Below are 211,718 nucleotides of genomic sequence, written 5' to 3' on the forward strand. Positions count from 1 at the left end.
GGATCAAACTCTCCAATAAAGTTAGTTTGTCTAGCATCTAAAAATAAAAATTGACGTTTCACGTTGTTTGTTTCGTTCAGTTTTCAAAGAACTACTTGGTCGCTCATTTGCGACTTCCTTATGTTAACATCTTCATTTTTCAATGTCAACTAAGTTTTTTAATTTCTTTTTTTCGTTTTCTGCGTTTCCGCATCAGCGACGGTTATTAATATATCATGCAGTATATACAGGGTCAATACTTTTTACAAAAAAATTTCACATCCCGTTAAAAACTTAAAAATCGCTGTAAAAATCATTATAGCACCCATTCATTCTTCATGGCTCCCCTCCTATCCATTTCATATCTTATCCCTTTATCAATTTACACGAGAGTGAAAATTCTAAATTTTATGTTATATTATTATTATAGGAGTGTGGTGAGAATGAGCATTAAGTATTCAAACAAAATCAATAAAATCAGGACCTTTGCATTAAGTTTAGTATTTATCGGCCTCTTCATTGCATACTTAGGTGTCTTTTTCCGCGAAAACATTATTGTTATGACAACGTTTATGATGGTTGGCTTTTTAGCTGTTATCGCTAGCACTGTCGTTTACTTTTGGATTGGTATGTTATCTACTAAGACTATCCAAATTATTTGTCCAAGCTGTGATAAGCCAACAAAAATGCTCGGCCGTGTCGATGCATGTATGCACTGCAATCAACCTTTAACACTAGATCGAGATCTAGAAGGAAAAGAATTTGATGAAAAGTATAATAAGAAGAGTTATAAATCATAAGTATCAAGGGAAATACGAGTTTGCAACACTACAAACGTTTCAACTCATTAAAAAGTTGATTTATTAAGAAATCAACTTTTTAATTGTTTTATTAAATTTATTACACCTATTTTTTCGAAATAACAGTAAACATCCCTGTCATGTTAGGCGAATAATCTTTAAAATCATATTTTTCGTAGAATGACGTTTTACCTTGCGACGCAAACAAACCAATGAATGCTTTATCTGGAGCATTCTGATTTAAGTATTCTACTAAAGTATTCATTATTTTCTTTCCAATACCATTCTTTTGATACTCTGGATGAACCACTATATCTTGAATATAGAAATAGATAGCCCCATCACCAACAATTCTCCCCATGCCGATGATTTGATTATTATCCTTGACTGTTATACAGTAAATCGAATTTTGAAGTGATATTTCCGCCACCTCAAAGTTCATATAATTAGTCCATCCCACAGAATCACATAAATATTTATATTCTTCCAATGTTGGAATGTCACTTTTAATCTCATATTTCTTCAAAATGTCCCCTCCAAGAATTCATTTCCACCAACTACAAAGTAAATTCGACAAACTTTTATCTATCCCTTCTTACTAACTTAGCACTGTAAATCCTGATTAACCTCACGCTAATCCTTATATAATAAAGAAAGAGGCTGACGTATAGCCGTCAGCCCCTTTCTTTATTATATATTACGCCTTATGACACTCTGGACAAACGCCATAAATTTCTAAGCGATGACTATTGATAACGAAGCCTGTCGTTTTCGCAGCTTCCTCTTCCAGCTTTTCCAAGCCTCCATAAGGAAAATCAACAATCTTACCACATTTTTCGCAAATTACATGATAATGTTGACTTGTAACATAATCAAATCTACTTGAAGCGTCTCCATAAGTTAATTCCTTTACAAGTCCAACCTCTTTAAACACACGTAAGTTATTATAGACAGTTGCAACACTCATATTTGGAAACTTACCTTCTAATGCTTTATAAATATCATCCGCTGTTGGGTGCGTCATTGATTCCACAAGGTACTCTAAAATAGCATGACGCTGTGGAGTAATGCGTACACCCGTATTTTTCAGCATTTCTAGCGCTTCTTTTAATTCTTCTTTGACCACCGTCATGCACCCCGATTCTATACGGATTATTATTTTATAATTCTTATAAAGAGTGTACTCCTTTTCTTATAAATCGTCAATATTTCTACTATAAGTATGTGGTTTATTTTTATATTCAGGACTTGTTTTTATGTATCTTTCCCTTTTTCTTCATATATTAAATAGAAAAAAGTGCGACATAATCGCACTTGGAATACTATCATCTGAGGAGGTATGCCCTACACTTCCACTTTATGTAAGGCAGTAAAATATGTATAGACACTTGCCTTGTTTCTGCATATTTTATCTCCAACGTAGATTTATTTTATATAAGAAAGAACATCCTCAATATGTCCTTTCACTTTCACTTTACGCCACTCTTTTACAAGTTCACCGTCTTTATTAATAAGGAATGTAGAACGCTCGATTCCCATATACTCTTTCCCAAAGTTCTTTTTTAACTTCCAAACATCGTATAACTCTGCTACTTTATGATCTTCATCTACTAAAAGGGTAAATGGCAATTCATGTTTCTCAATGAATTTCAAATGTCTATTCGCTGAATCAGGACTTACTCCAAGAATAACCGTATCCTTCTCTTGAAATACTCCATACGCATCACGAAAATCACATGCTTCAGTTGTACATCCTGGCGTCATATCTTTCGGGTAAAAATAGAGAACTACATTTTTACCGCGGAAATCAGCTAGGCTAACTTCTTCTCCGTTACTTCCCTCTAATGTGAATTCTGGTGCCATTTCTCCTACTGTAATCATTGTTATCACTCCTACTCTTTTCCTTTACTATAACAAATGCTTCCTTATTTTTCATTGTCTATTACAGACCTCATCACAAAAGCAAAAGGGAGTGTATATCCAATTAGCGCTTCTGCAATTGCAATCCACCGCCCAATTCCAATCGGAGATATGTCACCATATCCAACAGACAATAAAGTAACTGCGCTAAAATATAAACAAACTTCAACGAGTTGAAAAGAATGAGCGTTCAAACTTTCTCCGTCCTCTTTCAAAACTGCGAAACCCATTTCCTCTAATACAACGTAACTTAATCCAAACGCGATCAGTACTGTTGTATAGATCAAAAATAATGTGGCCAAATTATACAGCGAAAAAAAACGCGTTGAATCTGAATAGGAACTCCATAATAATTGGACACTTTTCAAAATAGCGATTGCTGCAATTAATAGAATAAATCCCCATAACATGTCCTCCACCTCATTTTATATGTATGAGGTGGAGGACTGATTTATCCCTTAGAAACGAACAAGCTTCTATAATTAATTACCCGCGCCACGGTATCTTTTTACTCCTTGGTTCCAGAGGTTGATTGCAATTGTAAAACAGATAACACCAACAAGTGGCGTCGCGAATGCATAACTATTCCATTCTGTTTTTCTTAAAAAGTACGCTGCTGGATATACTCCAACAAACGCGAACGGTAAAACAAACGTTAAAATGAAACGAATTACACGATTATAAATATTAACAGGATAGCGCCCGTAATTACCTATGTTATACATAAGGGGCATAATTGAACTTTTCGCATCCGACCAAAAACCAAGGCTCGCAAGCGTAACAAATATCCCTCCATATACAAGTGCTCCTCCTCCTACCATCAATATAAATAAGAAGAAATCATACCAGTAAAAAGATAATTGTAACTCCACAGCTGCATATCCCATTACAACAATCCCTGTAATGGCTCCAATTAAAGATTCAAGTTCCATTCTTTCTAATATAATTTGAAATAGGCTATGGATCGGTCGCGTTAATACACGATCCATCTCCCCTTTAATAATGTATCGATCATTAAAATCCCATATATTAAAGAAAGCTGAAAAGATGGCAAATGGTACTAAAAAGAAACCATAAATAAAGATTACCTCTTCTCGACTCCATCCCTTCAATGCTTGTGTATGCCCAAATACAACGAGAATAAATATTAAATTAACTGCTTGAAGCGATAAATCAGAAAGTAAACCAACGATAAAATCGCCTCGATACTCCAATTTCGTTTTTATATATTGACTTGCATATTGTAAAAATAAGTTTATATATAGCATCTCATCATCCCCCTTGTACAATTAGACGTTTTCTCGCCGTTCTCCACATGAGTACAATTGGAATAATAAGTACAATTGCCCAAATCACTTGAAATACTAAAGCCTCATACAACTTACTCCCCTGTATACCTTCAGAAAAAATCATACTTGGAATATAACTAATAGCCTGAAACGGTAAAAACATCATTGCTTTTTGGGCCCATAACGGATAAAAACTAATTGGTAATAATAGACCTGAAAATAAATCAATAACAACGCGTTTTGCATACATAATTCCACTATTATTAAATAGGAAAAACGTAAGCATTCCCGTCATTAAATTAATTTGTGTATTAATAATAAAACTAAATATTAAAGATAAGAAGAAATATAACCACGTTTGAAAATTCGTTGTAATTTGCAATGAAAATAATAGCGTAACGATAACCATGCCCGGGATGGAAAAGAATGCAAAACGGAATATCCCCTCGCCAAGACCTTGCATAACTTTCATACCTAAATAGTTGTAAGGACGAATTAATTCTACAGCCACACGGCCTTCTTGAATTTCCATCGCAATTTCTCTATCTATATTATTAAAATAAAACGCACGTGCCATCCACGCGATTGCGATATACGTAGTCATTTGCGAAATAGATAAACTTTCAATATTCTCTTTTCCGCTATAAATTGCTTGCCACAAAAAATAATATGCGCCGATATTAATTGTATAAATTAAAATCCCGCTATAATAGTTTGTGCGATACGCAAGCATCATTAAAAAGCGAATTCGAATCATTTCAATATACTTACCCATGCGTAATACCTTCTTCATAAATGTTACGAATAATTTCCTCTGTAGACACTTCGTTAATTTTTAAATCTTTAATTTGAAATGCTTGTACTACTTTAGAAATAAGCATCGAAATAATAACTTCTTCATTCGGAATTTTTGCAACCCATGCTTTTTCCTCTTTCGCTTTCGACCAAACAACATGATTATCTGGCATAACCATTGATAAAGCCTGATAGGAAACTGGTGCAACAAACTGAAAGTGTATTTCCTTCTCTGCTCCCCACTGCGTACGAAGATTATTTAAAGAACCGTCATACATAATATTTCCTTCATCCAGCATGATAACACGCTCACATAAAGCTTCAATATCCGTAATATCATGAGTAGTTAATAAAATTGTTGTTTTATAACGTTCATTCATTTCTTTTAAAAATTCACGTATTTTCAATTTCACAAGTACATCTAACCCAATTGTTGGCTCATCTAAAAATAATAACGGTGGATTATGAATTAAGGCTGCTGCTAATTCACAACGCATTCTTTGACCAAGAGATAATTTTCGAACTGGTTTATCTAATAAAGGCCCTATATCTAACGTTTCAATTACGTGCTCCATATGCTCCTTATACTGAGCGTCTGATACACCATACACTTTCTTTAATAAACGAAACGATTCTTGGACTGCAATATCCCACCAAAGTTGCGAGCGCTGTCCAAAGACAACACCAATTGTTCTTACAAATTCTTCTCTTTGTTTATGTGGATTCATTCCATTTACTGTGATTTGCCCTGATGTCGGAGTCAAAATCCCCGTAAGCATTTTAATTGTTGTTGATTTACCAGCACCGTTCTCACCGATATAACCAACCATTTCACCTTGCTTTACAGTAAAAGATACATCATTTACTGCTGGTACTATTTTATAATTACGATTTAATAAATCGCGAAATGCACCCTTTAAGCCCGGACGACTTGAATAGGCTGTAAACTCTTTACGTAACCCTTGTACCTCAATTACCGATTTCATAATCGGACCCCCCTCCTAAATGTCACAACGAATAGTTTACCCAACTGCCTTCGCTATCACAAACAATACGTCTTTTCGAAAAACATGTTAGAATAATACATAGATTTTTGTAAGGAGATGAATTGTAGTGAAATTCACAAAGTCAGAAGAATTACATAAAGAAGCTTTAGAGCATATCGTTGGCGGTGTTAACAGTCCTTCTCGTTCTTTTAAAGCAGTTGGCGGCGGCGCTCCTGTTGCTATGGAACGCGGGAAAGGCGCTTATTTCTGGGATGTAGACGGAAATAAATATATCGATTATTTAGCAGCATACGGTCCTATTATTACCGGACATGCTCATCCGCATATAACAAAAGCGATTACAACAGCTGCTGAAAATGGGGTACTTTATGGAACACCAACAGCGCTAGAGGTAAAATTCGCAAAAATGTTAAAAGAAGCAATGCCTGCATTAGATAAAGTCCGTTTTGTAAACTCTGGTACCGAAGCAGTGATGACAACGATTCGTGTTGCTCGTGCTTATACAGGTCGCACAAAAATCATGAAATTTGCTGGTTGTTACCACGGCCATTCTGATTTAGTACTTGTGGCAGCTGGATCTGGTCCTTCTACTTTAGGAACTCCTGACTCAGCTGGCGTACCACAAAGTATCGCACAAGAAGTTATTACCGTTCCATTTAATAATGTAGAAACTTTAAAAGAGGCGTTAGATAAATGGGGTCATGAAGTAGCAGCTATCCTTGTAGAACCGATTGTTGGAAACTTCGGTATTGTAGAGCCTAAACCAGGATTCCTTGAAAAAGTGAATGAACTTGTTCACGAAGCTGGCGCACTAGTAATTTACGATGAAGTTATTACTGCTTTCCGCTTTATGTACGGTGGTGCTCAAGACTTACTTGGTGTGACACCTGACTTAACAGCGCTTGGTAAAGTTATTGGCGGCGGTTTACCGATCGGTGCTTACGGTGGTAAGAAAGAAATTATGGAACAAGTTGCTCCGCTTGGACCTGCATACCAAGCTGGTACAATGGCAGGAAACCCTGCTTCTATGGCATCAGGTATCGCTTGTCTAGAAGTGCTTCAACAAGAAGGACTTTATGAGAAATTAGATGAACTTGGTGCAATGCTTGAAAAAGGAATTTTAGAGCAAGCAACGAAACATAATATCGACATTACATTAAACCGTCTAAAAGGAGCTTTAACTGTATACTTCACAACAAATACAATTGAAGATTACGATGCCGCACAAGATACAGACGGTGAAATGTTCGGTAAATTCTTCAAGCTTATGCTTCAAGAAGGAGTTAACTTAGCACCTTCTAAATACGAGGCATGGTTCTTAACGACAGAACATACAAAAGAAGATATTGAATATACAATCGAAGCTGTCGGCAGAGCATTTGCTGCCCTAGCAGACAATAAATAATCCCGTCATTAAAAGGAAAAAAGAAAGCTCACCTTTCTTTTTTCCTTTTTTCTATTTCATAAATCCCGTATTAATAGTATAATTATTCATAATTATCTGTTTTATATTCTTTTACAGCATTACTATCTCTGTGTACAAGGTGATTTGCACCTTAAATAGTAAGATTATTCTAACTTTTACAAGAGGGGGGATTGACGGATGCTCAATACAAAAAATACATGGACACCGTCTTTATTTCGAGATTATAGAAATGCAGAACACGATGCGTGTGGAATCGTTTCCGTTATGGAGAAAAGAAAAATTGCTACAAAAGAAAACATTGACCTTTGTATTCAATCACTCGTCAAAATGAATCATAGAGCTGGTTTCATTAATGGTGAGGGCGATGGCATCGGCATTCACATTGATGTACCAAAAGCGCTTTGGAATGAAAAACTAAAAAGTAGCGGATATAATCCAACGATTGTGGATCATCCCCACTTTATCGTTGGACATTTTTTTCTAAATAAAAAAGAAAACATTACTATCTTAAAAGATTATATTCGTACGCAATTAAACAACAAAAACTTTACAATCATTTTCGAAAGTGATGATGTAACAAACTCCGATGCACTCGGTCCACTTGGCAAACAAGAAGAACCTTTATTTTGGCAAGTTGCCCTTATCGCAGAAAACGAAATTACAAATATTGAGCAAACATTATTTTCTGTCACAATAAAAATAGAGGAAAACGAAGCAATTCATGTTACTTCATTAAGTCGTGATCATGTTGTATATAAAGTTCTAGGTGCTGGTGATACACTTGTTGCCTACTATAATGATTTACAACATCCACTTATCGCTTCAACTATGACATTAGGACATAACCGCTACTCTACTAATACATTATCTAATTTTTTTCGTGTACAACCATTTAGCATTCTCGGACATAATGGTGAAATTAACACAATCGCAAAATTACGCGATCAAGCTGAAATGATTGATGTACCACTTACTGCTGGAGGCAGTGACTCGCAAGATTTAAACCGCACCTTAGAAACCCTACTTGTTCAATACGACTACAGCTTATTTGAAGCAATGGAAATATTGTTCCCTCCAATTATTAATGAAATTAAACTTTATGAAACACCTTTACAAGATTTATATACGTATATACGTGAAGCATGGGGACATTTTGCACAAGGACCAGCTGGCATCATTTCCCGTTTTAAAGATGAAGCTGTTTTCAGTGTTGATTCCCTTGGATTACGCCCAGTATGGAAAGTAGAGACAGAGAGCTCTTATATTTTCTCTTCTGAACCTGGAGTTGTATCACCAACTAAATATGTAGCAGAACCAAAACCACTCGCCCCTGGAGAAAAGGTTGGATTAAAATGGAATGAACAAGATGAACTTGTTCTTTATGAATATGACAAATATCAAATCCAAGTATATAACCGTTTTAAAAAGCGAATTGATACTACCAATTACCATTTAAATTTATCTATCCCTGAAACGAAAAAAATCCAAGGGCTATGTGATTCTGTTCAAGTTGAAACGAAACAATACGTCGCTTTCGGATGGGACCGAGAACATATTCAGCTCCTTGAACAGATGGCAACAAAAGGCGTTGAGCCAATACGCTCACTTGGGCATGACTCACCACTTGCCGCACTCGATACTGATAGACGAAATATCGCTGACTTTATTAAAGAAAGTGTAGCTGTTGTTACAAACCCTGCAATTGACCGTGACCGTGAAATTGAACACTTCTCTACACGTACTGTACTTGGAGAGCGTCCAAGTTTATTAAGCGGCGCAAAACGGCCATTTGTAGTTGAAATGCTTTCACCAATTATTTTAGAAGGCAGCGTGGCACAACCTATTGCAGAGGAATTACACACAATTACGTATGAACAACTCATAGAGCTATTTATGACTCATAACTCTATCGCCACAATCTCTGCTACATTCAGCTCGTCAGAAACCCTGCAATGTGCATTAAGCCGCATTAGTTCTGAAGCGATAGCTGCTGTTAACAATGGTGCTTCTCTACTAGTATTAGATGACGCAAAAGCTCATCTAAATGAACGCTTGTGGATTGATCCACATTTAGTTACCGCTAAAGTACATCAAGCATTAAGTGAAAATAAATTACGCCGCAATTGTTCTCTCGTTATACGTTCTGGTGCCCTTCGCTCCTTACATGACATTGTAACGCTATATGGATTAGGAGCAGATAGTATTAATCCATATTTATTATTCGCGACTGTAAATGATGGAACAAAAATACCAATTACGAATCTGTATAATGCACTTAATAAAGGACTAGAAAAAGTCATTTCAACAATTGGAATTCATGAGTTACGTGGTTACGGACGTCTCTATTCATCTATTGGGTTACATGAGGAAATTGCAAATATATTACAAATTACAAATTTCTTCGGTTCAAATGATTTAGCTTTTTCACTTGAATCACTTACTGAAGATGCCAAAATACGAGCAGAGGATTATAACAATCCTAAAATTAGAATGCGAAAATCATTTCATATATTCCCGCGAATTTGGAAAGCAATTGGCGATGTTGCAAAAGGAAATTCTTATGATGATTACCGTGACAAGTTAAGTGAACTAGAAGAGAATAATCCAATCGCAATCAGACACCTTGTTCAAACGAAACAAACAAAACATGTCGTTCCAACTGAAGAAGTATCTATCGGCATTCAAAATCATAATTTACCATTTATTATTAGTTCTATGTCATTTGGTTCTCAAAACGAAATCGCCTTTCGCGCATATGCAGAAGCGGCCGATCAGCTAAATATGATTAGCTTGAACGGTGAAGGCGGCGAAATTAAAGATATGATTGGGAAATACCCACATACACGTGGACAACAAGTGGCATCTGGACGATTTGGAGTAAATGCCGAACTACTAAACTCATCAAACTTAATTGAAATCAAGATCGGTCAAGGCGCAAAGCCTGGGGAAGGTGGACATTTACCTGGTTCAAAAGTGACAGCCAAAATAGCTGAAGCACGTAATGCGACAATCGGCTCAGATTTAATTTCACCTTCTAATAACCATGATATTTATTCAATTGAAGATTTAGCTCAAATGATTACAGAAATTAAAACAGCTAATCAACTTGCCAAAGTAGCCGTGAAAGTCCCTGTCGTTCCTAATATCGGAACAATTGCTGTCGGTATAGCCAAAGCTGGTGCTGATTTTATTAACATTAGCGGATTCGATGGCGGAACAGGTGCTGCACGTATTCACGCATTGCAGCATGTAGGTCTCCCTGTAGAAATTGGTGTTAAAGCCGCTCACAACGCTTTATTAGAAGCAAGTATGAGACATAAAGTAGAGATTTGGGCAGATGGTGGTATTCGAAGTGTAAATGATGCCTTGAAAATCATGCTCCTCGGAGCAAACCGTATTGGATTTGGCACACTATCAATGATTGCAATCGGCTGTACTACTTGCCGTGGGTGCCATCTAGATACTTGCCATGTTGGAATTGCGACACAAATCGAGTCTGAAGCACAAGCAAAAGAACACGGATTACGCCGCTTCGTTCCGCGCGAATTAGAAAGCGCAGTTGCCGGCCTGTTAAATTTATTCACCTCTTTCGGTGTAGAACTACAACGATTAACAGGACAGCTTGGATATACAAATTTACAAGCAATTGTTGGGCGTTCTGATTTATTAGAGCAAGTTCGAGGCAAAAATTTATTAAACTTATGTAATTTACTACAAATACTAGAACATCCATCTGTTACAACAACAGAAGACGTGCCGGAAAAACAATTTAAAACCGTTCATTCCGCTGACTCAAAAGAATTAGTAGGCGTTGGTGTAGAGCAACGCGTTATGGGTGGTCTAGAATCATGTTATCGCGTTCGCAGTAAACTATATGAAGCTACTCAACTTGAACCACTTACATTAAAGTATACGAATGGTTCTATTCCCGGAAATGGGTTAGGTGCTTACAATAGTGAAAATTTATTTATACACGTAAATGGCGGCGCACAAGATGGCATTGGTAAAACTTCCTTTGGTGGTGGGATTTATATAACGAAATCAAAAGGAAAAGATGGAGTATATTATAACGGTTCTGTCGGAAAAGGATTTGGATATGGCGCACAAAAAGGGGCACTATACGTACAAGGGAACGCTGATGCTCGCGCTGGCATTCGCCTTTCTGGGGCAGACATGATAATTGGAGGTAGAATAACAAAACCACTCCGTGAAAAAGAGCAAGGAAATATAGGTGCATACTCCAATATTAAAGGTTTTGCTTTTGAATATATGACAAATGGGCGAGCGCTTGTTTTAGGTGACCCTGGTCCATGGATTTGCGCTGGCATGACTGGCGGTGTTGTTTATTTGCGTCGTGATTCAAACTTAGGCTTAACAGAACAAGCCTTAAAAAGAAGAATCGCAAAAGGCGCAAATGTTACATTACAACCAATTAGTAAAAATGGTTTGAAAGATGTAACTGAATTATTGCTAGACTATATTCGTGTACTAAACGAGCACGAGCAATATGAGGAAGTTGCTTTGTTAACACCATTATTAGATGATATACAGAACCAGTTTTTTGAGATTATCCCGAAAAAAGAACAGGCAGATCCATCTATCTCAACAGAGTAACATGAGTAATTTTCATTATTAAGAAAAAATTGACGAAGTACACTTCTCATAGTAATCTATAGTAACAATTTGAGACCTGCTGAAATTCAGCAGGTCTTTTTACTAAAAACTGATGTTTAAAAGAAATTAGGAAAAATTATAAAGTGAAACTTTAATTAGCCTACAGCAATTGAGCGTTTACCGGCATCCAGCTACTGAATTTAGAGGCGGGAATCTTACTGTTCACAATTAACGCGATAAAATGAATACTAATTTCTTTTAACGTCACTAAAATATCACTTGCTAACATATTGTAATGAATGTATAGTATCATGTTGTACATTCATTATGACAAGAGAAAGGATCTTATTAAGGGTATGAAACTTGGTGCTCGCATTTTAAAAACGGGTATTGCCATCACGTTAGCTTTATTTGCTTGTATTTTACTTCAATTACCGAGTCCGGTATTTGCGGGAATTTCAGCTATCTTTGCTGTTCAACCGTCTGTATACCGTTCTTATTTAACCGCACTTGAACAAATTCAAGCAAATGTAATCGGTGCGATATTTGCTATCGCATTTGCTACTGCTTTTGGACATAATCCTTTTATTATTGGATTAACATGTATATTAGTAATTGCTCTTACACTGCAATTACGATTAGAAAACACAATATCAATTGCTTTAGTAACAGTTATCGCCATTATGGAGTATCAAGGCGAAGATTTCTTTAGTTTTGCCTTACTTCGCTTTGCGACGATTATGATTGGTATTATTGCGGCTTCACTTGTAAATTTAGTATTTATGCCGCCGAAATATGAAACAAAACTTTATCATCGTATCGTTGATAATACTGAAGAAATTGTAAAATGGATTCGAATGAATAGCAGGCAAGCTTCTGATTTTACAACGCTAAAAACTGATATTGATCGTATGAAAGAAAAAATGATCAAATTAAACCATTACTATTTGCTGTATAAAGAAGAAAGAAGCTACACGAAAAAAGTAAAGTTCGCAAAAATTCGTAAGCTCGTTTTATTCAGACAAATGTTAGCGACAACAAGCCGTGCTTTAAGTACGTTAAAATCATTACACCGTACTGAAAACGAACTGCGTTACATGCCAGAAGAGTTTCAGGAATCTATCCAAAACGAACTTGACTCATTAACGCATTATCATGAACAAGTTTTATTAAAATTTATTGGTAAAGCAAAAAAACAACAATCAGTTGAAATGCTTGATGAAGTTGAAACGGGTAAACAAGAATTAATTGATATCTTTATGGAATATCAAAATAAGGACGATGAAGAAGCATATAAAACATGGCTACATCTCTTCCCTCTTATTTCTTCCATTATTAACTATAGTGAAGAAGTAGAGCATTTAGATTTACTTGTAGATAGCTTCTACACATACCATAAACCAGAAAAAGAACTCCAAATCGATGATAAAAAAGAAGACGAATAAAAAAACAGCTCCTTTTATGCTAAAGGAGCTGTTTCTGTTATATGTTGAAGTTGATATAAATTGTAATAAAATCCTCTTTTTCGCATTAACTCTTCATGAGAACCAGTCTCTTTAATCTCACCGTCTTCAATGTAAATAATCGTATCAACATGCGTAATCGTCGCTAATCGATGTGCGATTATAATCGTCGTCCTGTCAGCAGCTAACGTCTGAAGCGCCTCTTGAATATACCTTTCATTTTCTAAATCCAATGCCGAAGTTGCTTCATCCAATATAAGTACCGACGGATTCTTTAGAAACACTCGTGCAATTGCCACACGTTGTCTTTGCCCGCCCGATAGCTTTACACCACGTTCTCCAACGACAGTATTATAACCCTCTGGTAAGTCTATAATAAAATCATGAATTTGCGCAGCTTTGGCAGCTGCAATCACTTCTTGCTCTGTAGCTTTCGGATTTCCATATAATATATTTGCTCCAATTGTATCGCTAAACAATAAATTATCTTGCAGTACAATTCCAATATTACTACGTAAATTTCTCATATTATACTTTCTTACATCTATCCCATCTACATAAACCGCTCCCTCAGAAACATCATAGAAACGCGGGATCAAACTAGCAAGAGATGACTTTCCTCCCCCACTCGCTCCTACAAGCGCTACTTTCTCTCCAGGCTGCATAGTTAATGACAAGTTGTGTAATATCTCTTTTTCATCTGCATTATAACGAAAAGAAACATTATCAAATACAATTTCTCCATTTAATTTTTTCGTTTGTACCGCATTTGGCACATTAACAATATCGTATTTTTCATCTAACAGTTCAAACACACGGTCCATCGATGCAAAAGATTGTGTTAATGTTGTAGATGAATTAACAAGGCGGCGAAGCGGACTATATAAACTATCCATATATCCAACAAAAGCTACCATCGTCCCTAGCGTTAACTGCCCTTGAATTACTTCATATGCTGCAAAACCAATCACAAGTAATGGACCTAAATCTGTTAACGTATTTACTGCCGAGAATGTTCTCGCCGTCCAACTTGTATGGGTTAATGCTTTCGTTAAAAACTCATTATTTCTTTTTTCAAACTGCTTCCCCTCATACTCTTCTAACGCAAAGCTACGTGTCACTTGCATTCCTTGAATACGTTCATGCAAATACCCTTGCATCGTCGCTAACGCTTGTGAACGCTCTTTCGTCAATTTCCGAAGACGTCCGAAAAAATATTTCACTGCAATTACATAAATAGGTAAAATCAATAATGCAACAAATGTTAATTTTATATTCATAGAAAACATAACAATGATGGCAATAGCAATTGTTGCAGTATCTAACCAGACGTTCATCAAACCAGTAATTACAAAATCCTTCGTTTGTTCTACATCATGGATGACACGCGAAATAATCTCTCCTGTTTTTGTATTGGAGTAATAACGTAAACTTAACTTTTGTAAGTGACCGAAAATATACTTCCGCAAATCATACAGTATTGTATTTGCGATACGCTGCGCGAAATATTGACGATAATATTCAATCGGTGGTCTTAATACCGCAAAAATAAAAAAAGCAATTCCAATCGCTGTTATTAATTGAGATGTTTTATCTTGAAGTGAACCTCCGCCTTGAATTACATCATCGATAATATACTTTAATAACCACGGCATAATAAGTGGGATACCAAACTTAACTAGTCCAATAATAATTGTAATAGCGATAAGCCATCGATATGGTTTAACAAATTGTAAATATCTTTTTATGCCCTGCACATAATCCCCCCTCTAATAGGACAAACCTGCCGGGAAGCCCCCTGCAGGTTTGTTTTAATTTCTGTACATTAAATATCGTTCATACCACATATCTACGAAGTCTGGTGCGAACGGACCTTTTCTTTGATGAATCCACTGTGTTAAATGTGCTACATTTCGTTTTAAAATTGTATCGATAACAGGTGGATACTGCATAATTTGACTATGTTTTTCATACTCATCTTCATCTAGAAGCGTATATGTCATATCTGGATACACTTTAATATCTAAATCATAATCAATATACTTTAATGCTTCAGAATCATACGCAAAAGGGGAGCTTAAATTACAATAATAATATACGCCCTCTTCCCTAAGCATCCCAATCACATTAAACCAATAGTTGGCATGAAAATAACAAATTGCTGGTTCACGCGTAATCCATGTTCGGCCATCCGATTCTGTAACTACTGTACGATCATTCGCTCCGATCACAAGACTCTGTGTCCCTTTTAAAATTGTTGTTTCTTCCCACATTCTATGAATGGAGCCATTATGTTTATAACTATGTATTTGTACTTTTTCTCCTTCTTTGGGAAATCCCATATATGCTCCCTTCTTTCAACTGCAAATGCCCTTTGAACGGCATTCACTTTTCTTCTATTATAACTTTTTTGTCAAAATTTTAAAACTAAAGGGATAAGACTCTATTTTCCACACTGAATATGCAGGAGGTTTATCGTTGAATACAATAATACCCAATCTTCTCAGAAAACAAGGATTGTACTGTATTATTTATAAACGAGGACATGTAATAGAAAAAGCCCCTCTCTATTTGAAGGACTTTTCACCTGAAGGCAATAATATATCTTATCCTAAATTTGAAATCATTTTTTCAGTTGCAAAAGATTGGATTACACTATTCGTTTGTTCTTCAAATTTCTCATGTAACATCTTCAACGCTACTTCTGTTCTATATATTTCCTGACGGATAAAATGCAGTTCTTTTTTATCGCACGTTTCTTTTTCATTCATTTCAATTTGTTGATACTTCTCTAAGTGTGATTGCAATTTTAACAGCTCATCCATCGTTTCCAATTGTTCTCCCACCAACTTATCAAAATCGTTCATTACTTACCCCCTTTTGGATTTCTTCATCAGTTATTATTCCTAATTACATATTTCTAATCTTTAACTTCCTTCTCCTTTGACAACATTTGTTGACTTATTAGAAGTTATGTCGTTCACTTTCTTTTCATTACAATGACCCGCACACAAAGAAAACACTTCTCTCGAATTGGAGAAGTGTTTTTCTTTCATTACTCGTTTGAACTAGAAGATTGTGATTGTTTTGCAGCTGACTTAGCATTTTGTTTTTTCACAGCATGCACGTCTGTTTCAGTTGCAAATTCTGTACCATAACTAGCGTTTGCACTTTGTGCACCAGAAGCTTGTGCTTTCTTTGCTTCTGATTGTGCGTTTGCTTGTTTTACTGCTTGTACATTTGTTTCAGTTGCAAACTCTGTACCATAACTAGCATTTGTACTTTGAATGCTAGCACCAGAAGTTGCCTTGTTATAACCTTGTTGTTTTTTACTCATCTTTCTCACCTCCACAATCAATAATGTAACCAATTCAACTAGAAGCTATCCGTAATTTTCTTTTGAAAAAATTCCGCATATATCTCTTGTTACTCATTCAAACTATAGAAAATGGAGGTGGAAATATGTATATAGGACGCGATATGACTGAACTAACGATGCTTTCAAAAAACGAATGGAAAGAAGATGAATTAGCTTATTTTCATCATTCATTACAACAGATTTTGCCCTATTTAAATGCGGAAGGGCAAAGTATTTATAAAGAAATTGTAATAGAGATCGAATCAAGGGGCGGCTTACAAGAAGGTGATGCCAGTTGGACTCATGGGACAAAAATTTCTTACGATTAAAAAAGTGTTCCCAATTTAGGGAACACTTTTTTGTTTATTGCATTGTAATTTTCTCAACACAACTCTCATAAATCGTACGATGCGATTTAGAGAAAGGTAACTGCTCAAATGCTTTTTTCGATACAAGTTTCAATGTATCTGTTTCAACAATATCACCGGTTACTTTTCCGTAAAATACAAATATATCCCAAGTACGATGAGTAAATGTATGTTGTACATTCATTGCGTACTCATCAATAGAAATCGAAAGCTCAAACTTTTCTTTCATATAATCTATAAGCTGTTCTTTCTGACTTCGAATCCCTTCGCCAAGTTCAATATTCGGAAACTCCCACATATTAGCTAATAATCCGCTACTTGGACGTTTATTAATAACGTAACGACCATCTTCAGTTTGAAGTACTCCTGCAACAAGCGGTACCATTGTAGGAGCTTTCGCTTTACTTTTTACTGGTAGTTCTTTTTGAACACCTTCAGCATATCCTCTGCAATGCTCACGTACAGGACAAAGTAAGCAAGATGGATTTTTTGGAATGCAAATCAATGCACCTAACTCCATCAAACCTTGATTAAAATAAGATGGATTTTCTTTCGAAATAATTTCACGCACAATCTCTTCAAAAACTTTTCGAGTCTTTGGTTTTGCAATATCATCCCATACTGATAAAATGCGAGATAATACACGCATAACATTTCCATCAACTGCCGGCTCTGGTATACCATATGCGATACTTAAAATAGCGCCTTTTGTATATGGTCCGACACCTTTTAACTTTTCAATTTTCTTTACATCACTCGGTACAACCCCGCCGTATACTTCTTTTACCTCTTTTACTGCCGCATGTAAATTACGTGCTCTAGAATAATATCCTAAACCTTCCCATGCTTTTAATACTTCTTCATCATCTGCGTTCGCTAACGCTTCAAGTGTAGGAAACTTCCCCATAAAATTTGCGTAATATGGTTTTACAGCTTCTACTCTTGTTTGCTGTAACATAATTTCCGAAACCCAAACGCGGTATGGATCTTTATTTTTTCTCCATGGTAAGTCGCGCTGTTCTTCTTCAAACCAACCAATTAAATCATTTTGAAACTGCTCTATATTAAAATTTTTTAGTATTTCAAGTGTCAAACTTGATCCCCCTCATTTTTTTGCATATAAGTACTATTATAAAGATTTTAGGAAAAAATTTAAGTAAGATGACATAGGAAATTGAAGGCAAAGGACTTGAGGTATCGAATAAAAAGAGTTACATTAATAAAAAACGGAGGTGGATTTCTATGGACACAGCCACTCACCTTGTTATGGGTATCACTTTAGGTAGCTTAGCAACATTAGATCCAGCCATAGCACAAAGTGATATTGGCCCACAAGCTGTTATGCTTGCTACAATTGCTGGTTCCAACATTCCTGACATTGACACAGTTTTAAAATTGCGTAATAACGCTAAATATATAAGAAATCATCGCGGAGTTACTCATTCCATTCCCGCGGTAATTCTTTGGTCATTCCTTATAAGTGGCATCTCTTTCGCCTTCTTTTCAGACGCTCCATATCTTCATCTACTACTTTGGTCATTTATTGCAGTCTTCCTTCACGTCTTTGTAGATATTTTCAACGCCTATGGTACACAAGCATTACGGCCTTTCACAAAAAAATGGGTCGCACTCGGCGTGATTAATACATTCGATACCGTAATTTTCTTTATCCATATACTTGCAATTGCTTGCATGCTCGTCGGTTCTCATAAAGGATACACTGCCTTAGCAGCATATATATTAATGATTGTTTACTATATCGGACGAATTATGATGCACAGAAATATAAGAAGCGTTGTACACAAACGTTTCAAAAATGTCGAAAAGATTATCATTTCTCCTTCTTACCGATTTTATCATTATCATTTAGCAGTCGTTACAGCTGATTATTACTACGTTGCGAGATGGCACCGTGGTAACATCATGATATATGACAAGTTCGATCGGGTACCGTTCCCAGACAATGATATTATGCGAGCAGCTAAACAAGATGAAAACATCTCGGCCTTCCTATCTTTCTCTCCTGTATATCGCTGGGATATTTTTGATCATGATCATTATTACGAAGTACGATTCATTGATTTACGGTATCGAAGTAAAGATTATTATCCATTTGTCGCGATTGTTCAGCTCGACCATAATTTAAATATTATTAGTTCCTATACAGGATGGATTTTTAGTGAAGAAAAACTTCGAAAAAAACTGGAATTACTTCCACATTAAAAAAAGCGACTCAAGTCGCTTTTTTTAATGTTTCAAATGATCTTCTTGATTAATTAAATGACTATACTTCGGATTGTTTGTACGCATTTCATGAAGGCGTACACCATGATTATTAATCCATGATCGTACCACTTGCTCAGTCATTTCCTCACCTTGATAACGCCCTGATTTTGCATAAGTTGTTTGAAAATCTTCCCAAAGTAATTCAACCCATGCACGAGCTTGTCCGTAAGAAAGCTTGTCATTCTTGTCTAATAATTCTTTCGTTAATGCTTCATAAATATCATTCATGTTCTAATCTCCTTTTACCTATTTATCCCTTCATTTCTAAAGGATAGTTTCTTCTGTTTTGCACATTCTATAAGTGATACTTCTTAAAGAGGTATCAACTGATGAGGAGGAGGGCGTTCGCAATGGGTAAACAAGCCGAATTTTGGTCTGAGTCAAAAAACAACAGCAAAATCGACGGTCAGCCGAAAGCGAAATCACGCTTCGCTTCGAAGCGACCTAACGGCACAATTAACACGCACCCACAAGAACGTATGCGTGCTGCAAATCAGCAGGAAGAGTAGTACAAATTAAATTAACTTCCTACACGAGGTGATAAAGATGAGCTACCGTGATCGCTTAGATAGTCGTTCTGAATTATTTAACCATACGTGGACTCGTCCAAAACATGCGAAAGCGCAAGTTAACGGACAGACGCAACAAACCCAGTCTCTCATTATATTGGCAAATGAATGTAAAAAACGCCAATTTTAGAATCTCCTATCTCCTTTAACGCCTACCAAAGATGAAAACCAGAGAGATATGTGCTCTCTGGTTTTTATTTTTCTTGCAATAAGGAAATTGGTATGCCAATCTCTTCATTATCATTTTGCTTATATCCCCAAGCAAATACCCCATTGAAATACGTAATTTTAAATAATACACCAGGTTCTTCTACTAATTCATATATTTCACCAATACGGAACTTGTTTATATCCGTCATATAAGCACGAGCCATTGCCATTTTTCTCATTAATACATCAAATTCATTGACAATCCCAAGCTGCTCAGCTTTTACTGCTTGCTCCTTCAAAGCGCCAATTTCTTCCCTTAGCTCATGCGGTGTCATTTCACTGTAGCGTTTTGGCATATTCATCTTATTCTCCTCATTCCTCTTCGCGTTTCATTTGCAAAAATATCTCAATTTCATCAATCGAGAATCCTTTTCTATATAACGCTTGTTTCATCTTGTTTTCAAATGTCCATCCATCATACTTCTTATATTTCTCATAATATTTATTCCCATGATAGTGTAACGCTTCTTGTTGCTTTTCGTCATCTCTTTCGTCTTTCAATTCTTCCAAACAAATTTGAATTACTTCTCTAGAATATCCTTTTCGAACAAGCATCTCATCTAACTTTAGCTTCATTTGTAAAAAAGAATGCTTTTGATAAGATTTTTTCTTCTTTTCTATGAGAAACAAGGCATTCTCAATTTGCTTTTCCTTCGGATATTCTTGTAAACTGTGCATAATAAGTAAATCTTGAACACCTTTATTTAACAACTCTCTTTTAATAACAGTTGGACCTTTTCGATTCACATTACTTTGCGTTCGTGTATATAAAACAGCGTACTCTTTATCATTAATATATCGGTCATGTAATAATTTCGAAACGACTTCAGAGATGATGGCCTGTCCCACTTCTTTTTTTCGTAAAAAATCTTCTATTTCTTGTTTTGTTCTCATTTGATAGGATAAATAGGAGATTGCTTGTAAATATGCTTTTTGTACCTCTTCATTGTACAAAATATTTCCTAACTCTATTTCATCAATTTCTAAGCCTTTTTGTAATCCATGTTTCATTAAGATTACTTGATCCACACTAAACCCGTACTCTTCACCTTGGCCTTTATCAATATAAATATTAAATCGTTCTTTCGATCGTTTTTGTACTTCTATTTTTGTAATGACAGCCATACTCTCACCTCTCTATTATTTTAACATAGTCGAGGAACATTTTTTCTTTTCAAGAATATATATAATGAGGAGGAAATACTTGTGAAAATCGCAATTTCTGGTGGTACAGGCTTTATCGGTAAATATCTTTCTACTTTTTTTGTTCAAAAAGGATATACTGTTTACATCCTCACACGAAAAAAAACTACTGAAACTTCCGACCCTAACCTTCAGTATGTTCAATGGACACCAGATTTACAAACCTTCCCCCTCTCTTCTATTGATGTAGTTATTAATCTAGCCGGAGAGTCTATTAATAGTAGATGGACAAAGAAACAAAAGAAAGCCATTTTAAACAGTAGAATTCAAACAACAAAAGGACTCATTAAACAATTGCAGGCACTCCATAAAAAACCACATACATTTATTAATGCAAGTGCTATTGGATACTACGGAACATCTGAAGTAGAGTCTTTTACTGAGCAACAAGAAACTCCCGGAAATGACTTTTTAGCAGAAACAGTATTTTTATGGGAACAAGAAGCAGCTAAAGCATGTTCTCTCGGAATAAGAACAATTTACACAAGATTTGGCGTTGTATTAGGTGCAGATGGCGGAGCCTTGCCAAAAATGTTACTTCCCTATCAATTCTATATCGGCGGCACCATTGGTTCTGGGAAACAATGGTTATCATGGATTCATATAGACGATGTCGTTCGTATGATGGATTTCATCATACACAAAAAAGAAATTGATGGTCCTCTTAATATGACAGCACCAACACCTATAAGAATGAAGGAATTTGGAAAGACCATCGCTGCTGCAACGAGAAAACCACATTGGCTGCCTGTCCCTTCATTTATGCTTCACGCCTTATTAGGTGAGATGAGCATACTTGTACTAGAAGGGCAACATGTATTACCTAGTAAAGCAATTAAACATGGATATCAATACACATTTCCGGCAATAGACCATGCATTACAAAATATACTTTCGCATACAATGTAGTACTTCTAAAACACAATTTTACATGGGCCCTTTTAAAACTTTCATTTTCTAGGATCCGAAGCATTACCATACAAATAACCTTTCAGTTACTTTCCCTCAACTTCCATTAGCATTATAAAGTAACAGAAATGAGGTACCTATGAAAATATTGCTCAAACAAGCCATTGTATACCCTATTACATCTCCAAAGTTTCAAGGCGATGTACTCGTTACAGGAGAGCGAATTACCGAGGTCAAACCTTTTATTCAACCTACTCAAGATATGACCGTTATAGATGCACGAGCACTCCATCTCTTACCTGGCTTTATTGATGTCCATACTCACCTTGGTCTCTATGATGAAGGTACTGGTTGGGCTGGAAATGATGCCAATGAAACATCTGAAGTTTCAACACCACATATTCGTTCTTTAGATGGAATCCATCCTCTCGATATCGCCTTTCAAGACGCTGTACAAAATGGAATTACAACCGTTCACGTTATGCCTGGCAGTCAAAATATTATCGGGGGTACTACTTGTGTAATAAAAACAGCTGGAACTTGTATTGATCATATGATTATTCAAGAACCTGCTGGTTTAAAGATTGCCTTTGGAGAAAACCCTAAAAAAGTCCATAGTAATGGAACAAAAGAATCCATAACACGTATGGGGATTATGGGGTTACTTCGGGAATCATTCTATGAAGCACAACACTACGGGCACGAAGCTGATTTTCGAATGCTTCCTATTTTAAAAGCATTACGTCGTGAAATACCCGTACGTATCCACGCTCACAGAGCAGATGATATTAGTTCTGCGCTACGCTTTGCAACGGAATTCAACCTCGATCTACGTATTGAACATTGTACAGAAGGACACTTTCTTGTTGAAGAGCTTTCGAAACACAATTTGAAGGTTTCAGTTGGTCCCACTCTGACACGCCGTTCTAAAATCGAACTAAAAAACAAGACATGGGATACTTACCATATATTATCCAAAAATGGTGTGGAAGTTTCTATAACAACCGATCATCCTTATACACCCATTCAATATTTAAATATTTGTGCCGCTGTCGCAGTAAGAGAAGGATTAGACGAGAAAACAGCACTAGAAGGAATCACCATATTCCCAGCGCGAAATTTGCGTTTAGAGGATAGAATTGGAAGCATCGAGGTTGGAAAAGACGCCGATCTCGTGTTATGGACTCATCATCCTTTCCATTATTTAGCCAAGCCTGTACTAACTATGATTGATGGAAAAATAATTTACAAAAAAAATAAAAAAAACTAGTTTATTTTTTTGACTAGATAAAGTATTATACGATTATAAACTGAATGAAACCATAATCAATTTGTGTCGTGATTATCATTTTCAAATTGATGAATGGGGAAGGCAAATGGTGCGCCACCAGCGTTAGAAACTGGTTCTAGTGGGTTCGATTCCCACCCCGAAATTTTTTAAAGATTGATATAAAAATTTCGAGGGTGGGGTGTTTTTTCGTCATGCTACCCTCGTGTGAGGAGGAGTTAGTATGTTGAAAAAACGCGACTTACACGACAGCCACGTTCTATACGAGTTAATGGTGGATCCAGCTGTCTTCCCTTTTGTGCGTCAAAAGGCTTATTCTTATGAAGAATATTTATTCTTAACGAAACAAACGATTGAAGCTGAAGAGCGTGGTGAATTAATTTCACGCACAATTTTAGATGAATGGGGTAACCCTATCGGAACAATTACTTTATTTGATGTGCAAGAAAAAGCTGGATTTCTCGGGACATGGCTTGGCAAACCATATCATGGAAAAGGCTATAATAAATTGGCAAAAGATTCATTTTTTAGTGAACTTTTCTATGAATTAGATATTGAAACAATTTTCATGCGTATTCGTAAAATAAATATTCGTTCTATTAAAGCTGCAGAAAAACTGCAATATGTGAATCTAGCAAATGAAACAAGAAAAGCCGTATATGATGAAATTAACGCAAACGAAGAAGTATATAACTTATATGAAATTCCAAAAGATCAATACACACTTGCTACAATGCGAGATACAACCTTCCAAGATGCTCATCAATTAAAAGAAGCATAATCTAAATTTTCTGAAATGATAATCAATCATTAACATTTTCCATATGCGTATATCCCCTCATGTCTTTGGAAACGATAAATAGTAACTTTAAGACACGAGGTGATTTGTAATGGATAAAAAGAAACGTGATAAAGCAAAAAACACATTATCTAGTACACAAGAAGTTCTCTATCAACGCGAATTTCAAAAAGCAGATCGTGCAGCAGGATATCGCTCGAAAAGCATTTAAAGTGAAAATGAATAATTAGAAGTTTCCCCCCTAATTATTCATTTTCATTACATAATTTTCTCGACTGATAGAAGTAAGCAAAAAGGCCCCTTATGCTTATGCATAAGGGGCCTTTTTGCTGTGGACAACTTTATCCACAAAACTGATGCAATTGTTAGTAATTTTCAAAAACATTTAATATCTTTCTATATTCAAGCATATATCGACTGTTTTAATTGTGGATATTTTTCTAAAAATTGTGGACAATGTGGATATAGTTGTTAATATTCCGACTTTACTGTTTAATGAAAGCGCAATCCTTTTGTGGATAAGTAGCTAAATTTTCTTTGAAAATAACAAAGAACCCTCTTTACATATACAAAGAGGGTTTCATATTAAGTAAAAGATTGTGCAAGAGCAGGTGATTTAATAGGTATATGACGCGGTTCTGCATGATTTTCTGCCAAAATTGCATCTACAATATGACCAGCTGGCTCTGGAAGATAGATGCTTTTCATTGCTTCTTTCATTTGAAGAAGCTTCACATCATCTTGTAATAATGCCTCTGTTTTTGCGAAAACCTCACTATCATCGCGAATGACAACTGCTGCTCCTTTTTTTTCAAAGTACATCGCATTTTCATTTTCTTGTCCTGGAACAGGCTTATATAAAATGACAGGTACTTGCAACGCTGCTGCTTCACTTAATGTTATTCCGCCTGGCTTCGTAATCATACAAGAAGTAACTCGGAATAATTCATCAATATTTTCAACATACCCAAACACTTTTAATGCATCGGAATTTTGCTTCTGTAAACTTAATAAATCATGTTTTAAAGCTTCATTTTTTCCACAAACGACAACTACTTGTAAATTAGGCACTGACATAAATGATTGGCATAGTTCTTTTACATTTCCTAATACCCCATGAGCACCTGCTACAATTAGTAAAATCTTTTTATTCTTACATAACTGATATTTATTATATATGATGTCTGAATTTACCTTTAACTCAAAACTACTCCGAATTGGAATTCCTGTTTCAACAATTTGTTCCGCAGGTACACCGATATCAACCATCAATTCTTTCACGTAATCCGTTGCAACAAAATAACGATCTACTTCTCGATGAATCCATATTTTGTGCACGCAAAAATCCGTTAATACGTTATAGACAGGAATTGAAATCCCCGTTTGTTTTTTCAATTCTGGTACAGCAATAATTGGAAATGTATTAATTACAATATCTGGTTTCTCCACCTGTAACAGTGTTTTCAAACGTTTTCTTCCAAAGTTCGCATACCAAGATGCTATTTTCTTATCATAAATTTTTTCTACCCCGTAATAAAACAAACGATATAATTCTTTTCCTATTGTATAACTTTTTAAATATAGATATTTTGTAATGTCAGTTATAAATGGATGTGATTCTCCAAACAAGTCGCATACAATAACATCTTCAATTCCTTTTTGGCGAAATGTTTGTTCTAATGTTTTTGCTACTTGCACATGACCATTACCGTAATGTGCAGTTAATATTAAAACCTTGGGGTTTTTTATCAAACAAATCCACTCCTAGCTTTTTGTTTCTCCATATTGCATATACGACAATAGGAAAAACATTTTCCTTAAAAATTACATAAACAGATTCTAATAATTCCCTTTTCAGCTATGTACCTGTCGTGGATATGCAAAGCATATAAGATTGACCCCTTAATCCTATCTGTGCTCATATCTTTACATTATACTTTCCTATAAGAGCTTTCGCAATAACTTACAAATCTTCTCTATTCCATGATACTCACTCTTTTACTTCTTAATTCTTTTTACTATTTTGATTTCCCTTTACAATTATGTAAATTTATCCACTTAATCCGTACAAAATTATGGATATTCTACTTTCAGTATACTCTTTTATCAATATATACTCTAGATTTTATTGTAAAGAAAGCAAAAAGCCTAATCCAATATTTGGATTAGACCGCTTGTAAAATATGTTTAGCATGTTCTACATTTTTCTCAGTAGGTGGTTCTACATTTGCGAGTGGGTACTTGTGTCCAAGCGCCTCCCATTTATATACACCAAGCTTATGATATGGTAACACTTCAACTTTTTGAACATTAGACAGACTTTGAATAAAGCTAGATAGTTTTTGTAGATCCTCTTCATTATCCGTAACACCAGGAACTAATACGTGTCGTACCCAAATCGCTTTATTCTTATCCGATAAATAACGAGCAAATTGTAAAATATGTTCATTTGGTTTCCCTGTTAATTTACGATGCTTTTTGGAATCGATATGTTTCAAATCCAATAAAACTAAATCTGTATAATCCATTAAAATATCTAGCTTATTTTGGAATTCTGGTTCCTCAGAATAACACCCACCAGAAGAGTCGATTGTTGTATGGATACCAGCCTCTTTACACTTTTTAAACAACTCAATTAAAAAGTCTAGCTGTAATAATGGCTCTCCACCGCTAACTGTTATACCGCCTCCGGAGGCTTCAATAAATGGAAGGTAACATGTCACATCCTGCATCACTTCTTCAACTGTTATTTCTTTACCTTTACCGATTTCCCACGTATCAGCATTATGACAATATTGACAACGTAATAAACACCCTTGTGTAAATATGACATAACGAATCCCTGGGCCATCAACAGTACCACAAGACTCTACAGAATGTATTCTTCCTTTTACCATGTTACTTCCTCCTTTATTGAAACAGCCTCCCTTCGCTATGTATTAAAAGCGAAGGGACACTTTTTTCATTTACATGCTTTCATGCATTGTACGGTTAATTACATCAATTTGTTGTTCACGAGTTAATTTAATAAAGTTTACAGCGTAACCAGATACGCGAATTGTTAATTGTGGATATTTCTCAGGATGTTCCATTGCATCCATTAATGTTTCACGATTAAATACATTAATATTTAAGTGATGGCCTTCTTTTACTGCATAGCCATCAAGCATAGATACTAAGTTACGTACTTGTACATCATCTTCTTTACCAAGTGCTTTTGGAATAATAGAGAATGTATTAGAAATACCATCTTGTGCATCTTCATATGGTAATTTAGCTACAGATAATAATGAAGCTAATGCACCTTTTGTATCACGTCCATGCATTGGATTTGCACCTGGTGCAAATGGTTCTCCAGTACGGCGTCCATCTGGAGTGTTACCAGTTTTCTTACCGTATACAACGTTAGATGTAATAGTTAAAATTGACATTGTATGAACGGAATTACGATATGTTTTATGTTTACGCAGTTTATTCATAAATGTTTTCACGAGATTTACAGCGATCTCATCTACACGATCATCATTGTTACCGTATTTTGGGAAGTCTCCTTCAATCTCGAAGTCAACTGCAATACCATTTTCATCACGGATTGGTTTTACTTGTGCGTATTTAATTGCACTTAATGAGTCTGCTACTACAGATAGACCCGCGATACCTGTTGCCATTGTACGAAGAACATTTGTATCATGAAGTGCCATTTCAATACGTTCATAGCTATATTTATCATGCATGTAATGGATAACATTTAATGTGTTTAAATATAGACCCGCTAACCATTCCATTGTCATATCAAACTTATGCATAACTTCTTCGTAATTTAGTACTTCAGAAGTAATTGGTGCGTACTCAGGACCAACTTGTGCTTTTGATTTTTCATCTTTACCACCGTTAATCGCATATAATAATGCTTTCGCTAAGTTTGCACGAGCTCCGAAGAACTGCATTTGCTTACCGATTCTCATTGCAGATACACAACAAGCAATTCCGTAATCATCGCCGTAATCAGCACGCATAATGTCATCATTTTCATATTGAATTGCTGATGTTTTGATGGACATTTTCGCACAGTAGTTTTTAAAGTTCTCTGGTAATTGTTTAGACCAAAGAACTGTTAAATTCGGTTCTGGAGCTGGTCCTAAATTATCTAATGTATGCAAGAAACGGAATGAGTTCTTTGTTACTAATGGACGACCATCTAATGCCATACCACCGATAGATTCAGTTACCCAAGTTGGGTCACCAGAGAATAATTCATTATAATCAGGTGTTCTTGCGAATTTCACAAGACGTAATTTCATAATGAAGTGATCTACAATTTCTTGTACTTCTTCTTCTGTTAAAGTACCATTTGCTAAATCTCTTTCAATGTAAATATCTAAGAATGTAGAAGTACGTCCAAGACTCATTGCAGCTCCGTTTTGCTCTTTAATCGCTGCAAGATATGCGAAGTATAACCACTGGAATGCTTCTTGTGCATTTGTTGCTGGTTTAGAAATATCGAAACCATGAGAAGCAGCCATTTGTTTTAGTTCTTGAAGTGCACGCATTTGCTCAGATAACTCTTCGCGTAAACGCATTGTATCTTCGCTCATTACACCACCAGTTAAATTCAAATCAGCTTTTTTCGCTTCAATTAAATGATCAATACCATATAATGCTACGCGTCGATAGTCACCGATAATGCGTCCACGACCGTATGCATCTGGAAGACCAGTAATAACACCTGATTTACGTGCATTTCTCATTTCTGGTGTATAAGCATCAAATACACCTTGGTTATGAGTCTTTCTCCAATCTCTAAAAATACGACTAAGTTCTTTGTCCATTTCGTATCCATAAGATTCACAAGCTTGTTCTGCCATACGAATACCACCATATGGTTGTAAAGAACGTTTAAATGGTTTATCAGTTTGGAAACCAACTACTTTTTCAATATCTTTATTTAAGTATCCTGGGTCATGTGATGTAATAGAAGAAACAATTTTTGTATCCATATCAAGAACGCCACCGTTTTCACGTTCTTTTGTTGTTAAATCCATTACTTGATCCCAAAGTTGTTTCGTTGCTTCAGTTGCTTCTGCTAAGAAAGATTCGTCTCCTTCGAAAACGTTTACATTATTTAAAATGAAATCGCGAACATCAATCTCTGCTTTCCATTTTTCACCTTTAAAGTTTTCCCATGCGTTTTTAACATTTTCTAATACTTGAGTCATCCTAATCTCCTCCATTTTTGATTAGTACAGGACTAAGATTTTTTATATAACAGCTTACACACTTAGAATACTACTTTTTTACGAAAGTGAACGAAATAGTTGTGACATGTTTGTGAAATATTGAGCAAACTACTATATATATAGTGTTAACTTCATTTAAAAGTCTTTAAAATTAACCCTTTCCTTAATTGTATTTTTTTGGTATCCTTATATACGAGTCCTATTTTGTAATATAAGAACAATACCCATTGTAGAGCTGTAATACTCTTATCTCCTAATCTGTTATAGTTTTTATAACAGAACAAAAAAGTGTACACATGTTGTACACTTTTTTTGTTACTTCTATAAAACATCTCTTTTTCTATTGCCATCATAGAATCCGCCACGATTGTCTGTTGATGCAATTATTTGCTCTAGTCCTTCTATATGATCACCTATAATTCGAAGTACAGCTGGAGGATGACCTATTTTTGCAAAATGTTCACTGGGACGAATACGGTTCATCTTATCAACCTCAACACGACATACACATGCAATTTCAAATCCAGAAAGAAGAGCCTTCACCTGTGCTACACAAGGTGACAATAAAGATTTATATCCAATTGCTTTCAAACACTTGTGGCTAAATGCATTAGGTACCGCAATAAGTGAGCCTACCCCTAAATCCTTTCTATCACAAGCTAAATTTAGTGCATACTTAAATGCAGTTACAAGATGAAGTGGTACTCTTAAATCTAAATAATGATTTAAATCATTTAATGCGACGTCCTTTCCATCTGCAATAGCTTTTGCAAAAGGATATAGTTCACTAGCTGGAATAACAAAATCACCATCTATAAATAACACAATTTCTCCTTTTGCAAAATAAGTTCCAAGTGAACGCCCTACATCGTTTCCAAGGGCTTCTTTATATACAATGGTTGTTGCGCCTTTGTCTTTTGCAATCGTTGCTGTTTTATCTGACGAACCATTTACGACAACGATGATTTCAAAAGGTTCAATTTTACGAAGCTCTTCTATAACCTTTCCAATTGTTTTCTCTTCATTTTGTACAGGAATAACAACCGATAGTTGCTTTTCTCTATACAAATTGGATGTAACGCCCCATCCTTGATAAAAATCTTCGAAATTTAAAGTATGATAGACGCTATCCCTTTTCCTATTTCCATCATAATATCCCCCGCGTATATCACTGCTTACTATTCGTTCTGCAACTGCTTCTATATGATCACCTATCATTCGTCTTTCAGATTGAGAAAGGTTCGTGCCATATGCAGCATGTTCAATCGGTCGAAATTTATTCGGCGTAATAACATCAATAGCACAATGACGGTTAATTCTCCATTTACTTTGTGCTATACGTAAATGAGCTACAATAGGATTAACTAAACATTCATATCCAATACTTTGGACGACTTCTTTCGTCAACGCATGAGGTACAGATAATAAAGAATCTATCTTTAATTCTTCACGCTCTAACATTGCATTTAATATTTGACGCCACACTGTAACGGAATGGGGTTTTTGTTTCTTTAAAAACAATGCGTCCAAATTATTTAAAACGATGTCAGTCTGATCATGTAAAATTGGATTAAGAAACAATTGTAATTTGGAAGTTGGAATAGCAAAGTCCCCATCTATAAATAGTAATACATCACCTATCGCATGTTTTGCGCCAACTGCACGCCCAACATCGTTTCCTAATAGTTCTGTATACCTGATTACTTTACAACCTAGCTGATCAGCAACCTCTTCTGTACCATCATTACAACCATTTGCTATGACAATAATCTCTACTGGATTTAACGGTTTTACCGATTGAATAACTCCTGAAATCGTATCTACTTCATTACTTGCAGGAATAATAACTGATAGCGACTTAGCCATTGTTTTCTTCACGAAACCATTTAATAGTTTCTTTCAATCCTTGTTCCCACGTTACTGTCGCTTGAAATTGAACAAGTTCTCTTAACTTTGTTACGTTCGGCCTTCTATTCGGAATTTCTTCAAAGCCATGTGGATATACTTCCTCAAAAGGAACTTGTACAATTTTCGAAGAAGATTTCGTTAGTTTTTTTATTGTTTCTGCTACTTCTTTTATACTCTGTTCGTTCTCAGAACCTATATTAATAATCTCACCATTTACCTTCTCATCCATTGCCCGAATTGTTGCTTCTACCGCATCACTCACATACGTAAAGCAACGTGTCTGCTTTCCATCTCCATATACGAGAATGTCTTCTCCTTGCAAAGCTGCACGGATAAATCGCGGGATTACTCCTGCATATGGACCATCTTTCGCTCTTGGACCATAAATATTAAAATAACGAACAATCGTTACAGGTAAGCCTTCTAATGCGTATCCTAAACATAATGTTTCTTCTAACGTTTTACAAACTGCATAACTCCAACGAATTTTAGAAGTTGCCCCGTACAATCGATCTCCTTCTTCAGAGAAAGGCGGTTTGCCTTTACCATATACTTCTGAAGTAGATGCAAAAACTACTTTCTTCTTTCCTTTTAATGCTGCTTGTAAAATGTTTCTCGTTCCGTCAAAATTCGTTTCAATGAGCTCTATACTTTTTTCCATTGTCGTTTTAACACCTAAAATTGCTGCTAAATGAAACACTACATCATGTTGATTTACTAATTCATAAATAGAGTTTTTATCTAAAACACTTATTGGAATAACCCGAATCTCTCTCATTAGCTCATTATGATACTTATTTTTCCCTTTATAGAAGTTATCCACAATCGTGACTTCATAACCCCTTCTCACCAACTCTTCAGCTAAATGAGATCCAATAAATCCGGCCCCACCTGTAATTAAACATTTCTTACTCATACACTCACCTTCTTTACGATTCCCCGTGTATCTATTACTCGGTTCATTCCTTTAAAAAGCTTCCAATCGATATTAGAGTGGTCAGTTAAAATTAAAATACAACCTGCCTCTTTAACTGTTTGTTCATCCAAAGCAACAGATTGATACACCTTATCTCCAATTTCCGCGGAAGAAATATATGAATCATGGTATTTTATCTCGTATCCTTCTTTTATTAGTAATTGAATAATTGGCAAAGCCGGTGATTCTCTCAAATCATTTACATCTTTCTTATATGCGATTCCTACAATTAAAACTAGTCCGGGTGATTGCACCATGCCCTTTACTTTCCGGACTATTTTCTCTGGCATTTCTTCATTAATTACATGTGCCGCCTCAATTAATTGACTAATTGCCCCATTCTTTTTTATTCTCCATTGAAAATATAAGGGGTCTACGGGAATACAGTGCCCCCCTATCCCTGGTCCTGGCCAATACGGAGTAAATCCAAAAGGTTTTGTAGATGCCGCTTCAATGGCCTCATAAAAATCAATCCCTAAACTTTCACATAATGTGTTTAACTCATTTACTAAAGAGATGTTAACTAAGCGCTGAATATTTTCAAATAACTTACACATCTCTGCTACTTTCGGCGAACTAACAGGTACAACTACGTCAAAAATGGTACTATATAAATCCTGTACTTTTTGTTTACACTTTTCTGTTTGTCCACTAATAACTTTTGGAATAGATTGAACTGAATATTGACTATTTGCTGGATCAATTCTCTCAGGGGAATATCCGATATAGAAATCTTCTCCTACCTTTTGGCCAGCTTGAGAAATAATAGGAATAATAACTTCCTCAAGTGTGCCTGGATATGTGGAACTTTCAAAAATGAAGGTTTGTCCTTTTTGGAGATTTTGTTGTATATAATGCGAAGCTGAAATGAGGGCACTTAAATCTGGTTCTCTTCGTTCATTAATTGGAGTTGGAACAGTAACAATAACATAATCACTACTTTGGAAATCAGTAATACCTTTATCTGGTGTATTTACTATTAATTTATTTTTAGTCAATAAACTTTGCAACACTTTAGAAGAAACATCTGGAATATAACTTTCTCCTTTTATAATCGATTCTATTTTTCTAGTATCTTTATCTAATCCAAGTACGGTATGTCCTCTTTCTGCAAAATGGACTGCTAAAGGAAGACCAACATACCCTAATCCAATAATAGCTACTTTACTACTAGCATTCATCTGTATTCTTTTCTTCCTTTCTCAATTGTTGAATAGTGTCTCTATCGCGATCTCCATCTGTAAAACTCCCACGTTCGTCTGTATATTGCAATAGATAAGCAATCGCCTCAAGTTGATCACCGAAAATACGGTCAAATGCCGGAATACGCCCATTTACAAATCCATGTTGCTCCGGGCGTACCCGATTGGTTTTTATAACATCTACAAATTCTACTGCTGTAATAGAAAAAACCTCCAAAATAGCTTTCATTTGAGCTAATGGCGGAATAACAAGCGAGTCATATCCTATTTTCTCTATTACCCTTTTATGCATAGCATGTGGTACTGCCGTTAATGAGTTATTCCATAAATCCGGTCTTTTCGCTACTAAATTCATAAAATATTTCCCCATACTAATTGGATCTGCAGGATGAAACATATCTAATAAGCATTGTAAATCATTTAAAACCACGTCACTTCCATCTTCAACAGCTTGCAAAAATGGAGTGAGTTTTTTTGCTGGAATAACAAAATCACCATCAACGAATAAACAAATATCGGCTGTGGCATGCATAGCTCCTATTGCTCGAGCTACATTATGTCCGAGTGCTTCCTCGAATTCAATAACGATAACATTCTCTAACTTTGCCTGTTTAACAGTCTCAAAATCTGCTCCATTCGCGACAACAATAATTTCATCTACCCCTGCTTTTTTCACTTCTTGTATAACAGATCTTATCGTCATTTTTTCTTCTGACACTGGTATAATCGCACTATATTTCGCTTTTTCCTTCTTTAATACAACTGGTTTATAGTTCCCTATAAACTCCCTATCCCTGTTTCCCTCCGAAAAACCGCCGCGTTTACCATATGTTTCGATTACATATTGCAAAGCACGTAAATGATCACCCATAATACGGCTAGTCGCTTTCGGATAAGGAGAACCAGGTGATGTTCCTGTATGCACAGGACGAACCTTATTTGTGTGAATTACATCGACCGAAGCCGTATCAACAATATCTACTCCTCTAGACATCGCTATCGCTTGAAATAGTGCTGGATCTGCTAAATTCCACCACCCAAGTTTCTCGATAACTTCCCTGCTCATCGCATGTGGAATTGCGATTAAAGATCCAACAACAAGCTCTTTTTTATTCAAATAGCGATTCAACATGAACTTTCCAACTGTCGTATAATGTGGTCTCATCTTTAAATAAACCGACCATGTTAAATTATTCACAACAATTTGATGCCCTTGTCGAATTCCTTTCACGAAACGTTGTAACTCTTTACTATCAATAACAATATCACCATCTAAAAACAAAACAATTTCACCTTTTGCTTCTCTAGCCCCAATAGCCCGTCCAACATCATTGCCAAGAGAATGTTTATAATAAATCACGTGACAATGATGTTGTAACGCTATGTCTTTCGTTCCATCTGTCGAGCCATTATCTACTACAATAATTTCGTAAGGCTTGAGCTTCTCCACTTCTACTAAAACTTGTGATAAAGTACTCGCTTCATTGTGCGCTGGAATAACAACTGATACTCTCATACTTGTATCACACTTACCCTTCCAAGCGAACATAAGCAATAATAGGAGTACGCACGATTACATCTTCCGGTGGTCCATAAGAAGGAGAAGTACGAACACTTACTGCCCCATCCGTCACAGATAACAGAATGCCTGCAACAATTTCTACAGCTGTAACAACTTGCACTAACTCACCAACATGGTTACGCAATTCATCAGTAAATAACATATATAAGTCTCCTTTCTTACGCTTCTTTTATTGATATAATACTTGTAAATGGTAATAAAACTTCAGTTCCTATACCTTCTTGCAATGTTAAGAAATCATCACCAACTGCTACAATCACACCTGTTAATTGTCCAACTGTCACCGTAATTTCAACGTTTTTACCTAAATACTGCTTTGCAATTTCTTTAAAAGGTGATGTATTGCATTCTTTTAAAATGTTACAAATAATAGATTGAAATTGGCTTGATTTTATAAATTCTTCCGTAGCTTGCTTAGAGTTTCTTTGAATAAACCTTGCAAAGTTTTGCGAAAATAAAAGTCGTTCCACAGCAGGCAATAATTTATCATCTAAAAAATAGCTTAATTGTCTATTAAACAATCTTGATAATTTATGCCAATATTTTCTGAACAGACACATACACTTCTCCTCCTATTATTTTTAGATTATAAAATTTTACATCCATACATCTTAATGTATACAAAATAGATATTTTTGTGATAGGTAAGGCATACATTTTCTAAAAGAAATATTTGTTTCAGGGCAAAAAAAAACTATCCAAAAGGATAGTTTCTTACACTTCAATATTTCGCAACATCGTATAAATGTCATTATTCACTTTACCAAATGATTTAATGTTGTTTTGAATGTTAGATAATAAAACAACATACACACTACCGTTTTTACTAAATCCATTTAAACAATTCCAACCTGGCATTACACCGTGATTCGAATAGCTTCCTGGGTCTACGTACCAGCCAAATCCGTAATCTTTTTTCACGGCTGTAAACATTTGATCGTAACTCGCTTTTGAAATTAACTTTCCAGAGTATAACGCTTCGTTAAATAAATATAAATCATGTGCACTCGTATATATATCACCACAACCATATAGTTGTGACATGCTCGGAATATTAGGTGTTGTCATATTATTATTTACTATTTTATAACCCGTTGATGGGAATCTTGTTTGTTCTAACGCTGTGCCAAAACCAGAATGTTTCATACCGGCAGTAGCAAAAATATGTTGTTTAATATATTCTTCAAGCGACTGTCCACTTACCTTCTCGGCAATGTATGCAAGTATAGAGTAGTTCGAATCGGAATACTTCCACTTCTCTCCTGGACCACTAATACGCTTTTGATTTCCTATTCGCTTTATCAGTTCTTCATGAGAAATATCTTCTTTTCCTTGCTCATATTCGGGAATCCCTGATGTATGTGTTAATAGATGTTTTAGCTGAATACTATTACCTTGTGGAAAATCTGGAATATACTTCGCAACAGTATCTTCTACTTGTAATTTATTTTGATCTTTCAATTGCATAATAGCAGTTGCTACAAACGCCTTTGAAATAGAGCCAATATAAAAAGTCGTCTCTGAATTATTCGGTACTTGCTGCTCTTTATTTGCCATACCGTACCCTTTATTCAGAAGAACTTTTCCGTTCTTCACAATAACAGCTGTCCCGCTAAATCCTGTGTTTTGTAAATACTGGTCCAATTGAGCGTTTTCATTAATTTCTTGAGGTGGTCCTTCAGCAGGCTGTTCCGCAGCTTGCGCTTGCTTCACTTGTTCTTCTTGCTCTTTTTGTTTTTGCTTCTGTACGTCTTGTTTCTTTTTTTCTTCTTTCTTTTTTAGCTCTTCTTGTTTCTTCATTTCTGCTGCCGCTTTTAAAGTTTCTTCTTTCTTATTATGCGCAACAATTTTTGTATACATGAAATATACAAGTGATAATAGTAAGACGAGAATGATTGTCCTTTTTATGTATACAATCGGCCGATTTGCTTTCCCATTCGCATTATTTTTTTCCTGATCCATAATTACTTTTTTCCCCTTACTCACCAATAATTTAATTCCTCTACTAAAGATTTATTTTAGTAGATTATGGATAATCCATTCTATATCATCCCTACTTTATCACGCACTACACATATTACCAACCCATATGTACAAAAAAGAAAAAGAAAATTTACAAAAGTAAGATTCCCGTTAAATTGTTAACAAAAAAAGAGGATATCCTGTAAAAAATTGATGTTATCAATCTTTTTAGACATCCTCTTATCTCATTATTTATACGTGTTTTTTCATATCATCGGCAACAGATTCAACATTTGTACCTACGATAACTTGTACACTTGTATTACTTAATTTCATAACACCTTTTGCACCAGCACGTTTTAATGCTGCTTCATTTACTTGACCAGCATCTTTTACTTGTAAGCGTAGACGTGTTGCACAGTTATCAATAACTGTTAAGTTTTCTTTTCCGCCTAAAGCTGCTACGTAAGTTTCACCAATTGAACCTGCAACTGGAGCTTCTTCACCTTCAGCTACTTCCTCTTCGTCTTCACGACCAGGAGTTTTTAGGTCGAACTTCTTAATTAAGAAGTAGAATACAACGAAATAAATTACTGCGTAAATTAAGCCGACTCCCGCTAGTAATAATGGTTTTGTTGCAATACCGAAGTTTAAGAAATAATCGATTGCACCGGCACTAAATGTGAAACCATCGTGAATACCAAGAGTTGTTGTAATGAATAAAGAAAGACCTGTTAATACAGCATGAATACCATATAATACTGGTGATAAGAACATGAATGAGAATTCAATTGGTTCTGTAATACCAGTTAAGAATGAAGTTAATGCTAGACCACCTAACATACCTGTAACCATTTTACGTTTTTCTGGTTTAGCAGCCGCAATCATTGCGAAACATGCTGCTGGTAAACCGAACATCATAACTGGGAAGAAACCAGTCATAAACATACCCGCTGTTTTATCTCCGGCAAGGAAGCGAGCAATATCACCATTTACAACATTACCTGCTGCATTTGTAAAGTCACCAAGTACGAACCAGAAATATGTGTTCATTACATGATGTAAACCGATTGGAATTAATAGACGGTTTAATAAACCAAATAGCCCTGAACCAACTGCCCCTAAATTAACAATTCCATGAGCTAATGCATCGATAGCATTTTGAATTGCTGGCCAAATTTGTGCGAATAGAATTCCTAATATTAACATCACAACCGATGTAACAATTGGGACGAAACGTTTTCCAGCAAAGAACCCTAACCATTCTGGAAGTTTAATCTTATGGAATTTATTATAAAGAAGTCCCGCTATAACACCAACAATAATACCACCTAAAACTTTCATATCCACTTTAGTCGATAATTCGGCTGCCTTAGATACTTGTGTCATTGTATCTGCAAGCTTAGATGGATCAACATTAGCGCTATTACCTATTAAATCTTGGACTTTGCCTAATTTATCTTGTAATTCTACAGTAGAATATCCCTTACTAAGTGCATCAATACTGTTTTTCATAACTAGATAACCAATTGCACCTGCAAGACCTGCTGCACCACTACCATCAACTGAAAGACCGATTGCAATACCAATTGCAAAAATGAGTGCTAAATTATCAAAAACTGCTGCACCGGCCTGTGCCATAACAGGAATATCAAATACATCTGGTTGCCCTAAACGAAGCAATAATCCTGCTGCTGGTAGTACGGCGATTGGAAGCATTAACGCTTTACCAATACGTTGTAAAAACTGCAACATTTTAATTCCCCCTATCAAATTTATGAAATCGTTATCATTATAAGTACGCCTTAGAAAACGCTTTCTATTTACATAACCATAATAACATATAGTTGTATAGATGTGTAGTTTTTATTTTCGAATTTTTTATGGATAAATCTCCTATTTCCAAACTGTTATATAAAAGGGAAATTCTCCTTTTTTAATACAAAGGACTTGAAAGAACGACCTACTATAGAACATATAACTTTCGTTTTATCATTCCACTTTTTCATGTTATTATTTATTTCCGAGCATATCGGGAAAAGTAAACTTAGTTAATTCGAAATAGGAGCGTTGGTACTATGCAGTGCATTGAAACAAACAACTTACAACAGTTGTTAGAACAAGTAAAACCATATACGAAAAAAGGAAAACTTGCTACTTATATCCCCGAATTAGGAAATGCAAATCCAGACGATTTAGGGATTGCCATTTTCCATAAAGAAACAGAATATATCCATGCAGGCAACTCACAAACACTATTTACTCTTCAAAGTATTTCCAAAGTAATTACACTTGCCCTTGCCCTTTTAGACCGTGGTGAAGAATATGTATTTTCTAAAGTTGGAATGGAACCAACGGGTGACCCATTTAATTCTATTATTAAGTTAGAAACGACAAGTCCATCCAAACCCCTTAATCCAATGATAAATGCAGGAGCATTAGCTATTACAAGCATGTTAGCAGGAAAAGATAACGAGGAAAAAATGGAACGTATTCTTCATTTTGTACGTGAAATAACAGATAACCCTACTATTAATTATTCCTCTAAAGTTGCCGATTCAGAATTAGAGACAGCTTATCTAAATCGTTCGCTTTGCTATTATATGAAACAAAACGGTATTATCGATTGTGATATTGAAGAACTTATGGATTTATATACTCGTCAATGCGCAGTTGAAGTAAACTGCATCGATTTAGCACGTATCGGCTTAATTTTTGCAATGGATGGATATGATCCATATAAAAAGAAACAAATCATCCCTAAACATATTACAAAAATTTGCAAAACATTTATGGTCACATGTGGTATGTATAACGAATCTGGTGAATTTGCAATACGCGTTGGTATCCCTGCAAAAAGTGGTGTAGCGGGTGGTATTTTCGGCTGCGTAAAAGGCGATATGGGAATCGGCATTTTCGGACCAGCTTTAGATGCAAACGGAAATAGTATTGCTGGTTTTAAAATTCTTGAACTTCTTTCTGCTCAAGAAGGCTGGAGTATTTTTTAATCGCGAGTTATCCTGCTATACTAGCAGGATTTTTTATTTCACCAAAACCTCACTTTTGTCAGTTATCAATCCTCTTACAAAAACAGTGCTGAAAGTTTCTCTATATCATGCATATTTGTTCCCCCCTCCTGAATAATATAGTACAACCTAGCGCTATATGTGGAGGTGTGAAAGATGAAACTAATATTTCAAATGGGAAAACAACCTGTTCTTGAAAAAACAATCCTTCTTTTTATATTGAGTATTGTAGAAAGCTTGAAGTTAAAAGTTGTTTCACTCGACGAAGCTCACCGATACATATTCAATTTAGAAGTACTTGAATTATTAATGGATCGGAACATCGATGATCAAGTACTTGAACTTATTCATTTCGGGATGGGACTTGAAGACATTCATCATGTGCTTCCTGAAGAACTTGAGCATACTATCGAGGAATTAAAATGGCTTTGCATCCAAGTGTTAAGTGAATACAGTATGCATGAAGAATCAGAGCAATTAATTGAAGACATACGCTAAAAAGCACCTATGTAGTATGTAGGTGCTTTTTATTTATTAAGAAGTAAATATCCGATGTCGATATATGCAATTTATTCAAGTATTTCCGAGGAAATGCTCGAACATTGCTTTTCTATTTTCACAACAACTGATCAATCCCAATAAGTATTAATAACACTCCTGCAATAACCGTCGCCCATTTCCCTAAGTATGCTGCTAAATATCGTTTCCCTACATATACAAAACCACTTATGCAAATAAAACTAAACACCCCAGAAATAGTCGCTGTAAGCCAAAGGTTTAAATTTGTTACTCCAGCATCGAACCCACCTGCGATATTATTAATAGACAATGCAACCCCTAAAACAAGTGCTTCAGAAAAACTAATTGTTTTAGATCCATCAAAATCTGCTTTTTCTGGATCACGTAAAATTCCCATAAGTACATTATCATCTTTAGAACCTGCTATATTTTTTTGACTCAAGAAAGGCTGGCATAAAATAAACACCCCGATTATCCCTAAAACGATTGCTCCAATCAAGTTTGCTGTAAACTCTGAAATAAATAACGCAATCCAGTTCCCAAAAAATCCAGCTAGTAAAGTAAATAAAAACCCGAAGAATGCGATGATAAAATTGTTAAACCACGAAATACGAATTTTACGAATGCCATACGCAATTCCAACACCTGCATTATCTAAATTAGAAGCGATCCCGATTAAAAAAATTGAAAATAAGCCTGCCGTACTCATAAATAGTCACCCCTTTTTCTCACTTTTCAATGCATATTATGAAAATGTTGAGCAACTGTGCCTGTCTGTTTCATATACTTGTAATAAATGCTCAACATTTTTTCAACACTAAAAAAGGAGTGCCTACACTATGGCTAATGAAAATCCGAATGATCGGCTTGGTAAATTAATAAAAAAACTTTTAAAAGAACGCGCCCTATCTATGCGCCAACTAGGAATACTTACAAATATTGATCCTGCAACAGTCTCAAGAATTATTAATGGCAAACAACCGCCAAAACAAAAACATCTACAAAAATTTGCAGAATGTCTTCAAGTTCCACCCCAATTGTTATTTGATGAAATGTACCCTGATTCTCCTCACATAAATAAAGAAAAAACGGATATGTACACATCTCTTGATACCATTCAGCAAACTTTACAATCCTCTAACTTATTCGATTTCGATTACACTACAACTCGCGTAAAACAAGAACTCGAAAATTACGAACGCTATGCCCAGACAACAGAAGGCGAAAATCGTATTCGTGACAGTTTCGCAAGCAAATTAGAGCAAATTGATAGTGCTGGTCCTTTTATTGAACAATTAACAGATATGTATCAACAATTTTGCAATGAAACCATTTCAAAAGAAGAACGTGCAGTTCTTGGGAGCGCATTACTTTATTTCATTTTATCGACAGATATTATTCCCGACTATCTCTTTCCAATTGGCTATTTAGATGATGCGATTGCCGTTGAATTAGTAAAAGAGAAATTACTTGAAATGAAACGAAAGACATAGCAAAATAAAGAACTATTTCAGTTGTTTATATTCAACTCTGAAATAGTTCACTAAAAAATCGTACAAGTATACATACTCGTACGATTTTACTATACAAATCTATTTTTTCGTGTGGCACCATTCATATATAAATGTTGTTATCACTTTTGTAAATTCAATTAACTGTTCAATTTCAACTTTCTCATTTACAGAATGTGCTTCTTCTAATGTACCTGGTCCATATATAATCGCTGGAATGTGAAACTCACTAAACCAACCGCCATCAGTTACCGTTGCAGACATATCTAAAATTGCATTTTTTGATAGAATAGACTCGTGTACTGAGCTAAGTTTTTTTACAGCTTTATGTTCACTATCTATTTCTAATGAAGGGAAAATTTCCCCACGATCTACAATCATTGATTCTCCGCCCCACTTAAATTGTGGCGGATTTTCACTTAACCATGGATCGGCAGCTGCCACCTTTCCAATATACTCTTCAATTTCGTTTATTATTTGTTCATGTGTTTCATTCGGATAGAAGTGCACTGTTATCCACAATCGGCACTCATCCGCAATAAACGCCGCATGCCTTCCTCCCTCAATAACAGCTGGATTAATTGTTGTTGTTCCAGATGGATAGCCTTCATATGTTTTCATAACTGCCCAGTGGCGCTCTAATTCTTGTAAGCTTTGTACAATTTTCATCATTTTTTCAATCGCACTCGCTCCAAATAAACGTCCTCCAGCATGGATCATTTGTCTGCGCGTTGCATCATGAAACGTTTGTGGACTTTTCACTGTAATCCATCCAGTAATGACACCACCTTGTCCTTGCATATGTAAATCGCTCGTATCCACTACTACTGCAAAATCAGCATCGTAACCCCTTTTGCAGCATTGAAGTGTACCTGCTTCTCCAACTTCTTCTCCAATTACCGATTGAAAAGTTAAATCTCCAGGTAATTCAATACCAGCTTCTTGTAAAAGTTGAATGGCAAATAGCGCTCCAGCCAGCCCACCTTTCATATCTGCTGCGCCACGTCCAACTAACCAGCCATCTTTTATAAATGGATCAAATGGATTTGTTTCCCATGCCTCATCTGCTGACACTTCGGCTACATCCATATGTCCATTAATAATAAGACTTTTATATGAGTCACTTTTTATCCCTTTTTTTACCCCAACAACATTCGGATCATTCGGATATACATCCCATTTATCAATACTAAAATTTCGTTTTCTTAAAAACTCTGCAACAAATTCTTGTGCTTCATTTGTATTTCTCGCTGGCGGTGCTGGTGTTTCAAAACGAATTAATGTTTTTGTAAGTTCTAGTAATTCCTCTTTCCTTGAATCTATTTGTTTTAACAACTGCGAAACTTCTGGATTCATCGCTAATTCCCCTTTGCATACATAGTATGTTTTCAGCTTTATTTTCACAAAAAAAGAGACTGTTTACAATTTTACAGTCTCCTAATTAATCACTATTATAAACTCTCTACTTCCGTTGTATTTGTCTTTTCAATATGCTCTACATTACTTCCCTTATTTCTTGTAGCACGATAAAACAGTAAGCAAACAATCATAAATGGAATACCACAATACAATGCCATTCTTTGTTCTGGAATAAAGGCCATGCCAACGATTACTGTTAAATTTAATACTAACGCAAGAAGTGGTACAAATGGATACAATGGTGTTTTAAATTTCAAGTCCTTAACATCCCCGCCCCGCTTCATGTATGACCTTCTAGCTAATAAATTTGATAAAGCAATAGATGCCCAAACTAGTATCGCTCCGAATCCAGCGATAGAAAGCAGCCATAAATAAACTGTATCTTCCGCATAAATACCTGATAGTAGTGAGAGACACCCTACAATTGTGCTTACAATTAATGCATAAATAGGAACACCGTTTTTAGATAACTTTCCAAAAATCGGACTAATCATTCCTTGATTAGACATAGACCATAACATACGCGAAGTTGCATATAATCCTGAATTCGCAACGGATAGTACTGCTGTAATAATAACGAAATTTATAATATCTGCTGCATAAGGAATACCAATTTTATCAAATACAACTACGAATGGACTTTCTATTACTCCTGCTTGCTGCCAAGGGAATAGTCCAGCAAGAATAAAAATAGATAGTACAAAGAAAACAAGTATACGCCAAACTGTATTGTTAATTGCCTTCGGGATCGTTTTCTCTGGATTTTCACTCTCACCTGCTGCAATACCAACTAATTCTGTTCCTTGGAAAGAAAAATTAACTGCAATCATTGTAATTAAAATGGCTGATAATCCATTTGGAAACAATCCACCATAATCAGTAAAGCTAGAGAACATTGGCGCTGGTTCATTTCCTTTCATATCTAGAAAACCAAACATTGCTGCCCCGCCCAAAATAATAAATGCAATAATTGTAATTACTTTAATACTTGCAAACCAAAATTCCACTTCCGCAAAACTTCTTGAAGATAACGCATTAATAGCAAAGAGCAGTACCGCGAACACTACACACCAAATCCATGACGGTACATCAGGAAACCAACGTTTCATCAAAATACTAACTGCAATTAATTCAATGCCTATCGTAGCAGACCAGTTTAACCACGACATCCATCCCACTACATAACCCGCTGCAGGGGAAATATGCTTTGTCGCATACGTTTGATAAGACCCTGCGTCAGGCATCGCAACCGCTAATTCTCCAAGACAGAGCATCGTTAAATACATTACAAATCCACCGACAAGATAGGCTACAATTGCTCCTCCAGGCCCAGCTTCATGAATCGTATAACCTGATCCTAAAAAAAGTCCTGTACCAATAACTCCACCGAGTGCAATCATAAATATGTGCCTGCTTTTCAATTCTCTTTTTAATCCTTGGTTTTGATCCATCATATAAATCCCCCCTTTTCACTTTGCCAATCCATTTAATGTAAGCGTTTTTAAAATTATTCACCGTAAAAATAATGATTTAAAAGAGCAAAAATACACATCACTTACATTAATCACTGCCTGTTACTAAAAGGTCATCCCTTACTGTTATTAATAACTTTTGATCAGCAATAGCTTGTCCTTCTACTACTTCTAATGATTCAATATAACCACTGATTCCTATCTTAATTTCTACTTTCTGTTTATCTATCGTTTCAATTAACGCTAATTTCTCCCACTCGTATACGTAAGAACTTTCCGTAACAAATAACTTCTCTACTTTTCCATAACAAGGACTATACACACCTTCTATAACTGTCTTCACTTTATAAATCCCTCCCTCTTATTAATTGACACCGAAACGTTGTATATCCTGTAAAAATTCATATTCTCCCCTCTAGAGATTTCAAATATTATTTATGCAAAATGCGTACCAAGTCTCTAATTCATATATTAAATGAGAGTTTTACACAAAAAAGCGTGCACAACCGCAAAATTTTTCTATCATTTGAAAAGTTTTAAAAGGAAAATAGCAAAAAAATTTTGCGATTTTATAAGAATTTTAATAAAATTATAAAAAGTCAGTCTTCATAGGGTGAAATGAGGAGAAGATAATCTATGCGTACAGAAGACATTAATTTTAAACAGATCATTGAAATGAACATGCTATATGAAACTTTACTCAATGAACTCGATATCGGGATTCATATTATTAATGAGGAAAGTAAAACGATTATCTATAACCGCAAAATGATGGAAATTGAATCAATGGAACGCTCAGATGTATTATATAAAAGTCCTTTAGAAATATTTGCATTTGAAGAAAATAAAAATAGTACTCTTATAGAGGCATTAAAATTAGGAAAAACAAACAAAAATATAAAACAAACGTATTTTAACAATAAAGGACAAGAAATTACAACGATTAACGATACTTTCCCTATAATAGAAAATGGAAAAATTAAAGGCGCTATTGAAATATCAAAAGAAATTAGTAACTTAAAGCAAACAATAAGAATGGGCCCTTCTCGAAAACAGAGTACTAAATTTACCTTTGATCACATAATTGGTGATTCTGAAGCTATTCAATCAATCATTACTGAAGGAAAAAGAGTAATTCGTACATCTTCCTCCATACTTCTAATAGGAGAAACAGGCACTGGGAAAGAACTATTTGCACAAAGCATCCATAATGAAAGTCAGCGTTCAACAAAACCCTTTATTTCACAGAACTGTGCCGCTATACCTGATACACTCATGGAAAGCTTATTATTCGGTACAAACCGAGGTGCATTTACAGGAGCTATCGATAAAGCTGGTTTATTTGAAGAAGCGAACGGAGGAACTTTGTTATTAGATGAAATCAACTCATTAAGTCCAGCACTTCAAGCGAAGTTACTACGAGCTATACAAGAAAAAACAATACGAAGAATCGGAGGCACACACGAAAAAGAAATTGATGTTCGTATTATAGCAACTATCAATGAAGATCCTTTCGAAGCCATCGCACATAATCGATTAAGAGAAGACTTATATTACCGATTAAGCGTCGTTACTTTATGTCTTCCGCCTTTACGTGAAAGAAAAGAAGATATTCTAGCTCTTGTTCAGCACTTTATTGAAAAATATAATACTCAATTCGGGCTAAACGTAACCGATGTAGATGTAAATGTAAGAGAATTTTTCTATGCATACGATTGGCCTGGGAACGTACGGGAGTTGGAACATATAATTGAAGGTTCCATGAACTTAATAGAAGATGAAACCATCATTACAGCGTTTCATATGCCTACTCGCTTCCGTGAACGAATAAAAACAGAATTCAATATGCAACATGCACTAACTAATCACAATACTGATGCACCAAAAACTTTAAAACACACAATAGAAAAAATGGAAAAGAACTACATTAACCAAATTCTTAAAGAGAATCATGGCAACATCTCACAAGCTGCAAAATTTTTAGGATTAAGTAGGCAAAACTTACAATATCGAATTAAAAAACTGCATTTACACATATGAAATGAACATGTCTCCAAGTGTAAAAACAACTTGGTAAAATATGTTATAATAAACATATAACATGCTAGAAAGGGGCTATATATATGAGTAATGATAAAAAATTAAAGTTATTACAATACTTATACTTTTTCCCTGCCATGCTCTGCATGATGTTATTCATTAATGCCGATGTAAGCAGCTCTCCTTATGCAAAGCTATTTGGAACAATTAGCGGCTCCTTTGCAGCTATTATGCTTGCTGCTTTTTGGAATTTGAAGCTACGTATAAAAAACGAGAAATCTTCGTAATACTAAAAAAATCGAGCTACTTAGCCCGATTTTTTTATTTGCCATTAAAACTCAACATTCTCTAAATACAACCCACTTGCCTCAGCAAGACAATTAATTTGATTGCGCTGCTTTTCCTCTAAAATGTTTGGAATTGCTTCAGCATCTAATTGTCCTAATCCAACTTCAATTAATGCCCCAACAATTTTTCTTACCATGTTATGAAGGAAGCCGTTACCACTTACTCTAATTTGTACAAACCCTGCCTCTTCCATCACATCAAGTGTATATACTTCTCGAACCATAGATTTTTTCTTTGATTTCGCATTTGAAAAAGCAGTAAAATCATGTGAACCAACTAAATGTTTCGCAGCTGCTTTCATGCTTTCCACATTTAATTTTTTATTCACATGCATGCTGTATTTACGCATAAATGGATTTGTATGCTCTTCATTCCAAATTTTATACAGATATGTTTTTGCTTTAGAATTGTAACGAGCATGGAAACGATCATATACTTCTTCCACATTCGTAATGCTAATATCATTAGGTAAATATTGATTTAAATATTTTTTCACTTTATGTTCCACTAACTTCTCATCACTTTGAAAGTTAGCAACTTGATTCAAAGCATGTACACCAGCGTCTGTTCTACTACAACCGATAATTTCAATTTCTTTTCCGACCATTTCAGATATGACACTTTCAATTTTTCCTTGAATCGTATTATCATTATTACCGAGACGTTGCCATCCTTTAAAACGTGCACCATCGTACTGAATCGTTAATTTATAATTATGCATAATATTCTCCTTCATAGAAAATATTCCCTCATACCATGAGGGAATATTAATAAACTTTACTTTCTAACAAGCTTCACTACATTTTCTACGTGAGCTGTATGCGGGAACATATCAACTGGTTGCACATACTCCACTTCATAGCTCTTCATTAATGCTTGTACATCACGTGCTAATGAAGAAGGATTACAAGACACATACACAACTTGTTTCGGCTTCACTTTTAAAATTGTTTCCAGTAATTTATCATCGCAACCTGTACGTGGTGGATCGACAACAATTACATCTGGACGCCATCCTTCTTTTACCCATTTCGGTAACCATTGTTCAGCTTTACCTGCTTCATATTTCGTATTTGTAAATCCGTGACGCTTCGCATTTTTCCTTGCATCTGCAATCGCTTCTGGAATTACATCCATACCACGTACTTCCGCTGCATCGTTCGCAAGCCAAAGTCCGATTGTACCAACACCACAATACGCATCTACAATTTTCTCATCGCCTGTTAACGCAGCTGCTTTTTTCGCTTCATCATATAAAACAACTGTTTGTTCTGGATTCAACTGGAAGAATGCACGTGCTGATAATTCAAATGATAAATCACCAAGTGTTTCTTGAATTACTTCTTTTCCAGCTAATTTAAATGTTTTGTCTCCAAAAATAACAGATGTTTTACGCCAGTTTACATTTTGCATAATTGATTTAACCGCTGGCATCTGTTTTTGTACTTCTGCAACAAATTGTTCTTTATTTGGTAATTCTTCTTTCGTTGTAATAAGTGTAACTTGTACTTCCCCTGTTTGAACTGCAGTACGTGTTACAATTGTGCGTACTAAACCTTTTTGTTTTTTCTCATTGTAAATAGAAACATTTAATTTTTCTAAAATACGTCTTACAACTTTTGTCGCTTCATTCGTTGCTTTATGTTGAATCATACAGTGAGCAATATCAATTAACTGATGTGAGTTTTGTTTATATAGCCCTGTAATAACCTTTTCGTCTTTACGCCCCACTTGTAATTGACTCTTATTACGGTAATGCCATGGATTTTCCATGCCAAGCGTTGGACGAATTTTCTCTTCCATACTGTTTTTCATGTACTTCTCAAATGCTTGTACAACGATATCACGCTTTTGATTCAATTGTTCTTTATAATCTAAATGTTGCAGCTGACAACCGCCACACTCCTCATATACTGGACACGGTGCTTTCACACGATGCGGTGAAGCTTTACGAACTTTTTTCACTTTCGCTTCAGCGAAGCCACGCTGAATTTTCGTTGTTTCTGCAACAACTTCTTCTCCTGGTAATGCCCCTGGAATGAAAACAACTTGTCTCTTAAAATAACCAACGCCTTCTCCGTTAATCCCAAGACGTTTAATTGTCACAGGAAACGTTTGACCAACTTCCAACTTACTCTCATGTTGCTTTTGCATCATTATTACACCTCTACTCTATACTTTTCCATAAATATAACGCTGCATAACTGCAGTATGGTTCACACTCTTGTTTCACTTTTTCTAAAAATGCATCATCAGGTTTATCATCTAATTGAAATATACCTTGCACTGCACGCTGAATCCCAATGTCCGCTTTCGGGAACATATTTTTCCGTCCAAGCCCAAACATTAAAAAGTTTTGCACTGTCCATGCACCAATTCCCCTAATTGGCAACAATTGTGCTGAAACTTCTTCTTCCGTCCCATTTTCTATACTCGCTAAATTTAATGTACCACTGACAATACTTCGACCTAATCCTACTATATATTCAGCCTTTCGCTGACTAAACTTCTGCTCTCTCAATTCTTCTATTGAAATATTTGCTACTATTTCCGGAGTGGGGAAAAAGAATACACCGTTCTTCTCTATTCCATACCGTTTCACAAATTGTTCTGTTAACACAGTAGCAAATTTCAAATTTATTTGTTGGTGAATGATACAGCGAAGAAGACAAGCAAAATAATCAAATTCTAAAATAATTGGAGTATAAGCATATGTTTCAAATAGTGGACGTAATGATGTGTTTAAAAAATGATTTTGTATATCATGAAACGGTTCATTCCAATGAAAAATGGCCCTCATTCGTTTCATAACTTTCTCCGGATTTCCTGTCTGACTAGAAATCCAAAACTGTGGATTTTGAACAGTACCAATCCCTTGCAAGCGAACAATAACCTGTTCCTCGTCTATACAAAGCGGGATATAAATGACTTTCTCATCTAATTGAATGATGTTAAGAGGATCAAAAGATAAACGTTTTAATACTTCTTCAAAATGATACGGATACTCTAACGTAACATGTTCGCTCCACATACGTTTCCCCATCCTTTTTACACATCATTATAGCATGAGAAAACCGTAAGCATACATGCTTACGGTTAATTGCTTTTTACTAAGTCATCTAGACTTTTAAAATGATACCCTTTCTCGCGCAAATCATCAATGATTTTCGCAAGTGCTTCTGCATTATCTTTTGATATTGCATGAAGTAATAAAATAGATCCTGGGTGAATCATCGTCATAACATTATTATGCGCATATTGCCATCCTCTTTGCTGATCCACTTTCCAATCCAAAAATGCAAGTGACCAAAATACATTATAGTAGCCCATTTCTTTCGTAAGAGCTAACGTTCTTTCACTAAATACGCCGCGCGGAGGACGTACATATTTCACTTCTTTTTGCCCAGTTACTTTTTTAATTTCTTCCGTTACACTCGTTAATTCTTCACGAAGCTTCTCATCATTTACCGCTGTAAAATCAGGATGACTCCAAGAATGATTTCCAATAATGTGTCCTTCATCCTTCATTCTTAACAATAAATCTTTTTGTGTTTTAATGTAATGCCCCGTTACAAAGAAAGTTGCTGGTACTTTTTTCTCTTTTAATACATCTAAGATTTTCCCTGTGTATCCATTCTCATATCCATTATCAAATGTTAAATAAATATCTTTTTTCTTCGTATCTCCTAAATAAAACCCGCCATTTTTTTGCAGTAAATCCGTATATAACTTTCCTGCATCTGGTACTGTTTCATTTTTAGGACGCGGGATTCCCCAGTTATGTGGAGTATTTGTATAAGCCAATGCCGAAACTGGAACAAGTGCCATCATAATTGAAAAAATGAGACCGATATATAACCATTTATATTTCATAAATAGTCTCCTTTCCATATATAATCGTACCTGTAGTTTCTGTTTACTTACTTACTTTCATGCTGTGCATGTTTTTCTATATATACCAAAAAATGCATCTCGAAAGATTCGAGATGCATTTTTGTTTATTTAAATACCGGCTCTTTAAAGCTCGCTAATTTTTCAAGTGATGTTTTATCAACATCTGCATGTAAACTATTACCATGAGAGTCCATCGTTACAACTGCTTTAAAACCTTCAATGCGTAAATGCCACATTGCTTCTGGAATACCAAATTGTAAGAAATCAACATCTTTCACTTCTTTAATACATTCAGCATAATATTGCGCCGCACCGCCAATTGCGTTTAAGTACACGCCGCCGTGTTCTTCTAAAGCCGCTAATGTTTTCGCACCCATACCGCCTTTTCCAATAACAGCGCGAATACCAAATTTCTTCATAATATCGCCTTGGTACGGTTCTTCACGAATACTTGTCGTTGGACCTGCCGCTTTAATTTGCCAATTGTCATTGTCATCTTTCACAACAACTGGACCACAGTGGTAAATAATTTGTCCATTTAAATCTACTGGACAATCATTATCCATTAAATGCTTATGGATTGCGTCACGACCTGTATACATCATGCCATTAATTGTTACAACATCACCAACGCGAAGTCCACGAATTTGCTCTTCTGTAATTGGTGCTTGTAATACAATCTCACGTTGCTCTGTTTTTTCTTGTGCTTCATGCTGAAGTGTATCTTCACCTTCTTGATATAACCAATCCATAATTTCACCTGTTTCAGGATGGATTGTTACACCTAGGCGGCGATATGCCCAGCAATTATACGCCACAGATACGTAGAAGCTAGCCGGCAGGCGGTTATACACGCCAATTTTACAGCCCAGTAAAGTTGTTTCTCCACCAAATCCCATTGTACCAATGCCAAGCTTATTCGCATTTTCTAATACGTACTCTTCAAGTTGTTGTAACTCTGGTACTGGATTGACATCATCTAATGTACGGAATAATTGATTTTTTGCTAATTCATAACCTGATGTGCGGTCTCCCCCGATACCAACACCAATTACACCAGCACTACATCCTTGACCTTGTGCTTGGTATACTGCATGAAGAAGGCATTTACGAATTCCTTCTAAATCACGGCCAGCTCGTCCAAGTCCTTCTAGTTCACACGGTAAGCTATATTGAATATTTTTATTCTCACAGCCACCACCTTTTAGGATTAAACGTGCATCAATATAATCTTTTTCCCATTGTTCAAACTTAATAACCGGTGTACCTGGTCCTAAATTATTTCCACTATTGTCTCCAAAAAGAGAGTCAACAGAATTTGGACGAAGTTTACCATCTTTTGTCGCCCGCTCAAGCGCATTATAGATAGCTTCCTTCAACTTTAATTGATTCACACCAACTGGTGTATAAATTTTAAACGTTGGCATCCCTGTATCTTGGCAAATCGGTGAGATGTTATCATCAGCCATTTTAATATTATTTGTAATTGTGCCAAGTGCCATCGCAGAACGAGTCCCTGCATTTTCTCGCTCTTTCGCTTGTTGAATCGCACGACGAACATCTTTCGGTAAGTTCGTTGACGTTTCAACAATTAGTTGATACATGCTTTCTTGAAGCTTTTCCATTGTTACTTCCCCCTCAATTGTGAACGCTACCAAAACGTTATGAGCTGAAAATTCCATTGTTATGCTCTTTAGCTTTTTATTTGTTTCACGCTATTAAAGCATAAATGAAATTTTTCACAACTTGATTATACCTCTTTTTCTATCGTCCTTCTATTATCCGCACAGAAAAAGGCTACCAAATTGGAATTGGCAGCCTTTTTAATATATTATTCGTCTTTTTTAAATTGCTCACATTTTAATTCTAATTCATCTAACATTGCAAGAAGACGATCTACATCTTCTAATTCTACTTCTTCAGGTTCAATTGTATCAATTACTTCAATGAACATATTTAAACGCTCTTTTAAATATACTAATTGTGTATCTTTATCTTGAATTGCTTTTCCCATGAAGGCACTCTCCTTTTAATTCGAGTTGCTTTTATTATACCGCAAAAACGATTGCTATGGGCATGAAATTTCATCAATTTTGTCACAGTCATCCACTATAATGTAAGCCCTCTCTCTTTTCACGCTAAAAAGTTTCACTTTATAAAAAGCACATATTCTTCTATTATAGAGAATGGACAAATTGTTATTTCAATAGTCAAAGGAGTATTTCATATGACGATATCACAAAAAATGAAGCCGATTACTCCTTCTTACGATCCATGGGAAGCGTATATGGACCTTGAAGAGTACGGCAAACTACTATTAACAAATGTTGAATTTACAACGACGACGTTATGCAATATGCGCTGTGAGCATTGCGCTGTTGGTTACACGTTACAGCCGAAAGACCCAAATCCGCTTCCGATGGATCTTTTATTAAAACGATTAGATGAGATTCCTCATTTACGTTCTTTAAGTATTACTGGCGGAGAACCTATGCTTTCAAAAAAATCCGTCGACAACTATGTAACACCACTCTTAAAATACGCCCATGAACGAGGCGTTCGCACTCAAATCAACTCTAACTTAACTATAGATTTAGCACGTTACGAACAAATTATTCCTTATTTAGACGTGTTGCATATCTCTCATAACTGGGGAACAATTGATGACTTCGTTGAAGGCGGATTTGCAATGATGGAGCGTAAACCTACTTACGAACAACGTGCAAAATTATTCGAAAGAATGATTACAAATAGTAAGGCTCTATCAGATGCAGGTGTACTTGTATCGGCCGAAACAATGTTAAACAAAAGAACTCTACCACATATTGAACATATTCACCGTCAAATCGTCGAAGAGATGGGCTGTAAACGTCATGAAGTTCACCCAATGTATCCAAGTGACTTCGCGAGTAATCTAGAGATTTTAACAAAAGCTGAAATTCGTAATGCAATTGAGCATTTACTAGAAATTCGCGATGAAAATGTATGGATGTTATTTGGAACGTTACCTTTCTATGCTTGTAGCGATGACGAGCGAGACATTGCCACATTTAAAAAATTACAAGAGAGCAAAAATGTCACTGTTCGTAATGATCCAGATGGCCGTTCTCGTTTAAATGTAAATATTTTCGATGGAAATATTATTGTAACGGACTTTGGTGATGTTCCACTTCTAGGAAACATACAAACAAACACATTACAAGAAGCATATGACAAATGGAGTGCTTCAAAAACAGCAAAATCATTAAGCTGTCACTGTCCTGCAGTAAAATGTCTTGGACCAAATGTTCTTGTAAAAAACAGCTACTATCCGACAGAAGATTTCTTATCAAAAACAGCAAACATTACATTATAAAAAAACGTCAGCTTATAAGCTGACGTTTTTTATGTTATTGCGAGTGGGAAGAAGAAATGAATTTAAAAAATAAATGATCATGAATTGGAATCGCCGCTCCAATTCCTTGAGAAGTAATATTTTTCACAACAAGTCTTTTTTGATTTCCCTTTAATACAAGATACACTTCTCCAAATGTTACTTTTCCCTTTTCATTTACTGCTGGTGTATAAGCGTATAAATATCCGAGTTGACTCGGACTAATATTATACACACGCTCATGTCCAGTACCATAACCAATAGTTGTTTTAAACGAAAGGGGCAATTGTACTTTTTCAAGCGCTTTGAGAAGCATCATTTTTTTCACATCTGCAGCATCTTTCATATCTGCTGTTAAATCGCCTTCAACCGTCTTTTGTGTTTCTTGCTTATAGCGAAGTGGATATAAACGGTCTCCTCCGCGATTATCATACACATTTCGATTCACTTGTTTATATTCCCAATTAATCGATGTGTCTACTGATTCATAATGTAAAGCCCATTGACCTAAATAAATTTTTGCCCGGTACCCTACTGCAAGCGGCGCATTTGAAATTGTCGTTTCATTAAACATCCGAATTAAGTCTGGATTTTCAATTTTAATATTAGCTGTTTTCAATAGTTCTTGAGCAAACTTACTTGGCTGTAAACGTGGCAAATCTTGCGCATCATTTGGAAATGTATTGTCTTTTGAAATATTTAAAACAGATGAAGGCATTTTTGTTCCTACTGTTGTCTTTGCAAAACTCATGTTAGGAAATAATAAAATAAACGAGACCATAGTTGAAAGACATATGCTGTATACTCGTTTCACCTGTCTGGCTCCTTCCTATGTAAAGGTATATATACTACTTTGTTTATTGTTTTCTCTGAGCACAATTGTTATGCCTATTTTTCATAATAAATAAAAACCAATTCCCATAATGACATACGCGGCTAGTAAAGTGCCGCCTTCAAACCAGTTTGTATCTCCATCATTTGAAATCGCAATCGTTAAGAAAACGGCTGTAATCATAGATACAAGTTCTGGTATGGTAAATACTAAAGGCATCTTCTGCGCGAAGAACATAGATAGCAATACTAGTACAGGAGCAACAAACATGGCGATTTGTAATGTAGAACCTATTGCAATTTCGACTGCAATATTTACTTTATTTTTATAAGCCATAATAATTGCAGATGCATGTTCCGCTGCATTTCCAACAATTGCAACGATAATAACCCCTATAAATAATTCTGACCAACCAAATGATTTTGCAACAGTTTCAAAAGTATGCACGAGCGCCTCTGATACATAAGCTACCGCCAGTGTTGCTATCGCTAAAATAAGGAGTGCCTTCCCTTTCGACCACTCTGGCTCTTCTTCATGCGCTACTTCGTCACTTTTATGTTGATATACACCACGGTGCGTAACTAACTTAAATAGTAATGCAGCAATGTACATGATAATCATAATAATAGAAACACCTATACTTAATTGATACGTCTTGCCAGCGTCCATCTTCATTGAAAAGATCTCTGGGATAACAAAGGCCACGACAACAGCAAATATTAATAAAGCTGAATTATGCCTTGCATCGTAAACGTTAAAGCTTTGCCTTTTATATTTAAGTCCACCTACAAAGAAGGATAGTCCTCCTACTAATAATAAATTTCCAAGTACAGAACCCGTTAAAGAAGCTAACACCACTTCAATTAACCCCGCTTGAAGTGCAAAAATTGAAATGATAAGTTCAACAGCATTACCGAAAGTAGCATTTAATAATCCGCCTATTCTAGGACCAGATACAATTGCTAAACTCTCTGTTGCTCTCCCCATAAAACCAGCTAACGCGATAATCGTAATACAATACACAGCGAACATAATTGTTTCTGGCCAATGAAGTGTTTTTCCAAGTACAGATAGTGGTACACCTATAAGTGCTACTATAAGAAATATTTTATTAAACATGCTTTTCACCCTTCCATCGTATGTATTTCTCCTCAATATTATTATTATTCTTCTCCTAACTTGTCCGATTTCATCACAATTACGTTTAAAAAATCGGATTGAAGAAAACAGTATGAAAGATATTTAAATTATCTTGTTTAAACAGACAGAATTATAAATTGTGAAAAGGGGTTAAAATTATGCACTTAAAAGAAAAAATCGCAACTATTATTCAAGGTCAACGTACCGGTGTATTATCTACAGTACGAAATGAGAAACCTCATAGCGCCTTTATGATGTTTTTCCATGAAGATTTTGTACTGTACGTTGCAACAGATCGACAATCAAAAAAGATAACAGATATTGAAAACAATCCTAATGTCCATGTATTACTCGGACGAGAAGGGAAAAAGTTAGATGAAGATTATATTGAAGTTGAAGGGTTAGCTTCAATCGAGGAAGACTCGACATTAAAAAACAAGTTTTGGAATAATAGCTTAAAACGTTGGTTACTCGGCCCCGAAGACCCTAATTACGTATTGATAAAAATCAATCCCGACACAATTTATTACATTGATGGTGCCGGTACGACGGAGCCTGAGTTTTTACGACTATAAAATAAAACAAGCCCCCCTTAGGTGGGCTTGTTTTGTCGAAAAGTTCTTTTGAAAAAAACAATAAAATAGGTGGAACTTTCTAAAGATTCTGTTATATAATAGCAGTAACTTAAATAAACTGTATTAAAACAGATTGAGAGGAGAAATAAAATTGATGAAGAGAGAAGAACGCAAAAACATGATTGAGTTTATTGAAAAGAAAAAAGGGATTGAGCGTGACGAATTACTGTTTATGACAGACGATGAAGTAGAACATATTTATAATGTAACGTACTTTTTATATGAGGAAATTGCAGAGTAGTATAATAATCCCCACCTTATTAAAAATATAAGGTGGGGATTATTTCGTTATTTAGCCCACTATTTGCGGGCAGTCAAACTCCCACCTTAAAATTCAGGTGGAACAAGAAGTTAAGTTGAAGTCGTGCTTCCTATAAACCTCAATTGCTTCAACTTTATACATGAGAATCATTTTCATGTATAATACTGTAAGATTGGAGGGATTTTACTATGAGTTCGTGGCTCTTGTTTGCACTATTATCAGCAATTGCTGCTGCCCTTGTATCGATTTTTGGAAAGTTTGGTTTAGACGGAATCGATGCAAACGTTGCAACAACAATTCGATCTATTATTATGGCATTATTTATGATAGGCGTTATTATCATACAAGGTAAATTTCAAAATATCGGCGACGTACTGCTAAATAAAAAAGCACTGCTATTTATCACATTAAGTGGGATTGCAGGTGCTTCGTCATGGCTATTTTATTTTCTTGCCCTCAAAACAGGAAAGGTTTCACAAGTAGCTCCTGTCGATAAATTAAGCGTCGTATTTGCTATCATTCTCGCTATGATTATACTCGGTGAAAAGTTAAACTTTATGACCGGCGTTGGTGTAGTCTTTATTACAGCTGGTGTATTATTTATTGCTTTCAGCTAAAAAAACCGCTATTAGCGGTTTTTCTTTTTCTTTATATAAAACCATACAACACATGTAACAACTGCTGAAATTAATAAAATCCATATTCCATAATGATGTAAACTATACTCAACGAAGCGCCACTTCTCGCCTAACTTCCAGCCAAGCCCAATAAAAACACTTATCCAAATGAGCGCACCACCGTAAGCGTACAAACAAAAACGCCAAAGTGTCAAATTTGATACCCCAGCAAAATATGCTGTTAAATGACGTACTCCCGGTATAAAATAACCAATCATTAAAAGAAATGGCCCATATTTTTCAAATAAAATATGTGTTTTTTCAATGTGATGTTCTTTAATTCTAATTTTCGGCCCATATTTCTTTAAAACAGGGAGCCCAAGTTTTAAACCTAATATGTAGCTTAACGTAATCCCTAACATCGCACCAGCCATCCCACTTAAAAAAGCAGCGGTTCCTGACATAACTCCTTTTGAAACATTATAACCAACAAAGGTCAATAAAAACTCGTCTGGTATCGGTAATCCGACAATCCCACCAGCCAAGGCTATAACAATTCCAAAATAGCCATAATGCGCGATTAACTCGCCAATATGTTGTTCCATTCGGAAGACACATCCTATGCACGATCGTTATTCCACATTGTACCCTTTCTATCTTTAAGGCAAACATGGTATACATATTCACTATACATTGTTTTTATAATGAACTCTACTTCTATTCTTTCCTTTAACAGAGATAAAATTAAACTTCAATCCGCGTGGGTTTTCTTCATCCTCTACTGATTATTAGCCTACATCCATCAGGCTTCTACAGGTATCTCGCCTCCGACATAATTCACTTACATTCACTAATTTTGAGATTAGATTCTTACTGCCTGCAAATGTCCTGATAAAAAATAAAAATTCATATGCGTGTTTTTTTGTTACAATAAAGGAAAGTTACTTTTCGCAACGGTTTAACTCTCAAGAAAAATGATATATCTAGCAAAAACATAGTTTGGTCTATATAATCCAACTTCTACCTATTAAAAGAACATGAACCCTTTTACATACAACATCATTTTTCTAAATTATACAGGGGGGAACGAACATGACCATTGAAAATCAATTTATTCAAAAAGTTTACTATAAAACATTTTTAACAGAAGAAACTTCTACTCCTGCATCGGAAGTACTCGGTGAAGCATATATAAATGAATCTAAAAATGAATTCTCCAACATTTCTAATATTCGATTTGCTCAAGGTGAATTTTATTATCAAAATAAAGATTTTGAAGCAGCTATATTTAAATGGGAAAAAGTTAATAATACTCTTGCACTTTGGGCAACAAAAAATATTGCAGATGCTTATTTTGAACTAGGATTCCTACCAAAGGCAGAAGAAATTTATCAATCTATTCAAACAGAAGATACAACTCTTACGATGGAAGTTTCATTACAACTTCTTTCTCTTTATATCGAACAAGATCGTTTAGGACTTGCTTTTAAGACGATTAGTGAAGCTGTTGCATTCCAACCGGATTATCCAAACATTACTGCAATTGCACGTTCTTTCTATGAAAAACAAGAAGATTGGAACAACGCTATCGAACTAGCTGTTCAAGAAGGTATTCGAACACAATCTTTACACTGGTTTGATACATTAATAAATTACATAAACAAAGGATTTACTAAAAATATTAAGCCTGAATATTTCTATGAGTCTTTAAAAGCTCTATATGCTGTTGATCAAGCTCAATTTAAAGAACTTGTTATTGCTCTTTGGAATAGCTACCAACATGAATCCTTATACCTTCCTTGGATTCAAAGTATTAATCATTTATTCTTGCATATTGAAACAGACAATAATGACGATTGGAATGAAATTTCTACTCGCTATCAAGAAACATACTTTGCATTAATTACCGGAAATCATTTTATGCATGAATTAAACGGACTTGTACCAAATCTATTAACAAATTGGTTCAGTTTAACGAAAGCAAAAGATTCTCTAGTTGTCTCTGCAGCAGTATTAGCATGGAATGAAGTCTCACCTACAACCTTAGAATCATTACTCGTAAAAAGTGCTGGATCCTTACTTTCTAATACATCAGCTGAAGCAGATGTAAATATGGAAATAGTTTCTCATTTATTCGAAACAATCGCTGTATGGGCTGAGAAAAATGATGTAGATTTAAGTCATCAATTTACGCTACTCGTCCATGAACTATGTGATTTAAATGTCACACCACTACTAATAGCTGGAACTCGTGACCATGATAAAACATCATTTGTTAATTCAATATTAGGAGAGAACATCTTAACTGAAACTTTAACAACTCCTATTCTATTTAAAGACGCTAGTCAAACTGAAATAACAGAATTTACCGAGTTAGATATCAGAAATATCTCTAACCTTGATGAATTCCATCAAATAGCGGCTACATCTGCTCAGTCAGCACTTGAGAAAAAATGTATAGAAATTAAGCTACCAAGTAGATTTTTAAGAAAAAATAAGTTTACATTTCTTATTACACCATCCATTCAAGGACAATTGGATAAAAACAATGCATACTTTGAATACTTACAAGCAGCAGATAGCCTTGTTTACGTATTAAATTCTTCTTCACCATTGCATAGTGAAGAAATTGATACGTTAATTTATTTACGTGAACAAGTACCAAACTTACAAATTCACTTCGTATTACACACAAATAATACGACTACTAATGAAAAACTAATTAGTAAACTTAAAGTACATTTTCCAGATGCACAATTCTTCCCATACTCTCCTTCGCAAGAGAGTAGTCAGCAACTTGGAGATGTAACAGAATCTATTCTCTCTAATCTTGCAAAACGCAATATAGAAAAAGAACGTATAGAAAAGCTAATATGGTTTACGCAAAAGACAATTGCTTATCTCATAAATGAACGTGTGGAATTAGAAAATACATTAGTAAAATCCGTACGCTGGAATAAACACATCTCAGTGAAACTTACTGGATTTATTAATAACCTTACTGCTCTTGAAAAAGATAAAATTCGCTCTATTACCGAATCCTATCTTTTAACGAAAGAAGAAATTACACGAGATATACATTCTCAAATTCCTGAATTATTACAGAGCTGCTCTGATCTTGTTCAAGAAGATAGTGATTTCAAACTAGTTCATGAAGAATTAAATGCTGCAATGAATGAACGAGTTCAAAAGCATGTACAACAGGTACTTCTTCCTAAATTTACTGGGTCTATTCAAGAATGGATTGAAACAGCACATAATGAATTTATTCAAGCTCAAGCTTATTTAGATGAAATGAGTGAAACGTTTAATAAATTATATAAAGAAGAACGTATGAAACTTCCTTGCGATTTCAAATTATTAGATGATTGGAATCGAGATGTTGTACGAATGACAAATCGAATTACAGTAACGAACATCAATATTTTATTACGCTTTACACCAACACAGTTTTTCTTAAAAAGTGCCGGAAAATTATTTGGTAATATGCAAAAAAACCAATCTATGCTCGCCAACAAATATAAACAATATATTGAAACAGAAGACTATACAGAAATTGCTCACACAATTTCAAAACAATTCTTCCTACAATTTGAAGTATTTGAAGGTGCATTAGAACGTGATATCATGATGTTCTTTAAAGATCCACTTAGCATATTGAAACAAAATGTGGATGCAGCTCAACTTGAGATAAAGGAAGACGAGCAAACATTAGCAACGCTAAGAAGCAATCCAGAAACATATCATGATCCTTTGGCGTTATTTAAACTACAATTGCTACAACATAAATTCGTTTTAAGTACTACAAAGAAACATGAAGATATGTTTGTATCTAACGAATCTCCTACTGTTTAACAAAAAAACCAAGCAAACTAAAATTTGCTTGGTTTTTTACTTTATTATTTTCATATGTTCAAACGGATAATAAATGCCTGCTAACTTTCCTAACACATCTTCTCTATCAATAAAACCTAAACCATTTCTACTATCTTTACTTATTAAGCGATTATCTCCCATAACAAAAATCTTATTTTTAGGAACTGTAATCGGTCCAAAGTCCTCTGTTAAATTCATAAGTTTTTTTTCTGCTTGTTTTTTATTACTATCCAAATACTCTTCATCTTTCACTTCAGAATTTACATATAATTGATCATTTCTCATCTCAATTATATCTCCAGATAATCCAATCACTCTTTTGACATAAAAATTATCTGTTTTCACAACAATAATATCTTCTCTCCCATAGCTTTCAAATTGTTTTGCTAACTTATTAACAATTACCTTATCTCCATCTTGCAACGTTGGCCTCATAGATGCTCCTTTTACAGTCGTAGGGAAAAACACAAAAATTTTCGCCAAAAACACCAATAAACATGCAATTGCAATAGTTCCAAAGAATTCACGCCAACGTTTTTTCTTTTGCATCATTTCACCATCTCATCATCTTTTTACTTTTATTATAAATAATACAACTGATATTTTTCTACAAAATTCTGAATTATAAAATTATAATATTAGAAATTTCAAAATGTTAATACTGATCAAATTAAACAAGCAAAAAAGATACTCTCAAAATAGTCTATTCACTATTTTGAGAGTATCTTTTTATAATCCCACATATACAATACACATTTGAGCAGCTACATATGTAAACCAAATCCAAAGTGGCTCATACTTCAATTTACGCCCTCCGATATCTGTCACGCCAATAATAAAATCAGAAATCACAAACAGTAAACCACCAAACGCTGGTATCCACCATATTCCTGTATTTTCATAATATAAGGCGAATGCAAAGCAAGCCATTCCTCCAACCCACAATCCGTAAATTAGAGCTCCTATCGTAAACAATTTATCCTGTTTATCATTTCGGATAAAGAAGAACCATCCTACAATTAGAAAGAGCCCATATACGAGTAAGCCAATCCAAAAACCATTCCACGAAATTCCTGTTTGCAAAAATGCTTTTACATAAAAACAATGAGCAAGAGCGAAAGTAACCATCCCACCAATTAACCTGTGACCAATTGGAATCAGCCCAGCCATAAACAAATCTCCCACAGTCGATAAAGTCATACCAAGTGCAACCCACGTACTATACTCTACAGATGGATCTTGTAACCATATCCAAATTGCACTACCTGTTAAAGAAAAACTAAGAATAAGACGGATTGCTAAAGGTAACGGCATATTATCTTTCGTTCTTTTTGTCTGCCGCATTGCATAAATTGCACCAATTAAAAAAAGAAGTATTTGCCCAATTAACACCACGTAAAGTAGATTCATAATATGTTCTCCTCAATAAATGCTTTTTGTATCTTTTTTCGTTACACTTAGTCTATTATCCTTTTTCTATAAAAAAAGAAGAACAGTACTGTTCTTCCATTGTAATCGCTTTTCTGCTTTCTATGCTACTTGTTTTTCTTTCTCTATTTTTTGCTTAGCTGGCGTCCGATTTACCACAATAATTCCCGCGGCTACACATGCTAAACCGAGTAACACAAATGAATGAATTGCTTCACCTAAAATCATGCTCGATAATAACACACCAAATACGGGTATAAAGAACATATACATAGATACTTTTCCAACCTTATTGTACTTCATAATTGTATTCCAAATGCAAAAACCAGCTGCAGATAAGAAAGATAAATAAATCAGCATAAGTAGTGCATGTAGACTAAATGTAAATGGCATTACTCCAACTTGTAAAGCCCCTATACATAATAATCCTATAGAACCAAACATCATTTGGTATGCTGTCATATAGCCAACATCTAACGTTTTACTACCTTCTTTCGCTAATATGTTTCCATATGAATACAGCATTGCTGCACTAAGAAGTAATAAGCTTCCGATTCCAAAATGAAATGATAAGCTACCATCACTCGGCATATTTACTAAAACGACGCCACAAAAGCCAATCGATACGCCAATTATTTTTCTCATATTGAGGGCATCATCTTTATATAAAAAATGGGCGAGTAAAATTTGAAAGAATGATGATGTCCCTGAAATGATAGCTCCTTCAATTCCCGAACTATAACTCATTCCAATATAAAAACAGATATATTGAAGAAACGTTTGGAATAAACCAATTTGTATTAACTGTTTCCCCGTTCCTTTTTTGAAGCTCATATCTTTTCCTAACACTTTAAAGAATAATAAGAGCATGAATCCAGATAAAAAGAAACGATAACCGGCAAATAATATTTGCTCTCCAACTTCTTGTGGTTGAATTCCAAGTTCAACATAACTTAATTTAATAAAAGGAAATGCGCTTCCCCATAAAAAAGTTGCTACTATTGCAGCAATAAATACGCCAATCGGATGGGTAAAAAATTTCTCTGTCTTCACTTGTTGTCTTCCTTTCCGACCTTTTTATGAACAATATTCATATATACCAAAGGAATTGCGAAAACACAAGTTTTCCGTTTATACTTGAAACAAAACCGTACCATCTCATAAAAACATATGATATACTATAGAATAATTACAACATAAGAACGATTAAAAACAGATTCAACAGAAATGCTGCTATCCATTATGGATGGCAGCTTTCGTCGTTTTATAGGGGTTTCGATTTTGATTATTTTTCTCAATAAGAATTCGGAAGGAGCGAGTAGTAATGAACTCAGAAGTAAAAACGGTACACGCAAAAGAAACAATTTCTCATCCCTCTTTATGGGACACATTAAAAAAACATTATGAACTTGTATTTGCAGTAGCATCTGGTATTTTTATTTTAGTTGGTTGGTTATTTACAAAGAACGATGCAATGAATGTAGGTATTACTTGCTATATCCTTGCTTATATAGTTGGTGGATATGCAAAAGCAAAAGAAGGAATTGAAGATACGATTGAAGAAAAAGAGCTAAATGTTGAAATGCTAATGCTCTTTGCAGCTATTGGTGCTGCAATTATTGGCTACTGGGCAGAAGGGGCTATTTTAATCTTCATCTTTGCACTCAGCGGTGCTATGGAATCTTATACGTTAAGTAAGAGCCAAAAAGAAATTTCCGCTCTTCTTGACTTACAGCCTGAAGAAGCATTACGTATTTCCACCGGAACTGAGGAACGTGTTCCTGTTGGAGAGTTACAAATTAACGACATTATTTTAATTAAACCCGGTGAACGTGTTCCTGCTGACGGTACGATTCATAACGGTGAAACAAATATCGATGAGGCAGCAATCACAGGAGAACCTATTCCAAATGAGAAAAGACATGGCGATGAAGTATTTGCCGGTACTGTAAATTTACGTGGTGCTATCGAAGTTAAAATTACGAAGCCGAGCGATCAAACATTATTCCAAAAGATTATCCGTCTCGTCCAAAGTGCACAAAGTGAAAAATCACCATCACAACTATTCATTGAAAAGTTTGAAGGAACATACGTAAAAGGTGTACTACTCGTTGTTGCGCTTATGATGTTCGTTCCTCATTTCTTACTTGACTGGAGCTGGAATGAAACGTTTTATCGCGCTATGATCTTACTTGTAGTCGCATCTCCTTGTGCGCTCGTAGCTGCCATTACACCAGCTACGTTATCAGCCATTTCTAACGGAGCGAGAAACGGTATTCTCTTTAAAGGCGGTATACATTTAGAACGCCTTGCTTCTGTGAAAGCAATCGCGTTTGATAAAACAGGAACATTAACAGAAGGTAAACCTACCGTAACAGATGTATATGTTCGAGAAAATATAACAGAAAAAGAAGTACTTTATATTACAGCATCAATTGAAAGTCACTCTACACATCCTTTAGCTGAATCCATTGTTAAATATGCACAACATGCGTACGACATTACTTTAAAAAAACCAGAAAAGGTTGAAGATGTAACTGGTTTTGGTCTAAAAGGAATATTGGAAAACAACGCTTATAAAATAGGTAAAGCTGATTTTATCGGTGAAGAAACAAAGACATTTCATAATGGTATTTCTGCCTCACTTGAAAAAGAAGGTAAAACTGTCGTTTATATTAGTGATGAGGGAGGCATTCTTGGACTTATCGCTTTAAAAGATACGCTTCGCCAAGAAACAATAGCTGCTATTCGTGATTTACAAAGCATTGGTGTCGAAGCAATTATGATTACTGGAGATAATGAAGAAACGGCAAAAGCAATTGCCTCTGAAAGTAATATAAAGGAATATTACGCATCATGCTTACCAGAAACAAAAGTTGAAACGATTAAAAAGTTAAAAGAAAAATACGGTACAGTAGCAATGGTTGGAGACGGTATAAATGATGCACCTGCCCTAGCTACTGCTAGCATTGGTGTCGCAATGGGAGAAGGAACAGATGTAGCTTTAGAAACTGCAGATGTTGTACTGATGAAGAACGAACTATCTCGCCTTTCCCAAGCAATTCGTTTATCAAAACGAATGAACCGTATTGTGAAGCAAAACGTAATCTTTTCGCTAGTCGTTATTGCCATGCTAATTTGTTCAAACTTCTTGCAATTTTTAGCTCTTCCATTCGGTGTTATTGGCCATGAAGGAAGTACGATTCTTGTCATTTTGAATGGCTTACGATTACTAAAAGGAAGCAAATAAAACGGGTCCCTCATAGAGGACCCGTTTTTTTAGTGATAGCTATTATGACCGTTCGCACTGCTACTCGTTTTATGCTTTGGATGCGAACTGCTCTTTTGTTTATTATTACTTTTATTATTATGGTTCTTTTTATTATTACTCATGAAATATCCCCCCTGTTCCTTTTTATTATGGAACAAGAACTCATTATTCATTACGGGAATTATTGTCACCGGTTCTATAATGGTGGAGTAAACCATTAATTTCACCGCCAAGTAAAATTACCCATCCAGTTAAATAAAACCATAACATTAAAATAATGATACCACCGAGACCACCATATGTATTGGCGTAATTCGCAAACTTATCTACATAATAAGCAAATGAGTAAGACACCACAATCCATCCTACAGTAGCAAATAACGCCCCTGAAATAACTTCTCTTCTTTTTAACTTTCGATCTGGTGCAAATGTATATAAGAAACTAAACAAAGCAAATAGTACGAAGAAACTCGCTACTAATCGTGTAATGCTCCATACGAAAGAAAAACTATCTGATAAACCGAGTGCTTTAAACACTGCTGCTCCAATAACTTGTCCGAATACCGGAACAATTAACGCAAAGACAATCATAAAAATAATAGCTAATGTAAACACAATTGATAACGCTCTTGTTGTAATAAAAGAACGTGTTTCCTTTACGTCATAAGCGCGGTTAAAAGCATTCATAACTGCATTAACACCATTTGAGGCAAACCATAACATGGATAATAAACCAAATGATAATAAACCACCATTTTGCTGGTTTACAACTTTATCTACATTTACCTCAATTAAGTTCATTGCATCATCTGGTACATAAACCTCTAATAAACTAAGCACATCCTCTGTTTGAATGGGAATAAATCCAAGAAGCGTAATTAAGAAAACGAGCCCAGGAAAAATTGCAAGCAAGAAGAAATAAGCGAGCTGTGCTGCCAAGCCCGCTACATCATCGCGCATCGTCCGGTCATATAAATCTTTACCAAACGAATAAGTACGATTTCTTCTCACCTTTTCTAAAATTTTTCTCATATATGTTTAAACGCTTTTCTTCTCTTCTTTATCTTGCTTTAACTCAATGTACGCTTCAGTTTTTTTTTCCACTGCATTTGAGTCTTTTATAAATAATTCACGCGCTTCTTTCATACCACCATCTTCAGCAACTACTGGCTCTTCTTCTGCTTTCAGCTCATCTACCTTTGGAGATACAGCTTGAATTTCAATCGTTTCTGGCTTTTCTTCTGGCTCAACTTTTTTCTTACTAAAAATTTCTTTCGTTTCTTTTAACGTCTCTACAACAGATGGCGTTAATTTTTTAATTTCTGCTACTTTCGCTTTTACCACATTGAAATCAGCAAGTTCGCGTCCTTTATCTGTAACAGTTTGCACTTTTTCTTTGATCTTTGCATTTTCACCAATTTCAATCATCTTTGTTTTTGCTTTTTCTGCTGTATTTTTTACTTTTTCACGGTTTTCTTTCTTTAACATGGATACAGCTACACCTGCCGCTACACCAATCGCAATGTTTCGAGCAATATTATTTTTCTTTGCCATATTCCTTCACCCTTTCATTTCTTATGTTAGAAAGTATTTCTTTCTAAGCTTCCTCATATTCCTTGTTCATTTCGAATGAAAGCTAATAGCTTTGCACACCCTTCTGTTACAAGGTCATATACTTCTTGGAAATTCCCTGTATAGTAAGGGTCAGGAACGTCTGTCCAGCCACCGTCTGGAACAAAGTCGGACAGCCTACCAATATAGCCTCCTGTTTTACCTAAACTTTTTAAATCTGCTATATTCTTGTTGTCCATGGCAATAATATAATCAAACTTTGTTAAGTCTTCTTTTTCTACTTGCCTTGCTTTAATTCCTTCAAAAGTGACTGCATTTTCTTTTAAAATTTTTTGTGTTCCTTTATGTGGCGGATGGCCAACATGCCAATCTCCAGTTCCTGCAGAATCAATGACAATTTTCTCTTCAAGTCCCTCTTTTACGACAAGATTTCGAAAAATCGCTTCTGCCATCGGAGAACGGCAAATGTTCCCAAGACAAACAAACAATACTTGAACCATGTTTTTGTTTCTTCCCTTCTTGGTGCATTTCTTCATATATGCTTATAGTATAAACAACCAATTATGAAATATAAAGGAAATCCCTACTAATTTAATAGGATTGAAAAGATCCATTAACGAAAATGATAAAAAATGTTAAGATAGCCTTATGTTATTTTAAAGGGGGACACTTCGGTGGATTTATCCGTAAAGTCAGAAGAAAACGTTGAATACATGGTCGAAGCTATTAAAGAAAAATTACGTATGGTTAATGCTGGAGCGATGAGAGCTGCTAGTTTTAACGAAGAAATGTACGAAGATTTACGTGACATTTATGATCATGTTATGAAACGTGAAACATTCAGCATTAGTGAAATGCAAGCTATTACAGAAGAATTAGGTACATTAATTAAAAAGTAAAAAAGCCTCTCTTATTATGAGGCTCTTTTTTATTTCCAACAAATTCATGACAACTCTTCTCTTTCCCTCAACCAACTGTAAAATATTGTACAATAGAAGTAGAACCTCACCTTAGATTTTTTCTCCATACATACTACTCACAAATAATAGCAACACTACCATTGCTAACTGTTTTTACTGGAGGTGCTTACTTATGAGCAATTGGTACAGTAAGACGAAAGATCAAACATTGATTGACCTAGAAACAAACGAACAAAACGGTTTAACAGATGAGATTGTAAGTGAACGTTTAAAGCAATACGGTTCTAATGAATTAGCTACAAAACAAAAACGCACTTTATGGCAGCGTATTTTCGCCCAAATTAATGACGTCCTCGTATATGTCCTTATTATTGCTGCCCTTATTTCTGCCTTTGTAGGTGAATGGGCGGATGCCAGTATTATCGCGCTTGTTGTAGTTTTAAATGCTGTTATCGGTGTTGTCCAAGAATCGAAAGCAGAACAAGCTTTAGAGGCATTGAAAAAGATGGCAACACCTAAAGCTATCGTCAAGAGAAATGGTGAACTAAAAGAAATTCCATCTGAGCACGTCGTTCCAGGGGATATCGTTATGCTCGACGCCGGACGATATATCCCATGCGATTTACGCCTTATTGAAACCGCAAATTTAAAAGTTGAAGAATCTGCTCTAACTGGCGAATCTGTCCCTGTTGATAAAGATGCAATCTACCACCCTTCCATGCAAAGTGATGAGCAAGTACCACTCGGCGATCAAAAAAACATGGCATTTATGTCCACTCTTGTAACATACGGAAGAGGCGTCGGTGTTGCTGTTGAAACTGGAATGAACTCACAAATTGGTAAGATTGCTACCCTTTTACATGAAGCAGACGATGATATGACACCACTTCAAAAAAGCTTAGCACAAGTCGGAAAATATTTAGGCTTTGTCGCTGTAGCTATTTGTATAGTTATGTTCCTCATCGGTTTTTTACAAGGCCGGGATACGTTAGAAATGTTTATGACTGCTATTAGTTTAGCCGTTGCAGCTATTCCAGAAGGCTTGCCAGCTATCGTTTCCATCGTTCTTGCAATTGGTGTGCAACGTATGATTAAACAAAACGTTATCATTCGGAAACTACCAGCTGTTGAAGCCCTCGGTTCTGTCACAATTATTTGTTCAGACAAAACAGGTACGTTAACGCAAAATAAAATGACCGTTACTCACTTTTATAGTGATAACACATACGATCGCTTAGAAATTTTAAATGTAAATAATGATGCGCAACGTCTATTGTTAGAAAATATGGTGCTATGTAATGATGCTTCTTACACTAACGAATCACAAACGGGAGACCCGACTGAAATTGCACTTCTCGTTGCTGGAACCACTTTTAACATGCAAAAAGATCATTTAGAAAAAATACATGAACGTGTTAACGAAGTACCTTTCGATTCAGATCGTAAAATGATGTCAACCGTACATACATACGATGAAGGCTACTATAGCATGACGAAAGGCGCTATTGATAAGCTCTTACCTCGATGTACCCATATTTTTAAAAACGGCAAAATCGAGATTTTAACTGATTCTGATAAAAATCAAATATTAGAAGCTGCCGGAGCAATGTCTCAAGAAGCTTTAAGAGTACTTTCATTCGCATTTAAACAATACAATTCAAACAATGTGGATATAAACCATCTTGAAGAAAATCTTATCTTTATTGGTCTTGTCGGTATGATTGATCCACCACGAACTGAAGTGAAAGATTCAATTACAGAATGTAAAAAAGCCGGTATTCGCACAGTTATGATTACTGGTGACCATAAAGATACCGCCTTTGCAATTGCCAAAGAACTTGGCATTGCTGAAGAAATATCGGAAATTATGATTGGAACTGAATTAGATAACATTTCTGATACAGAACTAGCTAGCAAAATTAATCATTTAAATGTATTCGCTAGAGTCTCTCCAGAGCATAAAGTGAAAATTGTAAAGGCATTACGCGCGAAAGGAAATATCGTTTCTATGACTGGTGATGGCGTCAATGATGCACCATCTTTAAAGCAAGCCGATGTCGGCGTAGCGATGGGCATTACAGGAACAGACGTTGCAAAAGGGGCAGCGGATGTTGTGTTAACAGATGATAATTTTTCATCTATCGTGAAAGCTGTTGAAGAAGGTAGAAATATTTATCGCAACATAAAAAAATCAATTCTCTTCCTACTCTCTTGTAACTTCGGAGAAATTATCGCTTTATTTTTAGCAATTTTACTCGGCTGGGCAACACCACTACGACCTATTCATATTTTATGGGTGAATTTAATTACAGATACACTGCCTGCATTATCACTTGGGGTTGATCCTGAAGATCCAGATGTGATGAAGGAAAAACCACGACATGCAAAAGAAAGCTTATTTAGTGGCAGCGTTCCTTTCCTAATTTTCAATGGAGTTATCATTGGACTTTTAACGCTAATAGCTTTTATCGCCGGAGCAAAATTCTATACTGGAGATACAAATTTATTCCCTCTTTTCCCAGAGCGAATTGATGACGATGCTCTATTACACGCTCAAACGATGGCATTTGTCGTTCTTAGTTTTTCTCAGCTCGTTCATTCATTTAACTTGCGTTCAAGAACGAAATCAATTTTTTCAATTGGGATCTTTACAAATAAATATTTAGTTTTCTCCCTTCTTATCGGTGTTCTTATGCAAGTTTGTATCATCTCCATCCCGCCCCTTGCAAATATATTCGGTGTACATGCATTAACGATGCGAGATTGGGGATTTGTTCTCTTATTGAGTATCATTCCACTTATTGTGAATGAGATTATTAAATTAGTGAAGAGAAACTAAAAGGCAATGAGGAATATTCCTCATTGCCTTTTCATTTATCCTTGTAATTCTTTTTTGATATTCTCCGTTAATGTAGCCATACGCTTGCGGCTTTCTTCACGCTCACGTTTATTTTGTTCTTCAATTTGTTGTGTTTCTTGCATACCTCTTGAAATAATGTTCCAAGTTTCCTCAAGCGTTTCCATCTTAATACTAGAAGAACCTGATAATCTCGCTACTTCTACACTTTGCGTTGCGATATTTTGTGCATTTTTCTTAAGTAATTCATTTGTACGGCGATCAAGTTCAGCCATAGAATCTGCAACAAGCTTTTGACGTTTCGCATTTACTGCTTGAATGATACCATTTTTAAAGATAGGAATCGTTGTAATAAATGCTGTATTGATTTTACCAATTAATTTATTATTACCACGTTGAATCATGCGAATTTGCGGCGCTGTAAGTAGCGCAACCATACGCGCTTTTTCTAAATCATCAATACGTTGCTCTAAAATTTCAACCGAGTTTTTAAGCGACTCTAATTCAATACCTGCTAATTGATCATTATTACGCACGCGCTCTTCATACATCGGAACTAATTCTGTATTTAAACGCTCTAATAACATTTCTCCTGCTACTACGTACTTCTCTAAGTCTAAATAATATTTTAAGTTTTGCTCATACAAGCCATCTAACGTTCCAATTGATTTTTTCATCTCATCTTGGTACTTCGTAATTTCCACATAAACCTTATCAATTTCGCGGCCCATCGTTTGATATTTACTAAAGATTTGTTCTATCATTTTATCCGCTTTTTTGAACATGCGCGAGAAGAAACCACTTTTTTCTTCAGCAAAGTCTTTACTATCAAATCTGTCCATAATTTTACCAAGTTGCTTTAACAATTCACCAGAATCTTCTATCTTTGATAATGACATTGTATGTAAAATTTGATCAGCAAAACGTGAAATTTCCATAGAAGGTTCTTTTCCAAGTTCAATTAATTCCAATTGATCTTTAATATCTACTGCGTTATAAATACGTTGCACATCTGCATCTTGTCTAAGTTGCAAGCGAACATCTTGTGCGGTTTGCTCATTCAATTCAGTTTTCGAATCTAGTACGACTGGGTTATTCATATGGTATTCTCCCTTTCCTTATAAAAATGGACGAAATAGTCCTTTTATTGTTTGTGATAAATTTTTATAGGCTGATGAACCATGAAACTCAAGATCGAAATTAACTTCTTCAAGCCAATGGGAATCAAATGCTCCCGCTTCAACATATGGTTCAATATCGTTTCTGCCCGTGGGATTGAAATGGAATACATCTACTCCAATTTGATTTAAAAATAGTAATAAAACAGCGTCAGAACGAGTTAATTCTCCGCTCTTCTCATTATTAAATATAACAATTTTCGGTACATCTTGTGAATAATCAAATTTCTCAAGCTGTTCTAAAATATTGGGTGGTATTTGAGAAAGTTGTGCGAAAACATATAGCGCTACATCTTGTTTCGTCTCTTTCGCAATTGGTTTGCACATTTCACTTTCGCACGTATGGATAATCGCCTCTGCAATCCCATGTTGTAAACCTTCCGGTAAACGCTTATGCGGCCACCAATGGCTATTCATAATTAGATCAGGATGTAATTTTCCAGCTCGGTCCAATGCATCTCGATAATGATATTGGAAGTTTGCTTTTTGCTCTTTCGTAAACGGGAATGTATTAATTAATAAACTGTTATCAAATGATGTAACAGCCTTTAATCGTTGAAAATATTCTTTATCATTCTTTGAAACGCCTGATATTTTCGCAAATAAAGAAGGAATATAAATATGTTTATTTTCAACAAAGAATGTTGGACGTACAAATGCCTTTTCTTTCGTAATTAAAAAGAGTTCATCATATGTCGTTTTTAACGTACGTGCTACAGGTGTATACGAACGGAATTGCCACGGTTTATATAATAGTGAATTATCGTGGTGAAGTACTTGTTCAATTTCTTTCGAAGCTTGATACGCTACTGTTGCAACACGCTCGCGGCGGCGATCAGGGAATGGTTCAAGAGAAATGCGACCCGGATGGGACACAATAAAAGTTCTTCCCTCTTCATCAATATTTTCAAATCCATCTTTTCCTTCGGGGTGATAATAAAGCACATCACAACCGAGCATAATAAGAAAATATAAGAAATATATACGGCTTTCCTGTGCATCACCATACCAAATGATACGTGGCATCTGTTTCTTATAATTAATCGTAGAGAACCACTTCGCTACGTAATTTTCGCTTAGTTTAATTATGTCGATTAAGAAACGACGGAAGCCTTCTGTCTTTAACGACTGATTATGTTGTTTCTCATATAATTTCAATACTGCAATAAACGTCGTATGTATGTAATGCTGTAAATCAGGATTGTCTACTTTCGGTAAAAGTTGTTTCCCAGATAAGTGTGCAACTAGCCTATTTACTGTCAGACCATTTGGTGCTTCTTGATGTAATCCGAACACTTCTTGAATATGACGAAGCTTTTCCGAATCAATCACTTTGTTTAAATTTTGTTCGTGTAAAACTTCGATTCCTTTCGCTTCACTATAATCAAACAGTTCATTAAAATATTCATCTACATCATTAGGAACACCAAGGATTCGACATGCTATATAACTAAATTTCATCTCATTCTCTGTCAGCTCATATTGTGGGCGTTTTTCTAAAAGCGTTTCAAATTGCTTTAAATCTGATTCATCTTTTAATGCATATGGTTGAAGTGTAAAACGTGAAAACACAACAGTTCACCTCCAAAAACATTTACGTTTTTTCTAAGTCCTTCTTCTATTATAAACTATTTTTGGTTATAAAAAATGGGCGCTCGCAAAACGAGCAAACCCATTTCAATTATTTATTGTCTTCTTTAGTAGCTGCTACTTCTTCTTTAGCTTGTCCAGAATTCTTCATGTAGTGAAGTATAAATGTTGCTCCAAATGCTACAACTAAAATAATGAAGAACACTGTATGGCTTATTTCAATATGAATAACAGACAATAACATTTTTGCTGCAATAATTAAAATTAAAATATATGCTGTCGTTTCAAGTTCTGGAATACGCTCTAACAATTTTAAGAATACACCAGCGATACCACGCATCATTAAAATACCTAGCATTCCGCCTAATAGTAAAATCCAAACTTCATTAGATACACCAAATGCAGCAAGTACGCTATCTACAGAGAATGCGATATCCATTAATTCAACCATCGCAACTGTTCCCCAGAAGACACCGAACATTCTGAAGAGAATACTATTTTGGTTCATACCATGAGATTCCTCTTCTTCTGCATTACCTTTTCTTTTATCAATGAAGTATTTAACTGAAAGCCACGCTAAGTAAAGTGCACCTAACACTTTTACCCATGCTAATTTAATTAAGAACATCCCGATTCCAATCGCAATAAAGCGGAACACATAAGCTCCAATAAGTCCATAGAATAATGCTTTTTTACGTTTTTCTTCCGGAAGGTGTTTTACCATTACCGCTAACACAAGTGCGTTATCAGCAGATAACAACCCTTCAAGTACAACAAGTGTACCTATTAATCCCCAAGATACTGGATCTTGCAACACTTTAATCCACATGTCCAAGTCGAAAAACTGAGCATACGTATCAAGGATTCCTTGCAAAATACTCATCTTACCTTTATCCCCTATTCTTTGCTAGATTTATAGAAAGGTCAAAAAAAGGAAACGAATATCGTTTCCTTTCTATGCATCCAAGCCATACGCTCTTACAAGCGCACCTAAACCACCTTGGAATCCACTTCCTACTGCATTAAACTTCCACTGTCCATTATGACGGTATAATTCACAAAAGACAACTGCTGTTTCGATGGAGAAATCTTCCCCTAAATCAAAACGAAGAACTTCTTCATTCGTCTCTTCATTCGCTAAACGAACAAACGCATTTCCAACTTGCCCAAAGTTTTGACTACGGCCTTCTGCATCATAAATCGTAACTGTAATAGCAATTTTATGAACATCTGCTGGAACCTTCTTCAAATCTACAACAAGTTGCTCATCGTCGCCTTCGCCTTCGCCTGTACGGTTATCTCCTGTATGTAAAACAGATCCACAAGGAGACTGTAAATTATTATAGAAAATAAAATCAGTTTCCTTCGTACATTTTCCGTTTGCATCTAATAAAAAGGCAGATGCATCTAAATCGAAATCTGATCCACCGTCATAAGATTTAATATCCCATCCAAGACCAATTACTGCTTTTGTTAAACCAGGGCTTGTCTTACCTAAATCGATTTTCTGTCCTTTTTGTAATTGAATAACCATCTATATTCACCTCTATATTTTTATCTTTAAAAATATATCCATCGGTATACACGCCTTTCACCGATGGATATATAAATCAAATCTATTACTCTACATCTAAACCAAAATTATTACATAGAGACGCTAATCCACCTTGGAATCCACTTCCGATTGCATTGAATTTCCAGTCACCTGCATGACGATATAATTCACCTACTACTACGGCTGTTTCAATAGAGAAATCTTCTCCTAAATCGTAACGAATTAATTCTGCATTCTTTTCTTCATCTAAAATACGTACGAAAGAGTTAGAAACTTGTCCAAAGTTTTGGCTGCGTCCTTCTCCATCGTAAATCGTGATTGTGAAGCAAATACGTTCGATATGTGCAGGTACATTTTTCAAATCTACTTTAATCGATTCGTCATCGCCTTCACCTTCGCCAGTTCGGTTATCTCCTAAATGCTCTACAGCACCATTCGCACCTTTTGGGTTATTATAGAAGACGAAATCCTCTGCACCTGAAACTTTACCGTTAGCACCTACTAAGAAAATACTAACATCTAAATCGAAATCGTTTTGTCCATCATAACGATTCGTATCCCAACCAAGTCCTACAAGAACTTTTGAAAGACCTGGATTCGTTTTTGTTAAGTCTACCTTTTGTCCTTTTTTCAATGAAATTGATGCCATACACAATTCCTCCTCGGTTATTTTATTGATAACGTGATACAATCTCACTTAAGTTTTTATCTTGTGTTCCTTCTCCAACTGCTGAAAACTTCCATTCACTTCCGTGACGATACATTTCACCTGCAATTAGAGTCGTTTTGCCAGCGTAATTATCCGATAAATTATAGCGTGCTAATTCTTCACCAGTTTGCGGGTTTTGAATACGAATATATGCATTACGAATCATCCCGAAATCTTGACGACGATTTACACAGTCATAAATATTTACAACGAATACTAAACGATTAATACGGCTCGGAACTTTATGTAATTCTACGAAAATTGTTTCGTCATCACCAGCGCCTTCGCCTGTTAAATTATCTCCTGAATGAATAATACTACCACAAGTAGAAAGTTTATTTCCGAAGTAAACTAAATCATTTTTGTTTAAAAAACGATCTCCTTCTAACATAACAACAGATGCATCACAATCTACATTTGGTTTACTTCCAAATAATGAAGACAGAAATCCACCTGATTGCCCAATTGGATCCCAGCCTAAGCCAACCTGTAGTTTTGCTACTTTTGGTTGTCCTTTCGTTAAATCGATCTTTTGACCTTTTTCTAAAATAATAGGCATGAAGTTTCTCCCTTTCTACAAAGCATTTTCCAAATCGGAAAATATTGTATTCTTCTCTTATATTGTAGCATTATTTACCTAGCGATAAAAAGGATAAATTCTCAGTTATATGAAAACATTCATATAATTTACTTATGATGATGTAAGAAGTGGTAAATAGCACCAATCATTCCTGCACAATTACCGTTTTGTGCAAGTTCAATCTCACAATTATTATAAATCTCTTGATTTAAGTATTTACTGACCTCCTCTTTTACTTCTTTTAAAAACTCATTTCCTCTATCGGTAATTCCTCCACCAATAATAATCGTTTCTGGATTAAAAATATAAGCAAGATTACTAATTCCGATCGCCAAATGTTTAAAGAAGATCCCAACTGCTTGAGCAACTTCCCGATCTCCTTTATCATACAACTCGAAAATTCTTTTCCCATTCCACTCGCCTTTGCCTTTATATTTTCTTACAAGCCGAATTAATCCTGAAATCGAAGCAACCTCTTCAAACGTTTTTCCTTCTATTAACATATTCCCCCATTCACCAGCACTAAATGAATGTCCTCGGTACAATTCTCCATCTATAAAAATTGCTCCCCCAATTCCTGTTCCAAGGGTGAGCATAATAAAGTTCTCTTTCTCTCTTCCACTACCATTCCACTTTTCTCCAAACGCTGCACAATTCACATCATTGTCAATCGATACTGGTACTTTTAATATCTCTTGCAATCTATCAATAATAGGAATAGTACTATATCCCGGAATATGATCCGCACCTCCCGTCACAATTCCTTTATTAATATCAACAATTCCCGTAGTGCTAATACCAATTCCTGCAATAGTATGTTCATTCATTATTTTTTTGGATACATATATAAGTTTTTGAATAATTTGTTCTCCGCCTAAATGAATTTCTGTTGCAACTGTTTTACGCTTTAATACTCTCCCTATTTCTGAAACAATGCCACACTTAATTTGCGTACCGCCAATATCAAACGCTATGTACTCTTTCATCTACTGCCACTTCCTCTACCGTTATGAATGTAAATTCTCCGCCTCTACTATTTGTAGGAAATCTACATTAACTCTTTTCTGCTTTGACAAATACACCACCTTTTTCTATATATAGTTTTTTTTGCATAAAACTCTTTTTCCTAAGAAATATTACAAAGGGATGTATTTTAGATGGAATATTAATTTCTTAGGAGGAAAACCATGACGAAAATCTTCATTTTAGCATCAACACTCTCTTTATCTTTTTTTAGCGGTTTAAATATCGGTAATGCTGCAACTGAAAACTTCCATCCATTAACAAACGCTGTTGTACAAAATAGCGATCATTTTGCAGAAGGAAATTTAAAGGATAATAATAAACCTCCAGGAAATAACGGTTCTCAGGACGATAGTGGTTCTGGCGGCAGCGGCTCTGGCGGCAATGGTTCCGGCGGTAATGGTTCCGGCGGTAACGGTTCTGGTGGCAGTGGCTCTGGTGGCAATGGTTCCGGCGGTAACGGTTCTGGTGGTAGTGGCTCTGGCGGCAATGGTTCTGGTGGCAGTGGCTCTGGTGACAACGGTTCCGGCGGTAACGGTTCTGGTGGCAGTGGCTCTGGCGGCAATGGTTCCGGTGGTAACGGTTCTGGTGGCAGTGGCTCTGGCGGCAATGGTTCTGGTGGCAATGGCTCTGGTGACAATGGCTCTGGTGACAATGGTTCTGGCGGCAGTGGCTCTGGTGACAACGGTTCCGGCGGTAATGGTTCTGGTGGTAGCGGCTCTGGCGGCAATGGTTCCGGTGGTAATGGTTCCGGCGGTAACGGTTCTGGTGGCAATGGTTCCGGTGGTAACGGTTCTGGTGGCAATGGCTCTGGTGGCAATGGTTCCGGTGGTAACGGTTCTGGTGGCAATGGCTCTGGTGGCAATGGCTCTGGTGGCAATGGCTCTGGTGGCAATGGTTCTGGTGGCAACGGCTCTGGCGGCAGTGGCTCTGGTGGCAACGGCTCTGGCGGTAACGGTTCCGGTGGTAACGGTTCTGGTGGCAATGGTTCTGGCGGTAACGGTTCTGGTGGCAGTGGCTCTCACGGCGGTAATGGCTCTCAAGGTGGCAATCGTGTTAAAGGTAATAGCAGTTCTCAAGGGGGTAATGGCTCTCAAGGTGGCAATCGTGTTAAAGGCGATAGCAGTTCTCAAGGGGGTAATGGTTCTCAAGGTGGTAATGTAAAAGATAATACCAAAAAACAAGGTGATAAATTACCTAATACTGCAACGCATTACCCTATATCTATTTTAATGGGTCTTTCAACATTCCTCATTGGTATGTTACTGTTTATTCGTCGTAAAAACGTAAAATAAGAACAACATCCTTCCATCTAAAAAGTACATGAAATAATGTATAAAACTAAAAAGGGCTTTGGATTGCATTTTATTATGCAGCCCAAAGTCCTTTTTATCACCTATCAAAAGAGTATTAATACGCTTTTCCCCAATACACCATTTGTTTAGCTTCTTTACCACAACAAATACATTCTTCAGCTAAATGCTCTTGCTCAAAAGGCATACAACGTGAAGATACTCCCACCTCTTCTTTTAGTTTCTCTTCACAAGCCAATTCCCCGCACCACATTGCTTTAATAAAGCCTTGCTTTTCTTCAGCTACTTTTTTCATCTCTTCGAAATTTGTCACAGCATACGTATTCTCATCGCGAAATGCTTTTGCTTTATTAAATAAAGCAATATGAATTTCTTCAAGTAATGCTGGAATACGTTCTTCTAATTGATCCATTGGTACAAATTCTTTTTCCTTCGCATCTCTTCTTACAAGTACAACTTGATTCTTTTCAATATCTTTAGGACCAACTTCTAATCGAATTGGAATACCCTTCATTTCATACTCATTAAATTTCCAACCAGGCGTTTTATTACTAGCATCTATTTTTACTCGTGCAACCTTTTGAATATGTCCTTGTAACTCTGTTGCTTTTGCTAAAACTCCTTCTTTATGCTGAGCAATTGGTACAATAACAACTTGCACTGGAGCGACTTTTGGTGGCATTACAAGTCCATTATTATCGCTATGAACCATTATTAGCCCGCCTATCATTCTTGTTGATACACCCCAAGATGTTTGGTGCACATATTGCCATTTACCGTTACGATCTAAAAACTTAATATCAAATGCTTCTGAGAAATTCGTCCCAAAGTTATGAGAGGTTCCTGTTTGAAGCGCTTTTCCATCATGCATTAAACTTTCAATTGTATAAGTTGCCTTTGCTCCAGCAAACTTCTCTTTTTCTGTTTTTTGTCCTTTAATAACTGGTATCGCTAAATAATCCTCACAGAAAGAAGCATATAAGTTTAAAATATTTAATGTTTCAGCCTGCGATTCTTCTGCCGTTTCATGGATTGTATGACCCTCTTGCCATAAAAATTCAGTCGTACGAAGGAATGGTCTAGTTGTCTTCTCCCAACGAACTACTGAACACCACTGATTATATAACTTTGGCAAATCATTATAGGATTGCACAATTTTTGAAAAGTGCTCACAGAATAAAGTTTCAGATGTAGGACGTACACAAAGTCTTTCCGCTAACTTTTCATCCCCGCCATGTGTAACCCATGCTACTTCAGGAGCAAATCCTTCAACATGATCCTTCTCTTTTTGCAATAAACTCTCTGGGATAAACATTGGCATATATACATTTTCATGGCCAGTTTCTTTTAACTTCTCATCCATCACCTTCTGCATATTCTCCCATAAGGCATAACCATACGGACGTAAAATCATGCACCCTTTTACACTTGAATAATCAACAAGTTCGGCTTTTTTTACAATATCGGTATACCACTGCGCAAAGTCCTCTTCCATCTTCGTAATGGCTTGCACTTGTTCTTTTGCCATAGTCAGTCTTCCTCCTTCTAGAAAATACAAAAAAGCCCGCGTCCCTAAATAGGGACCGAGCTTTGCCGGCGTTACCACCCTGATTCATGCACAAAAATTGCGCATGCTCTCTTTTTGATAACGGGAAATTCCCGCTGCATATGCAGAACTCAAAGGCAGGTTCCATATTGCCTTTTTAAGAATCTTTCAGCCTGGCGGATTCTCTCTCTGCTAAAAAGGTTGAATATGTACTAGTCCTTTTTCATCGTTATAACGAAATAAATTTGTTGATTATCATAATACAAATTCTTTTTTAAAACAATAGCTAATTTTCTTATTATTATATATTCTTTTCATTTTTTACAGTTTTATACGTAGCTTTTTCGAGAAATTTTTACAAGTTGATGTGCAATCATACCAATAAGTGTACCTAGTAGAACGAAGAAACCAATAAATCCATATCCCATTCCTTCCCACCCACCAATAACCATCATGGTAACAGGAAATGATGCTAAGCAAAGAAGTATTACAATCAGTGCAAATATAATATCAAACTGTTTGTCTGGAAAACGTTTCTTTAGTAAATATGAAATAGCAAATACAAGGAGAATTGTGATGCCACCAATGATGTAAAATATACCGAATCCATCTAACCAGTCCATACTATTCCCTCCGTCCATAGATTCCCTTATACTTATTATATGTTTAATTTTTCTGAAAATAAACAATAAATTTTATTCAGAAACATATTTTTATTACTAGGTATTAATAGTAATATATAAGAATAGGTTTTATATAATTAGGAGGATTACTTTATGGATAAAGCATTAACGAATCGTGTCATTATTTTATCATTCGACTGTTTATCAGCTTTAGATTTTCCTATACTACAAAAACTACCTCATTTCCAATCTCTAATAAAAAAGGGCACGGTTGTCGAAAAAGTAGAACCAATTTATCCTTCTGTAACATATCCAAGCCACTCAACAATCGTAACCGGTAATTACCCTAACAAGCACGGTGTTGTTAGTAATACATTACTTCAACCAGGACGTGAATCACCTGATTGGCATTGGTACCGAAAATCGATAAAAGGAACAACATTGTATGATGAAGCGCGTAAAGCAAATTTAACGACAGCTGCCCTTCTATGGCCTGTTACTGGGAGAGCAAACATTGATTACAATTTACCAGAAATTTTCCCCAATAGACCTTGGCAAAATCAAGTGTTAGTTTCCTTATTTAGCGGTAGCCCACTATACCAATTAGATTTAAATCTTCGTTTCGGCCATATAAGAAATGGTTTATCACAACCAGAGCTGGATGATTTCGTCCTCGCCTCTGCTGTACACACCATTCAGACGAAAAAGCCTAATGTTATGTTCGTACATTTCACTGATTTAGACACGCAAAGACATTATCATGGCTTTGAATCTAACGAAACAATAGCTGCAATTCATAGACATGATGAGCGGCTCGGGAAAATTATTCAAACTTTAAAAGACAGTGACCTATACGAAGAGAGTACAATTATCGCTCTTGGTGACCATAGCGCTTTAAGTGAAAACAAAGCGATTCAATTAAATGTGCTATTCCAACAAAAAGGCCTCGTATCTATAAATAAAAAAGGGCTATTAGTAGATTGGAAGGCCTATTGTCAAAGTTGCGACGGGTCTGCCTATGTATATGTGAAAGACAAAAATGATACGGATACAATTCGAGAAGTACAACTACTCCTTGAAGAACTGCTGCAAAATAAACAGAATGGAATTGAATTTATACTTCATGATGAAGCTGCGAAAGACTGCGGTGCAGATGGTAATTGTTTATTTATGTTAGAAGCGCAAGAGGGGTATTATTTCACTGAAAACTATACAGGAGATTTTATAAAAGACATTACTGAAAAAGATGTTACGCCTAGTAAAAAATATACATTTGGTACGCATGGATACTCTCCAACAAAACCTAACTATGAAACAATTTTTATCGCTGCTGGAAAAGGAATAAAAACCGGCGTTACCGTCCCTTATATGAGACTTATTGATGAAGGTCCAACTATCGCTAGACTACTCGGTTTACACTTAGGCGAAACAGACGGATCAATTGTAGAGGATTTACTCCAATTGTAAAGAACTGTGTATATATGTAAAAGTTCTGTAAAAATCATCACTGTTTCTCTTTTTATAATTTTTATTTTTGTACACTGTTAGTAGAACAAATTTAAGGGGGAACACTATATGAAAAAAATGTCCAGACAAGAAAAAAGCTGGATATTATACGATTGGGCGAACTCGGTATATTCGCTCGTCATTACAACTGCATTATTTCCAATTTACTTTAAAGCAGCTGCAAAAGAAGCCGGGCTATCTGGTGCAACTTCAACAGCATATTGGGGATATGCAAACTCGTTCGCTACACTTTTAATTTCTATACTTGCTCCTATTCTCGGCACAGTTGCTGATTATAAAGGATTTAAAAAACGATTTTTCACATTCTTCTTTGGACTTGGTATCGTATTTACAAGTATGTTAGCAGTCGTTCCAACATCTCAGTGGTACTTATTATTAGGATGCTATATGCTCGCCTTAGTTGGTTTTGCTGGAGCCAACATTTTCTATGATGCATTTTTAGTAGATGTCACTTCTGAAGATAGAATGGATCGAATTTCTACAAGAGGTTTCGCTTTAGGCTATATTGGGAGTACTATTCCTTTTATCGGTTGTATCGCTCTTATTATTCTTGCTCAAAAAGGAACTATCCCTTTATCAGTTGGCATTGCTAGTCAAATTTCATTTGCGATAACTGCTCTTTGGTGGGGGTTATTTACAATTCCAATGCTTAAAAACGTAGAGCAAACACACTATATTGAGCGTCATCCAAGACCTATTAAAATGAGCTTCAAACGTCTTGCTGATACTTTTAAAAATATTAAAGAATATAAAACTGTATTTATGTTTCTAATTGCTTACTTTTTCTATATTGACGGAGTCGATACAATTATTACTATGTCTACAGCTTACGGAACCGACCTCGGTATCAGTGCAACGAATCTATTAATCATATTATTTGTAACACAAATTGTCGCTTGTCCATTTGCGTTACTATACGGAAAACTATCTGAAACATTTACTGGTAAAAAAATGTTATATGTCGGTATCATTATTTATATCATTATTTGCACATATGCTTATTTCTTAAAAACGACACTTGATTTTTGGATTTTAGCAATGTTAGTTGCTACATCTCAAGGTGGTATTCAAGCACTAAGTCGTTCATACTTTGCAAAACTAGTACCAAAAGAATCTGCTAATGAATTCTTCGGATTTTATAATATCTTTGGTAAGTTCGCCGCAATTATGGGCCCGGTATTAGTCGGTGTTACAACGCAATTAACAGGAAAAACAAACGCTGGTGTTCTTAGTATTATTGTATTGTTTATTATCGGTGGATTCTTACTCACTAGAGTTCCAGAAAATAATACATCCGTTACACCACCTAGTCCAAAGACTAAAACGCTATAAGAAAAGATCCTCTTCTCATAAGAAGAGGATCTTTTTTATTTTTAACGGTGCGCCTTATAATGAACGACCCTACTGCTTGTACAAAAATAATTTATCAACAGTTGTTCCTAATACTTCAGCTAAGCGGAATGCTAACGCTAAGCTTGGATCATATTTATTATTCTCAATTGCATTTATCGTTTGTCTAGAAACCTTGCATTTATCAGCTAATGCGCCTTGTGAAATATTATTTTCAGTGCGTAATTCATAGATTTGATTTTTCACACCATTGCTCCTAACCTGTAAAATCGTTTTTACAACATCAGTATATAATTGGCTCATATAGTTGTCAAAAGTTCCTCAAAGAAAAAGGGAGCAATTTTGCTCCCTTACAATAGTTATTTCGAAGCTAACGAATTTGTTAGTTCCTCTTTATTAGCGACAGCTTCTTTCTTTATTTGCATACGTAGAACTGGCCCTATCGCTAATAAAATAAGTGCCATCGCTATACAAAATACAGTAACTAGTGAAGTTAGTTCCTTTAATCCTCCAGCTAGTGAAGTTCCAATTAGCATTGCCCCCATAAACAGTGGTAAAATCGTCCCATTTACTCTTCCAACCATATTTTCTGGTACAAGTTGAATCATAAGCGTACCGACAACAATATTAACACAAGCTAAACAAATACCTGTTCCAAATCTCATGAAACTAGTAATCCAAAATGATGTAGATAGCCCTTCTACTAAAAATGATATCGCTAATATGCCCATACCGAATACAAACATCTTTTTCGGATTCACTTTTGAAGCGAAAATTGCAGCAACAATACCACCGATTAACATACCTATTCCATCAGCTGCTGCTAAATATTGAACAGCTTCTTTTTCCATGCCTAAACGTTCAATTACAAGAAACACCTCTAATGGAGTTGTTAATCCAACAGCTAAACCCATAATTGTAAAAGTGATCGTAATCATACGTAAATTTTTCGTGTAAAGAACGTATTTCCATCCTTCTTTTATATCATTTTTTAATGAATCTCTTGCCACTTGCTCTTTTTCAACCCATTTTGGTAAAAATGAAAGGGCGATAGCCGATAACAAAAATAGAATGATTAAACTATATAGTGATGTAAATAAGCCAAGTTGTGTATACACAATTGATCCTACAACTGGTCCAAAAATCATAAATAATGACTGTAATGTTTGGTTAAATGCAATCGCATTTGCTACCTGTTCTTCTTTTACATAGCGCTTAAATATACGCGAAGATGAGGGCTGAGAAAACTGACCTACAATCGCGGAAATGAGTGTTGCAAAAAATATAGCCTGCCAATAATCCAGCTTTAACAACAGGACAATTCCTATAATAGACAGTACACTCAACACATCTCCAGCGACCATTGTTCTTTTCGGATTCCAGCGATCTGCTAATGCACCACCAATGAACGAGAAAATAAAGATAGGTGCATACTCCATGACAGATAATAGAGACACTGAAACTGGATCATTATTTGTCCGCTCCATTATGAAATATAAAAGAGCCATATTTCTGATCCAAATTGCAAATTGTTGTAAAATATCAGATGCCATAACGAGCATAAATGCTCGGTTTTTAAATAAAGCGTTCACTTTCATTCCCCTTTCATAAACCGACCGTTCGGTCTAATTTGTTTTGTAAGAAAAGCAACTGACTTATTATTCAGCTGCCATTCCTTTTAACAATACATCTATTGCCTTTTTATAAATACGCTTCAACTCTTTATAATCTAACTCGTAGTAAAGTACTCCAAGCCCTGATAATAATCCGTTCACAATATACATAAGATCACGAGCATTATCTTCACGGAACTCTCCAGACTGTATACCTGCTTCAATTAATTTCTCAAACATAACATATGATTCTCTAGTTAAAGCTAACAATTCATCCAGAATCTCTTTACTTACAACTTGGCTCATAGAGAATTCCTCTATTGCATTTGAAATTGGTTGCTGTATGTCCTCTACATGATATTCCGCGAGACCATATAGTTTTTCAGTACTAGTACTATACAACTTCTCTTTTTCATTCCATTTTTCAACCCAATCATACGTATGCTGTTTCACTACAAATAAAAATAATTCTTCTTTACTTTTAAAGTGATAATAAATGCTTCCTTTACTTCGCTCTGTAATTTCACAAATCTCTTCCATAGATGTAGCTGCATAGCCCTTCTGTGAAAATAGACTTTCTGCTTTATATGCAATTTCTTTCTTTATCTCTTCTGCGCTTCTTCTCATATTCACACCTCTTTAAACCGACCGTTCAGTCTAATGATAACAAATCAAAAACCTCTATCGCAAGAAGATATATTCCTTATTTAAGAAAACGTACTTTCAAACCAAGTTCGAATCATATGTATCGTTCCAAATTTAAATGCTAATTTAACAAGAAATACGCCTCCCGCAGCTAATAAAAATAACACTACTTTCTCCTTATTTTTCACTTTCGGTTCCCTTTTCATTTCCATTCCCCTTAGTATATTAAAAATATTAATCAAACGTTTGTTTAACTGTGTTTATGCAATATGTAAGCCAACTAATCAAACGTTTGTTTAAAAAGAAATACGCCTATATAAGGCGCATTTTCATCAATCACCGCCACCACCGCTATCTCCCCCAAAAGACCCTCCACAATCATGTGAGCCGCCATCATGCGAGCTATCATTATCAGATCCAGCAAAGAAAAATAATGGTGATGAGCTGTTAGATGAATTATGAATGTTATTTTGTTTTGTAAGATTTACCTTCTTTTTGTTCGATCGAACTGCTGTTACGATTATTCCAACTACAACAAATAATAGTATGACAATAATAAATTCCATATAAAAGCCTCCCTTATTCCTCGAATAATTGAATGGTTCTCTCTAGATTTTCAAGTGAAATGAAGCGCGATTCTCGAAGGATCTCTTTTCCATTATAAAATAATAAAATTGTCGGTCCTGTAAATACGGCATATCGCCCCGCAATCTCTTGCATGTCTTGTAGTAATATCTCTATTTTCTCTACGTAATCATAATTCTCTAATACGCAATTTACTTTTCTTAGCATAACATCACAAACACCACAATTTTCCGTTTTAATAAACAGAAGTACCAATTGTTGTTCTTCGATATAGGTCGCTAATTCTTCTATCGTTTTAAATGTAGTCATCTTATCCCTCTTAGCGTAATTTACGAAATACTTTTTCTTGATACATACGAAAAGCTGAACTATCTTTAATCTTTCTCTTTTCCATTACCTGCTGAAAACGAAGCGTTTTTACTGTTAACTCTTCTCTTAATTTCTTTCTCTCTTCTTCATCATAACAGCAAGCAATTAGATCCTCTATTTTTAATATATCTTTTTGTAGTTCCATTTCTGGTGGAATCATTCCCGCATTTTTTAAAATTTTATAACTCATTCTAAGTTCTGGAGGTACCATTGAAAAATCTTCTAATTGTAGTGGTTTTCCTTTTCCCGGAAGATAATCAAGATCACCGTTCCGTATTGCTTTTCGAATTTTTTCTTCAGCAATGTTCAAAAACACATCCACACTATTCCCTCCTTTACATATTTTTACTATTATTTTACATGATATTTCCTTATCTTTCTACGTCTTTAATAATTGGCTCCATACAATTTTTTCTCAAATTTATTTATAATGAGCTATTTCCTCCCATACTGATCTTTCGTTTTCATATATAGTTTGTATTCAAGCCTTTTTGTATTGAGAAAGTCTTTTACAACTGAATAAAGCGTTTACACTAAATCTTACATTTGTTACGATTTAATCACCCCCAGCTCCCTTGTATAGACTTCGTGATGTCTGATCATTTTATCTAGACGTTTCATACGTCTAGATTCATTTTGATTTATTGGCGTATGCCTTTAAATATATCTTTTATTTTGAAAGGAGAAATGGCTATGAGGTCTCAAAAATTCACACTGCTATTACTATCTCTACTACTTTTCTTACCTCTTTTTCTCACAAATTTTATTACTCCAAATCTCGCATTAGCAGATTCACCAAAGCAAAATCAAAAAATTGTTGGGTACTTTCCTTCGTGGGGCGTTTACGGACGTAATTATCAAGTTGCTGACATTGATGCATCAAAACTTACTCACCTTAACTATGCTTTCGCGGATATTTGTTGGAATGGAAAACATGGAAACCCTTCTACTCATCCTGATAATCCAAATAAACAAACGTGGAACTGTAAAGAATCTGGTGTACCATTGCAAAATAAAGAGGTTCCTAATGGTACTCTCGTACTCGGGGAACCATGGGCTGATGTTACCAAATCGTATCCTGGCTCAGGTACAACTTGGGAAGATTGCGATAAATATGCCCGTTGCGGAAATTTCGGAGAACTAAAACGATTAAAAGCTAAATATCCTCACTTAAAAACAATTATTTCCGTTGGTGGCTGGACTTGGTCTAACCGCTTTTCTGATATGGCCGCTGATGAAAAAACAAGAAAAGTATTTGCTGAATCTACAGTAGCTTTTCTTCGCGCATATGGGTTTGATGGCGTAGATTTAGACTGGGAATATCCGGGCGTTGAAACGATTCCTGGTGGTAGTTATCGTCCTGAAGATAAACAAAATTTCACTCTCCTTCTTCAAGACGTCCGAAATGCTTTGAATAAAGCAGGTACTGAAGATGGCAAACAATATTTACTAACAATCGCTTCAGGTGCAAGCCAACGCTACGCTGATCATACAGAGCTAAAGAAAATTTCTCAAATACTCGATTGGATTAATATTATGACATATGATTTCCACGGCGGATGGGAAGCTACTTCTAATCATAATGCAGCTCTATATAAGGATCCAAATGACCCAGCAGCAAATACGAATTTTTACGTAGATGGTGCTATAAATGTTTATACAAATGAAGGTGTTCCAGTCGATAAACTAGTATTAGGCGTACCCTTTTACGGACGTGGCTGGAAAAGTTGTGGCAAAGAAAATAACGGACAATATCAACCTTGCAAACCAGGTAGCGATGGGAAACTTGCTTCTAAAGGTACTTGGGATGATTATTCTACCGGTGACACAGGTGTGTATGATTACGGTGATTTAGCAGCCAATTACGTTAATAAAAATGGTTTTGTACGCTACTGGAATGACACAGCTAAAGTACCTTACTTATATAATGCGACTACAGGCACATTTATTAGCTACGATGACAATGAATCTATGAAATATAAAACAGACTATATAAAGACGAAGGGTTTAAGTGGAGCAATGTTTTGGGAACTAAGCGGGGATTGCCGTACAAGTCCAAAATATAGTTGTAGTGGTCCAAAATTACTTGATACGCTAGTAAAAGAATTACTTGGTGGACCTATTAGTCAAAAAGATACTGAGCCACCAACGAATGTTAAAAATATTGTAGTTACGAATAAAAATTCAAACTCAGTTCAATTAAACTGGACTGCATCTACTGATAACGTAGGAGTTACGGAATATGAAATTACTGCTGGAGAAGAGAAATGGAGTACAACAACAAATAGCATTACAATTAAAAACTTAAAACCTAATACAGAATACACATTTTCAGTAATTGCCAAAGATGCTGCTGGAAATAAATCACAACCTACCGCTCTTACTGTCAAAACGGATGAAACTAATACGACACCTCCTGATGGAAATGGCACTGCTACATTTTCAGTCACTTCGAATTGGGGCAGCGGTTATAACTTCTCGATTATAATCAAAAATAATGGAACGACTCCTATTAAAAATTGGAAATTAGAATTTGATTATAGCGGCAATTTAACACAAGTTTGGGATTCTAAAATTAGTAGTAAAACAAATAATCATTATGTAATTACAAACGCAGGATGGAATGGCGAAATTCCTCCTGGTGGATCTATTACAATTGGTGGTGCAGGAACAGGTAATCCTGCCGAAATTTTAAATGCCGTCATTAGCGAAAACTAGACGTAATATCCATTAATTATTTCATTAAAGTTTGAATTTAGGTTCGAGCAAGACTTCCTAAATTCAAACTTTTAATTTTATGAAAAATCAAAAACATCATAATAACCTATTATAATTATATTTAGTTTCTAATATGAAGTTTATATGAAGTTCATTTGAATTTTACATGAATTTCCTTTAATTTCTATTGTCTTCCTATAATATCCACATTATCCTTTACATATAGGAATTATTTTCATTCCGTTTTGAACTATCTATATATATAAAGAAAGATAGTCACCTGTTAGGGAAAGGCTTTCGTATTATTATAAATATAACAAAAGAAAAAGCACGCTTATAAGCGCACCATAAGAGTGCTTCTTCATACAATTCTCATGTAAGAGTTCTCGAAAATCATGTTAATCACAAAGAAAAGGCATTAGCTCATAAAAGCTAATGCCTTTTCTTTATTCATATTGTTCAGCATTCCAATCTTCTATATTCCATACTTTTGTTATCCACGATTCATAGAAAGAAGGTTCATGTGAGACAATTAAAATCGTTCCTTTGTATTGTTGTAACGCTTCCTGTAAAGCCATCTTAGTTTCTACATCCAAATGATTAGTCGGTTCGTCTAAAATTAAAACATTGCTTTTCGTTACGATAAGTTCACATAAACGCACTTTCGTTTGCTCTCCACCGCTTAATAAACGAATAGGTTTTAATACGTGTTCTTCTTTCAATCCACACTTCGCTAATGCTTGGCGCGCTTCTTTCTTTGTCATATCTGGTCGTTGTGCCCAAACTTTCTCTAATGGTGTTATTTCTGAAGCAAACTCTTCCTGTGCAAAATAAGCAGGATTTACTCGGTCCCCAACAAAAATCGAACCGCTTAGCGGCTTTATTTGACCTAATAACGTTTTTAATATTGTCGTTTTTCCAATACCATTCTGACCAACAATAGCTATCTTTTCTCCTTTTTTCACTTGTAAATTCAAGTCTGGAAATAACGGCTCACTATAACCCACTCTTAGTTTCTCAGCCTGTAATATACGACTTACTGGTTCATTATAAACAGTAAAAGCAAAACAGGACTGAGGTACATTATTTACCTTTTCAACCCTTCGCATTTTCTCCAATACTTTCTCTCGACTTTTTGCCTGTTTTGCTTTTCGAATTTTATTTTTTTGAATAAATGTTTCTAACTGAGCAATTTCTTTTTGTTGTTTCACATACGCCGATTGTAATTGTTTCCTTTGCACTTGATAACTTTGTAAAAACTTTTCATAATCCCCTACATATCGCTTAACTTTTCGTTCTTCTAGATGGTAAATGACATTCGTAATATTGTTCAAAAACACTTCGTCATGCGAAATGATAATATAAGCTTTTTCATACAACTTCAAGTACGATTGCAACCATTCTATATGTGCTGTATCTAAATAGTTCGTTGGTTCATCTAGCAATAAAACATCAGCTTTTTCTAGAAGAAGCTTTCCTAGTAATAACTTTGTCCGCTGTCCTCCACTTAACTTTGAAACATCCTTTTCCAATCCTATTTCAAACAGCCCTAAACCAATTGCTACTTCTTCAATTTCTGTATGAATTTGATAGAAATTAGAGTTTTCCAATATAGTTTGTAACTCTCCATACCTTACTAACAATTTTTCTACTTCTACTGCCTCAGTCATCTCTTTTGCAATTTTTAACATTTCGTATTCAATTGCATACAAGTTAGAAAATGCACTTTGCAAGTATCTTTCAATTGTTATCCCTTCTTGTAAATCTATATGCTGCTGCAAAAATCCAACCTTCACATGTGGAAACCATTCAATGTTCCCATCATCATGTATAAGTTCTCCTGTTAAAATTCTTAGCAGTGTTGATTTTCCAATCCCATTTTTCCCTACTAACCCAACATGCTCCCCCTTTAATAATCGAAAGCACGCATTATATAAGATGGTTTTCTCACCATACGAATGACTTAAATTTTCTACTGTTAATATACTCATTTTTTTCTCTCCTTTACTTATCGTCCATAAGCTAAATAGAGAGACCAACAGTATGAAGCCTTATTTAATTATGCATATAAAAATGGGTAAGGTGAATACACCTTACCCATTACATATTATCGTAAAAAAGGATTAAGGTTCTTTACCTGCTGTCTTCAATTTAGCTTAATCTTAAAAAATGGGCAGACTTCTCCCATATCAAGCTAAAACCATTTGAAGAACAGTTGATAAAGTCATTTTATCCTTTCACTCCTTTAACATTTGTTATATTAAGAGTATAAACTACTCTGTTATATTCTATTCTCTATTTTCCCTTTTGTTCCTTCTCCATCTTTTCATATTCTAAAAAAAGCCTCTTAACAGTAATTATACTAAAAACTGTTAAAAGGCTTTTTCTATTTTTTCATATAAGGAGCTAACACACTTAAAATCTCTTCTTTATCCTTTTTTAATTCGAGTGATGTTAACATATCCATCGTTCTCGGTCTAGGTAATTTCACTTGTACCTCGCCAACAATTGACGCTGGTCTTTGAGATAAAATAAATACGCGATCTGAAAGCAAGATTGCCTCATCTAAGTCATGTGTCACCATAACGATTGTTTGCTTCTCTTGATGCCAAGAGTTTAAAAGCCAGCTATGTACTTCCATTTTTGTAAATGCATCTAACTTTCCAAAAGGCTCATCAAGCAGCATAATTGGCTTTTCACATAAATATGTGCGCAGAAAACTAATTCTTTGACGCATACCACCAGACAATTCATCTGGATAATGGTCTGCATATTCATCTAGTTCGAACTGCTTTAATGCTTCCATTCCTTCTGTCAGCCTTTGTTTTTTCGGCTTTCCTTCAATTTCTAACGGAAGAACGATATTTTGCAAAGCTGATCGCCACGGTAGTAATAAATCTTGTTGTGGCATATAACTAACAACATCTTGCTCTTGTACTTGCTTATCTTTATACATTACGTTCCCGCTTGTTGGTTTTTCAACATTTGCAATCATGTTTAATAATGTGCTTTTCCCGCAACCACTCGGTCCTACAAAAGAAACAAACTCTCCCTCTTGTATAGAGGCACTAATATTCTCTAATACATTCTTTCCGTCGAAAGATTTCACTATATTTTTTATTTGTAATCCGCTCATTTTTCACTTGGAAGGAATTCATTTGTAAAAGCATCTTTTACATCGATTTTCTTTTTAATAACTTTGTTGTCATATAAGAAATTCATGTAATTCGTCCAAATTTCTTCCTTCTGTACTCCCCATGCTTTCGCATCATCTTGATACTTCGTACTTAACCATTTCTGGCTTTCTTGAACTAAATCTTTATTTACATCTGGAACAGCTTTAATTAAAATATCAGCAGCTTCTTTCGGTTCCTTAATTGCAAAATTATAACCTTCTGTTGTTGCACTCATAAACTTTTTCACAAAGTCTTTATCTTGCTTCGTATGTTTTTCACTCGTAATAATAACAGGACTATAGAAATCAAGCGCTGGATCTAAGTCTTTCACCATAATCGTATTTAACTCTTTTCCTTGGCGCTTCGCTTCAATACCATCCCAACCGTAATAAATCCATTCGAAATCTGCATCACGGCCGATTGATTTAAAGAAATCTGTTTGTCCTAAGATGATTTTTTCAACTTTATTAAAATCAGCTTGATGCTTATCCATAATCGTCTTTAATGTCGCTTCTTCCGCTGGTCCTCCCCAGCCGCCATAACGTTTACCTTCAAAATCTTTCGGTGACGTCATATTATCTTTCTTAAGCGATGCAAACGCTGAAGTGTTATGCTGAATAATCGCTCCTACAGATACAACAGGAATTCCTTCCACACGAGCTAATGTTACATTTTCTTGTGCGCTTATTGCGAAGTCTGCTTTTCCTGATGCTATCATTTGCTCTGCTGTTACATTGTCACCTGGTTGAATAATTTCTACATCTAATCCTTGCTTTTTGTAATAATCTTTCGTTTGCGCTACATACAAGCCAGTATGATTCGTATTTGGAAACCAATCTAATACTACTTTTACTTTTTGATCTTTACTTGCACTTTCTTCTTTCTTCGCCGGATTACATCCAGCCACACCTACCGCTACTAAGGCAGCTAACATAACTTTCAAACCTTTTTTCATTTTCTGCCGTCCTTTCTATATATCCATGGTGCTGTTATTCTTGCCATAAACTCTACGATAAAATACAGGCATAATGTCACTATAACGATGATTGCTGCAACACCAAATACTCGGGCAGTCAAAAAGGATTTTGTAGCCCTCGTAAGCATAACGCCTAATCCTTCACTTGCACCGAGCCATTCTCCGATAATTGCCCCCATTACGCTATATGTAACTGCAATTTTTAAACCGGAGAAAAAGTATGGAAGCACTGCTGGAAATTTTACTTTCTGGTAAACTTGCCATTTTGTCGCCTTCATTGTTTGTAAAAGCTTCAACATGTTTTTATCTACTGTTTGAAAACCTTCTAAAATACTAAGCGCAATTGGGAAGAAACAAACGAGTATTACGACCATTACTTTCGGCAACATCCCATATCCAAACCAAATAATAAATAGCGGTGCAAGTACAACAATTGGAATTGTTTGCGAAATAACGAGCAATGGATTTATTAAAATACGAAATAACGGTATAACGTCCATAATAATTGCGATGCTCGTCCCCAATAAAATTGCAAAGAATAGTCCAATTATAACTTCCTGCAGTGTTTGCATCGTATTTGGTAATAGTAAATCTTTCATCCCAATTAATTCTTGAACAATGGCAGAAGGCTTTGGTAAAATCCACGGTTCGATTTTAAATAATGAAACAGATCCTTCCCATATCGCAATGAGAAGGATAAGCCAAATAGTTGTAATAAGTTTAGATTGCTTCTGGTTTTGCATATTCATCACGGTACTTCCAAACCTTTTCATCTATCGTTACACCAGTGCTTGGACGATAATGGATTTTAATAGAAGTAATCACTTCTTCTGCTCCAGCATCGACGCAAGCTTGTTGCGCACGTTTAACGACATCAAGAAGTACATCTAATTCTCCTTCCAAAGTTGTTTCCATTGCCCCTACTTCATAACGAACTCCCGATTGTTGCACAACTTCAATTGCTTTATCGACAACAGAATATACATCTTTCGTTTTCGCTTGTGGTACTACTGAAAATGACATTGTAACTTGTTGTGACATAATAAAATCCCCCTTATAAAATTAGATTTCAAAAATAAGAAAAGGCTTTCCTACTGCGTAGGAAAGCCTTGTATGCAAGTTATTATAGAATAACATATGCTACATCACTTTAAGTAACTCCCTACGCTGGCATTATCCAGATCAGGTTGAGGGTCGATGTTTACTTACATCCTCTCAGCCAATTGGCTCCCCGGTCCTTAATTCGTTTTCATTGTAGCATGATTTATTTTATTGAACAAACAAAAGCATGCATAATCATTTCATTATTTTTGGAAAATATCCAACTTTTTCACCATGAGCTAATAACTGCTGTATAAATTCTTTATTGATTGCTGGTACTATCAATTCTTTTTTCTTAATCCATTCATTCGTTCTACGCGTACCCATTACAATTTCAGATTGCTGCGCTCCATCTCCTGCAACTTGAGAAGCAATTAACTCTGCTATTACTTCATTTTCCTTCGCTAATTCAAGTCCGGTATTTACATATTCTGAAAGTGGAACCATTTCAAGATTGTATCCACACTCTCCAATTAACTGTATAAATTGTTCAAACTCAATTTGATGTGGATGACAAATATGTAACGTCTCTCCTACAATTTGCGAATCTTTTAAATACGATACAATTGATTTACTAGCAAAATCAATTGGTGTGAAATCAACTTTCCACTTCACATTTGGTGCTTTCCCAATTAATAGCATTGTTTTAATAAGACGATAAAATGCGTTTCCTTCAATATTTTGTTGGAACGAACCTGTTTCTGAATGACATGCTAAATTACCTGCACGATAAATATTTCCGCGCAAACCATTTTTCATTGCTTCACGAACAATGTTTTCCGCTTGTAGTTTACTATTTGAATATACATTCTCTAAGTCTACACTGTAATTAAAATCACCAGTTTTCATGTATGTATCCCATTGATCTACCGCTAATTCTAACGGGATACCAATTGTAGAAATAAAATGGAATGTAGCACCTTTCTCCGCTAATGCTAGCATACGGCTAGTTCCTTGGACATTTATATTTTCAAATTGTTTTACATCTCCAAAATGTCTTACATCTGCACCGCAATGAATTATCGTATCCATCTTAGAACTGATGAACATAAATTCTTCTTCGCTCATCCCAAGATACTCTTCCCCCAGATCACCAGCTACGGCCTGTATACGCTGTAACCATTCTTCACATATATCACTAAAGTAGCCTGTTAATGTATCTATAATTCTTTGTTGCACATCTTTGGTTGGTCTTACTAAACAATAAATAGTAGCAGATGTATCTCTCAACAATTCATATAATATGTGTGATCCTAAATAACCAGTAGCTCCTGTTAAAAAGACATTTGAAATCTGGGTTTCTTCCAAAACGTTTGCATACGTAATAGTATCTGGTTCGTGAATCACTTTATATTCACGAAATACTCCTTCTTTCTCTACTTTTACTTCTCGCTCAATTCGAGCTAATCCATATATCGTTCTTTCTTTAAAGAAATCTTGAATTGTTAAATGTGAAAAATCTTCTTTTAACAATGTTAAGACTCGTAATACTTTTAATGAATGTCCACCAATTGTAAAGAAATCATCATGCACTCCAACTTTTGAAATTCCTAATACTTCCGCCCAAGCGCGCTCTATTTGTTTCTCTGCTTTATTAGAAGGTGCAACATATTCTTGTAGACGAACCGGTTCATACTTTTCTTCTAACTGAGCTAACTTCTTAACATCAATCTTTTTATTAGGTGTAAGTGGTAATTCATTAATATAAATTAGTTTAGATGGCACCATATAATCTGGTAATTGCTCTTGTAACTGATAAACTAATTCTGGTATTTCTTTTTTATTTAAAGTTGTATAGAACGCGATTAAATATTGGCTACCTTCCTTACTCTTCTTAGCAAACACAGCATTTTCTTTTATATTATGATTTTGAGAAATTTTACTTTGGATTTCTCCTAGTTCAATACGATGTCCTCTAATCTTTACTTGATCATCTTTCCGATGTAAAAATTCTATATTTCCATCCTCTAACAACTTAACAATATCACCTGTTTTATATATATTAACTATAGGATTAAAAGGGTTCTGAATAAAAGCTTCAATTGTTTTATTAGGCTTATTAAAATACCCTTTTGCTAATCCTACTGAATCTATATATAATTCACCAGGTACACCAATTGGACAAAGATTCATATTCTCATCCAAAATCATAACTTGATAATTAGCACATGGTTTACCAATGGGAATACTCGCAACATCCTCATTTAACTGACTAGGTATTTTATAGGTTGTCGTCACTACAGTACATTCTGTCGGTCCGTATACATTATGAATTTCAACATTTGTACCTATTCTTTCTCTCCACAATTTAATAACCTCTACAGGCAACATTTCACCGCCAATCGCAATTCTTTTTAGGGAAGCTAGCTTATATATATCTTCTTCTGCTAAATAAGTTGCTACTTGTCGAACAAAAATTGTTGCTAATGCCAAGATCGAAGTTGCTTTCACTTTATAGATTGCATTTGCAAATGCTTCTACAGACAATCGCTCTTCCTCTAATAATACATACAAGTTTCCTCCGCAGAATAAAGAAGCAAATGACTCCCATACAGAAGCATCGAAACTAAAAGAAGGAAATTGGGCAAATACATCCTCTTCTGTCAATTCATATTGCTTTTGCATCCAAGTGTACAGATTAACAACCCCTCTATGTGCTAACATCGTTCCCTTTGGATTCCCTGTTGAACCAGACGTATAAATCATATAAGCTACATCATCACAATGAATAGACAACTTTACATCTATATCTTCACAAGTTTCACTATCATACATTGAAACTGTTTGAACTCCATCACATGTTATAGGCGTCTCTTTCATCAATATAACTTTCGCTTGGCTATCTTGAATAATGTACTGTATTCTACTTTCCGGATAATCTGGATCAATCGGAACATACGCTGCACCAGCTTTTAATATAGCTACCATACTTACTACTGTGTCTATGCTACGTTTCATAAATATTCCAACATAGTCTCCTAATTGGACGCCGTTTTTAATTAACATATGAGCTATTTGATTACTTTTTTTATTTAGCTCCTCATAAGTTAAAGTACCTTCCCTTGAAGATAAAGCTATACGATTTGGAAATTGAGTAACAGTATTATAGAACATATCGACGATACTTTTCTCAGGATATACTGCTGTCGTATCATTCACTTGACTATAAAGTGCCATCTCGGCCTCTGTAATAATATTAAAATTATTTATATAATTATTCTTATTTTGTGATGTACCAATTAAAACACCTTGTATTTGTTGTGCATAACGAGTAATCGTTGTTTCCTTCCAATTAACACTATTAAATATTATTTCTACACTTTGCATATTTTTACTAAATACAAATTGTAATGTATTCGTGTCTTGTAGCTCATAATATGTTTCACCAATAATAATAGGTGACATTTCATATAATGTATTACCGTTTTGAAACTCTTCTATTTCTTCCTCATTCATTTCTTTAATTTGTTCCAGTTGCTCTTCAATCTGTAAATTCAAACTTTCATAGGAGAGAAAATTAGAAACTTCAATAGTAATCGGAAATAAACTTCCTCTTACATGATAAAGCACGACAATATGTTTTTCTTTAGAAATATGATATAACCACGTTGCAGTCGCTCCTATTAAATCTACAATATGAGTCAAATTTGGAAATAGTTCAGTTTTCCTTTTTATCCTAAGTTCCGTTCCTTGCACATCTTTAGGTATTTTAATACTTCCTTCTACTTTCCCTAAAAATTCTTTTACCATCTCATTATAAGAAATTGCTAATTTCATATTTATGTAAATTCCTCTCTTAAATATAATAAAGGTGTGAAAATTCACACCTTTTTCATCCCTTATTAACGGGCAGATTCGTTCAATTCATAATCAGTAGCGGAGATATCCCCTTTGATTAGAATTGAACTTTCTCCTTATTCGCTTTTAAACTCACCAATAAGCTCTTGTAATTCCTGAGAAAGCCAACTTAAAGAAGTCGCTAATTCTGCAATATCTTGTACTGATATTTCTTGCTCTTTCATGCTTTCTTCAACATTACTACTGCTGTTGGCATAAGTGTTTGCAATATGTGATAATTCATTTACGACTTGAACGATATTCTGGCTATTTTGTAAAATGTCACTCGAATTACCCGAAACAGCTTTTACTTGATCTGTAACAGATTGCGCTGATTTGGAGATTTTTTCAAAGAAATTCCCACTACTTTGAACAAGTGAAATTCCAGTTTCTACTTCTTTTGAACCTTTTTGCATTGAAACTACAGCATCTTCTGTCTCAGCTTGTGTTTCACCAATTAATTTCGCTATATCTTTAGCAGACGCTTCCGTTTGTTCTGCTAATTTTCGTACTTCATCAGCAACAACTGCAAATCCTCTCCCCGCTGCTCCAGCACGTGAAGCCTCAATAGAAGCATTTAAAGCTAATAAATTTGTTTGATTTGAAATACCTGTAATTACAGTTACGATATCACTAATTTCTTTTGACCTTGTTTCTAACGAATAAATGATGGAAGATAAATCTTGTACTGCATTTTGAATTAAACTCATTTGATTAATAATTTGTCCAATCACTTCATTACCTTCAATTGAATGTTGCTCCATACCTTCAGAAGCAACCGCAACTTGTTTCGCAGCCCCAGTTATCTCTTCTACCTTATCTTCCATTCCATGTACAATCCCTAAACATTGTTGTACTGAAGTTTTTTGAGACTGTGCCCCTACTCTTAAACCTTCAATAGAACTTGCAATCTCTTGAACTGCCATGCTGTTTTCCTCTGTACTCGCCGACAATTCTTGTGAAGAAGAAGAAACTTGCTCAGCAGTTTGCCTTACTTTATCTATAATCCCTTTAAACTTTTCAATCGTGTTATTGAAATAAACATTAATAATTCCAATATCATCTGGTCTTTCTTTTAATTTAATACTCAAGTCACCTTCACCAATTTTACGTAACCCTTCTCGTAAATCTTTTAATGGCGCTAATGAGTGACGCACGATAAAGAATTGAGTAATAGTCGCAATCGCTAATGAAATAATGATAAAGAGTAAGCCCTGTATCATAAACTTCTCTTTTGTAATAGGAACAATGGAAGCATCTAAGTCAGCCGCAATAATTGCAACAATATTGTTTTCTCCATCTGTAATTGGTTCTAATATTGTCACCCACGAACCTATTTCATCTTCATATACTTCTGTCATTTGGGCCTTTTTCGTATCAATGACTTTATCGTATGCCTTCATCCAATGAGCGGGTTGTTCATAATAATCTCCCGGCTTTATAGGGAACGCTTTTGTTAACTCTGTAGTCAAACCAACGAGTTGTAATTCTCGCTTTTCATTCGGCTTTGCTCCTGTAACATACGTTTGTCCAACACTTTTCAATTCTTTTGACACTTCATCTAATTTCTCTGTTAACTTTTCTTTTTTCACTTTTTCGGCTGTAGGATCTTTCGCCATGTCTCTAACTAATTCTACATCCAATTTTTTCAATACTATTTCTCCTGTTTCAATAGACTGCCTTTCAAATAAAGACATCATACTATTTTGAAACATGTTGAAACTTAGTGCACCCATACTTCCAACAAGTGTCAAAATAACTAATACGGTTAATAAGACGTTCTTTTGAAGGAACGATAACTTATGCCAATATTTTTTCATTAATATCCACCTTCCTTAATTAACATAAACAAAAAAAACAAAATATATGAATATTTTGTTTGAAAATGTTTCTCAATATGTTCGAGAATAAAAAAAAGCCAATGTAAAAGCATTGGCCAAGACCAACCCTATCCGTCCGGTAACTGGCTAGCGTAGCCTTTCGACCTTAGCTCCTGTAGTTTTGCGTCCTCATGTTTCCATCAGTTTGCCTTTCTCGCTGAACGAGTTGAACGATATGGGAGTTCTATGAGAATTAATTTATTCTCTTTCAAAGATTACAACATATAAATCAAAATGTCTACTTATTTAGAGATATAAATACAAATTTTTAATGCATTGCTTTTTCAAAATAATTTCAAAAAGTACGTGAATGTTACTTTTTTTGTGTTATATAATAAAAAACGTATAAACAACAAGGATTTCTTCGGATATTTATTTAATTTTCATTCAAATTAAACTATTCGAATATATCTTAACTAATGAATTTCGGAGGTAGTTTATCATGTTTTGGCTACAATTTCTTACCTTGTTACTCTGTATTTTTATTGGTGCACGCCTAGGCGGAGTTGGTTTAGGAGTAATGGGTGGAGTTGGTATGGCAATACTCGTTTTTGTCTTCCACCTACAACCAACCGCGCCTCCTATCGATGTAATGCTTATGATTTTGGCAGTAATTACAGCTGCTGGTGCTTTGCAAGCTGCTGGAGGAATGGACTATCTTGTTCATCTAGCTGAAAAGGCATTACGAAAAAATCCAAAGCGTATTACTTTTTTTGCTCCAATTGTTACTTATTTATTCACACTATGTGCAGGTACTGGTCACGTTGCCTATTCTGTACTTCCTGTTATTGCAGAAGTCTCTCGTGAATCAGGGATTAGACCGGAACGCCCAATGTCGATTGCCGTAATCGCTTCTCAACAAGCAATTACAGCTAGTCCAATTTCAGCTGCCACAGTTGCTCTTTTAGCAATGTTAGCTGACTATAAAATCACCTTATTAGATATTTTAAAAGTAAGTATCCCTTCTACTTTCATCGCTTGTATGATAGCTGCATTCGTTGCTAGTAAGATGGGAAAAGAATTAAATGAAGACCCTGAATACTTAAAACGATTAAAAGAAGGAATGATTCCTAAGCTTGAAGAGAAAAAAGCATTTGTAGGTGTAAAGGGCGCAAAATTATCAGTTATCCTTTTCCTAGTAGGAACCTTCCTTGTTGTACTTCTTGGTTCATTTGAAGCACTTCGTCCAGGATGGATAGTTGATGGGAAGTTAGCTCGCCTTTCCATGCCGAACACAATTGAGATGGTCATGTTAACTATCGCGGCTCTTATTATTATTTTCTGTAAACCAAATGTAGAAAGCATTGTGTCTGGTAACGTCTTTAAAGCAGGGGCAACAGCAGTTGTTGCTATTTTCGGTATCGCTTGGATGGGAGATACTTTCTTTAATGGAAACTTAAATATGATTCAAGGATCTATTCAGCATTTAGTAACAAGTGCGCCTTGGCTATTTGCCATCGCACTATTCATTCTATCTATTTTACTGTACAGCCAAGCAGCAACAGTACGTGCCTTAATGCCACTTGGACTATCCCTTGGTATTCCACCAGCGCTACTGATTGCGATGTTCCCTGCAGTAAATGGATATTTCTTCATTCCGAACTATGGAACAATCGTTGCTGCCATTAACTTTGACCGTACTGGTACAACAGGTATTGGTAAATACGTATTAAATCATAGCTTTATGATTCCAGGCTTAATTGCAACATTTACTTCTATCGGAATTGGAATGCTCTTAATTTCAATTATGTTTTAAAGAAAAAGCACAAACCTTTATTTAAAAAGGTTTGTGCTTTTTTAATCAAACGTTTGTTTAAATTTTTTGGGCAGTCTACTTCTCGATGTAGCACTTAAAATACTACATGTCCTTTTCTACAAACTTCTCTTTACTTCTTCAGCTAATTTTCTCGTACTTTCATACGCAGATTCAGCTAAACTAATTGCTGAAATAACTGAAACACCGTCCGCACCCGCTTCTATAACTGCCGCTGTATTTTCAATTGTAATCCCACCAATACCAACGATTGGCACTGTAATTCCTTGTTCTCTAAAATAAGCTAATCCTTTCGTTCCTTGAACCGCTTTCGTATCTTTTTTCGTACTCGTTGGGAAAATAGGTCCAACGCCTAAATAATCTGCTCCATTTTCGATTGCAAAGCGTGCTTCTTCAATTGTATGAGCAGATACGCCGATAATTTTATCTCCCATTTTTTCACGAACAGATGTAATTCCTTCATCATCTTGTCCTACATGAACACCATCTGCATCTAATTCAATGGCTAATTCTACATCATCATTTACAATGAAAGGAACACTATATTCCTTACAAAGCGTCTGCAATTCTTTTGCAAAGCGCACTCTATCTTCTCCGATTAAAGAACCTTCCCCCTTCTCGCGAAACTGAAAAAGTGTCACTCCACCATCTAACGCTTCTTTCAATACAGCTAAAGGATCCTTCGTGCAGTTATTGCTTCCCATAATAAAATACACTTGTAATAACTTAGACATTTTCTTTGTTTCAATGCGCATCGTATGTTTCATCCCCCTTACTCTAACTCCTCAATCTTTCCATACTTCTCAATATCACCAGCAGTAGTATTCGCTAACTGATTTAAAAATTCAATTTGGAAACTACCAGGTCCCTTTTCCACGGTCTTAGCAGCTGCCAGTTCCGAAGCTACACCATAAAACGTTAATGCTGCTACTGCTGCTTTTACATAATCTTTTTCCACTGCTACAAATGCTCCTATTACAGACGTTAATAAACAACCTGTTCCCGTAACTTTCGTTAAAATAGGGTGACCGTTTCGAATAACAATAGTTCTCTCTCCATCTGTAACAACATCTTCTTTTCCAGTAATGACCGCAACTGTATTTAGTTCTTCTGCTGCCTGCCTTGCAATACTTACAACATTTCCATTTCCAGTACCAGCGTCTACCCCTTTAATTTCCCATTTCTCATTAATAACATTTGCTATTTCAGCTGCATTTCCGCGGATAATTGCTAAATCGATTTCAGCCGGAATATGTCTCGCAACTTCTGTTCGATACGAAGTTGCTCCTGCACCAACTGGATCAAATAGTACTGGCACATTGTTCGTATTTGCTGATTTACCCGCGAGTAGCATCGCTTCTACTTCTTCAGGACGAAGTGTCCCCATATTTAATACTAACGCTCCAGCAATGCTAGCCATTTCTGCTACTTCTTCTTTTGCATACGCCATTACAGGCGATGCCCCAAGTGCCAACAAACCGTTAGCAGTAAAATTTGTTACAACAACATTTGTAATATTATGAACGAGCGGATTAGATTCTCTCACCAAATCCACTACTTTACTAATTTCTTTCATATTCATCCTTTTCATCTCCTAACTATAATGATGGGAGATACACAAAAAGACACTTTGCGCGTACGCAAAGTGCCTGAATATGTGCTTTTACACTCTCCCTACGCTGGCATTATCCAACAGGTTCAAATGGTCAATGACGGACTAGTAGCCATACTCTCAGTTTGTATCCACAAACTCCCATGTGTTTCTTATTCATCTACTTCAAAGTCTACTCTTATTCTAGTAAAATAACAAGTTCTTTACTTTTTCTATTTAATATAGGAGCAACTGATAAAGTGAAACTTTAATTAGTTGGGATTTTGTTCATTCCATTAAAAACAGCTCAAATATGGAGCGAAACTGAATCTCAAGAAGATGTATGCTATAGTTAACGTATGGAAATTTGAAAGGATGTTTTTAATATGTCAAAAAGCGTTGTAATCGCTGAAAAACCTTCCGTTGCACGAGATATTGCTCGTGTACTGAAGTGTGATAAAAAAGGAAACGGCTATCTTGAGGGTAGTAAATATATTGTAACTTGGGCTTTAGGTCATCTCGTTACATTAGCAGATCCAGAAAGTTATGATGTGAAATATAAAAAGTGGAATTTAGAAGATTTACCGATGCTACCTGAGCGTTTAAAATTAACGGTTATTAAACAAACTGGTAAACAATTTAATGCTGTAAAAAGTCAGCTACTTAGAAAAGATGTAAATGAAATTATTGTAGCAACAGACGCTGGACGTGAAGGGGAATTAGTCGCACGCTGGATTATCGATAAAGTTAAGCTAAATAAACCAATCAAACGTTTATGGATTTCTTCTGTAACCGATAAAGCAATTAAAGATGGTTTTGCAAATTTAAAACCAGGTAAAGCCTATGACAATTTATACGCTTCAGCAGTTGCACGTTCAGAAGCTGACTGGTATATCGGTCTTAATGCAACTCGCGCTTTAACAACTCGCTTTAATGCCCAGTTAAATTGCGGCCGTGTACAAACCCCTACTGTTGCTATGATTGCTAGTCGTGAGGATGAAATAAAGAACTTCAAAGCTCAAACTTACTACGGCATCGAAGCTCAAACGATGGAGAAACTCAAACTTACTTGGCAAGATGCAAATGGCAATAGCCGTAGTTTTAATAAAGAAAAAATTGACGGTATTGTAAAAAGTTTAGATAAACAACATGCTACTGTTGTGGAAATTGATAAGAAACAGAAGAAGTCATTCTCTCCTGGTCTTTACGATTTAACTGAATTGCAACGTGATGCAAATAAAAAGTTCGGTTACTCTGCTAAAGAAACATTAAATATTATGCAGAAATTGTATGAACAGCATAAAGTGCTAACGTACCCTCGTACAGATTCACGCTACATTTCATCTGATATCGTTGGAACACTTCCAGAACGTCTAAAAGCATGTGGTGTTGGAGAATACCGTCCCTTCTCACATAAAGTATTACAAAAGCCTATCAAACCTAACAAATCATTTGTTGATGATAGTAAAGTAAGCGATCATCATGCGATTATTCCAACAGAAGGATACGTTAACTTCTCAGCATTCACAGATAAAGAACGCAAAATTTATGATTTAGTTGTAAAACGTTTCTTAGCTGTTTTATTCCCAGCATTCGAATACGAGCAACTAACATTACGTACTAAAGTTGGTAGTGAAACGTTCATTGCACGCGGAAAAACGATTTTACATGCTGGTTGGAAGGAAGTATACGAAAATCGATTTGAAGACGATGATGTAACTGATGACGTAAAAGAGCAGCTTCTGCCTCACATTGAAAAGGGCGATACATTAACTGTAAAGTTACTTATGCAAACATCAGGCCAAACGAAAGCACCTGCACGCTTTAATGAAGCAACTTTACTTTCAGCAATGGAGAATCCTACAAAATATATGGATACGCAAAATAAACAACTTGCTGATACGTTAAAATCGACTGGTGGATTAGGTACTGTAGCGACACGTGCTGATATTATCGACAAGCTATTCAATTCGTTCTTAATTGAAAAGCGTGGCAAAGATATTCATATTACTTCAAAAGGCCGTCAGTTACTTGATTTAGTACCAGAAGAGTTAAAATCCCCTACACTAACTGGTGAATGGGAACAAAAACTTGAGGCTATCGCAAAAGGTAAGCTGAAAAAAGAAGTATTCATTTCTGAAATGAAGAACTATACGAAAGAAATTGTTTCTGAAATTAAATCGAGTGATAAAAAATATAAACATGACAACATTTCAACGAAGTCTTGTCCAGACTGCGGTAAACCAATGCTAGAAGTAAACGGCAAAAAGGGAAAAATGCTCGTATGCCAAGATCGTGAATGTGGTCATCGTAAAAATGTATCTCGTACAACAAACGCTCGCTGTCCGCAATGTAAGAAGAAACTAGAATTACGTGGTGAAGGCGCTGGCCAAATTTTCGCATGTAAATGTGGCTATCGCGAAAAACTTTCTACATTCCAAGAAAGACGTAAAAAAGAATCTGGAAACAAAGCTGATAAGCGCGACGTTCAAAAATATATGAAACAACAGAACAAAGAGGAAGAACCATTAAACAACCCATTTGCGGAAGCATTAAAAAAATTAAAATTTGATTAAACAAAAAGGTTCCTACCTCTATCGGTAGGAACCTTTTATTTTAGTGAATGATTTTACTTCCTTTTGCATTCTCAACAAATTTTTCACTTGATTTGTTAATTGGTGTTTTCAGTAATAACGCAGCCACAATCATAACTACTACGAAAGCACTTAACACAAGTAAATCTCGCGTTACGATATCCCAAAGCATTCCGCCAACTGTTTCACGAATTGCGCTAATTGCGTATGTGAATGGTAAGAACGGATAAATCGCTTGGAAGAACGCTGGTGTCATTTGGATTGGGAATGTTCCGCCCGATCCTGCTACTTGCAATACAAGTAAAATGATCGCCATCGATTTCCCAACGTTTCCGAAAATAGAAACGAGTGAGTATACGATGCAAACGAAGACTCCACCAATAAATAAACTAAATAATACAAACCAGAACTTATCGACTACGTACGTACCGAGTAAGAATATATCTCCCATCGATACGATAAACGCTTGTGAAAGACCTATCGTTAAGAATGTTAATAAACGTCCGAAGTAAATTTCATGGCTCTTATAATTCGCGCCCTCTTCGTGTACTTCTACCGTTAATAATGAAACCATTAATAATGCGCCTACCCATAATGCAAGCACTGTATAGAATGGTGACATCGCTGAACCGTAGTTTGGCATCGCAAATAATTTATTCTCTTTTAAATTGACTGGATTCGCAAAGTAATCACTTTGCTTTTCAACATCGTTTTTCAATAAGCGTATGATGTCTTTTAAATCCTCTTCAGATTCAAAATCACGAATTTTATCTGCTAATTCTTTAATCTTTTTCTCAGTCTCCGGCATTTCAGCTTTAATATCTGCTAATTTCTTTTTCCCGTCTACTAAGCCTTTTGATGAATCTTCTAGTAATTTTTTAACATCTGGAAGCTTTTTGTCTGCATCATTTAAAATTTGAGTTGTATTTTTCGACATCTCTTTTGTACGAGCTATTGCTGTATTGAAATTAGGTACAATTTCTGAATCATACGTCGATAATACATCTGTTAATTGAGCTGATCCGCCCTTCGCAGCGTTGTTAATACTTTCAATTACATCTTTTGTAGGTTTCTGGCCATTGTTAAGAAGTGTAATCCCCTTATTCGTTGCATCTACACCTTTTTGCAGACTACTTTTCGCTTTGTTTAATTTTGCGATTCCATTATTAAGGTTTTTATCACTATTTACATCCGCTAAAACCTTATTTGTACTTTCTAGAACTGGAATCATATCATCAATTAAACCGATTCCAGATTGGAATTGACCATTTAAGCTATTTAAAGCTACTTTCGTTGAATCTAAACCGTTAATACCTCTATTTTGTACATCTTCTTTTGCTTTCTGTAAATCTGCTTTTGCACCCTCAATACCATTTTTTACTTTATCGTAATCTGCTTTTGCATTATCATATACTGCATTTGCATCAACTTTAGCTTGATCGACTGTGCTAACTGCTTTTTTATAATCTGCTACAAACGTTTCATTATAATCTTTTTCAGCTTGATCAATTAATCCATTTGCTGCATCTAATTTTTGATTCGCTACATCTGTTACATCTTTCTTTACTTCTTGTCCTTTGCCAATAACATTTACAATATCTTTAATACCGTTATTTGCATTTTCCATACCTTTTTTAACATTAGTTAAGTGATCCACTCGCCCTTTGAAAAAGCTTTGACCAAAATCAGTAGTCGCCGATTTTTGAAGTTCAGTAAAGAAATTAATAAGATATGAAATACCATCTGTACCAGTTTGTAATCGTTCTGATACCGCATTTAAATCTCTCTTTGCTTGTTCTGGATCAAACTGACCATTTTGCAATCCATTTAAAACACTTTTCCCATAAGCTGTTCCTGCACGTGATGAACTTAAAACATTATTTACTGTTTGATTAATATTTTGCGCTATACTCTTATAACCATCACTATTCAACTTAGAAAGATCTGGTCTCGCTGGGAATTCAGGTAATCCATTCATTCCAGACAAGTCAGGAATATTTAGTTCTACACCTGGATTCATTAAAAAGTCAGTAAATGCAGCTGCACTATCCATAACGCCTTTTGCTGCTACTAAATCATTTCTTATCGTTCCTGGAGCGTTTTTTAATGTTTGATCTTGTCTTGCAAAGAACTTATCTAAATTCGCCAATGCTTCCTGCCCATCATTTATTACACTCTCTACAACAGGTAAATCTTTTTGCGCCACTTTCACAACATCTTCTGCTCGAGTTGCATCATCTAACGCCTTATCCATAAGTGTATTCATTTCTGGGAACTGCGCTTCTAACTTAAATACAAGATCTTTTACTTTTTCGATACTTGGTAAGTTTGTTTCTAAATCGATTCCAAGGTCATTGAAAATTTTAAAAATCTCACCGTTTGCTGTTTTAACAAAGTTTTTACTAATTTCTTCTGTAATACCTGATGCACCTTTTGCTGTAATCTTCGGTGCAATCGCGTTTACTTTTTCATTCACATAGTAATCCAGTTCTGGTTTTTTGGGATTTTCATCCAGAACAGTTGCAATTTTTTCAGAGAAGTCTTTTGGAATCGTAATACTTGCATAATAATCCCCACGCTCAACTCCGTAAATCGCTTGTTTTTCATCTACAAATTTCCAGCCAAGATTTTTGTTTTTCTTAAGGGAGTCTACAATCTCTTTCCCGATATTAATATCTTTCCCTCTTAAATTAGAACCTGCATCTTGGTTAGAAACTGCAATGGGAACCTCTTTTGTATTTCCATACGGATCCCAAGAAGCTTTAATGTTAAACCATGCATATAACGATGGTAAAATCATTAATCCTAAAACAATAACAATTGCAGCCCAATGTTTGGCTACATTCCGTAAATCTGTCTTATAAATACGCCAAATCTGTTTCATAGAAGTTATCACCTAATTATATATTTTTCCTTCTTTAGAAAATGATACATGCATTTTGCAATTATATCACTTTCTACATCGTGTATTAACCAAAAACGTACTATTTTTTCCCATTAACTTTCACTTACTTTATTATATAACGAAGTGAGTCAAAGTATGAATACAAAATGACCAAATCGGTTTTACATTCAATAATAACAAATATATATGAAATGTCATAAAAAATACAAGTATTTTCTCTTGGAAATACTTGTATTCCTAAAAAAAATCCTCACAGCTTTTATTCTCTGTGAGGATTTCTTCTATTATATATCCAATTGAACCTCTACACCGAAATGATCTGAAATTACATTTCTGTTTGTACCATTAAAAATAACTTTTGAAGAATGAACTTTTTTACTTTGGTTACACAATATTAGATCGATTCGCAAATTATGTTTATTTTCATCCCAACCAGCAATCTCGCCTTGGACAGTCGTTCCTTCATCCTTCTCTATTGCTAATTCATATGTGTCATACAACCCTTTTTGCATCATATACTCATAACCTTCGCCTTCCAAGCGAGCATTGTTATTAAAATCCCCCATTAAGAAGGCGAGCTTATTACTATCTACACGCTCCATCAAACGATCAACTTGCCCTTTAAATGACTCTTCTTCATCATTCCACCAACCGAGATGGCAAGAGTAAAACGTTATATCTTTACCATTATAAGCAATTGTTGTACTTACAATTTTACGCGTTTTCCAATACGTTGTATCCTCGTTTTCTGAAATAAAGAACGTATCTTCTTTTATAATATTATGCTTCGTTATAATCGCTAACCCTTCTTCGTACACGTCATAACCAATATGAGAGAAATCCCAAGTAATATTGTAATCTTTTACATGTAGTGCTTTTAACTCTTCTAATAGTAAAAGTCCAAAATTATCTTTTTTCTTGTTACCGCATACATTTTCAGCTTGTATGGACTGACTTACTTCTTGCAATGCGATGACATCGTACTCTTCTTCTTGAATTACTTTAGCAAGGTATTGTATCTTTTCTATTTGATTCTCTTCTTGCCAAGAATGACAGTTTAAAGTTAGCAATTTCATATTATTACGCACCTAACATATCTTGAATGTCTGACTTTAATACGTCAGCTTTCGGACCATATACCGCTTGTACACCTTTATCTTTTACAATAAGCCCTAAAGCACCATTTTGTTTCCACTGTGCTTCTGGTGCAACAACATCTAAGTCTTTTACTGTTACACGTAAGCGTGTCATACAAGCATCTACGTCAGCAATATTTTCTTTTCCACCTAATAAATCGATAACTTTTGTTGCTAATGAACCATCTTGTACATTTCCTGTTCCTTCTGATGCCTCATCTTCATTATCTATATAGTTACCTGCACGCCCTGGTGTTGGTAAGTTGAATTTTTTAATTAAGAAATTAAATAGTGTAAAGTTAAGACCGAAGAACACTAATGAAACAATAACAAAGTTGATTAAGTCTCTTGTTAAACCTGCGTTAACCATCATTGGTGTACGAGTAATTAACTCAATAAATCCGAATGCATGAACACGTAAGTTAATTAAATCAGCTAGCGCGAATGCAAGTCCTGTTGTAATAGCATATACAACATATAATACTGGAGCAATAAACATGAACATGAATTCAATTGGTTCTGTTACACCTGTTAAGAATACTGCTAATGCTGCTGATAAAAACATTGGTTTATATTTTGCACGCTTTTCTTTATCAACGTTACGGAACATCGCAAATGCAATCCCCATTAACGCTGCTGTTGAGCCGATAACTTGTCCAGCTTTGAAACGAGCTGGTACAACGTTATTTAATAAATCGTTATATGCCTTCGTATCTCCATTTGCCAATAAATTATTTAAATCTGTAATCCATGCAAGCCATAATGGATCTTGTCCTGCTACAACTTGTCCAACTTTTGAACCAGTTAGCATCGTATATGTTCCGCCTAGCTCTGTATAGTTCATCGGAATCGTTAACATATGGTGTAAACCAAATGGTAATAATAAACGCTCTAACGTTCCATATACAAACGGTGCAACAACTGGTGCACTATCTTTTGAAGCTGCAATCCAGCGACCAAATTCATTTAACCCACTTTGGATGAATGGCCATAGAAGTGATAATACAATCGCAGTAACTGTAGACCAAAGAATTACAACGAATGGTACAAATCGTTTTCCATTAAAGAATGCTAATGCCTGTGGCAGTTTATTATAGTTATAATATTTGTTATATAGATTAGCTCCTAAGAAACCTGTAATAATCCCCACGAAAACTCCCATGTTTAATGCTGGTGCACCAAGTACAGAAGTAAAGTAATCTTTTACAAGTAAATCTCCTGCTATTACTGAAGAAACTGTCGCTTTTGAATCCGCTAACATTTGAGCGTTTACGCCAAATATAGCTCCTGTAATTCGGTTTGTTAAGACGAATGCTAATAGCGCTGCAAATGCACCACCTGCACGATCCTTCGCCCAAGATCCCCCAATTGCTACTGCGAATAAGATGTGTAGATTTGTAATGATTGCCCAACCGATGTCTTCCATTACGCGAGCAATTGTATGAACTGCGTTAACATCCCCAGCAGACATACCAATTAACTTACCGATGGAAATCATTAAACCAGCTGCTGGCATTACGGCTACAACAACTAATAACGCTTTCCCGAACTTTTGCCAAAAATCAAAAGACGTAATTTTCATCTGTTCTTCCTCCCCTTTATTTATAACAACATAATGATTTAAATTATAATTTCTGTTCCCTTTATGAAAACGATTCCTTATGTTACTTTATTTTTATCTTTACGCAACCGTTTTCATAAATCTATTTTAATAAAAGCGTTTTCACTTTGCAATAGAAATTTATTTTTTTTCATAAAAAAAGATGCTCAAAGAGCATCCTTTTTTTATTATGAAATGCGATAAACCCTTGTTTCATAAGGTTTTAAAGCAATTGTTGTTACTTCTTCATGTTCCGCAACTTCATAGTTATTTAAAAGCAAACGTTTGCGTTCTAGTGCAAATAAATCCTCATTATACACTGCTTCCTCTTTTGAGATATTACTAATTACAATGACTTTTTCATCCTGTAACGTACGTGTATATGCATAAATTTGTGGATCGTCTTCTAAAAGTAAATCGTACGTACCATAGTTCAGTACATCGTGCTCTTTTTTCAGGGCAATCATTTTCTTATAGAAATTGAAAATAGACTTTTCTTCATTTTTTTGCTTTTCAACATTAATTTCTTTGTAATTTGGATTCATGCTAAACCAAGGTGTACTTGTTGTGAAACCAGCATTCATCTCATCATTCCACTGCATAGGTGTACGTGAATTATCGCGGCAAGAAGCCCATATAATCTCCATCATATCTTGATGTGGTACGCCCTCTGCAATTTTCTCGCGATATAAATTTTTAATTGCAACATCATCGTAATCTTCAATATTTGGTAACTGAACATTTGTCATACCAATTTCTTGTCCTTGATAAATAAACGGTGTACCGTGCATAAAGAAATACATCGCTCCTAGAGCTGTTGCACTTTCACGCCAATATTGTTTATCATCTCCCCATGTTGAAACGATACGTGGTTTATCGTGATTTTCAATATATAAAGCGTTCCATCCTTTATTCTCTAATCCTTTTTGCCATTTCGTTAATACTTTTTTCAATCCTACAACATCAAGGTCTTTCTTCTTCTCTGCATCCCATAAACTTAAATGTTCAAACTGGAATACCATATTGAACTTACCTTGCTCTTCTCCAACCCAAAGCTCAGCATCTTCAATCTTAACGCCATTTGCTTCACCAACAGTCATAATATCGTACTTAGAGAATGTATTTTCTTTTAGCTCTTCTAATAAAGGTTGAATACCTTTCACATTCATATGTTTATCAAAAGATGGCACATATTTTAACTCTTTTGGATTTGGCATATCCTTAAGGCCTTCTTCTTTTTTAATATGACTGATCGCATCAACGCGGAAACCATCAATACCTTTATCAAGCCACCAATTAACCGTATCATATAGTACTTCGCGAACTTCTTTATTCTCCCAGTTCAAATCTGGTTGTTTACGTGAGAATAGATGTAAATAATATTGTTCTGTTTCTTCATCATATTCCCATGCCGAACCATTAAAAATACTTTCCCAGTTGTTTGGCTCCGCACCATCTTTACCATCATGCCAAATATACCAATCACGCTTCGGATTATCTTTAGATGAACGTGATTCAATAAACCATGGATGTTCATCACTCGTATGATTAATAACTAAATCAATAATAAGCTTCATATCACGCTTATGAACTTCATCTAGTAAAGCATCAAAGTCTGCCATTGTACCAAACTCATCCATAATATCTTGATAATCACTAATATCATAACCATTATCATCATTAGGTGACTTATACATTGGACAAATCCAAATTACATCTATACCTAAATCTTTTAAATAATCCAGTTTTGCAATAATACCTTGTAAATCTCCAATACCATCACCATTTGAATCCATAAAGCTTCGTGGATAAATTTGATAAGCAACTGCTTCTTTCCACCATGTCTTATTCATAGTCCTTCTCTCCTTTTGCATCCCATCGGAATTTTATGCAAACGTTTTCGTAACACTATCATAACAAAATATGAACAGTTTGCAACTGTTTTCATTGAACTCTATGTAGATTCTTTATTCTTATGCTTTATTTATTTCTCACAAAGGTAAATCTCATTCTCCACCTCTCCTTGTCCACGCGTATTACAGACATTTTTCATATATTAATAAAAAGCTCTGATTATTTTAGAAAGGAGTAAGAAATTGAAGCAAACAAAATTAACAGGTCGTATCGTTATTCCCACAGATCCTGACTACAATGTAGCCCGAATGAATTTAAATTTAAGTATTCCAAAACTCCCTTGTATTATTGTTTTTTGTCAAAATAGCAAGGATATCTGTAACGCCTTAAAATGGGCACGTGAACGTCATATACCATTTCGGTTAAGAAGTGGACGTCATAGCTATGAAAATTTTTCTCTTTTAAATAGAGGACTTATTATTGATGTGAGTGAAATGCATCGCATTACTGTTAATACAGAGAAATTAACAGCAACAATTGAGGCTGGTGCAAATCTTGGCACTGTTTATAAAGAACTTTGGAATTACGGTGTTACAATTCCTGCTGGTACAAGTGCAAGCGTTGGAGTTGTTGGATTAGCACTTGGCGGTGGTATTGGTATGCTTTCGCGCTTATTTGGATTAACATGTGATCAATTAATGGAAGTGGAAATGGTACAAGCGTGTGGAAAATTTGGTGCAAAACTCATTCGTGCAAATGAACAAGAAAACTCTAACCTTTTTTGGGCATGCCGTGGTGGCGGTGGTGGAAACTTCGGAATTGTCACTTCCTTAACTTTTCGAGTCCACCCGATAAAAAATGTATCAATTTTCTCAATTACATGGGAATGGGAAGACTTTATTGCTGCATTTCAAGCGTGGCAAAACTGGGCACCTTATATAGATAAACGTCTCACTTCATCGATCGAATTATTCGCCAAGCAACGAAATAAAATTGAAGCACAAGGCGAGTTTGTCGGTTCTCCCTCTGAACTCCATTCCCTATTATCCCCTCTTCTTGAAACTGGTAGCCCCTCTCTCTTTATAGAAGAAGTTCCTTATATAAAGGCTGTCGAATTTTTTAATGGCGGTAACATCCCTGAAAATTTCAAGCGCTCTGGTTCCTATGTCTATAAACCTATTCCCCTTAAAGGCATTCAAATCATGCAATACTTTCTTTCTCATGCACCAAATAAAGATGCTAGTATTTGGCATCAATCGCTCATAGGTGCTGTTGAAAATATTTCGCCGAATGAAACGGCTTATTTTCATCGTAAAGCAATTATTGCTCAAGAATACATTACCTCTTGGAAATGCGATGATGAAGAAAATCAAAATATACGCTGGGTTAAAGATTTACGAGAAAGCTTAGATCCTTATACACTAGGTGACTATGTGAACTGGCCCGATATCGACATTAAAAATTGGCAAACTAGTTATTATGGCTCTAACTTTCACAGATTGCGTAAAGTAAAAACCATGTATGATCCTTGTGATGTTTTTCATTTCCAACAAAGTATTCCTCCTTTTCATACGTGAAACAAGGGGATAACATAAAAAAATCATCCAATATACCGTTACCTTGCAGTATGTTGGATGATTCAAGTTGATTTTCTATATCGTTTCAAATTATTGCTCCTACTCATAAACTTTTACTTACAGATTAATTGTACTTCGTATCATTTTCATGCAATAAATGTAATTTAATATCTGGTACTTTATCTTTTTCAATACCATTATTATAAGAAACAGGAACTTGAAATTCGAATTGTTTTGTCTCGTGTTTTTGTAAATAGACTGGTTTCGGTACTGGATAGCTTTTTGAATTCTCGTTTGCATTATCATATAAAACAACTTTTAATGCTTGTGAATGATTACGATAATTTTTTAAAGTAACAATGCACTTCGGTTGGATATTATCTCCATTTTTCTCCATACTACACTGGCTATCTTCTTTTTTATATTCTATTGCTTCTACCCCTGTTTTTCCTGCGTAGTACCATGTTTTATTCAATGTCTGGATGATGTTATTTAAAATAAACGGCATCATTACAATCAATATACTAATGCCTACTACTTTTATCTTATTCATTTTTCTAAATGTACTAGACTCCTTTTTTCCTAGCCATTTTAAAAATAATATAAATGCAATTACATGTAGTATGAAAGAAACAATCAATATATTTGAGACTTTATAATTCATATAAACATACGTATGTATCGGAACCTTATAGACATTGAATAGTTTTTCCCCAATTAATTCATTATCATTTGGAATTTTTAATAATAACAAAACCCCTATACTGTAACAAATAGCTACTAATCGATCATACTCAATACGAATCATTCTTTCTCCCCTTCACTTTGTTTTTTATTATCGATTTTAGCTATTATTACCATACTATACAATCTTTTTATAGAGGATAACGTAAAAAAGTTCCTTATAAATATATAAAGAACCTTATTAATATACATTATGAATTAAAAAATTAATATACAATTTTCACATTGAGATTTCTTCAAAATATGTTGGATTGTGTATTGTAATTTTTTTATCTAAAATTGTAACAATGCTATCATTTTTTAATTGTTTTAATACGCTGCTAACTGTCTCTCGAGATGTTCCAGATATTTTGGATATTTCAATTGTTGTAAGTGGACATGAAATTACAATCTTTTCCCCACTCTGTTCTCCTAAATCCTGCATTAAATAATTTAACGTTTGGATAACACGATCTTGTGCATTAGGAATTGTAATATTTTGCACTCGATTTTCATTCAATTTTAATATAGATGATAATTGCTGAACAACGTACATCAATTGCGTTCTGCTGGATTTTACCATATCTTCAAAGATTACCGTTGGAATATAATATACCTCCACATCCGTCATTGCTTCTGCTGTATAGTTATATCCTCTGTCTGTAAACATACCACCATAAGGAAAAATAGAATACCGCTTTACATAGTCATCGTATAATAAGTTCCCATTTTGATTAACCCGCTCTAACTTTACAAAACCATCTAACATGAAGTAAATTCTTTCCCTTGAATCCCCTTCTAAAAATAAAAATTGACCTTTTTTATAAGTTCGCCAATAAACAAACTCTGTTAAGCCTTTCAATTTTTTTTCTGTTAAATGAGCAAATAATTCGAACTGCTTTAAGTCTTTCACTACGTTCCGTCTATTCATAAAATTCCCTCTCTCTTGCTGTATGTTGGAGCGAAAAATCAAGAAAGCGTATTCAATTTGAATTTTATCATAATTAACTTATATATTCAGATTTCATCATGAAAACTTTATGAACAATGAGTACAAAAAATATTAATAAATAAAAAGAATGAAGTTATTAACCTCATTCTTTTTTTACTACTAAGTAGCGTACATAATAATTTAAACATACATGCATACATTCTGTTTTGAAATAATAGTACCGGCTTTTTCTTCTAGTGCTTCATATACTTTTTCTAAAGACGTAATAATTGTTTTTCTTTTTGGATTTGTATTAACAAAATTAATAGCAGCTTCAATTTTTGGAAGCATGCTTCCCGCAGCAAATTGTTGTTCTTCAATATATTCTTCTAATTGATTTACTGTGACATGCTCTAATTTTTTTTGATTCGGTTGATTATAATTTACATACACATGATCAACTGCAGTTAAAATAACGAGCGTATCGGCATCTACTAATTCTGCTAATTTCTGCGCAGCGAAATCTTTATCGATAACCGCTTCAGTTCCTTTTAATCCTTCTTCGGAATCAATTACTGGAATTCCACCCCCGCCAACAGCTATCACTATGTTTCCATCTTCCACCAAAGAATTAATCACTTTATGTTCATGAATACTTACAGGCTTCGGTGATGGAACAACACGTCTCCATCCTCTACCAGCATCTTCTTTAAACACTGCTTTTGTTTCATCCATTAATCTTCTGGCCTCTTCTTCTGTATAAAAAGGACCAATTGGTTTAGTTGGATTTTTAAATGCCTCATCTTTTTTATCCACAACAACGCGCGTTATAACCGTTGCTACATCTTTGTTTATATTCCGTTTTTTCAATGCCTTTTCAATTGCATTTTCCATCCAATATCCAATCATCCCTTGGCTCATTGCCCCACAAGTATCTAATGGCATTGCAGGTGTCTTTTCCGTTTCTGCAGCTTTTTGCTGTAATAAAATATTCCCCACTTGCGGGCCATTTCCATGCGCAATTACTATATCCACATCATTTTCCATTATTTTCACAAGTTGTTCCGCCGTTTTTTCCAACGCTTCTTGCTGCGCTCCCGCAGTAGCCTCTCCAGACTGTATCGCATTTCCCCCTAGTGCAACTACAATTTTTCTTCGTACCATATTTCAGCCCTCCAGTTCATTTCGCTTTCACAGCGCTTTATAAAGTAATACTGCCTGTAATTAATCCATAAATCGCAAAGAATGCTAAAGCACCAATTGCTACGGATGATGCTAATTCCACTCGAGTAAATATTTGCTTCGAACTCTTTTGCTTTTGAACATTGTAAAAAATAAAAATACCTGGCGCATATAAAGTCATTGTTAATAATAAATACTCTAAACCGGCTGCATAAACTAACCACACGCCATAAATACTTGCGATCAAGCCAATTATTATATTTTTATTTCGATCTGCTTCTTCAGACTTTAAGCTATGCTTCAGTTGATAAAATGCTGAAAAAGCATATGGGATTAAAATAGCTGAAGATGCTAAAGAGAATGCAAAGTTATACGCCTGATCAGAAACGACGAATGTTAACAAGAATATTTGTATTAAACCATTTGTTATCCATAATGAATTTACTGGAGCCTTATTTTTATTTTCTTTTGCGAACCATTTTGGAAATACTCCATCTTTAGCGGCTAAATATGGAATTTCAGAAGCGAGCAAAGTCCAACCTAACCAAGCACCTAATACAGAGATGACCAAACCTAAATTTATAAAGATAGCACCCCATTTTCCAACAACACTTTCAAATAAATAAGCCATAGCTGGATTTTTCAAACCAGCAATATCTGCTTGCTGCATAAGTCCAAGAGACAATAATGTGATTAAAATGTAAATGATGAGTGTACCAATTAAACCAATAACCGTTGCTTTCCCTACATCACTTCTATTTTTTGCTCGACTGGATAAAACAACAGCCCCTTCTACCCCAATAAATACCCATAGAGTTACAAGCATTGTACTTTTAACTTGGCTGCCAACTGCTCCCCATGAAAAAGAACCAGTTTGCCCCCAAAATCCATCTAAGAATGTATCAATATGAAACGCGAAGATTCCTATGACAATAAATACAAATACAGGTACTAATTTTGCGATTGTAGTTACTAAATTCACAAGTGCTGCTGATTGAACTCCACGTAAGATTAACATGTGAACACACCACAATAATACGCTTGCACCAATAATGGATTCTACATTTTGACCGCCTTCAAAGATCGGGAAGAAATATCCTAATGAAGAAAATAATAATGTACCGTAAGCTACATTCCCAAGCCAAGCAGATAGCCAGTATCCCCACGCACTATTAAATCCCATAAAATTACCAAATCCTGCTTTTGCATAGCTAAAAATACCACCATCTAAATCTGGCCGTTTTACAGTTAGATTTTGAAAAGATAATCCAAGTGCAATCATCCCAATTCCTGTTATAACCCAGCCAATAATAATGGCTCCAGCACCAGCACCTTTTGCCATATCACTCGCTAAATTAAAGGCTCCACCGCCAATCATAGACCCAACTACAAGAGCCGTTAGTGTAAACAACCCTAATTTCTTATCTTCACCCATTCCACTCACCTCTCTTTAATTGCAATAACAATACAAAAGCAATAGTGAATGATAGTGTCTAAAGGAGGAGAAAGAAGAAAGGAAGACTCCCTTTCTTCTTTACTCCATGTTTCCTAAAGTAGCTGCCATAACCGCTTTAATTGTATGCATTCTATTTTCAGCTTGATCAAATACTTTTGAATGTTTACTGCGGAATACTTCGTCAGTTACCTCCATTTCTTTCAACCCATATTTCTCGTAAACTTCTTCGCCATACATCGTTTCAACATCATGAAATGCAGGTAAACAATGTAAGAAAATCACGTTTTCATTCCCTGTTTCTTTAATCATTTTCATATTTACTTGATAAGGTCTCAATAACTCGACACGTTCAGCAAATTTTTCTTCTTCCCCCATAGACACCCATACATCTGTATAAATTACATCTGCATTCGCAACAGCTTCTTCCACATTACTTGTTATCATTACCTGTTCATTATATTTTTTTGCTAAATCAATTACTTCTTGTGCAGGCCATAAAGATTCTGGTGTGCAAATACGTACATCCATTCCAACGATTGCTCCACCAACTAGTAAGCTATTAGCAACATTATTTCGTCCATCTCCAACGTAAACGAGCTTCACATTTTTCAACTTCCCTACATGTTCTCTAATTGTTAATAAATCTGCTAGTGTTTGTGTTGGATGCCACATGTCTGTTAATCCATTCCAAACTGGCACACCAGAATTTTGTGCTAAAGATTCTACAGTCTCATGATTAAATCCACGAAACTCAATTCCGTCAAACATACGCCCTAACACTTTTGCTGTATCCTCTACGGATTCTTTTTTCCCAAGCTGAATATCACCTTTCCCTAAATATTCAGGATTCGCCCCTAAATCTGTACATGCTACTGTAAATGCACAGCGCGTACGAGTGGAGGTTTTTTCAAATAAGAGCGCTACATTCTTATCTTCTAAATAATGATGCGGGATACCATTTTTCTTTTTCTCTTTTAATTCTGCTGCCAAATCTAGAAAATATAACAATTCTTCTTGTGTAAAATCTTTTTCTGCTAGAAAGCTTCTTCCTTTTAAATTTGGTCTAGTCATTAACATACTTCATCCCTACTTTCTCCGTTATTTATACTAAATATCTTTACGAACAATTGGCATACTCATGCAACGTGGACCCCCACGACCACGAGATAATTCCGAACTTAGCACTTCAATTACTTCTATACCGTGCTCCCGTAATAACGTATTGGATACATAGTTGCGATCATATGTAACAACTACACCTGGTGCGATTGCTAATGTGTTCGAGCCATCATTCCATTGCTCACGAGCAGAAGCAATTACATCTCCTCCTCCACATGGAATAAGAACTAATTCACTTAAGCCTAATACCTCTTTTAATGCTTCCATTAAAGAAGTACGATGTGTAATTTTAAGAGTTTCCTCATCTGATCCTTTTTCTAAAATATAAATATTCATATTCCCTTTTGGCCCTTGAATGGCTGGATGAATTGTAAACTTGTCATAATCAACCATTGTAAATACTGTATCTAAATGCATAAATGCTCGGCATTTTGGAATTTCTATCGCTAACACTTTCTTAATTTTATTTTGTCGGCTAAAGAGATTTTTAGCTAAACGTTCAATTGCTTTAGCTGAAGTACGAGCAGACACTCCAATCGCAATTGTTTCTTCATTTAAAATTAGCTCGTCGCCACCTTCAATTGGAAATTTATAATCACGATCTAACCAGATTGGTACATTATGTTTTGCAAATCTTGGGTGATATTTAATGATGTACTCCATGAATAATGATTCACGTCTACGCGCTGGTTCTCTCATCTTATTTATCGTTAAGCCATCGCCCACGCTAGCTGCTGGATCACGAGTAAAATATAAATTAGGCATTGGATCTAAGTAAAACGGATAATGATCTTCCATTAATTCATATAAATGTGTCTTCTTACTTGTTTCAATTTCGTTTTTCCGTACACCGCCCATAATTTTTTGAATTAATTCTTCATTTGAAAAGGAAAGTAAATATTCTTTTAAAGTTTGATGTGCAACATTTACGTCAGCCTGTCCTTCTTTTAAAATACGATCAACAAATTCTTCTCGAAGTTTTTTATCTACTAACGCCTCAGCGGCTAGTTTTTCTAAATAAAGAACTTCAACACCCCGATTGCGTAACGTTTGTGCAAAATAATCATGCTCTTTTTGAATAATTGGTAAGTATGGAATATCGTCAAATAATAATTGCTGCAAATAATCTGGCGTCAAGTTTTCCACTTCTTTACCCGGTCGTTTTAATAAAACCGTTTGTAATTCCCCAATTTCTGAAGTAACATGTATCGGATGTTTCATTTGTTGTACCTCCTTTTAAATATGTTTGATGTCTTACAAGTACATAATAAATGCTCTGCACTTTTATCTTTGTGAAAGCATCCACATTATCATTGTGAAATATTAAACAAGTTATTTTTTTAAAATCATACGAATTTGTATTTTTATAACAAACTCTCTCGCTTTTTCAATAAAAAACACATATATTACGCATATATGTTGAATATTTAACTTCCGTATTTAAACAAAAATCCTGTTTTTAATTTTATTAAAAACAGGATTTTTGCATCTAAATAATTAAATTTAATCTTTCTTCTATAATCTCCCTATCTGATTTCGACTGTGAAATTATAAGGCATGTATCATTTCCACATATACATCCTATTTTTTCTTTCCAATCTAACTCATCAAATAAAACACCAATAACATGTGCATTACCAGGTAATGTTTTAATAACCATTAATTGATCTACACAATCAATTTTCACAACAACTTCTCGTAATTTTTTCTTTAACTTTATATCAGTTTGTAAATGCTCTTCTGAGAAAACTTTATATATCATTAATCCTTCTTGAGAAGGTACCTTCGTTAAGTTTAACTCACGAATGTCGCGAGAAACCGTAGCTTGTGTTACTAATACATCTTTTTTTGCTAACAATTCTACTAATCTTTCTTGCTTATCTATTTCATACTCCTTTACAAATTGTTTAATTAACCGTTGTCTTTTTTCTTTTTTCATAAAAGACACCCCTTTTAATATTATAGCTCGCTATAATTTTCATCCGAAAGGGAGAGAAAAGAATGTTGCGGAAACGTTCATAGTTTAACTGTAAATATTAAATCAAACTAAATAAAAAAGAGAAGAACAGCATTCTGTTCTTCCTTTTACATTGAAAATCGTTCAATTGTTTGTTTCAAATCAGTTGCTTGCTTCTCTAAATCCTTTAATAATTGATCGATTACTATCATATTTTTAGACTGTTGTAGCGTTACACGCGCCACTTCTTGCGAACCAGCTGACGTTTCTTCAGCAATTGCTGCTACAGCTTTTGTTTGTGCTCCTGTTTGATGAATGTGGCTCACTTGTTCATTCATATAACTACTAATTTGCTGAGTTGCATCGGCTACTTCCATAACACTTGATGACATTTCTTTTAAAATTAATTCCGTAGCTTCCCCACGTTTCGCCTCTTCTTTAGCTATTTTCACTTGTTCTGTCATTTTCATTGCAACTTGTTGTACTTCATCTTGCATATTCCGTAATAACTGAGATATGTTTCTTGCAGAATGATCACTTTCATCAGCAAGTTTACGTACTTCTTCCGCAACAACCGCAAAACCTCTTCCATGCTCTCCTGCGCGAGCTGCCTCAATAGAAGCATTTAGTGCTAATAAATTCGTTTGGCTAGCAATCGCACTCACAACAGACACAATATGTTCTACTTGTTTCATTCGTTCTTCTAACTTCTGTACATTTTGCATGGAATCTTCATTTTCTTTTGCCAATGTTTGAATACCTTGAATTAAAGACGTAAAGACACGAGTACTATGCCCTAAAGCTTGAACCATTTCTGAAGACAACGTATCAGACTGCTTCGCTTTTTCTTCTACTTCACTTGCAATAGACGTCGTTGTATCAACAGCAGAAACAATTGCTTGAATTGATGCTGCTGATTGCTCAGCGCCTGAAGAAATCTCTGCAAGAGTCTCAGATACACCTTGCGCTTGTCTCGTTGCTTCGCCTGTTTGTTTTCTAATCTGCTGTACTTGATTGTTTGTATAAGAAAATGTTGTATCAATATTTTTTACCATGCCCCTTAAGTTTCCTAACATCATATTAAATGCAACACTTAAAGATTTAATTTCATCATCTGTCTTCGGTAATGGAACATCTTCACGAATATCACCCTCAGCTGCTTTTCTTGCCGCCTCCTCTAACTTTCGAAGCGGTTTAATTAAAAATACGGCTGCTCCATATGCTAAAATTCCAGACCATACTACCCCTAATAACATAACGATAATATTATATACAGTTTGACTTACATAACTTTGAAAATAATCGTATATCACATAAATAAAAAATATACTTGTTGAATATGTAATGAGAGCTAAAACTGTAGTGAATAGCATAAGTTGTGTACGTAATCCAAAAGAAAATGTTTTCCTTTCTTTTTCCATCTTCCCTTTCCCCCTTTTTATAAGCAATATAAATACTACCTATATATTATTATCCATATTTTCATTATAGAAGGATATAGGGATTTTAAAAATTATTATTTCTTTGAATATCAAATTGCACGAAAAAAATAAAGGATTCTGACAATTTATGACTAATAACAGAAATAAGGGGCAACATTTGTAAAATATATTTTTAACTGGGGGTTTTGTATGATTCAAGTTCGAAATCTAGTAAAATCATTCGGTTCACTTGATGTGTTAAAAGGAATTGATTTAGAAGTAAAAGAAAAAGAAGTTGTTGTTTTAATTGGTGCCAGTGGTTCTGGTAAAAGTACATTACTTCGCTGTCTTAACTTTTTAGAAATGTACGATGAAGGCGAAATTCACTTACAAGGTGAGCGAATTGATCCAAAGCATTCAAATTTAAATAAAGTCCGTGAAAATGTCGGTATGGTTTTTCAGCACTTTAACCTCTTTCCTCATATGACCTCACTAGAAAACATCATAGAAGCACCTATTCACGTAAAAAAATTAGAGAAAGCAAATGCAAAGGATATTGGAAATCAACTTCTCCAAAAAGTCGGCCTTCAAGATAAAGCGGATGTAACTCCTCATCTTCTTTCAGGTGGTCAAAAACAGCGCATTGCCATTGCACGAGCTCTTGCAATGAGCCCTAAGATTATGCTATTTGATGAACCTACCTCAGCTTTAGACCCTGAACTTGTTGGAGAAGTATTGCAAGTTATGAAAGAACTTGCTGAAGAAGGGATGACAATGGTTATTGTTACTCATGAAATGAATTTCGCAAGAGACGTAGCTGATCGCGTCATCTTTATGGATGATGGAAAGATTGTAGAAGATGCTACGCCAGCACAATTCTTTTCAGCTCCATCACATGAACGAGCAAAACAATTTTTACGCAACGTTTTATAATGTAACTTCTGTTTCAAACGAAAAGGAATACATTCATACGGTGCACAACTAATCATCCAAATAAAATATTTCAATAACATACTAAAAAACCATCCGTATGATCAATATATAGGAGGGGTTTTATGAAAAGAAAACTATTAACCATTGTTGCGAGCATTACACTATGTACATCCTTCATACTAGGAGCTTGTAGCAAAGAAAGCTCTACTACTTCATCAAATGGTGAAAAAGAATTTCGCTATGCGATGAGTGGATTATACAAACCTTTTAACTATAAAGAAAATGACGGCAAACTTGTCGGCTTTGATGTAGAAATCGGTGAAGCTCTTGCTAAAAAGATGAACATGAAGGCTACGCCAGTTACAAACCCATGGGAAACGCTAATTCAAGGTCTTCAAGCGAAGAAATATGATGTAATACTGGGTAGTATGGCAATTACAGAGGAGCGCTTAAAAGCTGTTAGTTTCTCAAATCCGTACTATCGTTCTGGCGCCCAAATTTTTGTAGCTAAAAAGAATACCGCTATCTCTTCTCCAGAAGATTTAAAAGGTAAGAAAATTGGTGTTGTAAAAGCTAGTACCTTTAAAAATCTTGTTGCAAAATATACAGATCAAATCACAGAATATGACAGCGATATTACTGCTCTTATGGACTTAGAGCCTGGGCGTGTCGACGCAGTAATTACGGATCAAATGGTTGGTCTACGTATGATAAAAGAAGGAAAATCAAATATAAAAGAAGCCGGAAAACCATTAAATCTTGATGAAATGGGAATTGCTATTCGCAAAGATGATAAAGAAATGGTTGAGAAAGTAAATAAAGCGTTAGATGAAATCATTAAAGATGGTACGTATGAAAAAATCAGTAAAAAATGGTTCGGGCGTAATATTCTTGGTGAAGAGGAAAAAACGAAGTAAGTAAGTTAGCCATTCAAAAGATTCATAAACAGTGCCCCACTGATTAAATTTTCATTTTATGTGGGGCATTTCATTCTCTACTAAAATCTATACAATATGAGGTGAAACGCATGTTTGAAATTTTTATCTCTACCTATCCCACACTCTTAAAGGCTACTATTGTCACATTACAATTAACATTAACCTCCCTAGTACTCGGTTCATTAATTGGATTATTATTTGCTTTCTTTCGAATCTCTAACAATAAAGTTTTAAATAGTATCGCTCATGTCTACATTGCTATTATTCGTGGTACACCTTTAATTGTTCAAATCGCTATTCTCTATTTTGGGATTACATCCGTTGTTGTTTTTACCCCTTTTTGGGCAGGAGCAATCGCTTTAGCAATTCATAACGGTGCATATGTTACGGAAATTTTCCGAGGATCCATTCAATCCGTCGACCGTGGACAATTGGAAGCCGCTCGCTCCTTAGGTATGCCTTACCCTTTAGCTATGCGCCGGATTATATTACCACAAGCATTTCGTCTGTCTCTTCCTCCTCTAGGAAACCAATTTATTATCGGATTAAAAGACTCTTCACTTGTTGCTTACGTAGGACTGTCCGAATTATGGGGATCAGGTTTATCAATTGCAGCAGGTAACTTCCAACAATTAGATACTTACATGATTGTTGGTGTATACTACCTCGTAATTGTTCTTCTATTTACTTATTTCGTTAATCTTTTAGAAAAACGATTACAACGAAAAGAAACTAACTCCGTCCAATTCCATAAAAAGAACAAAAAGGAAGTTTCTTTATAAGAAAAAGCAAGCCTGAGATGGCTTGCTTTTTCACTGCAAAAATATATTAATTTTTACTGATTTACTTTTTTAATACTCTCGTCTTCCTCTATATGTTCCTCACGATATGAAATATTATGAGGATCTAGTCCATTTCCTAAAGAACCATAGAAATGCTCTCTATGCGGATCCACTAATTCACTTCCGTGATAATACACACGTGGTGTATTCCATAGGGCTGCTAATGCTTTTGTCATCGGCATTTCGTGATAACGTTCCGGCCACATTTCTTTAATCTTCTCTTTTACTAACGGATAGTATTTTGAACTCATAGCCGGGAACAGATGATGTTCTGTATGATATGAGAAATTGAAATGTAAAACGTCTACCCAGCGCGGCACTGTTACTGACAAACAGTTTGCTAACGGATCATTTACTGGAACAATTGGATTTAAGCGGTGATTTGTTGCGATATATGCCATTACAATAAAGTTAGCAATTAACAACGGAATGACATATGCAAATAACCATTTTCCAGGTCCCATAATAAACAATAAACTAATCCAAACTGTCCAAGGCAAAAGAAGTTGAAGCCATACAGATTTTTGATTGGATGACTTGAACTCTTTTATAAAATGAAAGAACATTCGAGTCGAATGCAATGTAAATTGAATTGTTAGTGACAGAAAACTAAAGAATGAACGTACATGTAAAGGCATACGATATACCCAACTCAAAAACTTACTCTTCTTAAGTTTCTCAAGTGTCGGCCATGCATCTGGATCATTCTCTTCATGCTGTGTATGAACATGATGCGTTGCATTATGCCACTTTCTCCAAAGCTTTGGCCCTGTTGATAATGGCATAAATGCAATCGCGCCTAAGAAGTCACGAAGCCATGCCTTTCTTACAACAGTTCCATGTAAAATTTCATGCCCTAAAAATCCTAGTGAAGCAAAACATAATCCAAGAACAATCGCAATTCCTAGATTCGCCCACACATTCAATTCAAATACACCAATCGATATTAACCCCGCCAATGCCACAAGCAAATAAGCCAGTCCACCAAATAAACGAGTAGGCACTGGTTTAAATGCTTTTTTCGGCAAATGTGGTGATACACGTGCTGCATACCACCCAAACGTATGAAGCTCCTTCATCCTTTTGCTCCTTTCTTATGCCGCGCCTTGCGCAACTTACATATATCAATTCTTGCTTCCAGATTGATTTTACTAGATGATCCAAAAAGCATCTATTATAAGGAAAATATACTCACTCTATCGTCACTTATTTTTCGCTTTTATTATCAATGAAAAACATTTCTCTTTTTACTCTCTATCAACCTTTCCACATGATGAATCATAACAATAGAATTTCTATATTGTCAACACCTTTTATGACCTAGTAATAAAAGGTGGTTATATTTTTATAATCATACTTTATTTCACTAAAGAAAATGTATAGATTTCATAAGGATTTACCCACTATATATAGACATTTTCTTAAACGGCATAGACTCTATCTCATTCAATAACTCTCTATGTAATCAACAAACAGAATCATTTGAATTTAGTTTTATATAAATCCTACTTCTTCATAATGCCCCACCTAATTAATTATATTAAAATAATTTATACCCTCTTTTAATAAAAATAGACTTCCTCTAAAACAACACACATGAATTTCATATAATATGGAAATATTAAAAGGAAAATTGTTCTAAAATCAGGAGGTTTCCGCAATGACAGGTGATACATTCCCACAACTGCCGCTATCTTATTGGATTGAATCTACTCAATTTCCTACTTTCCTTCGTTTATCCGAAAATATAAAGACGAAAGTTGCTATTATCGGTGCTGGTATTACAGGTATTACTACTGCCTATTTACTTGCAAAAGAAGGCATCGATGTTGTTTTAATTGATTCTGGTCGTATTTTAAACGGAACGACTGGGCATACAACAGCGAAAGTAACAGCACAACATGATCTTATTTATGATGAATTAATAAATCATTTCGGTGTAGAAAAGGCCCGGCTTTACTATGAATCAAATAATAAGGCTCTACAATTCATAAATAAAACTGTTCAAACATATAAAATCGACTGTAATTTCTCAAATGAAGATTCATATTTATATACAACTACTGATAACGGATTAAGAAATTTATCGAAAGAATATGAAGCTTATCAAAAATTAAATATACCTTGTGACTATGTTCAATCTCTATCGATTCCTATTCCAGTACAATCTGCGCTTGTAATGAAAAATCAAGCACAATTCCATCCCCTTCTTTATTTAAAAACACTTTTAGAAAAGTTTGTGGAGATGGGCGGAAAGGTCTACGAACAAACAACAGCTATGGATGTGGAAAAGGGCGATTATCCACAAATAATTACAAAAGAGGGCCATCATATCACTTGTGAATATGTCGTCTCTTGTTCACATTTTCCTTTTTATGATGCGAATAGCTTTTTCTTTACGCGAATGTACGCAGAACGCTCCTACGCTCTTGCAATAAAAGCAAAAACGGAGTATCCAGGTGGCATGTATTTAAGTATTGATGATCCAAAGCGCTCCTTACGCTATATAACAAACAATGGAGAAAAATTAATTTTGATTGGCGGAGAGAGTCATAAAACAGGTCAGGGAATAAATACGATGCTTCATTATGAAGCACTCTATTCTTTTGCTGAAGCCACTTTTGGAATAGATGAAGTTCCTTATAGATGGTCAGCACAAGATTTAATTACTCTAGATAAGCTTCCTTATATCGGACATATTAACGAAAGAAATCCAAATATATTTGTTGCAACTGGATATCGCAAATGGGGAATGACAACTGGAACTGCTGCCGCTCACCTACTGAAGGACTCCATCCTAAAAGTTCACAGTCCCTATAAAGAACTGTATGCACCATCACGCTTCCATGCAAATCCAGATATAAAAACGTTCCTCTCCCAAAACATTGATGTTGCGAAACATTTAATTGCAGGAAAGATTGAAACCGCATTACGTAAGCCAGAAGATCTCGAAGTTGGTGAAGGATCTGTCGTACATGTTAACGGTAAACGAGCAGGTGCTTATAAGGACAAAGAAGGAAAATTACATATCGTCGATACAACTTGTACACATCTCGGCTGTGAAGTTGAATGGAATAATGGTGATTGTACTTGGGATTGCCCTTGCCATGGTTCTCGTTTTTCAATTGAGGGAGACGTTCTTGAAGGCCCAGCAGATCAACCGTTAAAACGAGTTGATAATGAGTAAACAAATAAAGAAGTTCAACAAAATTACTGTTGAACTTCTTTATTTGTTATAAACCCTTTTCAGATAAAATTCGACACAAGGAGGTAAATATTAACATTAAATAAAATAATATATTCATCTACAAATTAAAAGGGGTGAATATTATGCAACCTTCAGCTCCACCTCATCTAGAATCTACAGAAACTATCTTTCCAAGCTCTATTACAAAACTTGTTGTTTTTATTTGTTGGCTAGCCATTTTAGCTGATGGATATGATTTAGGTATTTACGGTGCCGTTCTACCAAAGCTCCTAGAAGACAAAAGCTGGGCGCTATCACCAGCGCATGCTGGTACAATTGCAAGCTATGCTTTATTTGGGATGTTTATTGGGGCTATTCTAGTTGGAACGATTACAGATCTAATTGGGCGTAAATGGACGCTTATATGCTGTTTAGCACTTTTTTCTATCACAATGGGTTTAGCGGCTATCGCTCCTTCTCCTGAGTTATTTGGATTATCTCGATTTATAGGAGGAATCGGATTAGGCGGTGTTATCCCAACAGCTTCAGCACTTACTGTTGAATATTCACCAAAAAAAAGGCAATCTTTTATTTATGCTCTTATGTTTACTGGCTATCCTTTAGGTATCGTGTTAGGTGCTATTTTGTCCATGCTTATGTTAGAAGATTTCGGATGGAGAATTATGTTTGGTATCGGAATGATTCCACTACTCCTCATTCCTTTCATTATTCGCTATTTACCCGAGTCCATTCAATTTTTATTATCACGTAATCGCCAAGAAGAAGTAAACCAAATTCTTAATCGTTTTCAAATTGAATTTCATGTAAAAGATAAAACTCATCAAGACCCATCTACTATACGAAAGAAAAATGGATTTTTTACTTTATTCTCAAAAGAATACATAAAAGCAACGCTACTTTTTTGGATCACTTATATAATGGGAATGTTTTTAATATATGGTTTAAACACTTGGTTACCACAGATGATGCGCCAGGCAGGATATCCTCTTGGGTCTAGTCTGTCATTTCTACTTATGCTAAATATTACCGCAGCTATCGGCGCATTATTCGCTGGAGCAATTGCTGATCGTATAGGAGCAAAAATTGTTATTAGCATCTCTTATCTTATGGCAGCCATATGTATCGGACTATTAACAATCAAACCATCTGTTACAATCATTTATCTTTTAATTGGCCTTGCTGGTATTGGATCAGTCGGTATTACTCAAATATTAAATGCATATGTAACACAATACTTCCCATCACATATCCGAGCTACCTCCTTAGGCTGGGGACTGGGGCTTGGCCGAGTTGGTGCAATTGCTGGCCCAATTCTCGTCGGTATTATTATGACAATGCAATATGACTTAGCATGGAATTTTTACTTATTCTCCTTTGCAGGTCTTATCGCAGCTATATCTGTTTTCTTCATTCCTACAAAATAAAAAGAGCACAAACTTACTTGTGCTCTTTTTCATATGCTTCAAACAACATATCTCGAAACAATGTATTTAAACCCTCAATATCGATTCCTGATCCCTTTTCAATTCCTTTTACATATTGCTGATAGTAATGAATTTGTTCTTCTAAAAATTGATTTAGCACCTTAATTTTCAATCCAACATCTAATTCAGTACCTGCTTTTTTCTTTATTAACAACTTTTCAATTTCATCTAATACGCTACGTTCTAATAATAATTCTGTAATTAATCGGTCAAATTCTACAGGAGGTAAAGTCGTTTTCTCTTCTAGCCACTTACAAGCTAAAATGGGACGTAATACATAAAAGTACTTTTTCAGCTTTACATTCTCACCTTGCAAAAATTCACGATAATTTTTCGACGCCATATGTAAATAATGATATATCGTTGCTTTTGGATCAAAATTCTTCTCACTCATCTGTTGAAGTAGTTCTGGAAAATTAGAGTTTTTCGAATAAAAAATTGGTGATCGAATCCACTCAAGTAAAGCTGGATTCGACTTCGCGAATAGTTGCAACGCCTTTTTAATATCCCAACCACTTATATCTAAATCATCACTAATTGGATATTCAATTACATCTCGTTTGTCATGAATTGATAAATACCATTCTACCGGATGTATATAAACAAACCTAACATCATAATCACTATCTTTCGATGGAAACCCCCAAGCACGACTCCCTGATTCCACCGCAAATAAAATTTTCACATCATTCTCTTTTTCAATTCTTTCTAACTCCAACTCGATTTTCTCTCTCATTTCATAACATCTCCATTTTTTGATTATTTCCTTGGAAATTCGACAATACACTATTAATTTTACTACATACTAAAAAAACTGTCAGAAATTACTGACAGCCTAATGAAACGTCTATTGTTGCTTTTCAATTACAGTAGCAGCAATTCGTTCAAACTCTTTTTGAATCTCCTCTTTATATGCATCTACTATTGAAAAATCCATAGCAGCAATATAAATTCGTTCTAATTTATCACGAACCGATTTTGCTTTCGCTAAGAAAGACATCGCCTCATTCATTTTTGCTTTATATTGAATGGAAACATCACGAATTTCCTTCGCATATTTCTCATCCGTCCCTGGCGTAACAATAAGGGCATACATATCAATAATTTCATCACCCTCGCGACTTGGAAAATATTCATGTGGTGCGGTGCTATCAAAAATTGCAAAGCCTAATTCTCTTACGATAACCATATCAAGACTATGCGGGTCAAATCCGCAATGATATACTTCAACTTCAAATCCTTTTTCTTCAGCTGCCTTAGCTAACTTTTTGAGCATCGTTGATTTTCCAGAGCCTGGGCGCCCTTTTATAAAATAACGATGTGGTAACCCTTCTGTTAAATTAGGAACAAAATCAACTGCCCCTTTCGGTGTAGCAGCTCCTAAAAAACGATGTTTTACAAGCGATTGTCTCCCGTTTTTATCTGCAAATAATTTCTGGATTAGCTGATTGGTTAGTTCATTTGCTTTATTAAAATCTATATTATCAATATATATCTTCTCCCACTCATCATGTATAACCAATGCCTCTTTAAAACGTGCGTAAGCAGACTGAAAAGCTTTGCTTGCTTCTGAAACAAATCTTTCAATTTCTAACTTCTGCTTTCTTAGTTTATCTGAGTCCCAAGCAATTCCTAAATTTATATACTCTTCAACAACTCCTGGCATTTTTGGCTCAATAACATGCGGCGATGTCCCATCAACAATTCCTGCTTTTAATTTTGGGATAATTACACCATCAACCGATTTATTATCAGAAGAACAATGCAAAAATTCAATATCATATCCTTTTTCAATCCATTCACGACCTATTGCCTTTATTAAAGAAGATTTTCCCGTTCCTGGGCCACCCTTTAAGATAAATAATCTGTCTAATCCTTTTAAATTCTCTTCGTATAAATTGTGAAATCCCCTAGCTGTATTACCACCAGCATAATAATTTAATATATTTCCTGTCACTGCACTCACTCCTTCGCAGCATTCTATTTACATAAGCTACAATATGCGAGCAGCTTTATTTGGGTGAATACCTATTTTGTATTGCACGAAAAAAGGAAATGAATTACAATTTAACTATCGGAAAATTCCGATTTTAAAAACTGAATACTTCTTTATCAAGAGAGGCAGAGGGACCGGCCCTTTGAAGCCCAGCAACCTCAGTTTATACAAACTGAATAGGTGCTAATTCCTGCAAAATGCATTGCATTTTGGAAGATAAAACTCAACTAGCATGTAAAGCTCATCTTTCTTGATACTGAAGGATGAGCTTTTTATTATTTGAAAAACATATATTGGAGGTATGTAAAATGAAAGTAATTGATCTATCGCAAACATTTGAAAATAATATGTCTCAATTTCCTGGAACACCTAAAATACAACTAGAAGCTGTTACAAGTGTTGAAGAATCAGGCTATCAAGTTACAGATTTTCATTCTGTCGTTCATGTTGGCACGCATTGTGATGCCCCTGCGCATTTTATTTCAGGCGCAACGACCATCGATCGATTACCGCTGGATCAATTTGTAGGCGAAGCTGTTCTTATAGATGTAACACATATTCAAGAACGAAAATTACCTAAGGCAGTATTGCATAATGCTAATATAAAAGAAGGTGATATTGTTATTTTTCATTCTAATCTATCCACCAAATGGAATACAGAAGCTTATGAGAAAGAAGCATTTTATCTTTCTGAAGAATTAGCTGAAGAATTAGTTCAATTAAAAGTAAAATCTATCGGTTTAGATTTCATTTCTCCTGATGAAGTCACAACAGAAACATCACCGATTCATCACATATTACTAGGGAATAATATTTATTTAATTGAAAACTTAACAAATCTAGATGCTATCGAAGCAAAACGTTTCTTTTTCTCAGCAGCACCTTTAAAAATTAAAAATAGTGACGGTGCTTTCGCAAGAGCATTTGCTGTTATTTTTTAAATGGCGCTACAAAAAAAGCAAAGGCCACTACTGGTCTTTGCTTCTATATTTTCTATTTAAATTAAGAAAGAATTGTTCCACACGAGGACGCACCCAAGCTAAACAATCTATCTCTTTCTTCTTTGTGCAAGCTATCTCTTCTCCATCTACCATTTCAACAAGTTCTAGTTCTAACAGTTGCCTCGTGAATGCTAACATATTCACTTCTTCGGATGGATACTCTTCTGTTAATTTCTCCTCAATTTCTCCCAATAAAAAACCGTCACGCATCATTGCCAATGCATCAATCCAAAGTGGCGGCATTTCATATTTTTCTCCTGTAATTGTATCTTTTACAATATAATTCTTTTGCTCTTTTCGAAATTGAATCGTGTGTAAACATACAGTCGAATTTAATGTTAATTCCATCATACCACCTCTTTCATAATATCTGCATAGAAAAAAGGATGCGCGTGCACCCCTTCTTATCTTTTCATAACACTACTGAACCGTTACATGAGCAATCAATCTCATGTCGATATTTTCCTCCATTATAAACGAAGTATTTTATAAAAAAAACCCTTCTTGAAACATTTTATAAAATGTTTATATTTACACAACAAGAACACTTTTCTGAAAAATCTTTTCTCCCAATACATTAAACGGTCGGCAGAAAAATTTCTACTTTCGTTCCTACTCCTAGACTACTTTGGATCGTGATACTCCCTTGATGTTCCTTAATAATTTTATATGTAATCATTAATCCAAGTCCTGTACCAGTCTCCTTTGTTGTGTAAAATGCCTTGCCAATTTTTTCTAATTTCTCATTCTCTATACCAAATCCTTGGTCTTCAACAGAAATACACAAATGTCCTTGCGTTTTTTGATATGCACGGATATGAATTTCTCCGCCCTCTGGCATTGATTCTATTCCATTTTTAATGATATTTAATAACACTTGTTTTAATTGCTTATCATCACCGTTTATAGCCGGTAAATTCCCATCTACTTGTATATGACATTTAACTCTATATTGCGTTGCATAACTTTCCATTAGATGTACAACATATAGAAGGATGTCTCGTATATTACACCTTTCATAATTTGTTGGCTTTGGTTTTCCTAACAACATCAATTCACTAACAAATCCATTAACCCTTTCAATTTCTTGTAGCATAATGTCGTAGCTCATCGTATCAGTTGGATTTCTTTCTTTTTGCATTTGCGTAAACCCTTTTAACGCTGTTAGCGGATTTCGAATTTCATGGGCAATTGTTGTAGACATAGTCCCAATCACAGCTAAATTTTCCGTCTCTTTCATATTGTTCATCATTTCAACCACTGTTCTTACATAAGATTGAAATCGTTTTAATAAAGAATGTGAAATAATGAAATAGAATATACATAAAACAAGTGGAATTACCACTTTTAAATCTTGTAATAGCAATGTGAAAAATACGTACTTTCCAATTACACTAAAGGAAACTAAATAAAAGTATTTTCTATTCACGAAAACTGGGGCAAATAAAATTAATAACATTTCTACCATACTACCATGTTCAAAAGGTCTATCCGTTCGCAAATAAATCATTAAATTATTCACAAGATTGATAAACATGTACCCAAATAAAAATAAATATTTTACAGAATATACATACCCTCTTTTTTGAAGATATATAGAAATAGGAAATAATGCTATTACAAATATAGGCACACCTATCCCAAGACTACCTTCTGGCCAACCTACCGCTGTTCCACTAATATTCATAGCAGGATATACAAAATAATATATAGCGTCATATAAAAAGAATATAATATAAAATAATAATATAAATACCTTTAAGGCTCTTCTTTCTTCATAAATCAAGCTCTTGTATTTATTCATATAAAAACTCCCCTTGATCGATACAAAAAACTTTCATTGTTATCTCCTTAAAGTATAAGTATGAAATTGCTTTCAGGGCAATATTTAACCTTATAATAATGAAAGGAAGGAGATCTCCCCTTCCTTTTGGTAACAACTTACATCCATCTTACCCTGTCATGTAACAATCCATCCGTAAAATTATTATGCCCTATTACAAAATCCTTCATATATAAATTTAAATACTCACCGTACTTACTTTCTGTATTTAATAACAACTCCTCAACGTAATAAGCACCTTGTTCAAATTGATCTAAAAGTAAACTGGACAAGCCCGCATAAATCCCGCACCCTACCTGAAAATACGTTGCATTCGTTTTATATTTACGAAAAACTTGGCTACTATTCATCACATTATACATATATGTCTCACTATTTTCATAAACGAGTAACACACCGACCAAGTCCTCTCCAGCAACCTCTTCTTCCGCTGGATTAAACACTTTACGATTCCAGTTCCATAAATCTTCTACTTGATCTAAGTTCTGTCTAATTATATTTGTTGTATACTCATTAATTCGGTAAAGAAAACCAACTTCCATATTAAAGTTTTTCCCTAAAATTAATACTTCCTCATGTGGCATTAAACAACCATAGAATTCTTTTTCTCCTAACTTCACTTTATACTCTGAAGCATATACATCTTCATAAAAGTAAAGAGGACGATGATGGCTCATATACATCGGATAACTCCAGATTGCTTCATCTAAAAATCGCTCTACTGCCCATGAAGCATAAAGTGTATGTGGCTTTATAAGTGCTGTATCATTCAAAAATGACGTGTCATGTTCTACAATATAACATGCTCTTGGCCTTTCATTTGGTCGTTCCTTCATAAGCTCAACAACCATCCATTGAACAACACCTGGATTCATACCTGAACCTATAATCGCTTTTGTATTTGTAAATTTCTCTTTCTCCTTCTCAAACCTTGTATATCTTTCCGTAAGCTGAAAGCCAATTAAGCTATCGTCCTGATCTACTGCCTCATTTTCCAAGGCTGAGTTAATATAACAAATTCCTAGTTCATTACAGCAGCTTAATACTCTAATTGTATCTGCCCCTGAAACATCAATCACAACACTCGTTCTTTTTTCTTTTAAATGTTGTTTAAATTCCACTACATTTTGAAGGTTTATTTCATATAAATATAATTGACCTTTCAGATTCGAAAACAACTCATCATAATAAGTCCTATCTTTTTGTTTTATATCCACCAAATGAAATTTGGCATTCTTTAATACTTCATAAATTGGATCTTTTTCATTTGCTATCGCTTGATTTAAAATTGCTAAAACCGCTTTTGCTGCTCCACCAGCACTACCAAGCAATGTAATTGATAACGAATTAGGAAACTGCTCCACAAACAAAACCCCTTTAATAAATTAGTTGAGCAGCTCCTCCTCAAAAAATAAATTGAATACATAAAAAGATAGCTCGTACACATTTCTTTATAAATAAGTGCAAAATTTTTTTAAAAAATCACACCATAGTATATTTATATTCAATTCATTTTCCCCTCATATTCAAATCGAGCTAAACAAATAGGCTCGACCTTTTCTTCTGCATATAAAAGAAAAAGCCAGCCCTTTCAACTAGCTTACGGACAATGGACAGATTTTACATGTTGAATATTCACATACATTTTTGCATCACGTGCTTTTGATATTTCAATATGACCTTCATCAATTTTCGCCATTTTTCCAATTTTATTGGACTCCTCACCTAAATCGAACACCATAATTTTCCCTGTCATTTTAATAAGCTGTTCTTCAAACGTTCTAGCTAACGTAATATTTAACGGATTTACGGGGAGTTCATTTTTATTGAGGGCATACGGTACTTGGTTTTCTTTATACGGAATTAACCATTTTAAATGCTTTAAAGATATATATACCGTTTTATAAACCGGACTATAAAAAACAATATAATCGTTCATCACACTTGTAACATAACCATGTATTGGAGCATTTCCTGCTACATAAACTTCTGTAAAAATCCCTTTAGAAGTACTTAATACTTTTCTCAAAGAAATTGAAGGGGATTCCCTCTTAATTACAGAATCAACATCTGGTTTTAATATTTCTTCGTCATATGGTCTTAAAAATTTATAGTATTGTACATGATATAAAGATATATATACGTAATCTTGTCCATTGTAAAGAACAACGATATCATTTCCTACATCAATTAATACACCTTTAAATCTTTTTTCACCGATTAATTTAACATATATATTTTCTCCAATACTTTTGTTTAACTCATTCATCTATATCCTCCTTCCTATGAATTTCTTCTTACCTGTCTTCCATTTCTAAAAAAATAATCAGGGCAAAGTTCTGTTTTAATAGTAAGTAATTCCTTTTCATACTATCGAAATAAGAAATTGTTCTTCTCTTTCCCTCATAATGCCCCTCTTATTTATTAAACATTATTCATCTTCATTCTTTTTACATTTAACTACTTGACTCACACTCTTAATATGAGACTTAATTACATAAATAACTTCATCGCCGTTTACTAGTGTAATACAGCCATGGTGTACCTCACTTAATAAACCTTCCACACACTCTGGACCGCCACGATTAATTTTTATCCACTTATACTTCAAGTCTTTTAATATATCTAAAAAAGTATCCTCATCAGAGCAGAAACATGAACTATAGCCATCGCCACATTTACTTTCTTTCACTTTCTTCACTAGACTCTTCACATGTTTCAACTGATAATATACTAATTCACCATGAGGTAGTTGTAATGTAAGATAGTCTTTTCCTAACGATACCAGTGTCCCTACTCGACTTTCTGGTCCGCGAAGATTTACTTTTACATTCTCACCAACTAAACATTTAATTTGGTCACAGCATAATACGTTCTCCAATTTTGTATCCCCCTTTCTTATTATCTTCCTCTACTTGATTGTCTTTGTGCGCGAGCGCGACCTGAATTATCGCTACTTTCCTTACTATCGTCGCTCTCATCGCTCTCTCCGCATGCTAATGCATTATAGTTAACACTTTTAATATGCTTTATTGCAATTAATATAACTTCTTCTTTTACAATTAATGTAACGAAGTCACAAGAAACATCTTGTAAAATTCCTTCCACTTTCTCTGGACCACCGCGATTAATTTTCACCCAGCAATATTTGAAGCTTAGAAGTAGTGCTTCAAAGTCGTCTGCACATTCGCAATCTTCCCAATCGCAATCACTTGATCCACAGTCTTTTGCATTTTTCGTAATACTTTTCAGATGGCTAAGTTGATAGTAATAAAGCTCACCTTTTTCATTCTTCAATACGAAGTAGTCCGGACATACTGATATTATTGTCCCTTTTTGAGATTCTGGACCACCCCTGTTTACTCTCACAAAAGATCCAATTAAGTCTTTCAGAAAATCACAATGAAATAAACTCACGAGAAAACCCCTTCCATTAATTTATAAGCTTTTGCACTGATAGTATATGTATCTGTACAGGTTACGTTCTCTATGTTTGTCCTAGCTAGAAAAAAATATGCTTTTAACATGGTAGACTACTACCTATCAAAATTTGAGGAAAGGCTAAGAACTCCTTATGTTTTTGATATCTTCAAACAAAAAATCCCTTATGAATATACATTTCTGCATATCTTCATAAGGGATTTTCCATAGTTTAATCTTCGTCTTTAACATCCATATCTTCTGGAATTGGTTCGTTCAATATTTCTTCCACTAATTGCTTATATTTCTCCATTTGTTCTAAATGTGTATTAAATTGTTCTTTATTTACTAAATATTGCTCTCCATCGAATAGCGCACGAATTTTCTTTTGCTGAATTAACTCTTCAATATACGATTTTGGTAAATTCAAATACTCCGCAGTCTCTTCTACTGTTATATACAATGCGTTCATTCCTTTATTATTTTTTCATCTATACTGTATCTTACTTTACTTTATTTTTGTAAACAAATAAAAAAGATTTTGTAAATGCAGTTCAAAAAGCAGGTAGATGCATTCCATATATTGTATAGTATTATATAGTAAGAATTTTTTAAATATAGAATGGTATTACCCATTTACACAAAGGAGAGTTAACATATGGCTACTCGTCACATCATTACAATGTTAGAAAAAACACTACAAGTTGAAACAGAAAACACAATTTCTCATTTGAATGTATCTTTATCTGATCGTTTTCTTTCTCAAAGCACAGCAATACATGAAAACAATTGTTATCATACAATTGGTGAATGGTACAAAAATCATTTCTTATTCCAACAAGATGATTTCCTTTGGGCTAAATATGCTTTCTATGACGCATATTGTGAAGCCATCAAAAAACAAGGCCATCTTACAAAACGCGTCCGTCAAATATTAGAATCATTGGCTCGAAAACATGGAAAACAATATATTGCTTCTATACTAAATATGCCATTTCCTAATGAACGCGCTAAAGGGACAGCGTAATTTAGCCATGTTCTGCGTAAGCAAAACATAGCTAAATTGTTTTCTAAGATGCTTTACCAATAAAAATGTTCATATCATATGAACTGATGAAACCGGTGTCATTATAATGATTGAAAATATAGTAAACAGGAAAACCCCCACGTACATCTCTCATCCATTTGAATAGAGAAGTATGTGGGGGTATACTTGTTCCTTATTATTTTATCATCTGCTTAATCAGTTCGCGATTTCTCTTCTTAAATACTTCATTATGAGAAGAAACCATTCCGTACTCACTTGCATCTGGTTGGATAAATTGCTTTGCTTTATTCACAGCATTTCCAGCATCTTGGAATGCACCTGCAATTAAGTGTAGTTTCCCTTCATGCTTTAAAATATCTCCAGCAGCATATAATCCATCTACTGAAGACTCACTATTTGCATTACCTGCAATATAATAATTATCTATAATTGCAACGTCTAACTCACTATTTTCTAATAATGTAATGTCGCGTTCATATCCATGATTAATAATAACTTCATCAATAGGTAAGTGAGAAACCTCACCTGTTTCATGATTTGTTAATTCTACATATTCGATCGCTTCATGATTATCACCAGCAATTAATTTTGTAATCGATGTATTAAAGAAACACTCCGCTGAGCTGTTCATAAGTTGTTTTACTTGTGCTTCATGACCAGATAATTCTTCTTTTCTATAGGTTACATACACTTTTTTCGCAATTGGTTCCAATTCATTTGCCCAATCAACAGCAGAATTGCCTCCACCGGAAATAATAACTGTTTTACCTTTGAAACGCTTTAAAGATTTAACTGTATAATTTAAATTCGATACTTCAAATCGCTCAGCACCTTCAATAGATAACTTTTGCGGTTTCAATATACCACTTCCTGTTGCGACGATAACTGTTTTTGAAAAGTGTTCTTCGCCAGTACTTGTTTTTAATGTAAAAGTACCATCTTGATTACGAATAATCGATTCTACTTTTGTATCTAATACAACTTCCGGCTTAAATGTTAACCCTTGCTGTACAAGTTGTTCAATTAACTTATCACCTGTAACTGGCAATAGTCCTCCTACATCCCAAATCATTTTTTCCGGATACACATGTATTTTTCCACCTAAATGTGGTTGAAATTCTATTATTTTTGTTTTCATTTCTCTGAGTCCACTATAAAAAGCTGAATAAAGCCCTGCAGGTCCTCCGCCTATCACGGTTACATCAAACAATTCTTCTCGATTCATTCGTGCTCACTCCTCAGCTATTAATCATTGATTATCATTCTCAATAAAATATAACCTGTTTCCGCAAAATTTACAATCAAAATTACTATTGACAATACACCTATATAAAATTATATTATTTAAAGAATCAATAGTGATAATCATTATCATTTTGTTAATAATTAGCAAATTTGAGATTACATCTTCTTTCATTAATATGGTTAATACTATATTATAAAATCTCATATTCAAGATTTTTAATAAATCATTTTGCTTTACCACTACTCTTTCAAAAAGATTACAGTTAAACAAATTATTGTATACACATATCATCTATGTTAAAGGAGAAAGACGATGAAAAAGTTATTTATTTCACTAACAGTTCTTTTCGTTCTTGTTATGAGTGCTTGTAGCAATGGCTCTACAGACAAAAAGAACGATGCAAAAGGTAATAAATCAGAAACAATTACATACCAATCTGAAAATGGTAAAGTAGAAGTTCCTGCAAATCCAAAACGCGTTGTTGTACTATCATCATTCGCTGGTAACGTAATGTCATTAGGTGTAAATCTTGTTGGGGTAGATTCATGGTCTAAACAAAACCCACGTTTTGATAGTAAACTTAAAGATGTTGCTGAAGTATCAGATGAAAATGTTGAAAAAATCGCTGAACTAAATCCAGATTTAATCATTGGTTTATCAAATGTTAAAAATGTCGATAAGTTAAAGAAAATTGCTCCTACTGTAACATACACTTACGGAAAAGTTGATTACTTAACACAGCATTTAGAAATTGGTAAGTTATTAAACAAAGAAAAAGAAGCAAAAACTTGGGTTGATGACTTCAAGAAACGTGCACAAGAAGCTGGTAAAGAAATTAAAGCAAAAATCGGTGAAGATGCAACAGTTTCTGTTGTAGAAAACTTCAACAAACAGCTTTATGTATACGGCGAAAACTGGGGCCGCGGAACAGAAATTCTGTACCAAGAAATGAAATTAAAAATGCCTGAAAAAGTAAAAGAAAAAGCATTAAAAGAAGGTTACTACGCATTATCTACTGAGGTATTACCTGAATTTGCTGGTGATTACTTAATCGTAAGTAAAAATAAAGATACTGATAACTCATTCCAAGAGACAGAATCATATAAAAACATCCCAGCAGTAAAAAATAATCGCGTATATGAAGCAAACATGATGGAATTCTATTTCAATGATCCACTTACATTAGATTTCCAACTAGACTTCTTCAAGAAGAACTTTCTTGGTAAATAATACAAACATGAGGAATTCTTAATTTAAGAATTCCTCTTCCTTTATTCTATGAACAGAAAAGATGTGAAACGAATGACAAAATATCATGATAATCCACGTTCTATAGCTTTTACATACAAACTAATTTTAAGCTTAATTGCATTCTTTCTTATTTTTATGGTTGCAATGGTATTAGGTGCTGCAGATACTTCGATAAAAGATGTATGGTTAGCACTCACTTCCTCCGCTAAAGGAGACAAAATATCTATTATTCGAGAAATACGTTTACCACGTGAAGTTGCTGCTATTTTTGTAGGAGCTGGATTAGCCGTTTCTGGAGCAATTATGCAAGGATTAACACGAAATCCACTTGCGGACCCTGGATTATTAGGGCTATCTGGTGGAGCAAATGCTGCGCTTGCACTAACACTTGCTTTCAATCCTTCCATTAGCTATCTTTACTTAACGTTAGCTTGCTTTATCGGTGCTGCAATTGGCGCAATTATGGTATTTGGAATTGGTATGGTGAAAAAAGGCGGTCTTTCTCCTCTTCGAATTGTATTAGCGGGCGCTGCAGTTTCAGCATTTCTACTCGCAATTTCAGAAGGAATTGGCATTTACTTTAAAATTTCACAAGATGTATCACTTTGGACTGCTGGGGGCGTAATTGGAACAACTTGGAGCCAATTAAAAATTATTATTCCAGTCATTTCAATTAGTATCTTTATCGCTATCTTACTAGCAAAAAAATTGACAGTTCTTAGTTTCAGTGAGGAAGTGGCTATTGGACTAGGTCAAAAAATTATTGTTATTAAAACTATTTTATTTATCATTATTATCTTACTTGCAGGTGCATCTGTAGCGCTTGTTGGAAATATGGCATTTATCGGTTTAATGGTACCTCACATGGTACGCCCAATTGTCGGTCCAGATTACCGATTTGTTATACCGATGTCAGCAATTGCTGGAGCTTCCTTTATGCTACTTGCAGATACAATCGGACGTACTATTAACGCTCCGTACGAAACACCAGTTGCGGCAATTGTCGCGATTGTAGGATTACCATTCTTCCTATTCATTGTACGTAAAGGAGGAAAAACATTCTCATGATGCAATCTATTTTAAGAAAACAGCGTCTCATTATACTCGCTTTACTTATAGTAATCATCACAACCATTGTAGTTGGAATGGGACTTGGTTCAGCATCTTTATCTTATGATCGACTACTCCCAACATTAATGGGGCAAGGGACTTTTAAAGAGGAGTTCGTTTTATACTCTTTAAGACTACCTAGAATTGTCATTACATTATTAGCTGGTATGGCTCTCGCTTTATCAGGGGCTATTCTGCAAGGAATTACCCGAAATGATTTAGCTGAACCTGGTATTCTTGGTATTAACTCTGGGGCTGGTGTTGCTGTTGCTATTTTCTTTTTATACTTTCCAATAGACGTAGGTTCATTTCTTTACTTACTACCTGTCGTTGGATTTATTGGGGCATTTCTGACAGCTGTTCTAATTTACGTATTTTCATATAGTAAATCAACTGGACTTCAACCAATACGATTAACATTAACTGGTATCGGTTTTGCATTTGCACTATCTGGAGCGATGATTGTCCTTATTTCATCCGCTGATCGTATGAAAGTGGACTTTATCTCAAAATGGATTGCCGGAAACATTTGGGGAGATGATTGGACATTTGTTTTAGCAATGCTTCCATGGCTAATTGTATTAATCCCATTTGTCTTCTATAAAGCAAATCGATTAAACATTCTAGCATTAAACGAACCGGTCGCAATCGGTGTTGGAATTGAAATTGAAAAAGAACGAAGATACTTATTAATCGCAGCCGTTGCACTTGCAGCCGCAGCTGTTTCCGTAACAGGAGGAATTAGCTTTATCGGATTAATGGCTCCTCATATCGCGAAATCTTTAGTAGGTCCAAGACATCAAATATTCATGCCTATCGCCGTTTTAATTGGCGGATGGTTATTACTACTAGCAGACACAATCGGGCGAAATATCGTTGATCCTAATGGCATTCCAGCAGGTATTGTCGTTGCTTTAATTGGGGCTCCTTACTTTATGTATTTGTTGCTTAAGAAAGCGTAAAAACATCCTCAATTTTGAGGATGTTTTTTCCTTTCGTTTCCTTCTCCTAACCCTTTATTCACCATTCATATTTCCTACCTCAATACAATTCCTGAACAAAATATTTTTGATTATAAAATCTATTAATGTTATATTATCATATATGACTTTTACGTTTTAGGGAGTATCGTATAATGAAAGCTATTTCTATTATTCTTATCTTAATTGGAATTTTTGGTATCTTAATGGGCGGAATGATGTTCGGAGATATCGGTATTGCTGCAATTATTGGTTCATTAGCAGCACTATTCTCAGGAATCGGTTTTTGGAAATTAGATTCGCAACTCAAAAATATATCTAAATAATTAAAATCCTAAAATGGCCATGGAAGAATATATATTCTTTCACGGCCATTTTAATACACATTGAATAACATTTCCGTTAGATTTCTACTGCTGCCCATACCCTTCAAACTTCTTCGCCAAATTCTCCATCTCATCTTCTGGCAAAAGCTTCGGTTCTCCGACGCTTTTCGTTTGATAATAAATTTGAGCACAAAACTCAATCTCTTCTGCAATAGTAAACGCCATTTTTATATTATTTGCCCCAGCAATTAAACCGTGATTCGCAAGTAACACTGCACGGCGGTCAATCATGCCTTCAAAAGCAGCATCTGCTAATTGCTTCGTACCAAATGTCTCATACGGCGCACAGCGTACATTCGGGCCTGCAAAAGCAATTAAATACGATACTGCAGGAAGTTCCCATCCTAATGATGCAATCGTCTTTGCATAAGGAGAATGTGTGTGTACAAGTGCATTTATATCTTCACGCTTTCTATAATAAATAAGGTGCATATCTAGTTCACTTGATGGCTTTCTTTCTCCTTCTACTACTTCACCATCTAAGTTTAATATAACTACATCTTCAGGCTTTGTTTCATAATAATCTAAACCACTTGGACTAATCGCAACAAGACCTTGTTCACGATTAAAGATACTAATATTACCGCCCGTCCCCTTTGTTAAACCACTAGAAATCATTTTCTTTCCATACGCTACAATTTCTTCTCTTTCTTTTTGTAATAACATATACATCCCCCTAAGTATGAAGCTTATGATGACTGACTTTTATATTTATCTACTTATTGAAATAGCTTTTTTAAATTCTCCGTAAACGGTGCCTTTACAATCCCTTTTTCTGTAATAATCGCTGTTACATTTTCATGTGGAGTAACATCAAATGCTGGATTATATACTTTACTTTCTTTCGGAGCTGAATATTGTCCAAAACGATTAATCACTTCAGAAGCATCTCTTTCTTCAATCGGAATTTCTTTTCCTGTCGATGTCTTTAAATCAATTGTCGGTGTTGGCGCTGCTACATAAAATGGAATATTGTAGTACTTAGCTAAAATAGATACGCCTAATGTGCCAATTTTATTTGCTACATCACCATTTGCTGCCACACGGTCGCATCCAACGATTACTGCATCAATCTTCCCTTGTGACATGACCATAGCTGCCATATTATCCGTAATAACAGTAACGTCAATACCCGCTCGCTGCAGTTCTAATGCTGTTAACGTTGAACCTTGTAATCTAGGACGCGTTTCATCCGAATAAATTTTTAAATTCCATCCTTTTTCTTTCGCTAAATACATTGGAGCCGTCGCAGTACCATACTTAGTCGTCGCTAAAGCACCTGCATTACAATGCGTTAATACTCCCATTTCATCATGGAATAATGTTAATGCATGCTCTCCAATTTGACGGTTAATTTCTTCATCTTCTCTATGAATTTCTTTTGCCTCTTCTAGTAATCTATTTTTCAGCTGCGAGATTGATAAGTGAGCATTATCTGTCGCTACACTTTCCATTCTTTCAAGCGCCCAAAATAAATTTACTGCAGTCGGTCTTGATGTCGCCAAGTATGTACATACCTTTCTTACTTCATCCATAAATCCTTCTTCCGTACTTTCAGCAAATTCCTTTATCCCTAAATACACTCCATAAGCAGCTGAAACACCAATCGCGGGTGCACCTCGCACTTTCATTACTTGTATTGCATCCCACACACTTTCAGCTGTTTTAAAAGATTCATAGACAATTTCATTTGGTAATAACGTTTGATCTAACAAAACTAAAGCATCATCTTTCCACTGAATTGGTATTAATTGCTCTTCCATCATATTCTCCCCTTACTTCGCGTAGTGCATTGACTGTTCTTTTAACGTTTCTACAAAACTTGTGCCCGTTCTATATTGATTCGCTCGTAAAATAAAACTCTTCGCTACTTGAAGACAAATTCGCTCCGCTCTAGCACGTGCTTCCTCATTCCCAATACAAGTAATATCTTTTACTTTCGCTAATCCAACAATACGGCGAATTAATTCCAGACCTGTCACTGCAGCTGTATCCTCTAATACAGATTGCAAATAGACTTCGCTAAAGCCTTCTTCCTTCGCCATAATCTCGGTCACATGAATATCCCAAGCACCTAAAAACTTCTGCTTAAATAAATCAATTACCTCTACCATCGTAGTTTGTAACCAATCCATATACGTATCTTTCTCAGCTCCAGGTGACATCGTTGCATCTGCATTCACCCAAGCAAACATTAAATTCGCCATTACATTCCCAACGTCATATCCCATAGGTCCATAAAAAGCAAACTCAGGATCAATAACCTTTGTAGAATCATCTCTTACAAAAACAGAACCAGTATGTAAATCACCATGAAGTAATGCCTGTGCATTCGTCATAAAAGAAAATTTACGTTTCGCTACTTCCATACGAAGCTCTTTATCACTATAAATATGTTCCCTAATCCATCCCTCATTTAACGGAAATAACTCATTACGCTTATTATGATTGGTAAATGGTTCTGAATATACGAGGTCCTCTGTAATCTCACATAATTCAGGATTTATATAATTCTTCACAAATTCCTTCTTCTCTTTATGATTCATTACAACATCCGATGTTAACAAAAGTGTATTTACCATAAAAGTAGTTAAATCATCCGCAAGCCTCGGAAATATTTGATGATTTATAAGTGCTGTACGTAATATTGTGTGATTCGATAAATCTTCCATTACGCAACAATTCATCACACTATCAAATAAATACACCTTAGGAACAAGTCCAGGTGCTAACTCATCCTCTAACTGCAAAAGATCTGATTCTATACGAATACGATTCGTCGACAACTTAAACTCATCTGAAATGCGAGCTGTATCCCCAGCTTGCTTTACGATGACAGACATGTTCTCTTTTTCATCCCAAACGCGGAACACATAATTTAAATTGCCATCACCTATTTCTTTACACTGTAACCCCTTTGCATTTTCAAACTTAGATAATTTCTCTTTCACATATGCAATCACATCTTTAGCTTCCATTAAAAAATACTTCGTGAACTTAGACATGGTTTCCCCTCCATACTAATTGTAAGCGTTTTCTAAAAGCTATAAAAAATAATAGGTTGAATTTTTTCATCCTATAAATATATATTCTTCTTTTTGAAAGGTATATCTAGGTTTTATTATATCTTGTTAGCACTTTGAGTCAATGTTTCTAACTATCATCGTAATATACTTCCTAATTATATATTTGGGATGACAAAAATTGTTCAAAAATTTTCCGATTCATTTTATTTTATTTATCACAAAATTCTTTGTAAAATAGAAGTAAGCAGTTCCTTTTCAAAACTACAACTTCTAAGAAATATTTCCTTCCCAAGAAATTAAACTTACACACTATCTCTAACATACACACTAAACTTTCAACTACTCATCTAAAATTTATAGACTTAAAATTACCTTTCCATTCCCTGTTAGTCTTAATTGAGAATAAATATTAATTAAATTGGTATAAAGTTGGTTTATTCTCTTGACAAAATAACCACTTCTATATGATAATTAATATCGAATTAGAATTATTATAGTTAATTAAAAAATATATTTTATGAGCACACTATTTTTTGATGCTCAAAACCAACATTTAGGAGGAATTTTAACATGTTATTAATCGGCACAGAAGTAAAACCGTTTAAAGCTAATGCTTACCATAATGGAGAATTTATCCAAGTTACTGACGAAAGTTTAAAAGGAAAATGGAGTGTAGTTTGTTTCTACCCAGCTGACTTCACATTCGTTTGCCCAACTGAACTTGAAGACTTACAAAACCAATACGCAACTCTAAAAGACTTAGGCGTTGAAGTATACTCTGTATCTACAGACACTCACTTCACTCACAAAGCATGGCATGATAGCTCAGAAACTATCGGCAAAATCGAGTACATCATGATTGGTGACCCAACTCGCACAATCACTACAAACTTCAACGTTTTAATGGAAGAAGAAGGTCTTGCTGCTCGTGGTACATTCATCATCGATCCAGACGGCGTTATCCAATCTATGGAAATCAATGCTGACGGTATCGGCCGTGACGCAAGCATTCTTGTTAACAAAATTAAAGCTGCTCAATACGTACGTAACAACCCAGGTGAAGTTTGCCCAGCTAAATGGCAAGAGGGTTCTGCAACACTTAAACCAAGCCTTGACCTTGTAGGCAAAATCTAAGGAGTTCGATCAAAATGATACTAGATGCAGATATAAAAACACAACTATCCCAATACCTTCAGTTAATGGAGAACGATATTTTACTTAAAGTAAGCGCAGGAGACGATAACGTATCTAAAGATATGTTAGCTCTAGTAGACGAATTAGCTACTATGTCATCTAAGATTACAGTAGAAAAAGTTGAATTAGAGAGAACACCAAGCTTTAGCGTAAACCGCCCTGGTGAAGACACTGGTGTCGTATTCGCTGGTATTCCATTAGGACACGAATTTACATCATTAGTGCTAGCTTTACTACAAGTAAGTGGACGCGCTCCAAAAATTGAACAAAAATTAATCGATCAAATTAAAAACATTCAAGGCGAATATCATTTTGAATCTTATATCAGCCTAAGTTGTCATAACTGTCCTGATGTTGTACAAGCTCTTAACGTAATGAGCGTTCTTAACTCTAGTATTACACATACTATGATTGATGGCGCTGCATTCAAAGAGGAAGTAGAAAGCAAAGACATCATGGCAGTACCAACTGTTTACCTAAACGGCGAATCTTTCGGAAGCGGTCGTATGACACTTGAAGAAATTTTAGCTAAAATGGGTAACGGTCCAGATGCATCAGAGCTTTCTGATAAAGATCCATACGATGTTCTTGTTGTTGGTGGCGGCCCTGCTGGTGCAAGTGCAGCAATTTACGCAGCACGTAAAGGCATCCGCACTGGTATCGTTGCTGAGCGCTTCGGTGGTCAAGTAATGGATACTATGGGCATTGAGAACTTCATCAGCGTAAAAAAGACTGAAGGTCCTAAGCTAGTAGCAAGCCTTGAAGAGCACGTAAAAGAATACGACATCGATGTAATGAATCTACAACGTGCGAAACGTTTAGAGAAAAAAGAACTTATTGAAGTGGAACTTGAAAACGGCGCTATTCTGAAAAGTAAGAGCGTAATCGTTTCTACAGGTGCTCGCTGGCGTAATGTTGGCGTACCAGGTGAAGCTGAGTTCAAAAATAAAGGTGTAGCATACTGCCCACACTGTGATGGTCCATTATTCACTGGAAAAGACGTAGCAGTTATCGGCGGAGGTAACTCTGGTATTGAAGCGGCTATCGACTTAGCAGGTATCGTTAAGCACGTAACTGTTCTTGAATTCATGCCAGAATTAAAAGCTGATGCTGTATTACAAGAGCGTCTTAACAGCTTACCAAACGTAACTGTTCTGAAAAACGTTCAAACGAAAGAAATCACTGGTACTGATAAAGTAAACGGTATTTCTTACATCGATCGTGAAACTGAAGAAGTTCATCACGTTGAATTACAAGGTGTATTCGTACAAATCGGTCTTGTGCCAAACACAGACTGGTTAGGCGAAACAGTTGAACGCGCTCGCGGTGAAATCGTAACAGACAAGCACGGCGCTACAAACGTACCAGGAGTGTTTGCTGCAGGTGACTGTACAAATAATCCGTACAAACAAATCATCATCTCTATGGGTTCAGGTGCAAACGCAGCTTTAGGTGCATTTGATTACTTAATCCGTAACTAATAAAAAAAACAGGTGCCTTGGCACCTGTTTTTTTTATTACCCTAATGTATAAACTAAAAACCTCTCATTCCCATTCTTCTCATAAGCACCTGACAATCTAACTTCTTTCTTCAGCTCAAACGCAGTCTGATTTTCTAAGAAAAAAATATAGTCCTCAGAAGGATAATATAAAATAATATCCACTTCTCTCCCCGTTTCTTCTACCGAAAGTAAAATGTTATTTACTACATTCATAAACACTTGTACAGAAAACGGATTAAAGAAATAAAATCTATTATCATGTGGATCAATCTCATATTCCTGCGCTAAACAACATTGGAATTGAATTTTCCCCTTACTGTTTCGTGCCTTTCGTGCATAACGATCTCGATTATCCATCGCTTCTTTATAAAACTCTTCATTCATTTCAATTCCAACTGCTGAAGCACCACATTTATGATGCATATAAAAGTTTAATCGCCCTTTTCCGCACCCAAAGTCTACAATTCGGTCGCTACTTCGTATTTCATATTGATTCAATAACTCATCTAACCCGCTATACGGTGTCGGTTCATAGCGATGATAATGCATAGACTTGTTAAACCCTTTTTGCTCACCGACTGTTTTTATATGTAAAACTGCATCGTAATATTGTTCGTTCATTCGTTTTCTCCTATTAAAAAATGGTACTTATTATTATACACCATGTACTGGAGGCTCATTTTTCATCAAATTAATAGGTACGTGAAATTATATTAACGATTTTCTTAATATATCTATCGTAACTTCAAATATATCAACGATTTTCTCAATATATCTATCATAACTCAAAATATATCGATTTGCCGACAATTCACGACAAAAAAACAGGAGCTCTCTAGCCCCTGTCTTCTAACACTTTCAATACAGTTTGTTTCAATATTTCTACCCCATCCATAATACAACTATGATCAAACTTCATATACGGATGGTGTAATCCAGGTTGTAGGTCTGCTCCTAGTCCAAGCATGACAGCTTTTAAATGTGGTCTTTTCACTGTATAGTAATGGAAATCATCGCTTCCTGTCGTATAGAGAGGCCCTGTGCATCTCTCTTCCCCATACACTTCGAGAATACCTTTACGCATAAAGCGCTCTGCTTCTTCGGAAACCTCTGCTCCTGGTGCAAGATCCATCCATTCGTATGAAGTTTTCGACCCCATCGATGCAGCTGATTCTATTACATGCTCAATCTTTTTCTTTAATTCTTCTAATAGTATATTACTCTCTGCTCTTACATCTAAACTGAAATGACCATTTCCCGGAATAATATTTAAATTATCACCACCAGCTTGGCATCTCGTCATTTTTACTGAATAAGAACTTTGCGGTGGCAGCCAAATATTTTTCAAACCGATATTAATCATGGAAATGACATCAATTGCATTCACACCTTGGTGTGGTCTTGCCCCGTGTGCATCCTCCCCATGAATCATACCCTCTAAAAATCCTGCTGCTCCATGGCGAATAGATGGGGCTGCTTGTTTCAAAGATAGTTCTTCAATTGGTCTTAGATGGACGCCAAATAAGAAATCGGCATCATCTACAGCACCTTTCTCCACCATCTTCAAAGCACCATTACCCTTCTCTTCTGCCGGCTGAAAAATAAATCTAACCGTACCACTTTTCCATCTCATATTTTTCAATTGTAAAATAAGTCCCATTACAATGGTCATATGAGCATCATGGCCACATGAATGGTTCGCTTTAAATTCTCCATTTACTTCTTGCCAAAGTGCATCCATATCAGCACGAATCGCAATAACTGGATTCCCGCCTCCAATCTCAGCAATTACACCTGGACAATCATCAAATGTTCTATATGAAATTCCTTCTTCTTTTAAAAAGTCAGTAATATACGCTGTCGTTTCATATTCTTTCCAACTTACTTCAGGGTTTTCGTGTAAATGCTGAAAAATCTCCGTTAAGCGCTCTTGTAGTTCTAATGTTTTCAACGTTCCAGTCTCCTTCCCACATTACAAACGATTCGGGTTAATTATACTTATGAAAAACAGATGTTTTTATGAACATATTGAATTTTAAGAAAAAAGTCAATTGTTTATTTTTAAATACTTAAAAAGCTTACTACTCACCTATATTACAAACTAAACAAACAACTAGAACATTCCTTATTTTCTGTTTTTTATGTTGACGCTTACATAAACTTTTAGTTATCATAACCTAATAAACGTCTATTTTACGACAATTCTAAAAATACAAACAAACATACGTAACAAGGAGGAACTTTATGAAAAAAGAAATACCTTTTGGAATAGCGATTATCCCTATTATCATTACCGTTGCAGTTATGATGGTTACAATTGTTGTATTAAAACAAACCCCTCACGTTCCACTTATTATCGGTACAACCGTTGCCTCTATTGTCGCTTGGCGTTACGGTTACAAATGGAATGATCTTGAAGAAGCAATGTATAAAGGGATTCGTCTTGCATTACCCGCTATCGTCATTATTATTCTTGTCGGTTTAACAATTGGTGCTTGGATTGGCGGTGGAATCGTCGCAACAATGATTTATTACGGTTTAAAACTTTTAACTCCATCACTATTTTTAGTTTCCATTACCGTCATTTGTTCTATCGTTGCATTAGCAATTGGTAGCTCTTGGTCTACAATGGGAACAATTGGTGTTGCTGGAATGGGAATTGGCCTAAGTATGGGAATCCCAGCTCCAATGGTTGCTGGTGCCATTATTTCAGGATCTTATTTTGGCGATAAAATGTCACCGCTTTCAGATACAACTAACTTAGCCGCAGGATTAACAAATACAGATTTATTCGCACACATTCGTCATATGTTATTTACTACAGTTCCAGGTTTAATTATTACTCTTATCGTCTACGCAGTCTTAGGAAGAAGCTTCGGCGCTAACAATATTGATGCGAAGAGCATCGATCAAACGTTACAAGTATTGCAACAAAATTTTGTTATCTCGCCTTTCCTACTCATTATACCCGTAGTCGTTATGGTATTGGTCGCTAAAAAAGTCCCTGCTATACCAGCGATTCTCGTCGGTATTATTTTAGGATTCTTATCACAAGTCTTTATTCAAGGTGGTTCTGTCTCAGCATCTGTCGGTGCACTCCAAGCTGGATTTGTTATAGACACTGGAAACAAGCTAGTAGACGAACTATTTAACCGCGGTGGCTTAGATTCGATGATGAATACAGTCTCTATGACAATTGTCGCTATGACTTTCGGAGGAGTATTAGAACATACAGGTATTCTTCGCTCAATTGTAAATCAAATTTTAAAGTTAGCGAAATCAGCAAAAGGGCTTATCGCTTCTACTATCGCATCTTGTTTTGCAACAAACCTTACTTGCTCTGAACAATATATTTCAATTGTTGTCCCTTCAAGAATGTACGCAAATGCATACACGGAAAAAGGACTACATTCAAAAAACTTATCCAGAGCATTAGAAGATGGTGGAACATTAACTTCTGTCTTCGTTCCTTGGAATACGTGCGGTGTATTTATTCTCGCAACACTTGGCGTAGGTGCATTTGAATATGCTCCTTATGCTATTTTGAATTTCATCGTACCTATTATCTCAATCATTTATGGTATAACAGGCTTCACAATTGTAAAACTATCAGACATTGAAAAAGCAGAACTACTAAAGAAACAAAAAGCTCAACTAGAAGCTTAAAAATAGCGGTAAATTCAGTTCATATAGTGCGCGAGGTCGCCCTTGTTGATAGGGCATTTCCTCGCCGCAAATATGAGCATACCCGTAATCAACTAATTTCTTTAACAACCTTTCTGTCGATCTTCGAGTCACTTGTAAGTACTCAGAAAGGTCAGCTGCTGTAAACTTCAATGACGGGTGCGATTGACTAAATTGAATGATTTTTGACAAGTTGGCCGGACTAAGCTTTGTTTCCTTCGCTATTTTCATTAGTTCCGGATTATCATTTTTCAAACTTTGTACTCTCTGTTCTTTCGGGAACGGACCAAACAAATCTTTATCACTTGTTAGTATATAAAAACAACGATCTATTGGATTGTTCTTTGCAAAACTTTGAGCAATTTTTGCATTTTGCTCCGCTTCTTTCACGGTTTTCCCATAACCAAATCCAATAGCTATCGTTCCTTCTACGCTCGCAAACAAGTTATCTATCGCATTTGTTTTAATAATTGATTCGATATCACCACGAGTTGTATACAAAATGCATGTCATTTCATCCACTTGTTTAAATGAACCACGTAGTTCTTTTGAAATGACATCTAGTTTTTCAAGCAAACTCGCTCGTAATTCTAAGGAAGAAATTATACAAGCACCAACAGTAGCTGAATAGCTTTTTGCTAACTCAGCTTTTATTTTTGCATCTTTTAGCCCATGTATAATGGATTGTGTTGGATCAATCATGCGCTCTGAAGGAACACCTATTTTTTGAAGCTCTTCGTAAACAGCGTGAATACTAGTTAAAGCTAAATGAGCTTCTCCAGATTGATATTTAGCTACATGAAAATCGATAACTCTATTTATCTCATCTTTACTCCACAGCATATTTTCATAATCCAACACTTGCGGACTTTCTTTTATACCAATATCATGGAACACATTTGTAATAAACGAGCGGTCTACTAAATCGATGGAAATGTTATGTGGTTGAATACTTTGATGATACATGATAGAAAGAATTGAAGATGCGACAGTTGTCTCGTCTTGCTGTAAGTATGTACTTGGAATTCGTAATTGTTCTCTTATTTCTTTTGCCATATAATAAGGTAAAGCACCTGAGAAAAAGATGACATCACAAGGCTTTAAACACTTTAATAGTTCAGAAGATTCCGCCGGATGAAGGTAAATATATGGATCAATTTCTATTCCCTCTAATTTTTGAGCAATAGGAAAAAGGTTGTCCATAAATTCCTTTGAACCGACAACTGCAATTTTTATCATCATTTTCTCTAACTCCTTATCATTAATTAACGACTATTTAACGTCAACTATATCAAATGTATAAAACTATTGTAAACAGGAAGGGGTTTCTATTCAATGAAAATTACAGCTATTCATCTTTACGCAATTCGTTTACCGCTTCGCAATCCGTTTGTTATTAGTTATGGCTCTTATTCTGATATGCCCTCTATTATCGTCAAAATGGAAACAGATGAAGGTATTATCGGCTACGGTGAAGGCGTTGCTGATGATCACGTCACAGGTGAATCATGGGAAAGTACTTTCCATACTTTAAAACATACGCTAGCCCCTGCTCTAATTGGGGAAAATCCAATGAATATCGAAAAAATACACGACATGATGGACAATACAATTTACGGTGTTCCAACAGCGAAAGCCGCAATTGATATTGCTTGTTTTGATATAATGGGCAAAAAACTAAATCAACCTGTATATCAATTAATTGGCGGGCGCTACCATGAAGAATTCCCTGTAACCCACGTTTTAAGTATTGCCGATTCAGAAAACATGGCTGAAGAAGCTGCTTCTATGATTCAAAAAGGTTACCGATCTTTCAAAATGAAAGTTGGTACAAATGTAAAAGAAGATGTAAAACGTATTGAAGCTGTACGTGAACGTGTAGGAAATGACATCGCTATTCGCGTTGATGTAAACCAAGGCTGGAAAAATAGCGCAAACACATTAACAGCACTGCGTTCATTAGGACATTTAAACATTGACTGGATTGAACAACCTGTTATCGCGGACGATATTGATGCCATGGCTCATATTCGTTCTAAAACAGACCTCCCGCTTATGATTGATGAAGGATTAAAAAGTTCTCGTGAAATGCGCCAAATTATTAAATTAGAAGCTGCTGATAAAGTGAATATAAAACTAATGAAATGCGGCGGCATATATCCAGCTGTAAAGCTCGCTCATCAAGCAGAAATGGCAGGCATTGAATGCCAAGTAGGATCAATGGTCGAATCATCTGTTGCCTCTTCAGCAGGATTCCATGTCGCTTTCTCAAAAAAAATCATTACGAGCGTAGAGCTAACAGGACCATTAAAATTCACGAAAGACATCGGAAACTTACATTACGATGTACCATTCATTCGCTTAAACGAAAAGCCAGGACTCGGCATTGAAATAAACGAAGATACATTACAAGAACTAACCGTCTTTCAAGACGTTGTACGCTAAAGGAGGACTATCATATGACGGTTCTATACGAAGGAACATTAAAACAAAATAACGAATCATTTCACGTTACATTACTATCACTAGAGCACATCGAACAAATTTTATCACTACAAAACATTGTAGTTGAAGCACTAGAAGATAAAAGTCGTTTACAACCACTCTCACAAGCAGAATTTCAATACATTCTAGAAGGAAACGGCATGATGATCGGTGCTTTTATCGAAAACGAACTCATCGCATTTCGCGCTCTACTCGTCCCGCCTATCGATGATGAACATTTAGGGCTTGATATTGGTTTGCCAGAAAATGAACTACACCGCGTCATCTATCAAGAAATCTCAAACGTTCATCCGAACTGTCGAGGAAATGGGATGCAAAAAATATTAGCAAACGTCATCATGGACGAATTACAAAAAGAAGATAGCAAATATGATTATGTATGCTGCACCGTTGCTCCTTTTAACATCCCGAGTTTGAAGGATAAATTTGCGCAAGGGATGGAGATTGCTGCGCTAAAGGAGAAGTATGGTGGTAGTCTGCGATATGTTTTTGTGAAGAAATTGCGCGGAGATAAAGAAAGCGATTGGACGGATGTTCAAAGTATTCTAATGAGTGATGCTAGTGGACAGCAGGCTTTGCTTTCGGAGGGGTATCGTGGGTATGAGATGGAGAAAGTGGATGGAGATTTTGTTGTGAAGTTTGTACGATAATCTATATACTCGAAAAAAGGAGATGTCTGCTGTGACATCTCCTTTTTTCGATTTGTTGAACAATCCTGTAGTAAATGAAATTATATCAACGATTTTTCGAATATATCTATCATAACTTACAATATATCAACGATTTTTAAAATATATCTATCAAAACTCACAATATATCAACGATTCGACAAGAAATATCGATTTACAGACAAAAATCGATATCCCTTCCTAAACCGTCATCTTCCAACTAGATAAGGCTAACCAATTCTCCATTTCTTTATAATCAGGCATTATCTTCCCGACAAGACGCCAAAAAGAGCGATCATGATTTAAATGAACCATATGACACATTTCATGAACGACTACATAGTCAATTACTCGCTGTGGTGCCATTGCTAGCTTCCAATTGAATGTTAGTTGTAAATTCGAATCGCAAGTACCCCAAGTACGACTACTATCTGTAATACGAATAGAACGTGGCTTTGTCTTAAAGTTACTTTGATGCACTTTAATGCTCTTCTCTACTAAAGTTTTACACTGCTTATAATAAAATCGTTTTAAAGCTTGTTGTATTTTCTCATCCTTAAGCTCTTTCACATAAATATGTAACTTATCCCCTTCAAAAATCGCATTGTCTTGCTCAATGCTTACATCTTGGGAAATCTGTATCGGATACGTACTCCCTAAATACAAAAAGCCTTCTCCTTGATCGTAATCCTTTTCCTGTGGTCCACGCGCTCGCTCAGCCATTTCCTTACGGGTTGTCTGAATCCAATCCCACTTTTCCTCTAGCAACTGGACTAAGTATTCAACAGGTGTCCCTTTCGGAGCCTGCACTTCCACATTTCCATACGAATCCACAAAAAGACGCACGGACTTTTTCTTCTTATAAGTTATATGAAAATTAATTGTCTCGCCTAAATATGTATGTACCATTTCATCACCTAGCATAGTATTTTTACAAATAAAAAAGAGTAGGATACGAACGTCCTACTCTACCTATTATATCATTTACTGCTTTAACGAACTCATTATCCTCTATACTTTACACCTAATCCCTTAATGAAATTCCTTGCGTATCTATCGCCGCACTCTTTGTAATTTTTATGACCTTTTTTTCTTAATAGAGCGCCTAACTCTCCTTTTGTTACCGTAACGCCCACGCTATCTAATATATCAAGTACGTCCTCACTCGTTAAAGATAGTGCGATTTTCATTTTCTTTAGAAGAAGGTTATTGGCACTCTCCTTGCTCTGTACAGGTGCAGGCTGCCCTGGTTTCGGATCTTGCTTTCCTCTTTTTAAAGTAATAAATCCATTTAAAAATGCCTCTAACATCATCATATCGCATGTTTTTACGTACTCATCTTCAGCTACCTCATCATTTTCAGCTTCATGCTGAGGAGCCCTCTTTATTTTTGTAAGCATATCAACTACGTCTTCTTTCGTTACTTCCATCCCGCCTAGTTTAAAGATTTCTACCATATCTATATCTTTTATATCTAAAGCGTATCTTACTCTTTTTAATATATCGTTGTTGCTCATTGCCATTGGGTTTCCCTCCTGAAATGTTGATTATTTATTCAGCAGTTAAAGTTTATCCTATAACGTGCTTTAAATTATCATGTTTAATCTAACCTTTTAGTTATTATCCGCTAAATTAATACTTTAACATTTTAAAGATATGTTTTATAGTCTTACCCGAACTTTTCTCTATCATTGTATCTACAGAGCTCTTACGTGTTTTTTATATGCCTTTAAAAAGATTTCTCTCTTAACATTAACTAAAAGAAAAGAACAGTGCTTTGATTTCTCAAATACACTGTTCTTTTCCAGCTCTACGCTTATTTTCAACTCACTCATGTCATACACTACATATGAAATGATTTAACTGCTTAAAAGTTAAACCGTCTCACTATCCTGAGCCACACCAACACTATCCTCAAACTTATCCAACAAAGCACGCACCTCATCCGTTGACTTCGTGCTCATCAATTGATTTCTCAATTCAGCAGCTCCAGGGAAGCCTTTTACATAAATTTTGAAGAAGCGGTGAAGCCCTGTGATTGAGCGTGGCAGTACTTCTGCATATTGATCTTGTAAATCCAGCTGTAGTCTTAAAAGATCTAGATGTTCTTTACTGCTATGCTCTCTTGGCTCTTTTTCAAAAGCAAATGGATTTTTGAAGATGCCTCGTCCGATCATTACGCCATCAATGCCGTATTTTTCAGCAAGTTCCAGCCCCATTTTACGATCAAGGATGTCTCCATTGATTGTTATTAACGTATTTGGTGCGATACGGTCACGTAATTTTTTAATTTCCGGAATTAGTTCCCAATGCGCATCTACTTGGCTCATTTCTTCTCTTGTGCGTAAATGAATAGAAAGGTTTGCAATATCTTGTTTGAAAATGTGCGTTAACCAATCTTCCCACTCGCTTAACTCTTTAAAGCCAAGTCTTGTTTTTACGCTGACAGGTAGTCCACCCGCTTTTGCTGCTTGGATAAGTTCTGCTGCAACGTCTGGACGTAGAATAAGGCCACTGCCTTTTCCTCTTGATGCTACATTCGGTACTGGGCAACCCATATTAATATCGATGCCTTTAAATCCTAGTTCTGCCATACCGATACTCATTTGACGGAAGTATTCAGGATTATCTCCCCAAATATGTGCTACCATCGGTTGTTCATCTTCTGTAAAAATCAAACGGCCACGTACACTTTTCATACCTTCTGGATGGCAATAGCTATCCGAGTTTGTAAACTCTGTGAAGAATACGTCCGGACGACCTGCTTCACTTACTACGTGACGGAAAACAACGTCTGTCACATCTTCCATTGGTGCAAGTACGAAAAATGGTCGTGGTAATTCACGCCAAAAATTATCTATCATTTCAAATTCAAATCCTCTCACTATGAATACAATTTCAAAATCTCAATTTATAATTTGTGAAAATCAGCAATATTTATTTTAACTAAAATCGCTTATGAATGGTATTTTTGTAAACCAAAAAGCAGGTGGTATAGATTTTTTCTATATCAACTGCTTTCCTATTATACTAACTTAAGCCAAGCCACACACTCCACATGCGTCGTATGCGGGAACATATCAACAGGTTGTACTTCCTGTGTTTTATATCCGCCTTCTTCTAGTACTTTTAAATCACGTGCTAATGTTGCTGGGTTACACGATACGTATACGACGCGGTTTGGCTTCATGTCGATGATTGTATTTAGTAATGCTTCGTCACAGCCTTTACGCGGTGGGTCTACGACCATTGTGTCGGCGATTACGCCTTCTTTGTACCATTTTGGAATAACTACTTCAGCTTCTCCTACGCCAAATTCAGCGTTTTTCATGTTGTTTAGTGCTGCGTTACGATTTGCGTCTTCGATTGCTTCTGGGACGATTTCAACGCCGTACACTTTTTTCGCTTTTTGCGCTAGGAATAACGAGATTGATCCGATTCCGCAATAGGCATCGATTACTGTTTCGTTACCATTTAATTTTGCGTATTCTAACGTTTTATCGTATAGCACTTTCGTTTGTTCTGGATTTACTTGATAGAATGAACGTGCTGAAATCGCAAATTTAATGTCACCGATAAAGTCATAAATATATTCTGATCCGTACAGTACTGTCGTTTTGTCTCCGAAAATCACATTCGTACGCTTCGTATTTACGTTTTGAACAATCGATTTTACTTCTGGGAATTTCGCTGCAATTTCTTCAATGATTGCTTTTTTGTTCGGCAATTCTGCTGTACGCGTAATGAAGACAAGCATAATTTCCCCTGTTACTTGTCCGTAACGAGCCATTACGTGACGAAGTGTTCCTTTGTTACGCTCTTCGTTGTACGCAGTGATACCGTGCTTTTCACAAATACGTTTTACTTCTTGGATTAATGTATCGTTTTCTTCTGCCTGAATTAAGCATGATTCCATATTAATGATGTCATGCGTTCCTTGGCGATAAAAACCAGCTACAAGTCCGCCTTCACGTTCTCCGATTGGTACTTGTGCTTTATTACGGTATACCCACGGATTCTTCATGCCAAGTACAGGATGAACAGGAACATCACCTAGTCCTCCGATACGCTGCATAACGTCACGTACTTGTTTTTCTTTCGCTTGTAATTGTCCTTCATAAGTTAAGTGCTGAAGCTGACAACCGCCGCACTGATTATATACTGGGCATTCAGCATCTTTACGATATGGACTTTCTGTATGAAGCTTCATTAAACGACCAAATGCAAAGTTTTTCTTCACTTTAATAATTTTAATTTGCGCTTCTTCACCTGGTAATCCGTTTTTAACGAAAATAGGATAGCCCTTTACTTTCGCAACACCGGCACCATCATGTGTTAAATCTTCAAATACTACATCTATAAACTCGTTTTTCTCAACTGGTGGCGTCATTTTAGTACTCATTTTCCGACCTCTCTTTTTCATAACACTGCGTTACATTTTATCATACTTATATGGTCTTTTTCTATTGGAAGAAAAAAAGCTATTGACGATACTTCTCTGTTAATGTTACGCTACTACTAATTTAATACGGACGATGTTACCTCATATATACTTGATAATATGGATCGAGAGTTTCTACCCGGCAACCTTAAATTGCTGGACTATGGGGAAAACTAATGAATATTAGCCTATGCGCAAAAAAGGACTCATATTGATTAGCTTTCTCTCATAGATGAAAGTGAATCCATATGGGTCTTTTTTTATTTTTATTTTTCTAAAAGGTCAGACATCTTACGTATGACATAAAACCTCGTTCTTTTATTTTTAGTAATATAACGAGCGTTTTATGTACAAACTTTATACGAACTTCTGAAAGGGGCAACTACATGCAATATGTAATGAGCATTATCGGTATTCTTGCCGTGTTAGGTTTATGTTTTGCTTTGTCAAACAACAAAAGTAAAATCAACTTCCGTGCAATTGCAATTATGATTGGTTTCCAAATTTTAATCGGTTGGTTTATGTTTGCTACAAAGGTTGGTCAACAAATCATTATTTTCATTAGTAAAGTTTTCAACAAACTAATTAAACTTGGTACGACAGGTGTCGATTTTCTCTTTAATGGAATTCACAGAGATTTTGTCTTTTTCTTAAACGTATTATTAATTATCGTATTTTTCTCAGCACTACTTTCAATCTTTAGTTATTTAGGTGTTTTACCATTCATCGTTCGCGTTGTCGGCGGTGCTATTTCAAAAATTACTGGTTTACCACGCGTTGAATCATTCCACGCAGTAAACTCTGTATTCTTCGGTTCAAGTGAAGCGTTAATCGTTATTAAAAACGATTTACAGCATTTCAATAAAAATCGTATGTTTATCATTTGTTGTTCTGCGATGAGCTCCGTTTCTGCTTCTGTTACAGCATCATACGTAATGATGTTAGATGCAAAATACGTACTAGCAGCTCTTCCGCTAAATTTATTCTCAAGCTTAATCGTTTGTTCGTTATTAACACCAGTTGATACGAAAAAAGAAGATGAAGTGATTCAGAAATTTGATAGAACTCTATTCGGAGACAGCTTTATCGGCGCAATGATTAACGGTGCGCTTGATGGTTTAAAAGTCGCTGGTATCGTTGCCGCATTAATGATCGCCTTTATCGGTGTGATGGAAGTTGTAAACTACGTAATTAGTGCTGCTTCAGGTGCAATGGGACATGCTGTTACTTTACAACAAATCTTCGGTTACGTACTTTCTCCATTCGCATTCTTAATGGGTATTCCAACTCAAGATATTATCCCAGCTGGTGGTATTATGGGTACGAAGATTGTTTTAAATGAGTTTGTAGCAATCCTTGATTTAAAAGACACAGCTACAACATTAGCTCCACGTACAGTTGGAATCGTTACAGTATTCTTAATTAGCTTCGCAAGTATTAGCCAAATTGGTGCAATCGTTGGTACAATCCGTGCCCTTTCTGAAAAACAAGGAAGCGTTGTTTCTAAATTTGGTTGGAAAATGCTATTTGCATCAACACTTGCTTCTATTTTATCTGCGACAATCGCTGGATTGTTTATTTAATAAAAAATCACCTTACTTTAACGAGTAAGGTGATTTTTTTGATTCTTTATGAAATCGAACGGAATTCGACTACTTCCTCGTTACTAATAAGTTTTCCTTCGTGTATGCCTTTTACTGAAATAACCATAACAGATTTATCTTCTCCTTCAAGCTTTCCTAAAGAGAATAAATAGATTAAATTTTCCTTTTGTAACATCCATTGTTTGCCATTTACTCGACCTAATATTCTTTTTTCTGAAGATGGCTTTATTTCTCCAACATACTGACATTCTCCAAAAGAAGTTTTTATTATATTCTTCTCTGTATCAATTACCAGATGCTGGAATAGTTCTAGGTTTCTACTTGAAACAATTTCAATTTCATGGTTACTTTTTTGCTTAAATTGAAGTTTTCCATCACTTGTATTAGATAAACTACTATTCTCAACGGCGTTTCTAAAAAAGTTATATTCTTCTTCTGTAATACCAAAGTTAGGATGATACGGCTTCACCTGTTTATCTATATGCCCTGATATATAGTTTACGTACCACTCTTTATCATTCTTTACATGATCACTCATCTTTTTAGTAATAACCTCTACTTTTTTACGTGTATCACGATCCATCTCTAGTGTCATAATATCCGCCGTCACTTCCGCATTCATAAGATGCGATGGAATATACTCTTCCACACTATTCGCTTTACTCACTTCACTTTGGCAACCAACTATAAATAGTGATATGAAAAAGATATATATTATTTTTTTATATTTCATTTCTATTCTCCACTCCATACATTATTCTTACTTAGTTTTATAGCGGTTTTTATTATAGTATAAAATCTTTATATTTTAATAAAATCCATATCTGTATGCAAAATTGCATATCAATAAGTCTTCTTCTTACTTTAAAATTAGCTTAAATTACTTTCCAAATTATACAAATAACAAGTTTAAAATGTTATAATTTTCAAAAAAACATTGGAGGATATTATGAAAGCCCACGCAATTTTCGATTTCTTACATTTACTAGTCTTAACGCTGAAAAGCTATTATGTATGGGGAATGCCTATCTATGTCTTCATTATTCCTCTTATCTTTGTAGTCGGTTATATTATTATTAATTCTAATAAGAAACAAAAAAATACATCTATTCAAAGTCACTAATCTATTACCTTAATAGCCTCCTAAAAATCATATTCCCCTCATTTTCTTCAAATGATATGATGAACAAGGGTATATCCCCACCACTCTTATAGCGGTGGGGATTTTAATGTCAATATGCAACATACTACACAATAGAAGGTGATTTTTATGAGAAAATACGCAGCAATTGCTTTATGTACGTCTGCCATTCTAGCAGGCTGCAATACTAGCAATGTAAGCCAAGAACCTAAAAAAGAGAAAAAGGTTCAAGAAGTAGCTATACAAAAAGAGACTCTACAAGAACAAGGTAAAATTTCTTATACTCCCATCACACACGAATCTACAAACACAAGTATTCATATTACAGACATAAAAGATTCTTTAAATGAAGTACAATATAAAATTTGGCGCACAGCTGATGGCAAGGAAAGTGCTAAATCTTTTTCTTCTAAAGAAAAAGAGAAGCAATTCACACTTCCTTTTGATATAAAGGAATTTGAAGGAAAACGCGGTGAGTTCCAAATTGAAGCAACAGGAATGAAAGAAGATGGGAAAACAATCCCGCTTACGAAATCTACTATTACTTTCGAACAAAAGGTTCCTGTTCTTATGTATCACGCAATTGATGATTATCATGGTCAAGGTATTAAAGACTTATTCGTATCACCAGCTAACTTTGAAGCACAAATGAAACATTTAAAAGACAATGGTTATACGCTTTTAACATTTGAACGCTGGGGCGATATAAATAAAGTAAATAAGCCGATTTTCGTTACATTTGATGACGGTATGAAAAATAATATGAATGCATTTCGCGTTTTACAAAAGCTAAAAGATGATACTTTTAAACCGGCAGCAACAGAATATATGATTGTTGATAACGTTGATGTAGAAGGAGCATTGTCTACTTCTGAAATAAAAGAAATGGTTGATTCCGGCATTTTCTCGGTGCAATCTCATACTGCAACACATGCAGACTTACCGAAAATTACAAACTATGAGGAAGAGTTAAAAGGTTCAAAAGAAAAACTAGAAAAAATAACAGGTAAGCCTGTTATCGCGATTGCTTATCCATTCGGTCATGTAGATGATAAGGTTGTTACAGAAACGAAGAAGTATTATCAATTTGCGACGACGACAAAGCCTGGGCAATTCATTACGAAGGGTGAACCTGATGAATTGTTAAAGATGAAGCGCGTTCGTATACACCATACAACGACTGTAGAGCAGTTTGCTTCTTCAATTAAGTAAATATAAGGGCTCAATACATTTTGAGCTCTCTTTTTACTTTATATTTATATATATTTTTAGAATTTTCTTGTATTATATATAGTAAGAAATCTTTCAAATTAAAGGAGATTATACATATGTCATTTGAACAAACGTTAGAGAAATATGCTGCTCTTGCAGTTAATGTTGGTGTTAATATTCAACCTGGACAAACTTTATCAATTAGTGCACCTCTTGAAGCTGTACAATTTGTACGCCTCGTTACAGAAAAAGCATATAAATCTGGTGCAAAACACGTATATGTAGATTGGAATGATGAGACGTTAACACGCTTAAAGTTCGATCTAGCTCCTGAAGAAGCTTTCGCTGAATTTCCATCTTGGAAAGCACATGCTCGTGAAGAATTAGCAAAAGAAGGCGCTGCATTTATGTCTATCTATGCAGAAAACCCTGATTTATTAAAAGGTGTAGAAGCATCGCGTATTGCAACAGCTCATAAAGTAGCTGGAGAAGCAATGAAAGTATACCGTGATTACGTACAAGCAGATAAAGTAAGTTGGTGTGTCATTTCTGTTCCTACGAAAGAATGGGCTGCGAAAGTATTCCCTGACGTAGCGCCAGAAGAACAAGAAGCAAAGTTATGGGATGCTATTTTCAAAGCTACTCGTGCTGATTTAGAAAATCCTGTAGAAGCATGGAAAGAACATGATGAAACATTACATACAAAAGTGGATTACTTAAACGAAAAGCATTATAAAGCTCTTCACTATACAGGTCCTGGAACAGATTTAACAATCGAACTTCCAGAAAAACATGTATGGGCTGGTGCTGGTAGCTTAAATGAAAAGAACGTACCATTTATGGCTAATATTCCAACTGAAGAAGTATTTACAATGCCACTTAAAACAGGTGTAAACGGCCAAGTTTCTAGTACAAAACCGTTAGTATTTGCAGGTAATATTATCGATAATTTCACGTTAACATTTGAAAACGGGCGTATCGTAGACTATAAAGCTGAAGCTGGTGAAGAAGCTTTAAAACATTTAGTAGAAACAGATGAAGGTTCTCACTTCTTAGGAGAAGTAGCTTTAGTACCTCATGACTCACCAATTTCAAACACAAATGTTTTATTCTACAATACACTATTTGACGAAAATGCATCTTGCCACCTTGCAATCGGAAATGCTTATGCATTTAACTTAGTTGGCGGAAAAACAATGTCTAAAGAAGAACTTGCTGAAAACGGCGCAAACGCTAGTATCACACACAACGACTTCATGATTGGATCAGCTGAGCTTGATATTGACGGTATTACTGCTGATGGCAGACATGAGCCTATCTTCCGTAAAGGTAACTGGGCGTTTTAAATTTATTACCATAAAGAAACACATTGGATAATCCAATGTGTTTCTTTATTTATTTGGTTTCAATTCAAATTTTATCGTTCTATTTTCATGCGTAAACTCCGGTCTATACGTAGCGATATACGTATTTTCTTTCGCTACGTCAAATAGCATGATATCTTGAATTTTTTCATCTGGTGCTAACTTTTTACTAATAAAGCTATCAGGGTTATTATATTCTTTAAATCTTGTACCTTTCTTATCGGTAATCTCAAATTCATAAAATGCAAAAGGTATTTCCTTTTTACTATTATTTTCTACTTTGAAAATAATCCCCAAAATCTCCTCTTTCTTTTTATTCTCATCATAATCCGGATATCCTAATTTAACTGAATCGATAGTTACTTGCAAACCATCTACGTCTACTGTCTCCCCTATTTTATACACTTTATCTTGAACATCTTCTTGTTTACTTTCATTACTATCTTTAGTCTCAGTGCAAGCACTTAAACTAAAAGCTATGCCAAAAATTAAAACAATTTGACTTACCTTTTTTAACATACTCTTTCCTCCACATAAGACAATATTTCATATGTATCATAACAAAACGCTTTACTCTTTCTTGTCATATTTTGTCGTATTAATTGCTAACTGCACAAATAGAAAAAAGCTATCTTCTACAAAAGATAGCTTTCATGATGCCGATGAAACCTTAAGCCCAATGACACCCAAAACAATAAAGAGAATACAAAATGCTTGGAATAAGCTAATATGCTCTTTAAAAAAGTACACACTAATGATTGTAATAAGTAACGTTCCAACGCCAGACCAAATGGCATAAGCAATACTTAAATGAATCTTTTTAACGACGATAGCAAACACGCTGAAACAAATTCCATAAAATACGAAAATAAGTACACTTGGAACGAGCTTTGTTAAACCATTTGATAGTTTCATTGCGATTGTTCCAGCTACTTCAAAAATAATTGTAACAAGTAATAATAGCCAATATACCATACTAGAATCTCCTTCTCTGTTACCTTTTAGAGATTCTAGTATACTACTTATAGTCCTAATGAAATATATTTAATTTCTAAATATTCCTCGATACCGAAATGGCCTCCCTCACGGCCGATACCACTTTCTTTAAATCCACCGAATGGTGCTTGTGCAACTGATGGAAGACCATCGTTTAGACCAATAATACCGTACTCTAGCGCTTCACTAATTTGGAATGCTTGGCTAATGTCTTTCGTGAAAATATACGCAGCTAAACCATATGGTGTATTATTTGCACGTTCAATTACTTCATCAACTGTTTTAAATTTCGCAACTGGTGCCACTGGCCCAAATGTTTCTTCATTCATACAAAGCATCGTATCATTTGCCAACCCAATTACAGTCGGTTGAATGAAATGTCCCTCTAACTCTGCGACCTTTTGACCACCATATAAAACTGTTCCACCTTTTTGAATAGCATCTTCAATATGTTCTTGTACTTTTGAAACTGCATTCTCATCAATAAGTGGCCCGACAGTCGTTCCGTCACCGAAACCGTCTCCTACTTTCAACTGCCCTACTGACTTTTGGAACTTCTCTACAAATACTTCGTATACTTCTTCTTGAACGAATACTCGGTTTGTACATATACACGTTTGTCCTGCATTACGGAATTTCGAACCAATCACCGCTTCTACTACTTTATCTAAATCTGCATCATTCATTACGATAAACGGAGCGTGTCCCCCTAACTCAAGCGAAACTTTTTTCATCGTTTGCGCCGCACTAGCCATTAACTCTTTCCCGATTTCCGTTGACCCTGTAAAGGACACTTTTCGAACGCGACCATCTTCCATCCATGTATCAGCAATTGCTTTTGCACTACCTGTTACGATATTGATTACGCCCTTTGGAATATCTGCTTCATGGGCTAATTCAGCTAATTTTAATGCAGTTAATGGCGTTTGACTTGCCGGTTTCACAACGGCTGTACAGCCTGCTGCAAGCGCTGGGGCTACCTTTCTCGTAATCATAGCAGCTGGGAAGTTCCAAGGTGTAATAGCTGCCATAACGCCAACTGGTTGCTTCATAACTAAAATGCGCTTATTCGGATGAGAAGCAGGAATCATTTCACCGTATACGCGTTTCCCCTCTTCTGCATACCATTCAACAAAACTGTTTGCATAATTTACTTCACCAAGCGCTTCTGCAAACGGCTTTCCTTGTTCCTTCGTCATAATCGCTGCGATCTCTTCTTTATTTTCATCAATAAGCGTAAACCACTTTTTTAACTTCGTGGCACGATCTGCTGCCGTTAACTTAGACCACGTTTTAAAAGCTTCATGCGCAGCATCAACAGCTTGCTTTGCCTCTGTTACTCCGCCTTTTGGTACAGTTGCAAATATTTCCTTCGTCGCAGGATTATTTACTTCAATTTGTTCTTGTAGTGTAATCCACTCACCATTTATATACATCGCCTTTTTATCTATACTTACGAAAGTCGCCTTTTTATCCAATGTTTTCTTCCTCCTCTATGAACTTCTTAATTTTCCTAGTAGCAGCAGATTGACTAATTTGCAAAAACTCAGCCACTTTATAACTTGATCTATACGTTTTATACGCTTTAAGAATAATATTTCTCTCTACCTCTTCCAGCATTTTATAAAGGCTTTGCCCCGATTGTTCAACTGCAGCCTCTTGCATAGAGAGTGGCAAATCCTCTACCGTTACAACATCATCGACAGTAATAACAATTCTCTCAATTACATTCTCTATCTCTCTATTATTTCCTTCCCACGCATATCCGACAAACATTTGTAATGTACCCGGTGCTAGTTTCACATCACGTCCGTACTTTTTATTAAAGTGCTGCAAGTAATGATAAATAAGCGGTAAAATATCTTCTGTTCTTTCCCTAAGCGGGGGAATTGCAATTGGAATGACATTCAGACGATAGTATAAATCTTTCCGAAATGTTCCTTGTTTCACCATCTCGCTTAAATCTCTATTTGTTGCCGCCACAATTCGAACATCTACTTTTTTTAATTCTCTTCCGCCTATAGGACGAAATGTTTTTTCTTGCAATACTTGCAAAAGCTTCGCTTGAATTTCAATCGGCATTTCACCGATTTCATCTAAAAAAAGAGTTCCTTTATGCGCGGATTCTAATAGTCCCTTTTTCCCTTCACGATTTGCACCTGTAAAAGATCCACCTGAATATCCAAAGAGCTCCGATTCAATTAAATTAGTTGGCAATGCCGCACAATTAATTTCATAGAAACTTTCATTCTTACGGTGACTCACTTCATGTAAATGGCGTACTAATCGGCTTTTTCCTACTCCAGTCTCGCCTAAAACGAGAACAGTACTATCCACTACAGATACTTTTTTGATTGTATCGACTATTTTTTGCATAGCTAGACTTTTAAAAATAAGTCCTTCATGCTCATATGTTTCTCTTAATTCTTTTTTATATGTTTTTAGCTGATTATCCATTTCCTCTACCTTTTGACGTAATTGATAGAGTTCAGTAAGGTCGCGAGAATAACTAATCACTCTTCTTAAATTTCCCTCATCATCAAAAACAGGCCTTGTACGAACGTGTAAATACTCTCCTGATTTTGTAGTTTGAACGAGTTCAATTGGCCTCTTTTTTTCAATCACTTCTAATGTCGCTGATGGATAAAAGATTCCATCCTTTTGTAGTTCTTTTACATGCTTACCAACTAACTCTTCTGCAGCTAGTTGGTAGTGCCTTTCACATGTACTATTTACACGCACAACGATCCCTTGCTCATCTGTAACAAAAATTTCGTCAAACGCATATTCAAATACATCTTTTAAATCCATTAACACTCGTTCCTTTTCTGCAACCATCCTAGCCACCCCTAACTTCAAATCCATCGATCCACTTCACTATCTTTATTATAAAGTGAATTTTCTGCATTTAATATAGAGTCAGCTAGAATGTTTGCTATTTATACTTCAGTTTTTAAACGCGAGCGATGTTCGTTTGCTCATAACAAGCTTGCAATGATTCTTCAATTATTGTTAAACCTTCTTCAAGTTGCTCATCTGTAATAACTAAAGGCATTAACACACGGATAACATTTCCATACGTTCCTGCTGATAATAAAAGTAACCCACGCTTATTTGCTTCTGCACATAGATTAGCCGTTAACGTTTTGTCAGGTGCTTTCGTCTTACGATCTTGAACGACCTCAAATGCACACATTGCTCCTAACCCACGCACATCACCGATGCAATGATATTTATTTTTCATCTCTTCGAATCGGTTCATTACGACTTTTCCTAATTCTATCGCTCTATCATTTAATTTCTCATTTTCTATTACATCGAGAACAGCTAATGCAGCTGCACATCCTAATGGACTTCCTGCATACGTTCCACCAAGTTCACCTGGTGCAGATTCATTCATAATTTCTTTACGTCCAATGACACCACTTATCGGTACACCAGCCCCTAATGATTTAGACACTGTAATTAAATCTGGAACGACATCATAGTGATCAATTGCAAAATATTTTCCTGTACGACTAAAGCCTGTTTGTATTTCATCCGCTACAAATAAGATGCCGTTCTCTGAACAAATGCGGCGTACTTCTTGAACAAATTTCTTACTTGGGACGATAAATCCACCTTCCCCTTGAACAGGTTCCATTACAACAGCTGCAATTGTTTCTGGTGCTACTTCCGATATGAAGAAGTTCTTAAACTCTTCAATAATAAAATCATCATACTGCTCTTCCGTTAATCCCTCTGGGCGACGGTATTCGTATGGAAATGGCGCTTTATATACTTCTGGAGCAAAGGGACCAAACCCAAATTTATATGGCTTCACTTTACTTGTCATCGTCATTGTCATTAATGTACGACCGTGGAAACCTTTAGAAAATGCGATAATACCAGGTCTCTTCGTATATTTACGAGCGATTTTCACCGCGTTCTCAACTGCTTCTGCACCACTATTTAAAAATAGGACTTGCTTATCGAAACTTCCTGGTGCCAATGCCGCAAGCTTTTCTGCTAATTCAATATATGGCTCATACATCATGACATTAAATCCAGTATGAATGTATTGATCGACTTGTTTATGGAGCGCTTCTTTAACCGTTGGATGACAATGCCCTACGTTAATTGTCCCGATTGCTCCTGCAAAATCAATGTACTGATTGCCATCAACATCTGTTACAAGAGCACCATTTGCAGATTGTACAAACGTTGGGATGCCGTTACTTACTCCTTTTGGTACTATATTTTGACGGCGTTCTAATAAAGATGCCGCTTTCGGTCCTGGAATTTGTTCATTTACTTTAGCAAATTTTTTTGTGTTCATTGCGTACCCCATCCTTTTCTTTACATTGTTTTCTCTTCTTATTGCAAAATATATGCCAACTTTCTTTTCTAGCATTTATCCTATATTCTTTGTATCCAGGCATAAAAAATAAGTCTATAAAGACTCATTAAGAGTCTTTATAGACTTATTTTCCTTACACATTAGACTTTTCTTTCTCCCAGAAAAACTCACCCGATTGAGAAATAAACTCTCCAACAGAATCTAACACTAAATCAGCAAGTGGTTCTAATGTTGGACGGTCTCCCGTACCAGATAGCACCCCAATTGCATAGCAATCGCCATTTTTAGCTAAATGTAAATCAGTTGGCGTATCTCCAACAACCGCAACCTCACATGATTCTAAATTAAATTTCTCACAAAACACTTCTATAATCTTTTTATCTGGTTTTTGCGCAAGGAATGTATCCGAGGCTATAATATAATCAAAAAAGTTCTCCAACTTATATTGTTTTAAAAATAATTCTGTTGGTGCGAAATCATCCGCCGTGACAACCCCTAATATAAATCCTTTATCTTTTAATGCCTGTAACACTTTCGGTAAATCCGCTGTCATTTTCATATGCGAACGATGCTCATACATAAGGGAAAATAACTTCTCACTTACCCACTGATGCATCTCTTCTTCTCTAGCAGACTCAATATAATTACAAAGCCCCTTCGCTACATCAAGGCTTGTTCCAGCAGCTATTGCACTCCTCGGATTAACAAATGCTCCCTCTACACCAATCTCTTCTAATAAGGTCTGCCCTATTGTACTTGGTAAATGATATAAACTTATACATTCAGCTACAAGTTCTTCAGCTACTTTTATCCAAATTGAATGAAAATCCATTAATGTCCCATCTTTATCAAATAGTATTGCTTTTACCTTCTCCATAGCATCCTACCTCTCGTTTCTTATCTCCTCCAGTGTATCAATAAAATATGGATGTAAAATAAAAGAATTGTAAAAATACCATAAAAATCAAACTAACTCCCAATTTACAATTCATTTTAACAAAGTAAAAGAGGATGCCTTTACAGGGCATCCTCTTGATGTTCAGGAACAAATAGTTCTAAACAATGATATATATTTTCGAATTCCATCGGTGCATCTCCACCGTACTCACCATCTAAATTAATCATTAGTTTATCTGGTGAATGTACTTTAATTCGGTTCGCTTGTGTGTATAACACCTTTGGATTGTTAATATGTTCACCACGTTGTGCTTGTGTTGCTGCTTTAATCAAATCAGCGATAGAACCTTTTTTCAGTACTAATAGATCAAATAACCCATCGTTAATAGATGCATACGGTGCTACCTTTTCAAATCCACCTACTGAACGAGTATTCGTAATTAAAAACATTGTAATTTCTTCTTGTAGTAATTTTCCATCATACTCAATTTCAACATATGTTGGATGTAATGATGGTAACATCTCGATACCTTTTAGGTAATAAGCAAGTTGTCCTAATACTGTCTTTAACTTACTCGGTACCTCGTATGTTAATTCTGTAATACGACCGCCACCAGCGATGTTAATAAAATATGTATCGTTCGCTCTACCAAGGTCTAATGGCACTGTTTTTCCTTCGCAAATAATATCTGCTGCCTCTTCAATAGAACGAGGTACACCAATCGCACGTGCAAAGTCATTTGTCGTTCCAACTGGAATAATTCCAAATTTCGGACGGAATTCATGCCCAACTAAACCGTTTACTACTTCATTTAACGTACCGTCGCCACCAGCCGCAATAACAACATCAAACTTACGATCCGCAGCTTGCCTCGCCGCCACAGTAGCGTCTCCAGGACCCGTTGTCGCATGACAAGATGTCTCATAGCCAGCTTGTTCTAATTTTTGTAATACTTCTGGTAAGCTCTTCTTAAATAGCTCACGCCCAGAAGTAGGATTATAAATAATTCTTGCTCGCTTCATCATTTATTAGCACAGGAAATTTCTTTATGTATCGAAAAAGAACATACTGAACTTCTATTCAGTATTCCCATGCCTACCTCCTCTCATCTTGCTATCCTTCTTTTATCCCGCTCAAACAGGCAGTAAGAACCCGATTCGTGTAGTCCATCAAAAGTAAATATTCATTTCAATGGTTTTTTTATTTGACCCAAAAATTTATCCCGCTATTTGCGGGCAGTAAATGCCCGATTGGTGAGGGCTAATAATCAGTGTTGGATGAACCTCCTACTGATTAAAGTTTCACTTTATTTCTATCCATTCTTCCATAAAAATTTACATATAACGAATAATAACTATCTATTATTTCATGAGATGAAAAAAACCTCTATGTTTAGATTTATCATTATTCCCACCTTTTTGCAACTATCATACCATAGTTGCTATACAAACATTTTTCCACTTTTGACAGTTAATCAAACGTTTGTTTAAACGATTTTGTCTCATTTAAACAAACGTTTGATTAACCTAGAAAAACACCCATGTACGGGTGTTTTTCTGCTTAATCTTTAAAAGTCACTACTATTATCGCTTATTAATCTCTTCAAGTAAGATTTTGTTAACAAGCGGTGGATTTGCTTGTCCTTTTGTAGCTTTCATAATTTGACCAACTAAGAAGCCAATTGCACGGTCTTTACCGTTTTTAAAGTCTTCGATAGATTGCTCATTATTATCAAGAATTTCTGTTACAACTTTACGAAGTGTACCCTCGTCAGAAATTTGAACAAGACCTTTCGCTTTAACGATTTCTTCTGGGTCTCCACCTTTTTCAATTAATTCATTAAATACTTTCTTCGCGATTTTAGAAGAAATTGTACCTTTTTCAATTAATTGAACCATTTTAGATAAACCAGCAGGCGTTAATGCAACGTCTTTTAATTCTTTTTGTTGTTTGTTTAAGTATGCAAGTACTTCACCCATTAACCAGTTCGATGTTAATTTCGCATCAGCACCGTCTGCAACAGTTGCTTCAAAGAAATCAGACATCTCTTTCGTTAATGTTAACACGTGTGCATCATAAGCTGGTAAGCCTAGTTCTGCAACGTAGCGAGCTTTACGTGCATCTGGAAGTTCTGGAATAGAAGCTCGAACTGCTTCTTTCCACTCATCATCGATGTAAAGTTCAACTAAGTCTGGCTCCGGGAAGTAACGGTAATCGTCAGATCCTTCTTTCACACGCATTAAGATTGTTTTCTTCGTTGCTTCATCATAACGACGTGTTTCTTGTTGGATGATGCCACCAGATAACAATTCTTTTTCTTGGCGCACTTGCTCATGCTCAAGACCTTTTTGTACGTAAGTGAATGAGTTTAAGTTTTTCAGTTCCGCTTTTGTACCGAACTTTTCTTGTCCAACTGGACGAAGAGAAATGTTCGCATCACAACGCAAGGAACCTTCTTCCATCTTACAATCAGATACGCCAGTGTATTGAATGATTGATTTTAACTTCTCTAAGTATGCATATGCTTCTTCTGGCGTACGCATATCTGGCTCAGATACGATCTCGATTAAAGGCATACCTTGACGGTTGTAGTCTACTAATGAACCATCAGCTGTATGCGTTGATTTACCAGCATCTTCTTCTAAATGAAGACGTGTAATACCGATACGTTTCTTTTTACCGTCTACTTCGATTTCAATCCAACCATTTTCACCAATTGGCTTATCAAATTGAGAGATTTGGTAAGCTTTCGGGTTATCTGGATAGAAATAGTTTTTACGGTCAAACTTCGTTTCCGTTGCGATTTCACAGTTTAATGCCATTGCAGCTTTCATTGCAAAGTTAACTGCTTCTTTATTTAAAGTAGGAAGTACCCCTGGGTATCCTAAGTCAATTACACTTGTTTGTGTATTTGGCTCCGCTCCGAATTCTGTTGGACTCGCAGAGAAAATTTTCGAATTTGTTTTTAACTCAACGTGAACCTCTAAACCAATAATTGTTTCTAAATTCATCTATGCTCGCCTCCTTACAGACTTGCTTTTTTTGTATGATAGTCTGTTGCTTGCTCAAACGCATGTGCAACGCGGTAAATTGTCGCTTCATCGAAGTGTTTACCAATAATTTGTAGACCAAGTGGCATGTTGTTAGCACCGAATCCACATGGAACTGAAATCGCTGGAACACCCGCTAAGTTTACTGGGATTGTTAAAATGTCATTTGCATACATTGTCATTGGATCGTCAACTTTTTCTCCCACTTTAAATGCCGGAGTTGGTGTTGTTGGTCCAATAATAACATCATAGTTAGCAAATACATTTTCAAAGTCGTTCTTAATTAATGTACGTACTTGTTGTGCTTTTTTGTAATATGCATCATAGTAACCAGAGCTAAGAGCAAATGTACCAAGCATAATACGACGTTTAACTTCATCACCGAAACCTTCACTACGTGTGTTTTTGTAAAGGTCTAATAAGTTATTTACATTATCAGAACGAACACCGTAACGCACGCCATCAAAGCGTGAAAGGTTAGCAGATGCTTCAGAAGAAGATAGTAAGTAATACGTTGCTAGAGCGTATTTAGAGTGTGGAAGAGATACTTCCTCCCAAGTTGCGCCCATACCTTCTAATACTTTTAAAGCAGCTAGTACTGACTCACGAGCTTCTTCGCCAACACCTTCGCCTAAGTATTCTTTCGGTACAGCAATGCGTAAACCTTTAACATCGCCTGTTAAACCAGCTAAATAGTTTCCAACTTCAACGTTTGCAGAAGTTGCATCCATGCGGTCAATACCTGAAATAGCTTGTAATAAGTATGCATTGTCTTCTACTGTACGTGTAATCGGTCCGATTTGGTCTAGTGAAGATGCGAATGCTACTAATCCGTAACGAGATACGCGTCCGTAAGTTGGTTTTAAACCTACAACACCGCAATATGCAGCTGGCTGACGGATAGAACCACCCGTATCAGAACCTAGAGAGAATAGTACTTCTCCTGCTGCTACAGCTGCTGCAGAACCACCACTAGATCCGCCTGGAACGTAATCTAAGTTCCATGGGTTTTTCGTAGCGTAGAATCCTGAGTTTTCATTTGAAGAACCCATTGCGAACTCGTCCATGTTTAATTTACCGATTGTAATTGTGTCAGCAGCTTTTAGCTTTTGCACAACTGTCGCATCATAAATTGGATCGAAGTTTGCTAACATTTTGCTCGCACAAGTTGTACGAAGACCGTTAGTTACAATGTTATCTTTTACACCAATTGGCATACCGAATAATAAACCATTATCTTCAGCGCCGATTTTTGCATCTAATTCTTTCGCTTTTGCGCGTGCATTTTCTTCATCTAATGTAAGAAAAGCTTTTACGTTATCTTCAACATCCGCAATACGTTTGTAAGATTCTTCTACTAAATCCGTAACGGAAATTTCTTTGTTGTTTAACTTCTTATGTAACTCTGATACTGAATGATCAAATAATGACATCGAAATTCCCCTCCTCTATTCTAATACTGCTGGAACACGGATTTGATTATCTTTGTGATCCGGTGCATTTTTTAATACTTCTTCGACTGGTAAACCTTTTTCTGGTACATCTTCACGCATAACATTTTTCATAGTTAATACATGAGTTGTTGGTTTTACATCTGTTGTATCTAATTCATTTAACTGTTCTGCAAATGTAACAATTGCATCTAGTTGTTTTTGAAATTTTTCTGCTTCTTGATCAGTAATTGCAAGACGTGCTAAATGTGCTACGTGCTTTACATTCTCAACGGAAATTCTTGACACGGCTAGGCCACCTCCATAATATATCGTTCAATCTACAATACTATTGATGATACCAAATTTTCAGTACTTCAAGCAAGTCAACACAGAGTACTTACGCCATTTTTACATAAAAAAAGAAAGGCAAATGCCTTTCTTTACAATCTACTCTTTATCTAACGGTTTATTTTTCGGAAATCTCTCGTTATCTTCTTCATTATCACGAATTGTTTTTTGTAATACAAAACAAGACATCGTTAAAAATAATGTTCCAATTAAATAGTATCCTTTTACACTAAGCGTTTCATCTAACGTATAAATCCCAATTAGCATACCTGAAAGCGCACAAACAAATGAAGTCCATGCTAAAAACGTGAACGCTTGCGTATTACGTCTTCTCATCGTTCTCCCCCTCGTTAGCTGTATATCCATTATAGATAAGTATATTTACCATGATGGATTTTTATGTAAATTCTAGTTTTATATTTATAAATCTATCATAAAAGAATACTATTTTAAAGAAAGTTTTCTGCCTAATCTGAAAAAACAATCTAAACAATTGGTTTTTCAGATTACCTTACTGTTCGCTAGCTACTTTCATTCATAAAAAAAGACCAGGAAAACTCCTGGTCCATTACTCTACTTAACAAACATTGGATTCTACGTTATACAAAATTGGAAGGTACAGAATTAGGGTTCGTTTGTTAAGTTTATATGTTGAACGAACTAACAGCGGAGGGGTTCCTTCTGTTAGTCCATTAAACTCAATCATTATTTTACGATTTTTTCAAGCTCCTCAAGTGAAAGATCAACTAAAATTGAACCATCATTTGTTTCTTTCTTAATTGCATCTGTTACTTCTTTTGAATGGTATAGTTCAATTACTTTTTTCAGTGTTGGATCATCTTTATCTTTCGTACGAGCTGCGAAAATATTAATATAAGGCTTCGCATTTTCATTCTTTGGATCTTCTAAGAAAATAGGATCCTTCGCTGGATCTAATCCAGCTTGACCAGCAACACCGTTATTAATAACTGATGCCGCTACATCTTTTAACACACGAGGTGTTTGCTGTGCGATAACCGGCGTGATTTTTAACTTCTTCGGATTTTCAGCAATGCCGCTTGGATCTCCAAATAAGCCAAAATCTTTTTTAAGCTTTAATACTCCAGCTGCATCAAGAAGTTTTAATGCACGTGCTTGGTTCGTTGGATCGTTTGGAATTGCAATTTCTGAACCATCTGGAATTTCATTTGCCTTCTTATATTTTTCAGAATATAAACCCATTGGCGCAATTTGTGTTGTACCAACAGCTGTAATATCTAACTTATGCTCTTTTTTAAATTGCTCTAAGAAAGCAATATGCTGAAATGAGTTTAATTCAATATCTCCATCAGCTAAAGCTTTATTTGGAGTTGTATAATCAGAGAACTCCACCAGTTTAATCTTAATCCCTTCTTTTTCAGCTTTTTTCTTCAAAATTTCCCAAGCGTCTCCATCCGTTCCAGTTACACCGACGCGAACTACTTTTTCTTTCGCTCCTGCACCCGTGTCTCCACTTGAGCAGCCACTTAATGCTGAGACTCCTACAATCGCTGATAATGCAAATGCTAAAATTTTCTTCATTTTCTTTTCCTCTCTTCCTTTTTATGATCTACGTAACAAGACTTTCGCAAAGTAGTTTCCTAAATTTTGAGCTATCTGTACGAGAATAATAAGTAAAACAACCGTTACAAACATAACTGATGTATCAAAACGTTGATAACCATATGTCATTGCCAAGTCACCAAGACCGCCACCACCGACAAGCCCAGCAACTGCAGAAAATTCAATTAAACCAACTGTCATAAATGTGACACCTAAGATTAATGGTGCTAACGCTTCTGGTACAAGGATTTCAAAAACGATTCTAATTGGCGAGGCGCCCATTGCTTGTGCTGCCTCAATTACTCCTTTCGGAACGGAAACAAGATTTGTTTCAACCATTCTAGCAATACCAATTGATGCGACTAACGTCATCGGGAAAATTGCTGCTGCTGTTCCAATCGTCGTTCCAATAACGCTTCTCGTTAGTGGACTTAAAGCTACTAAAAAGATAATGAATGGTACCGGACGAATTGTATTAATTATGATGTTAAGAATAGAAAAGACCCATTTATTTTCTAAAAAGTTTCCTTTTCTCGTTACATATAAAAGTAAACCTAGAGGTATACCCAGAATTGTAGCGAATATAAGGGTTACAATTACCATTAAGAGGGTATCCCCCGTCGCATCTAGTATGCGCGGCCAAAATATACTCCAATCAACTCGCATGAGCTTCTACCTCCTTCAGCTGCACTTGCAGTCTTAGATGTTGTAATGCTTTTTGAATTTCCCTCTGCTCACCTTGCAATTCTACAAGCAGATTTCCAAATAGCACATTTTGAAGTTCAATAATATTTCCATACAGTACATTTACATCGACGTTATAGTTTTTTGCGATATATGATAGTACCGGCTGTCCTGTCTCCTCACCAGTAAATGTTAGACGATAAATTTGACCACCATTTTGAATTTTCGCTAGAACACTTTCTGGTAAATGATCATTAATAACAGAACGTACAAAGTTTTGAGTCGTCTTTGTTTTTGGTTGCGTGAAAACATCGAACAGTTTTCCTTCTTCAATAACTTTTCCCTTCTCCATTACAGCTACACGGTGACAAATTTCTTTCACAACATGCATTTCATGTGTAATAAGAAGGATTGTTAAATTGTATTCTCGATTTACTTTCTTTAATAAGTTTAGAATTTCTGTCGTCGTTTCTGGATCTAAGGCTGATGTTGCCTCATCACATATAAGAATATCTGGCGATGTCGCAAGTGCTCTAGCAATACCAACACGTTGTTTTTGTCCCCCTGATAGCTGTTCTGGATAATAGTTTGCTTTATCTTCTAACCCTACAAACTTCAGCAGTTCATTCACTCGTTCCTTTATCTCGTTCTTTGGCAATTTCGCTAACTTTAATGGATAAGCAATATTCCCAAACACTGTTCTTGAATTAAATAAATTAAAGCTTTGAAAAATCATTCCGATTCTTTGTCTTAGTTTGCGCAATTCTTTCGTCGATAATGATGTAATATCTTTATCATCTATTGCAATCGTTCCTGACGTTGGTCTCTCTAACATATTTACTAAGCGTAATAATGTACTCTTTCCAGCGCCACTAAAACCGATAATGCCAAAAATTTCGCCTTTCTCAACTGATAATGTTACATCCTCCACCGCATGAACAGATCGCCCAGCTGATTCATACACTTTACTTACATTGTTAAAAGAAATCATTTTTTCCCCTCCTATATGCTGTAAAAACTTGAAGTAGAGCTTTCGAGGTAAAATAAAAAGTGCTCTCCTTCTTATCAACCATAAAGATAAGAAGGAGAGCACTTATATGTACTCGTTCACATCTTCTCATCTTCCAAGCCTTTATATGGCTTGCTGGAGTTAGCACGGTATTAAAAAACCCGTTGCTGAGGTATCGTAGGGCCAGTCCCTCCACCTCTCTGGATAAGAATGTATCGATTTAATTGTCATTTAATTAATTCTCATTATAGAACTCAGAATAATAAGAGTCAATACATTTTTTAGAAAAATATTAATTATTCCTTTATTAAAATTTTCAGATGAAAATTCATGAGAAAATAGTAACTTTCAAGGTTATTTAAAATTCTTCTTCCTCATATTTTTAAACAGGAGAATCCTCTCTACGAATTGAATAAATTTATTTGAATATGAAACTCGGAGGCAGATAAATATATGAAAACAGCTCTTTTACTCGTCGATATTCAAAACGATTATTTTCCAAATGGAAAGATGGAATTGCGTAATCCAGTAGAAGCAAGCGAATATGCTAATCAGTTATTACAACACTTTAGAACAAACAGCGAACCTATTTTTCATATCCAACACGTAGCTATAAAAGATGACGCTACTTTTTTCCTACCTAATACAGAAGGTGCACATATTCACGAAAGCGTACGTCCACTTAGAGAAGAAACAGTTATAGTCAAACATTATCCAAATAGCTTCCGAGAAACTAATCTTCTAGAGCAATTACAGCGTTTAGACATTGAACATGTCGTCGTATGCGGGATGATGACTCATATGTGTATTGATGCTACAGTAAGGGCTGCATTCGATTTTGGATTTCAATGTACCGTTATACATGATGCTTGTGCTACAAAAGACCTTTCTTTTAAGAATGCTACTATACCAGCTGTTTATATTCATAATACAATTTTAGCAAGTTTGAATAATATATATGCGGAAATACTTAGCACAAAAGAGTTTGTCCAACGAAAAAAATCCTTTTGAAAATTCAAAAGGATTTTTTTCGACTATATTATATTTACCATCTATTCATGCCCTATTTTGAGGAATTCATATCATACTTATAAAAATCTCACTAATTATTTACATTGATACATTATCATTTTTAATATCTTTTGATTGAGTCCAATTTCCCCATAAAAATTGAATATTACATGTACGAGAAGCTTCCTTAAAACTCATTCCTGTTAATGGATAACATGTGATTTTTATACTTGCAAAAATTATAATTGCTATCATTGTTATAACTGTAATTATTATGAAAGCAACTAATAACATCCAAATTGATTGTGCTGGCCAAATATTCAATCTATTCCCAATATATACAACTACTAAATTATGCATTAAATACACACCAAATGAAAAAGCAGATAAAATTTGTATCCACTTAAACATAAACGGATTCATTGAGTAATTTCTAAAATACTCTTTTACTAATAAGAAGATTGAACCTGAAAGCATTACTTCGAATACTCTAACGTATGCCTTAAAATCCTCAGAGTATTCCCCTATTTTAACCGTTGCATACCAAGTACCCAATATAATTAAAAGTGTATCTATAACGATTATGGATAGTAACAACCTTTTGGATACCTTCTTCTCATATGTCATTAAATAATAACCTATGAGGAAATACCCTATATATCCGCCTAAAAAGTTCATATCAAAATTAGGATACAACGTAAATATTGGTTTTAATTCATTTGGAACTAGTACTGCAATTGTTGGCAATAGCGAACTTACTATAAACCAAAGAATTAACATGTACTTTATAAGCTCTTTACTTAAAGCATCTACCATTTTCTTCAAAAGAGGAGAAAGAATATACAAAGGAATAATGGCATACATAAACCAAAGATGTACTGTCGCTGCTTGATTCGGTATGTATAAAATACTCTTAATAACATTTGTTATTTGTATCGGCCTTGGCGTAAAGTATAACACAGCAATAGTTGACCATATAATAAATGGCACAATTAATTTTGGCAAACGTTCTGTATAAGTTATTTTAAGTGATTCCGTTTTACTACTCCTCATTAACATCGCACCAGAAATCATAAAGAAGATAGGTACACTTGTACTAAATACAGTTGTCAGTGCATTCGTTATATGCCAAGTACCCGAACCGATATTCCCCCGTAAACTTCCTGCAGCAGTATGAAGAAACACTACCGCAAACATCGAAAATACACGTAGTACGTCAACATATTCAACATAATTCTTTTTATTCATCTAACAATCATCCCTTCCCACATAACATTTCCCCTCACCATTTTTGTCTTTTCCAAAAGTACAAATCTATTATGCCAGAATATAATCAATATTAAAATAATAACTGAAACTTAAAATCTCGATATTCGATTATAAAACCACTTAGTATACTATACAAAATCCTAAAAATAAATTCAATTTTTTTCTTATATATTTAATATTTTCCAAATCAACTACTTAAATAGAGAGTTTTTCTTCTATCTAATTATTGAACATTCCGAAATCAAAACTCTTGATCTATGTCAATAAAAAAACACTCCTTTCAGTGAGCAAAACCGAAAGGAGTGTTCCTTGTCGAACCATAGATTTTCTTTCAAATTGTATTATACAGGAAATTCTCAAAATGAATACTAAAAAATATGACTAATACGTCAACTTTTCTCATTATTTTATTTCTGTTTACATGTTTATCCCGCTATTAATAGGTTTTAGCTCATTCTCTTCGAACGACGGTAATATATGGGGTTTCAATTTTAAAAGGAGCTCTTCACACTTTGTGAAGAGCTCCTCTACTATTTCTTATAAAGTTTCAGAAGTAGTTTTTGCTTGCATGTGAAGTGCTAAGTAATCAGGTCCACCAGCTTTAGAGTCTGTACCAGACATGTTAAAGCCACCGAATGGTTGGTAACCTACGATTGCACCAGTACATCCACGGTTGAAGTATAAGTTACCAACGTGGAAGTCTTCACGTGCTTTTTCAATATGGTCACGGTTGTTAGTAATAACAGCACCTGTTAAACCGTATTCCGTATTGTTTGCAATTGCAAGTGCATGATCGAAGTCTTTTGCTTTACAGAATGCTACTACTGGTCCGAAGATTTCTTCTTTCATTAAGCGAGCATCTTCTGCAACATCAGCAACGATTGTTGGTTGGATGAACCAGCCTTTAGAATCGTCTCCTTCTCCACCTGCTAAGATTCTACCTTCTTCTTTACCAATTGCAACATAGCTCATTACTTTATCGAATGCAGCTTGGTCATTAACAGGACCCATGTTTGTACCTAATACTGCTGGGTTAGCAACTGTTAATTCTTTTGTTAATTCAACAGCACGATTTAATACGTGATCGTATACATCTTCGTGGATTACTGCACGAGAACATGCAGAACATTTTTGGCCTGAGAATCCGAATGCTGATGCAACGATAGACTTAGCTGCTAATTCAAGATCTGCTTCTTTATCAACAACGATTGTATCTTTACCGCCCATTTCAGCGATAACGCGTTTTAACCAAATTTGGCCTGGGTTTACTTTCGCTGCACGCTCATAGATACGGATACCTACATCACGAGATCCCGTGAAGCTTACGAAACGTGTGCGAGGATGATCTACTAAGTAGTCACCAACTTCAGAACCATTACCTGGAACGAAGTTTACTACGCCAGCTGGTAAGCCAGCTTCTTCTAATACTTCCATAAATTTCGCTGCTACTACAGGAGTTGTACTAGCTGGTTTTAGTAATACTGTGTTACCAGAAACTAAAGCAGCTGTTGTCATACCTGCCATAATTGCGAATGGGAAGTTCCAAGGAGAAATGATAACACCTACTCCTAATGGAATGTAAGAGAAACGATTATATTCAATTGGACGGCTTTCTACTGGAATACCGTCTTTTAATTTTAACATTTGACGACCATAATATTCCATAAAGTCGATTGCTTCTGCTGTATCAGCATCTGCCTCATTCCATGGCTTACCTGCTTCTTTTACAAGAATAGCAGAGAATTCATGTTTTCTGCGACGAACGATTGCTGCAGCACGGAATAAAATGTCTGCACGCATTTCTGGCTTTGATTTTCTCCAAGTTTGGAATGTTTCATCCGCTACTTGCATTGCTTTTTCAGCTAACTCACGGCTTGCTTTTGAAACACGACCAACAAGTTCCTCTTTATTTGCAGGGTTTACAGAAACAATTTTGTCTTCTGTAGTAATTTTTTCTCCCCCAATAATTAATGGATAGTCTTGTCCAAGATAAGATTCTACTTTCTTTAAACCTTCTTCAAACGCTAATTTGTTAGCCTCCACTGAAAAATCTGTAAATGGCTCATGTTTGTATGCTACTACCATTTTTTTTAGCCTCCCCTTAGAAAAACGTTTACATTTTACAACATTATTCTACACGATAATTTAGATTTATTCAAATATTCCTAGACTTATATTTTAAAAATTAATAAATTTTTAAAATATAATAAAAAAAAGAGATTCATACATGCGTATGAATCTACAAAATATGAGTATATTCCAAAACATTTTTCCCGATCAATAATATAGTAACTAATAAAAATAAAGTCCTTACATATCCAACGCCTTTTTGAACCGCAAACTTCGATCCCAAATAAGCACCTAAGATCATTGATAATCCCATGATAATACCGTATTCAAAATGAATTATATCTAAAAATAAAAAAGTAATTAAAGATACAATATTACTAACAAAGTTCAAAAGTTTTCCAGATGCTGCCGCTTGAATAAAATCCAAACCAATTAATAAAAATGCAAAAATTAAAAATGACCCTGTCCCTGGTCCAAAAAATCCATCATAAAATCCTATCATTAAAATAACAAAGAAAAATATTAATGTTTTTCTTTGCGTCATCTTCTTATAGGTAGACACACTTCCCCAATTCTTTTTTGCAATAATATAAATAGCAATAAATACCAACATTACAAGTACTAATGGGCGTAAAATATCCGATGGAATAAATTTTACTACTAAAGCACCTGCAACAGCTCCAACAATAGTTAACGGGATTAACTTTCCTACAATTTTAAAATCAACTTTTCCTGATCGAATGAAATACATCGCACTCGTAAACGTCCCCATTGTTGCTGCTAATTTATTCGTTGCAATTGCCGAAGCTGGCGATAAGCCAACAAACATAAGCGCAGGAAGCGAAATTAACCCTCCTCCTCCAACAACAGAATCAATAAAAGCTGCTAAAAAACCGAATGCAATTAATAAAATAATGACTTGAAAACTTAATTCTTCCATGAACTTTACCCCTTACCCCTATTATTTACAACATTTTAAATTATAACAAAATTACATAAGAAAAAAAGCTGTTCCATAGAGGAACAGCCTTCATATTTAATCTAAAATTTTCACAAGTGGTTCATCTTGTTTTGCTTCACGTATAATAATAGCTTCTGGGCGTTCTACAGATTTAATCGTTACTTGTACTTTCATATAATTCGGGAAGTATTCCATAACAAGCCCTGCCACATATTGTGTAAAACCAATTATTTCAGCTTTTCCATTAAACTGGACAGGAATATCAAGCTTCATTTCTCTTAATTCATCATCTCTATACATACCAGTACCAATAACAGCTGTATAGTCGCCTTGGAAATAATCGCTTAGTTTTGCCTTAAAGTTGGATACTCTTGCAAGATCTTCACGTTTATTATCTGTTTTCGCTTGCTCTGATGGGAACAAATAGTATTTCTCATTAATTTGTTTCCAATCTTCAACCGTTTCACTACCTTTTTCTACATTTGCATAAGAAACAAAGTTACCTGGTACGAGCGAAGACTTTGGAGATTGGCGATAAATCGCAAATGTTATCGGAATATTTTTTGTATCAGGTTGTTTTTGATGTATAACTTTCAAAATTTCTTGCGCCATTTTTTTCCCTTCAGCTAACATCTTTTCATCCGGGATTGCAGCTTCACGTGGATAACCATGCTCTTCGTTAAAATATTGAACAGAATTCATTGCTAATCCAACTACCATACCAACACGTTCCTCGCTGTTATCGCCTTTTTTCACATAATAATCATGCTCTAAAATATTTGAAATATATATTGGATTTTTTTTATTTTTCACTTCTAGTGATTCGGATCCCGTTCCTAACGCAGGGTTTAATCCTATATTAGGAAATTTAACTGCATCTTTTTTTAATTTGTCCTCTAGTTCCTTTTGTTCAGCATCTGTACGTTTTCTTTTAACAAGCATCTGTATCACTTGAGTATCTAGAGCACTTCCGCCTTTTAAAAAATTATCTTTCGTATTAAATGATTCTTTTGCAATTCGCATTAATCCTGTTTCAAATTCATCTATATCAAGACGACTATTTAGCCCTTGCACCACTAAACCACGTGCATTTCCACCATCAAATGGAATAGTCGTCTTATAATATTCATCCGAAATAGCGTATTTTGGAACAACTGATTGTTCTTTTGCTTTCCCCGATTTCTCAGCCACTTTTTCATCTTTGTCGGCACCTGCACTACACCCACTTACAATTAGGCCCAGGCTTAATATCGCTAATGCTATTTTTTTCATGGTAAGTTTGCACCTCTTACTTATTTAGCTCTTGTAAGAACCTCTCTTCATTCCAAACCTCAACATTATGTTTCTCCGCTTGTGCTAATTTCGAACCAGCTGCTTCACCTGCAACAACTAAATCCGTACTCTTACTAACACTTCCTGTTACTTTTCCACCTAATGCCTCAATCTTCTTCTTCGCTTCACTTCGTCCCATAACTTCTAGCTTACCTGTTAAAACAACCGTTTTTCCTGCGAAGTAAGATTCAACATTTTGTAAATCTGCAATTTTTATACCTTTGTATGTCATATTCACGCCATACTCTTTAAACTGCTGTAATAATTCTAATACATCTTCATTATCAAAATATGTCACAACAGATTGAGCCATTTTTTCGCCAATTTCATTAATTGCTTTTAGTTCTTCTTCTGTTGCTTTTACAAGCTCATCCATCGTTTCAAAGTGCTCTGCAAATGTACGTGCTGCTTTCGCTCCAACGTGGCGAATTCCAAGACCAAATAATAATCGCTCTAACGAGTTTTCTTTAGAATTTTCAATTGCTTGTATTAAGTTTGTTGCTGATTTTTCACCAAAACGTTCTAACTGTAATAATTGCTCTTTCGTCAATGCATATAAATCAGCAAATGTACGAATATAATCTGCATCAAAGAGTTGTGTAATGACACGTTCTCCAAGTCCATCAATATTCATCGCATTTCTTGAAACGAAATGGATTAATCCCTCTCGAATTTGAGCCGGACAAGTCGGATTTATACATCGAAGTGCTACTTCTTCTTCTAAACGAACAAGTTCACTCTCACATGCTGGACAATGCGTTGGCATACGGTATTCTTCTTCTTCACCAGTACGCTTATCAAAAATAACGTTCACAACTTCAGGAATAATATCTCCAGCCTTCTTCACAACAACGTAGTCACCAATTCGAATGTCTTTTTCACGAATCAAATCTTCGTTATGTAAAGAAGCACGGCGAACAATCGTACCAGCAACTCTCACTGGCTCTAGCTCTGCAGTCGGCGTTACAACCCCTGTTCGGCCAACACTTAATTCAATGCCTGTTAGTCTCGTTACAACTTCTTCAGCTGGGAATTTATAAGCAATCGCCCATCGTGGACTCTTCGCTGTAGTTCCTAGACTTTCTTGAAGAGCAACATCATCTACTTTTATAACGATTCCATCAATCTCATAATCAAGATGCGGACGTTTTTCTTGCCATTCTTCTACATAAGCTATAACCTCTTCGATTGTTTCACATGTACGGCGATTTGGATTTGTCTTAAATCCGAGTTCACCTAAGAAATCAAGCGATTCACTGTGCGATGGAATTGTTTTTTCTTCTACATTCGCAAGACCGTACACAAACATAGATAAGTTACGCTTCGCTGCAATTTTCGGATCAAGTTGACGTATTGAACCTGCTGCTGCATTACGCGGATTCGCAAATACATCTTCTCCATTTTGCTCTTTTTCTTCATTTAGTTTAACGAATGAACGCTTCGGCATATAAGCTTCGCCTCGTGCTTCTAACGTTACTTCTTCATTTAAACGAAGTGGGATAGCTTTAATCGTTTTTAAATTTTGAGTAATATCTTCACCCGTTACACCATCACCACGTGTCGCCCCTTGAATGAAGCGTCCTTTTTCATAATGAAGCGAAACGGCAAGCCCGTCAATTTTTAATTCACATATATATCTTACATTCGCACCATCAATTCCTTGACATACTCTTCTGTCGAAATCACGCAAATCCCCTTCGTTAAATGCATTCCCTAAACTTAACATTGGTGACTTATGTGTTACTTTTTCAAATATATCAAGAATAGTTCCCCCAACGCGAACGGAGGGAGAATCTTCACTCATAAACTCTGGGTTCTCTGCTTCTAATTTTATAAGCTCCTGCATATCACGGTCATATTCCGCATCAGAAACAGAAGGATTGTCTAATACGTGATATTGATAATTAAATGTATTTAACAAATCACGCAGTTCTTCTATACGTTTTTTTGCTATCTCTTTTGACATATCCTCATTCCTTTCTATTGTTTCGTCACAGGTGCAAATTTTGCTAACAAACGTTTAACACCAATCGGGCTTGGGAACGCAATATCTAATTCTTTTGCATCACCTTCACCTTTTACACTTACAACTGTACCGATTCCCCATTTTTGGTGGGAAGCTTTATCGCCTACTGCCCAGCCAATTTGCTCACCGCCTGTCGTCTTAGCTGCTGGACGCGCGAAAGCTGAACGAGAGCGTGTTGCGGTTGTCGTTGTCATTTTACTGCTACTTGTTGTTCTGCCTTTTGCACCAAACGAATTTTCACGCTTCGGCGCTGTTTCATTTAATGATTCCACTAGTTCTGCCGGGATTTCTGTAATGAAGCGAGACGCAGCGTTCATACTTGTTCTACCAAATAAAGTACGCATTTGCGCATTAGATAAATATAACTCTTCTTCTGCACGAGTAATACCTACATAAGCAAGACGACGTTCTTCTTGCATTTCATCCTCTTCCATAAGAGAACGAGTATGAGGGAATATCCCTTCCTCTAAACCAACAATAAAGACAACCGGGAACTCTAATCCTTTTGCTGAGTGCATCGTCATTAAAATAACTTCTTCACCAGCAGTTGGGTCTTCATCTACACGATCAATATCAGCAACAAGTGCTAAATCTGTTAAGAATGCAACAAGGCTCTTATCTTCACTTTGAGATTCAAATGTTTGCGTAACAGATAAGAATTCGTCTAAGTTTTCTAAACGACCTTCCGCTTCTAAAGAACGCTCATTTTTCAACATATCGCGATAGCCTGTTTTTTCAATAACTTCTTCTACTAATTCTGTAACAGATAAATACTCTTGCATATTTACCCAGTTGTGTAATAAACTTGCGAATTCTTTTACTGCCTTTGTAATTTTTGCACTTACTCCAACATGCTCAATCTCATCAAATACAGCAGTTAATGAAATTCCGTTTTGCACACCATAATTAATAATTTTATCGATAGAAGTCGCACCAATACCACGCTTTGGCATGTTAATAATACGTGCAAAACTAATTTCATCATCTGGATTACCGATTAAACGTAAGTACGCCAAAATATCTTTAATCTCTTTACGGTCGTAGAACTTAGTTCCCCCGACAATTTTGTACGGAATGTTAGATTTAAGGAAAATCTCCTCGACCATACGAGACTGAGCATTCGTACGATATAGCACTGCAAAATCAGTGTATTTTCGTTTCCCCATTTGAAGATCGTCACGAATTTTTTTCGCAACAAAATATGCTTCGTCCTTTTCAGTTGCGGCACGATAATACGAGATTTTACTTCCAACTTGATTGTCTGTCCATAATTTCTTCGGTTTACGATTCGTATTTTTTTCAATAACAGCATTCGCTGCATTTAAAATATTTTGTGACGAACGATAGTTTTGTTCTAACAAAATTACCTGTGCATTCTCATAGTCTTTTTCAAATGACAAAATGTTAGAAATATCTGCACCACGCCAGCGATAAATAGACTGGTCAGAGTCACCTACAACGCAAAGATTTTTAAAACGTGCTGCCAAATGTTTAACAAGAAGATATTGCGCTTTGTTCGTATCTTGATACTCATCAACATGAATATATTGGAACTTACGCTGATAAAACTCTAATACTTCTGGAACACGTTCAAATAGCTGAATAGTCGTCATAATTAAATCATCAAAGTCTAATGAATTATTTTTCAAAAGACGTTTTTGATACTCTGTGTATACATCGCTCGTTAATTTTTCATATGGATCAGCCATTGTAATTTTTTTTGCATATTTATCCGCAGATAACAGTTCATTTTTTGCATTACTAATACCCGCTAAAATAGAGCGCGGCTCAAATTTCTTCGGATCAATATTGCGCTCTTTCATAATTTTTTTGACTACAGTTAGCTGATCACCTGAATCTAAGATTGTAAAGTTACGATTAATACCAATACGATCGATATCGCGTCGTAAAATACGTACACACATAGAGTGGAACGTCGAAATCCAAATATCTTCTGCTTCTGGTCCCACAAGTTTATCAATACGCTCGCGCATTTCACGAGCTGCTTTATTTGTGAAGGTAATAGCTAGTACATTCCATGGTGCTACACCTTTTTCACCAAGCAAATACGCAATACGGTGTGTTAACACGCGTGTCTTACCACTACCTGCACCTGCCATTAGTAGAAGTGGTCCATTCGTTGTTTGTACTGCTTTTTGTTGCTGTGGATTTAAACCGTTTAATAACTTATCTGTCATACTCATATACGCCTGCACCTACTCTCCTTTTACTGCTTTAACTGTTTTTAACGCCGATTTTATATCATCATAAATAATATTTCCAACAACTACTGTATCAGCATATTGCGCCATTTCTTTCGCCTGTTCTGCATTAGAAATACCACCGCCATAATATAACTTGGCTTGTTTCAATTCTGCTTTTACATTTTTAACAAGTTCAACATCTCCATACGTACCGCTATATTCTAAATAAAATATCGGTAAATGTAATAACTTGTCTGCTAAACGCGCATATGCAATAACGTCATCTTCTGTTAAATCACATTTCGCATCTGTAAGCTGGGCTACTTTCGCTTCGGGATTTAAAACACAATACCCTTCCATAAAAATTTCGTCCCAGTCCATAATATCCCCAAATTCTTTCAATGCCTCATGATGAACACCTGTTACCCATTCTACTTTTCGGCTATTTAAAACACTTGGGATGTAATAAAAATCAAATCCTGGTGTAATTGCTTCTACATCAGAAACCTCTAATACACAAGGAACTGCATATCTACGAATGCTAACTAGCATGTGTAATACGTTATCAATTGTAACTCCATCACTTCCGCCTACAATAACAGCATCCGTTCCAGACTCACAAATCATTTCTAAATATTCATCGCTTAACTCCTTATTTGGATCAAGCTTAAATACATGTTTCCATCCGGAAATATCGTACATGAAAACACCCTTCCTTTTCTCTAGTTATATCTATAGTTCTGTTTAAAATAACAGTTAGTTTTTATCTTGATTTTTTAAAATAGCTATTAAATATTTTTCAAAAAGAAGGATTTAATTTCACCTTCTTTTTATGCATTCTTTCATTATAACAAAAAAAGCTACTGACACACACGCCGAATCCAACATCTTTTTCAACGTCAAATGTTGGATTACATATCCCAAAAATCACACGGGATACTAATAAGAGAAGTAGTATTTACTATTTCAATTTTCATAAAAAGGAGTGTTTTTCTAATGAAGCAAAACATCGGGACAATAAACGCTCTAATTCGAATTACACTTGGGCTTGTCCTCTTCGGATGTAGTGCAACTAAACTTGTACGCAAGCCGTGGTGCACTTGGTCTAACATTTTTCTATGGATTGGTGCAATGAAAGTTGCAGAGGGAATTGTTCGCTTCTGCCCTATTGTTGAAGCGTGGAAATTTGGAAAATACATGAATATGGGCGCATTTAAAATGCCTGGCATGAATTTTACTGAAAAAGGACATGCTAAAGAAGAAGTGAATCAAACTTCCGCTCATGACAAGCCAAAGTCAAAGGGAAGTTATGACGCTTCTGACAAAGAGATTGAGTCAGCGATTGAAGAAATAATCCTGGCAAAACCGCTTTGAATCATTTGTCACGATGCAAGATGCTCTCAAAGGGACTTAGCTGCTGCAGTGGGCGGTTAAGTCTTCTTTATTTTACCATAAAACAGAACGTATGTTCTTATTTCTAACTTTAAAATGTACATAAAAGATATCAATCAATAAATTTCAGAAAATTAGGTGCATACCCCTTGCTTAAAATGATATAAAAGTGATATCATTTTTATATCAGGAGGCGATCATATGAAAGAAAAACAAGTATTTTATGTAAATGGTTTTCTCGGTATTATTGGAATTTTGATTTTAGCTGCTATCGGTATATTTTTCCTTGCACAAGAAATTTTCGTAGGAGCAGCACTAACTATTATATTAGCCGCAATTCTCGCTACAGGTATCGGTATTGTTCAACCGAATCAAGCGAAAGTTATTACGTTCTTTGGTAATTATTTAGGAACAATTCGTCAAAATGGTTTATTTTTAACAATTCCATTCGCATTCCGTCAAACTGTCTCATTACGTGTTGAAAACTTTAATAGTAAGAAATTAAAAGTAAACGATGTTGAGGGAAATCCGATTGAAATTGCAGCTGTTATTGTATATAAAGTAGTTGATTCTGCAAAAGCAATGTTCGGTGTTGAACATTACGATCGATTTGTAGAAATTCAAAGTGAAACAGCAATCCGCCACGTCGCAACAAAATATCCTTATGACAATTTCCAAGATGAAACTTGCATTACGTTACGCGGGAATACTGAAGAAATCTCTGAAGAATTAAAGCGTGAGTTAGAAGCGCGCCTTGAAATCGCAGGCGTAGAAGTATTAGAAACTCGTTTAACACATTTAGCTTATGCAACAGAAATTGCCCATGCGATGCTACAACGTCAACAAGCAAAAGCGGTATTAGCTGCTAGAAAAGAGATTGTTGAAGGTGCTGTGAAGATGGCGAAGGATTCAATCCATATGTTAGATGAGGAAGGCGTACTTGAATTAGATGACGAGCGTAAAGCGAATATGGTAAACAACCTATTAGTTGCCATCGTTTCAGATAAAGGTGCGCAACCAGTTATTAATACAGGAAGCCTATACTAAGGGCTATAAGTAATTATGGCTAAAAAGAAAAGCTTTCCATTACGTATTGATCCTGAATTACACGCAGTCATCGAAAAATGGGCAAATGATGAGTTTCGTAGCGTCAATGCACACATCGAGTATTTACTTCGAGAAATGGCAAAGCAAAAAGGAAAATTGAAGAAAGATAAAGATGCATAAAAAATCCCGCTGAGAAATCAGCGGGATTTTCATATTAACTTCTCGTCATCTCATGCCCAATTGCACGATATCCTATATCACTTCGATAAAATAGACCATCACTCTCAATTTTACCGATTTCTTTATATACTTTATCTTTTGCTTCTTGCAAACTATTCGCCTTACAAGCAACAAATAGTACACGGCCACCGTTTGTCACAAAGTCCCCATGTTTCATTGCTGTACCTGAATGGAACACAATTACATCCTGCAATGCATCTAATCCGTTAATAATGTCACCTTTTTTATATGCTTCTGGATATCCTTTCGAAGCAAGTACGACACCGATTACGGCTTCTTCTGACCATTGTAACGTTAACTCACTTTTATCTAATACAGCGTTACATACATCAACTAAATCATTTTCTAAGCGAGGTAATACTACTTCTGTTTCAGGATCACCAAAGCGTGCATTAAATTCAATTACCTTTGGACCATCATTTGTTAAAATAAGCCCTGCATATAAAATCCCTGTAAACGATCGATTTTCTTGGAGCATCGCTTGAGCAGTTGGATGTAATACGGTTTGAATCGCTTCTTGGACTGCTGATTCTGGAATTTGTGGTACTGGAGAATATGCACCCATTCCGCCTGTATTTGGGCCTTTATCAGCATCAAAAGCTCGTTTATGGTCCTGAGCGATTACCATCGGATGTACAGTTGTTCCATTTACAAATGCCATTAATGAAAATTCTTGTCCATCTAAAAACTCTTCAATAACAACCTTCTTACTTGCCGCGCCGAACTTCACATCTTGTAGCATTTCTTTCACAGCTTGTAATGCCTCTTCAAGCGTCATTGCTACCGTTACCCCTTTACCAGCAGCTAATCCGTCAGCTTTAATAACGATTGGTGCACCAACTTTTTGAATGTACTGTACTGCTTCTTCATAATCGGTAAAAGTTTCGTACGCCCCAGTTGGAATATCATACTTTTTCATAAGCTCTTTTGTAAAAGCTTTACTACCTTCAATAACAGCAGCCGCTTTATTCGGACCAAATACGCGAAGTCCCTCTTCTTTAAAACGATCAACAATTCCATTCATAAGTGGAATTTCTGGTCCAACGAAAGTTAATTCCACATTATTCTCTTTGGCAAATAAAACTAATGCATCAAAATCATTTTCATCAATATCAACTGGTATTGCAACATCTCGCATACCTTCATTACCCGGTGCTACATACACCTTTTCCACCTTTTCAGATTGCGCAAACTTCCAAGCTAAAGCATGCTCACGCCCACCGCGGCCGATTACTAAAACATTCATATTTCATCCCCCGATACTTAAATAAGTACAAACTAGAAGCTATGCTGCTCCTAGTTTGTTTTTTCCACAATTGCTCTATTAATGTTTGAAATGACGTACGCCAGTGAACACCATAGCAATCCCATACGTATCTGCCACTTTAATAGAATCTTCATCACGGATCGATCCGCCTGGTTGAATGATTGCTGTAATTCCCGCTTTTGCTGCTTCTTCTAATGTATCTGGCATTGGGAAGAAAGCATCAGATGCAAGCGCGCTACCTTGTGCTTTTTCACCAGCTTGTGTAATCGCGATTTTTGCAGAACCTACACGGTTCATCTGTCCCGCACCGACACCAATTGTCATGTCATCTTTCGCTAAAACAATTGCATTTGATTTCACATGTTTTACAACTTTCCAAGCTAGTTTTAAATCTTTCCATTCTTGCTCTGAAGGTTCACGTTTCGTTGGAATTGAAATTGTACTTTCATCTAATGATAACGTATCTTCCTCTTGAACGAGAAGTCCACCTTGTACAGAAGTTAGTTTTTTGCTTGCACTTGTCGCTTTTTCAATATTTATAGTTAATAAACGTAAGTTCTTCTTACTTTGCAACACTTCTAAAGCTTCTTGCGAGAACGAAGGTGCGATAACAATTTCTAAGAAAATTTCATGTAACTTTTCTGCTGTAGCTTTATCAATTTCACGATTTGCTGCAATAATACCGCCGAAGATTGATACTGGATCTGCTTCATAAGCACGAGTATATGCTTCGTGAATATTAGTTCCTACTCCAACACCACATGGATTCATATGTTTTACTGCTACTACTGCTGGTTCTGTAAATTCTTTTACGATGCTAAGCGCTGCGTCTGCATCATTAATATTGTTATACGATAATTCTTTACCGTGTAATTGTTCTGCGTATGCAACAGAAGAAGTTGCTGCGAATGGCGCTTTATAGAAAGTTGCTTTTTGATGTGGGTTCTCGCCATAACGTAAGTCTTGCTTTTTCTCAAATGTCACAGTTAATGTTTCTGGACTTTCTTCACCCATTTGCTCTGTTAAGTAGTTAGAAATTAACGCATCATACGCTGCTGTATGACGGAATACTTTCGCTGCTAGTTTACGTTTCGTTTCCTCTGCTACTTCACCGTTCTCTTTCAGTTCTGCTAACACAATATCATAATCTACTGGATCTACAATTACAGATACGAATTTATGATTTTTCGCAGCAGAGCGAATCATTGTCGGGCCACCGATATCAATATTTTCAATTGCATCAGCAAATGTTACATCAGGCTTAGCGATTGTTTCTTTAAATGGGTATAAGTTAACAACAACAAAATCAATTGCTTGAATACCTAATTCATTCATTTGCGCTACATGTGTTTCATTATCACGAACTGCTAATAGACCACCATGAATATTTGGATGTAAAGTTTTCACACGACCATCCATAATTTCAGGGAAACCAGTTACTTCAGAAATACCAATTACTTGTAAGCCGTTTTCTTCTAGTAACTTTTTCGTACCACCTGTTGAAATAACTTCAATCCCTTGCTCTAGTAACCCTTTAACAAATTCTACTACTCCTGTTTTATCTGAAACACTTACTAATGCACGCTTTTTCATTTATCCTTCACCCCTGGTTGTATGTTAGTTAACAGTTGTTTCTTTCACAGACTGAACAATTTGATTCACTGTATTTACGTATAATTTATGTTCAACTTGCTGAATTTTCTTTTGTAAGCTTTCTCTCGTATCCCCTTCAGAAACAACCACTGCTTCTTGCGCAATAATTGGCCCTGTATCCATACCTGCATCTACATAATGAATTGTTACTCCAGTTACTTTCACACCTGCTTCTAACGCTTGACCGACAGCATCTTTACCCGGAAAGCTCGGTAGTAATGATGGATGAATATTAATAATCTTTCCGCCGTATGCTTCTAGTAACGTCGGCCCGATTAAACGCATATATCCAGCTAAAATAATATAATCAATTTCATATTCTTCTAGCTTCTTTAATATCTCTTTTTCAAACGCTTCTTTGGACTCATATGCTTTCGCTGAAAAAGCGAAACACGGAATATGATGATAATGCGCTCGCCCAACAGCACGTGCTTCTGGTTTATCACATACTAATAAACTAATTTCTGCATCCAATCTTTTTTCTTCTACCGCATTAACGAGAGATTGAAAGTTAGATCCACTTCCAGAAGCAAAAACTGCTAATCTACTCATAGTGCTTTGCCCCCATTAAAAGTAACGCCAGCTCCTTGTACAGTACGTCCAATAATACGAGCCGTTTCTCCTTGCTCTTCAAGAAGACGAACAACATCTTTTGCATCTTCTTCCTTCACTGCTACTACCATACCAATACCCATGTTAAAAATATTGAACATTTCTTTCTCTTCCAGTTTCCCAACTTCTTGAAGTAAATGGAAGATCGGCTGAATTTTCCAAGATCCTAGTTCAATCTCAGCACCAATTCCTTCTGGCAACATACGTGGGATATTTTCAATAAATCCGCCCCCTGTAATATGCGCCATACCGTATACTTCATGCTTCTTCAATAGTTCTAAAATAGGTTTGACATAAATTTTCGTTGGTTTTAATAATTCTTCACCAAGAGGTAGTTCTAAGCGTCCATAAATACGCTCTAAAGTTAGTTCTCCATCTTCTAGTAACACTTTTCGTACTAAAGAGTAACCATTGCTATGAATACCGCTAGATGCTAAGCCAATTAGCACGTGACCAGCTTCAATCTTTTCACCTGTTACAATTTTCTTTTTATCAACAATCCCAACTGTAAAACCAGCTAAATCATATTCTTCCGTAGAATACATTCCTGGCATTTCAGCTGTTTCTCCACCGATTAATGCACAACCAGCTTGGCGACAGCCCTCTGATATACCTTTGACGATGTTTTCAATTTTACTAGGTTCAGCTTTACCACAAGCAATATAATCAAGGAAGAAAAGCGGCTCTGCTCCTTGGACAACAATATCATTTACACACATTGCTACTGCATCAATACCAATTGTGTCATGTTTATCTGCCATAAAAGCGAGCATCAATTTTGTTCCCACGCCATCTGTTCCAGATACTAATACAGGTTCTTCTAATGCAAATTTTGATAGATCAAACATACCTCCAAAACCGCCTAAACCGCCTAGTACTTCTTTTCTCATAGTTGTTTGTACGTGTTTTTTCATGCGAGATACCGCTTCATATCCAGCTTCAATATCTACTCCTGCTTGCTTATATGCATTCGCCATCGTTATTTACACCTCGTCTTTTAATTTCTCCCCATCCAGGGCCGGCCGTTTTAAGAAAAAAGCTAGCTTCTACAGCAAAAAAAGTAGAAGCTTTTTTCACTTTTCTTATTTCATACTTTCTAAAAGCTCTTGCTCATAATCATAAAGAGCTGTTGGATAGTCCCCATTAAAGTAAGCCATGCATAGGCCGCCATATTTCCCTTCATATGGACGTCCAATTGCATCTACTAATCCATCTTCGCTTAAAAATGTTAAAGAATCTGCTCCGATCATTTCGCGGATTTCTTCTACTGTATTATTTGCTGCAATTAATTCTTTTCTCGTTTGAATATCAATGCCATAGAAACATGGATATTTCAGAGGTGGTGAAGCAATTCTTACATGAACTTCTGTCGCTCCAGCCTCACGAAGCATACGAACAATTCGTTTACTTGTCGTTCCTCTTACGATAGAGTCATCAATCATAACAACTCGTTTCCCCTCAACCACACCTCTTACTGCGGAAAGCTTCATCTTAACCCCTTGCTCACGCAGTTCTTGAGAAGGCTGGATAAAAGTACGTCCAACGTAACGATTTTTAATTAATCCTAATTCATACGGAATGCCTGTTGCCTCCGCATAGCCAATCGCAGCTGAAATACTAGAGTCTGGTACACCAGTAACAACATCCGCTTCAATAGGAGCTTCCGCTGCTAAACGTTTTCCCATATTTTTACGCGCTGCATGAACGTTAACACCAGCAATATTAGAATCTGGTCGTGCAAAGTAAATATATTCCATACTACAAATCGCATGTTCTACATCGTTTGTGAAACGATCTACGTGAATTCCTTCATCATTAATGATAAGTAATTCACCAGGTTCTACATCGCGAATGTATGTTGCACCTACTACATCAAAAGCACATGTTTCAGATGCTACAACGTAAGCATCCCCCATCTTTCCAATTGAAAGCGGACGGAATCCATTTGGATCTAACGCAACGATCATTTCATTTCCAGTTAGTAAAAGATACGCAAACGCACCTTTCACTTTATTTAGAGCCTCTTTTACACTTTCAATTAAAGAGTCTTTCGTACTACGTTTAATAAGATGTAAAAGTACTTCTGTATCTGAACTAGTTTGAAAAATACTTCCCTCTGCTTCTAATTCACGACGAAGCATTTTTGCGTTAATTAAATTTCCGTTATGAGCTAACGCCATACTATGATCGGAAAAACGGAACAACAATGGTTGAACGTTAGCAACTTCACTTCCACCAGCTGTTGCATATCGTACATGTCCGATTGCTGATTTTCCATTTAATCCTTCTAACTCACCTCTTGAAAACACTTCTGATATTAAACCTAATCCCTTGTGACCGACGATTTTTTCCCCATTATTTACGACAATGCCTGCGCCTTCTTGCCCACGGTGCTGTAAACTGTGCAATCCGTAGTATGAAACTTGTGCTGCATTTTCATGCCCCCAAATTCCGAAAACGCCACATTCTTCGTTTAACCCCTTTATTTCAGCAAGCATGGGATTGCCCCTTTCCAAGCCTTTCTCATTTCATCTACATTTGCTGTAAGTAATACTTCATTTTCTTCATTATGAATTGTTACTTCATTTGTACTTGTTACTTCGCCAACTTGGATTGCTTCTACCGCTTTCTCAAACGCCTCTTTATTTTCACGTTTTACAGTTATCACGAAGCGAGACTGTGATTCAGCGAATAATGCTGCTGTTGCTTCTCCATCTAATTTCACAGTAGCACCTAAGCCGTTAGCACCAATTGCACTTTCTGAAATTGCAACTGCTAAACCACCCTCAGCAACATCATGTGCAGATTGAACAAGACCAGCTTGAATTGCTTCTAATACTTGTTTTTGGCGTTTTAATTCTACATCTAGATCGATACTTGGTGATTGACCGAAAATTTTTCCGTGAATCATTTTCTGTAATTCACTTCCGCCAAACTCAGCTTTCGTCTCACCGATTATATAAACTAAATCACCAGCTTGCTTAAACTCTTGTGTTGTTACATGTTTTAAGTCATGTACAAGTCCGACCATCCCAACAGTTGGTGTTGGATATACAGCTTCGCCACTACGTTCGTTATACATCGATACGTTTCCGCCGATAACTGGTGTTTGTAATGTGCGACAAGCTTCACTCATACCGTCTACTGATTTCTCAATTTGCCAGAAGATTTCTGGTTTTTCTGGGTTACCGAAGTTTAAGCAATCTGTAATTGCAAGTGGCTCACCGCCAGAGCATACGATATTACGCGCTGCCTCTGCTACTGCAATTTTACCGCCCATTTCTGGATCTAGATAAATGTAGCGAGAATTACAATCTGTCGTCATTGCTAATCCTTTTTCTGTACCGCGTACACGTACAACTGCTGCATCTGAACCTGGTGTAACCACTGTGCTTGTACGAACTTGGTAATCGTATTGATCGTATACCCACTCTTTACTTGCAATTGTTGGTTGCTGTAATAGAGCGAATAACGCTTCTTTATAATTTTCTACTTTTGGCGTTTCCATTTTCATTGCTTGGAATTCAGCAAAGTATGCTGCTTCTTTTGATGGTTTATGATAAATTGGCGCTTCTTCTGCTAAAGCATCTGCTGGAACTTCAGCTACCTTTTCACCTTTATGGAATAAACGAAGCATTTTATCTTCCGTTACTTTCCCCATCGTAACCGCTGCGAGACCATACTTCTCAAATAAATCTACTATTTCTTGTTCTCTACCTTTTTTCACAACAATTAACATACGCTCTTGTGATTCAGACAGCATCATTTCATATGGTGTCATTCCTGTTTCACGCTGTGGTACATCATCTAAGTACATTTCAATACCCATTCCTGCTTTACTTGCCATTTCTGCAGATGATGATGTTAAACCAGCCGCACCCATATCTTGAATTCCAACAAGTGCATCAGATTGAATTAATTCTAAACACGCTTCAATAAGAAGTTTTTCCATAAATGGATCCCCTACTTGAACCGCTGGACGTTTCGCTTCTGAGCTTTCAGATAGTTCTTCAGATGCGAATGTTGCACCGTGAATACCGTCACGACCAGTTGATGCTCCTACGTACATTACTGTGTTACCAGCACCGTGCGCTTGCCCTTTTTTAATGTCTTCGTGGTTAATCAAACCTACGCACATTGCATTTACAAGTGGATTTCCTTCATAACATGGATCAAATTGTACTTCGCCGCCAACAGTCGGAATACCGATGCAGTTACCGTATCCTGCAATTCCTGCTACTACTTCTTCGAATAAATATTTCACACGTGGTGACTGTAATTCACCGAAACGAAGTGAGTTTAATAGAGCTACCGGACGTGCTCCCATAGAGAATACGTCACGAATAATACCACCAACACCTGTTGCTGCTCCTTGATATGGTTCAATAGCTGAAGGATGGTTATGACTTTCCATTTTAAATACAACTGCTTGATTATCACCGATATCTACAATTCCAGCGCCTTCTCCAGGTCCTTGCAGAACGCGCTCACCTGTCGTTGGAAACTTACGAAGAACTGGTTTTGAATTTTTATAACTACAATGTTCAGACCACATTACAGAGAACAATCCTGTTTCTGTATAATTTGGCAGACGACCTAAAATCTTTTCAACCATGGCAAACTCTTCGTCTGTTAGCCCCATTTCCGCATATATACGCTCTTCTTTAATTTGTGTTGGATTTGGTTCAAGCATTAACGACATATGTTTCCCTCCACTGTTTTAAGATAGATTGAAAGACTTTTAACCCTTCAGCACCGCCAAGTAATTCATCTACAGCACGCTCTGGATGTGGCATCATACCAAGTACATTTCCTTTTTCGTTTACAATACCAGCAATATCTGAAACGCTACCGTTAGGATTTTCTACGTAACGGAATGCGATTTGATTATTCTCTTCTAATTGTTTAAGAGTCTCTTCGTCACAATAGTAATTCCCCTCACCATGAGCGATTGGAATATTGATTACTTCATTTTTTTCATATTGTGATGTAAACATCGTTTCATTATTTTCAACACGCAACTGAACAGTACGACACATAAATTTTAAGTTTTCGTTTCTCATTAATGCTCCTGGTAGTAATCCTGATTCAACAAGAATCTGGAATCCATTACATACACCTAAAATCGGCTTTCCTTGCTCAGCAGCTTTTTGTACTGCTTTCATTGCATTAGCAAAGCGAGAAATAGCACCGCAGCGTAAGTAGTCACCGTAAGAGAATCCACCTGGTAGTAAAATTGCATCATATTCATCTAAATTCTCTGTATCGTGCCAAACGTAATCTACTTCTTCGCCAAGCTCATCTTTAATTGCATGGAACATATCGACATCACAGTTCGAACCTGGAAATACTATTACGGCAAATTTCACTGTGCGACAACCTCCTCAACTTCATAACGGAAGTCTTCCATTACAACGTTCGCTAATAGTTTTTCACACATTTCTTTTACCTTGCTATCTAAGTCAGATACAGATTTATCAATTGTTAGTTCCATGTACTTTCCGATTCGAACGTCTTTTACTTCTGTGAATGAAAGACTATGAAGAGCTCCTTTTACCGCTGTTCCTTGTGGATCTAATACGCTTTCTCTTAATGTTACATATACCTTAACTTTATACATGTGAAATTCCCCCTAAACGTTTTAAAATCTCTTCATAAGCATCTGTTAAATTTCCAAGATCGCGACGGAATACGTCTTTATCAAACTTCTCATTGCTCGTTTCATCCCATAAACGGCAAGTATCTGGTGAAATTTCATCCGCTAATATGATTTCTCCCTCTTCCGTTACACCAAACTCTAATTTGAAATCTACTAATCTTACACGACAGCTTGCGAAATGATCAATCAACACTTGATTGATTTGTAGAGCCATATCTCGTAATACGCTTACTTGCTCTGGCGATGCAACGTTTAATACACGAATATGATCTTCCGTTACAAGCGGATCTCCTAAATTATCATCTTTGAAGTAAAATTCTACGATTGGTTCTGCAAGTACAGTTCCCTCTTCCATTCCTAATCGTTTTGAAAGACTTCCTGCAATTACATTTCTTGTGACAACTTCTAAAGGAATAATACTCACTTTTTTAACAAGTTGTTCTGTTTCAGATAACTTCTCAACAAAATGTGTTTTAATTCCTACTTCTTGTAACTTTCTGAACAATAAAGTTGTAATCTCATTGTTCAAACGACCTTTTCCTGTAATCGTCTCTTTTTTCTCCCCATTGAAAGCAGTCGCACTATCTTTGTACTCTACCCAAACCATATCTGCTGATTCTGTACGATAAATTCTTTTTGCCTTACCTTCATACAGCAATTCTAGCTTTTGCATTTCGCAAGCCCCCTGTAGTTTGAAAAATGTGAATATTTTTTTTTATAAAGAATGGCACAGAATGACTCTATTCTGTGCCATATGAAATTTTACGCTTCGTTTAATCCAAGGCGTTCAAAGATTGTATCAACGTGTTGCATATGATGCTCATAGTTGAAGCATTCATTAATTTCTTCTTGTGTTAACTTACTTGTAATACGCTCATCAGCTTCTACAAGCTCTTTAAATTGTACTTGTGTTTCCCAAGCTTCCATCGCTTTAGGCTGTACGATATCATAAGCTTCTTCACGTACCATACCTTTGTCGATTAGTGTAAGCATTACGCGCTGAGAATAAATTAAGCCGTATGTTCTTGTCATATTGCGTTTCATATTCTCTGGGTATACAGTTAAGTTTTTAACGATATTACCAAAGCGATTTAACATGTAATTTAATGCGATTGTAGCATCTGGTAAAATTACGCGTTCTGCTGAAGAGTGAGAAATGTCACGCTCATGCCACAATGGAACATTCTCATAAGCTGTCATCATATAACCGCGGATAACACGAGCTAAACCAGTCATATTTTCAGATCCAATTGGATTACGCTTATGTGGCATTGCAGAAGAACCTTTTTGGCCTTTTGCGAAAGCTTCTTCAACTTCACGTGTTTCACTCTTTTGTAAGCCACGAATCTCAACTGCCATCTTTTCGATAGATGTTGCGATTAATGCAAGTGTTGACATGTAGTGTGCGTGACGATCACGTTGCAATGTTTGTGTTGAAATTGGTGCTGCTTCTAATCCTAAATTTTCACAAACATATTTTTCTACGAATGGATCGATATTTGCATATGTACCAACCGCACCAGATAGTTTACCAACACGAACTGTATCAGCAGCTTGTTTGAAACGCTCTACGTTACGTTTCATCTCTTCATACCAAAGACCAAGTTTTAAACCAAATGTCGTTGGTTCTGCATGAACACCGTGTGTTCTTCCCATCATGATTGTGTATTTATGCTCTTTCGCTTTGTTAGCTAAAATGCTTACAAAGTTCTCTAAGTCTTTTAATATAATTTCATTCGCTTGTTTTAAGATGTAAGATAATGCTGTATCTACTACATCTGTAGATGTTAAACCGTAATGAACCCATTTACGTTCTTCGCCTAATGCTGGCGTTTCTGATACAGCACGAGTGAATGCAACTACGTCATGACGTGTTTCTTTTTCAATTTCATAAATACGATCAATATCAAATGATGCATGTTCACGAATTTTTTTAACATCTTCTTTTGGAATATCGCCAAGCTCAGCCCATGCTTCACAAGCTAAAATCTCAACTTCTAACCACGCTTTAAATTTGTTCTCTTCCGTCCAAATCGCACCCATTTCAGGGCGTGTATAACGACTAATCATCTTTTTCCCTCCAACAGTTGTTCTTGATGGTCCCAAATATGCAAACTCTTCGCTTTTTCTAGAGCGACTTCAATATTATCATTTAAAATATTAACATGCCCCATTTTTCGCTGTGCTTTTGCTTCTTCTTTTCCATACAAGTGTAAATAGCACCCGGTTAATCTATTCACTTGTCTTAGGACCCCTTCTATATGTTCGCCTAAAATGTTTACCATGACAACTGGTTTTAACAAATTTGTTTCTCCTAGAGGTAAATTACAGATTGCTCGAATATGTTGACCAAATTGGCTCGTTTCACATGCATCCTGTGTATAGTGTCCTGAATTGTGAGGTCTTGGTGCTAATTCATTAATGTAAATCTCACCATTAGCTGTAGCAAACATCTCTACAGCTAGTGTTCCCACAAGTTTTAATTCATCCGCAAGTACCTTTGCATAAGCAATTGCTTTGTGAGAAAGCTCTTCTGTAATACGAGCTGGAACGATAGATTCATGCAAAATGTTATTTACATGAATATTTTCCGCTACCGGAAATACTTTCGTTTCACCACTTACACTACGAATCACAATAACGGATACTTCTTTTTCAAAAGGCACCCATTTCTCTAAAATACACTCTGCTTTATCCACAAGATCTCTTGCTGTCTCAACATCAGCCTCACTTCTTAAAACAACTTGCCCTTTCCCATCATATCCACCTGTCGTCGTTTTTAAGACGGAAGGGAATGATAACTCAGCAATTGCTTCTGTAAGCTGATCTTGATTTTGAACTAATCTATACGTTGCTACTGGTAACCCAGCCTTCTCAATTGCATTCTTTTCTGTAAAACGATTTTGCGTTTTATTTAACAACTGACTACCTTGTGGCAAGTAAGCATGTTTTTCAAGCCATTGTAAACATCTATAATCAATATTCTCAAATTCATATGTGACAACATCACTTATCTCTGCTAAATGCTGAATTGCCTTTAAATCGTCATACGGTGCAACAATTTCAATATCAGCAACTTGTGCACATGGTGAATGCTTTGTAGGATCTAAAACAGCAATTTTATATCCCATCTCCTTGGCTGCCAATGCCATCATTCTTCCTAGCTGGCCGCCTCCAATAATGCCGATTGTTTTTCCAGGTAAAATGATTCTCGTCATACTAGCTCACTACCTTCACGCACATCTTTTTCAATCGCTTCTCGTCTCAATTCTAATGCATCATGTATATCATCATGGAATGATCCAAGTATTTGTGCAGCAAGTAATCCAGCATTCGTTGAACCGGCTTTACCAATTGCAACAGTTGCAACTGGAACACCTCCTGGCATTTGGACGATGGATAATAATGAATCTAAGCCGTTTAATGCTTTTGATTGAACTGGAACTCCAATTACAGGAAGATTTGTCTTCGCTGCAACCATTCCTGGTAAATGTGCTGCTCCACCAGCTCCAGCAATAATAACTTTCAATCCACGTTCACGAGCCGTCTCTGCATATTCAAACATATAATCCGGAGTCCGATGAGCGGATACAACTTTTTTCTCATACGGTATATTTAATTCATCTAAAATGTCACAAGCATATTTCATTGTTTCCCAGTCTGACGTACTTCCCATTATGACTCCAACTAGTGATTTCATATTAGAATCCCCCCGATTCAAATAAAAAAAGCCTGAAATAGAACAGTTTCTCTTTTACTATGAGAGAAAGCGCTCTACTCAGGCATACGTATCCCTTGTGAATAGAAAAATACCGAGTGACTTTCCCTCATAGTCTAACGAATAACGGTCGTTAGGTAGAGACTTGCAGGCCATATCCCCGCGATTATATGAGGTCTTATATTATTGTTTCTATGGCTATATTAACAATATTTCATAAACGATGTCAATAAATAATCGAATGTTTTTTTATTAGCAGTCAATAACGTTCGTGTTTTAGTTATATTCAAAACAAGAATTGCAACTATATGCAAGAAGAAAAGGGAATTAGAATATATATTTCTAGAGATCTATTTACTTATAATCGTTTATATAGTACTTCAGTATGTTTTAAATCACAATATGTACAATCTTGTATTCTACACATCAATAGAACTTTTATTATAACGATTTAATTTCTAAGGAGGATAAACATGAAAGAAAGAACTACGCTATTATCCTATTTATTTTTTCTATCGCAGTAATTGTTGTAATTATTGAATACTTATTTATAGCATGTCATTATTTAAAATATATACTTATGATAGAAATAATGTGTCCTATTTTAAGTATTACTTTAGCGGCATTAGGAAAATCAGAAACACAAAAAATCATTGCTATTATTTTAAACAGTCTCTATTTCATTCTTTTTTCGTCTTTAGCGTTTTTAAATTTATGGATTATAACATCCGGTAAATAAAAATAAACACAAAAAAACCTAAGTCGAAACGACTTAGGTTTTTGCTTGGCGACGTCCTACTCTCACAGGGACAAGGTCCCAACTACCATCGGCGCTAGAGAGCTTAACTTCCGTGTTCGGTATGGGAACGGGTGTGACCTCTCTGCCATCATCACCAAACTATGAAGGCATATTCCTTCAAAACTAGATAACATTTGCTACATATTATATGGTTAAGTCCTCGATCTATTAGTATTCGTCAGCTCCACATGTCACCATGCTTCCACCTCGAACCTAT

194 protein-coding genes, 1 rRNA gene, 4 pseudogenes, 7 riboswitches and 1 other annotated feature are annotated in these 211,718 nt (G+C 35.6%); of the genes and pseudogenes, 57 read left to right on the plus strand and 142 right to left on the minus strand.

Annotated features, from left to right (window positions below):
- Positions 1 to 422: 422 nt before the first annotated feature.
- Positions 423 to 779 (plus strand): YgzB family protein, encoded by a 357-nt coding sequence (locus MRP26_RS23170; RefSeq protein WP_000025067.1) that lies wholly within the window; start codon positions 423 to 425, stop codon positions 777 to 779.
- Positions 780 to 885: 106 nt separating this feature from the next.
- On the opposite strand, the gene MRP26_RS23175 is transcribed toward MRP26_RS23170, so the two are convergent.
- The 7 genes from MRP26_RS23175 to MRP26_RS23205 form a co-directional block, all read right to left on the minus strand.
- Positions 886 to 1,305 carry a GNAT family N-acetyltransferase gene (locus tag MRP26_RS23175; RefSeq protein ID WP_000759743.1) on the minus strand — a complete coding sequence of 140 codons (420 nt, stop codon included), beginning with the start codon at positions 1,303 to 1,305 and terminating at the stop codon, positions 886 to 888.
- Between the two features lie 171 nt (positions 1,306 to 1,476).
- On the minus strand, positions 1,477 to 1,905 hold the full coding sequence (gene perR / locus MRP26_RS23180) for a peroxide-responsive transcriptional repressor PerR (RefSeq protein WP_000237829.1): 429 nt from the start codon (positions 1,903 to 1,905) through the stop codon (positions 1,477 to 1,479).
- Positions 1,906 to 2,204: 299 nt separating this feature from the next.
- Positions 2,205 to 2,660 carry a thioredoxin-dependent thiol peroxidase gene (gene bcp, locus MRP26_RS23185; RefSeq protein WP_000633711.1) on the minus strand — a complete coding sequence of 152 codons (456 nt, stop codon included), beginning with the start codon at positions 2,658 to 2,660 and terminating at the stop codon, positions 2,205 to 2,207.
- A 44-nt stretch (positions 2,661 to 2,704) separates the two neighbouring features.
- Entirely contained in the window at positions 2,705 to 3,109 is a 405-nt protein-coding gene (locus tag MRP26_RS23190; RefSeq protein ID WP_000964343.1) for a potassium channel family protein, read from the minus strand.
- 72 nt (positions 3,110 to 3,181) lie between these two features.
- Entirely contained in the window at positions 3,182 to 3,967 is a 786-nt protein-coding gene (locus MRP26_RS23195) for an ABC transporter permease (protein WP_000965774.1), read from the minus strand.
- Between the two features lie 4 nt (positions 3,968 to 3,971).
- Positions 3,972 to 4,763 (minus strand): ABC transporter permease, encoded by a 792-nt coding sequence (locus tag MRP26_RS23200; protein ID WP_000521519.1) that lies wholly within the window; start codon positions 4,761 to 4,763, stop codon positions 3,972 to 3,974.
- Positions 4,756 to 5,769: an ABC transporter ATP-binding protein gene (locus MRP26_RS23205; protein ID WP_242806990.1), complete on the minus strand. Its 1,014-nt coding sequence runs from the start codon at positions 5,767 to 5,769 to the stop codon at positions 4,756 to 4,758. The genes MRP26_RS23200 and MRP26_RS23205 overlap by 8 nt, the downstream gene beginning before the upstream one ends.
- Before the next feature lie 127 nt (positions 5,770 to 5,896).
- Between MRP26_RS23205 and hemL the strand changes: the two genes are divergently transcribed.
- Together hemL and MRP26_RS23215 are read left to right on the plus strand one after the other, a co-directional pair.
- Positions 5,897 to 7,195, plus strand: coding sequence for a glutamate-1-semialdehyde-2,1-aminomutase (hemL, locus tag MRP26_RS23210; RefSeq protein WP_053565316.1), 1,299 nt, complete (start codon positions 5,897 to 5,899; stop codon positions 7,193 to 7,195).
- Positions 7,196 to 7,393: 198 nt separating this feature from the next.
- Entirely contained in the window at positions 7,394 to 11,830 is a 4,437-nt protein-coding gene (locus MRP26_RS23215) for a glutamate synthase-related protein (RefSeq protein WP_242806992.1), read from the plus strand.
- Positions 11,831 to 11,990: 160 nt separating this feature from the next.
- Here the strand turns inward: MRP26_RS23215 and MRP26_RS23220 are convergent, their stop codons facing one another.
- Positions 11,991 to 12,143, minus strand: coding sequence for a hypothetical protein (locus tag MRP26_RS23220; RefSeq protein WP_153601216.1), 153 nt, complete (start codon positions 12,141 to 12,143; stop codon positions 11,991 to 11,993).
- Between the two features lie 43 nt (positions 12,144 to 12,186).
- On the opposite strand from MRP26_RS23220, the gene MRP26_RS23225 reads away from it, so the two are divergent.
- On the plus strand, positions 12,187 to 13,275 hold the full coding sequence (locus MRP26_RS23225; RefSeq protein ID WP_000765787.1) for an aromatic acid exporter family protein: 1,089 nt from the start codon (positions 12,187 to 12,189) through the stop codon (positions 13,273 to 13,275).
- A 14-nt stretch (positions 13,276 to 13,289) separates the two neighbouring features.
- Here the strand turns inward: MRP26_RS23225 and MRP26_RS23230 are convergent, their stop codons facing one another.
- From MRP26_RS23230 to MRP26_RS23245, 4 genes are all read right to left on the minus strand, one after another.
- Complete coding sequence (locus tag MRP26_RS23230) at positions 13,290 to 15,050, minus strand: ABC transporter ATP-binding protein (protein WP_053565318.1); 1,761 nt, start codon at positions 15,048 to 15,050, stop codon at positions 13,290 to 13,292.
- Positions 15,051 to 15,104: 54 nt separating this feature from the next.
- Positions 15,105 to 15,635: a nucleoside tri-diphosphate phosphatase gene (gene ntdP / locus MRP26_RS23235; protein ID WP_000506627.1), complete on the minus strand. Its 531-nt coding sequence runs from the start codon at positions 15,633 to 15,635 to the stop codon at positions 15,105 to 15,107.
- Positions 15,636 to 15,899: 264 nt separating this feature from the next.
- Complete coding sequence (locus MRP26_RS23240) at positions 15,900 to 16,160, minus strand: YgaB family protein (RefSeq protein ID WP_088022132.1); 261 nt, start codon at positions 16,158 to 16,160, stop codon at positions 15,900 to 15,902.
- A gap of 188 nt (positions 16,161 to 16,348) precedes the next feature.
- Entirely contained in the window at positions 16,349 to 16,630 is a 282-nt protein-coding gene (locus MRP26_RS23245) for a gamma-type small acid-soluble spore protein (RefSeq protein ID WP_000039034.1), read from the minus strand.
- A 125-nt stretch (positions 16,631 to 16,755) separates the two neighbouring features.
- Here MRP26_RS23245 and MRP26_RS23250 point away from each other — a divergent pair, with 125 nt between their 5' ends.
- Positions 16,756 to 16,980, plus strand: a complete 225-nt coding sequence (locus tag MRP26_RS23250) for a hypothetical protein (RefSeq protein WP_000275439.1) — start codon at positions 16,756 to 16,758, stop codon at positions 16,978 to 16,980.
- Positions 16,981 to 17,014: 34 nt separating this feature from the next.
- Here the strand turns inward: MRP26_RS23250 and mutY are convergent, their stop codons facing one another.
- Complete coding sequence (mutY, locus tag MRP26_RS23255; RefSeq protein ID WP_088022131.1) at positions 17,015 to 18,112, minus strand: A/G-specific adenine glycosylase; 1,098 nt, start codon at positions 18,110 to 18,112, stop codon at positions 17,015 to 17,017.
- Positions 18,113 to 18,261: 149 nt separating this feature from the next.
- On the opposite strand from mutY, the gene MRP26_RS23260 reads away from it, so the two are divergent.
- A complete protein-coding gene (locus MRP26_RS23260; RefSeq protein ID WP_000379115.1) occupies positions 18,262 to 19,242 on the plus strand; it encodes a metal-dependent hydrolase in 981 nt (326 codons plus the stop codon).
- A 24-nt stretch (positions 19,243 to 19,266) separates the two neighbouring features.
- On the opposite strand, the gene MRP26_RS23265 is transcribed toward MRP26_RS23260, so the two are convergent.
- The gene (locus tag MRP26_RS23265) at positions 19,267 to 19,533 is read right to left on the minus strand and encodes a YfhJ family protein (RefSeq protein WP_000998159.1); all 267 of its coding nucleotides are present in this window, start codon (positions 19,531 to 19,533) and stop codon (positions 19,267 to 19,269) included.
- Positions 19,534 to 19,655: 122 nt separating this feature from the next.
- Here MRP26_RS23265 and MRP26_RS23270 point away from each other — a divergent pair, with 122 nt between their 5' ends.
- Together MRP26_RS23270 and MRP26_RS23275 are read left to right on the plus strand one after the other, a co-directional pair.
- Positions 19,656 to 19,814 carry a small, acid-soluble spore protein K gene (locus tag MRP26_RS23270; RefSeq protein ID WP_000517891.1) on the plus strand — a complete coding sequence of 53 codons (159 nt, stop codon included), beginning with the start codon at positions 19,656 to 19,658 and terminating at the stop codon, positions 19,812 to 19,814.
- Between the two features lie 37 nt (positions 19,815 to 19,851).
- Positions 19,852 to 20,004, plus strand: coding sequence for a YpzG family protein (locus MRP26_RS23275; protein ID WP_000122093.1), 153 nt, complete (start codon positions 19,852 to 19,854; stop codon positions 20,002 to 20,004).
- 64 nt (positions 20,005 to 20,068) lie between these two features.
- Here the strand turns inward: MRP26_RS23275 and MRP26_RS23280 are convergent, their stop codons facing one another.
- Entirely contained in the window at positions 20,069 to 20,386 is a 318-nt protein-coding gene (locus tag MRP26_RS23280; protein WP_001057023.1) for a YfhH family protein, read from the minus strand.
- A 10-nt stretch (positions 20,387 to 20,396) separates the two neighbouring features.
- The gene (gene recX, locus MRP26_RS23285) at positions 20,397 to 21,209 is read right to left on the minus strand and encodes a recombination regulator RecX (protein ID WP_053565320.1); all 813 of its coding nucleotides are present in this window, start codon (positions 21,207 to 21,209) and stop codon (positions 20,397 to 20,399) included.
- An 81-nt stretch (positions 21,210 to 21,290) separates the two neighbouring features.
- Here recX and MRP26_RS23290 point away from each other — a divergent pair, with 81 nt between their 5' ends.
- From MRP26_RS23290 to MRP26_RS23305, 4 genes are all read left to right on the plus strand, one after another.
- Positions 21,291 to 22,196, plus strand: coding sequence for a TIGR01777 family oxidoreductase (locus tag MRP26_RS23290; RefSeq protein WP_053565321.1), 906 nt, complete (start codon positions 21,291 to 21,293; stop codon positions 22,194 to 22,196).
- 139 nt (positions 22,197 to 22,335) lie between these two features.
- On the plus strand, positions 22,336 to 23,466 hold the full coding sequence (locus MRP26_RS23295) for an amidohydrolase (protein WP_000698297.1): 1,131 nt from the start codon (positions 22,336 to 22,338) through the stop codon (positions 23,464 to 23,466).
- Positions 23,467 to 23,707: 241 nt separating this feature from the next.
- The gene (locus MRP26_RS23300; RefSeq protein WP_000914737.1) at positions 23,708 to 24,265 is read left to right on the plus strand and encodes a GNAT family N-acetyltransferase; all 558 of its coding nucleotides are present in this window, start codon (positions 23,708 to 23,710) and stop codon (positions 24,263 to 24,265) included.
- Positions 24,266 to 24,374: 109 nt separating this feature from the next.
- Complete coding sequence (locus MRP26_RS23305) at positions 24,375 to 24,494, plus strand: YfhE family protein (protein ID WP_000358482.1); 120 nt, start codon at positions 24,375 to 24,377, stop codon at positions 24,492 to 24,494.
- Positions 24,495 to 24,868: 374 nt separating this feature from the next.
- Here the strand turns inward: MRP26_RS23305 and MRP26_RS23310 are convergent, their stop codons facing one another.
- From MRP26_RS23310 to MRP26_RS30985, 13 genes and pseudogenes are all read right to left on the minus strand, one after another.
- Positions 24,869 to 26,035, minus strand: a complete 1,167-nt coding sequence (locus tag MRP26_RS23310; protein ID WP_053565322.1) for a diglucosyl diacylglycerol synthase — start codon at positions 26,033 to 26,035, stop codon at positions 24,869 to 24,871.
- 413 nt (positions 26,036 to 26,448) lie between these two features.
- A complete protein-coding gene (pflA, locus tag MRP26_RS23315; protein ID WP_000238463.1) occupies positions 26,449 to 27,180 on the minus strand; it encodes a pyruvate formate-lyase-activating protein in 732 nt (243 codons plus the stop codon).
- 69 nt (positions 27,181 to 27,249) lie between these two features.
- Positions 27,250 to 29,499: a formate C-acetyltransferase gene (pflB, locus tag MRP26_RS23320; RefSeq protein ID WP_000195468.1), complete on the minus strand. Its 2,250-nt coding sequence runs from the start codon at positions 29,497 to 29,499 to the stop codon at positions 27,250 to 27,252.
- A 152-nt stretch (positions 29,500 to 29,651) separates the two neighbouring features.
- A complete protein-coding gene (locus tag MRP26_RS23325; RefSeq protein ID WP_002094217.1) occupies positions 29,652 to 29,873 on the minus strand; it encodes a hypothetical protein in 222 nt (73 codons plus the stop codon).
- Complete coding sequence (locus MRP26_RS23330) at positions 29,842 to 31,386, minus strand: glycosyltransferase family 2 protein (protein WP_053565323.1); 1,545 nt, start codon at positions 31,384 to 31,386, stop codon at positions 29,842 to 29,844. The genes MRP26_RS23325 and MRP26_RS23330 overlap by 32 nt, the downstream gene beginning before the upstream one ends.
- Positions 31,379 to 32,344 carry an NAD-dependent epimerase/dehydratase family protein gene (locus MRP26_RS23335; RefSeq protein ID WP_064532189.1) on the minus strand — a complete coding sequence of 322 codons (966 nt, stop codon included), beginning with the start codon at positions 32,342 to 32,344 and terminating at the stop codon, positions 31,379 to 31,381. Before MRP26_RS23335 ends, MRP26_RS23330 begins: the two co-directional genes overlap by 8 nt.
- Complete coding sequence (locus MRP26_RS23340) at positions 32,341 to 33,585, minus strand: nucleotide sugar dehydrogenase (RefSeq protein WP_071730629.1); 1,245 nt, start codon at positions 33,583 to 33,585, stop codon at positions 32,341 to 32,343. The genes MRP26_RS23335 and MRP26_RS23340 overlap by 4 nt, the downstream gene beginning before the upstream one ends.
- Positions 33,575 to 35,122 carry a glycosyltransferase family 2 protein gene (locus tag MRP26_RS23345; RefSeq protein ID WP_098679273.1) on the minus strand — a complete coding sequence of 516 codons (1,548 nt, stop codon included), beginning with the start codon at positions 35,120 to 35,122 and terminating at the stop codon, positions 33,575 to 33,577. The genes MRP26_RS23340 and MRP26_RS23345 overlap by 11 nt, the downstream gene beginning before the upstream one ends.
- 13 nt (positions 35,123 to 35,135) lie before the next feature.
- The gene (locus tag MRP26_RS23350) at positions 35,136 to 35,330 is read right to left on the minus strand and encodes a hypothetical protein (protein ID WP_000899471.1); all 195 of its coding nucleotides are present in this window, start codon (positions 35,328 to 35,330) and stop codon (positions 35,136 to 35,138) included.
- A gap of 16 nt (positions 35,331 to 35,346) precedes the next feature.
- On the minus strand, positions 35,347 to 35,748 hold the full coding sequence (locus MRP26_RS23355; RefSeq protein ID WP_048563992.1) for an LSm family protein: 402 nt from the start codon (positions 35,746 to 35,748) through the stop codon (positions 35,347 to 35,349).
- Positions 35,749 to 35,902: 154 nt separating this feature from the next.
- Positions 35,903 to 37,150 carry a serine hydrolase domain-containing protein gene (locus tag MRP26_RS23360; protein WP_197241077.1) on the minus strand — a complete coding sequence of 416 codons (1,248 nt, stop codon included), beginning with the start codon at positions 37,148 to 37,150 and terminating at the stop codon, positions 35,903 to 35,905.
- Between the two features lie 252 nt (positions 37,151 to 37,402).
- Entirely contained in the window at positions 37,403 to 38,905 is a 1,503-nt protein-coding gene (gene nagE, locus MRP26_RS23365; RefSeq protein ID WP_000938907.1) for an N-acetylglucosamine-specific PTS transporter subunit IIBC, read from the minus strand.
- A 141-nt stretch (positions 38,906 to 39,046) separates the two neighbouring features.
- Positions 39,047 to 39,159, minus strand: a pseudogene (locus MRP26_RS30985) (transcriptional regulator).
- A 69-nt stretch (positions 39,160 to 39,228) separates the two neighbouring features.
- Here MRP26_RS30985 and glsA point away from each other — a divergent pair.
- Both glsA and MRP26_RS23375 read left to right on the plus strand, forming a co-directional pair.
- A complete protein-coding gene (glsA, locus tag MRP26_RS23370; RefSeq protein ID WP_001149850.1) occupies positions 39,229 to 40,158 on the plus strand; it encodes a glutaminase A in 930 nt (309 codons plus the stop codon).
- A gap of 174 nt (positions 40,159 to 40,332) precedes the next feature.
- Positions 40,333 to 40,674: a DUF3969 family protein gene (locus MRP26_RS23375; RefSeq protein ID WP_000766603.1), complete on the plus strand. Its 342-nt coding sequence runs from the start codon at positions 40,333 to 40,335 to the stop codon at positions 40,672 to 40,674.
- Positions 40,675 to 40,792: 118 nt separating this feature from the next.
- Here MRP26_RS23375 and ytaF read toward each other — a convergent pair whose 3' ends face one another.
- The gene (gene ytaF / locus MRP26_RS23380) at positions 40,793 to 41,404 is read right to left on the minus strand and encodes a sporulation membrane protein YtaF (protein ID WP_071730624.1); all 612 of its coding nucleotides are present in this window, start codon (positions 41,402 to 41,404) and stop codon (positions 40,793 to 40,795) included.
- Positions 41,405 to 41,534: 130 nt separating this feature from the next.
- Here ytaF and MRP26_RS23385 point away from each other — a divergent pair, with 130 nt between their 5' ends.
- Entirely contained in the window at positions 41,535 to 42,188 is a 654-nt protein-coding gene (locus tag MRP26_RS23385) for a DUF1232 domain-containing protein (RefSeq protein WP_071730622.1), read from the plus strand.
- Positions 42,189 to 42,287: 99 nt separating this feature from the next.
- Here MRP26_RS23385 and MRP26_RS23390 read toward each other — a convergent pair whose 3' ends face one another.
- From MRP26_RS23390 to MRP26_RS23400, 3 genes are all read right to left on the minus strand, one after another.
- The gene (locus tag MRP26_RS23390; RefSeq protein WP_098679276.1) at positions 42,288 to 43,562 is read right to left on the minus strand and encodes an acetylornithine deacetylase; all 1,275 of its coding nucleotides are present in this window, start codon (positions 43,560 to 43,562) and stop codon (positions 42,288 to 42,290) included.
- Positions 43,563 to 43,657: 95 nt separating this feature from the next.
- On the minus strand, positions 43,658 to 45,079 hold the full coding sequence (locus tag MRP26_RS23395) for an amino acid permease (protein WP_000969253.1): 1,422 nt from the start codon (positions 45,077 to 45,079) through the stop codon (positions 43,658 to 43,660).
- Between the two features lie 106 nt (positions 45,080 to 45,185).
- Positions 45,186 to 45,440 (minus strand): biotin/lipoyl attachment domain-containing protein, encoded by a 255-nt coding sequence (locus tag MRP26_RS23400; RefSeq protein ID WP_000859489.1) that lies wholly within the window; start codon positions 45,438 to 45,440, stop codon positions 45,186 to 45,188.
- 293 nt (positions 45,441 to 45,733) lie between these two features.
- Here MRP26_RS23400 and MRP26_RS23405 point away from each other — a divergent pair, with 293 nt between their 5' ends.
- Together MRP26_RS23405 and MRP26_RS23410 are read left to right on the plus strand one after the other, a co-directional pair.
- The gene (locus tag MRP26_RS23405; RefSeq protein WP_098679277.1) at positions 45,734 to 47,137 is read left to right on the plus strand and encodes a sigma-54 interaction domain-containing protein; all 1,404 of its coding nucleotides are present in this window, start codon (positions 45,734 to 45,736) and stop codon (positions 47,135 to 47,137) included.
- 83 nt (positions 47,138 to 47,220) lie between these two features.
- Positions 47,221 to 47,424 carry a hypothetical protein gene (locus MRP26_RS23410; protein ID WP_197241079.1) on the plus strand — a complete coding sequence of 68 codons (204 nt, stop codon included), beginning with the start codon at positions 47,221 to 47,223 and terminating at the stop codon, positions 47,422 to 47,424.
- Between the two features lie 44 nt (positions 47,425 to 47,468).
- Here the strand turns inward: MRP26_RS23410 and truA are convergent, their stop codons facing one another.
- The 6 genes from truA to MRP26_RS23440 all read right to left on the minus strand — a co-directional run bounded on the left by truA (position 47,469) and on the right by MRP26_RS23440 (position 53,393).
- Positions 47,469 to 48,206, minus strand: a complete 738-nt coding sequence (gene truA / locus MRP26_RS23415) for a tRNA pseudouridine(38-40) synthase TruA (protein WP_098679278.1) — start codon at positions 48,204 to 48,206, stop codon at positions 47,469 to 47,471.
- 56 nt (positions 48,207 to 48,262) lie between these two features.
- Positions 48,263 to 49,642, minus strand: coding sequence for a 23S rRNA (uracil(1939)-C(5))-methyltransferase RlmD (rlmD, locus tag MRP26_RS23420; protein ID WP_053565331.1), 1,380 nt, complete (start codon positions 49,640 to 49,642; stop codon positions 48,263 to 48,265).
- Between the two features lie 10 nt (positions 49,643 to 49,652).
- A complete protein-coding gene (locus MRP26_RS23425; protein ID WP_197241080.1) occupies positions 49,653 to 50,516 on the minus strand; it encodes a DNA-3-methyladenine glycosylase family protein in 864 nt (287 codons plus the stop codon).
- Between the two features lie 65 nt (positions 50,517 to 50,581).
- On the minus strand, positions 50,582 to 51,358 hold the full coding sequence (gene pdaA / locus MRP26_RS23430; RefSeq protein ID WP_242806994.1) for a delta-lactam-biosynthetic de-N-acetylase: 777 nt from the start codon (positions 51,356 to 51,358) through the stop codon (positions 50,582 to 50,584).
- A 125-nt stretch (positions 51,359 to 51,483) separates the two neighbouring features.
- Positions 51,484 to 53,004: a class I fumarate hydratase gene (gene fumA / locus MRP26_RS23435; RefSeq protein WP_000413530.1), complete on the minus strand. Its 1,521-nt coding sequence runs from the start codon at positions 53,002 to 53,004 to the stop codon at positions 51,484 to 51,486.
- Positions 53,005 to 53,210: 206 nt separating this feature from the next.
- Entirely contained in the window at positions 53,211 to 53,393 is a 183-nt protein-coding gene (locus MRP26_RS23440; RefSeq protein WP_000513558.1) for an SE1561 family protein, read from the minus strand.
- Between the two features lie 213 nt (positions 53,394 to 53,606).
- Between MRP26_RS23440 and yfkAB the strand changes: the two genes are divergently transcribed.
- Positions 53,607 to 54,734, plus strand: a complete 1,128-nt coding sequence (gene yfkAB, locus MRP26_RS23445) for a radical SAM/CxCxxxxC motif protein YfkAB (protein ID WP_000156025.1) — start codon at positions 53,607 to 53,609, stop codon at positions 54,732 to 54,734.
- Positions 54,735 to 54,768: 34 nt separating this feature from the next.
- Here yfkAB and MRP26_RS23450 read toward each other — a convergent pair whose 3' ends face one another.
- Positions 54,769 to 55,566, minus strand: a complete 798-nt coding sequence (locus MRP26_RS23450) for a YfkD famly protein (RefSeq protein WP_002083605.1) — start codon at positions 55,564 to 55,566, stop codon at positions 54,769 to 54,771.
- 81 nt (positions 55,567 to 55,647) lie between these two features.
- Positions 55,648 to 56,703 carry a calcium/proton exchanger gene (cax, locus tag MRP26_RS23455; RefSeq protein ID WP_140155518.1) on the minus strand — a complete coding sequence of 352 codons (1,056 nt, stop codon included), beginning with the start codon at positions 56,701 to 56,703 and terminating at the stop codon, positions 55,648 to 55,650.
- Positions 56,704 to 56,882: 179 nt separating this feature from the next.
- On the opposite strand from cax, the gene MRP26_RS23460 reads away from it, so the two are divergent.
- The 3 genes from MRP26_RS23460 to MRP26_RS23470 all read left to right on the plus strand — a co-directional run bounded on the left by MRP26_RS23460 (position 56,883) and on the right by MRP26_RS23470 (position 58,238).
- On the plus strand, positions 56,883 to 57,299 hold the full coding sequence (locus MRP26_RS23460; RefSeq protein WP_000550219.1) for a pyridoxamine 5'-phosphate oxidase family protein: 417 nt from the start codon (positions 56,883 to 56,885) through the stop codon (positions 57,297 to 57,299).
- 154 nt (positions 57,300 to 57,453) lie between these two features.
- Positions 57,454 to 57,600 (plus strand): BH0509 family protein, encoded by a 147-nt coding sequence (locus MRP26_RS23465; RefSeq protein WP_000817786.1) that lies wholly within the window; start codon positions 57,454 to 57,456, stop codon positions 57,598 to 57,600.
- A gap of 209 nt (positions 57,601 to 57,809) precedes the next feature.
- Positions 57,810 to 58,238, plus strand: a complete 429-nt coding sequence (locus MRP26_RS23470) for an EamA family transporter (RefSeq protein ID WP_088024138.1) — start codon at positions 57,810 to 57,812, stop codon at positions 58,236 to 58,238.
- Positions 58,239 to 58,249: 11 nt separating this feature from the next.
- Here MRP26_RS23470 and MRP26_RS23475 read toward each other — a convergent pair whose 3' ends face one another.
- Complete coding sequence (locus MRP26_RS23475; RefSeq protein ID WP_000434876.1) at positions 58,250 to 58,843, minus strand: DedA family protein; 594 nt, start codon at positions 58,841 to 58,843, stop codon at positions 58,250 to 58,252.
- A gap of 487 nt (positions 58,844 to 59,330) precedes the next feature.
- On the opposite strand from MRP26_RS23475, the gene MRP26_RS23480 reads away from it, so the two are divergent.
- Complete coding sequence (locus MRP26_RS23480; protein WP_242806996.1) at positions 59,331 to 62,093, plus strand: tetratricopeptide repeat protein; 2,763 nt, start codon at positions 59,331 to 59,333, stop codon at positions 62,091 to 62,093.
- Positions 62,094 to 62,129: 36 nt separating this feature from the next.
- On the opposite strand, the gene lepB is transcribed toward MRP26_RS23480, so the two are convergent.
- The 3 genes from lepB to MRP26_RS23495 all read right to left on the minus strand — a co-directional run bounded on the left by lepB (position 62,130) and on the right by MRP26_RS23495 (position 64,595).
- Positions 62,130 to 62,666: a signal peptidase I gene (gene lepB, locus MRP26_RS23485; protein WP_000983310.1), complete on the minus strand. Its 537-nt coding sequence runs from the start codon at positions 62,664 to 62,666 to the stop codon at positions 62,130 to 62,132.
- A 177-nt stretch (positions 62,667 to 62,843) separates the two neighbouring features.
- Complete coding sequence (locus MRP26_RS23490) at positions 62,844 to 63,524, minus strand: lysoplasmalogenase (RefSeq protein ID WP_001051080.1); 681 nt, start codon at positions 63,522 to 63,524, stop codon at positions 62,844 to 62,846.
- Between the two features lie 120 nt (positions 63,525 to 63,644).
- Positions 63,645 to 64,595 carry a DMT family transporter gene (locus MRP26_RS23495; protein WP_000845702.1) on the minus strand — a complete coding sequence of 317 codons (951 nt, stop codon included), beginning with the start codon at positions 64,593 to 64,595 and terminating at the stop codon, positions 63,645 to 63,647.
- Between the two features lie 271 nt (positions 64,596 to 64,866).
- On the opposite strand from MRP26_RS23495, the gene MRP26_RS23500 reads away from it, so the two are divergent.
- A complete protein-coding gene (locus MRP26_RS23500) occupies positions 64,867 to 66,792 on the plus strand; it encodes a heavy metal translocating P-type ATPase (RefSeq protein ID WP_242806998.1) in 1,926 nt (641 codons plus the stop codon).
- Between the two features lie 186 nt (positions 66,793 to 66,978).
- Here MRP26_RS23500 and MRP26_RS23505 read toward each other — a convergent pair whose 3' ends face one another.
- The 3 genes from MRP26_RS23505 to MRP26_RS23515 are packed head-to-tail and all read right to left on the minus strand — an operon-like array spanning position 66,979 to position 68,885.
- Positions 66,979 to 67,845 (minus strand): YihY/virulence factor BrkB family protein, encoded by an 867-nt coding sequence (locus tag MRP26_RS23505; RefSeq protein ID WP_001226536.1) that lies wholly within the window; start codon positions 67,843 to 67,845, stop codon positions 66,979 to 66,981.
- Between the two features lie 6 nt (positions 67,846 to 67,851).
- Positions 67,852 to 68,367 (minus strand): DUF4075 domain-containing protein, encoded by a 516-nt coding sequence (locus MRP26_RS23510; RefSeq protein ID WP_001085387.1) that lies wholly within the window; start codon positions 68,365 to 68,367, stop codon positions 67,852 to 67,854.
- 53 nt (positions 68,368 to 68,420) lie between these two features.
- On the minus strand, positions 68,421 to 68,885 hold the full coding sequence (locus tag MRP26_RS23515; RefSeq protein ID WP_000250916.1) for a low molecular weight protein-tyrosine-phosphatase: 465 nt from the start codon (positions 68,883 to 68,885) through the stop codon (positions 68,421 to 68,423).
- A 174-nt stretch (positions 68,886 to 69,059) separates the two neighbouring features.
- On the opposite strand from MRP26_RS23515, the gene MRP26_RS23520 reads away from it, so the two are divergent.
- Positions 69,060 to 69,284, plus strand: coding sequence for a DUF1128 domain-containing protein (locus MRP26_RS23520; RefSeq protein WP_000366196.1), 225 nt, complete (start codon positions 69,060 to 69,062; stop codon positions 69,282 to 69,284).
- Between the two features lie 193 nt (positions 69,285 to 69,477).
- Positions 69,478 to 72,144: a cation-translocating P-type ATPase gene (locus MRP26_RS23525; protein ID WP_197241083.1), complete on the plus strand. Its 2,667-nt coding sequence runs from the start codon at positions 69,478 to 69,480 to the stop codon at positions 72,142 to 72,144.
- A gap of 35 nt (positions 72,145 to 72,179) precedes the next feature.
- Here MRP26_RS23525 and MRP26_RS23530 read toward each other — a convergent pair whose 3' ends face one another.
- The 7 genes from MRP26_RS23530 to MRP26_RS23560 all read right to left on the minus strand — a co-directional run bounded on the left by MRP26_RS23530 (position 72,180) and on the right by MRP26_RS23560 (position 78,760).
- Positions 72,180 to 73,262 carry a toxic anion resistance protein gene (locus tag MRP26_RS23530; RefSeq protein WP_001064413.1) on the minus strand — a complete coding sequence of 361 codons (1,083 nt, stop codon included), beginning with the start codon at positions 73,260 to 73,262 and terminating at the stop codon, positions 72,180 to 72,182.
- 18 nt (positions 73,263 to 73,280) lie between these two features.
- Positions 73,281 to 74,912, minus strand: coding sequence for a YceG family protein (locus MRP26_RS23535; protein WP_242807000.1), 1,632 nt, complete (start codon positions 74,910 to 74,912; stop codon positions 73,281 to 73,283).
- Positions 74,913 to 75,021: 109 nt separating this feature from the next.
- Positions 75,022 to 75,813 carry a TerC family protein gene (locus tag MRP26_RS23540; RefSeq protein ID WP_023520991.1) on the minus strand — a complete coding sequence of 264 codons (792 nt, stop codon included), beginning with the start codon at positions 75,811 to 75,813 and terminating at the stop codon, positions 75,022 to 75,024.
- A gap of 72 nt (positions 75,814 to 75,885) precedes the next feature.
- Positions 75,886 to 76,464, minus strand: a complete 579-nt coding sequence (locus MRP26_RS23545) for a TerD family protein (RefSeq protein WP_000236649.1) — start codon at positions 76,462 to 76,464, stop codon at positions 75,886 to 75,888.
- 85 nt (positions 76,465 to 76,549) lie between these two features.
- Positions 76,550 to 77,134: a TerD family protein gene (locus MRP26_RS23550; RefSeq protein WP_000146729.1), complete on the minus strand. Its 585-nt coding sequence runs from the start codon at positions 77,132 to 77,134 to the stop codon at positions 76,550 to 76,552.
- A gap of 22 nt (positions 77,135 to 77,156) precedes the next feature.
- The gene (locus MRP26_RS23555) at positions 77,157 to 77,753 is read right to left on the minus strand and encodes a TerD family protein (RefSeq protein ID WP_001121586.1); all 597 of its coding nucleotides are present in this window, start codon (positions 77,751 to 77,753) and stop codon (positions 77,157 to 77,159) included.
- Between the two features lie 128 nt (positions 77,754 to 77,881).
- Complete coding sequence (locus MRP26_RS23560; protein WP_089170354.1) at positions 77,882 to 78,760, minus strand: ROK family protein; 879 nt, start codon at positions 78,758 to 78,760, stop codon at positions 77,882 to 77,884.
- A 201-nt stretch (positions 78,761 to 78,961) separates the two neighbouring features.
- Between MRP26_RS23560 and MRP26_RS23565 the strand changes: the two genes are divergently transcribed.
- Complete coding sequence (locus MRP26_RS23565) at positions 78,962 to 80,092, plus strand: cell wall anchor protein (protein WP_242807002.1); 1,131 nt, start codon at positions 78,962 to 78,964, stop codon at positions 80,090 to 80,092.
- A 115-nt stretch (positions 80,093 to 80,207) separates the two neighbouring features.
- Here the strand turns inward: MRP26_RS23565 and proS are convergent, their stop codons facing one another.
- Positions 80,208 to 81,638 carry a proline--tRNA ligase gene (gene proS / locus MRP26_RS23570; RefSeq protein WP_053565341.1) on the minus strand — a complete coding sequence of 477 codons (1,431 nt, stop codon included), beginning with the start codon at positions 81,636 to 81,638 and terminating at the stop codon, positions 80,208 to 80,210.
- A 47-nt stretch (positions 81,639 to 81,685) separates the two neighbouring features.
- Positions 81,686 to 81,892, minus strand: a binding site (T-box leader).
- Between the two features lie 93 nt (positions 81,893 to 81,985).
- Positions 81,986 to 82,279 (minus strand): YesK-like family protein, encoded by a 294-nt coding sequence (locus MRP26_RS23575; protein ID WP_000383860.1) that lies wholly within the window; start codon positions 82,277 to 82,279, stop codon positions 81,986 to 81,988.
- Positions 82,280 to 82,432: 153 nt separating this feature from the next.
- Between MRP26_RS23575 and MRP26_RS23580 the strand changes: the two genes are divergently transcribed.
- Positions 82,433 to 83,746: an alkaline phosphatase family protein gene (locus MRP26_RS23580; protein WP_053565342.1), complete on the plus strand. Its 1,314-nt coding sequence runs from the start codon at positions 82,433 to 82,435 to the stop codon at positions 83,744 to 83,746.
- A gap of 108 nt (positions 83,747 to 83,854) precedes the next feature.
- Entirely contained in the window at positions 83,855 to 85,138 is a 1,284-nt protein-coding gene (locus MRP26_RS23585; protein ID WP_000738820.1) for an MFS transporter, read from the plus strand.
- Between the two features lie 69 nt (positions 85,139 to 85,207).
- Here the strand turns inward: MRP26_RS23585 and MRP26_RS23590 are convergent, their stop codons facing one another.
- The 7 genes from MRP26_RS23590 to MRP26_RS23620 all read right to left on the minus strand — a co-directional run bounded on the left by MRP26_RS23590 (position 85,208) and on the right by MRP26_RS23620 (position 88,690).
- Complete coding sequence (locus MRP26_RS23590; RefSeq protein ID WP_002023181.1) at positions 85,208 to 85,459, minus strand: helix-turn-helix transcriptional regulator; 252 nt, start codon at positions 85,457 to 85,459, stop codon at positions 85,208 to 85,210.
- A gap of 56 nt (positions 85,460 to 85,515) precedes the next feature.
- Positions 85,516 to 86,748, minus strand: coding sequence for an MFS transporter (locus MRP26_RS23595; RefSeq protein WP_069354904.1), 1,233 nt, complete (start codon positions 86,746 to 86,748; stop codon positions 85,516 to 85,518).
- A gap of 66 nt (positions 86,749 to 86,814) precedes the next feature.
- On the minus strand, positions 86,815 to 87,396 hold the full coding sequence (locus MRP26_RS23600; protein ID WP_001254447.1) for a TetR/AcrR family transcriptional regulator: 582 nt from the start codon (positions 87,394 to 87,396) through the stop codon (positions 86,815 to 86,817).
- An 80-nt stretch (positions 87,397 to 87,476) separates the two neighbouring features.
- Positions 87,477 to 87,620, minus strand: a complete 144-nt coding sequence (locus tag MRP26_RS23605) for a histidine kinase (RefSeq protein ID WP_069354903.1) — start codon at positions 87,618 to 87,620, stop codon at positions 87,477 to 87,479.
- A 126-nt stretch (positions 87,621 to 87,746) separates the two neighbouring features.
- Positions 87,747 to 87,980 carry a hypothetical protein gene (locus MRP26_RS23610; RefSeq protein WP_098680013.1) on the minus strand — a complete coding sequence of 78 codons (234 nt, stop codon included), beginning with the start codon at positions 87,978 to 87,980 and terminating at the stop codon, positions 87,747 to 87,749.
- A gap of 13 nt (positions 87,981 to 87,993) precedes the next feature.
- Positions 87,994 to 88,308 carry a thioredoxin family protein gene (locus MRP26_RS23615; protein WP_064532164.1) on the minus strand — a complete coding sequence of 105 codons (315 nt, stop codon included), beginning with the start codon at positions 88,306 to 88,308 and terminating at the stop codon, positions 87,994 to 87,996.
- A 10-nt stretch (positions 88,309 to 88,318) separates the two neighbouring features.
- Positions 88,319 to 88,690, minus strand: coding sequence for a DnaJ family domain-containing protein (locus tag MRP26_RS23620; RefSeq protein WP_017657409.1), 372 nt, complete (start codon positions 88,688 to 88,690; stop codon positions 88,319 to 88,321).
- Between the two features lie 371 nt (positions 88,691 to 89,061).
- Here MRP26_RS23620 and MRP26_RS23625 point away from each other — a divergent pair, with 371 nt between their 5' ends.
- Positions 89,062 to 91,086 (plus strand): glycosyl hydrolase family 18 protein, encoded by a 2,025-nt coding sequence (locus MRP26_RS23625; RefSeq protein ID WP_064532162.1) that lies wholly within the window; start codon positions 89,062 to 89,064, stop codon positions 91,084 to 91,086.
- 446 nt (positions 91,087 to 91,532) lie between these two features.
- Here the strand turns inward: MRP26_RS23625 and MRP26_RS23630 are convergent, their stop codons facing one another.
- The 7 genes from MRP26_RS23630 to MRP26_RS23660 all read right to left on the minus strand — a co-directional run bounded on the left by MRP26_RS23630 (position 91,533) and on the right by MRP26_RS23660 (position 101,996).
- Positions 91,533 to 93,077 (minus strand): ABC-F family ATP-binding cassette domain-containing protein, encoded by a 1,545-nt coding sequence (locus MRP26_RS23630; RefSeq protein WP_098680014.1) that lies wholly within the window; start codon positions 93,075 to 93,077, stop codon positions 91,533 to 91,535.
- A 395-nt stretch (positions 93,078 to 93,472) separates the two neighbouring features.
- The gene (locus tag MRP26_RS23635; RefSeq protein ID WP_000016079.1) at positions 93,473 to 94,222 is read right to left on the minus strand and encodes an ABC transporter ATP-binding protein; all 750 of its coding nucleotides are present in this window, start codon (positions 94,220 to 94,222) and stop codon (positions 93,473 to 93,475) included.
- A complete protein-coding gene (locus MRP26_RS23640) occupies positions 94,219 to 95,217 on the minus strand; it encodes an ABC transporter substrate-binding protein (RefSeq protein ID WP_000715573.1) in 999 nt (332 codons plus the stop codon). Before MRP26_RS23640 ends, MRP26_RS23635 begins: the two co-directional genes overlap by 4 nt.
- On the minus strand, positions 95,214 to 95,987 hold the full coding sequence (locus MRP26_RS23645; protein ID WP_001057164.1) for an ABC transporter permease: 774 nt from the start codon (positions 95,985 to 95,987) through the stop codon (positions 95,214 to 95,216). Before MRP26_RS23645 ends, MRP26_RS23640 begins: the two co-directional genes overlap by 4 nt.
- A complete protein-coding gene (locus MRP26_RS23650) occupies positions 95,959 to 96,279 on the minus strand; it encodes an MTH1187 family thiamine-binding protein (RefSeq protein ID WP_000082906.1) in 321 nt (106 codons plus the stop codon). The genes MRP26_RS23645 and MRP26_RS23650 overlap by 29 nt, the downstream gene beginning before the upstream one ends.
- Before the next feature lie 101 nt (positions 96,280 to 96,380).
- Positions 96,381 to 96,482, minus strand: a riboswitch (TPP riboswitch).
- 52 nt (positions 96,483 to 96,534) lie between these two features.
- Positions 96,535 to 100,116, minus strand: coding sequence for a non-ribosomal peptide synthetase family protein (locus MRP26_RS23655; RefSeq protein ID WP_197241147.1), 3,582 nt, complete (start codon positions 100,114 to 100,116; stop codon positions 96,535 to 96,537).
- A gap of 137 nt (positions 100,117 to 100,253) precedes the next feature.
- On the minus strand, positions 100,254 to 101,996 hold the full coding sequence (locus tag MRP26_RS23660) for a methyl-accepting chemotaxis protein (RefSeq protein WP_000761077.1): 1,743 nt from the start codon (positions 101,994 to 101,996) through the stop codon (positions 100,254 to 100,256).
- 135 nt (positions 101,997 to 102,131) lie between these two features.
- A riboswitch (cyclic di-GMP riboswitch) is annotated at positions 102,132 to 102,216 on the minus strand.
- A 282-nt stretch (positions 102,217 to 102,498) separates the two neighbouring features.
- Here MRP26_RS23660 and MRP26_RS23665 point away from each other — a divergent pair.
- Positions 102,499 to 103,812, plus strand: coding sequence for an anaerobic C4-dicarboxylate transporter family protein (locus tag MRP26_RS23665; protein WP_000498700.1), 1,314 nt, complete (start codon positions 102,499 to 102,501; stop codon positions 103,810 to 103,812).
- 116 nt (positions 103,813 to 103,928) lie between these two features.
- On the opposite strand, the gene thiE is transcribed toward MRP26_RS23665, so the two are convergent.
- Both thiE and thiM read right to left on the minus strand, forming a co-directional pair.
- Positions 103,929 to 104,597 carry a thiamine phosphate synthase gene (gene thiE / locus MRP26_RS23670; RefSeq protein WP_069354898.1) on the minus strand — a complete coding sequence of 223 codons (669 nt, stop codon included), beginning with the start codon at positions 104,595 to 104,597 and terminating at the stop codon, positions 103,929 to 103,931.
- A 5-nt stretch (positions 104,598 to 104,602) separates the two neighbouring features.
- Complete coding sequence (gene thiM, locus MRP26_RS23675) at positions 104,603 to 105,412, minus strand: hydroxyethylthiazole kinase (protein ID WP_242807004.1); 810 nt, start codon at positions 105,410 to 105,412, stop codon at positions 104,603 to 104,605.
- Between the two features lie 72 nt (positions 105,413 to 105,484).
- Positions 105,485 to 105,597: riboswitch (TPP riboswitch) on the minus strand.
- 210 nt (positions 105,598 to 105,807) lie between these two features.
- Between thiM and topB the strand changes: the two genes are divergently transcribed.
- On the plus strand, positions 105,808 to 107,997 hold the full coding sequence (gene topB, locus MRP26_RS23680; protein WP_069354896.1) for a DNA topoisomerase III: 2,190 nt from the start codon (positions 105,808 to 105,810) through the stop codon (positions 107,995 to 107,997).
- A gap of 40 nt (positions 107,998 to 108,037) precedes the next feature.
- On the opposite strand, the gene MRP26_RS23685 is transcribed toward topB, so the two are convergent.
- From MRP26_RS23685 to MRP26_RS23700, 4 genes are all read right to left on the minus strand, one after another.
- Complete coding sequence (locus MRP26_RS23685; RefSeq protein ID WP_000810081.1) at positions 108,038 to 110,899, minus strand: YhgE/Pip domain-containing protein; 2,862 nt, start codon at positions 110,897 to 110,899, stop codon at positions 108,038 to 108,040.
- 305 nt (positions 110,900 to 111,204) lie between these two features.
- Positions 111,205 to 111,996, minus strand: a complete 792-nt coding sequence (locus tag MRP26_RS23690) for an endonuclease/exonuclease/phosphatase family protein (protein ID WP_069354894.1) — start codon at positions 111,994 to 111,996, stop codon at positions 111,205 to 111,207.
- A 4-nt stretch (positions 111,997 to 112,000) separates the two neighbouring features.
- Positions 112,001 to 113,638 (minus strand): PTS transporter subunit IIBC, encoded by a 1,638-nt coding sequence (locus MRP26_RS23695; RefSeq protein WP_000705569.1) that lies wholly within the window; start codon positions 113,636 to 113,638, stop codon positions 112,001 to 112,003.
- A gap of 206 nt (positions 113,639 to 113,844) precedes the next feature.
- The gene (locus tag MRP26_RS23700) at positions 113,845 to 115,509 is read right to left on the minus strand and encodes a glycoside hydrolase family 13 protein (protein ID WP_001044701.1); all 1,665 of its coding nucleotides are present in this window, start codon (positions 115,507 to 115,509) and stop codon (positions 113,845 to 113,847) included.
- A gap of 243 nt (positions 115,510 to 115,752) precedes the next feature.
- Here MRP26_RS23700 and MRP26_RS23705 point away from each other — a divergent pair, with 243 nt between their 5' ends.
- On the plus strand, positions 115,753 to 117,087 hold the full coding sequence (locus MRP26_RS23705; RefSeq protein WP_069354892.1) for an FAD-binding oxidoreductase: 1,335 nt from the start codon (positions 115,753 to 115,755) through the stop codon (positions 117,085 to 117,087).
- Positions 117,088 to 117,211: 124 nt separating this feature from the next.
- Here the strand turns inward: MRP26_RS23705 and MRP26_RS23710 are convergent, their stop codons facing one another.
- From MRP26_RS23710 to MRP26_RS31120, 9 genes and pseudogenes are all read right to left on the minus strand, one after another.
- A complete protein-coding gene (locus MRP26_RS23710; protein ID WP_069354891.1) occupies positions 117,212 to 117,895 on the minus strand; it encodes a hypothetical protein in 684 nt (227 codons plus the stop codon).
- 156 nt (positions 117,896 to 118,051) lie between these two features.
- Positions 118,052 to 118,741 (minus strand): Crp/Fnr family transcriptional regulator, encoded by a 690-nt coding sequence (locus MRP26_RS23715; RefSeq protein ID WP_001081906.1) that lies wholly within the window; start codon positions 118,739 to 118,741, stop codon positions 118,052 to 118,054.
- Positions 118,742 to 118,942: 201 nt separating this feature from the next.
- Entirely contained in the window at positions 118,943 to 119,905 is a 963-nt protein-coding gene (gene arcC / locus MRP26_RS23720) for a carbamate kinase (RefSeq protein WP_000252339.1), read from the minus strand.
- A gap of 37 nt (positions 119,906 to 119,942) precedes the next feature.
- Positions 119,943 to 121,358, minus strand: coding sequence for an arginine-ornithine antiporter (gene arcD / locus MRP26_RS23725; RefSeq protein WP_000503412.1), 1,416 nt, complete (start codon positions 121,356 to 121,358; stop codon positions 119,943 to 119,945).
- 99 nt (positions 121,359 to 121,457) lie between these two features.
- On the minus strand, positions 121,458 to 122,456 hold the full coding sequence (gene argF / locus MRP26_RS23730; protein ID WP_000930283.1) for an ornithine carbamoyltransferase: 999 nt from the start codon (positions 122,454 to 122,456) through the stop codon (positions 121,458 to 121,460).
- A 30-nt stretch (positions 122,457 to 122,486) separates the two neighbouring features.
- On the minus strand, positions 122,487 to 123,719 hold the full coding sequence (gene arcA / locus MRP26_RS23735; RefSeq protein WP_000682331.1) for an arginine deiminase: 1,233 nt from the start codon (positions 123,717 to 123,719) through the stop codon (positions 122,487 to 122,489).
- A 268-nt stretch (positions 123,720 to 123,987) separates the two neighbouring features.
- On the minus strand, positions 123,988 to 124,437 hold the full coding sequence (gene argR / locus MRP26_RS23740; RefSeq protein ID WP_000711826.1) for an arginine repressor: 450 nt from the start codon (positions 124,435 to 124,437) through the stop codon (positions 123,988 to 123,990).
- A gap of 146 nt (positions 124,438 to 124,583) precedes the next feature.
- Positions 124,584 to 125,156: pseudogene (locus MRP26_RS31115) on the minus strand (methyl-accepting chemotaxis protein); the annotation flags it as partial.
- Between the two features lie 369 nt (positions 125,157 to 125,525).
- Positions 125,526 to 125,876: pseudogene (locus tag MRP26_RS31120) on the minus strand (HAMP domain-containing protein); the annotation flags it as partial.
- 210 nt (positions 125,877 to 126,086) lie between these two features.
- Between MRP26_RS31120 and MRP26_RS23750 the strand changes: the two are divergent.
- The 3 genes from MRP26_RS23750 to MRP26_RS23760 all read left to right on the plus strand — a co-directional run bounded on the left by MRP26_RS23750 (position 126,087) and on the right by MRP26_RS23760 (position 128,529).
- On the plus strand, positions 126,087 to 126,809 hold the full coding sequence (locus MRP26_RS23750; RefSeq protein ID WP_053565361.1) for an amino acid ABC transporter ATP-binding protein: 723 nt from the start codon (positions 126,087 to 126,089) through the stop codon (positions 126,807 to 126,809).
- 122 nt (positions 126,810 to 126,931) lie between these two features.
- A complete protein-coding gene (locus tag MRP26_RS23755) occupies positions 126,932 to 127,726 on the plus strand; it encodes an ABC transporter substrate-binding protein (RefSeq protein WP_000823754.1) in 795 nt (264 codons plus the stop codon).
- A 47-nt stretch (positions 127,727 to 127,773) separates the two neighbouring features.
- Positions 127,774 to 128,529 (plus strand): amino acid ABC transporter permease, encoded by a 756-nt coding sequence (locus tag MRP26_RS23760; RefSeq protein ID WP_140155550.1) that lies wholly within the window; start codon positions 127,774 to 127,776, stop codon positions 128,527 to 128,529.
- A gap of 53 nt (positions 128,530 to 128,582) precedes the next feature.
- On the opposite strand, the gene desB is transcribed toward MRP26_RS23760, so the two are convergent.
- A complete protein-coding gene (gene desB, locus MRP26_RS23765) occupies positions 128,583 to 129,668 on the minus strand; it encodes a Delta(10) desaturase DesB (protein WP_000661219.1) in 1,086 nt (361 codons plus the stop codon).
- A 581-nt stretch (positions 129,669 to 130,249) separates the two neighbouring features.
- On the opposite strand from desB, the gene MRP26_RS23770 reads away from it, so the two are divergent.
- Together MRP26_RS23770 and MRP26_RS23775 are read left to right on the plus strand one after the other, a co-directional pair.
- On the plus strand, positions 130,250 to 131,776 hold the full coding sequence (locus MRP26_RS23770; RefSeq protein ID WP_242807006.1) for an FAD-dependent oxidoreductase: 1,527 nt from the start codon (positions 130,250 to 130,252) through the stop codon (positions 131,774 to 131,776).
- Positions 131,777 to 131,919: 143 nt separating this feature from the next.
- Positions 131,920 to 133,221, plus strand: a complete 1,302-nt coding sequence (locus tag MRP26_RS23775; RefSeq protein ID WP_001183082.1) for an MFS transporter — start codon at positions 131,920 to 131,922, stop codon at positions 133,219 to 133,221.
- 13 nt (positions 133,222 to 133,234) lie between these two features.
- On the opposite strand, the gene MRP26_RS23780 is transcribed toward MRP26_RS23775, so the two are convergent.
- Positions 133,235 to 134,017, minus strand: a complete 783-nt coding sequence (locus MRP26_RS23780; protein ID WP_242807008.1) for a nucleotidyltransferase domain-containing protein — start codon at positions 134,015 to 134,017, stop codon at positions 133,235 to 133,237.
- Positions 134,018 to 134,128: 111 nt separating this feature from the next.
- Positions 134,129 to 135,238 (minus strand): PRK06851 family protein, encoded by a 1,110-nt coding sequence (locus MRP26_RS23785; protein WP_069354883.1) that lies wholly within the window; start codon positions 135,236 to 135,238, stop codon positions 134,129 to 134,131.
- A gap of 149 nt (positions 135,239 to 135,387) precedes the next feature.
- Positions 135,388 to 135,500, plus strand: a riboswitch (SAM riboswitch).
- An 85-nt stretch (positions 135,501 to 135,585) separates the two neighbouring features.
- On the opposite strand from MRP26_RS23785, the gene MRP26_RS23790 reads away from it, so the two are divergent.
- Positions 135,586 to 136,218: a cyclase family protein gene (locus tag MRP26_RS23790; RefSeq protein WP_197241148.1), complete on the plus strand. Its 633-nt coding sequence runs from the start codon at positions 135,586 to 135,588 to the stop codon at positions 136,216 to 136,218.
- Positions 136,219 to 136,245: 27 nt separating this feature from the next.
- Here the strand turns inward: MRP26_RS23790 and MRP26_RS23795 are convergent, their stop codons facing one another.
- From MRP26_RS23795 to MRP26_RS23825, 7 genes are all read right to left on the minus strand, one after another.
- Positions 136,246 to 136,626 carry a hypothetical protein gene (locus MRP26_RS23795; protein ID WP_088022850.1) on the minus strand — a complete coding sequence of 127 codons (381 nt, stop codon included), beginning with the start codon at positions 136,624 to 136,626 and terminating at the stop codon, positions 136,246 to 136,248.
- Positions 136,627 to 136,855: 229 nt separating this feature from the next.
- The gene (locus tag MRP26_RS23800) at positions 136,856 to 138,082 is read right to left on the minus strand and encodes an ATP-binding protein (protein ID WP_053565368.1); all 1,227 of its coding nucleotides are present in this window, start codon (positions 138,080 to 138,082) and stop codon (positions 136,856 to 136,858) included.
- A gap of 137 nt (positions 138,083 to 138,219) precedes the next feature.
- Positions 138,220 to 139,485: a hypothetical protein gene (locus tag MRP26_RS23805; RefSeq protein ID WP_000434719.1), complete on the minus strand. Its 1,266-nt coding sequence runs from the start codon at positions 139,483 to 139,485 to the stop codon at positions 138,220 to 138,222.
- Positions 139,486 to 139,721: 236 nt separating this feature from the next.
- Positions 139,722 to 140,390 carry an LSm family protein gene (locus MRP26_RS23810; protein WP_053565369.1) on the minus strand — a complete coding sequence of 223 codons (669 nt, stop codon included), beginning with the start codon at positions 140,388 to 140,390 and terminating at the stop codon, positions 139,722 to 139,724.
- A gap of 162 nt (positions 140,391 to 140,552) precedes the next feature.
- A complete protein-coding gene (locus MRP26_RS23815) occupies positions 140,553 to 141,002 on the minus strand; it encodes a PI-PLC domain-containing protein (protein WP_053565370.1) in 450 nt (149 codons plus the stop codon).
- A 20-nt stretch (positions 141,003 to 141,022) separates the two neighbouring features.
- The gene (locus tag MRP26_RS23820) at positions 141,023 to 141,538 is read right to left on the minus strand and encodes a hypothetical protein (RefSeq protein ID WP_053565371.1); all 516 of its coding nucleotides are present in this window, start codon (positions 141,536 to 141,538) and stop codon (positions 141,023 to 141,025) included.
- Between the two features lie 235 nt (positions 141,539 to 141,773).
- The gene (locus tag MRP26_RS23825) at positions 141,774 to 142,013 is read right to left on the minus strand and encodes a helix-turn-helix domain-containing protein (protein ID WP_001998970.1); all 240 of its coding nucleotides are present in this window, start codon (positions 142,011 to 142,013) and stop codon (positions 141,774 to 141,776) included.
- 186 nt (positions 142,014 to 142,199) lie between these two features.
- On the opposite strand from MRP26_RS23825, the gene MRP26_RS23830 reads away from it, so the two are divergent.
- Positions 142,200 to 142,568: a hypothetical protein gene (locus tag MRP26_RS23830; RefSeq protein WP_000235474.1), complete on the plus strand. Its 369-nt coding sequence runs from the start codon at positions 142,200 to 142,202 to the stop codon at positions 142,566 to 142,568.
- Positions 142,569 to 142,764: 196 nt separating this feature from the next.
- Here MRP26_RS23830 and MRP26_RS23835 read toward each other — a convergent pair whose 3' ends face one another.
- Complete coding sequence (locus MRP26_RS23835; RefSeq protein WP_001078267.1) at positions 142,765 to 143,814, minus strand: NAD(P)/FAD-dependent oxidoreductase; 1,050 nt, start codon at positions 143,812 to 143,814, stop codon at positions 142,765 to 142,767.
- A 333-nt stretch (positions 143,815 to 144,147) separates the two neighbouring features.
- Between MRP26_RS23835 and MRP26_RS23840 the strand changes: the two genes are divergently transcribed.
- The 4 genes from MRP26_RS23840 (at position 144,148) to MRP26_RS23855 (ending at position 147,502) form a co-directional block, all read left to right on the plus strand.
- Complete coding sequence (locus MRP26_RS23840; RefSeq protein ID WP_053565373.1) at positions 144,148 to 145,065, plus strand: iron-hydroxamate ABC transporter substrate-binding protein; 918 nt, start codon at positions 144,148 to 144,150, stop codon at positions 145,063 to 145,065.
- 48 nt (positions 145,066 to 145,113) lie between these two features.
- Positions 145,114 to 146,154: a FecCD family ABC transporter permease gene (locus tag MRP26_RS23845; RefSeq protein WP_048558589.1), complete on the plus strand. Its 1,041-nt coding sequence runs from the start codon at positions 145,114 to 145,116 to the stop codon at positions 146,152 to 146,154.
- A complete protein-coding gene (locus tag MRP26_RS23850; protein ID WP_016083701.1) occupies positions 146,151 to 147,158 on the plus strand; it encodes a FecCD family ABC transporter permease in 1,008 nt (335 codons plus the stop codon). The genes MRP26_RS23845 and MRP26_RS23850 overlap by 4 nt, the downstream gene beginning before the upstream one ends.
- Before the next feature lie 173 nt (positions 147,159 to 147,331).
- Positions 147,332 to 147,502 (plus strand): hypothetical protein, encoded by a 171-nt coding sequence (locus MRP26_RS23855; RefSeq protein WP_000644466.1) that lies wholly within the window; start codon positions 147,332 to 147,334, stop codon positions 147,500 to 147,502.
- Between the two features lie 84 nt (positions 147,503 to 147,586).
- Here MRP26_RS23855 and MRP26_RS23860 read toward each other — a convergent pair whose 3' ends face one another.
- Genes MRP26_RS23860 through mtnK form a run of 3 tightly spaced genes read right to left on the minus strand, consistent with a single transcriptional unit; the run spans position 147,587 to position 150,567 of the window.
- Positions 147,587 to 148,228 carry an L-fuculose-phosphate aldolase gene (locus MRP26_RS23860; RefSeq protein ID WP_000926548.1) on the minus strand — a complete coding sequence of 214 codons (642 nt, stop codon included), beginning with the start codon at positions 148,226 to 148,228 and terminating at the stop codon, positions 147,587 to 147,589.
- 53 nt (positions 148,229 to 148,281) lie between these two features.
- Positions 148,282 to 149,328 carry an S-methyl-5-thioribose-1-phosphate isomerase gene (gene mtnA, locus MRP26_RS23865; protein ID WP_061666185.1) on the minus strand — a complete coding sequence of 349 codons (1,047 nt, stop codon included), beginning with the start codon at positions 149,326 to 149,328 and terminating at the stop codon, positions 148,282 to 148,284.
- Positions 149,329 to 149,337: 9 nt separating this feature from the next.
- Positions 149,338 to 150,567 (minus strand): S-methyl-5-thioribose kinase, encoded by a 1,230-nt coding sequence (gene mtnK / locus MRP26_RS23870; protein ID WP_053565378.1) that lies wholly within the window; start codon positions 150,565 to 150,567, stop codon positions 149,338 to 149,340.
- A gap of 591 nt (positions 150,568 to 151,158) precedes the next feature.
- Here mtnK and ahpC point away from each other — a divergent pair.
- The gene (gene ahpC, locus MRP26_RS23875) at positions 151,159 to 151,722 is read left to right on the plus strand and encodes an alkyl hydroperoxide reductase subunit C (RefSeq protein WP_000924420.1); all 564 of its coding nucleotides are present in this window, start codon (positions 151,159 to 151,161) and stop codon (positions 151,720 to 151,722) included.
- Between the two features lie 14 nt (positions 151,723 to 151,736).
- A complete protein-coding gene (ahpF, locus tag MRP26_RS23880) occupies positions 151,737 to 153,263 on the plus strand; it encodes an alkyl hydroperoxide reductase subunit F (protein WP_000599499.1) in 1,527 nt (508 codons plus the stop codon).
- A 36-nt stretch (positions 153,264 to 153,299) separates the two neighbouring features.
- Here the strand turns inward: ahpF and MRP26_RS23885 are convergent, their stop codons facing one another.
- Both MRP26_RS23885 and MRP26_RS23890 read right to left on the minus strand, forming a co-directional pair.
- On the minus strand, positions 153,300 to 153,905 hold the full coding sequence (locus MRP26_RS23885; protein ID WP_001005627.1) for an SAM-dependent methyltransferase: 606 nt from the start codon (positions 153,903 to 153,905) through the stop codon (positions 153,300 to 153,302).
- A 214-nt stretch (positions 153,906 to 154,119) separates the two neighbouring features.
- The gene (locus MRP26_RS23890) at positions 154,120 to 155,235 is read right to left on the minus strand and encodes a M20 peptidase aminoacylase family protein (protein ID WP_000853515.1); all 1,116 of its coding nucleotides are present in this window, start codon (positions 155,233 to 155,235) and stop codon (positions 154,120 to 154,122) included.
- 293 nt (positions 155,236 to 155,528) lie between these two features.
- Here MRP26_RS23890 and nhaC point away from each other — a divergent pair, with 293 nt between their 5' ends.
- Positions 155,529 to 156,950 (plus strand): Na+/H+ antiporter NhaC, encoded by a 1,422-nt coding sequence (gene nhaC, locus MRP26_RS23895; RefSeq protein ID WP_000711525.1) that lies wholly within the window; start codon positions 155,529 to 155,531, stop codon positions 156,948 to 156,950.
- On the opposite strand, the gene MRP26_RS23900 is transcribed toward nhaC, so the two are convergent.
- Positions 156,939 to 158,210: a transcriptional regulator gene (locus MRP26_RS23900; protein WP_197241150.1), complete on the minus strand. Its 1,272-nt coding sequence runs from the start codon at positions 158,208 to 158,210 to the stop codon at positions 156,939 to 156,941. The genes nhaC and MRP26_RS23900 overlap by 12 nt on opposite strands.
- A gap of 93 nt (positions 158,211 to 158,303) precedes the next feature.
- Here MRP26_RS23900 and MRP26_RS23905 point away from each other — a divergent pair, with 93 nt between their 5' ends.
- Both MRP26_RS23905 and MRP26_RS23910 read left to right on the plus strand, forming a co-directional pair.
- Positions 158,304 to 159,413 (plus strand): mandelate racemase/muconate lactonizing enzyme family protein, encoded by a 1,110-nt coding sequence (locus MRP26_RS23905; protein WP_197241151.1) that lies wholly within the window; start codon positions 158,304 to 158,306, stop codon positions 159,411 to 159,413.
- A gap of 14 nt (positions 159,414 to 159,427) precedes the next feature.
- The gene (locus MRP26_RS23910) at positions 159,428 to 160,123 is read left to right on the plus strand and encodes an N-acetyltransferase (protein ID WP_098678441.1); all 696 of its coding nucleotides are present in this window, start codon (positions 159,428 to 159,430) and stop codon (positions 160,121 to 160,123) included.
- A gap of 219 nt (positions 160,124 to 160,342) precedes the next feature.
- On the opposite strand, the gene MRP26_RS23915 is transcribed toward MRP26_RS23910, so the two are convergent.
- From MRP26_RS23915 to rlmD (MRP26_RS23930), 4 genes are all read right to left on the minus strand, one after another.
- Entirely contained in the window at positions 160,343 to 161,050 is a 708-nt protein-coding gene (locus MRP26_RS23915; protein ID WP_053565384.1) for a M48 family metallopeptidase, read from the minus strand.
- 95 nt (positions 161,051 to 161,145) lie between these two features.
- Entirely contained in the window at positions 161,146 to 161,664 is a 519-nt protein-coding gene (locus MRP26_RS23920) for a YehS family protein (protein ID WP_001251702.1), read from the minus strand.
- A gap of 351 nt (positions 161,665 to 162,015) precedes the next feature.
- Positions 162,016 to 163,005, minus strand: a complete 990-nt coding sequence (locus MRP26_RS23925) for a tRNA dihydrouridine synthase (RefSeq protein WP_000566708.1) — start codon at positions 163,003 to 163,005, stop codon at positions 162,016 to 162,018.
- Between the two features lie 161 nt (positions 163,006 to 163,166).
- Positions 163,167 to 164,543: a 23S rRNA (uracil(1939)-C(5))-methyltransferase RlmD gene (gene rlmD / locus MRP26_RS23930; protein WP_197241152.1), complete on the minus strand. Its 1,377-nt coding sequence runs from the start codon at positions 164,541 to 164,543 to the stop codon at positions 163,167 to 163,169.
- Positions 164,544 to 164,664: 121 nt separating this feature from the next.
- Positions 164,665 to 164,766, plus strand: a riboswitch (purine riboswitch).
- 202 nt (positions 164,767 to 164,968) lie between these two features.
- On the opposite strand from rlmD (MRP26_RS23930), the gene MRP26_RS23935 reads away from it, so the two are divergent.
- Positions 164,969 to 166,165, plus strand: coding sequence for a NupC/NupG family nucleoside CNT transporter (locus tag MRP26_RS23935; protein WP_001200494.1), 1,197 nt, complete (start codon positions 164,969 to 164,971; stop codon positions 166,163 to 166,165).
- Between the two features lie 46 nt (positions 166,166 to 166,211).
- On the opposite strand, the gene MRP26_RS23940 is transcribed toward MRP26_RS23935, so the two are convergent.
- Complete coding sequence (locus MRP26_RS23940) at positions 166,212 to 166,919, minus strand: hypothetical protein (protein WP_000875605.1); 708 nt, start codon at positions 166,917 to 166,919, stop codon at positions 166,212 to 166,214.
- Between the two features lie 216 nt (positions 166,920 to 167,135).
- On the opposite strand from MRP26_RS23940, the gene MRP26_RS23945 reads away from it, so the two are divergent.
- The 3 genes from MRP26_RS23945 (at position 167,136) to MRP26_RS23955 (ending at position 169,885) form a co-directional block, all read left to right on the plus strand.
- Complete coding sequence (locus MRP26_RS23945; protein ID WP_000643592.1) at positions 167,136 to 167,309, plus strand: hypothetical protein; 174 nt, start codon at positions 167,136 to 167,138, stop codon at positions 167,307 to 167,309.
- 147 nt (positions 167,310 to 167,456) lie between these two features.
- Positions 167,457 to 168,539 (plus strand): polysaccharide deacetylase family protein, encoded by a 1,083-nt coding sequence (locus MRP26_RS23950; RefSeq protein ID WP_242807010.1) that lies wholly within the window; start codon positions 167,457 to 167,459, stop codon positions 168,537 to 168,539.
- A 116-nt stretch (positions 168,540 to 168,655) separates the two neighbouring features.
- Positions 168,656 to 169,885 carry an aminopeptidase gene (locus MRP26_RS23955; protein WP_000007349.1) on the plus strand — a complete coding sequence of 410 codons (1,230 nt, stop codon included), beginning with the start codon at positions 168,656 to 168,658 and terminating at the stop codon, positions 169,883 to 169,885.
- Between the two features lie 45 nt (positions 169,886 to 169,930).
- Here the strand turns inward: MRP26_RS23955 and MRP26_RS23960 are convergent, their stop codons facing one another.
- From MRP26_RS23960 to MRP26_RS24025, 14 genes are all read right to left on the minus strand, one after another.
- Positions 169,931 to 170,422, minus strand: a complete 492-nt coding sequence (locus tag MRP26_RS23960; RefSeq protein WP_000915109.1) for a DUF4352 domain-containing protein — start codon at positions 170,420 to 170,422, stop codon at positions 169,931 to 169,933.
- Between the two features lie 132 nt (positions 170,423 to 170,554).
- Complete coding sequence (locus tag MRP26_RS23965) at positions 170,555 to 170,878, minus strand: DMT family transporter (protein WP_000263262.1); 324 nt, start codon at positions 170,876 to 170,878, stop codon at positions 170,555 to 170,557.
- Between the two features lie 47 nt (positions 170,879 to 170,925).
- Complete coding sequence (gene gabD / locus MRP26_RS23970; protein WP_197241154.1) at positions 170,926 to 172,377, minus strand: NADP-dependent succinate-semialdehyde dehydrogenase; 1,452 nt, start codon at positions 172,375 to 172,377, stop codon at positions 170,926 to 170,928.
- Positions 172,370 to 173,737 (minus strand): sigma-54 interaction domain-containing protein, encoded by a 1,368-nt coding sequence (locus MRP26_RS23975; protein ID WP_242807012.1) that lies wholly within the window; start codon positions 173,735 to 173,737, stop codon positions 172,370 to 172,372. The genes gabD and MRP26_RS23975 overlap by 8 nt, the downstream gene beginning before the upstream one ends.
- Positions 173,738 to 173,852: 115 nt before the next feature.
- Positions 173,853 to 175,217: a 4-aminobutyrate--2-oxoglutarate transaminase gene (gene gabT / locus MRP26_RS23980; protein WP_001093019.1), complete on the minus strand. Its 1,365-nt coding sequence runs from the start codon at positions 175,215 to 175,217 to the stop codon at positions 173,853 to 173,855.
- Positions 175,218 to 175,371: 154 nt separating this feature from the next.
- Entirely contained in the window at positions 175,372 to 176,115 is a 744-nt protein-coding gene (locus MRP26_RS23985) for an HAD family hydrolase (RefSeq protein ID WP_047792104.1), read from the minus strand.
- Between the two features lie 140 nt (positions 176,116 to 176,255).
- Positions 176,256 to 177,161, minus strand: a complete 906-nt coding sequence (locus MRP26_RS23990) for a diacylglycerol kinase (protein WP_000977679.1) — start codon at positions 177,159 to 177,161, stop codon at positions 176,256 to 176,258.
- Between the two features lie 558 nt (positions 177,162 to 177,719).
- Positions 177,720 to 179,147, minus strand: coding sequence for an Asp-tRNA(Asn)/Glu-tRNA(Gln) amidotransferase subunit GatB (gene gatB / locus MRP26_RS23995; protein WP_001047685.1), 1,428 nt, complete (start codon positions 179,145 to 179,147; stop codon positions 177,720 to 177,722).
- A gap of 14 nt (positions 179,148 to 179,161) precedes the next feature.
- Positions 179,162 to 180,619 (minus strand): Asp-tRNA(Asn)/Glu-tRNA(Gln) amidotransferase subunit GatA, encoded by a 1,458-nt coding sequence (gatA, locus tag MRP26_RS24000; protein WP_000051441.1) that lies wholly within the window; start codon positions 180,617 to 180,619, stop codon positions 179,162 to 179,164.
- A gap of 15 nt (positions 180,620 to 180,634) precedes the next feature.
- A complete protein-coding gene (gene gatC, locus MRP26_RS24005; RefSeq protein ID WP_000086999.1) occupies positions 180,635 to 180,925 on the minus strand; it encodes an Asp-tRNA(Asn)/Glu-tRNA(Gln) amidotransferase subunit GatC in 291 nt (96 codons plus the stop codon).
- Between the two features lie 141 nt (positions 180,926 to 181,066).
- The gene (locus MRP26_RS24010) at positions 181,067 to 181,303 is read right to left on the minus strand and encodes a YiaA/YiaB family inner membrane protein (RefSeq protein WP_001254393.1); all 237 of its coding nucleotides are present in this window, start codon (positions 181,301 to 181,303) and stop codon (positions 181,067 to 181,069) included.
- A 369-nt stretch (positions 181,304 to 181,672) separates the two neighbouring features.
- Positions 181,673 to 182,527, minus strand: a complete 855-nt coding sequence (locus MRP26_RS24015) for a MetQ/NlpA family ABC transporter substrate-binding protein (protein ID WP_242807014.1) — start codon at positions 182,525 to 182,527, stop codon at positions 181,673 to 181,675.
- Between the two features lie 21 nt (positions 182,528 to 182,548).
- Positions 182,549 to 183,214, minus strand: a complete 666-nt coding sequence (locus MRP26_RS24020) for a methionine ABC transporter permease (RefSeq protein WP_001261865.1) — start codon at positions 183,212 to 183,214, stop codon at positions 182,549 to 182,551.
- Complete coding sequence (locus MRP26_RS24025) at positions 183,204 to 184,223, minus strand: methionine ABC transporter ATP-binding protein (protein WP_053565390.1); 1,020 nt, start codon at positions 184,221 to 184,223, stop codon at positions 183,204 to 183,206. Before MRP26_RS24025 ends, MRP26_RS24020 begins: the two co-directional genes overlap by 11 nt.
- Positions 184,224 to 184,346: 123 nt before the next feature.
- A riboswitch (SAM riboswitch) is annotated at positions 184,347 to 184,452 on the minus strand.
- Positions 184,453 to 184,694: 242 nt separating this feature from the next.
- On the opposite strand from MRP26_RS24025, the gene MRP26_RS24030 reads away from it, so the two are divergent.
- Positions 184,695 to 185,252 carry a cysteine hydrolase family protein gene (locus MRP26_RS24030; RefSeq protein WP_088023215.1) on the plus strand — a complete coding sequence of 186 codons (558 nt, stop codon included), beginning with the start codon at positions 184,695 to 184,697 and terminating at the stop codon, positions 185,250 to 185,252.
- A gap of 99 nt (positions 185,253 to 185,351) precedes the next feature.
- Here MRP26_RS24030 and MRP26_RS24035 read toward each other — a convergent pair whose 3' ends face one another.
- The 7 genes from MRP26_RS24035 to pcrB all read right to left on the minus strand — a co-directional run bounded on the left by MRP26_RS24035 (position 185,352) and on the right by pcrB (position 195,816).
- A complete protein-coding gene (locus tag MRP26_RS24035) occupies positions 185,352 to 186,500 on the minus strand; it encodes an acyltransferase (protein ID WP_053565392.1) in 1,149 nt (382 codons plus the stop codon).
- A 558-nt stretch (positions 186,501 to 187,058) separates the two neighbouring features.
- Positions 187,059 to 188,606, minus strand: coding sequence for an L-glutamate gamma-semialdehyde dehydrogenase (gene pruA / locus MRP26_RS24040; RefSeq protein ID WP_000259555.1), 1,548 nt, complete (start codon positions 188,604 to 188,606; stop codon positions 187,059 to 187,061).
- 154 nt (positions 188,607 to 188,760) lie between these two features.
- Entirely contained in the window at positions 188,761 to 189,531 is a 771-nt protein-coding gene (locus tag MRP26_RS24045; RefSeq protein WP_000391979.1) for a TSUP family transporter, read from the minus strand.
- 96 nt (positions 189,532 to 189,627) lie between these two features.
- Positions 189,628 to 190,824, minus strand: coding sequence for a CamS family sex pheromone protein (locus MRP26_RS24050; RefSeq protein WP_053565394.1), 1,197 nt, complete (start codon positions 190,822 to 190,824; stop codon positions 189,628 to 189,630).
- Positions 190,825 to 190,840: 16 nt separating this feature from the next.
- The gene (gene ligA, locus MRP26_RS24055) at positions 190,841 to 192,850 is read right to left on the minus strand and encodes an NAD-dependent DNA ligase LigA (RefSeq protein ID WP_023520911.1); all 2,010 of its coding nucleotides are present in this window, start codon (positions 192,848 to 192,850) and stop codon (positions 190,841 to 190,843) included.
- A 14-nt stretch (positions 192,851 to 192,864) separates the two neighbouring features.
- Positions 192,865 to 195,114, minus strand: a complete 2,250-nt coding sequence (gene pcrA / locus MRP26_RS24060) for a DNA helicase PcrA (protein WP_139213320.1) — start codon at positions 195,112 to 195,114, stop codon at positions 192,865 to 192,867.
- 12 nt (positions 195,115 to 195,126) lie between these two features.
- A complete protein-coding gene (gene pcrB / locus MRP26_RS24065) occupies positions 195,127 to 195,816 on the minus strand; it encodes a heptaprenylglyceryl phosphate synthase (protein ID WP_000272109.1) in 690 nt (229 codons plus the stop codon).
- A 294-nt stretch (positions 195,817 to 196,110) separates the two neighbouring features.
- Between pcrB and MRP26_RS24070 the strand changes: the two genes are divergently transcribed.
- The 3 genes from MRP26_RS24070 to MRP26_RS24080 all read left to right on the plus strand — a co-directional run bounded on the left by MRP26_RS24070 (position 196,111) and on the right by MRP26_RS24080 (position 197,733).
- Complete coding sequence (locus tag MRP26_RS24070) at positions 196,111 to 196,488, plus strand: YgaP family membrane protein (protein WP_000812341.1); 378 nt, start codon at positions 196,111 to 196,113, stop codon at positions 196,486 to 196,488.
- 219 nt (positions 196,489 to 196,707) lie between these two features.
- Positions 196,708 to 197,553 (plus strand): SPFH domain-containing protein, encoded by an 846-nt coding sequence (locus tag MRP26_RS24075; RefSeq protein ID WP_053565395.1) that lies wholly within the window; start codon positions 196,708 to 196,710, stop codon positions 197,551 to 197,553.
- Positions 197,554 to 197,568: 15 nt separating this feature from the next.
- A complete protein-coding gene (locus tag MRP26_RS24080; protein ID WP_001085171.1) occupies positions 197,569 to 197,733 on the plus strand; it encodes a type II toxin-antitoxin system antitoxin in 165 nt (54 codons plus the stop codon).
- A gap of 34 nt (positions 197,734 to 197,767) precedes the next feature.
- Here the strand turns inward: MRP26_RS24080 and purD are convergent, their stop codons facing one another.
- From purD to purE, 12 genes are all read right to left on the minus strand, one after another.
- On the minus strand, positions 197,768 to 199,039 hold the full coding sequence (gene purD, locus MRP26_RS24085) for a phosphoribosylamine--glycine ligase (protein WP_197241158.1): 1,272 nt from the start codon (positions 199,037 to 199,039) through the stop codon (positions 197,768 to 197,770).
- A gap of 78 nt (positions 199,040 to 199,117) precedes the next feature.
- Positions 199,118 to 200,653: a bifunctional phosphoribosylaminoimidazolecarboxamide formyltransferase/IMP cyclohydrolase gene (gene purH / locus MRP26_RS24090; RefSeq protein WP_000745406.1), complete on the minus strand. Its 1,536-nt coding sequence runs from the start codon at positions 200,651 to 200,653 to the stop codon at positions 199,118 to 199,120.
- A gap of 24 nt (positions 200,654 to 200,677) precedes the next feature.
- Positions 200,678 to 201,265 (minus strand): phosphoribosylglycinamide formyltransferase, encoded by a 588-nt coding sequence (gene purN / locus MRP26_RS24095; RefSeq protein WP_053565400.1) that lies wholly within the window; start codon positions 201,263 to 201,265, stop codon positions 200,678 to 200,680.
- On the minus strand, positions 201,262 to 202,302 hold the full coding sequence (purM, locus tag MRP26_RS24100) for a phosphoribosylformylglycinamidine cyclo-ligase (protein ID WP_053565401.1): 1,041 nt from the start codon (positions 202,300 to 202,302) through the stop codon (positions 201,262 to 201,264). The genes purN and purM overlap by 4 nt, the downstream gene beginning before the upstream one ends.
- A 105-nt stretch (positions 202,303 to 202,407) precedes the next feature.
- Positions 202,408 to 203,823 carry an amidophosphoribosyltransferase gene (gene purF, locus MRP26_RS24105; RefSeq protein ID WP_000879026.1) on the minus strand — a complete coding sequence of 472 codons (1,416 nt, stop codon included), beginning with the start codon at positions 203,821 to 203,823 and terminating at the stop codon, positions 202,408 to 202,410.
- A complete protein-coding gene (gene purL / locus MRP26_RS24110; RefSeq protein ID WP_000055560.1) occupies positions 203,808 to 206,027 on the minus strand; it encodes a phosphoribosylformylglycinamidine synthase II in 2,220 nt (739 codons plus the stop codon). The genes purF and purL overlap by 16 nt, the downstream gene beginning before the upstream one ends.
- Positions 206,011 to 206,694 carry a phosphoribosylformylglycinamidine synthase subunit PurQ gene (gene purQ / locus MRP26_RS24115; RefSeq protein WP_000666784.1) on the minus strand — a complete coding sequence of 228 codons (684 nt, stop codon included), beginning with the start codon at positions 206,692 to 206,694 and terminating at the stop codon, positions 206,011 to 206,013. The genes purL and purQ overlap by 17 nt, the downstream gene beginning before the upstream one ends.
- Positions 206,691 to 206,945 carry a phosphoribosylformylglycinamidine synthase subunit PurS gene (purS, locus tag MRP26_RS24120; protein ID WP_075717447.1) on the minus strand — a complete coding sequence of 85 codons (255 nt, stop codon included), beginning with the start codon at positions 206,943 to 206,945 and terminating at the stop codon, positions 206,691 to 206,693. Before purS ends, purQ begins: the two co-directional genes overlap by 4 nt.
- Positions 206,938 to 207,657, minus strand: a complete 720-nt coding sequence (purC, locus tag MRP26_RS24125) for a phosphoribosylaminoimidazolesuccinocarboxamide synthase (protein ID WP_001170549.1) — start codon at positions 207,655 to 207,657, stop codon at positions 206,938 to 206,940. The genes purS and purC overlap by 8 nt, the downstream gene beginning before the upstream one ends.
- A gap of 89 nt (positions 207,658 to 207,746) precedes the next feature.
- Positions 207,747 to 209,054, minus strand: coding sequence for an adenylosuccinate lyase (gene purB / locus MRP26_RS24130; protein ID WP_000625682.1), 1,308 nt, complete (start codon positions 209,052 to 209,054; stop codon positions 207,747 to 207,749).
- A complete protein-coding gene (gene purK / locus MRP26_RS24135) occupies positions 209,051 to 210,202 on the minus strand; it encodes a 5-(carboxyamino)imidazole ribonucleotide synthase (protein WP_053565402.1) in 1,152 nt (383 codons plus the stop codon). The genes purB and purK overlap by 4 nt, the downstream gene beginning before the upstream one ends.
- Complete coding sequence (purE, locus tag MRP26_RS24140; RefSeq protein ID WP_000839367.1) at positions 210,199 to 210,684, minus strand: 5-(carboxyamino)imidazole ribonucleotide mutase; 486 nt, start codon at positions 210,682 to 210,684, stop codon at positions 210,199 to 210,201. The genes purK and purE overlap by 4 nt, the downstream gene beginning before the upstream one ends.
- A 110-nt stretch (positions 210,685 to 210,794) precedes the next feature.
- Positions 210,795 to 210,896: riboswitch (purine riboswitch) on the minus strand.
- A gap of 279 nt (positions 210,897 to 211,175) precedes the next feature.
- Between purE and MRP26_RS30990 the strand changes: the two are divergent.
- A pseudogene (locus tag MRP26_RS30990) lies at positions 211,176 to 211,441 on the plus strand (hypothetical protein).
- 43 nt (positions 211,442 to 211,484) lie between these two features.
- Here MRP26_RS30990 and rrf read toward each other — a convergent pair.
- Positions 211,485 to 211,600, minus strand: a 5S ribosomal RNA gene (gene rrf / locus MRP26_RS24145).
- Positions 211,601 to 211,718 lie beyond the last annotated feature (118 nt).

It is taken from the genome of Bacillus sp. CCB-MMP212 (genome assembly GCF_022748145.1).
Lineage (GTDB): Bacteria > Bacillota > Bacilli > Bacillales > Bacillaceae_G > Bacillus_A > Bacillus_A cereus.

Bases quoted from the DNA above. Each gene is read 5' to 3' on its own strand.
- MRP26_RS23375 (WP_000766603.1), top strand. From the start codon at position 40,333: ATGAAACTAATATTTCAAATGGGAAAACAACCTGTTCTTGAAAAAACA.
- MRP26_RS23590 (WP_002023181.1), bottom strand. From the start codon at position 85,459: ATGAGCCAATTATATACTGATGTTGTAAAAACGATTTTACAGGTTAGG.
- pcrB (WP_000272109.1), bottom strand. From the start codon at position 195,816: ATGTACGATATTTCCGGATGGAAACATGTATTTAAGCTTGATCCAAAT.
- MRP26_RS23940 (WP_000875605.1), bottom strand. From the start codon at position 166,919: ATGAAATATAAAAAAATAATATATATCTTTTTCATATCACTATTTATA.
- purD (WP_197241158.1), bottom strand. From the start codon at position 199,039: ATGAATGTTTTAGTAATCGGCCGCGGTGGGCGTGAGCATGCTTTAGCT.
- MRP26_RS23845 (WP_048558589.1), top strand. From the start codon at position 145,114: ATGAACAGAAAAGATGTGAAACGAATGACAAAATATCATGATAATCCA.
- MRP26_RS23750 (WP_053565361.1), top strand. From the start codon at position 126,087: ATGATTCAAGTTCGAAATCTAGTAAAATCATTCGGTTCACTTGATGTG.
- MRP26_RS23605 (WP_069354903.1), bottom strand. From the start codon at position 87,620: ATGAAAAGGGAACCGAAAGTGAAAAATAAGGAGAAAGTAGTGTTATTT.
- MRP26_RS23575 (WP_000383860.1), bottom strand. From the start codon at position 82,279: ATGGACTGGTTAGATGGATTCGGTATATTTTACATCATTGGTGGCATC.
- MRP26_RS23965 (WP_000263262.1), bottom strand. From the start codon at position 170,878: ATGGTATATTGGCTATTATTACTTGTTACAATTATTTTTGAAGTAGCT.
- MRP26_RS23265 (WP_000998159.1), bottom strand. From the start codon at position 19,533: ATGAATGATATTTATGAAGCATTAACGAAAGAATTATTAGACAAGAAT.
- MRP26_RS23850 (WP_016083701.1), top strand. From the start codon at position 146,151: ATGATGCAATCTATTTTAAGAAAACAGCGTCTCATTATACTCGCTTTA.
- thiE (WP_069354898.1), bottom strand. From the start codon at position 104,597: ATGAAACATACGATGCGCATTGAAACAAAGAAAATGTCTAAGTTATTA.
- MRP26_RS23390 (WP_098679276.1), bottom strand. From the start codon at position 43,562: ATGAATCCAGAAGTTTCGCAGTTGTTAAAACAAATAGATTCAAGGAAA.
- MRP26_RS23205 (WP_242806990.1), bottom strand. From the start codon at position 5,769: ATGAAATCGGTAATTGAGGTACAAGGGTTACGTAAAGAGTTTACAGCC.
- MRP26_RS23885 (WP_001005627.1), bottom strand. From the start codon at position 153,905: ATGAACGAACAATATTACGATGCAGTTTTACATATAAAAACAGTCGGT.
- yfkAB (WP_000156025.1), top strand. From the start codon at position 53,607: ATGACGATATCACAAAAAATGAAGCCGATTACTCCTTCTTACGATCCA.
- MRP26_RS23345 (WP_098679273.1), bottom strand. From the start codon at position 35,122: ATGAGAGTATCAGTTGTTATTCCAGCGCACAATGAAGCGAGTACTTTA.
- purM (WP_053565401.1), bottom strand. From the start codon at position 202,302: ATGGCGAATGCATATAAGCAAGCAGGAGTAGATATTGAAGCTGGATAT.
- purC (WP_001170549.1), bottom strand. From the start codon at position 207,657: ATGCAAAAGCTAGAATTGCTGTATGAAGGTAAGGCAAAAAGAATTTAT.
- MRP26_RS23830 (WP_000235474.1), top strand. From the start codon at position 142,200: ATGGCTACTCGTCACATCATTACAATGTTAGAAAAAACACTACAAGTT.
- MRP26_RS23825 (WP_001998970.1), bottom strand. From the start codon at position 142,013: ATGAACGCATTGTATATAACAGTAGAAGAGACTGCGGAGTATTTGAAT.
- MRP26_RS23385 (WP_071730622.1), top strand. From the start codon at position 41,535: ATGGCTAATGAAAATCCGAATGATCGGCTTGGTAAATTAATAAAAAAA.
- MRP26_RS23330 (WP_053565323.1), bottom strand. From the start codon at position 31,386: ATGGCTAAGTCGCTATCAGTTATTATTCCTGCAAGTAATGAAGTAGAT.
- argR (WP_000711826.1), bottom strand. From the start codon at position 124,437: ATGAAAAAAGAAAAAAGACAACGGTTAATTAAACAATTTGTAAAGGAG.
- purB (WP_000625682.1), bottom strand. From the start codon at position 209,054: ATGATTAGTCGTTATACACGCCCTGAAATGGGTGCGATTTGGACGGAA.
- MRP26_RS23910 (WP_098678441.1), top strand. From the start codon at position 159,428: ATGACGGTTCTATACGAAGGAACATTAAAACAAAATAACGAATCATTT.
- MRP26_RS23295 (WP_000698297.1), top strand. From the start codon at position 22,336: ATGAAAATATTGCTCAAACAAGCCATTGTATACCCTATTACATCTCCA.
- MRP26_RS23270 (WP_000517891.1), top strand. From the start codon at position 19,656: ATGGGTAAACAAGCCGAATTTTGGTCTGAGTCAAAAAACAACAGCAAA.
- MRP26_RS23715 (WP_001081906.1), bottom strand. From the start codon at position 118,741: ATGAATAGACGGAACGTAGTGAAAGACTTAAAGCAGTTCGAATTATTT.
- argF (WP_000930283.1), bottom strand. From the start codon at position 122,456: ATGTTAATGACTAGACCAAATTTAAAAGGAAGAAGCTTTCTAGCAGAA.
- nagE (WP_000938907.1), bottom strand. From the start codon at position 38,905: ATGTTGCAGTTTTTACAACGTATTGGTAAAGCGTTAATGCTTCCAATC.
- MRP26_RS23250 (WP_000275439.1), top strand. From the start codon at position 16,756: ATGTATATAGGACGCGATATGACTGAACTAACGATGCTTTCAAAAAAC.
- MRP26_RS24070 (WP_000812341.1), top strand. From the start codon at position 196,111: ATGAAGCAAAACATCGGGACAATAAACGCTCTAATTCGAATTACACTT.
- MRP26_RS23505 (WP_001226536.1), bottom strand. From the start codon at position 67,845: ATGAGAAAAATTTTAGAAAAGGTGAGAAGAAATCGTACTTATTCGTTT.
- MRP26_RS23635 (WP_000016079.1), bottom strand. From the start codon at position 94,222: ATGAGCGGATTACAAATAAAAAATATAGTGAAATCTTTCGACGGAAAG.
- pflA (WP_000238463.1), bottom strand. From the start codon at position 27,180: ATGGTAAAAGGAAGAATACATTCTGTAGAGTCTTGTGGTACTGTTGAT.
- ahpC (WP_000924420.1), top strand. From the start codon at position 151,159: ATGTTATTAATCGGCACAGAAGTAAAACCGTTTAAAGCTAATGCTTAC.
- MRP26_RS23790 (WP_197241148.1), top strand. From the start codon at position 135,586: ATGAAAGTAATTGATCTATCGCAAACATTTGAAAATAATATGTCTCAA.
- purN (WP_053565400.1), bottom strand. From the start codon at position 201,265: ATGAGTAGATTAGCAGTTTTTGCTTCTGGAAGTGGATCTAACTTTCAA.
- MRP26_RS23840 (WP_053565373.1), top strand. From the start codon at position 144,148: ATGAAAAAGTTATTTATTTCACTAACAGTTCTTTTCGTTCTTGTTATG.
- MRP26_RS24030 (WP_088023215.1), top strand. From the start codon at position 184,695: ATGAAAACAGCTCTTTTACTCGTCGATATTCAAAACGATTATTTTCCA.
- MRP26_RS23660 (WP_000761077.1), bottom strand. From the start codon at position 101,996: ATGAAAAAATATTGGCATAAGTTATCGTTCCTTCAAAAGAACGTCTTA.
- purS (WP_075717447.1), bottom strand. From the start codon at position 206,945: ATGTATAAAGTTAAGGTATATGTAACATTAAGAGAAAGCGTATTAGAT.
- MRP26_RS23240 (WP_088022132.1), bottom strand. From the start codon at position 16,160: ATGAACGATTTTGATAAGTTGGTGGGAGAACAATTGGAAACGATGGAT.
- MRP26_RS23960 (WP_000915109.1), bottom strand. From the start codon at position 170,422: ATGTTAAAAAAGGTAAGTCAAATTGTTTTAATTTTTGGCATAGCTTTT.
- truA (WP_098679278.1), bottom strand. From the start codon at position 48,206: ATGCATAATTATAAATTAACGATTCAGTACGATGGTGCACGTTTTAAA.
- MRP26_RS23325 (WP_002094217.1), bottom strand. From the start codon at position 29,873: ATGATGGCAATAGAAAAAGAGATGTTTTATAGAAGTAACAAAAAAAGT.
- MRP26_RS23410 (WP_197241079.1), top strand. From the start codon at position 47,221: ATGAGTAATGATAAAAAATTAAAGTTATTACAATACTTATACTTTTTC.
- MRP26_RS23360 (WP_197241077.1), bottom strand. From the start codon at position 37,150: ATGGATCAGGAAAAAAATAATGCGAATGGGAAAGCAAATCGGCCGATT.
- MRP26_RS24045 (WP_000391979.1), bottom strand. From the start codon at position 189,531: ATGGAAGAATTAAGTTTTCAAGTCATTATTTTATTAATTGCATTCGGT.
- MRP26_RS23550 (WP_000146729.1), bottom strand. From the start codon at position 77,134: ATGGCATCAATTTCATTGAAAAAAGGACAAAAGGTAGACTTAACAAAA.
- rlmD (WP_197241152.1), bottom strand. From the start codon at position 164,543: ATGAGTACTAAAATGACGCCACCAGTTGAGAAAAACGAGTTTATAGAT.
- arcA (WP_000682331.1), bottom strand. From the start codon at position 123,719: ATGAAACATCCGATACATGTTACTTCAGAAATTGGGGAATTACAAACG.
- MRP26_RS23900 (WP_197241150.1), bottom strand. From the start codon at position 158,210: ATGATGATAAAAATTGCAGTTGTCGGTTCAAAGGAATTTATGGACAAC.
- pdaA (WP_242806994.1), bottom strand. From the start codon at position 51,358: ATGAAATATAAATGGTTATATATCGGTCTCATTTTTTCAATTATGATG.
- desB (WP_000661219.1), bottom strand. From the start codon at position 129,668: ATGAAGGAGCTTCATACGTTTGGGTGGTATGCAGCACGTGTATCACCA.
- MRP26_RS23465 (WP_000817786.1), top strand. From the start codon at position 57,454: ATGAAGAGAGAAGAACGCAAAAACATGATTGAGTTTATTGAAAAGAAA.
- arcC (WP_000252339.1), bottom strand. From the start codon at position 119,905: ATGGTACGAAGAAAAATTGTAGTTGCACTAGGGGGAAATGCGATACAG.
- MRP26_RS23190 (WP_000964343.1), bottom strand. From the start codon at position 3,109: ATGTTATGGGGATTTATTCTATTAATTGCAGCAATCGCTATTTTGAAA.
- MRP26_RS24020 (WP_001261865.1), bottom strand. From the start codon at position 183,214: ATGCGAGTTGATTGGAGTATATTTTGGCCGCGCATACTAGATGCGACG.
- MRP26_RS23510 (WP_001085387.1), bottom strand. From the start codon at position 68,367: ATGGCAAAGAAAAATAATATTGCTCGAAACATTGCGATTGGTGTAGCG.
- ligA (WP_023520911.1), bottom strand. From the start codon at position 192,850: ATGTCAAAAGAGATAGCAAAAAAACGTATAGAAGAACTGCGTGATTTG.
- MRP26_RS23795 (WP_088022850.1), bottom strand. From the start codon at position 136,626: ATGGAATTAACATTAAATTCGACTGTATGTTTACACACGATTCAATTT.
- MRP26_RS24050 (WP_053565394.1), bottom strand. From the start codon at position 190,824: ATGAAAAAAATAGCATTAGCGATATTAAGCCTGGGCCTAATTGTAAGT.
- nhaC (WP_000711525.1), top strand. From the start codon at position 155,529: ATGAAAAAAGAAATACCTTTTGGAATAGCGATTATCCCTATTATCATT.
- MRP26_RS23860 (WP_000926548.1), bottom strand. From the start codon at position 148,228: ATGTTATTACAAAAAGAAAGAGAAGAAATTGTAGCGTATGGAAAGAAA.
- ntdP (WP_000506627.1), bottom strand. From the start codon at position 15,635: ATGGGATTTCCCAAAGAAGGAGAAAAAGTACAAATACATAGTTATAAA.
- MRP26_RS23685 (WP_000810081.1), bottom strand. From the start codon at position 110,899: ATGAAACAGATTTGGCGTATTTATAAGACAGATTTACGGAATGTAGCC.
- MRP26_RS23500 (WP_242806998.1), top strand. From the start codon at position 64,867: ATGAACTCAGAAGTAAAAACGGTACACGCAAAAGAAACAATTTCTCAT.
- MRP26_RS23425 (WP_197241080.1), bottom strand. From the start codon at position 50,516: ATGTGGAGCGAACATGTTACGTTAGAGTATCCGTATCATTTTGAAGAA.
- pcrA (WP_139213320.1), bottom strand. From the start codon at position 195,114: ATGAGTATGACAGATAAGTTATTAAACGGTTTAAATCCACAGCAACAA.
- MRP26_RS23690 (WP_069354894.1), bottom strand. From the start codon at position 111,996: ATGAAATTGCTAACTTTAAACTGTCATTCTTGGCAAGAAGAGAATCAA.
- MRP26_RS23835 (WP_001078267.1), bottom strand. From the start codon at position 143,814: ATGAATCGAGAAGAATTGTTTGATGTAACCGTGATAGGCGGAGGACCT.
- purH (WP_000745406.1), bottom strand. From the start codon at position 200,653: ATGAAAAAGCGTGCATTAGTAAGTGTTTCAGATAAAACAGGAGTAGTA.
- thiM (WP_242807004.1), bottom strand. From the start codon at position 105,412: ATGAATATGAAAGAAATTAGTAAAGTAGTGGATTTGGTGAGAGAATCT.
- MRP26_RS23915 (WP_053565384.1), bottom strand. From the start codon at position 161,050: ATGGTACATACATATTTAGGCGAGACAATTAATTTTCATATAACTTAT.
- arcD (WP_000503412.1), bottom strand. From the start codon at position 121,358: ATGGGTGAAGATAAGAAATTAGGGTTGTTTACACTAACGGCTCTTGTA.
- MRP26_RS23470 (WP_088024138.1), top strand. From the start codon at position 57,810: ATGAGTTCGTGGCTCTTGTTTGCACTATTATCAGCAATTGCTGCTGCC.
- MRP26_RS23300 (WP_000914737.1), top strand. From the start codon at position 23,708: ATGTTGAAAAAACGCGACTTACACGACAGCCACGTTCTATACGAGTTA.
- MRP26_RS23200 (WP_000521519.1), bottom strand. From the start codon at position 4,763: ATGGGTAAGTATATTGAAATGATTCGAATTCGCTTTTTAATGATGCTT.
- MRP26_RS24080 (WP_001085171.1), top strand. From the start codon at position 197,569: ATGGCTAAAAAGAAAAGCTTTCCATTACGTATTGATCCTGAATTACAC.
- MRP26_RS23630 (WP_098680014.1), bottom strand. From the start codon at position 93,077: ATGAGTATATTAACAGTAGAAAATTTAAGTCATTCGTATGGTGAGAAA.
- MRP26_RS23170 (WP_000025067.1), top strand. From the start codon at position 423: ATGAGCATTAAGTATTCAAACAAAATCAATAAAATCAGGACCTTTGCA.
- MRP26_RS23355 (WP_048563992.1), bottom strand. From the start codon at position 35,748: ATGTGTCTGTTCAGAAAATATTGGCATAAATTATCAAGATTGTTTAAT.
- ahpF (WP_000599499.1), top strand. From the start codon at position 151,737: ATGATACTAGATGCAGATATAAAAACACAACTATCCCAATACCTTCAG.
- MRP26_RS23985 (WP_047792104.1), bottom strand. From the start codon at position 176,115: ATGGAGAAGGTAAAAGCAATACTATTTGATAAAGATGGGACATTAATG.
- MRP26_RS23245 (WP_000039034.1), bottom strand. From the start codon at position 16,630: ATGAGTAAAAAACAACAAGGTTATAACAAGGCAACTTCTGGTGCTAGC.
- gatB (WP_001047685.1), bottom strand. From the start codon at position 179,147: ATGAATTTAGAAACAATTATTGGTTTAGAGGTTCACGTTGAGTTAAAA.
- MRP26_RS23405 (WP_098679277.1), top strand. From the start codon at position 45,734: ATGCGTACAGAAGACATTAATTTTAAACAGATCATTGAAATGAACATG.
- MRP26_RS23920 (WP_001251702.1), bottom strand. From the start codon at position 161,664: ATGGCAATGAGCAACAACGATATATTAAAAAGAGTAAGATACGCTTTA.
- MRP26_RS23650 (WP_000082906.1), bottom strand. From the start codon at position 96,279: ATGTCACAACAAGTTACAATGTCATTTTCAGTAGTACCACAAGCGAAA.
- MRP26_RS23260 (WP_000379115.1), top strand. From the start codon at position 18,262: ATGGACACAGCCACTCACCTTGTTATGGGTATCACTTTAGGTAGCTTA.
- MRP26_RS23625 (WP_064532162.1), top strand. From the start codon at position 89,062: ATGAGGTCTCAAAAATTCACACTGCTATTACTATCTCTACTACTTTTC.
- gabT (WP_001093019.1), bottom strand. From the start codon at position 175,217: ATGAACACAAAAAAATTTGCTAAAGTAAATGAACAAATTCCAGGACCG.
- MRP26_RS23950 (WP_242807010.1), top strand. From the start codon at position 167,457: ATGAGAAAATACGCAGCAATTGCTTTATGTACGTCTGCCATTCTAGCA.
- MRP26_RS23480 (WP_242806996.1), top strand. From the start codon at position 59,331: ATGACCATTGAAAATCAATTTATTCAAAAAGTTTACTATAAAACATTT.
- MRP26_RS24075 (WP_053565395.1), top strand. From the start codon at position 196,708: ATGAAAGAAAAACAAGTATTTTATGTAAATGGTTTTCTCGGTATTATT.
- MRP26_RS23225 (WP_000765787.1), top strand. From the start codon at position 12,187: ATGAAACTTGGTGCTCGCATTTTAAAAACGGGTATTGCCATCACGTTA.
- purE (WP_000839367.1), bottom strand. From the start codon at position 210,684: ATGAAATCACTAGTTGGAGTCATAATGGGAAGTACGTCAGACTGGGAA.
- MRP26_RS23905 (WP_197241151.1), top strand. From the start codon at position 158,304: ATGAAAATTACAGCTATTCATCTTTACGCAATTCGTTTACCGCTTCGC.
- MRP26_RS23560 (WP_089170354.1), bottom strand. From the start codon at position 78,760: ATGAAAGAGTACATAGCGTTTGATATTGGCGGTACGCAAATTAAGTGT.
- MRP26_RS24015 (WP_242807014.1), bottom strand. From the start codon at position 182,527: ATGAAGAAAATTTTAGCATTTGCATTATCAGCGATTGTAGGAGTCTCA.
- rlmD (WP_053565331.1), bottom strand. From the start codon at position 49,642: ATGATGCAAAAGCAACATGAGAGTAAGTTGGAAGTTGGTCAAACGTTT.
- proS (WP_053565341.1), bottom strand. From the start codon at position 81,638: ATGGCAAAAGAACAAGTGCAAGCCATTACGAAGATGGAAGAGGACTTT.
- MRP26_RS23655 (WP_197241147.1), bottom strand. From the start codon at position 100,116: ATGAAATTAGCAATTTCTTATAATGAGATGGTAAAAGAATTTTTAGGG.
- MRP26_RS23700 (WP_001044701.1), bottom strand. From the start codon at position 115,509: ATGAATAAGACATGGTGGAAAGAAGCAGTTGCTTATCAAATTTATCCA.
- MRP26_RS23220 (WP_153601216.1), bottom strand. From the start codon at position 12,143: ATGATACTATACATTCATTACAATATGTTAGCAAGTGATATTTTAGTG.
- MRP26_RS23215 (WP_242806992.1), top strand. From the start codon at position 7,394: ATGCTCAATACAAAAAATACATGGACACCGTCTTTATTTCGAGATTAT.
- topB (WP_069354896.1), top strand. From the start codon at position 105,808: ATGTCAAAAAGCGTTGTAATCGCTGAAAAACCTTCCGTTGCACGAGAT.
- MRP26_RS23565 (WP_242807002.1), top strand. From the start codon at position 78,962: ATGACGAAAATCTTCATTTTAGCATCAACACTCTCTTTATCTTTTTTT.
- purF (WP_000879026.1), bottom strand. From the start codon at position 203,823: ATGCTTGCTGAAATAAAGGGGTTAAACGAAGAATGTGGCGTTTTCGGA.
- MRP26_RS23990 (WP_000977679.1), bottom strand. From the start codon at position 177,161: ATGATGAAGCGAGCAAGAATTATTTATAATCCTACTTCTGGGCGTGAG.
- MRP26_RS23780 (WP_242807008.1), bottom strand. From the start codon at position 134,017: ATGAGAGAGAAAATCGAGTTGGAGTTAGAAAGAATTGAAAAAGAGAAT.
- MRP26_RS23580 (WP_053565342.1), top strand. From the start codon at position 82,433: ATGGATAAAGCATTAACGAATCGTGTCATTATTTTATCATTCGACTGT.
- MRP26_RS23800 (WP_053565368.1), bottom strand. From the start codon at position 138,082: ATGAATAAATACAAGAGCTTGATTTATGAAGAAAGAAGAGCCTTAAAG.
- pruA (WP_000259555.1), bottom strand. From the start codon at position 188,606: ATGGTAGTAGCATACAAACATGAGCCATTTACAGATTTTTCAGTGGAG.
- MRP26_RS23340 (WP_071730629.1), bottom strand. From the start codon at position 33,585: ATGAATGCTAGTAGTAAAGTAGCTATTATTGGATTAGGGTATGTTGGT.
- MRP26_RS23975 (WP_242807012.1), bottom strand. From the start codon at position 173,737: ATGGTTGCAGAAAAGGAACGAGTGTTAATGGATTTAAAAGATGTATTT.
- MRP26_RS23710 (WP_069354891.1), bottom strand. From the start codon at position 117,895: ATGATTCGTATTGAGTATGATCGATTAGTAGCTATTTGTTACAGTATA.
- MRP26_RS23755 (WP_000823754.1), top strand. From the start codon at position 126,932: ATGAAAAGAAAACTATTAACCATTGTTGCGAGCATTACACTATGTACA.
- MRP26_RS23280 (WP_001057023.1), bottom strand. From the start codon at position 20,386: ATGAATATGCCAAAACGCTACAGTGAAATGACACCGCATGAGCTAAGG.
- MRP26_RS23545 (WP_000236649.1), bottom strand. From the start codon at position 76,464: ATGGTTATTCAATTACAAAAAGGACAGAAAATCGATTTAGGTAAGACA.
- MRP26_RS23305 (WP_000358482.1), top strand. From the start codon at position 24,375: ATGGATAAAAAGAAACGTGATAAAGCAAAAAACACATTATCTAGTACA.
- fumA (WP_000413530.1), bottom strand. From the start codon at position 53,004: ATGGAAAAGCTTCAAGAAAGCATGTATCAACTAATTGTTGAAACGTCA.
- MRP26_RS23945 (WP_000643592.1), top strand. From the start codon at position 167,136: ATGAAAGCCCACGCAATTTTCGATTTCTTACATTTACTAGTCTTAACG.
- MRP26_RS23460 (WP_000550219.1), top strand. From the start codon at position 56,883: ATGCACTTAAAAGAAAAAATCGCAACTATTATTCAAGGTCAACGTACC.
- MRP26_RS23515 (WP_000250916.1), bottom strand. From the start codon at position 68,885: ATGGTTCAAGTATTGTTTGTTTGTCTTGGGAACATTTGCCGTTCTCCG.
- MRP26_RS23640 (WP_000715573.1), bottom strand. From the start codon at position 95,217: ATGAAAAAAGGTTTGAAAGTTATGTTAGCTGCCTTAGTAGCGGTAGGT.
- pflB (WP_000195468.1), bottom strand. From the start codon at position 29,499: ATGACTCAAGTATTAGAAAATGTTAAAAACGCATGGGAAAACTTTAAA.
- MRP26_RS23335 (WP_064532189.1), bottom strand. From the start codon at position 32,344: ATGAGTAAGAAATGTTTAATTACAGGTGGGGCCGGATTTATTGGATCT.
- ytaF (WP_071730624.1), bottom strand. From the start codon at position 41,404: ATGAGTACGGCAGGCTTATTTTCAATTTTTTTAATCGGGATCGCTTCT.
- MRP26_RS23395 (WP_000969253.1), bottom strand. From the start codon at position 45,079: ATGATGGATCAAAACCAAGGATTAAAAAGAGAATTGAAAAGCAGGCAC.
- MRP26_RS23195 (WP_000965774.1), bottom strand. From the start codon at position 3,967: ATGCTATATATAAACTTATTTTTACAATATGCAAGTCAATATATAAAA.
- lepB (WP_000983310.1), bottom strand. From the start codon at position 62,666: ATGATGCAAAAGAAAAAACGTTGGCGTGAATTCTTTGGAACTATTGCA.
- MRP26_RS24025 (WP_053565390.1), bottom strand. From the start codon at position 184,223: ATGATTTCTTTTAACAATGTAAGTAAAGTGTATGAATCAGCTGGGCGA.
- MRP26_RS23475 (WP_000434876.1), bottom strand. From the start codon at position 58,843: ATGGAACAACATATTGGCGAGTTAATCGCGCATTATGGCTATTTTGGA.
- MRP26_RS23600 (WP_001254447.1), bottom strand. From the start codon at position 87,396: ATGAGAAGAAGCGCAGAAGAGATAAAGAAAGAAATTGCATATAAAGCA.
- MRP26_RS23350 (WP_000899471.1), bottom strand. From the start codon at position 35,330: ATGTTATTTACTGATGAATTGCGTAACCATGTTGGTGAGTTAGTGCAA.
- MRP26_RS23810 (WP_053565369.1), bottom strand. From the start codon at position 140,390: ATGAATGAGTTAAACAAAAGTATTGGAGAAAATATATATGTTAAATTA.
- MRP26_RS23490 (WP_001051080.1), bottom strand. From the start codon at position 63,524: ATGAATCTACTTTACGTGGTGTTAATTGGGCAAATACTTCTTTTTTTA.
- MRP26_RS23665 (WP_000498700.1), top strand. From the start codon at position 102,499: ATGTTTTGGCTACAATTTCTTACCTTGTTACTCTGTATTTTTATTGGT.
- cax (WP_140155518.1), bottom strand. From the start codon at position 56,703: ATGTTTAATAAAATATTTCTTATAGTAGCACTTATAGGTGTACCACTA.
- gatA (WP_000051441.1), bottom strand. From the start codon at position 180,619: ATGTCATTATTTGATCATTCAGTATCAGAGTTACATAAGAAGTTAAAC.
- MRP26_RS23540 (WP_023520991.1), bottom strand. From the start codon at position 75,813: ATGAGTATTTTGCAAGGAATCCTTGATACGTATGCTCAGTTTTTCGAC.
- MRP26_RS23935 (WP_001200494.1), top strand. From the start codon at position 164,969: ATGCAATATGTAATGAGCATTATCGGTATTCTTGCCGTGTTAGGTTTA.
- mtnK (WP_053565378.1), bottom strand. From the start codon at position 150,567: ATGTCTAAGTTCACGAAGTATTTTTTAATGGAAGCTAAAGATGTGATT.
- MRP26_RS23645 (WP_001057164.1), bottom strand. From the start codon at position 95,987: ATGAATATGCAAAACCAGAAGCAATCTAAACTTATTACAACTATTTGG.
- MRP26_RS23275 (WP_000122093.1), top strand. From the start codon at position 19,852: ATGAGCTACCGTGATCGCTTAGATAGTCGTTCTGAATTATTTAACCAT.
- bcp (WP_000633711.1), bottom strand. From the start codon at position 2,660: ATGATTACAGTAGGAGAAATGGCACCAGAATTCACATTAGAGGGAAGT.
- MRP26_RS23770 (WP_242807006.1), top strand. From the start codon at position 130,250: ATGACAGGTGATACATTCCCACAACTGCCGCTATCTTATTGGATTGAA.
- recX (WP_053565320.1), bottom strand. From the start codon at position 21,209: ATGGCTGTCATTACAAAAATAGAAGTACAAAAACGATCGAAAGAACGA.
- MRP26_RS24035 (WP_053565392.1), bottom strand. From the start codon at position 186,500: ATGAATAAAAAGAATTATGTTGAATATGTTGACGTACTACGTGTATTT.
- MRP26_RS23610 (WP_098680013.1), bottom strand. From the start codon at position 87,980: ATGGAATTTATTATTGTCATACTATTATTTGTTGTAGTTGGAATAATC.
- MRP26_RS23775 (WP_001183082.1), top strand. From the start codon at position 131,920: ATGCAACCTTCAGCTCCACCTCATCTAGAATCTACAGAAACTATCTTT.
- purK (WP_053565402.1), bottom strand. From the start codon at position 210,202: ATGACGAGAATCATTTTACCTGGAAAAACAATCGGCATTATTGGAGGC.
- MRP26_RS23530 (WP_001064413.1), bottom strand. From the start codon at position 73,262: ATGAATAACCCAGTCGTACTAGATTCGAAAACTGAATTGAATGAGCAA.
- MRP26_RS23440 (WP_000513558.1), bottom strand. From the start codon at position 53,393: ATGGGAAAAGCAATTCAAGATAAAGATACACAATTAGTATATTTAAAA.
- MRP26_RS23525 (WP_197241083.1), top strand. From the start codon at position 69,478: ATGAGCAATTGGTACAGTAAGACGAAAGATCAAACATTGATTGACCTA.
- mtnA (WP_061666185.1), bottom strand. From the start codon at position 149,328: ATGATGGAAGAGCAATTAATACCAATTCAGTGGAAAGATGATGCTTTA.
- MRP26_RS23615 (WP_064532164.1), bottom strand. From the start codon at position 88,308: ATGACTACATTTAAAACGATAGAAGAATTAGCGACCTATATCGAAGAA.
- MRP26_RS23855 (WP_000644466.1), top strand. From the start codon at position 147,332: ATGAAAGCTATTTCTATTATTCTTATCTTAATTGGAATTTTTGGTATC.
- MRP26_RS23585 (WP_000738820.1), top strand. From the start codon at position 83,855: ATGAAAAAAATGTCCAGACAAGAAAAAAGCTGGATATTATACGATTGG.
- MRP26_RS23555 (WP_001121586.1), bottom strand. From the start codon at position 77,753: ATGCCTATTATTTTAGAAAAAGGTCAAAAGATCGATTTAACGAAAGGA.
- glsA (WP_001149850.1), top strand. From the start codon at position 39,229: ATGCAGTGCATTGAAACAAACAACTTACAACAGTTGTTAGAACAAGTA.
- MRP26_RS23955 (WP_000007349.1), top strand. From the start codon at position 168,656: ATGTCATTTGAACAAACGTTAGAGAAATATGCTGCTCTTGCAGTTAAT.
- purL (WP_000055560.1), bottom strand. From the start codon at position 206,027: ATGTCGTTAATGCTTGAACCAAATCCAACACAAATTAAAGAAGAGCGT.
- MRP26_RS23925 (WP_000566708.1), bottom strand. From the start codon at position 163,005: ATGATAGATAATTTTTGGCGTGAATTACCACGACCATTTTTCGTACTT.
- MRP26_RS23695 (WP_000705569.1), bottom strand. From the start codon at position 113,638: ATGAAAATTACGTCTTTTGATTTTTGGCAAAAGTTCGGGAAAGCGTTA.
- MRP26_RS24010 (WP_001254393.1), bottom strand. From the start codon at position 181,303: ATGAGAAGACGTAATACGCAAGCGTTCACGTTTTTAGCATGGACTTCA.